Raw genomic sequence first — 228527 nt, 5'->3', positions numbered from 1 at the left:
GTCGCGGTGATCTGCGCGTCGTAGATCTCCTGCTCGACCTTGTACCGGCGCAGATACGGCACGCGGACCAGCTCGATGCGGCCCTTGAACGACGCGAAGTCCGGCAGCTCCTTGAAGGCCCCCAGGTGCTTCTCGTTGGAGGACGCGATGAGCACCTCGTCCAACTGGAGCACGAAGGGCTCCAGGGGCACCTCGCCCGTCTCGCTGAAGCCCAGCAGGTACTTGAAGGCCTCCAGCGGGCGCTTGAGCAGGTCCGCGTACTCGATGAGGCCCCGGTTGGCGTGCACCAGCGGGCCGTGCGGCTCGAAGAGCACCGTGCTGTGCAGCGCGGCCGGCAGGTTGAGCTGGGTGCGGTCCGCGGAGATCTGCTGCGCGGCGGCGTCCACGCTCATCTGCGGCTCCACCGTCACCGTGCCCACCTGGTAGCGGCGCGACACGTAGAAGCGCTCCACCTGCACGTGGCGCAGGACCTTGAGGTAGTCCCCGCCGTAGGCGTTGAGCAGGGCCGTATAGATGCGGCGGCACTTGGCGCACAGCTCGCCTTCGCGCACGTAGTCGGACAGCAGGAAGTCCCCCGTCGCCCCGTCGCCCAGCCCCTTCTTCTTGAGCGCCCCCTCCAGGAGGCCCTTGCGCTCCGCCGGAGGCACCGCGAACAGCGGGTGGTCGCGCAGCTCGCAGGGCATGCGCAGGTCCAGGGACTCCGCGTCCAGGTGCGCGTACGTGGTGAGCTCGCCCTCCGCGGACTTCACGCCCGCGCGCTCGCCGAAGCCGATGGAGCCCTTGATCAGCTTCTCCGACGGGAACACCCACGCGATGCGGTAGAGGGCCCCTTGCGGCTGGCGGGAGTAGTCCTCCATGCCCTGCTTCAGCGCGTTGACCAGGCTGGACTTCGCGCTGCCGTTGGGGCCGTGCAGCATGATCAGCTTGTTGATGCGGCCGGCGCGCACGAAGTTGCCCAGGATGCGGTAGAGGGCGTTCTGCACCTCCTCCTGCCCGGCGACGCGGCCGTCGTGCTCCGCGGACGGCACGTCGAAGACCTTGAAGCGCCGGATGGTGCCGGTGGGGTGCGGCACGGCCTCCGTGCCGTAGTGGTCCATCACGTCCCGCAGGTACTGCGCCGCGTTGCGTGACTGCCCCTTCGGGTCCGTGAAGAAGAGCGACAGGTACTCCTCGAAGGACAGGATGGACCGGTTCTTGACGAAGTCGGCGCTGACCTGTGCGCCCACCTCCTGCAGATAGCCCTTCGCTTCCACGGCGGCTCCCCTCTGTGGATGGGTGGTCTCTCGGATGTAGCCACGGCGCTTCGCCGTCGCATGTGAACCCCCGGGGCTGACCTTCGTTCCCGGCCCCCGGGATGTAAAGCGAGCCCCCCTGCCCTCGCGGGCGGTGTGTTCGGGGCCGCGCGCTTGGACGCCAGCCGTGTCCCACCCGGCCAGGCGGGCGTCCCGGGGGGAAGGTTCAGGCGCGCTGGAAGATTGAGGGCGTCCGTCGGATGACGGATGGTTCGTGATTCGCGCACCCGGGACGGGTGAGATACGGTCCCGGGAAGCCACACCCCATCCAGCCGCAACGCCTCACCCGGAGCCCACACGCGATGCACAAGGAGCCCATCATCGGCATCGACCTCGGCACGACGAACTCGTGCGCGGCGATCGTCGAGGACAGCGGGAACGTCAAGCTCATCCCCTACAAGGGCGGCGAGTACACCATCCCCTCCATCTTCGCCATCGACGACAAGGGCAACGAGCTCATCGGCTTCGAGGCGAAGCGCCAGTGGCAGCTCAACCCGCGCAACACGGTCTACGGCGCCAAGCGCCTCGTCGGGCTCAACTTCAGCAGTGAAGTCGTCGGCACGATGAAGAAGGCCGTGGCGTACAACATGCGCCCCGGCTCGAAGAACGACGTCACCCTGGACGTGGGCAAGAAGGAGTTCACCCTCCAGGAGATCAGCGCCAAGATCCTGGGGAAGATCCGCGAGGTCGCCTCCAACTACCTGAAGACGCCCATCAAGCGCGCGGTGGTGACGGTGCCCGCGTACTTCAACGACCGGCAGCGCCAGTCCGTGAAGGACGCCGGCAAGCTGATCGATCTGGAGGTCGTGCGCATCATCAACGAGCCCACCGCGGCGGCGCTCGCCTACGGCGTGGGCAAGGGGCTGGCGGAGAAGGTCGTCATCTACGACCTGGGCGGCGGCACCTTCGACGTCTCCATCATCGAGATCCGCGACCGCGTCTTCGAGGTGAAGGCCACCGGCGGCGACGTGTTCCTGGGCGGCATCGACTTCGACAACGCCATCATCCACCACGTCCTCAAGGACTTCGCGGCCAAGACGGGCATCGACCTGGCCACGGACCCGGTGGCCATGCAGCGCATCAAGGACCTGGCGGAGCGGACCAAGATCGACCTGTCCGCGCGCGAGGAGGTGCCCTTCAACATCCCCTTCATCACGATGACGGCGCAGGGCCAGCCGCTGAACATCGAGATGAAGTTCACGCGCAAGATGCTGGAGCAACTGACGAACCAGTTGGTGGACCGCACCCTGCAGATGGTGGCGCGCGTGCTGGTGGACTCGGGCCTGTCCACCAAGGACATCGACGAGGTGATGCTGGTGGGCGGCCAGACGCGCATGCCCGTCGTGCAGGACCGGCTCACCAAGTTCTTCGGCAAGCCGCCCAGCAAGGGCGTGCACCCGGACGAGGCCGTGGCCATCGGCGCCGCGCTCTACGCGCACTCGCTCCAGGACGACACCAACCTGCGCATCCAGTTGTTGGACGTCATTCCCATGGCCATTGGCCTGGAGCGCGGCGACGGCGGCTTCCACGTCGTCTTCCCGCGCAACGCGTCCATCCCCAACGCGAAGCAGCTCCTGGCCACGACGAGCATCGACAATCAGACCGAGCTCGCCATGCGCATCTTCCAGGGCGACCACGACACGGTGGCGCGCAACGATCTGCTGGGCGAGTTCACCTTCTCCGGGATCATGCCCGCCAAGGCCGGCACGGTGAACGTGGAGATCATCTTCGACGTGAGCGTGGAGGGCATCCTCACCATGCGCGCGAAGGACCCCGCCACCGGCCGCGAGATGAAGACCACGGTGCGCGTCACGCAGAGCTGAGGGGCGCCAGAAACACCACGGCGCCCCTGCCTGCTGGAGGCGAGGGGCGCCGGAGGCAACCACCGACCGTCTGGGGGAGACCTCAGGCGGTCTTCTTTTCCTTCTCCATGACGATCTGCGGAGGCTCGTGCTTGGTGATCACCTGCTCGGTGATCTTGCACTCCTTGACGCCCTCGCGGAACGGCACGTCGTACATGATCTCCAGCATGGCGTCCTCCATGATGGCGCGCAGGCCGCGCGCTCCGGAGTGACGGCGCATCGCCTCGCGGGCGATGGCGCGCAGCGCTTCCTTGGTGAAGGTGAGCTTCACCTTCTCGATCTCGAACATCTTCTGGTACTGCTTCACCAGGGCGTTCTTCGGGATCGTGAGGATGGTGACGAGGTCATCCTCCTTCAGGTCGTTGAGCGTCGCGATCATCGGCAGACGGCCGATGAACTCCGGGATCATCCCGAACTTCATCAGGTCTTCCGGCTCCGTCATGGCCAGCAGCTCACCCACGCTGCGCTCTTCCTTATGGGTGATCTTCGCGCCGAAGCCCAGGCCCTTCTCACCCACGCGGCGCTTGATGACGCCGTCGATGCCGTGGAAGGCACCGCCGCAGATGAAGAGGATGTTGGTCGTGTCGACCTGGACGTACTCCTGCTGGTTGTACTTCTTGCCGCCACGCGGGGTGACGTTGGCGCGGGTGCCTTCGATGATCTTCAGCAGGGCCTGCTGCACGCCCTCGCCGCCCACGTCGCGGGTGGCGCTGGGCATGTCACCCTTGCGGGCGATCTTGTCGATCTCGTCGATGTAGACGATGCCGCGCGCGGCCTTCTCCACGTCGTAGTCGGCGTTGTGGAGGAGATTCTGGATGATGTTCTCGACGTCCTCACCCACGTAGCCGGCCTCGGTGAGGCTGGTGGCGTCCGCGATGGTGAAGGGGACGTTGAGGAAGCGCGCCAGGGACTGCGCGAGCAGCGTCTTGCCGGAGCCCGTGGGGCCGATGAGCAGGATGTTGCTCTTCTGCAGCTCCACGTCCTCGCCGCCAGGGCTCTTCACCCCGGGGCGCGGCCGGGAGGCCGGCTTCTTCTGGTAGATGCGCTTGTAGTGGTTGTAGACCGCGACCGAGAGGACCTTCTTCGCCTGGTCCTGACCGATGACGTAGTCGTCGAGGAACGCCTTGATCTCCAGCGGCGTGGGCAGGCTGACCTGCGGCTTGCCTTCCTCGCGTTCGTTCTCGTCCGCGATGATGTCGTTACACAGCTTGATGCACTCGTCGCAGATGTAGACCGTGGGTCCGGCGATGAGCTTCCGGACCTCGCGCTGCGACTTGCCGCAGAACGAGCAGGACAGGTTGACGTGGTGCTCCTTCTTCACTGCCGCCTCCGAGTTCGCCGGTCCCGGTTCGGGACCTTCTCCGCCGACCACCGCACTCCAACACCCGCGAAGCCGCCCACGTCTTTACGACGGCTCCAGGCCCACCTGCTACAGGCCCTGAACCCACTATAGGGCCCTCCCCTTCGGGCAGGAAGCCCGGTGGAAGCGCCCTTTCATGGGAGCGTTCAGCCCAGGTCAACGGGTCGGTCTTGGATAACAGCGACTCAGGCGTCCGTCACGCTCGACGCGAGTTCTTCGACATCGTCCGCCAGGGCGGCCGCCCGCTCGGCGACAGCGTTGGGGACTCGACGGCTTCCCGCCAGCTCGGAAGCGAGCTTTCGCGCCATCTGCGCCAGTTTCCGCACCTGGAGGCTCTCCGGGGGCGGCTCCGGCGGGGGCCGGGGGAAGCGCTCGGCGAACTCCTTCTTGAGCTCCGTGGGGGACTTCTCCGGGCTCCAGATGCTGTCGCGCAGCGACTTGTATTCCGTGGGGGAGAGCTGGCCGCGCTCCTCGGCGTCGGCGAGGACTTCCACGACCTCGAAGGCGGGGGCCTTCTCCGGGAACTCCTGCTGCTGGAGCTCCTCCGGATCCTCGTGCTTGGCCAGGAAGCTGAACGAGCGCGTGAGCTTGAGCGCCGTCTGCTTCTTGATGTGCAGCTCCTTGAGGCAGTAGGCCTCGAAGGAGGCGTGGCCCCACTCCTCGTACTTGGCTTCGTCCCGGACCTGGACGAGCAGCTTGCCCAGCTCCGCCCAGGTGGACTTGAAGCGCTTGGCGGCGAGCAGGACGGTGTGGCGGAACGTCCCCGGGGGGACGCTCATGGCCTTCTTGGCGATTTCGACTTCGGCGACAGAGGCGGACATGCCTGTTGTATCGGGCACGTCCGGAGGGTGGGCAAGAAAGTCGCCCTACCCCCGCTTGCCGATATTGAACGAAAGCCCCACGGTGGCGCGCTCGCCGTCGTAGGCCTTGAAGGGCCACTTCTTCAGCTCGGAGAACAGGCACTCGTAGAGCGGGCCCTGCTTGAACTGGGGGTTGTCCACCCAGAGCTTGTTCACGCGGCCGTCGTTCCCGATGACGAACTCCATGGGGATCTTCGCGGACAGGCCGGGCGTGCGCTCGGCTTCTTCCTTGAAGCAGCGGAAGAGCTTGGACTGGTTGCCCGCGACGACGCGGTTGATGGCGCCCTGGTCGAACTGCTGGGCCATCTCCAGGCCGTCCGGATCCGTGGAGACGCTGCCCGTGCGGGGCGGCGGCCGGTTGCCCGCGACGGCGGCGGTGGCCACCGCGCCACTCCCGCCTGTCTTGCCGGTGGCACTGCCCTGCCCCGCGGGGCGATCCGGGCGGCGCGGGTCGTTGGTGGGGTACGCGAAGAGGTCCTCGTCGTCCACGCGCGCCTGGGCCAGGCGGATGGTGGGCGGGTCCATGGTGATGCCGTCCACCTCCTCCGTCGCGCCGAACAGGCCGTACACGGCGGCGTTGCGCGCCAGGTACCAGCCGGTGACGCCCAACAGCAGCGCCACGCCCGCGGCGACGCCGGCCAGCACCTTCACGCGCTTCTGGTTGCGGGCCTGCTCGACGAGCATCGTCTGGGCGACGCGGCCCTGCGCCTCGAAGCGCGCGATGTGCACCTGGAAGGCGGCGGTGTCCCGGAGGTTGCGGAACTCCCGCTCACCGGCCGGGGCCACCGGGCTGTCCGGGGTCAGCTCCCCCGTGTAGAGCTTCTCCACCACCTGGGACGCGGTGATGGGCCCCAGCACCAGGTCGCCCTGACGGAAAAGCCACTGCCCATCACTGTCCATCGCGAGTTCTTGAGCGGCCAGCATTCGCGCGGGAGTATCGTGTTTCTCCCCTCGACATCGCAACGCCGTGGCCAGGTCCTCCCCCAAACGAATTCCCGCCGTACTGTGGACTTGGTATCGCGGTGGAAACTTCCGCGGCTTCCAGCGCCAGGTGGAGGGCCCCACGGTCCAGGACGCGCTCGAAACCGCGCTGGAGCAGGCAGGCTCACCGGCCACGGCGATGCCGTCCGGGCGCACCGACCGGGGCGTGCACGCGCGGATGCAGGTCATCAGCCTGCGCCTGAATGAGGACGTGCCCCTGGAGTCGCTGCCCGAGCGGCTGTCGCCGCACCTGTCCCCGGACGTGGGGCTGTGCATCGCGAAGCGGCCACCGGGCGCCTTTCACGCCCAGTGGAGCGCGAGCGGCAAGGAGTACCGCTACCACCTGACGCTGGGTGCGCCTCCGACGGAAGCGTGGAGGCCGTACGCGCTGGACGCGGCGGCGGACGAGACCCTCCAGGCGGGCCACCGGGTGGTGCCGGAGAAGCTGGAGGCGCTGCTCGAGCGCGCCGTGGGCACGCGGGACTTCACCGCGTTCCACGAGCGCTCCAGTCCCCAGAAGCCGCGCACGCTCCAGTCCGCCACCCTGCGGGAGCTGGGCGGAGGGCTCTTCGAGGCGCGGCTCTTGGGAGACGGCTTCGCGCGCTACCAGGTGCGGTACCTGGTGGGCAGCGCGCTGAAGGTGGCCGCGGGGCTCCTGTCCGAGGAGCAGTGGCACGCGGCGCTGGATTCGGGGACCGCCCTGGCCGGCTTCAAGGCCCCGGCGCATGGGCTGGTGTTGTGGGAGGTCCGCTATCCTTCCGCGGTGGACCCCTTCGGGCCCGGCGAGCGCCTCCACCCGCCCGGTCTGCCCGACGCGCCACCCTTCACGGGAGCGCCGCCGGGCTGACGTGTGGCGCTTCAGTCCACGAAGCGCGCTTCGTACTTCGCCAGCAGATCCGAGATGGCCTCCCGGAGGTACTCGCTCTGACGGATGCGCGTGGAGCGCGACAGCTCCTTCAGGGCATCCAACTTCTCGCGGTTGAGACGAAACACGACCGAGGTGAGGCGGGGATTCATGTCCAAGTGCGTGGCCTCCGACAGATGCACACACCCTCTCACAATGTCGGACAACCTCAAGAAAACAACCTACGAGGCCGAACCCACCGGGATGATCCACTGCAACCCGGTGAAGAGCTCGGTGTCCGCGCGCAGTCCGGAGCCGAACCCGAACGTGAAGCCGAGCCCGCCGTACAGCGCGAAATGATCCGAGAGGGTGTGTCTGGCGCCGAACCCTATGCGAGGCCCCAGCCACGGCCCAGAAATCGGACGCACGGAAACGCCGAGCTCAAAGAAGGTCCGCCACGACTCGGATCCGAAGAGGCTGCGGTAGCCGGTGATCAGCGCCAGCTCCTCCCCCGGGCGGCCCGTGCTGCCGCGCGCGAGGAGGAACACCTCGTCCCCCTCGTAACCCACGGTGATCGCGGCCCCCAGGTCCAGGTGTCCGGCGAGCCCGGACACGGCGGCGTCCCCGCTGATCCGTTCGGTGTACGTGGCCCCGGGCCCCACCGTGAGGATCAGCGAGCGCCGGCGCGCGTAGGGCCCGTCATCCAGGGACTCCACCGCCCCAGCGGGGGTGGCCAGCGCCAGGCCCAGCGGGATCAGCAGACCCCTCACCCCACCACCGGGAGCTTGAAGCCCTCGGCCGTGCCCTGCCCCGCCGCGGGGGCGATGCCGGCGGCTTCATTGAGGCGGCCGGAGCGGAAGGGCTCCAGGTCCAGGGCCACGAACTTGAAGCCCAGGGACTTGAAGGCCCCGTTGATCCGCTCGCGGATGCCGGACTCGAAGAAGCGGGGGTACTCCTCGCTGGCCAGCTCGATGCGCGCCACGTCCTGGTGGTAGCGGACGCGGAACTGCTTGAAGTCCAGCGCGCGCAGCTCCGACTCCGCCGCGGCGATCTGCAGGAGCCGGTCGCGCGTCACGGACGTGCCATAGGGGATGCGCGACGCCAGGCACGCCATCTGCGGCTTGTCCCAGGTGGGCAGCCCCAGCTTGCGGCTCCAGGCGCGGATCTCCTCCTTGGTGAGCCCGGCCTGGGCCAGGGGGGACACCACCCGGTGCTCCTTCGCGGCCTTGTGGCCGGGGCGGTGATCCTTGAAGTCGTCCGCGTTGAAGCCGTCCAGCACGACGGTGAGGCCCAGCTCCGCGCGCTTCGCCTCGCAGAGGTCGTACAGCTCCGTCTTGCAGAAGTAGCAGCGGTTGGTGGGGTTGGCGGCGTAGCTGGGGTTCGCCAGCTCGTTGCTGGAGACGACGACGTGCCGGGCGCCCAGGCGGGCCGCCAGCTCACGGGCCTCGCGCTCCTCCTCCGGGGCCACGGAGGCGGACAGCGCGGTGAGCGCCAGGGCGCGCTCGCCCAGCACCTCCACCGCGACCTGGAGGACGAAGGTGGAGTCCACGCCGCCGGAGAACGCCACCAGGGCGCTGCCGTGGGCGCGCAGGGAGTCGCGCATCGCCTCCAGCTTGGGGCGTGACGCTTCACACAGGGCTTCAATCCGCTCGGGGCTCAGCATGGGGGACTCCTAAAACGGAAGGGCCCCGGATTGCACGCGCATCGCGCGGGCAACCTGGAGCCCTTCGACAGTCAGGGGACGACGGTGCGCCTTAGCGGGCCTTGCCCTTGGCGGCCTTCTTCTTCGCGGCCGGGGCCGGCTTGCCCACGCGGGCGGCGCGGGTGGCCGGACGCGCCTTGGCGCCCTTGGAGCCCTTGTCCGCCTTGGGTGCCTTCGCGGCCTTCACGGCGGCGACGCGGGCCGGCGGGTCCTCCTCGTCGCGGCGCGCCTTCTTCGGCGGCAGCGGGTTGGCCTTCATCTTCTTGCCGGTGATGGTCTTCAGCTCGTCCGTGGACATCAGGCCCAGGTCCAGCAGCGCCTGGAAGATCTTCGTCCCGCCGTCCTCCACCGACTCCGTGTCGGAGTAGATGGTCACCTCGGGGGAGGTGGGCGGCTCGTACGGCTCCGTGATGCCGATGAAGTTGGGGATCTCCCCGTTGAGCGCCTTCTTGTACTTGCCGGTGGTGTCGCGCTCGATGAGCTTCTCCGTGGGGCAGTCCACGTAGACCTCCACGTACTTGCCCACCGAGCGGCGCACCTCCTCGCGGCTCGACTTGTAGGGGCTGACGCAGGGGACGAGCACCGCCACGCCGTTGCGGGCCAGGAGGCCGGCGACGAAGCCCAGCCGGCGCACCACCGTGTTGCGCTCGTCCTTCGTGTCGCCGATGCCGGCCCACAGGTCGTTCTGGAGTTCGCCCTCGTCGAGGACCTCCACGTTGCGTCCGACCTGCCGGAGCCGGGCCGCGATGTAGGCGGCCGTGGTGGTCTTCCCGGTCCCGGACATGCCGGTCAGCCAGAGGGTGAATCCAGTGTTGGTGGCCATAAGGGTTCTAACTCCCTGCGTCCGGAGCGCTTCTTGCACGCGGCGTAGGACGCGGCAGATCCAATAGACCGCCGCTTTATAGACGAAAACCCAGTGACTTGACAATTCGGACCCACCTTTCCGCAGGTGGGGTCGGTTGCAGGGCAAGTTCCCGCCCTTACACGGGTTTTTCAAACCTGAAATCCGCCAATGCAAGCGGAACAGTCTGAAAATCCCCCGCGCTCCAAACAGACCGGGAGGCGGAGGCGGCACGGCCTCCGCGTATGGCGACCACCACGTACGACACCTGAGGCAGCAGTGGGATTCCCGAGGGAGCAGCCTGGCGTCGGTCCTCGGCGGAGAAGACGGCGGGCGCGTCCACGTGTGAGTGGAAGACGCAGGCCACCTCCTCCTGTCGCGCGTCCGCGTCCAGGCACACCTGGAGCCAGGCCTCCGGGGCGAAGGCGTAGGCGACGTGCGGCGTGGGGGAGGCGTTGGGCAGCGGGACGACGCGCCAGGAGTCCCCCTCCCCCGCCCCGCTCCGGAGGATCACGCCGCAGCCCTCCCGGGGCCACGCGGCCTCCAGGTGGTGGATCATCCGGGCGAAGACTTCCGGCGGGATCAGGGCTTCGCTTCCGCCGCGGCGCAGCGCGAGCACCGGCGCGGCTCCAGCTCCGTCAACGCGCCCGGAGCGCTCAGCCACCGGCCGCCCAGCGACGGGCCCAGGCCCAGCCGCAGCCGCTGGAAGACGAGCGCGCCCAGGGCGCCCAGGGCCACGCCCATGGGGCCATCCGGCGGCGTGCCCAGGTGGCGCACCGTCTCACCGAAGCACCAGACGCACCCGTCCGCGCCCCGGAACACCACCGCGCCGCGCGCACCGTCGCCGCCCAGCGCGACCCAGGGGGCCTCTCCGCTCCAGGCCGCCGGCAGCTCCGCGAGCAGCCCGCCGCCGGGCGTGCCCACCGCGTCCGGGTTCACCTCCGGCACCACGCGCGCCAGCACCTCCGCCACGGGCTGGCCCACGTCATGCGCGGACGCGAGGAACCCCGGCGACCAGGGGCCCAGGGTCAGCGAGCCCACGCCCGTCACGGGGGTGCCGCCGCCGGCCAGGTACGCCGTGGCCGTGAGGCCGGACGCGCCCAGCCCGTCCACGCGCGCGCCGCCCGAGAGCAGCGCCTCCTGCCCGCGCCCGCCCACGTCCCTCAGGAGGATCTGCCGGGAGTAGCGGAGAATCTGGTCCTCGCGCAGCGCCATGACGTCCCCGGTCAGCCTCCCGCCATGGCGGGGATGAGGGTGATGCGGTCCGCGTCCTTCACGGGCGTGTCCAGGGCCTTGAGCGCGCGCACGTCCTCGTCGTTGAGGAAGACGTTCACGTACCGCCGCACGGCGCCCTTGTCGTCGAAGAGGCGCGCGCCCATGCCGGGGTAGCGCGCGTCCAGGTCGCGCAGCACCTCGCCCACGGTGGCGCCGGTGGCCTGGACCTCGGACTTGTTGCCCGTCAGCGTCCTCATGGGTGTCGGAATGCGAATCGTGGCCATGCGCTCAGCTCCCCCGCTTGCGGATGATCAACCGGTGCGTGCCGTCCCCGCGTGCGTCCAGCGACACCACGTCGTGGCCCTCGTCCTTGGCGCTGCGGGGCACGTTCTTCAGGGGCTCGTCGCCCTTGAGCAGCACCTCCAGCAGCGTGTCCGGGGGCAGCGACTCCAGCTTCAGCTTGGTGCGCACGTAGGTCATCGGACACACCTCGCGGGTGATGTCCAACGTCGCCGTCACGTCGGGCATGCGGTGTCCTCCTGGGACGAAGGGAACGGGGGCAGCGTCTGGATGGCGCACCCCGGGCAGTCCGGCGCGCGCGTCACCTTCACGGTGCGCCCCTCCAGCGTCTCCCCGTCGAGCACGTGCAGCGTGGCCTGTCCCCGGGGGCCCGTGGCCGCGCCCGCCAGGAGTTCCAGGGCGAGCAGCGCCTGCACCGCGCCGATGAGCCCCGCCATCGCGCCCAGCACGCCCGCCTGCGCGCAGGTGGGCACCGCGTCCGGGGGCGGCACGTCCTCGTAGAGGCAGCGCAGGCACGGGCCGCCGGGGTCGATCCGCAGGGCCTGGCCGCTCATGCGCAGCACGCCGCCGTACACGAGCGGCACGCCGGTGAGCACCGCCACGTCCGACAGGAAGAACTTGGTCGCGACGCCGTCGGTGGCGTCCACCACCAGGTCGTGCTCGCGGAAGAGCGCCTCGGCGTTGTTCGCGTCCAGCCGCTCCGGCAGGGCCTCCACGCTCAAGCCGGGGAAGGCGCGCAGCAGGCCGGCGGCGGCGGACTCCGCCTTGAAGCGGCCCACGTCCCGGGTGCGGTGCCAGAGCTGCCGGGGCAGGTTCGTCACGTCCACCCGGTCCGGATCCACCAGCGTCAGGTGGCCCACACCGCCCTGGGCCAGCGCGAGCGACGCCGGGCAGCCCAGGCCGCCCGCTCCCACCACCAGCACCCTCGCGCGCTCGATGCGGGTGGCGTGGGGAATGCGTTCGTGGTGGTCGGTATCCGGGGAACCGTGCATGGGGCTGGTGCTCCGCGAGGAACGAACGAATATGGTGCGGCGGCTCCACGTCTCGTCTTCAAACCGCCGCCGTCACAAGCGGCCCTCACCTGCCAGGACATATGAAAAACCTGACCGGCGCGCTCGTGTTTTCCACCCTGCTGTCCCTGGCTGTCGGCTGCCACAAGAACACGGGGGAGAGCCCCGACGCGGCCACGCAGACCGGCACCGTCAAGGAGGAGCTCCAGGCGGGCAACACGGCCGCTCCCCCGGAGGCCCCCGCCGAGGCCGGCACGAAGGACGCCAGCGCCGTGAGCTACGACTCGGGCGCCAGCGACCGCCTGGCCCTGGAGGCCTGCGTGGACGGCTGGCTGAAGTCCCACAACCTGGACAAGTACGGCAGCCAGAAGGGCACCATGTACGCGGGCGGCACGCCCCTGTTCGACGAGCGCACGGGCGAGACGAAGGACCGCCTGGACTTCGTCCTGGAGCGCCAGCCCGAGGCCAAGAAGGCGTGCGTGGACGAAGGCGCCCCCAAGTAGCGCGCCGCCGCCCTCCCGGACCCGCCAGGATGCTCACCTGGCGGCTTGCCGGGAATTCCGCTCCCCGGGAAGGTCCCGTAAGCTGCCGCTCGAATGGACAGCGACCCCCGACCCGGCGACGACCACCCGGCCCATGACCTGAAGGCCCGCGTCCGCGCCGTGCTGGAGCGCCGCAACCTCACGGACAACGTGTCCGCGGAGCAGGCGGCGGCCTCCTGGGAGCAGGACCGCTTCGTCGCCCGGGCCCGCGCGCTGTTCTACGCGCGGATGATGTTCCTCACGTTGGGCCTGCTCATCCTCGCGGTGCCCGCGTGGAGCGGCTACTTCGGCTTCAACGGGCCCATCTCCTTCCTGGGCTACTTCGCGATGCTCATCTACAGCGTCGCGAACCTGCTCGTCATCGACCACCCGAAGGCGGGCCGGTGGGTGACGTACCTGTCGCTGTGCTGCGACCTGCTGATCACCGTGGTTCTCATCGCCCGGCCGCAGGTGGGCGGCGGCCTCCAGAGTCCGCTGCTGGCGACGCAGCTCTTGTTCACCACCCTCTTCGCCATCCTCTTCCCCAAGCCGCTGGCCATCCTGCCGCCGCTGCTGGCGCTGCCCATCACCACGCGCCTGGACCTGCTGCTCAACCGCTCCGTGACGGCGGTGGAGCTGCTCACGCTGCTCTGGTACCTGGGGCTCAACTTCATCATCGTCTACGTGCTCGTGTACCTGAACGAGCGCGAGGCCACCGCGCACCGCGAGGTGGTGTCCCTGCAGGGCGACCTGAAGGAGCTGGCGGTGGTGGAGGAGCGCAACCGGCTGGCGCGCGAGATCCACGACGGCCTGGGCGCGTCCCTGTCCTCGATGATCATCCAGGCGGAGTACATCCTGAACCTCGCGCGCGAGGACGGGCTGCGCACGGAGATCCGCGAGATGAAGGCCACCGCGGAGGAGTCCATTGAAGAGCTGCGCCGCAACCTGCGGATGATGCGCGACGACTTCGAGCTGGCGCAGGGCCTGGAGGACTACATCAAGACCTTCCGCGACCGCACCGGGCAGGACATCCGCTTCGAGCGCACGGGCCTGGCGCGCAAGCTGCCCCCGGACGCGCAGTTGGCCCTCTTCCGCATCCTCCAGGAGTGCCTGTCCAACGCCGCGAAGCACGCGGAAGCGAAGGAGGTCCAGGTGCGCCTGGACTTCAGCGCGGAGGGCGTGCACCTGGTGGTCCGCGACAACGGCAAGGGCTTCGACCCGGGCCGCACGCCGCGTGGACACTACGGCCTGCTCAACATGCGTGAGCGGGCCATGAAGCTCGGGGGTTCCATCGTGGTGGACTCGGCGCCCGGCGCCGGGGCCCAGGTGGCCTTCTCCCTTCCCTGTCTTTCCGCCTGACACGCACCGGAGATCCGCCCCGTGGACCCGACCCCGAATGCCGCCGCCCTCCCCATCCGCGTGTTCGTCGTGGAGGACCAGACCAAGATTTTGAAGAACCAGTTGCGCCTCTTCGAGGGCCACCCGGACATCGACATCGTGGGCACCGCGCTGTCCGGCGAGGCCGCGCTGGTGGAGGTGGAGCGCGAGCAGCCGGACGTGCTGCTGCTGGACCTGGGCCTGCCGCGCATGAGCGGCATCGACGTCACCCGCGAGGTGAAGGCGCGCTTCCCGAAGGTGGAGATCCTGATCTTCACCATCTTCGACGAGGAGGACAAAGTCCTGGAGGCCGTGAAGGCGGGCGCGTCCGGCTACCTGCTCAAGGGCGCCACGGTGGACAAGATCGTGGAGGCCATCAAGGAGGTGCGCGCGGGCGGCACGGTCATCCAGCCGAACCTCGCGCGCCGCCTGCTGCGCCACTTCCGCGTGGAGCCGGACACCGCGCCCGTGCCCACGGAGCCGCTGGCCGTGGCGCCGTCCGCCGTGGAGTCCGCGCCGTCAGGTGAAGAGGCGTCCGCGCAGGAGCCGCTGCTCAAGCCGCTGTCGGACCGCGAGCGCGAAATCCTCCAGCTCATCGCCAAGGGCGTGTCCAACAGCGAGGCGGCCCGGCTGCTGTCGCTGTCCAAGGCGACCATCCGCACGCACCTGGAGCACATCTACCGGAAGCTCGAGGTGACGAACCGCGTGGAGGCCGTCACCGAGGGCATCCGCAAGGGGCTCATCTCCGTCTAGTAGCGGGCCCTGATGGGTCGGGCCGCTTCTTTTCACGGACGACGCGGTGCGTGGCTTCTACAGTGGGGAGTCTTCCTTCCCCACTGACAGGAGCCCCACCATGGACGTCCGCGCCGCCGTCGCCTTCGAGGCCGGCAAGCCCCTGAGCATCGAAACCGTGCACCTGGAGGGCCCCAAGGCGGGCGAGGTGCTGATCGAGCTGAAGGCCACCGGCCTGTGCCACACCGACGAGTTCACCCGCTCCGGCGCGGACCCGGAGGGGCTGTTCCCCGCCATCTTCGGCCACGAGGGCGCGGGCATCGTCGTGGACGTGGGCCCGGGCGTCACCAGCGTCAAGAAGGGCGACCACGTCATCCCGCTCTACACGCCGGAGTGCCGCGGCTGTAAGTCGTGCCTGTCGCGCAAGACGAACCTGTGCACGGCCATCCGCGCCACGCAGGGCAAGGGCCTGATGCCGGATGGCACCAGCCGCTTCCGCCTGGGCAAGCAGATGATCCACCACTACATGGGCTGCTCCACGTTCGCGAACTACACGGTGCTGCCGGAGATCGCCGTGGCGAAGATCCGCGAGGACGCCCCCTTCGACAAGGTCTGCTACATCGGCTGCGGCGTCACCACCGGCGTGGGCGCCGTCGTCTACACCGCGAAGGTGGAGGCCGGCGCGAAGGTCGTCGTCTTCGGCCTGGGCGGCATCGGCCTGAACGTCGTGCAGGCCGCGCGCATGGTGGGCGCGGACATGATCGTCGGCGTGGACCTGAACCCCGCGCGCAAGGAGATCGCGGAGAAGTTCGGCATGACGCACTTCGTGAACCCGAAGGAGGTGGAGGGCGACCTCGTCCCCTACCTCGTGAACCTCACCGGCGGCGGCGCGGACTACAGCTTCGAGTGCATCGGCAACGTGAAGACGATGCGCCAGGCCCTGGAGTGCTGCCACCGCGGCTGGGGCGAGAGCATCATCATCGGCGTGGCGGGCGCGGGGCAGGAGATCAGCACCCGCCCGTTCCAGCTCGTCACCGGCCGCGTGTGGAAGGGCAGCGCGTTCGGCGGCGCCCGCGGCCGCACGGACGTGCCGAAGATCGTCGACTGGTACATGGACGGGAAGATCCAGGTGGACCCGCTGATCACCCACACGCTGAAGCTGGAGGAGATCAACCACGGCTTCGACCTGATGCACGAGGGCAAGTCCATCCGCAGCGTGGTGAAGTACGCATGAGCGCCGTGACTCCCACGCTCGTCAGCGAGCACGCGTGCTTCGGGGGGACACAGTCCTTCTGGAAGCACCCGTCCGAGGCGTGCGGCGGTGAGATGCGCTTCAGCGTCTACACCCCGCCCCAGGCGAAGCACGGCAAGGTGCCCGTGCTGTACTACCTGGCGGGCCTCACCTGCACGGAGGAGACGTTCGCCACCAAGGGCGGCGCGCAGCGCGTGGCGGCGGAGCTGGGGCTGCTGCTCGTGGCGCCGGACACCAGCCCTCGCGGCGCGGGCATCCCGGGCGAGGACGCGGACTGGGACTTCGGCACCGGCGCGGGCTTCTACCTGGACGCCACCCAGGAGCCCTGGAAGGCGCGCTACCGCATGGGCACGTACGTCACGCGGGAGCTGCCCGGCATCATTGCCGCGCACTTCCCCGCGCGCATGGACCGCGAGGGCATCTTCGGGCACTCCATGGGCGGGCACGGCGCGCTGGTGACGGCGCTGCGCGACCCGGGCCGGTACAAGTCCGTGTCCGCGTTCGCGCCCATCGGCGCGCCCATCCGCAGCCCCTGGGGCAAGAAGGCCTTTGGCGGCTACCTGGGGCCGGATGAGGCGGCGTGGCGCGAGTACGACGCCACGGAGCTCCTGAAGGCCGGCCGGCGCGTGCCGGCGCTGCTCGTGGACCAGGGGACGAAGGACAAGTTCCTGCCGGACCAGCTCCACCCGCACCTCCTCAAGGAAGCCTGCGAGGCGGCGGGCCAGCCCCTCACCCTGCGCATGCAGGAGGGGTACGACCACGGCTACTACTTCGTCTCCACCTTCATGGAAGACCACCTGCGCCACCATGGCGCGGCGCTGAACGCGGGCTGAAGCCGCGGCCCGGGCACTCATGCCCCGCAATCCCCCTTCCCTCTCCGGCCCGGACGTGGGAGGCGTGGGGCATGAGTGCTTCCTTCAAGTCCCTGGGCCTGTCCCCCGAAACGCTGGGCGCCGTGAAGCGTGCCCGCTTCGGTACCCCCACGCCCATCCAGGCGCAGGCCATCCCGCCCGCGCTGTCCGGCCGTGACGTCATCGGCTGCGCGGCCACCGGCACCGGCAAGACGGCCGCCTACCTGCTCCCGATGATTGAGCGCTTCGCGGGCGAGAAGGGCACGCGGGGCCTCATCCTCACCCCCACGCGCGAGCTGGCGCAGCAGGTGGAGGAGCAGGCCCGCTTCTTCGGCGAGCCCCTGGGTGTCCGGCCCGTGCTCATCGTCGGCGGCGAGGACATGAACGCGCAGGTGGACGCGCTGCGCGAGCGCCCCACCCTCATCGTCGCCACGCCGGGCCGGCTGGTGGACCTGCTGGGCGTGAAGGCCGTGAACCTGTCGCGCATCCAGACGCTGGTGCTGGATGAGGCGGACCGGATGCTCGACATGGGCTTCCTGCCGCAGATCAACCAGATCCTCCACGCGCTGCCCCGCGAGCGCCAGACGCTGCTGTTCTCCGCCACCCTGGGCGCGGACGTGACGCGCTTCGGCCAGCGCGCCCTGCACAGGCCCGTGCGCGTGGAGGTCACCCCCAGCGGCACGCCCGCGCCTCGCGCCGAGCAGCACCTCTACATCGTGAAGCCCGAGGAGAAGTGGCCCCTGCTGCTCACCCTGCTCTCACAGGATCAGGCCAGCGCGCTCGTGTTCGTGCGCACCCAGCAGCGCGCGGACAAGATGAAGGAATTGCTCGCCGCCGCGGGCCACAAGTCCGCCGCCCTGCACGCGGGCCGCACGCAGGCGCAGCGGCGTCAGGCGCTGGAGGGCTTCCGCCGGGGGCAGTACCGCTGCCTCGTGGCCACCGACCTGGCCGCGCGCGGGCTCGACGTGGATGACATCGGCCACGTCATCAGCCTGGACGTGCCGCACGGGCCGGAGGACTACGTGCACCGCATCGGCCGCACCGCTCGCGCGGCGGCCAGCGGGCGGGCGTCGCTGTTCGCGCTGGAGGTGGAGCGCCGGACGCTCCAGGACATCGAGCGCATCATCCGCCAGGAGCTCCCGCGCACGGAGGTGCCGCGCAGGGACCCCATCTTCAAGCGGGAGATGGAGGCGTTCCTGGCGAAGCAGCGCGACCCGGGGCCGCCCCAGGCCGACCATGGACGCTCCAAGCGTCCCGAGGGCGCGGCGCCCGGGCGGCATGCCCGGACGCACGGCAAGGGCCGGCCGAAGGGCCCCGCCGGTCAGTGATCGTGGTCGTCGTCAGGGCCGTGCGCGTGGCCGTGCTCGAGCTCCTCGGGCGTGGCGGCGCGCACTTCCTTGATGGTGACCTCGAAGTGCAGCTCCTTGCCGGCGAACGGGTGGTTGAAGTCCACCAGCACCGTGTCCTTGCGCACCTCCTTCACCAGGAAGTCGACCTCGTCGCCCTCCGGATCCGTGGCGCTCAGGATGCCGCCGGCCTTGATCTCCAGGTCCTCGGGGAACTCGGTCCGGGGGACCTCCTCCACGCCTTCCGGATCGTAGTCGCCGTAGCCGTCCGCCGCGGAGACCACCGTCTTCAGCGACTCGCCCGCGGACTTGCCCTCCAGCGCCTTCTCCAGGCCGGGGACGATCTCCTCGTAGCCGTGCAGGTAGACGAGCGGCTCGCCTGCCTCGCTCTCGTCCACGATCTTCCCGTCTCCGAGGTGCAGTTTGTAGTCAATGGCGACAACGCTGTCCTTGCCGATTTTCATGGGGCCCTCATAGCGCATTCAGTCATGTCGCGGTGGAAGGATGATGATCACCGTTACGGCGTGCACAGGGACGTCCTACCAGCGCATGCGCAGCTCGAAGCGCCCGCGCCCGTCATCGGACTCCAGGGCGGCGCTGGGGTTGGCGGCGCCGGCCTGGCGCAGGGCCTCCTCGCAGCACCCCGCCGCGGCCTCCGCCGGGAAGGGATAGCCCTGGAACGTCACCCGCCAGTCCTGGGGGCCCAGCTCCGCGGAGGTGATCTCCACCGGCTCCATCACGGAGCGGAAGCTCAGCGCCACCCGCTTCATCGCGCGCTCCGGGCCCGCGACCTTCAGGGCCACGTTCACCACCTTGCCCACCAGCGTCTCGAAGTAGCCGCGCACCAGGTCCCGGCCCATCTGCCGCAGGGCCTCCTCGCGAGGCCGGCCCGCGTACGCGGCCTGCAACACCAGGTTCTGGCAGCGCAGGAACACCGACGCCGGATAGCTGGCCCGGGGCCGGTCCGGATCGTAGCCCGCCGCCGCCAGGCGCTCGCGCAGCGCGTTGTCCAACCGCACGCAGCGCACCAGCGACTCGAACAGCGTGGACTGGATGACGACCTCGGCCGGGGGCATGGACGCTCGAAGTGGGGAAACGCGTTGAAACCTGTAAGGCGCGCGACACTACCCTTTCGGGTCCTGGAAGCGAGCCCTCTGGCGATGTCACGTCCAACGCTTGTCGTTTCAAGGCCTTGGAGTGGACAGGGGGGCAATCGGCCGGCCCTGGAAACGATTTCCGGGCAGGGCCGTCCGTGAGCCAGACGATGGAAGGCGTCACGGACGAAGTGCTCATGGACCAGTTCTGCCAGGGAGACCAGCCGGCGTTCGAGGCGCTGTTCGCCCGGCACGCCGGGCGCGTGCACGGCTTCCTCGCCCGGATGGTGCGGGACGGGCCGTTGGCGGAGGACCTCATGCAGACGACGTTCCTGTCCGTCATCCGCGCCCGGGGCCGCTACGAGCGGGGCACGCGCTTCACGCCCTGGCTGCTCACCATCGCGGCGAACGCGGCACGGGACGCGCTGCGGCACCAGCAGCACGTGGACGCGCACGCGCACGCGCCGCCGGAGGGCCCCACGTCGGTGCCCGCGCCGGACGGCGATCCGGCCATGCGCCGGCGCATCGAGGACGCGCTCCAGCAGTTGCCCGTGGAGCAGCGCGAGGCGGTGGTGCTGAGCAAGCTGGAGGGCTGGTCCTTCGAGGAGATCGCGGAGATGCGCGGCATCCGCGCGGGCGCGGCCCGGCTCCGGGCGCACCGGGGCTACGAGAAGCTGCGCGAGCTGCTGGGCGGACTGGAGGACATGTCATGAGCCATCCGTCCGACCCATGGCGTTCCGCCCCGCCCCGGCTGGATCCGAAGGCGATGGAGCGCGCGCTGGCGGCGTCGCGCGCGGAGCTGGCCCTGAAGCGGCCGGTGCGCGGGTGGCGTTCGCAGGCGGTGGGGCTGTTCGCGGCGTCCGCGGGGATGGCGCTCGCGGTGGCGGGCGTGCTGCTGGCGCTGGGGCGCACCACGGGCGCGATGCTGATGGGCCGCGCGCCCCTGCTGGCGCTGCTGCTGTCCACGGGGGCGGTGTGCTCCTGGGGGGCCCTGTCCCCGCGAGGGCGCGCGCTGCGGCAGGTGGGCGTGGGCCTGGCGCTGGTGAGCGCCGTGTTGCTGGTGCTGACGCGGGCCGCCCCGCGGGGCCCTTCCACCCTCCCCGAGTGGGTGTGCACGGTGAGCCATGTGGCGATGGCGCTGGGGCCCCTGGCGGTGGCGTTGGGGGTGCTGCGGTCGGCGGCGTTCGACCCGCTGCGCGCGGCGGTGGCGGGAATGGCGGTGGGGACGGTGGGCGCGTTCGTGGGGGAGCTGGCGTGTGAGCAGGGCCCTGGCCACGTGGCCATCTATCACCTGGGGGCATGGGCGCTGTTGACGCTCACGACCTGGGCGCTGTCGAAACGACTCAAACCCCGGACCTACGCACCATGAAGCACGATCCCTCGCTCATCTTGACGCAAGACGTGGACGGCGCGCCGGTGCGCATGGGCGCGGCGGTGATGATCGTCCGCACCGAACAGGACGACTCCGTGTCCGAGCGCTTCCTGGGCCGCGTGGGCATCGTCGTGGCGCTGGTGTTCGACGATCCGGACATGCAGTACCCGAGCGACCCGCTCATCCAGGTGCGCGTGGCCGGCGTGGGCGAGGACCTGTTCTTCGCCCGCGAGCTCGTCGAGGTGCCCGAGGGCCACTACGTCGCGTTCGGGTCGTCCAGCTCCGGGTAGTGCCGGAAGATGCCTTGTGGATTGAAGGGCTGTGCGCGCGGGGACTTCTTGTAGGCGGCGATGCGGGGGCGCTCCGCGACGCGCTGACGCAGGGCCATCACGCCGGGCACGTCCGGAGCGACGCGGCGCATGGCATTGGGAAAGGCATACAGCAGGCCCTCCACCAACTGGTACAGCGCCAGCTCCGGATAGGAGAAGTCGCGGCCCAGGAGGAACTTCCCTCCGCCCTGGGGGTTCGCCTTCAGCACGCGCTCGAAGTAGCCCAGGAACTTCGGGATGCGCTGGGTGCGGAAGTCCTCGGCGCGGCGCTTCGCCTCGGCCTTCTGCTCGTCGTAGTACTTCATGGCGGCGACGGGGTGGTGCGTGTCATGCGCCTCCGCCACGGCATCCGCGACGGTGAGCTGGAATTGACGCGCGTGCAGCCGCGAGGCCTCGTCCGAGGGGACCAGGCCGAAGCGCTCCCCCAGGTAGGAGCAGATGTTGGGCGCCTGGGAGATGACGACGTCGCCCACCTTGAGCAGCGGCGGCGCGTACGCGGGCACGGGGGCCCTGCCGAGCATGTCCGAGACGGCCTTCCCGCCGGATTGCAGCCCCACGTCCACCCAGTCCGCGCCCGCCTCCTCCAGCACCAGCCGCACGAACTCGCCCCGGCCGGGAATGCCGGGCCAGTAGTACAGCTCGAACCTCGCGTCGCTCATCGCCGTCACCTCGCGTGATGGGAACCGGCGCGCATCCTGCGCTCGCGGGATGCGCGCCTTGGAAACCCATCCGCGGGGAGGGTTCACTCCCCCACGGTCACGGGCTCAGTGCGTTCCGCTGGTGAACTTCAGCCCGATGATGGCGACGATCATCATCCCCAGGAAGAACAGGCGCGAGGGCGTGGCGGGCTCCTGGAAGAGCACCATGCCCGCGATGGCCGCGCCGGCCGCGCCGATGCCCACCCAGACCGCGTAGGCCGTGCCGATGGGGAGCTGCTTCACCGCGAGGCCCAGCAGGCCCATGCTCGCGATGATGGCCCCCACCGTGAGGACGCTGGGCAGCGGCCGGGTGAAGCCCTGCGTGTACTTGAGGCCCACCGTCCAGGCCACTTCGAGCAGGCCCGCGATGACGAGGAGGATCCACGACGACGACATGACGCACGACTCCCGTGAAGGCGTCGTCTTGTCGTGACCGGGTACGGCGCACCTCGTCCGGGCTCGGACGCCCCACCCCGGGGCCTCCGCACGCGCCGCGGAAACTAACCGGGACGGCCGCCTTGCGCCACCCACTTGGGGCGGTGACTCAGGCTTCTTCATCAGGGGCTGGTCTGACATCCGGCAGACTGTAGGGTCCGCGTACCATGACTCCCTCGAAGGCCCCTCGGTGGCGCCACTTCGCCCCCATCCTCACGGCCCTGAGCCTGGGATGCGCCACCATCGCCATGGACACCGAGACGGACTGCATCCAGCGACACCCCGGTCTGCCGGAGGCATGCGGCCTCACCGCCGCGGAAGCCTCCGCCATCATGGCCGCGGGCGTCGGCGCCACCGGCACGCACAGCAACTCCGAAGTGGATGTGAACGATTACGTTGACGACCCGCGACTACCCGCGTGGAAGAACAGGTGCATGCGAAACTGGAACGCCTGCGCGGACGGCCTCTTCTCCGGCCCTTGCACCGACTGTTTGCGACGGTGCGAAGGCCAACACGCATGGCCCTTCAATCTATGCCGTCCCGCCAGGCCGAAGCGATGAGGACCGAATGAACCCACCCGACTGGAGTCCGCTCCTCGACCTTGCACGGCATGTGCTTCGCGAGAACGCACCGCTGCCCCTGAGTGATGACGTACGCGCGCTCCTGATTCAGACCGCCGCCGAAGTGGCCGTCTCCGACGCCGCATCAGCGCTTCAGACGGACGCCGGAGCCCTTGCGCTCCTGCGCGAGTGCGCCCGCCGCATCACCGACGGGTCCAATCGCCTGACAGACGCACTGCACCGGATGTGGAAGCTCCAGCGCCAGGGAGATTGGGACGGCGCGCGACAGGAAATGCGCGATGTGCTCGCCGTCGAGGTCGTCCCCTTCTACCGCGAGCTTGCGACGGAGCAGCTTGAAGGCATGAACGACGACCCTTGACGACCATGGAGCCTCCTGGAAGGGCGGCTTCACTCAACAAGACAAAACAGTCACGAACCTGCTAAGCTAGCAAAACAAGAAATAACAACAAAGAAGTAAATTTCCAATGGAGGCCCTTCCAATGCAAGCCAAGCCTTTCGCCGTGGCCGCCGGCGTGTCGCTGTTCGCGTTCGGGCTGGTCGCGGAGGCAGCGGAGATCTTCCGCAACACCGGAACGCTCACCGGTTGGAACGCCATCAACCGCGAGCACAACGGCTCCGTGAACGAGGTCACGAACGTCACCTACGAGGGCCCCACCGCCATCAAGGTCACGCAGGTCTACGACCCGAACTACACGGGCCGGTACCACTCGGAGGTGGTGAGGAACAACGTCTACCGCCGGGGCGACATGGGCTTCTACGGCTTCACCTTCCGGCTGCAGCAGGACTGGCAGTTCCAGCCCCAGTCCTACAACCTGGCGCAGTTCATCGCGGACTTCTCCAACACCGGCTGCGACGACTACATGCCGTCCACCATGGTGTGGCTGTCCGGCAACCAGCTCTACACCCGCGTCAAGCAGGGCACGGTCTGCGCCCAGAAGACCGTCACCTTCCCCAACCTGGCCACCGTCAGCGCGGGGGAATGGCACAAGGTCATCCTGCAGGTGAAGTGGGCCAGCGACAGCACCGGCTACATCAAGCTCTGGTTCGACGGGGTGAAGGTCCTGGAGCAGTTCAACCTGGCCACCACCGTGGCGGACGACCGCTATTTCCAGTTCCGCGTGGGCCTCTACGCCAACGGCTGGCATGACAGCGGGTACATGCAGGGCTCCCAGCCCACCCGCAGCATCTGGTTCGACGAAATCGCGGCCGGCACCACGTTCGCCGACGCCGACCCTGCGCAGTGGTAGTCCCGGTGGGCGCGGCGAGGTCCTCCCCCCGCCGCGCCGCCAACCTCAGGGCAGTTGTGACTGGAACGCGCCCCAGCGCTTGTGCACCCACTGCCGGATGTACTCGACCTCCTCCGCGTGGGTCTTGAAGTCCTGGCGCAGGTGCCAGTCCGGGAAGTTGTTGTAGCCCCCGTCGCTCCCCGCCTCCGGCTTCGCGAAGTTCCGGTACTGCTCCGCCCACCGCGCCTCGTCGCGCTGCGCGTTGGGCCCCAGCTCCCGCACGTAGCCGTCGATCATCGCCTGCACCCGGGCCTCGCTCAGCTCGTTCTTCAAGGCCTGGCGGTAGCGCTCGCGCAGGGGGCCCGCGATGCCAGGCTCCGCCAGCATCCGCTTGAAGAGCAGGTTGTCCGACGCGTAGGTGGGCCGCGCCGTGGCGCTGGTGCGCGTGGTGTCGTAGTTCTGCCCGAAGCTCGCGTCCAGGTCCCACGGGATGTAGCGCCAGGGCCCGCCCGTCTTCGGGTCGTACGCGTGATAGGCGTTCTTCGCCTGCGAGTCATTGCCCTGGATGAGCGTATTGAAGATCCACCAGTCCTCGTAGTCGCGCGCCTTCAGCCTCGCGCCGAACTCCTGACGGAAGCTGTCGTTGCTGGAGTCCGCCACCCACGCGACGAAGGCGTGCAGCGTGCTGAAGTTGCCCGGCGGGTTACCCTCGTCCTTCACGAAGCCGACGTCGAGGCTCGCCTTCGTCTGCCCGTTACGCGTCAGGCGGGAGAAGTTGGCGTCCGCGGTGTCGGCCTTGAAGAGGTCCGAGTCATCGTCGATGCCGTTCCACTCCATCAGCCGCTTGTCCACGTGGTCCGCCGCCGTGTAGAGCCCGCGGTACTTGTTGTTCGCGTACACCACCACGCTGAAGGTGCGGATGCGCACGGCGTTGGGGGACAGCCGGTTCCACAGGTCGAACGCCAGCCGCGAGCGCAGGTAGGAGTTGTCATTGAACGTGGTGATGAGCACCACGCGCTTGCGGTCCTTGAAGCCGTCGCCGAAGACGGGCTCGGAGAACAGGTCGTCCTCCGCGAACTTGAGCGTCAGGCTGCGCTTGGGGAACACGCTGGACGTGGCCCCGCGGTACTTCGCGTCAATCGTGTAGCGGTGGCCCCGGTACACCACCTCCGCGGGCCGGTAGGCGCCGGACGTCAGGCCCACGTCCGGATTGAAGAACAGGTGCACCACGGGCAGCCCGTACTCCTCCGTGTAGGCCACGGGGTCGACGATGTCGACCTTGCCCGGCGCGGTGTCGTTGTTGGCCACGCCGACCTTGAGCGTGCCCGTCTCGCCGGTGGTGCGCTCCTCCAGCGTGAGCATCCACACCGCGCCCTGGTTGAGCGCGGGCGTCCAGCGCAGCGTGGCGGTGGCCGCGTCGAACGTGGCGCCCGGCGGAAGGTTCCTCACCCCGAAGCGCAGCCCGGCCTCCGCGAGCCCCGTCGCGCACGTCACCTTCGCGGCGAAGGACTCGCCCTCCAGCACCCAGCGCGTGTCGCCCGCGGTGGGCGCGCAGGCCTGGGGTGCCGTGCCCGCATCCCCGGCTCCCGCGTCCGGCGTTCCGGAGCCCGCGTCGGTCGGAGCGCCCGTGCCCGCGTCGGAGGAAGGCTGCGTGCCTCCATCCACCGTGCCCTCGCCGGACTGCGGGTGCGTGCCCGCGTCGGAGGCCGTGCCGGAAGGCGTGTCGTCCGTGGGCGATGAGGTGTCACCGCCGCCGCCGCACGCCACCAGGGCGAAGCACGCCAGCCCCGCCAGTCCCCGCGTCCACCATCGCCTGGATTGCACCGAGAATCGTCCCCCTTGCGTCACGGCCCACAGCAGACCGTGGAGGCAAGGGGTAGTCATCGTGCTGGAGTGCCGACACCGGCGCTCCGGGGCGATGTCGCTCGTCCGACAGCGTCAACGTCAGTACGTCGCGATCAACCCGGCATGCAGGCTGGAGTACGTCTCCTCGGTCGCTCCGCCGTTGTTCCAACCGGTGAGCGTGCCGGGCCCGGAGAACTGGTCCTTGAAGTGCGCCAGCCGCCAGGCCACGTCGTAGCCGAACGGTCCCCAGATGTCCCCGGACACGCCCAGCTCCGCGCTCCAGCCGAAGCTGGACACGGACGTGCCGTAGTCGCGGACCTCCAGCGCCCGCCGCCCGCCGTCCGCGTCCGGCGAGTGCCCCGGCCTGGGTGACAGCAACAGCCCGCCCGACGCGTCCAGCCGCACCGAGCTGAACAGCGGCACGGACAGGTCCAACGCCACGGACGGGAACACGCGGTGCGTGCCGGTCAGCGGGTTGTCCGCGGTCGCCTCCACGTCGAACGCGCGCGTCTGGATGCCCGCGCGCGCGCCCACGTAGCCCTGCTGCGGACGCGTCGTGCCGAAGCGGAAGTAGAAGCGGTACATCGCCTGCGCGGTGAAGGCCGTGTCCGTGGCGGACACCTCGCGCACCGGCGTCTGGCCGCCGTCCCCGGTGAGCGTCACGTCGGAGCTGGAGAAGCCCCGCTGCGCCCCCAGTTGGAGCCCCAGCCCGCGCAGCACCGACGTGGGGTGACGCGCCAGCGGCAGCACCTCCGCCTCCAGCGCCAGCCCCAGGTACGGATACGACGACGAGAAGTCCGACGTGTCCCCGAGCTGATCCTCCTCCGGCAGCCGGTCGTACGCGCCGCAACTGTCCACGCCGGGCCGCGCGCAGTAGCGCCGCCACGTCGCGGTGAGGGACAGGTTGAGCCGCACCCAGGTGGGCGCGCCCACCTCCGGCTCCGCCTGCGCCTGCGCCTTGCCGGACGGGCCGGTGCCCAGCCGCAGCGACAGCCACGCGGGGGACTCCCGGGCGCCATGGAAGGCCGGCGGCGTCAGGACGTCGGAGGCCGCCGCGGCCGGAGCCGACAGGGCCCCGATGAGGGCCAGGGTCCGCGACAGTCCCGAGGGGACCCTCGTGCTTCGGGGGGTCGTCATGCGCCGGTCAGGTTCACCCAGCGCCGGGGCGAAGTCCAGGCTCGGGGCTCAGGCGTTCATCACGTGACCCACGCTCGCCGTGGAGGGCACTGGCGCGGGCTGCGGGGTGAGCGAAGGCGAGGAATCCTGGGACACCACGGGAGCAGGCTGAGATTCCTGGGCACGACCCAGGAAGTCACGCCGGTAGATGCGCACCATGGCCATGAAGATGGACGCGATGAGCGGCCCCACCAGCAGGCCCATCATCCCGAACACCGCCAGCCCGCCGAACATGGACAGGAAGACGAGCAGCGGGTGCAGCGCCATGCGCGAGCCGCACAGCCTGGGGCGGATGACGTTGTCGATGCTGCCCACCAGGAAGGTGCCCCACGCGAGCAGGAACACGCCCTCGCTCACCCGGTTGGCCGCGATGAGGATGACGCCGATGGGCCCCCACACGAGCGCGGTGCCGCCCACCGGGACCAGCGCCACCAGCACCATGGCCGCGCCCCACACCCCGGCGTGCGGCACGCCCGCGATGAGCAGCCCCACGAAGCCCACCGCGCCCTGCACCAGCGCGGTGACGGTGTTGCCGTAGATGATGGCGTACGCGACGTCCGTGAACTCGTGGGAGAAGGCGTCGAAGTAGCGGCGCTCCAGGGGGATGAGCCGGGCCACCTCGTTCACCAGACGACGGCCGTCCAGGAAGAAGTAGTACATGGCGACCGTCATCAGGAACATGTTGACGAGCAGCTCCGTGCCGGCGCCCACCAGGTCCGCGAGCAGCCCCGCGCCGCCCGACACCGCCGTCATCAGCAGGCGCTCCGTCTCCGAGCTCTCCGGATCGAAGTGCACGTAGCGGGCGAGGCCCCGCGGCAGGCTGTTGAGGAAGTGGTGGCGCAGGTCCACCTGATCCAACAGGTCCTGCGCCTGGCCCACGAACTGGAGCACCTCGCGGGCCACCATCCAGCCCACCAGCGCCAGCGGGGCAAGAATCAGCAGGAACACCGCGAGGGTGGACAGTCCGGCCGCCAGGGACTTGCGGCCCTGGAGCCGGCGGTCCAAGGAGTCCTGGATGGGCATGAACAGGACGACCAGGAAGCCGCCCAGCAGCACCGGCATCAGGAACGGCAGCAGGATGCGTGAAAAGAGAATCAGCGCGAGCGCGAACAGCCCCGCGAAGATGAAATTGGACCACCGCTTCGAATCGCCCGCCGTCACCGCCCCACCCCGTCCCCAGACCCGCTGAACGCAACGTAGGAACGGAGTTTCCCAGCAGGAAGTCCGTCCCTCCCTTCACCAAGAGGCCATCCATGACTTCTGGACGTTTCGCTCCCCTGGCGGCCGCCACCGCGGTGGTCGCCAGCGCCTTCCTGATGCTCGGTCCGGCCGGCTGTGACGAGAGCCAGAACGCGGCCTGCACGGACAACTGCCCCGCCGTGGAGGGCACCTACCCGCTGAGGTTCATGGGGGACGCGGGGCTGCCCGCCGAGTGCGTGAACCTGAACGTGCAGCCCCTGGCCGACGGCGAGGTGCTGAGCATCCAGCGCGGCGAGGGCGGCATGCTCACGGGCTCACTGGCGGGGGTGCCGCTGACGGGTCAGGTGTACGCGAGCGGCGATCTGACCCTGACCGGCCTGCCGCCGCCCAGCAGCGATGGCGGGGTGAGCACGATCTACACCCTCAACGCGACCCACACCGGCGGCGGAGACGACGACGGGGGCCTGGTCCACGGCGGCCTGTCCGGGAACTTCACCGGTCAGTTCTCGCGCATCCAGGGGACCAGCGCCCTTCGGTGCAACGTGGCGCGCCCCTTCACGGCGACCCGGCAGTGAAGCCAGGGCCGCCGGGAGCGGCGCCAGGGCGGCAGAATTACTTCTTCTTGCCTTCGGCGGCGGCGGCCTTGGCGGCTTCCTTCTGCTTCTTGATCCGCTTCTTCCAGTGCTGACGGATCTTCATCTGCACGCGGCGGTGCTTGCTCTTGCTGTTGGCCATGTGGGTGGCTCCTGGTCTCCGGAATGGAGCAAAGGGGGGCTTACCTATCAGAAGCCTACGGGCTCCCGGAAGAGGAACCCTCGGGGTCCTCCGGGACGGGCGCCCCGTCGGCTCGCGGCGCGGGGCCGGGCCCTCCGTCCGGGGGGGGCTCGTTGGGGGCCGGACGGGTCGGGAAGGGAATGCCCTCCGCGCTGCGGACCCGGGTGGGCTGGGCGCTGCCCAGCGTCACGTCCCCCTCCCGGTCCTCGTCGCTGGGGCGCTCCTTGGAGGCCGGCACGCTCGTCTGGTGGGGGCGCTTCTTCACCGAGGCGAAGATGGGGCGGCAGGCGTCCACGAAGCGGCGGACCTCGTCCAGGGGCAGCGCGGGCGAATAGTTGTCGTTCACCCCCGTCATGGGCTCCGCCATGCACATGGCGTTGAGGATGGCCTCCTCCGTGGCCTCCATCACGGCCTCGTAGAGGGGGTCCAGGCGCTGATCCAGGAGGATCTTCATCTTGTAGACCATCTTCTGGGTGCGCCTGGGGATGATGTTCGCGGTGGAGAAGCCCACGACGATTTCACCCGAGCCGTGCGCCGCGTAGCTGCCCACGCGGCCGATGCCCAGGCCCACGCGCTTGCAGAGGCGGTTGATCTGATGGCTGAGCAGCGGCGCGTCCGTGGCGACCACCGCGATGATGGAGCCGTAGGACTTGCCGCGGTGGGGGGTGTTCTTGAACTTCTCCACCAGCACCTCGCCCACCGGCAGGCCGCCCACGCGCAGGTTGTGCATCTTCCCGAAGTTGGACATGACGAGCACGCCCAGCGTGTAGCCGCCCAGCACCTCCGGCAGCTTGCGCGAGGACGTGCCGATGCCGCCCTTGAAGTCGCACGTCACCATGCCGGTGCCGCCGCCGACGTTGCCCTCCTGCACCGGGCCTGACTTCGCGTTGTTGATGGCGGCGACGACGTGCTCCTGGCGCACGTGGCGGCCGGAGATGTCGTTGAGCCACGAGTCGTCGCACTCGCCCACCACGGGGATGATGACGTCGTGCTCGTCGCCGATGCCCGGGTAGCGCTGGACGAGGTAGTTGGCCACGCCGTCGGACACGGCGCCCACGGCCATGGTGTTGGTGAGGAGGATGGGCGTCTCGATGAGGCCCCACTCCATGAGCTGCGTCATGCCGGAGACCTCGCCCGCGCCGTTGAGCACGAAGCCGCCCCCGCTCATGCGTTCCATGAAGATGTTGCCCAGGTTGGGCAGGATGGCCGTGACGCCCGTGCGCACCGGGCCGTAGCCGGGCCGCAGCGGCCCCGAGCCCTCGATGAGCGTGGTGTGGCCCACCAGCACGCCTTCGACGTCGGTGATGGCGTTGTACTTGCCCGGCTTGAAGCGCCCCAGCGGCAGCCCCAGCTCCCGCGCCCGGACCCTCGGCCCATTCTCTTCCGGTATCCGCACCATGCGCCGACCGTACCCGACAATCTCCGACGGTCAACCCTGCTTCCCTACCGACCGGCGCGAACGTTCAGCCGCGTGCGGGAGGCCTCAGCCCCTCCACGAGCAGCCGCGTCTGCACGCGGGCGAGCGCCTCCGCGGCCTCCGCGCCCTGCGGGGACTCACCGAGCTGCCGGTCCACGAACAGCGAGGCGAGCCCGTGCACGAGCGACCACGCGGTGAGCGTGAGGGGCCGCGACTCGCCGGGGCGCAGCAGGCCCGCCGCCTGTCCCGCCTCGATGCTGCTCACCAGGAGCGTGAAGGCGCCCTGCTCTCCCTCCGGCTCCGGGGGCGGTGACATGGGCCGGGTGAAGTGCGGGCCGAACATCACCCGGAAGTGCGGCGGGTGGCGCACGGCGAACAGCACGTAGGCCTCGCCCGCCGCGTACAGCCGCTCCAGGGGGCCGGTGTGCGGGGCCATGCGCTCGCGCATCTCGCGCGCCATGGCGCGGAAGCCCTCGTGCGCCACCGCCTCCAGCAGCGCCTCCTTGTCCGCGAAGTGCCGGTACGGCGCCGCGTGGGTGACCCCCGCCCGCCGGGCCACCTCCCGCAGGGACAGCGCGCCGAAGCCCTCCTCGGCGATGAGCGCCACCGCCGCGTCCACCAGCGCCTGGCGCAGGTCCCCGTGGTGGTAGCGGCCCTTGTCCTCCGGTGCCTCCGCCGCCTGCTTCCGCTTGCCCCGCGTCGCCAACGTCCGTGCCTCCTCGCGCGCCTGGTGCCGCCCGCGCGACTTGAGCACCCGCCGCATGAAGTTGCCAGCGTCAACATCCATGTTGACACCGAAAACATGCAATGTTTACAGTGTCTACATTCTGGGGTTGGCGCGGGGCCATCCGCGCCCTCACGTTGCACTGGAAAGGGAGCCGTCATGACGACCGCGACGAAGCAGACGATGTCCTCCTCCGCGCCGGGCTGGCTGCGGGCGTTCCGCACGCTTCCCCGCCAGCACGGCTTCGAGCCGCTGCGGGTGGAGGGCCAGGTGCCGGAGGGGCTGCGGGGCTCGCTGTACCGGGTGGGGCCGTGGACGTTCGACGTGCACGGCCGGCCGTACCAGCACTGGTTCGACGGGGACGGCGGGATGCTGGGCGTGCGCTTCGGGGCGGACGGGGTGACGGGGGCGTCGCGGCTGCTGGACACGCCCACCATGGTGGCGGAGCGCCAGGCGTCCTCGCAGCGCTACGGCGCGTACGGCACGCCCACGCCGCTGCTGCACAAGCTGCGCGACGTGCGCAAGAACTCCGCGAACACGTCCGTGATGGCGTGGAACGGCAAGCTGTACGCCCTCTTCGAGGGCAGCGTGCCGGTGGAGGTGTCCCCGGAGGACCTGTCCACGCTGGGCGAGACGGACTTCGACGGCACGGTGGTGGAGACGTTCTCCGCGCACCCGCACCGCGTGCCGTCGCGCAAGGCGTCCTACAACTTCGGCATCCGCTACGGCCGGGAGACGCTGGCGGACCTCTACGCGCTGCCGGACGGCGGCCCGGCGCGGCGGCTGGGCACGGTGAAGCTGCCGGGCGCGACCATGGTGCACGACTTCATCGCCACGGACCGCTACCTCGTCTTCTTCCTCTCACCGCTGCGCTTGAACCTCTTCCGCGCGCTGCTGCGGGTGGGCTCCTACTCGGAGAACCTGCGGTGGCGGCCGGAGGCGGGCGCGGACGTGCTGGTGGTGCCCATCGACGACGTGGCGCACCCGATTCGCATCACCACGGACGCCTTCTACCTGTGGCACTTCGGCAACGCGTACGAGCAGGGCGACACGCTGGTGGTGGACTACGTGCGCTACCCCGACTTCACGACGAACCAGTGGCTGGGCGAGCTGGTGCGCGGCCCCACGTCCCTGGACGCGAAGGGCATGCTGCACCGGGCGGTGGTGGACCTGAAGGCGCGCACCTTCCGCACCGAACAGCGCGCGGACCTTAGCTGCGAGTTCCCCCGCGTGGCCCCCGGCGTCGTGGGCCGCGCGCACCAGACGCTCTACCTGGGCGTGCACCGGAGCGATGAAGCCCGGCGCGGCCTCTTCGACGGCGTGGCGCGCATGGACATGGCCACCGGCCGCATGACCACGGCCTCCCTGGGCGAGGACACCTACCCCTCCGAGCCCGTCTTCGTCCCCCGCCCCGGCGGGAGCGCCGAGGACGACGGCTGGGTGCTCACGCAGGTGTTCGACGCGAAGACGGACACGTCCCACGTCGCCGTGCTGGACGCGCGCCACCTGGAGGACGGGCCCGTGGCGCGCTGCCACTTCAACCACGCCCTGCCGCCCACGTTCCACGGCGGCTTCGCGCCCGCGACGTGAAGAAAGGGGACGGCGCGCCGTGCGCACCGTCCCCTCCCCTGCCCGCGCTTCAGCGGACGCTCAGGACTTGAGCTCCGGACGCGGCGCGGGCGGGGTCTCCGCGGGGGCCGCGGCGTTGGCCTGCGCGGTCTGCTCTTCGATCCGCTGCACGACCTTGTTGAGCGGCGGCGCGTGGGCGCCGGCCGGGTTCTCCGTCTGGGCCCGGCGCGCCTCGCGTTCCTTGTAGCGGCGGATGGCGGGCGCCATGATCTCGCCAATCAGCGTCCGGTAGTCCATGCCGGCACCCGCCGCGATGAGCACCAGGTCGCTCCAGCCGGGCGTGAGGCCGGGCAGCGGGTTGCACTCGATGAAGTAGATGCGCCCCTTGTCGTCCATGCGGAAGTCGATGCGCGCCACGTCGCGGCACCCCAGCGCCATGAACGAGTTGCGCGCCGCCGTGCGCAGCTTCTCCAGCAGCGCGGGTTCGATCTTCGCGGGCGCGTCGTAGCGGATGCGGTCCGTCCAATCGAGCTTGTGCTGGAAGCTGTAGACGGGGTTCTTCTCCGCCTTGTCCAGGAAGACGATCTCCATGGGCGGCAGCACGCGCGGACGCCGCTCGCCCAGGAGGCCCACCGTGAACTCACGGCCGCCGATGTACTCTTCGATCAGCGCGGGCTGCTGGTACTTGCCGGCGATCTCCCGGACCACGTCGCGCAGCTCCGCCTCCGAGTTGCACACGCTTTTGGTGACGACGCCCTTGGAGCTGCCCTCCGCCACCGGCTTCACGATGAGCGGGAAGGTGGTGAACTCCTTGTTGAGGCGCTCCTTGCCCGTGACCATCAACTGGAAGTTGGGCGTGAGGATGCCCGCCTGGCGGACGATCTTCTTCGCCAGCGCCTTGTCCAGCGCGAGCGACAGCGTCGCGGGGTCGGAGCCCGTGTACGGGATGTCCAGGAGCTCCAGCATCGCCGGCACCTGGCTCTCACGGTTGCGGCCCTTGAAGCCCTCCGCGATGTTGAAGACGATGTCCAACGGCGTGCTGGAGAGCACCGTGGGCAGCTCCGCCGTGGCCTCCAGGTCGATGACCTCGTGGCCCCAGGACGCGATGGCCTCGCGGATGGCCTGGAGCGTGTTGGGCGAGTCGTACTCGGCCTCGCTGTCCTCCTGCACCGTCTCCGCCGTGGCGCTGGGCTTCACGCGCTTCACGTTGAAGCTGAAGCCCACGCGCAAGGGACCGGACTTGCGCGCGGGCCTGCCCTGGCGGCTCTTGGAGTCGCGGATCTTGTGGCGCTTGCCCGCGCTCTGGATGATGGAGTTGATGACCCCGTCCAGGTGCAGCCCCTCCAGCTCCGCCGCGGCGTAGATGCCCGCGCCCGGCTCCAGGCTGGGCAGCGCGTTGATCTCCAGGAAGTACGGCACGCCCGCGTCGGACACGCGGAAGTCCAGCCGGCCCAGGTCGCGGCAGTCCAGCACCTGGAGGATCTTCTGCGCCATCTTGCGGACGTCCTCGGACATCTTCGCCGGGATGTTCGCGGGGGCGCGCACGGACACGGACTTCTCCCGGCGCGTCTTCAGCTCGTAGTCGTAGATGGCGTACTTGCGGCCCTGGGACGCCTCCGGGTCGATGACGTACTCCACCGGCGCGAGCACGCCGTCGTAGTCGTTGTCCACCGCGGCCAGGAACGGCACCGTGAGGTCGCGCCCGCTGATGTACTCCTCCACCAGCACGCCCGCCGGGTACTTCTCCAGCGCCTTCGCCACCTTCTCCCGCACCTGCTCCAGCGTCTCCGCGACGGAGTCCTGGGTGATGCCCTTGGAGGAGCCCTCGAAGTTGGGCTTCACGATGACGGGGAAGCGCAGGTTCTCCGGCTGCAGCTCGCTGAGCTTCTCCACGTACTGCCAGCCGGGCGTGCGGATGCCGTGCTTGGAGAGGATGAGCTTGGTGAGCTGCTTGTCCAGCGTGAGCGCCAGCGCGTACGCGTCCGAGCCCGTGTACGCGAAGCCCAGCTCGTCGAAGAGCGCCGGGTAGAAGGCCTCACGGAAGCGGCCGCGGCGGCCCTCCGCCGTGTTGAAGATGAGGTCCGGGCTGTACGCCTCCAGGCGGGCCACGGTGCGCGACGCGGGGCCGCTCACCTCGAAGCGCTCCAGCCGGTGGCCCAGCCGCTCGATGGCCCCCGCCAGCGTGTTCACCGTCTCCTGCGTGTCGAACTCCGCCTCTTCTTCCGAGTCCGAAAGCCGCAGGTTGTAGGTCAGCGCGATGCGCATGGCTTACCCCGTCTCCCTTTCCTGAATGCCTTGCCGCGGCGCACCTTGGCCGCGGACATCAACCGTCCGGGAGCGCGCGTCGCGCCCACCGGCGTGCGGGCTGCAACCGTCGCGCCCGCGACAACCTTCCCGTCCACCACCTGCGTCTGCGCCCAGGTGTCCCCCAGCCGCAGGCCCAGCGGGTCGCGCAGCACGCGCCACGCCTCCACGCCGCCAATCACCACGAAGCCCGCCAGGGCGGCCACCACGCCGTGCGGCGCGGGCATCATCCCCAGCAGCACCACCAGCGCGAGCGGCGCGTTGCGAAGCGTGCTGTCACGGTGCCGCGCGGCCGAGCGCGTGGGCAGGTGCATCACCTTCACGCCGCAGATGCGCTTGCCCACGCTCTGCCCCTGGAGCATCCCGTCCGCGAGCAGCAGGAACAGCAGCGCCACCACCGCGCCCGCGGCGCCGCACACCACGTACAGGCCCCAGGCCACCGCGCAGTCGATGATGCGCGCGCCCAGCCGCAGGAGCAGCGACGCCTTCGGGTACGGTGAGTCCGGCTCCGCGTCCTCCTGCACCAGCCGCAGCACGCGGCCCGCGCCGCGGCCCTCCGCCATGAGACTGCGCTCGGGGGCGGTGCTCACTCCTCGGGCTCCAGCGTGAGCCCCTCTTCGGTGGGCTCCGGCTCGTCCAGCCCCGCCAGCTTCGCCAGCCGCTCGTGCGCGGACAGCGGGTGGACGAACGGCACCACCGACTGCGCGTGCTCCCCGGCCGCTTCCGCCGCCAGCCGCGCCGTGGGGCTGCCCGTCTCGGACATGCGCAGCAGCTTCTGCCGCGCGTCGTCCTCGTCGTGCCGCGCGGCCTCGCCCTCGCGGGTGAAGAAGACGAAGGCCATGGCCGGGCGCTTGGAGGACTCGCGCATCGCGAACTGCACGCCGTCCAGGTTCCAGCCCTTGCCCGTCCACTCGTTCAGGGTGCGCTCCAGCGCGCCCTCGTCCACCGTGGACAGCTCCACCACTTTGTACTGCAACGGCCCGGGCTCACGGACGACGGGAGCGCGGCCCTTCCCAGGGCGCTGGCCCGACCGGGAGCGCGGCGCCTTGGACGGCGCGGCGCCACGTCTGGGCGGAGGCTTCTCGGTTCTGCGTCCGGGCCGCTTCTTCTGGGTGGGCATCGTGGTGGGGGCATTTGGGCGCAAGCGGCGGAAGCGATCAAGCCTTCCGCCGATGCCGCGCGCCCGGGTGTCGCCTACAGGAGCTTGGCCGCTTCCAGGGCGTGGTAGGTGATGACCAGGTCGGCGCCGGCGCGCTTGATGGATGTGAGGACCTCCAACATCACGCGCTCGTAGTCCACCCAGCCGTTCTGCCCGGCGGCCTTGAGCATCGCGTACTCGCCGGAGACGTTGTACGCGGCCAGCGGCAGGTCGAAGTTCTCACGCAGCGCGCGGATGACGTCCAGGTACGACAGCGCCGGCTTCACCATGATGAAGTCCGCGCCCTCCTCCACGTCCAGCGCCGTCTCGCGGAGGGCCTCGCGCACGTTGCCGGGGTCCATCTGGTAGCCGCGGCGGTCGCCGAACTGGGGCGTGCTCTGCGCGGCCTCACGGAACGGGCCGTAGAAGCCGGAGGCGTACTTCGCCGAGTACGCCATGATGGGCGTGTCCTGGTGCTTCACCTCGTCCAGCGCCTTGCGGATGGCGCCGATGCGGCCGTCCATCATGTCCGACGGCGCGATGATGTCCGCGCCCGCCTGCGCGCAGGTGACGGCCATCTTGGCCAGCAGCGGCAGCGTGGCGTCGTTGGCCACGTGGTCGCCGTCCAGCACGCCGCAGTGGCCGTGGTCGGTGTACTCGCACAGGCACACGTCCGCGATGACCTGGAGGTCCGGCTCCGCGGCCTTGATCTCCCGGATGGCGCGCTGGACGATGCCGTCCGTCGCGTACGCCTGGGTGCCGCGCGCGTCCTTGTGGTCCGGGATGCCGAAGAGGATGACGGACGGCACGCCCAGCGACTTCGCGAGCTTCGCCTCCTTCACCGCGTGCTCCAGCGAGAAGTTGAAGACGCCCGGCATGGAGGCGATGGGACGGCGCACGTCCCGGCCCTCCACGACGAACAGCGGGTAGATGAAGTCCGTGGGTGAGAGGCGCGTCTCTCTCACCATGTCACGGAGGGCCGCCGAGCGGCGCAGCCTGCGGGGACGGTGGACGGGGTGGGCCATGGGTCGCCGGTATAAACCGCCGGGCCCCGCGCTTCACCCCTTCCGAGCCCTGAATCCGCCTGCTCAGCCGGCGACGGGGCGCCAGGTCAACTGATGGCGGCGCGAATCGCGAGCCATGCGGTCGGCCCGCCGCCCGGCCAGATCCGCCTCGTACAACGCCCGGGCGTAGCGCACCCGCGCCGCCTCGGTCCCGGTGGTCAGCTCCCGCTCGGCGGCCTCCAGCTCACGGCGCGCGTCCTGAAGCTGCTGCTCGGTCCCGTTTGCCCACGTCATGCCCATGTCTCCTGTGTGGTGTGTCCGCGAGCGTTGGCGTTCAGGTCCCGCGGGTCGCTGACAGGCATTGCAGGGCCTGGACCAGGGACACCGTTGGAACCCCCAGGAGTGCAACGCCCGGGAAAGACGAGGTGTCGCGTCGCGCCACGCGCGCTCCGGGTGCGCAAGGCGTTTCCCAGCGGCGCGAACAGGGGAACGCGGAGGGAAGCCCGCATGCACGGCGGGCCGTCCCTCCCCCGGGGGCAGCTCGATTCCATGCGGGTGCAATCATCCGCCCAGCGGGTCGTCTACAGTCATGACCGTGACGACTCCACCTCCCGCGCTCGAAGTGCAGGGCCTGCGAAAAACGTATCGCCGAGCGTTCGGACGCGGCGGCCATGAAGCCCTCCGGGGCATGGACCTCCACGTCCCGGCGGGCAGCGCGTTCGGGCTGATTGGCCCCAACGGCGCGGGCAAGACGACCTTCATCAAGAGCGTGCTCGGCATCGTGCGGCCCACCGCGGGCACGGTGCGGGTGCTGGGCGGGTCGCCGGAGGACCCCGCCATCCGCGCGCGCATCGGCTACCTGCCGGAGCGGCTGCACCTGCCCGGCACGTGGAAGTCGCCCGCGTTCCTGGCCACCGTGGCGCGGCTCAAGGGATTGAAGCCGGACGCGGCCGCGCACGCGCGGCTCCTGGAGCGCGTGGGGCTGGCGGACGCGGTGGACCGGCGCATCGGCGGCTACTCCAAGGGCATGCGGCAGCGGCTGGGGCTGGCGGCGGCGCTGCTGGGAGACCCGGCGCTGCTGGTGCTGGACGAGCCCACGGACGGCATCGACCCCATGGGCCGGCTGGAGGTGCGCCGCATCCTCCAGGAGGAGGTCCAGAAGGGCGTGACGCTGTTCCTCAACTCGCACCTGCTGGCGGAGACGGAGCGCGTGTGCGACCGCGTGGCCATCCTCGCGGACGGGCGCGTGCTGCGCGAAGGAAGGCTGGAGGAGCTGGCGAAGGCGGGGGCCCGCTGGCGCGTGCGCTTCGCGCCCGGCGCGGACCGGGCGGCGCTGGAGGCCGCGGGCTTCATGGCCGTGGCGGATCCGGCGCGGGGAGCAAGGCCGGGTGGTGACGCGAGGGCGGACATGGCGCCCGCGAGCGGTGGCCGGGAGGACGGTGTGTACACGGTGGACGCGGCGGACGTGGCGGTGCTCAACGCGGCGTTGGACAGGGCGCGGGCCTCGGGCGCGCTGCTGATGGAGCTCCGGCGCGAGGGCGCGGACCTGGAGGCGGTGCTCGTGGGCGCTGTCGGCGGCGGGCCGGGGGTGGCGGCGTGAAGAGCCCTGTCTTCGTCATCGCCGGCTACGTGCTGCGCGAGGCGGCGTCGCGCAAGTTCATCATGGCCTTCATGGTGGGGCTCACGCTGGTGCTGGCCACCGTGGCGCTCAGCCTCAAGCTGGAGGTCGTGGACGGCGCGCTCGCGGCGACGCGCCTGTTCGGCGAGGTGATGCGCTCCAACATCATGTCCGTGGACGTGGCGCTGCGGCCCATCTACCGCGCGGCGGCGTACCTGGTGTTCTACGGCGGCATCCTCTTCGGCATCGTCGCGTGCTCGGACTTCGCGCCGGGGCTGCTGTCGCCCGGCCGCATCGAGCACCTGCTCGCCCTGCCCTTGCAGCGCTGGCACCTCTTGGCCGGCACGTTCCTGGGGGTGATGACGCTGGCCCTGGGCGGCACGGTGTACGCCGCGGGCGGGCTGACGCTCATCTTCGGGGTGAAGACGGGGTACTGGACGGCGGGGCCGCTCATCGCCGGGGGCCTGGCGTGCGTGGGGTTCGCGGCGGTGTACGCGGTGATGCTCACCACGGCGACGCTGGTGCGCAGCGCGGCGCTGTGCTCCGCGGCGGGCTTCGTGCTGCTGGTGGGCGGCATCCTCGCGGGCTTCCGCGCGGACGTGTCGCGCTACCTGGAGTCGGGCTTCGGCCGCACGGCGTTCGACGCGGTGACGCTGGTGCTGCCCCGGCTGTCCGCGCTGGCGTCGCGCGCGGCGGACCTGGCCAGCTCCACGCCGATGGAGAAGGGTTCGCTGGGCATGCTGCTGGGCGGCGTGCTGGTGTTCGGACTGGGGGCCCTCTCCGTGGGCTTCTGGCACTTCGAGGGAAAGGACTGCTGAACCATGGATTCGCGCGGGCGCAGGAGGGTGTGGCTGGTGGGGGCGCTGCTGTTGTTCGCCGGGGGCGCGGTCCTGATGTTCACGGGCCAGGGCGACACGCCGGCCGCGGAGGCTCCGGACGTGGAGTTCCCCCGGCGCATGAAGGGCTCGGACCTGGAGCGCGCGGAGAAGCGGCGCACCTGGGTGATGCCCGCCGTGGTGGACGCGGGCGTGGCCGCGCCGGTGAAGCCGAGGGATCCGCTGCTCGCGGCGCTGCCCCGGGGCCCGGGCCGCACGGCGGTGGTCATCGAGGCGAACGCGCTGCGCTACTCGCCCGTGGGCGAGCTGCTCATGGACTGCCTGCTGCGTGACGGCGGCAAGAACCTGGAGCAGTTCAAGGCGATGAGCGGCGTGGATCCGCTCCAGGACCTGGACCGGCTGGTCGTCACCGACGAGGGCGTCATCCTCTCCGGCGACTTCAGCAAGGCGAAGTACCAGGAGCTGCTGGGCGAGCGAGTGTCCTCCGACTACGGCGCGGGCGCGCGCGTGTACGAGCCGGGGGACACGACCTTCGCCCTGCCGGACGGCGGCACGCAGCGCGGGCGCATGGACACGTCGGTGGGCACCTGGAACAACCAGATGCTCGTGTTCGGCAAGTCGCCGGACTCCGTGAAGACGGTGCTGGATCGCATGGACGGGCGCGGCCAGGAGGAGGGGCCGCCGCTCCTGGATGAGAACAGCACCTACGGCGAGATGTACGGCGTGCTGGCGGTGGAGACCCTGGCGAAGCTGCTGGGCCCGGGCCAGGAGGAGCTGGCGCGGCGGCTGACGGACGTGGCCCAGAACGTGGAGCTGCACCTGGACACCAGCGGCGACGTGGCCATGGTGGCCAACGTGACGGGCCTGGACGCGGAGAAGATGACGGACCTGGGCAAGTCCCTGGGCGGCGCGCTGTCCATGGCGCGCATGAAGGCGCAGGCGGAGGGCAAGGAGGACCTGGCGCAGCTCCTGGACTTCGCGAAGGTCCGGCCGGACGGCTCATCCTTCAAGCTGGAGCTGGCCGTGCCGCTGGCCACCCTCCAGGAGCAGCTCGCCTGGTGCCGCGAGGAGCGCCAGGCCGCCGAGCGCGCCAGGTCCACGCCGTAGCGCTCAGGGCGCCGGACGCGCGCCCCTGGCCTTCGCCTGGGGGGGCGCGGGACGCCAGCCCAGCACCACCCGGCCATACGGCGCGGGCCCCATGTCCAGCCCGCGCACGTTCAGGCTGTCGCGCTCGCGGTCCAGCAGCGCGTAGTCGTTGATCAGCGACACGCCCACCGACGAGCTGAGCCACAGGTCCCGGCCCAGGTGGACGTTCACGGTGGGCCCCACGCGGACCTGCGTCTCGCGCAGGTAGGTGGCGTTGAGCGCCTGGAGCTCCGGCGCGAAGCGGGTGCGCAGCACCTGCATGTCCAGCGCGCCCACCAGCCCCAGCTCCACCGTGTCGCCCAGCTTGCGCAGGAGCGTGAGCCGGGGCAGCCCCACCTCCACGACGTACGGGCCCTGCCGGTAGGTCAGGAGCAGCATGGGAATCACCGGCAGCTTGTCGAAGGGCCACAGCGCGACCACGCCGAACATCAGCCCGAGCCCCGGCGTGTCCTCGAACTGGTAGCGGGCCATCGCGAACGCCACCCACGACGTGTCCAGCGCCAGGTCGAACGAGGACCGGAAGTCCGTGCGGGTGCTGGCCGTCACCCCCGTGACGAGCAGCCAGCGCGGCGCCAGCGGGCGGACGGCCGTGAGCCCCAGTTGGACGCGGTGGTACTGCCGATCCACCGCGTCCTCCCGCAGGGCGGGCACGTCCGCGCCCATCCACCGCGTCTCGTAGCCCACCGACGGCAGCAGGTACGTGCGCCCCACGACGAGCAGCGGCAGCGGCACGCGCAGCTCCAGGGCCATCCGCTCCTTGACGTGGACGCCCCCCGCCTCCAGCGAGCCTCCGCCGGAGAGGCCATAGCTCACGTAGAGCCGGTCCGCCTGCGTCTGGGCCCCGGCCGGTGCGCCGAGGAGCAGCACCGCCACGGCCCAGCAGCCCAGGACCGGAGCCAGGAGTCGCCATCGCACGGCGCGGCGGAGGTCCACGCGCATCACACCCTGCCTTCGCAAAGACGGGGCGGCCGGTCCCGGCCCCGAGTCCGGCGAGTCTACCCTGCCCCGCTTCACCCGGGGTGACATGAAAGACGTGGGGTGTGTCAGCCCACCATGGCGTTGACTTCGTCCGTGAAGGCCGCGTCCTCGTCCGCGTGGACGACGAGCGGCGGCAGCACGGTGAGGTCCGCCCGGCCGCCCTTCACCGCGTGGAGCAGCACCAGCTTCGCGGGCCGGTCCGCGCGCGGATGCACCATGCGCACCGTGCGCGGCTCCAGTTGCAGCGTGCGCAGCACCGACACCAGCTCGCTGAAGCGCGACGCCGGGTACACCATGCACAGCGCGCCCCGGGGCACCAGCAGGTACGCCGCGGCGCGCACCACGTCCGGCAGCTCGCAGGCAATCTCATGCCGCGCGAGCGCCTTCTCCCGGGACAGGTTGCTCTGGCCCGCGGTGCGCGCGCGGTACGGCGGATTGCACAGCACGTGGCCGAAGCTGCTCGCGGGGAACGTCTCCGCCACGTGCCGCAGGTCGCCCTGCACCAGCGTCACCGAGCCCTCGCAGCGGTTGAGGTAGACGTTGCGCTCGGCCAGGGAGAACAGGCCCGGCTGCAGCTCCAGCGCGGTGATGTCCGCCCTCCCGAACCGGCGCGCCAGCACCAGCGGGATGATGCCGCACCCGGTGCCCAGGTCGAGCAGCCTGCCCCGGTCCGCCCCCGCCTCGAACACCGCGAAGTGCGCCAGCAGCACGGGGTCCAGCGTGAAGCGGTAGCCCAGCCTGCGCTGGAGCACCTGCACCTCGCCGCCGCAGATGGCGTCGAGCGTCTCCCCCGGGCCGGGCTCCAACCGCAGCCGCACCCGGCGGGGCCAGTCCTGCGCGGTGCCGGTCAGCGCACGCACTCGAGGGGGCCGTCAGACTTCGGGATCCAGGAAGAGCAACCCCGCCGGCACGCGCGGCTCCACGCGCAGGGTGCGCGGCGGCAGCGTGGCCTGGGCCTCCATCACGGCCCGCACCTCCCACACCGGCGGCGGGTTGAGCGCGAAGCCCGCCTGGAACGTGCCGGCCTCCACGCCCGCCACCAGCGCGTCCAGGCCGTGCACCGGGAAGACCTGGGGATGTCCGGACGCCTCCGGCTCCTGGATGCCCAGCACCGTGCGCAGCACCAGCGTGTTGAGCAGCGCCAGGTCCAGGCTGCGCAGCGTGGGGTTGCGAGGCGCGCCCTTCAGGTGCGCCAGGTCCAGCCCCTGGCGGAAGCGCAGGATGCGGCCCCGCCCGCCCGGCAGCACCAGCAGCACGGCGTGCTGCCCGGGCACCAGCGTGGCCAGCCGCTCACGCGCCGCGGCCAGCCCCTGCGGCGTGGTGAGGGGCGCGTCCAACTCCGTCACGCGCGCGTACGCGGCCACCAGGGTGAGGAAGGTGTCCTCCTGGAACGTCTCCACGCCCTTCAGGGCACGGTGGATGGGACACAGCTCCAGGCCCGGCTCGGACAGCGGCACCACCGCGGCCAGGCTCCGGCCCTGCTCGCTCAGGGCCGCCAGGGGCCGCATGGGGGCCTCGTCCAGCACCGCCTGCAGGCGCTTGGACACCGGGGACGGCTCGATGCGCAGGAGCGACACCGGGTTGCCGTCGTACTGCCCCTTCCAGACGGAGATGCCGCGCTCGGCGGCCTCCGCCAGCAGGGCCCGGAGGGCGCCGTGGTCATCCGCCACCAGGGTGACGGCGGGCTCCACCTCCCACGCGCGGGGCCGGTATGGGTCCTGCTCCAGCGACGGCACCGCGTCCGGCGTCAGCGCGCACAGGAGGTAGCGCACCGGAGGCCCGGAGAAGCGGCCCGCGGGGCCGTGCAGCTCCACGACGTAGAGGGCGGGGCGCGCGTCCTTCAAGAGCCCGCCCGAGTCCCGCATCCGGCGCAGCTCCGCGCTGGGGTTCGCGGACTCCAGCAGGGGCCGCACGTGCGTGGGCAGCGGGGCCGCGTTGCCGCGAGGAGGACCGTCCCCGGGCTCCAGCGAGGAGCCCAGCGAGGTCAGGAGGGCCGAGAACGGGAGGACGCGCGCCATACCGGGGAAAGGTGATGCCGCCCCTCCCCGCGCGCCATGACGCCTGCCCGCCCGGCCTCCAGGCCGTCTACCACCAGACGTTCTTGTACGGCCGGTCCTTGGCGCCGTGCGAGCTGCGCAGGGCGGAGCGGTCCACGCTCTCCTCCCACAGCAGGCTCACGGTGGTGATGGCGCCCGCGGAGCCCAGGAAGGACAGCACGTAGGGGGTGGACTGGTTGAAGCCGCCCAGCACCAGGCCGGAGATGAGCAGCACCGCCGCGCCCACGCCCCCGCCGAAGAGGTCCGCGCGGAGGATCTGCGACGCCGTGGGGTTGTAGCGCATGGTCGCCAGGGCCAGCACGCCCGCGCCCACGCCCGGCGAGATGAGCAGCATGTCCTTCCACGTCTTGCCGGAGATGGCCGTGCCGGAGAAGTGCACGATGGCGAGAAACAGCGCGCTGTACGCCGCCGCCCAGCCCGCGCCGGACGCCACCAGCAGGCCGTCCGAGAGCGGCAACTGCCCGCCGCCGATGCCCGCCGTCAGCCACGCGCCCAGCTCCGCGCCCAGGAACGCGGACCAGGTGAGCACGCCCGGGTCCTGGGTGATGAGGTCCATGAAGCCCGCGAGGAACATGCCGCCAATGCCCGAGTTGAGGATGGTGAAGTTCGCCATGGGCGTGTCCACCCAGTTGTTGAACTGCCACCACGCGGAGGCGCCGAAGCCCAGGCCCGCGCCAATCAGGGTGCCCGCGAGCATGGACTCGCGCGAGCTGCGGTCGAAGTTGAACTCCTTGGAGAACGCCTGCGTGAAGAAGCCACCCAGCGCGCCCAGGGCCGTGTGGTGCAGCACGAAGCGCATGCTGCCGGGGCCGGACAGGAACGGCCCCCGGCGGCGCTGGCCGTCCAGGAACACGCCGTTGTCCTCCGGCGGCGGGCGGATCCGCGAGGCGGCGGTCGCGGTCTCGTCCCGGAGGGACTCCGGGCGCACCTCCCGCGTGCCCTCCGTCAACGGCGCCTGCGGCTCGGTGCGCAGGCGGTCCGGATCCGGCGGCTGGAGCGGCGCGTCGCTCGCGCGCGGAGGCGCTTCATCCGGAGGCGCGGCCTGCGTGGGCGGCGGCTGCCCATACGCGTCGCCCGCGGGCGTCGCGGGCGCAGGCTCTTCCGCGCGCGGCTCGGCCTGCGAGGACGGCGCCGGGTACATGCCCGGCGCGGGCGGAGGCGGCGGCTGCGGCGCCGGATAGACGCCCGTGCCACCCGCCTGGGCGAGTGCGAGGCCCGGCAACATCAGCGCGACCGCGAGGACGGTGACAGGGAGGTTCCAGGTTCGACGGTGTGACACGCGAGGGGCTCCTTGGGTCCGGCCGTCCGGCAGAAAACCACAACCGGTGCGCCGGTGTTGGTTTTCCGCCGCGTGTCGAAGATTCTCGCGCGCCCATGCCCGAAGGCATCTCGTGGTCCGAACTCGGCGTCGACTCCGCCCGCGTGCAGGCGGTGAACGAGGCCCCCTTTCCCGCAGGTCAGCGCGACTTCGTCCTCTACTGGTGCATGGTGAACCATCGGTGGGAGGAGAACCACGCGCTGGACGCCGCCATCGCGCTGGGCAACCACCTGGGCCTGCCCGTCGTCGTCTACCAGGCCCTCCGCCCGGACTACCCCTACGCGTCGGAGCGGCTCCACGCGTGGGCCCTGGAGGGCATGGCGGACATGGCCCAGGGCTGCGCCGCGCGCGGGCTGCCGTACTGGCTGGAGCTGCCGCGCACGAAGAAGGAGCACAAGCCCCGGCTCGCGAGCCTGGGCCGGCGCGCGGCGGCCGTCGTGTCGGACCTGTTCCCCACGTACATCATCCCGGGCCACCTGCGCGGCGCGGCGAAGGCGCTGCGGGTGCCGCTCATCGCCGTGGACGCGTCCTGCGTGGTGCCCATGCAGCGCATCCCCGCGGCCCAGGTGGGCGCGTACGCGCTGCGCCCCAAGCTGCGCAAGCTGTGGCCGGAGTACCTGGAGCACACGCTGCCCGGGCGCAAGCCCCGCGTGTCGGGCGCGAAGCTCCAGCCGGACTTCGAGCTGTCCGACGCCGTGCAGGCCCGCGCCGCGCTGGACACGTTCGCGCTGGATCATTCCGTGAAGCCGCTCGACGAGCGCGGCGGACGCAAGGCGGGCCTCAAGGCCCTGGGCGCGTTCCTCCACGAGCGGCTGGAGGGCTACGACACCGGCCGGAATGATCCGGGCCTGGGCCAGCAGTCCAACCTGTCGCCCTACTTCCACTGGGGAAACCTCTTCCCCGGCGAGGCGGCGCGCGCGGCCATCGCGGCGAAGGGCAAGGACCACCCCGCCGTGCAGTCCTTCCTGGAGGAGCTGCTCGTGCGCCGCGAGCTGGGCTTCAACTACTGCTTCCACACGCCCGGCCCCAAGCAACTGAGCACGGAGTCGCTGCCCGCCTGGGCGCGCGAGACGCTCTCCCGCCACTTGAAGGATCCGCGCCCGCACCTCTACTCCTTCGAGGAGCTGGAGCAGGGCCGCACGCAGGACGCGCTCTGGAACGCGTCCCAGCGCGAGCTGCGGGAGCGCGGGCGGATCCACAACTACCTGCGCATGCTCTGGGGGAAGAAGATATTGGAGTGGAGCCCCACGCCGGAGGAGGCGCTGGCCCGCATCGCGCGGCTCAACGACACCTACGCGGTGGACGGGCGCGACCCGGCGAGCGTCTCCAACTTCATGTGGGTCCTGGGGCTGCACGACCGGCCCTTCCAGGAGCGCCCGGTGATTGGGAAGGTCCGGCCCATGAGCTCGCCGCGCACCGCGGAGAAGTTCGACCTGGACCCGTACCTGGAGCGCTGGGGCACCCCGCCCGGGCCACCCGGAGCCACAGCGACAGTGAAGAAGGTTCGCCGGAAGGCGGCCCGCCAGGCCCGCCGGTAGACATCCCCTTGAAGACGGCGGTTCACTTTCCGCCCCGGGGTCACTAAACCGGGCGGACATCCCCTCTTTCCCGGCACCAGGAGTCAGCCATGGGCACGATGAAGTTCGAGGTCCCCCACAACCTTCCCAAGGACGAGGTCAAGAAGCGCGTCGAGCAGCTCCTCCACTACTGGGGCTCCAAGTACGGCGTGAAGTCCGACTGGCAGGGTGACGCGGGCGCGAAGCTCGTCGGCAAGGTGATGGGCATCAACCTGGACGCCAGCTTCGTCATCACGGACAAGGCCATCTCCGGCGAGGGCACCGACCCCGGAATGCTGCTGCGCAACCAGGCCAAGACGTACATCCAGAAGAAGTTCGGCGCGGTGCTGGACCCGTCCAAGAGCCTGGATCAGGTGAAGGGCAACCTGGAGTGACGCTGTCCGGCGTGCGCCGGGCTGGGTGATTCAGCCCGGCTGCTCCTCCAGCGCGGCCAGCGCATAGCGGGCCGCGCGGGAGATGGCCTCCGCGGAGTCGAGCATCTCCGGGTAGTGCCCCGCCAGCGGGCGCTGCGGGTACTTCAACTGCGCGACGGCGTTGCGGTAGCTGCGCCGGGCCGCCTCGAAGTCCTGCGTGCGCTCCTGCACCTGGGCCAGCAGGTAGTGGCCGATGGCCAGCGTGGGCTCCAGGAACAGGGCCTTGGCCAGCTCGGAGCGCGCCTCGGCCAGGCTCCCCGCCTGCATCGCCGCCACCCCACCGAAGACGCGCGCCTCCACGCACAGCGGCTCGCGCTGGAGCGCCTGGCCGAAGGTGTCGCGCGCCTCGTCGATGCGGCCGGTGAGCGAGTACAGGTTGCCCAGCGTCAGCAGCGCGTCCAGGTCCGAGGGCTCGTCCACCAGCAGGCGCTTCACGCCGTCGATGGCGGCGGGGAAGTCCCCCTGCCCCATCTTCCGCACGGCCATGTTCAAGCGCTCCGCGGGCGGCAGGAGCTGCGGCCACGAACCGCTCGGGCGCGCGGGCACGGCTTCCGCCGGGGGCCGGGGCGTGGGCGGCTCCACGCGCACCGCCGCGAAGGTCCCGGTCGTCGCGGGCCGGCGCGGAGGCTCCCCGGGACGGGGCGGATCCAGCTTGATGGCGGGGAACTCCCCGGTGCGCGTGGGCTCCGGCCGCACCGCGGGGAACTCCCCCGTGCGCGCCGGCTCCGGACGGAGGGCGGGGAACTCCCCGGTGCGGCGGCCCGCCAGCGCGCCCAGCGCGGGCAGCTCCAGCGTGGGCCTGCGCACGGGCGCGTCCGGAGCCTTGCCACTGGCGGCGTCACCCACGCCCGCCGTGCGCAGCCGCGTCGCGGTCTCCGCGCTGGCCTGCATCCGCTGGCGCAGCTCCACGGCGAAGGACTCCGGGCTGCCCGGCCGGAGCTCCGTCGCCAGGGGCGCCAGCGGCGGCGGCGGACGCGGGCGCTCGCCCAGGGGGCGCCGGTACACGAACGCGCCGTCCACTTCGATCATCTCGAAGCGGTCGTAGACCTTGAAGAGGCTCTCCGAGTACCCCAGGAAGAGCAGCCCGCCCGGCCGCAGCGCCGCGAGGAAGCGGTCCATCAGCCCGCGGATGGTGGGCAGGTCGAAGTAGATGATGACGTTGCGGCAGAGGATGAGGTCCAGCGACGCGGGCGCCACCTTGTCGAACACCGGCGCGGCCAGGTTCTGGCCATCGAAGCGGATGTACTCGCGCAGGATGGGGGACGCCTCGTAGCCGTCCTCCACGGGCCGGAAGAAGCGCTTGAGCCGCTCCGGTCCAATGGCCATCGCGCGGCGCGTGGAGAAGCGCCCCTGCCGCGCGGCCTCCACCGCGGCCAGGTTCAGGTCGGTGGCCCACAGGTCCACCTCCACCGCGAGCGCCCCCAGCTCCGCCATCACCAGCGCCAGGCTGTACGGCTCTTCTCCGGTGGCGCAGCCGGCGGACCAGATGGACACCTTGCGCATCTCGCGCCGGGCCCGCGCGAGCAGCTCCGGCAGCACGCTCCCCTCCAGCGCGCGGAACTGCTTCGCGTCGCGGAAGAACTCCGTGTGCCCCACCGTCACCAGCGGCAGCAGCGCGCGCAGCTCCTCCTCGCCGCTCGCGCTCATCAGCTTCTGCAGGTACTTCTCCGGGTCGCTCAGCCCCAGCGCGGGCATGCGCGTGGACAGGGCGAGCCGCAGGCTGTGGTAGCCATCCAGGGTGATCTTCAGCCCCGCGCGCTCCAGGAGGAGCGCGGACAACTGCTGGAGCACCTTGTTGCCCACGTTCAGCACGCGTCCACCCACTGCACGAGCGTCGGCGCGATGACGTCCAGCGGCAGCACCTGCTGCGCCGCGCCCAGGAGCACGGCCTCGCGGGGCATGCCGTAGACGACGCACGTGGCCTCGTCCTGCGCGATGGTGCGCCCGCCGCGCTCGCGAATCTCCTTCAGCCCCCTGGCGCCGTCTCGGCCCATGCCCGTCAGGATGACGCCAATGCACCTCTTGCCGAAAGACTCCCCGGCCGAAGTGAGCAGCATGTCACACGAGGGCCGGAAGCCCCGCAGGGCAGGTCCTGTATCCAGTTCCAGACGGCCGTCCGGCTTCACCAGCAGATGTCCTCCCGAAGGGGCGATGTACACCGTGCCCGGCTCCATCCACGCGTCGTGCGTCGCCTCGACGACGCGCAGCGCCGTCTCCGTGGACAGCCAGTGCGCCAGGCCCTCCGTGAAGCCCTGGCTGATGTGTTGACAGTAGGCGATGGGCGCGGGGAAGCCCCGCGGAATCATCCGCAGCACGGACGCGACGGCCTTCGGCCCGCCCAGCGAGGCGGCCAGCGCGACCAGGGGGAACGGCGCGGTGGGCCCCTCCTGCGCCGGCTGCCGGGCCCTGGGCGAGGAGGGCGGCGAGCGCACCCCCTTCACCTGCGCCAGCATCACCAGCTTGCGGTTCACCGCGTGCCAGAAGTCCGGCCCCGGGGTCATCGGCCGGTCCATCACGTCCAGCGCGCCCAGGGCCAGCGCCTGGAACGCCTGCTGTCCGGTGAGCACGCCCGGGTGCAGCGCGAGGATGGGCGTGGGGCGCTGGGCCATGACGCGCTCGATGGCGCCCAGCGCCTCCGAGGACACCAGGTCCACCAGCAGCACGTCCGGGAAGTGCCTGCGCACCACCGCCTCCGCGCCCGCGAAGTCCGCCTCCGGCGGGCCCACGGCGACCAGCGACTCGCCGTCGAAGAGCCCGCGCACCAGCGCGCGCAGGCCCCGCCCCACCAGGAGGACCCGGAACGCCAGTCCCGTCACCGCCGTGCCGCCGCCCACCAGAGGCTCCTCAGGTCAGCCGATCGATGGACTGCGCCAGGATCTCCACCCCCAGCTCGCCCTTCACCAGGTACGCATCCGCGCCCGCATCCAGGCCGCGCCGCTTGTCCTCCGGCGACGCGAGCGACGACAGGATGATGACCGGGATGCGCGCCACGGCGGGCGTGCCCTTCAGCCGCCGCGTGAGGGAGAAGCCGTCCAGCTTCGGCATCTGCACGTCCGTGAGGATGAGATCGTACGTGTTCGTCTGCACCTTCGCGTACGCCTCCTCGCCGTCCTGCGCCTCCTCCACGGAGTGGCCCAGCGCCTTGACGAGCGCGCCCTCCGTCGCGCGGGCGATGGGCGAGTCGTCCACCAGCAGCACGCGCAGCCGGCGGCTGGCGGGCGCCTGGGTGACGGGGCGGGCCATGCGGCGCACCTCCGTCATGATGTCCGGCACGTGCAGGAGCACCGCGATGCGTCCGTCCTCCAGCGCCGCCGTGCCCGCGATGAACGGCGCGCCCTTGAGGAACTCGCCGCCGCAGGGCTTCACCGCCACCTCGCGCTCGTCCACGAAGCCGTCCACCACCAGCGCGGCGTAGTCGTCGCCGTGGCGCACCACCACCGCGGGGGGCTTGTCGAAGCGGTTGCCGCCGTTGAGGCCCAACAGCGGCCCCAGCGCCACGAGCGCCGTGGGCTTGCCCCGGTGCCGCACCGCCAGCGTGCCGAACACCTCCATGCGGTCATCCGGCTTGATGCGCATGACGGCCACCACGTCCGCGGCGGGCATGCCGTAGACGTCGTCGCCCAGGCGCACCAGCAGCACCTTCATGAGGGCCAGCGACTGGGGCAGGCGCAGCGTGATGGTGGTGCCGCGGCCCTGGCGGCTCTGCACGCCCACGGACCCGCCCAGCGTCTCCACCTTGCGCTTCACCACGTCCATGCCCACGCCGCGGCCGGACAGCTCGCTGACCTGCTCGCGGGTGGAGAAGCCGGGACGGAAGATGAGCTCGATGGCCTCGCGCTCCGACAGCGCGGCGGCCTGCACCGGCGACAGCAGGCGCTTGTTGATGGCCACCTGCTTGAGCCGCTCGGTGTCCATGCCGCGGCCGTCGTCCTCCACCTCGATGTGGAGCATGTCGCCGTCCACGCGCACCCGGATGCGGATGCGGCCCGTGGCGGGCTTGCCCATCTGCTGGCGGAAGTCCGCCGACTCCAGGCCGTGGTCCACCGCGTTGCGCAACAGGTGCACCAGCGCGTCACGCACGTCCGCCAGCATGGACCTGTCCACGCCGATGTCGGCGTTCTCGATGATCAGGTCCACTTCCTTGTTCTGCGTCTTCGCGATGTCGCGCACCGCGCGAGGGAACGCGTCGAACACGGTGGACAGCGGCACCAGGCGCGCCTCGGCCACGTGGTCCGCCAACTGGGCCAGGTTGCCGTGCAGCGTGTTGATGCCGTCCCCGTTGCGGCGCACGAAGCGGAACGCGTCGTCGCGCAGCATGTGCAGGTCCGCCTCCGCGCGCTCCAGCTCCGCGCGGATGGCGTCCGGGACGTCCACGTCCTCGGAGATGCGCAGGAAGCGGTCGCCCAGGCGGCTGAAGCGCTCGAAGAGCTGCGCCGTCTCCGTGCTGCGCAGCCGGCCGCGCGCGCTCTCCACCAGCAGGTCGCCGGCGAGCAGGCCCAGCGAGTCCAGCACCTCCACGTTCACGCGGATGCTGCGGTCCGCGATGGTGTTGCTCTTCGCGGCGCTGGGCGCCTCCTCCTCCTTCGCGGCCGGGGCCACGACGGGGACGGGCTCCGCCACGCGGGACGGGGCCTGCGGCGCCACCGGCGCCTGGGCCACGACGGGCGCGGCGACAGGCGGAGCCACCGGCGCCTGCACCGCGGGCTTGGGCGGCGCGGCGGGCGGAGGCTGCGCGGCGGGCTTGCGCACCGGGCCCAGGGCGGGCACGGGGTGGCCGGACACCTCCGACAGGGCCTTCACCATCTCCTCGGTGGCGGACGTGCCGGTGTGGGCCGCATCCAGGTCCTCCAGGAGGTCCGACAGCACGTCGCAGGCACGGAGCATCACGTCCGTGGCCGTCTCCGTGGCCGTCTTGCCTTCGCGCTCGGCGCGCAGGACGTCCTCGGCGGCGTGCGCGAGCTGCCCGATGGCGGCCAGGCCCAACATGCGGGCCTCGCCCTTCATCGTGTGCAGTTCGCGCGCGACGTCGTCCGCGGCCTGCTCCGCGGTCTCCTTCTCCAGGTCGATGACTCCCAGTTGGATCTTCTGGAGTCGGTCGGCCGTGACCTCCTGGAACTTCTTCAGGAGGGATTTCTTGAGGGCCTCGGTGTCCATGGGTCGCGGGCGTCAGGGCGCTCTGCGCGCCCCTCGACCCATTTCTCCCCTCAGGAGAACGCCTAGTCGGCCTTGAACCGCTTGATGAGCTCCGCGAGCCGGCCCGCGAGCTGGGTGAGCTCCGCGGCCGCCCCGGTGGCCTGCTTCGACGCCTGCGTCGTCTGGCGCGTCACATCCTCGATCTCCGCCATGGACGCCACCACCTGCTCGGTGGCCGTGCGCTGCTGCTGGGTCGCCAGGTTGATGACCCGCGCCGCGTCGCTCGTCTCCTGCACGCCGGCGAGGATGCCCTCCACGGCCTGCGCCGCCACCGCGCCCAGCTTCTCGCCGGACTCCGTGGCGTGCTTGGACGCGTCCGCGGCGCCCGCGGCGGCCTGCGTGGCCTCGCGGATCTCCGTGATCAGGTTCTTGATCTCCTTGGTGGACTCCAGGACGTTCTCCGCCAGCCGGCGCATCTCCGCCGCGACGATGGAGAAGCCCTTGCCCGCCTCGCCCGCGCGGCTGCCTTCCAGCGCCGCGTTGAGCGCCAGCAGGTCGGAGCGATCCGCGATCTCGTCGATCACCTCCACCACCGTGCCGATGCGCTCCACGCGCTTGGACAGCTTGGAGATGGAGTCCGCCACCGCGACGCCGTCGCTGCGGATCTGCTGCATGGCCTGGATGAACTCGCCAATGGCGCCACGGCCCGCGCGGGCCGCGCCCAGCGTCTCCTCCGCCACGCGCGCCACGCTGCCCGCGTTCTCCGCGATCTGCGCGGACGCGTGCTTCAGCTCCTCCATGGTCGCGGTCGTCTCGTGGATGGCCGCGGCCTGCTCGGTGGAGGACGTCTCATGCTGCGTGGACGCCGCCAGCACCTGGTTGGCGGAGGACGACAGCCGCAGCGCGGCCTCGTTGATCTCCCGCACGAAGATGCGCAGCGTCTCGATGACCTTGCCGAAGCCCTCCAGCAGGGGCCCGAGCTGGGGGTCCTCCGTGGACGTGTTCCAGCGCGACAGGTCGCCCTCGCGCACCAGGATGATGAGCGAGTCGAGCGCCTGATCGATCTCCTGGGCCGCCACCTGCTTGCGGTGCTCGGCGGAGGAGAACTGCTCCAGCACCTGGTTGAGCAGGTGGCCGAAGCCGGTGGGGTCCGCCTGCACGCGGTCCTGCGGCACGCGCGCGTTCAGGTTGCCGGACAGCACCGCCATCAGCGTGTCGGTGAAGGGCTTGAGCGGATCCGCCACCGTGTTGGCGATTGCGGACTCCGCGCCGGCCTTCACGCCCGGGGACTTCCTCGCGCCGCGGGACTTCGCGGGCTTCTCGTTGGGGCTCTCCAGGGACATGTGTGTCAGTGCCTTCCTTGCGTCTTCAAGGTTTCCGCCAAATCAATGAGCAACACGGGACGGCCGGCCTCTTCATCCAGGGCGAGGCAGACGCCCACCGCATACGAAGCCGCCGCGGCGGCGGCCGGCATGCGGCGCAGCCCCGCGAGCGGGATGGAGCGCACCCCGTTGACGGCGTCCACCTTCAGGTGGCCCTCGCCCTCGGGGGTGTCGAACACGAGCGCCCGGTGCCCCTTGTGGGGCAGGCCCAGGTCGCGCACGGTCAGGTCGTCCGGGAGCGCCCGGTCGATGCGCAGCACGGACGACGCGTCCGTGCCGTACTCCGAATCACCGATCTGGAAGAAGAGGATGTCCACCTCCCCCAGGACCCGGTCCGCATCCGCGTCCAGTCCGGGGACCTCGTCATCCAGCAGGACGTTGCCGCTCATCGCACCACCGCGCGCTGACGGGCCGTCTGCAGCAGCTTGGAGAAGTTGAGCAGGTTGAGGCCATCCGCCGGCCCGGAGCCCTGCACCACGCCCAGCAGGTGCTCCGCGGCCTGATCCCCGCCCAGGGGCGGCGGCAGGATGTCCGCCACGGGGACGCGGCGCAGGCCGAGCACGGTGTCCGCCACCACGCCGGACACGTAGCTGCCGCTGACGCCCACGAAGATGCGGGTGCGCGGACCGATGCGCGCCTCGCCCTTGCTGAGGAAGCGCAGCAGGTCCACCACCGGCAGCACCTGCCCGCGGTGGCCGGTGACGCCCAGGATGAAGGACGGCGTGCGCGGCAGCGGCGTGAGCAGCCCGGCGCGCAGCACCTCGAGCACGTTCTCACTGGGGACGCCGAAGCGCAGCTCGCCCACGCGGAAGCAGAAGAATTCCTGCTCCGGCCGGGCCTGGGCGGCCACCGTACGGTCTGGCGCCATGCGCAAGGCGCGTTGGAGGGGGGAGGAGTTCGGGGTCAAGGCAGTGAAGTATCCGAGACCGGGATAAAGAGGGTCAAGGGTCCATCGTCCGGTGCCGGACCGGCCGCCTGCTCTCCGTTTCGATGGTCCAGCGTGACCCAAAGGTGTAGGGTTGTGCGCTGGAAGCCCCTGAGGAGGACGATGTCCCGCGTACTGGTCATTGACGACAGCCCGATGCTTCTGGAGCTTACCGTCCGGGCCCTGACGGCCGCCGGCTACGACGCCAGTGGCGCGCAGGACCTGGCTACGCTCAACCAGAAGCTCACCGAGGGCCCGTTCGCGCTCATCCTCATGGACGTGAACATGCCGGAGATGTTCGGCGACGACGTCGTCGAGTACCTCCGCACCCAGAAGGGCGTCACCTCCAAGCTCGTCCTCTACTCCGACATCTCGGAGCAGGAGCTGGAGGCGAAGGTGAAGAACTCCGGCGCGGACGGCTACATCCTCAAGAGCGGAGGCCTGGAGGGCGTGCTGGGGGGCGTGATGGGCCTCATCGGCGCCCCGGCGCTGAACATCCCCGCCGCGGTCCCCTCCCCCGCCCCGGCCGCCGCGCCCGCCACCCCGGCCCCCGCCGCGGCTCCGGCCGCCCCCGCCACGGGTTCCGGCGGACTCCCCAAGGCCCCGATGGCCGCCGGGGGGCGCAAGCCGCGCATCCTCATCGTGGACGACAGTGAGATGACGGCGCGGATCATCGAAGCGGACCTGGTCTCCAAGGGCTTCGAGGTCCACGTCGCGGACACCGCGGACAAGGCCACGAAGATCATCCTGAAGAAGCAGACGCGCCCGGACCTGGTGCTGCTGGACGTGCGCATGCCCAACGTGAACGGCGAACAGTTCTGCCGCTTCATCAAGAGCAACAGCCTCTTCAAGGGCATCAAGGTGCTGCTGTGCTCCGGTGAGAACGTCGAGGAGCTCCAGCGCATCTGCCGCGAGGCCGGCGCGGACGGCTACATCCCCAAGGACGCCGTGATGGGCAACCTCGTCGCCAAGGAGCTGATGCCCCCTGGCGCCGAGTAGTCACCGCGCGCTTCAGGGCTTCGCCGCCGCCTCGGGCGTCACGGTCTCCCGGGCCGGGCAGCTCGTCTTGGCGGCCCGCTCCTGCAACTGACCCTGCACCTCCGCGGACTTCGCCTCGGAGGGCTTCGCGTTCTCCACGAAGCGCTGGTACGCGGCGAGCGCCTCGCAGGGCTTGCCCAGCGCGTCGTAGGTCTTCACCAGCGCGTTGAGGATGGGGCGCTGGCCGGGCTGCAGGTCGAAGGCCTTCTGGAAATCCGCCGCCGCCTCCTCCGTGCGCGCCAGGGCCTCCAGCGAGAGGCCGCGCCACACGTGGTAGCTGGCGTTGTCCGGCTGCGCCGTCACCAGCGCGGTGGCGGACTTCAGCGCCAGCTCCTTCTCCCCGGCGCGCGCGTTGGCCGTGTACGCCAACTGGAGCAGGACGATGTTGGGGCCGCACTTCTCACCGAACGCGTCCGTCACGCGGGTGAGGCCCTTCAGGTCGCCGGTGTCCAGCAGCAACTGCGCCAGTTGCTGCGCCTTCGCCTTGTCGCACGGCGTCTCCGCCAGCTCCTCGCGCAGCTTGCGCACGAGCGGCTTCTTCAGGCCGTGGTCGAACTCCGGCTCCTCGGGCGCCTTGCTGCACGCACCGAGGACGGCGCCGGAGGAGAGACAGAAGACGGCGAGGCGGAACGCGGAACGGAGGGAAGCGGACATGCCTTCCTGCGTAGCCCTTCCCTCCCGGACGGTCAAACCTCCGGCGCGCCCGCGGCGTTCTCCCGCTCGTCCAGGCCGCGCGCGAAGTTGCCGATGATCAGCCCCGGCCGCGCCGCCTTCAGCCGCTGGAGCAGCGTGCGGATGCCCACCGGCTCGCCGCCCGCGCCCACGCCGCGCGCGACCTCCAGGTACTGGAGCGGATCGATGCACAGGGAGCGCGTCTGCACCTGATCCACGCGGTACTTGCGCACCAGGTCCTCCAGCGCCCGCACCTCTCCCTCGCGGTCGGTGACGCCGGGGAACAGGAGCAGGTTGAGCGCCAGGTACGCGCCCCGCTCGCGCGCCAGCGCGATGGACGCCTCCACGTCCTCCCAGCCGTACTTCACCGGCTTGTAGTAGGCCTCGTAGAGCCCCTTGGACGCGGAGTTGAGCGACACGCGCACGGCGTCCAGCCCCGCGTCCAGCAGGGCCTTGAGCCCGTGCGTGAGGCTCGCGTTGGTGTTGATGTTGATGGAGCCCTTGTCCGTCTTCGCGCGCATCAGGCGGATGGACTCCGCGATGAACTTCCAGCGCGTGAGCGGCTCGCCTTCACAGCCCTGGCCGAAGCTGACCATGGTGCGGCCCGGCGCGTGCTCCAGGTGGTACAGGCCGATGGCCGCCATCTCCTCCGCGGAGGGGCCGTCATCCATGCGCTCGTGCGAGGCCGGCGGGCCGTCCGCGGGCTGATCCGAGATGCAGCCCACGCAGCGCGCGTTGCACATCACCGACGCGGGGATGGCGCCCTCGTCGCGCGCGTAGAAGATGTTCTGCGACGTGAAGCACCGGTAGAGCAGCGCGCACGTCTTCAACTGCTTGAGCACGCGGCTGTCCGGGAAGCGCTCCATGTGCGCGGACACCAGGCCCTTCAGCTCCGGCGTGGAGTACGCCTCCGGCTCCCAGTGCGAGCGCCGGTCCGTGTGGATGGCCCACGCGAGCGGCCCCTTCTCTCCCCACGCCGCCGCCGTGTACGCCCACTGCGGCAGCACCGGCCCGCTGCCCTTCACCTCTCCGGGAAGGAACGTGCGCGTGTAGCCGGGGGGCAAAAGCGCGCCCACGGCGTTGGGCACGAAGGTCTTGCCCCCCACCTTCATCTCGCGGACCAGCTCCAGCTCGCCGGAGTCCGGGTTGAGGCCCACGGGCAGGCGGCCAGGCAGGTGCACCAGGCGCCCGGCCGCTGGCAGGGCGATGGGCTTGTCCTGCGGGGGCACCAGCTCCTCGCCGCTGCGCAGCGTGGCGATGAGGTAGGGATGCTCCATGACCCGGCCCTTGGGGTCCGCGAAGAGCAGTTTCGGCGCGTGCGTCATGCACTGTTAACTAACACGGGTGGGCCGCCCTGCGTCCAACGCCTCGCGTCATATGGATGGATGAATGACGCCCATCACAGGCGACCCGTTTCCGCGTCGGAGCGCGCCTTGAAAGCGCTCATGCCCTGGTCTATGGGTCCGCCACGTTTTCCAGGCAGTCCCCCATTCGTCGGAGGCAGTCGTGATCGTCGGAGTCCCCAAGGAGATCAAAACCCGCGAGTACCGTGTCGGCATGGTGCCTGCGGGCGTGCGCGCGCTCACCATGGCGGGGCACACGGTGCTGGTCGAGACGAACGCTGGCGTCGGCTCCGGCATCCCGGATTCGGAGTACCAGCGCGTCGGCGCGCAGATCATCACCAGCGCGGATGAGGTGTGGAAGCGCTCGGAGATGATCGTGAAGGTGAAGGAGCCCATCGCGCCGGAGTACGAGCGCATGCAGCCCGGGCAGATCGTCTACACGTACTTCCACCTGGCCGGCGTGGATCCGGAGCTCACCAAGACGCTCATCAAGAAGAAGGTGACCGCGGTCGCCTACGAGACGCTCCAGTTGGACGACGGCAGCCTCCCGCTGCTCAAGCCCATGTCCGAGGTGGCCGGCAAGATGGCCATCCAGGTGGGCGCCGCGTGCCTGGAGAAGGCCCACGGTGGCAAGGGCATCCTGCTGGGCGGCGTGCCCGGCGTGCGCCGCGGCCGCGTGGCCGTCATCGGCGGTGGCGTGGTGGGCCTGTGCGCCGCCAAGGTCGCCGTCGGCATGGGCGCGGAAGTGACCATCCTGGACGTGAACCTGGAGCGCCTCACCTACCTGGACGACGTGTTCCTCGGCCGCGCGCAGACGCTGGCGTCTGACACGGAGTCCATCGCGCGCACCGTGCGCGAGTCGGACCTCGTCATCGGCGGCGTGCTCATCCCCGGCGGCAAGGCCCCGAAGCTGGTGTCGCGCGAGCTGATCGGTGAGATGGAGCCCGGCTCCGTCGTCGTCGACGTGGCGGTGGACCAGGGCGGCTGCATCGAGACCTGCAAGCCCACCACGCACGACAACCCCACCTTCACCGTGAGCGACGTCGTCCACTACTGCGTGGCGAACATGCCCGGCGCGGTGCCCCAGACGTCCACCTTCGCGCTCACCAACACCACCCGCCCCTACTCGCGGAAGATCGCGGACCTGGGCCTGGTGGAGGCCGTGAAGTCGGACCGCGCCCTCCAGCGCGCCATCAACACCTACAACGGCCACATCACCTACGAGGCCGTGGCCAAGGACATGGGGTACGACTATGTGCCCCTGATGGACGCACTCAGCGGCAAGAAGTGACGTAGCGGTCGCATGCTCCACGGCCGGCCAGCCATGTGCTGGCCGGTTGCCTGGATGGGACCTTTGTACGGGTGTCCCATCCAGTTCCCACCCTGAGGAATAAATGATCCCGCCGGGCGTCTCCGCACTCCAGAAGCGGGCATGCGGGCGGCGTGGCAGGGGAAAGCGTTGTTGACCCGTCTGTTCCGGTGCATAGATTGACTGTTAGGCAGGCGACGCATTCCCCAATCATTTCGGGCCCCTGGAAGGCGGGAGCATGATGCTGGACTTCAGGCAACCCAACCGGACGAAGCAGGAATTCGAAGAGCTGGCGCTGGCGCACCTGGACCCGCTCTATTCGGCGGCGCTCCGGTTGACCAAGAACGAGCGCGACGCCGAGGACCTGGTGCAGGACACCTGCATGCGGGCCTACCGCTTCTTCGACAAGTTCGAGCGCGGGACCAACATCAAGGCCTGGCTCTTCAAGATCCTCACGAACACCTTCATCAACCGCTACCGCCGCAAGGTGAAGGAGCGCACGGTGGTGGAGGGCGTGGAGCGCGAGGCGGTGCATGAGCGCTTCGTGAGCCGGGACGCGACGGACTTCGCGGCCAACCCGGAGCAGTACTTCTTCGACCGGCTCCTGTCGGACGACGTGCTGCGCGCCATCGACTCGCTGCCCATCGACTTCCGGCTGGTGGTCATCCTCGCGGACCTCCAGGAGTTCTCCTACAAGGAGATCGCGGAGATTCTGGAGTGCCCCGTGGGCACGGTGATGAGCCGTCTGTTCCGCGGCCGCAAGCTCCTGCAGAAGACGCTGCGCGAGTACGCCGAGGGTCAGGGCGTCTTCCGGCACGACGGTGAGCCGGTCCAGGCCCCCGCGGATCTGGAAGAGTTCCGGCGCCGGAAGAAGGCAGGCTAGAAAGAGGTTGGAGGGGCGTCGTCCTCCCTCCGCCCACCTCATCGAGCGCCCATGACCTGCCAGGAACTCGAGCGGTTGCTGTATCCGTACCTCGACGGCGAATTCCAGCCCGAGGAACGCCACGACGTGGAGTCGCATCTCGAAGGCTGCGCCGCGTGCGTCGCGCGGGTGGACGAGGAGATGCAACTGCGTCAGACGCTTCGCCGCGCGGCGAAGCACTCCATCTCCGCCCAGGGCACGCGCGCGCCGGCGTCGCTGCGCGCGGGCATCCAGTCCGGCCTGCACCGCGAGCACCGCCGCGCGCAGGTGAGCCAGTGGCTGCGCGCCGGGGCCATGGCCCTGGTGGTGGTGACGGTGAGCGGCGGCTGGATGATGTACCAGTCCGGCAAGGCGCAGAAGGCCACCATCCTGGAGGCCGTGCAGCGCCACACGCGCCAGCGCCCCCTGGAGTTCGTCGCGGGCACGCCGGAGCAGATTGAAGCGTGGTTCAACGACAAGGTGGAGCACCGCATCACCCTGCCCCGCCTGCAGCAGGCGCGGCCCGTGGGCGCGCGCTTCTCCACGCTCAACGGCCAGGAGGTCGTCTACGTCAGCTACGAGACGCAGCCCCGCCTCACCAACGAGCCCAAGCGCAACATCGGCGTGTTCGTGTACCCGGCCACGGGCCAGCGGGTGATCAAGGACGAGGGCCCCACGGTGGAGAACGTCGCCGTGGACTCGAGCCAGGCGTACAACGTGGTGACGTGGCGTGATCAGGACGTCACCTACGAGCTGGTGACGGACCTGGATGACGCCGCCATCCTGCAGATGCTGCGGGATCAGGAGCACCGCTCCAACGGGCTCGTGCGCCCCGCGCAGGTGAAGCCCGCGGTGAGCGTGCAGCCCGTGTCGCTACAGCCCTGAAGCCCTCGCGAAGCGGGGGCTCGGGTGGTCGCCTGCTCAACTGAATACCGGGCGTTGCGCCCGGTGTGAAGATTGACGGTCCCAGGCATGGCCGATAGCCTCGACGGCGTCTTCACTCTCGCGCGCCGCCGCTGCTGTTCCTCGCGGTGTCACACCGCGCGCCGCACCCCCAGGATGGCCGTCCCTTCATGTCCAAGCGAATCCTGATCGTCGAAAGCGACGCCACCCTCGCCACCACGCTGCAGCAGGCCCTGGAGTCGCGAGGCTTCTCCGCGCAGACGACGGGCGACGGCAAGGGCAGCGTGGAGCTGATCCGCCGTGAGCGTCCGGACCTCGTGGTGCTGGCGGTGGACCTGTCCGCGGGACAGAACGGCTACCTCATCTGCGGCAAGCTGAAGAAGGACGACGAGCTGAAGACGGTGCCCATCGTCATCATCGGCAACCCGGACGGCTTCGCGGCGCACGGCAAGCTGAAGGCGCGCGCGGACGAGTACGTGGCGAAGCCGGTGGACGCGGACGTCCTCATCGACCGCGTGGGCGGCGTCATCGGCTTCCCGGAGCCGCCCGTCAGCAACGAGGTGGTGGACGAGAGCCTCACGCTGGACTCGCTGGGCGAGGAGCCCGCGACGGACTTCGGCTCGGAGGAGATCGCCGTCGACACGGGCGAGGAGCCCGCGGTGGCCGGGGAAGACCTGGACATGCTCGACGACGCCTTCAGCGACATGTCCGAGCCCGTGACGGGCACGCCCGAGGAGCCCGTCGTCGCGCCGCCGGAGGAGCTGGAGTCCCCGTCCGGCCTGGAGGAGATCTCCGCGCTCGACTCGCTGGGGCCGGACAACGACGACTCGCTGGACATGCTGGGCGGCCTGGACGAGCCGGAGGAGAAGACCGTCGTCGGCTTCATGCCGCCGGTGGAGCCGGAGCCCGTCGCCGCCGCCCCCACCCCGCCGCCCACGCGCGCCGCCCCCACGCCGCTGCGCGCGGTGCCGCCGCCCGCCCCGGCCCGCGCCGTCGCCGCGCCGGTGACGCCGGCCGCCGCCCCGGGCCCGTCCGCCGCGGACCTGGCGGAGCTGCGCAACCTGCGCGCGAAGGTGGCGGAGCTGACGAGCGCGCTGGAGGACTCGCGCGCGGAGACGACGCAGGTCGAGGAGCGCGTGCAGTCGCTGGAGTCCGAGCTCCAGGCGAAGGCGACGGAGCTGGAGGCGTCCCGCTCCACCGCCGGCAAGAGCGACAAGGACACCTTCGCGCTGCGTGACACCGTCAACAAGCGCGACAAGGAGATCCTGCGCCTCAAGTCGGAGCTGAACCAGAAGGACCAGGAGATCATCGAGCTGAAGGATCAGCACCTGGAGCTGGAGCAGAAGGCCTCCACCTCCGAGGAGGAGCTGAACCGCCGCGACGCGCAGATCAAGACGCTCACCACGCGCACCGAGCAGCTCACCTCCGAGCGCAAGCGCGTGGACCAGCAGCTCGCCACCGCGAAGGAGGAGGCGCGCGGCGCCACCGCGAAGCTGGGCACGCTCCAGGCGGAGCTGGATCAGCACCAGGCCCAGGCCCAGGCCCTCCAGGGTGAGGTGGACTCCTTGCGCGCCCAGGTGGCCCAGCAGGACGCGGACCTCCAGGCGGCGCGCGAGGAGGCCGAGGGGCTGCGCTCGCAGGTGGAGGCGGCGCAGGGCGAGCTGGAGGGGCTGCGCGGCCAGTTGGAGCAGGCCCAGGCGGACCTGTCCAACCAGAGCGCCCAGGCGGCCTCCGAGGCGGACGGCCTGCGCGTGCGCATCACCGAGCTGGAGCAGGCGGCGGTGCGCAACGAGGAGCGCGTGACGAAGCTCTACGCGCGCATCAAGGGCGACGAGAAGCTGCGCGAGAAGACGAAGAAGGCGCTGGCCATCGCGCAGCAGTTGCTGGACGAGCCGGGCACCGCCGTGGGCGACGACGCCGACGAGGAAGCCGCGGCCTGAAGCACCGCGGTACCGCCTGACGGCGCCCCGGGGGAAGGCGCGGGCCAAACCGCCCTCCCCCGCCGTCAGCGCTCCGGCCTACTTGCCGCCGGGCGCCTGCTTGGGGGCCGTCTTCTTCTCGTGCAGCTTCTTGGCGAAGGACTGCACGGCGGCGGGCACGTTCTTGTCGCGGGAGAGCTCCTTGAGCTCCGCGTCGCGCAGCGTGTTGAGGAACTTCATGGTGACGGTGAGCGGCACCTTGGGGTTCTTCACCAGCGCGAGCTTCACCTTCTGCATCTTCGTCCACTCGCGGTTGTTGTAGATGACGCGCAGCACGTCCTCGTTGACGGCGCGGTTCGCGGCGCACGCGAGCACCTCGCCGTCCGTGATGCGGGGGCTGCGGATGACGGCCACGCAGACGAGCTTGTTGGTGTCGCGGATGAGGGCGGAGCGGGCCTCCTTGTTGCCCAGCGTGCCCAGCTTGATCTTCTCCGCGATGGACATCTTCATGATGCGCTGCGCGAGCGTGAGGCGCTTGCCCTCCTCCATGGGGGCGGCGTCCTCGGCCTGCGCCGCCGTGCCCAGCTCCTGGAGCACCTCCTCCGCGGTGGGGCCGGGGTCCGGCGGCGCGGCGGCGGCCTGCGGGCCGTAGATGCGCACGCGCGCGGCCTGCATCGCGGGCACGTCCGCCAGCACCAGGCCGCTGCGGACCGCGAAGTCGCAGACGCTGTCCACCAGCGACGCCGGGACGCCGGGGTTGGCGCACAGGCCGCGGATGATGTCCTCGTTGCGCAGCAGGCGCAGTTGGTTCTGGGAGATGATCTCCGCCACCTTCGGGCTGCACGTGCCGGCCACGCTGGCCACGGCGTCGTCCGGCGTCTCCGAGTTGAGGACGAGCATCTCCGCGTAGGCTTCCTTGTCCTTGAGCAGGCCCAGGAAGTAGCCCAGCACGGGCGGCTGCACGCCCTCGTCGCGCAGCGCGGAGCCCAGGATGCGGTCAGGCAGGTTCGCGGACGTCTTGGCGGCCGTCTCGCGCACGTTCGCGTCCGGGTCGAACGTGAGCATGTAGAGGGCGCCCAGCATGTCCGCCGGGTTGAGCGGCACCAGGGACTTGGCCGCCATCATCCGCAGGGGCACGGGGGCGTTGGGGTCCACGTGCTTGCGCAGGTTGGGCGGCAGGAACTCCGAGTTGAAGGGGCAGCCCGGGGGCGGGGCCGGAATGCTGGGGTCAGCGGCGGTGCTCATGTCGCGTGATTCCTTCCGTAGATGATGCGCAGCCCCTCCAGGGTGAGGAACTCATCCACCTCCTGGATGGCCTTCGATTCACTGGCCACCAGCGGGGCCAGGCCCCCGGTGGCCACCACTTTCGCGGAGAAGCCCATCTCCGCCTCCATCCGCGCGCACATCCCGTCCACCAGGCTCACGTAGCCGTGGACCAGGCCGGCCTGCATGGAGTGCACGGTGTTGCGGCCCACCACGTGCGGCGGGCGCGCGAACTCGACGCGGGGGAGCTTGGAGGCGTTCTGGAACAGGGCCTCCATGGAGATGTTGATGCCGGGGCAGATGGCGCCGCCCAGGTACTCGCCCTTGGGCGTCACCGCGTCCAGCGTCGTCGCGGTGCCGAAGTCCACCACGATGAGGCCGCGGTGGTGCTTCTCATAGGCGGCCACCGCGTTGACGATGCGGTCCGCGCCCACTTCGCGCGGGTTGTCGTAGAGGATGGGCATGCCCGTCTTCACGCCCGGGCCCACGAACATGGGGCGCGTCTTGAAGTAGCGCTCGCTCATCTTCTCCAGGATGAACTGGAGCGGCGGCACCACGCTGGACACCGCCACGGCCTTCACCTGGTTCGCGTCGATGCCGCTCCAGGAGAAGAGCTGGCGCACGAGGATGCCGTACTCGTCCGCGCTGCGCCGCGCGCTCGTCTCCAGGCGCCAGTGGTCCAGGAGCCGCCGGCCCTCGTACACGCCCAGGACGGTGTTGGTGTTGCCGACGTCGATGGCCAGGAGCATCAGGCGCGCACTCTAGCGCTGGGGACGCAACTGCTCCACGTCCCCCGCCAGCACGCGCTCCACGCGGCCGTCCGCCACGCGCACCAGCAGGGCGCCCGTCGCGTCGATGTCCTCCGCGAACCCCTCCCAGTCCCCCCGGTCCGTCCGCACCCGGACGGGCACGCCCAGGGTGCTGGAGAGCGCCTTCCAGCGGGTGCGCACCGCGTCGAAGCCGGTGGCCAGGTACGTGTCCAGCCAGGCCTCCAGCCGGTTCCACAGGGCCGCGGTGAAGGCCGCGCGACCCACCGGCCGCCCCAGCGCCAGGGAGAGCGACGTGGCCGTGGCGCGCAGCTCGTCCGGGAAGTGCTCCTCCCCGGAGTTGAGGTTCACCCCCACGCCCACGATGACGAAGTGCACGCGCTCGGGTTCGGCGGACAGCTCCGTGAGGATGCCGGCCACCTTCCGGCCGCCAATCTGCACGTCGTTGGGCCACTTGATGGCGGCGTCCGCGCCCGCGTCGCGCAGCGTCTCCGCCAGGGCCACGGCGGCCACCAGCGTCAGCTCCGGCGCGCGCTGCGGGGGCAGCTCCGGGCGCAGGATGGCGGAGAAGTACAGGTTGAGGTTCGGCGGCGACACCCAGGCGCGGCCCCGGCGCCCCTTGCCGGCGGTCTGCTGCTCGGCCACCACCACCGTGCCGTGGGCGGCGCCGTCCTGGGCCAGCCGGAAGGCCGCCGCGTTGGTGGAGCCGAGGGTGTCGTGGTGGTGCAGCACGCGGCCCACCGCGCGCGTGGCGAGCAGCGGGTGGACCTCCAGGCCGGAGATCCGGTCCGGCCGGCCCACCAGCCGGTAGCCCTTCGCGGGCACCGCCTCGATGCGGTAGCCCTTCAGCCGCAGGGCCTCCACGTGCTTCCACACCGCCGTGCGCGACAGGCCCAGCCGGTTGGACAGCGCCTCACCGGAGATGAAGCCCTCCCCGCCTTCCGCGAGGAAGTTCAGGATGCGCGCGTCCTGCGTCAGCTCGTTCGTCGTCTCCACGGGAGGCGGGCCGCTTCAGTTCGGGGCGGGAGCGGACGCGGCCTCGGAATTCGCGGCGCCGGCCTTGTAGGAGATGAGCTCCAGCTCCGTCTGCGGCACGCGCTTGCCGTCGTGCTCCGTGGCCACGTCCACGCGGACCAGGCCCACGCCCGCGGCGAAGGTCATCGTGTTGACGAGCGTGGTCTGCGCGTCGACCTTGTTGCGGCCCTCCACGCTCACGCAGTTGGGGAACGAGCCCGCGGGCACCTTGCAGGCGAAGCCCACCTGCACCAACTGGTAGCGCTCCGTGGAGGACACGGACACGACGTTGTTCCAGCCGCGCCCGGCCTCCAGCGGGCCACGCAGGAGGTAGCGCTTGGGGTCGCGCAGGCCGAAGGCGTCCACGGTGAGCTGGCCGCCCTGGTTGTCCACGAAGTAGCCGTCCTGCTCCTTGACGATCTCCACCGTGACGGGTTTGTCGTCGCGCCCGTCAATCCGGTACGTCCAGGCGTTGCCCACGGCCAGCGGGTAGTACTGGGCGATGGACTCGGGCGAGGGGCGCGTGTCCGACTCGACGCGCTTCGCGCAGCCGGACCCGACGAGCGTGGAGGCCAGGAGGGCCAGGCCCCCCACCATCGACAGTGATTGCTTCATCATGCGCTAGGGGTCCGCGTGGCCCTGGCCACGCGCCTCCGCGGTTGCGTGGTTGCGTGATGCGTAGAGCGTGTCCAGCGCCTGCTGCGCGGCGGCCTGGACCGACGGCGTGTCGTGGCCCTGGGCCACCGTGTACAGGTACGCCTCCGCCTCCGGGCCGCCAATCTCACCCACCGCGAAGACGATCTCCTGCAGGAAGCCCGAGTCCTTGCCGCGCGCCAGGTCGATGAGCGCCGGCACCGCGCTCTTCGCCTTCATCTCCGCCAGCGCGCCGATGGTGCGGCGCACCTGCTCCGCGTCGCTGGTGTCCTTGAGGCGTTCAATCAGGAGCGGCGCGGCGGCCGGGTGCTTGCGCTCGGCCAGCGTGCGCAGGGCGAACTCGCGGATGCGCGAGTCGGACGCCTGGAGGTCCGCCACCAGCGCCTCGTCCGTGCGCTCCAGCGCGGCGAGTTGAAGCACCGCGGACTCCGTCACCTGCCGCAGCACGTTCTCCAGCGCGCTGCGCATGGCGGCCCGCCGCCCTTCCGCCGAGTCCTCCTCCACCGCCGCCTCGCCCAGGCCCACGACCTCGTAGCGCTGGGGCGTGTTGCCGCCGAAGCGCTCCAGGGACAGGTTGGCGCCCACCTCCGCGAAGCTGTGCGGGTTGCCGTCCTTCAGCACCTCGCGGGTGAAGGGCACGTCCAGCGACAGCCGCCAGGGGCGGGACTTCTTGGGGGACTCGTCGGCCACCCACTCGAAGCGGCCGGAGGACTTCAGCGCGTCGTCGAACAGCTCCCGCACGCCTTCCGGGCCGAAGCCCAGCAGGGCGTTGTCCCGCAGGGTGGTCCCGGAGAGCTCCACCGGCGCCACCGGATAGCGCGGGGCCTGCGAGCGGCAGGCCCCGAAGAACAGCACGCAGGAGGTTAGCAGCAGGGCCGGCTTCATGGCCCCCACAGGCTAACACTCCCGCGTCCACCGCACCTGATTCCGTGCGGGGGATCAGCCTTCCTTGTTGCCCTCGGACGAACCCTCCGTCCCAGGGGACACCGGCGCCTCGTGCACCTCGCGGGCCTCGCGGACTTCCGCGGGCTGCGAGGCCGCTTCGGCGGGCGCCTCTTCCGGAGGCAGCGCCTGCGCGGCGACCGGGGTCACCGCGTCGGACGCGGCGCGGGCGGCTTCGGCCCGGGCACGCGCGGCCTCGTCGGACTCCGGCGGGGCCTGCACCGCTTCGCCCGCCTGCCAGGCGTTGCCCACCGCGGCGCCCTCCCCGTTCGCGGGGCGGGCCTCCGTCGGCACGGGCAGGGCCTCGCCCGCGAGCGCGACCGGCTCACCGGTGACGCTGCCACCCGGGGACGGCGCGGCGAGGCCACCGGAGGACTCCGTGCCCCCCGTGGCCTCGGCCATGATGCCGCCCGAGGAGCCGTTGCCTTCACCGATGCCCACCGTGGCCTCGGCCGTGATGCCGTCCGAGGAGCCGTTGCCTTCACCGGCGGCGACCGCTGCCACCGTGGTGGCGCCGGCCTCACCCGCGCTGGCCGCGGCCTCACCGGCGGGAGCGCCGGCCTCACCCGCGGGCGTGCCCTCCGCTCCGCGCGAGCCACGGCCGCGACGGCCCCGGCGACGGCGGCGGCGGCGCTTGCGCTCGGAGGCGCTGCCCTCGGCGGTGCCGGCCTCGGCGCCCTCCTTGGCTCCGCCCACGAAGGCGCTGGCGGCCTCCAGGTCCTCGTCCTCACCCTCGTCGTCGCCCTCCTCGGACTCGTCCTCCTCCGACGCGGGCGTGAACCCGGCGGCGGCCGGCGGCGCGGGGGCCACCGGCGAGGCCTTGGCCTCGGCGCCCTCGGCGCCGGACTGGGCGGCGTCGCGGGCCTCGGCCCGTTCACGCTGACGGTCCCGGCGGCGCTCGGAGCGCTCCTGACGGTCGCCCCTCTCGGGACGCTCCGCGCGCTCCGGCTTCTCGGGGGTGGCGGCGACCTCGACCTCTCCACCGCCCTCCTCGCGGGCCTGCTTCTCGCTCTTGCGCTCCTCGCGGCGGCGCTGGGCCTCCTCGGCGTCCAGCTTCGCGGCCTCGAAGAAGCGCTCGTCGATGTCGTACAGCTCCACCTGGGTGACGGTGACGGCGGTCTTCGCCTCCAGGAACTTCTCCCCCAGGGCGTCACCGCACCACAGCATCACCAGCGAGCCGGAGGCCTGCGCCTCCGAGCGCGCGTCGCCGCGCACCTCGCCCGCGCTCACCAGCAGGCCCACCTGCGCCGAGTAGTGGCCCAGGTCGCGCCGCAGCTCCTGCACCGTCTTGCGGTCGATGCCCGGCATGCCCTTGAGCATGCGGACCGCGTAGCGCAGCTCCACGCTGCCCTCGCGCTTGCGCGCGGTGAGCAGGGGGCCTTCCTTGGAGCGCTTGGCGACCTTCAGCTCGCGGAAGCCCAGCCCGTGCATCATCTTCACCACGGACTTCTCGAAGGTGCCCACGTCCGCGTCGCCCAGGCGCTTGCGCAGCCCGCGCGCCACCGCCCGGCGCGCGTCCTTGAGGGCCGTGCGCGCGGTGGTGATGAGGGCCTCGTCCACCAGGGGCTCGCCGGCGGCGGCGGGCTTGCCCAGCACCGGGCGGCCCCCCTCCAACGGGATGCCCAGGGCCTGCGCGAAGGCGGCCTGGAGCTCCAGGGGCGGCGCCTCGCTCGGCGCGCCCGCGCGCTCCAGGGACACCTCGCCGGTCTCCTGGTTGAAGGCGTACTGGGGCCGGCGGCCCGCGTCGATGCGGCGCTGGTTGTCCTCCAGCAGGGCGGTGAGCACCGCCTCCACCGTGGTCTCCTCCGCGCACAGCTCCTTGCCCTTGGCGCGCTCGATGAGCTGATCCGTGCGCAGCGCGGCGTCCGCCTCGCTGAGGATCTCGAACACGACCTCCGGCAGCGGCGGGAAGCGCTTGCGGCGTCCACCCCGCTCCTCGTCGCCCTCGTCACGGCGGCGCTTGCGCTCCGTGCCACGGCCCGACGCGCGGACGTTGTCCGTGCGGGGCTCCGGGTGACGCTCCACGGGCCGCAGCGGAGGCAACTCCTCCTCCGGATGCGGCTCCATCACGCCCGTCTGTGCAAGTGCCTCGACGTCCTCGGAGAGCGACCAGTCCGTCAGCGCGAAGGTATCCTTCGCCGTGACAATCACCTTGCGATCCCGCGTCCGTCGCGCCATGGCGGCCAGTCGCGACAGCATCGTCACTTCCGGCGTCTTACCGATGTGGGACAGCAGGCTCAGCTGGATGGACTTCTCCGTGATTTCAAGGAAATGCAGGGGGCGACCTTCGCTCTCCAGCACACGGAGCGCGGCCTCGTAAAATGTCATCGAGTATTCCCCAAGAATTCCGAACGGTTACAAAAATGTAGGTCCGTATGGGCGGCGGATGCTAGCCACCGCTAAACTGGGTTGTCAACGAACGTCAATGACCCGTCTCCGCATCGGACACCATTGGAAGCGCGAACCGTCAGCCTCCCCGCTCGATTCCATCGCGCTGGAACTGGACGGCGTGAACCTGCTGTCCGGGGCGGTGGAGGAGCCCCTGGCGGAGGTCGTCCCCTCCCTGGTGGAGGCGGTGGCGGCCCTGCACGCGGGGCGGCGGAGGCTGGCGCAGGTGTCGCTGACGGAGGCGCACCTGGAGCTCGTGTTGCGGCGCGTCGGGCCGGACATCGAGCTGTCGGTGGCCAGCCTCGCCCGGCCCGCCCACCTGCTGCGCCCGCCCATCCGGGTGGACGCCGAGGAGCTGACGAAGGCCACCCGCCAGAGCGGCCAGCGCTTCCTCCAGGACGTGACGAAGCTCGCGCCCAAGGCCCTGTCCGCCACGGCCGCCCGGAAGCTGGGCGAGGCGCTCCAGGGCCTGGGCAAGGCCGCCCCGCATGCGGAGGAGCCGCCCGTCCCCCCCACCCCGCTGCGGATCGAGCCGGTCTCCGTCCCGGGGTTCGGCTTCGAGCTGAAGGACATCTCCCCCGCCTCCCGTGAGGCGCCGTCGCGGGGCACCTCCGGGGCGCTGGCGCCGCTCCTGGGCGCGGGCGAGGTGTGGCTGGCGCTGCCCGGACGGCCGCAGGCGTGGCGCGCGCCGGGGCCGCCGTTCCTCACGGTGCTGGAGCTGTCCCGGCAGGCGGTGGAGCTGGCGCGAGCCGTGGAGCTGGGCGAGGCCCGCTTCGAGTTCGAGCCCGCGGGCGTGCGCCCCCGCCTGACGCTGGACCTGCCCGGGCAGCGGGCGAAGCTGGGGCCCACCGGCGCGTGGTTCGAGCTGGAGCCCAAGGCGCTCCTGTCCGCCCTCTTCCAGTTGGGGGAGGCGCTGGGCCTGGCGTTCGCGGAGGCGCACCGGATCCAGGTCTCCAACCCGTACCTCGTGGAGCTGGCGGAGCGCTGCCGCGAGGGGCTGTCCCACCTGCGAGGCGCCCACAAGCCGCCCGAGGCGGAAGGCGAGGCGCGCGAGCGCAAGAGCCCTCCGGCGCGCGGCGAGTCCCGTCCGCTGAAGGTGCCCGGGAAGCTGCGGCGCCTGCGCTTCGAGAAGCTCTGGGAGCAGCGCGGGCTGGAGGAGCCGGAGGAGGCGCGGCTGCTCCTGGGCCGGCACGGGCCGGTGTACTGCGCGCCGGGGCTGGCGGGCGCGTTCTCGCGCAAGGATGGCGCGCTGCTGTGGCGGCGGGCCGCGTCGCTGGGCGTGGCGGCGTCCGCGGATGGCCACGCGGTGGCGGCGGACGACACGCGCGTGTACGGCTTCACCGGCCGGGGCTCGGGCGCGCGGTGGCTGCATGACCATGACGGCATCCCGCTGGGGCCGCTGCTGCTGCGCCAGGACGGGCTGCTGCTGACGCTGTCGGAGGACCGCACCGCGGTGGCCTTCGCGGAGGCCACGGGCCGCGAGGTGTGGCGCCTGGCCCCGCCGCGCACGCAGCGCGGGTGGCTGGCCACGCAGGGGCACCGGGCGCTCCTGTCCACGGATTCGGGCTACCTGTACGGCCTGGATTTGGAGGACGGTCAGGTGCGCTACCGGCTGCGCTCGCCCCTGCCCTTCCATGGCTCCCCGGTGGCGTGGGGCCGGCGCTTCCTGGCGCTCATGGGGCGCGGCTCGCATCACGCGCTGCTGCTGGCGGACGCGCACACCGGCGAGGCGCAGTGGACCTTCGAGCCGGACCTCCTCCTGCCCTCCACGCCGCTGCCGGTGGGCCAGCGGGTGCTCCTGGCCGGGATGCGCGACCAGGACGGGTTCCTGGTGTGCCTGGACGCGCGCGGGCGCAAGGTCTGGGAGCGCGCGCTGCACCTGGGCCCCGGGCCCTATGCGCTGGCGCCGCTGCCGCGCGCGGTGGTGGTGACGAGCGCGTCCGGGGCCGCCGCCCGCGTGGCGCTGTCCGGGCAGGTGGACTGGCGGCTGGGGGCGGCCGGTGAGCCGCTGATCACCGCGCTGCCGGCGCGCACCGCCCGCGACGTGACGCTCGTCGCGGGGGAGGTGGTGCGCGCGGTGGATCCTCGCGGCGGTCAGGTGCTCGCGGAGGTGCGCGCGGGGGTGGGGCTCGTCGCGCTCCAGGCCGACGTGCGCCTCAACCTGTACTTCCTGGACGACGCCGGCACGCTGTCCGCGTACCGGCTGGGGTCGCACTTCGCCGTCGTGAAGTGACGAAGTGCGGTCTGCCCGCTCCTCGCCCTTCACCTGAAACGAAGGGCTACTCGCCCTTCTTGGCGGAGGCCTTGGCCGGGTCGATCTCCTCCTCCGGCCGCTCCTCCTGCGTGGCGCCCTCCCACGTCTCGTTGGCGCCCAGCTTCCACTCGGACGGCACGTCCAGCTTCCACGTGTAGGTGGCGTTGGCGTTGCCTCCGGACGCCGCGTGCGAGGCGACGTTGACGGTCATCTCCACCTTCGCCACCTCCGCGGGCAGCAGGTCCAGGTCGTAGTGGCCCAGCAACATCTGCGGAGGGAAGCCGGCGATGAGGCGCTCGGGGTAGTCGATCTTCATCGACGGGTCGGCGCCGCGCATCTCGCCCAGCAGCTTGCCCTTCGCGTCGGTGAGCTTCCACACCGTGTCGAACGCGGCGCTGGTGACCATCTTCTTCACCTTGCCCTCGTCCTTCTCCACGCGCTGCGCGCCCCAGAGCACCAGTTGCAGGCGGATCTGCGGCTTGCCCATCACCATCACCACGTCGTTGGACACCACGTCCAGGCGCATGCCCTTGTCCGTGGCGGACATCACCGGGCGGTAGCGGCCCTCGCGCAGGGAGTCGAACTGCTTGCGCGCGTACTCGTAGAAGGCCTTGCGATCCCCCGCGCGGTTGTCCTTCTTGTCGCCGCCCGACTCCGAGCGCTGCTCCAGCTCCGCCAGGTAGCTGTCGAACTTCTTGTTCCCCCCAAAGCGGTCCAGGTGCGCGTCGAGGTCGTCGAAGTAGCCCTTGAAGAAGGACTTCAGCTCGTCCTTGTAGGACGCCTCATCCGGGTTGGAGCGCATCCAGCCCACGCGCTCCAGGTAGACGGACTGGATGCGGCGGAAGTCCGCGTCCCGCTCCGCCTCGGTGGCCCGCGCGGAGGCGGTGCGGTGACTCGCCACCGCGGCGACGATCACCAGGGCGATGACAATGATGATTCCGAAGTAGCGCTTCAAGCGACAGGCTCCTGTGCGTACGGGCAGGCAATGATATGAGCCCCATCATCGTGCCCCAGGCCGAGGGAATCCAACTGTTCACCGTGCCCCTTCCGCTGGAGGAAGGGGACCTGCTGGGAAGCCCCCAGATTGCCTGGCAGGCCTATGGGAAACCGTCGGATGGCAAAGCGGTGGTGGTGCTGCACGACCTGTCCCATTCCCACCAGGCGTTGAGCACGGAAGTGAACGGTGCGTACCAACCCTCGGGCTGGGGTCGGGAGCTCATCGGTCCCGGCAAGGCGCTGGATCCGGACGTGACGCCGGTCATCGTGCCCAACCTGCTGGGCAGCCCGTTCGGCTCCACGTCGCCGCTGACGCCGGATCCGCACACCGGCGCGCCGTGGGGCGCGGGGCTGCCGCCGCTCACCGTGCTGGACATGGCGCGCGGCGTGTCCGCGCTGCTCAAGGCCCTGGGGCTCACGCGCGTGAAGGCCCTGGTGGGCATTGGCCTGGGCGGGCTGGTGGCGCTGCGGCTGGCGGCGCTGTTCCCGGAGCTGGCGGACGGCGTGGTGGTGCTGGGCGCGGCGCGGGCGCTGCCGGAGGGGCTGCGCGAGAAGATGGGCCTCACGTCGCAGGTGCTGCGCATGGCGCCCGACAACGAGGACACCCCGCCCCTGCGCGAGCGCGCGCCGAACCGGACGCTGGCGCGGCTGCGCATGGACTACCTCAAGCTGCTCTACGGCCGCGACCACCTGGGCAGCGCGTATCCGGACAGCGCGGCGGCGCAGGCGGCGCTGGAGGCGGAGGCCGCGTCGTTCGCGGACACGTTCGATCCGGTCGCGTGGTCGCTGCTCTGCTCCGCGTACGCGGGCTGCGACCTGACGGAGACGTTCCCGAAGATCCGCGCGCGGGTGCTGCTGCTCGCGGGCGCGACGGACGCGCTGGCGCCCGCGGGCCGCGTGCGGGACACCTACCACCAGTTGACGGCGGCGGGGGTGCAGGCGCGATTCGTGGAGCTGCAGGGGCCGGGGGACCACGGCACCCTGCTGGCGGACGCGCACCGGCTGAAGGGGCCGGTGCAGGACTTCCTGCGCTGGCTGCGCGGCTAGCTAGCGCTGCGACTGGTGCTGCGTGGCGAGCCGCGCCCGGAGCGCGCCCACGAGCATCCCGATGGCGATGTCGTTGTTGCCGCCGTGCGGGATGATGATGTCCGCGTGGTGCTTGGACGGCTCCACGAAGCCCATGTGCATGGGGCGCACGTGGCGCAGGTACTGGCCCACCACGTGGTCGAAGTCGCGGCCGCGGTCCTTGATGTCGCGGGTGAGGCGGCGAAGGATGCGCAGGTCGTCATCCGCGTCGACGTAGATCTTCACGTCCATCTCGTCGCGCACCTCCTTCATGTGCAGCACGAGGATGCCCTCGATGAGGACGATGTCCCCGGGGTCCACGCGCTGCGTGTGCGGCTGACGGCCTGAAGTGACGAAGTCGTAGACGGGCTTCTGGATGGCCTGGCCCTGCCTGAGCGCGCGCAGGTGACTGACCAGCAGCTCCGTGTCGAACGCGTCGGGGTGGTCGAAGTTCACCTCCCGCCGCTCTTCGAGGGACATGTCCTTCAGGTCCCGGTAGTACGAATCCTGATCAATGAAGGCGACCCGGCAGTCGGCGAGAGCCTCACGCACCTTGCGGGCCACCGTGGTCTTGCCGGACGCGGTGCCGCCCGCGATGCCAACGACGAGGGGTGACGACATGCGGCGGGCAGTACCCCACCAGACAGGTGGGCGCAAGGATCCGTTGACCGGCCGACATGTGGCGCTGCTTATGCCCGCCGCAAGAGCCCGCGTGCTTGCCCTTCAGCGACCAGCCATGCAGGCAGGGCCTCCACCGGACCCGGCCCGTCCGCGAGCCCCTGGAGCCCCGCGGCCACCTCCGGAGGCAGCGTCAGGACCTCGAAGCCCGTCCCCTTGCGGCGGATGGCGAAGCGCCATGGGCCCGGGCCCGGCCGGGCCGCCACCTGCGCCAGGGCCTCCAGGCCGGAGACCTCCAGGGCCCCACAGGCCCACGCACGGCCGGTGAGGTGCCGCCGCAACGCCCGTGCGGCGAACACCAGCTCCGTCAGGTCGGCGGGGAAGGAGCCCAGGCGGACGTCCTCGGCCAGCGCCACCTGGCCCGGGGCCGGCGCCACGGGCGTCTGGAGGAAGGCGTGCGGCAGCATCATCTCCAGGGACAGCGCGGCGGCCACGCCCTCCGACGGCGCGGCCATCACGCGCTTGCGCGCCCAGGACGCGAAGGCGTGGGACAGGGACCTGCCCAGCCCGTCGAAGAGGCCCCGGTACTCGCGCGAGCGGGTGAAGGACTCCAGCCCCTCCGGCGTCGCCGCGAGCAACAGGCGCGTGAGGGGCCAGTCCTTGTCCAACTGCTCCGCCACCACCGCCAGGCGGAAGTCCCGGTCCGCGCGCGTGCCCTCGGGGTCCTCGTCCTCCGTGGCCGGGGTGACGCCGTGGCCCGCGTCGAACAGCGCCCATGGGCGGCTGTCCCCGGTGAGCGCGGGCACGGGCTCGCGCGACACAGGGAGGGACATGGGGGGGCGGGGCTCCTTCGGGACGAGCGCGCGCAGCCTCCGCAGCGACGCGAGCGCCACCTCCGGCGGATGGCCGTCGCCCTCGAAGGTGACGGCGCGCAGGCGCGAGCAGCGCGGGAGCACCTCCGCCAGCAGCTCGAACAGCTCCTCGCGCACGGGCTGCGTGTGGTCATCCACGTAGAAGGACCGCCCTCCCCTGCGCGTCACCACGCCGCCCGCGATGTGGAGCTCCACGACCTGCTCCAACGGAAAGCCGTCCAGGCCCGCGCGCAGGGGCAGGCCCGCGGAGAGCTGGTGGCTGAAGAGGTGGCCCAGGTCCAGGAGCAGCGGCAGGCCCGTGCGCGCGTGCAGCTTCGCCATGAAGTCCAGCGCGTGCAGGCCGCCGCGCGTGGCGAGCACGGCGGGGTTCTCAATCACCAGCGGGACGCTCAAGCCCGCCTGGATGTGGAGCGCGTGCGCCGCGCTGTCCCGCACGCCCGCTTCGTTGAACGGCGGCGTGACGTAGAGGTAGCCCGGGAAGGGCTGGCCGCCCGCGTGCCACCAGCCCACGTCGTTGCCCACCCACGGGCTGCCCACCGCGCGCGCGTGCGCGTCCAGCTCCGCGAGCGCCGACGCGGGCTCCAGCTCCGGCCCCCACAGGTTCAGGTGCACCGGATGGAAGAGGACCGGCACCTCCGAGCGGCGGCGCCACATCTCCGGGAAGAGCGTGGCCTGGGCCCTCGCCTCCTCCAGCGCGATGGGCGCGCTGTACTCCACGAAGTCGAAGAGACCGGGCGAGGCGTCGAGCAGCCGGTACGGATGCGGCACGTCCGAGGCGCTCAGGTTGCTGCTCAGCCCCAGCCCCATCCAGGGCAGTGACCACGAATCCGATGCAGGGCGCGTCATGGGCACACCCTAACCAGCCCGGCTCCGGGTGGCGCTAGCCTTGTGTTGCCGGCCGCTCCAGGCGCACGTCCTGGACCGTCAGCACCCGGCCATCCGCGGCGCGCACCTCCAGCGGCTTCACCGGCTGCCCGTGTGCCTTGTCGAGCACTCGTGTCCGGGGCTCTCCCGCCTCGAAGCAGTGCGCCTGCCCCCACTGGCCCAGCGCGACCAGGATGGGAAAGAGGCTGCGCCCCTTCTCCGTCAGCACGTACTCCTGCCAGGCGCTGCCGTCCGAGGCCGGCTGCGTTTCGAGGATGCCGTGGTCCACCAGGTGCTTCAGGCGCTGGGCCAGGATGTTCTTCGCCACGCCCAGGCTCTTCTGGAACTCACCGAAGCGGCGCAAGCCGTACTGCGCGTCGCGCACGATGAGCAGCGACCACCAGTCCCCGATGACGTCCAGCGACCGGGCCACCGGGCACACCGCACCTTCCATGCTCGTCCGCTTCACCACCGCCTCCTTCCAGAGGGCCCAGCCACAACGGGTTGCATAACGAAACCGGGCCCTTTATTCATCCGGCAATTGGTTTCATCATGAAACCATTCAGACCGGAGGCAGTCGGATGCGGCTCAAGGGAAAGACGGCGCTGATCACGGGCGGCAACAGTGGCATCGGGCTGGCGACGGCGCGGCTGTTCGTGGCGGAGGGGGCGCGGGTGGCCATCACCGGGCGCAACCGGGAGACGCTGGACGCGGCGGTGAAGGAGCTGGGCGCGAACGTGCTGGCGGTGCAGGCGGACGCCACGGATCCGGCGGCACTGGAGCGCGCGGTGGCGGCGACGGTGGAGCGCTTTGGCGGGCTGGACATCGTGTTCGCCAACGCGGGCATCGTGGCGCAGACGCCCGTGGGCAAGACGACGCAGGACACGTTCGCGTCCGTGCTCCAGACCAACGTCACCGGCGCTTTCTTCACGGTGCAGGCCGCGGCGGCGCACCTGAAGCCCGGCGCGTCGGTCATCCTCACCAGCTCGGTGCACAGTGAGCTGGGGATGCCGGGGTACGCCGCGTATGCCGCGAGCAAGGGCGCGCTCAAGGCGATGGCGAGCGTGCTGGCGGCGGAGCTCGCGCCTCGGGGCATCCGCGTGAACGTCGTGTCTCCCGGCGCGACGAACACACCCATCTGGGAGAAGAACGCGCCCACGCCGGAGGCCTTCGCGAGGATGGAGCGCGGCATGTCCGCCACCATCCCCATGGGGCGCATGGGCAGGCCGGAGGAGATCGCGCGGACGGTGCTCTTCCTCGCGTCGGACGACGCGTCCTACGTGAGCGGGCAGGACCTGTTCGTCGACGGCGGCGTCAACGGCGCGGCGCTGGGCGCGCCCCTGTTCCGCGCGCCCCAGGAGGCTTGAGGAGCAGGAGCTCCGGGGCTGCTCAGGGCGTCGGCTTGTTCCGGGTCGCGGCCTCGCGCGCGGCCTGGAGCGTGTCCTCCACCGCGGACTCCACCGCGTCGCTGACCAGCTCCGGCGCGGAGGTGCGCCAGCGCGCGAGCGCCGCTTCGTGCATCGCTTCGGGGTCCTGGAGCTTCGCGTCCGTCTCCGGCGCCACCTGTGCGATGCAGTCCGGGCACACGCCCTCCAGCGCCCGCGACCACACCTCCAGGTGCGTGGTGATCAGCACGCCCTCCATGGCCAGGGCCTCGCGCAGCCCCCTTCGCCCCGCGCCGCGCATCTGCGCGCCGTGCACGCGGTCCAGCATCGTGCGCATCCAGGAGGCCACCGCCTCCGGCTTCGGACAGGTCTGCCTGCCACAGACCCGGCAGGTCGTCTGCCAGGACTGCCCTTCCATTGGAGTCATCGCGACCCACTCCTCGCACCGGGTTGCGCACCCGCTTTAGCAGGGCCCCTCCCCTCACGCACGTAGACGTGGGCCGCCGTGAATGCGGAGAATCCGACTTCCTGGACCCTGCTGGAGACCCCCCTCATGTCGCGAGCCGAGATCGACGAATCGCATGCGCAGTTCCGTGGAGCCTGGAGGCTCATGACGCTGGGCCTGCCCCACGGAGAGGTCGTGGAGCGCGCGGACGTGTTCATCACCGCGGGTCACGTGACGTGGTCGCTGATGAACATGGCGTTCCTCCACCGGCCGGCGGAGACGGAGGCGGAGCTGCTGCGCGCGGTGGACTCGGCCGCGAGCTATTTCGCGCAGGGGCCGCACGGGTGGGCCTTCACGCTGACGCCGCGGTGGCTGACGCCGGAGCTGCGGGAGCGGGCGGACGCGCTGCTCGCCTCGCGGGGGCTCAAGCCGGGGATGGCCACGACGGGCATGGTGGCGGACCGGCTGCTGGAGCCGGTGCGGCCGCTGCCTCCGCTCGACCTGCGGCCGGTGCGCGACACCTGGGGCTACAACGCCGTCGCGGACGTGAACGCCGCGAGCTACGACACGCCCCAGGCGCTGGGCCGTGAAGCCCTGGCCGCCCCCGGCATCTTCGGTCCCGAGGCCCGGGCCTTCGTCGGCTGCCACGACGGCGAGCCGTCGACGAGCACGGTGGCGCTGCGCGTGGACGGCATCGTCTACATCGCGCTCGTCGCGACGCTCGCGGAGCACCGCCGCAAGAGCGCCGCGGAGACGGTGATGCGGCGCGCGCTGGAGGAGGCCAGGCAGGCGTGGGGGCTGGAGCGCACGGTGCTGCACGCCACGGAGGCCGGCGCGCCCGTCTACCGCCGCATGGGCTACCGGGACGTGGCGCCGTTCGTGTCGTACTTCGCCGCCCCGAAGGGAGCGTGAAGCCAGGCGTCCTCCAGTCAACACCTCCGGAGGCCGCCCGTGGGGGACGGGGGTTGGACCACCGCCCCCGCTGCCTAGCTTGATCGAGCAGCCCCCCAACCCTTGGACCCCACCTTGGCGACTCCCTCTCGCACCCGCGCGCGCCGCTCCACGGCCGCGCTCCTCGGCACGCTCCTCGTCCTGGCCTTCACCTCCGCGCAGGCGCAGTCCGCGCCCACGCCGCTGGAGGACAACCGCACCATCACGCTGGGCTACATCGGCATCGCGTATGAGCTGGGCGGCATCATCGACCCCACGCTGCAACCCGGCGGCACCAGCAGCGCGCGCCCCAACTGGTTCACCTTCGCGCCGCACGCGTCGCAGGCCGGCGGCAAGGGCATGTACGGCGCGGCGCTCGCGCGGCACTTCATCGACAGCGCGCGGCTCCAGCCCTCCCTGTCGCTGACGAACGCGTTGGACCGGCTGGGGCTGAGCGGCGTGCTGCGCCTGCGGCTGCAGGACCTGTCCCTCCAGCTCATCGCGCAGGGCCTGACGGTGGACGCGGCCACGGCCCTCAGCGTGATGACGAGCGCGCTCAACGTCTCGGCGCTCGGGGACACGCGCACCCTGCTGGCCACCGCGTCGCGCATGGGCGCGCTGTACTGGAGCGCTCCGGGCACGGCTCCACTCGACAAGGTGGAGGCCATCGTCATCACGCTGGAGCGCACGCTCCACGAAGGCAACCTCGCCATCTTCAACGACATCGGCGGTTCGGCGCGGCTGTACCTGGACTGGCGCGCCGCGGCCACCGGGCCCATCACCCCCGCGCGCGTGCTCACCGAGTTCACCCTGGCGGGCGCCAGCAACGCGCAGGCACAGCAGGCGTATGCGTACGCCGTCGCGCACGCGGAGGACTCGCCGCGCCCCACCCGCATGGACCTGCTCTTCCCCGGCATGCAGTGGAAGAGCCTGCTCATCGCCGCGTTCGCGCTCTACGAGGACGCCCGGCTCGCGCCCACGCCCGCGCGCCGTGACGCGCTCGTCGCCATGGGCACCAACTTCGTCGCGTGGCGCGAACAGCACGACCAGGCCCAGTCCGTCTTCACGCCCGCGAGCTCGCCCACCGACGAGGTGTCCCGCGCGGCCGTGCTCCAGATACTGACGCCCTTCCTGATGACGGACTTCGGCACCGTGCGCTGGACCTACGCGGACTATGCGTATGCCCAGCCGGACCGCGACGGAAACCCGCTCACCTCCCCTCCTTGCGAGTACAGTTGGGCGGACTTCTGGGACCGGTGGAACGGAATCCTCTTCGCGTTCGAGCAGGCCTACACCCGGCCCACGGAGCTGTGGGTCATGCCTGAACCCCTCACGGATCCGCTGGGCTGACAGACGGCCTGGACGTCCCCTGCGCTGGCTTGACGGGCGCGGGGGCCGTGCGGGAGCGTGCAACCCCGATGAGTCCCCTGCCCGGTGGTCCGTTCGAACCTGTTCGCCAAGCGTCCCAGGACGATGCGTCCTCACCGCGCCCGGCGGCCGCGCGCACACAGCCAGACGCGACCCAGCCCCCGGTCCCGGCCGACGAGGCCAGCATGTCCGCGCAGACCCGCCTGCAGGTCCTGCGGGAGATGATGGCCGAGGCGTTCCTGGCGCTCGACGCGCAGGGGACCATCCATGAGCTCAACCACCGCGCCGCATCGCTGCTGGGCCTGCCGTATGGCACCTGCCAGGGCCTGACGCCGTGGGCGGCCCAGCCGATGCTGGCCGGCACGACGTTGCACGAGCGGCTGCTGGACGCGCTCACCACGCGCGAGCCCTCGCGCTTCCTGTCGGAGCTGCCGTCGGGCGTCTGGCTGGAGCTGTCCGTGCGCCCGGTGGGCGGCGAGATGTGGGTGCTGGCCACGGACATCACCCGCCGTCAGCGCGCGGAGACCGAGGTCGCCCGCACCGAGGAGCGCTTCCGCCAGTTGGGCGAGCGGTTCCAGGTGGCGCTGGAGTCCGCGCAGATGGCGGTCTGGGAGACGAACCTCGTCACCGGGCAGGTGTTCCGCTCGGAGGGGCATGACCGGCTCTACGGCTACCCGCAGCCCCTGGAGGAGTGGACGCACGAGCGGTTCCTCGCGTCGCTGCATCCGGAGGACCGGCCGGAGGTGGAGGCGCAGGTGGCGGCCATCTTCCACAACGACGTGCTGTCGTACTCCTCCACCTTCCGCACGCACTGGCCGGACGACACCTGGCACTGGCTGAACAGCCGGTCGCGGGTCATCCGCGACGCGAACGGCAAGGTGATGGTGGTGCGCGGGGCCATCCTGGACATCACCGCGTTGAAGGAGACGGAGCACGCGTTGCAGGAGGCGGTGCGCACGCGCGACGACTTCCTGTCGGTGGCGAGCCACGAGCTGCGCACGCCGCTCACGTCGCTGCGCCTGCAGGTGGACCTGCTGCGGCGCATGTCCGAGTCGAAGGGCCACGAGCCCGTGGGCTCCGAGAAGGTCACGGTGCGGCTGGACGCGGCGGACCGGCAGCTCAAGCGGCTGGCGGCGCTCTTGGACAACCTGCTGGACGTGAGCCGCATCCGCACGGGCAAGCTGGACTTCGAGCTGGCGCGAGGAGACCTGGCGCCGCTGGTGCAGGACCTGGTGGCGCGCGTCGGTGACGAGGCGAAGCAGGCCGGGGTGGAGCTGGACGCGCGCGTGGAGGGGCCGGCGCCGTGCCGGTTCGACAGGCTGCGGATGGAGCAGGTGGTGAGCAACCTCCTCTCCAATGCGCTGAGGTATGGCCAGGGCACGCCGGTGCAGGTGGCGCTGCGCCGTCAGGACGGGCACCTGCGGCTGACCGTGCGAGACGGCGGCCCGGGAGTCCCGGCCGCCGAGCGCGAGCGCATCTTCCAGCGCTTCGCCCAGGTGCAGGGCTCCGCGCGCACGGGGGGCCTGGGGCTGGGGCTCTACATCGTGCAGCAGATTCTTGAAGCGCACGGCGGCCGCGTCTGGGTGGAGGACGCGCCCGGCGGCGGCGCCGCGTTCGTGGTGACCCTGCCGGTGGACGGGGCGTAGGCGGGCTTCAGGGCACGAGCCACGTGCCTCCACCTGGGCTCACGTCAGCGCGTGTACAGCCTTCCGCCCTTCTGAGCGGGCCGCTCCGAGTCGACGGCATGCACGCCGTCCCGGGACAGGTCCACGGGGATGCGCAGGAGTTCGTCGAGCCCGCTCTCCTCCTCCCGGATGAAGAGCGTGTAGTGCCCGAGGGGCAATCGCCTGAAGTCGAAGCGCGCTCCTGACATGAAGCTGGGGACGAAGAGGGAGTCCCCATCCTCCGACACCCTGGACATCACCCAGGGCTCCGGTGCGAAGCCGGCCCGGATGAGCTCATCCAGGGCTCCGGGTGAGTCTGGCCAGGGGAGGTCTCCCGGCAGGACGAACGCCGTGACGAACTCGCGGGACGCCTTGACGCTCACTTGCAGGTCAGCGGGGCCCTGCCTTGGCTCGAAGTCCCACCGGTGATGCGAAGCCGGAGCCAGGTTGATCAGCCGCGGAGAGAAGGACACCCGCGGCGGTCGGGCCCTTGGTAAGACGTTCAAGGGACTTGCTTCGGCGTGCAGGAAGCACGGGCGATTCGCCGGAACGCTCATCGCGTAATGGCCCACGGCGTCGGTTCTGGCGTTCGCCTTGAATCCACCTTCGCAACGAACCTCCAGGCTCACCCCGGCCAGAGGAACCCGCGCCCCATCCGTCACGGCGCCCTCGAGCTCCGCGCCCGGCACGAGCCGCAACTGCACCGACACCTCATCGGGTTCGAGCCCATGAAGGACGGTCCCTTGCGCCTTCGCGTCCACGCGCAGGAACAGGTGGCGGCCGGCCACATGGTCGAACCGGAAGTGCCCGTCCGCGTCGGTCGTCACCGTGTGAGGCCGACGCCTCCACTTCGTCTCCAGGTCGAAGACCTCCACGAGCGCGACCTCCTGCCCGGGCACACCCGTCTTGCCATCCTCAGAGACGACGCGCCCGTGCACGGTGCGGCCCACGTCGAGGACGACATCCGGGACGGTGAGGATTTCGTGCTCACGTCCCTCCGCCCGCACGAGCGCGGGTGCGAAGCCCTCCGCGTGGATGACCCACTGGTACGTGTGGGACGACGGGACGTTCAGGGCGTATTCGCCACGCGGATCCTCTTCGGAATATTCGTGGACCTTGAAGTGCTCCTGGGGCCGCCCATCCGGCCGCAGGATGCGTCCCTTCAGCAATCCGATGCCGGGACGGAACGTCACCCGTTCTCCCGTTCCCCTTGGAAGCGGCTCGCTGACCCACCAGCGCATGGAGCGGTGGGTGGCCCACTCCAGGCTGGCCGGGGCCTGGAACACGTGCGGAAGGGCGAAGGAGCCATCCGGCTCCACGCGGACTTCGCACCGGCCATTCATGCCCGCGCCATTCAGCGATCCCTGCCCCAGCCAGGCCGTCACCTGCCCCGAGGCAAGCGCCTTGCCTTCGGCGTCCACGGCCACGCCTCGCCAGGGTCCAACATCCTGGATTCCTTCGAAGCTCACCGTCGCTTCCACGCGCTGGCCCGGAAGGACCTGGACCTCGATGGCGCGAGTCCACACACAGTCGCCGGACCCGGGAGCGTACCTGCCAGAGACGCGGTAGCGCCCGGCGCGAAGGTTCTGGAAGATCATCGCGTCAGCGCTCTCCTCCGGGAACAGCTCGTAGGAGCGCTCTTTATCCTCGGCGGAGATCCAGGCGGAAGCGGCGGACGACAGCTTGCCGTCAGGCCTGCGCACCTGGACCCGCAGCGAGCTGAGTCCGCCCATCACCACCGTCAGCGCCGGCTGTGGCGTTGCGAGTTCCAGCCGCGTGGGGCTCCATTCATCCTTCTCCGCGAGGAGCTTCACGGTTCCCGCGGGCACGTTGTCGAAGCGAAAGCGGCCGTCCCCATCGCTTTCGCCATGCAGCGCGGATTCCTCCTCCCCGGTGGGAGTGATCCGGACTTGCGCTCCCGCGACAGGCCGTCCTTCCAGATCCACCACGCGGCCCGCGAACGGCGCCGCACGTTTCAGCGTCAAATCGAGTCGGACCTCCGCACCCGAAGCAATCCGCGCGTCCGTGTGGAGCGTGCGCACGAAACCAGGCGCCTCCGCCTGGAGGACATACCAGCCCGGCATCACCCGAAGCCGCACCGTCCCGGTCGCGTCGGAAGTACCGGACCGGGTGATCAGACTCCCCTCGTCCGCACGGCGAGCCATCAGCGCAACGCCGGGCACGGGCTGTCCCGCCGGATCCACGGTCCGGACGGTGAACGCCACCTCGTCCACGGGCCATCGGGTCTTCTTGCGCACCGTGCGCGGAGCCTCCGCGCAAGCGAGCACCACGGCAACGAGCCCCACCCAACTCCATCGCATGCGTGAAGCATACGCGATGGGCTCACGTCAGCGCGTGTATGGCCTTCCCTCCCCAAGACCGGGCCGCTTGGACCGGATGACGTGCACGCCGGCCCGGGTCAGCTCCACGGGCACGCGCAGGATCGCGTCCGCTCCATCCATCTCGTCCCGGATGAAGAGCGTGTAGTGCCCCAGGGGAAGATGGCTGAAGTGGAAGACCGCCCCCATCATGAACAAGGGAGTGATGCCGTCATCATTGCCATCCGAACCGGAACCGGCACGGATGAGCGCATCCAGGGCTTCGGGCGAGCGGGGCCAGGGGATGTCTCCTGGCAGCACGAACGCGGTGACGAACTCGCGAGACGCCTCGACGCTCACCTTCAGTGAGGCAGCGCCTTGGCGAGGCGCAGGGTCCAGCTCATGGCGCGAGCCGGGCGTCAGCCGGAGCCGCGTCGGAGCGAAGGACACCGGAGGAGGAAGGAATGAATCCCGGACGTTCAGGGGGCTCACGACAGGATGCAGGAAGCACTCGCGGTCTCCCGGGATGTTCACGGCGTAGCGGCCCGCCCCATCCGTTTCAGTGCTCGCCTTGAATCCACCTTCGCAGCGGATCTTGAGGTCCACTCCCGCCAGCGGAACCCGCGCACCATCCGTCACGGAGCCATGCAACCGCGCGTGGGGCACCAGCCGCAACCGCACCGCCGACGCATCGGGTTCGAGCGCCTGGAGCACGGTCCCGTGTTCCTTCGCATCCACGCGCAGGTACTGGCGCCGGCCCGCCACATGCTCGAAGCGGAAACGCCCCTCCGCGTCGGTCATCACCGTCCGCGGGCGATTCGGCCGGGGGCTGCCCAGCTCGAACGCCTCCACGAGCTGGACCTCCTGGTCGGGCACGCCGGTGCGTCCGTCCCTCGCGAAGACGCGGCCCTGCACGGTGCGGCCCTCGTCAAGCACAACGTCCGAGACGTGGAGCACCTCCCCAACCCGCCCTTGCGCGCGCACGAGTGCGGGAGCGAATCCCAGCACGTCGATGACCCACTGATGGGTCTGGGTCATCCACACGGACTGCACGTACTCGCCCCGCGGATTGTTCACGGGGACGCCGCTGACCTCGAAGTAACCCACGGGCCATCCATCCGGGCGCACGACACGACCCTTCAGAGCTCCGACCTCGGGGGGAAATACCAGCGCCTCACCCGTCCCCGCCCCGAACGGGCCCTTCAGCATCCGCGTCGGCGACGGTTCGTCGGAGTTCCAGACCACCTGGAACGGAGGCCCGAGCACACGTGAAAGCGTGAAGGATCCATCCTGCTCCACCCGGGCTTTGCAGCTTCCGCGCAGCCCCAAGGCGTCCTCGCCGCTCTCCCCCATCCAGGCCGTTACCGTTCCACCTCCGAGCGCTCTTCCCTTGTCGTCCATCGCCCGCGCGCGCCACGGCCCGACGCCCTCCACCCCTTCGAAGCTCACCGTCGCTTCCGCCTGCTGCCCCGGAAGCACCTGGACCTCGATGACACGCTGCCACGCGCAGCCCTCCGAGGGCTCGTATCGGCCCGCGACGTGGTAGCGACCCGCGGGAATGGCCAGGAACAAGATGGCCTCGGGGACATGCGTCCAGCGCTTCGTGAGCGGAGGTTCGCCTTCCTCCGCGAGCGAGATCGACACGGACGGCTCGGGCATTCGACGCCGCTGGGGATCCAGCACCTGGACCCGCATCTTGCCGAGCCCCCCCATCACCACCGTCACCTCCGGTGCGGGCGCCGCGAGCTCCAGCCGCGTCGGACTCCAGCCGTCCTTCTCCGCGCGCAGCTTGACGGGCCCAGCGGGCACGCTGTCGAAGTGGAAGCGCCCCTCCGCGTCGCTCTCGGTTGGCGGGACGGGCACGGCCGCCTCGTCGGAGAGGCCGAGCTCAAGCCGTGCCCCCGTGACGGGCCGCCCTTCCAGATCCACCACGCGGCCCGCGAACGGCGCCGCGCGCACCAGCGTCATGTCCCAGTGAACCTCTTCACCGAAAGGGACCCGCGCATCCGTGCGGATCACACTGACGAAGCCGGGCGCCTCCGCCTGCAGGACATACCAGCCCGGCATCACCCGAAGGAGGGCCGTGCCGTTCGCATCCGTGGTGCCCCCTCTGGCAACGGTCGACCCGCGATCCGCGCGGCGCGCCACCAGGGACACACCCAGAACCGGCTGATTCGCCGCATCCACGACGCGGACGCGCACCGCCACCTCGTCGAGCGGCCATCGCTTCAACACCGGCTGCGGCGCCTCCGCGCACGCGAGCACCACGGCCAAGAGCCCCACCCAGCTCCATCGCATGCCCCGCAGCGTAGCAGGACATCGTGAGGAATGGCCCCGTCAGGGAACGAAACGCACGCCCCCCACCACGGCGCGCTTCGTCTCGAACCTGTGGACGCCCGGCTCCGTGAGGTTCACGGAGTAGCGGAGCGCGACGACCCCATCCAGGTTTCCGAGCACGAACACCGTGTAGCGCCCCAGCGGCAGGTGGCTGAACCGGGGCTCACGTCTGGAGCGATAGAACTCGTTCTCTTCCTCTCGCTCCGGGCGTTGCTCGGCGGGGGCCATATCCGGTTCGGCGGCGGAAACGATCAGCGCGTCCATGGCGTCCGCCGTCGACGGCATCGGCACGTCCCCCGGCACGAGGATGACCCTATCCCACTCGCCCGCATCCGGAAACGAGACCTGCACGGAAGCAGGCCCCGTGTACGGCCGCAGCTCCACCTGGACCGTCCCTCCTGGACGGCCACTGTTGAACCGCAGGGGCCAGAAGACTCGCAATGGGGGCATGGGCCAACCGGCGGGTCCATTGGGTGGATAGACGCGCAAGACACACCCGCGCTCCGGGACGACCGGCAGCCTGAACCGTCCCTCCGCGTCGGTGACGGGCAACCGGTCGGGATAGACTTGGCACCCGACCAACAGGCTGAAGCCCTGCAAGGGGCGCCCGGCTTCGTCCACCATCGTGCCAGCCAGCGTGGCCTCCGGACCGAGCGGCACCGTCACCTCTTCCACGTCCGCGCTCAAAGGCTGTGAGGCCGTTCCTTCTTCTTTCGTCTCCGCATCGAGGATGAACGGCTCGCGCGGCACGTGCTCCAGCACGTAGCGGCCATCCGGATCCACGCCCAGGATCGGCTGGGACCAGGCGAACGTCGACTCGCGCCCGGGCAACGGCCGCAGTTCGATTCTTCCCTTTGACGTGGCGGGCTGCCCGTTCTCCCGCACGAGCCGGACGCGCACGGTGCGGCCTGCCTTCAGGGTCACGTCTGGCAGGACGGTCCGCTCCTCCCGGAGCTCCACCCGCGTGCGCGTGTTCGCGAGCCCCTCCGCCGCGAAGAAGAGGCTCGCGGGCCCGAATCCTTCAAAGAAGCAGCGATAGCGCCCTTCCGGATCCTCGTAGGTATCCGAGTTCACCTTGAAACGGGTCAGGGCCTTTCCGTCCGGGCCCATCACGCGTCCCTCCACGAAGGGACTGGGACGCCGCTCCAGCGTCACGTCCTTCGCATCCGGCTCGAACGCGACCTTCGCGGTGCCACGGGAGACCTCCACGCGGACCGGTCCCCGCGACAGATGTTCCAACGTGAAGCGCCCTTCCGCGTCGGTCCGGGTGGAACTCTCGCTCGCGAAGGCATCCTTCCTCGCATCACCCACCCAGGCGCTCAGCCCAACATCCGCCAGGGGCTGGCCATCCGCGCCGACGACCCGGCCCCGCAGCGGCGCGCGTTCCGTCACACCCTCGAAGCGGAGCGCAAGCTCGCGGGTCTGCCCCGCCACGACCCCCACTTCCGTGGAAGTGGTCCACGTCGCGTCATCTCCCACCGAATGGGTGAACGTCACCCGATAGCGCCCTGCCTCCAGGCCCCGGTACACCCTGGCGTCCTTCACGTGCTCGTCAAACCAGATGCCCTCTTCCACCACGGGTTCGAGCGCCTGGAGCGTCACGTTCGGCCAGTCCACCGGACGTCCATCCGGCGCGAAGCCAGTCACCCGCAGCGTGCCCTGCTCGCGCAGGACGAGCGTCAGCTCCACCGGTCGCGCGTCGTGCACCCACCGCGCGTCGCTGTAGCCGCTGCGACGTGCCAGCAACACGCCCGGGCCGGGCCCCATGCCTTCGAACCGGAAGGTTCCGTCCGGGTTCCCCTCGAGGTCCAGCCGGGGCGCCGTCGTGTCCGCCGGGATCCACGAGAGCGACACGGCCTGAATGGGCTGGCCCGCGCCATCCACCACGCGCCCGGGGACGGCCTTGGAGGGCCGGAGCGTCATCGTCACAGTGGCCGGGTGTTCACGCCCGAGCCGCACGTCCGGGTCCACGAACGTCTGGTAGCCCGGGGCCTCGGCGGTGAAGACGTACCAGCCGGGCGGCACCGTCAACGTGGCCTCGCCCCGGGCATCCGTCGTGCCCCTGAAGACCTCGGGCGGATCCACCGAGGCCTGCCGGATCCGGAACACGATGCCGGGAAGCGGATGACCCTCCGCGTCCTTCGCCAGCACCGTGAGCCGCGCCGCTTCGGACACGGACACCGGCGTCTGATTCGACACGCCCGCGCACGCGAGCACCACGGCCAAGAGCCCCACCCAGCTCCATCGCATGCGCCCAAGCCTAGCAGGCGCGCATGAACGCCAGACAGGCCCTCAGCCGAAGCGCTCGCGGAAGGTGCTCAGGTTCGGCCCCTTCCCGCCGCGCTCGTACACCGCGAACACCACGCGGCTGAACGCGCCCGCCATCGTGGACAGCCCTCGCGCGAAGGCCTCCGCCGCGTCGTGCGGGTTGTTGCGGAACGCGCCGCAGCCCCACGCCCCCAGGATGAGCGTGCGGTGCCCGTGATGCGCCGCCACCTGCAACACCTTGAGCGCCCGCGCGGACAACACCTCACGAAGCTTCTGCGCGACCTCCGGATCCTTCGCCGGCAGCTCCCTCGCGTTGGGCGCGGGCGCCGTCAGCACCGACACGGAGAACGGCCGCTCCAGCAGATCGTGGTGCTCGTTGCGGAAGAACGGCACGTCCGGCGAATAGATGAAGTGGTCCGTGTACAGCGGCGAGCGCAGCTTGCGGTTCACGTCGTAGTACTCCGGCCACTTCAACAGGCACGGGTACAGCGCCGAGCACCGCGCCAGGTCCTCCTCCTGCGCCTTCGCGCCCGTGAGGAAGCCGCCGCCCGGGTTCACCGCCGACGCGAAGTTGAGCGCCAGCACCCGTTGCTCGCCCTCCTGCTCCACCAGCCGGCGCGCGGCGTCGCCCGTCTTCTCCGGCGTCACCTCGATGGTGAAGCGCGGCACCGGCGCGGGCCGCGTGAGGCCCTCGAAGTCCCCGGGGCGCACCAGCACCGTGCCCTCCACCGCGCGCGCCACCGCGTCGCGGATGGACACCGGCCTCCCGGACAGCGGCACGTACGTGCCCTGCTCCAGGATGTGAAGGGTCTCGTCCGCGACGCGGTTCAACGACATGGCGTCACTCGCAGCCGATGCGCTCGGGCGCCACCGCGAGGTCGTCGATCCACGTCTCCGACTCGGAGTCGCCCTTCGGGTGCACGAAGCCGTAGCCCACCCCGAAGTTGGTGAACGGCCGGATGCCCACGTTCGGGAAGTCGTAGGCCTGCTTCCCGTCCACCCACACCAGCGCGTGGCCCGTGGTGGCGGAGCTGTCCGCGCGCTCCACGCCCCACTCGATGCAGGTCCACGTGTTGGGTGACACCGTGACCTTCGTGTCCTCCTGGAGGTTCCAGCCCGTGCCCTTGATGCCGCTCCAGTCATCCAGCGCGAAGGCGCCGTTGTGCATGCCCTGCAGCTCGATGCCGCCGAAGTCGTTGTCCTTCGGCGAGAAGAGGATGAAGTACGTCCCCATCACGCCCACCGGCGAGGCCCGGTTCAGGTACACGTACGCGCGCGTGTAGAGCTTCGTGCCGAACGCAGGAATGTCCTTGCGCAGGTGCGCGATGGCCTGCTGGTCCCCCGAGCCCGTGTCCTCGTTGTAGCCCGGGTCCGTCTTCACGTGCACCGCGTTGCGGCCGGAGCGGGGGCGCGTGCTGTCGATGGCGATGGTGGCGTGGTGGTCCTCGTCCGGCTGCCGCCAGCCGTTCTCCCCCTTCTCGAAGTCCTCGCAGATGTACGCGGAGGCCGGGCACTGGCCATTGCCCGTGCTGGTGCCGCCGTCCGTGTTCGTGCCCGCGTCCGTGCCCGAGTCCGGGGTGTTGTCCGTCTTGTCGTCGCCGCAGGCCGAAAGCGCGCCCACCGCGAGGGAAGCCATCATCAACGCCAGTGCCGAAGTCGAACGCATGAGTCCTTCCAGGAAGAGGCGTCGCGCCCTCGCGCTCGTGCCGCGGGGACGGGACGTGTCTCCGTCCTAACACGGCCCCCCGTCCTCCTTGGAATGGGGCCTGACAGACCCCGGCGGTGGCGGCGAGCGGGCAGGCGGTGACGGCCAGCCCCGCGGGGCCATGCGGGTGTCGTCCATGGATGGATGCGCGCGCGGCGCGATCACAATTGCTCAGTAGCGGCGCACGACCCCGCCCGGCAGGTGCGCGTTGCCGTTCCAGCCCGTACTGCTTTCCATGTGGAGCGCCAGCGGCACGGGCGTCACCCTCACGGGCGACAGGAGGGTGGGAGCGGGTGGGGGTTCCTGGCATCGGGGAGAGCGGGAGATGGGAGAGCCCTTCCGAAGACTCACGGTCGTCGCGCCCCCGGCCGACGAGGGCGCCTCCGTCCGTGCTCCGCCGTCCGCCCGGCACCTGCCGCCCACCGGCTCGGTGGCGCTCGTCTTCACGGACATCCAGGGGTCCACCCGGCTGTGGGAGCGCTGCGGCCAGGCCATGCGCGACGCGCTGGAGCTGCATGACGGCGTGCTGCGCGCGCTGCTCGCGGGCACCGACGGCTACGAGGTGAAGTCGCAGGGCGACGCCTTCATGGTCGCGTTCGCCTCGCCGGTGGAGGCGGCGCACTGGTGCCTGCGCGCGCAGGAGGCGCTGCTGCACGCGAGCTGGCCGGAGGCGTTGCTCGACGAACCGGACGCCGCGGAGGAGCACACGCCGGAGGGGCTGAGCCACCGGGGGCTGCGCGTGCGCATGGGCGTGCACGTGGGCGAGCCCGACTGCCGCCTGGATCCGGCCACGCACCGGCTGGACTACCTGGGGCCTCCGGTGAACATCGCGGCGCGGGTCGCGGACGCGGGGCACGGCGGACAGGTGCTGCTGAGCGGCGCGGCGTGGGCCCGCGTCCAGCCGGAGCTGGCCGCGCTGGGGATGCCCATCGCGCGCTCGCTGGGGTCCTTCCGCCTGCGCGGCGTGAGCGACAGCGTGGCGCTGGTGGAGCTGTTGCCCGCGTCCCTCGCGCACCGCCGCTTCGGCCCCCTGCGCGCCCCGCGCGAGCGGCCCGGCAACGTGCCCACGCTGCGGCAGGACCTGGTGGGGCGCGCGGAGGAGCTGGACACGCTCCGCCAGTGGGTGTCGGAGGGCGCGCGGCTGATCAGCATCCTGGGCCCGGGTGGCATGGGCAAGACGCGGCTGGCCACGCACTTCGGCGCGCTGGCGTCGGACGCGGGCACGTGGGAGGGCGGCGTCTGGCGGTGCGACCTGGAGGAGGCGGTGACGGAGGGCGACCTCTGCCACGCGGTGGGCCGGGCCCTGGGCGTGCCGCTCACGGCGGACGGAGACGGCAGCACGCCCGCGGAGCGGCTGGGGCACGCGCTCGCGGGGTGTGGCGACGTGCTGGTCATCCTGGACAACGTGGAGCAGGTGGTGCGGCACGTGCCCGCGACGCTGGGGCGCTGGCGGGTGCTGGCGCCGCGCGCGCGCTTCCTCGTCACCACGCGAGAGGCCCTGCGCCTGCCCGGGGAGCGCGTGCTGGACCTGGCCCCGCTGGGCCTGCCGGATCCGGACGAGGCGCGCTGGGACGTCATCCTGCGCTCGGACGCGGTGCGCCTGTTCGTGCAGCGGGCCCGGGAGACGCGCGGCGACTTCATGCTGACGGACGCGGACGCCCCGCGCGTCGCGGACATCGTGCGGCAGTTGGACGGCATCGCGCTGGCCATCGAGCTGGCCGCGGCGCGCGTGAGCGTGCTGGGCGTGGAGCAACTGCTCGAGCGGCTGTCGAAGCGCTTCGACCTGCTGCGCCTGGGACGGCGGGACGCCCCCGCGCGACAGGCGACGCTGCGGGGGGCCATCGACTGGTCGTGGAACCTGCTGGCGCCCGCCGAGCGCGCGGCGCTGGCGCAGTGCTCGGTGTTCCGGGGCGGCTTCACGCTGGAGGCCGCCGAAGCCGTGCTGGTGCTGCCGGAGGGCTCTCCGGACGTGCTGGAGGTGGTGCACTCGCTGCGCTCCCAGTCGCTGCTCTGCGCGCGCGAGGTGGGGGCGCCCGGCGGCTTCCTGCGCCTGGGGCTGTACGAGAGCATCCGCGAGTACGCGATGCTGCGGCTGCGCGAGACGGGAGACGAGGCGGCCTGCGAGGCCCGGCACGCGGACACGTACCTCCAGGTCGCGAGCCGGCTGAGGGAGCGCGTGCGCAAGACGGGCGGCGCGACGGCGCTGCGGCGGCTGGCCCTGGAGCGCGAGAACCTGCTGACCGCGTGCGACAACGCGATGGCCGTCCGTCCCGCGACCGCCGAGTCCCTGGGCCGCGCGCTGGAGACGCTGGTGGCGCTGGAGCCGGATGCGCGCACGCGCGGGCCGGTGGGCCTGCTCGTGGAGCGGCTGGAGCGGGCGCTGGAGGCGTCCGCCCACGTCGCCGTGGCGCCGCTGAAGCGCGCGGAGGCGCTGGCGGTGCTGGGGCGCTCGTACATGGACGCGGGCCTGGCGGAGTTCGCGCGCCAGGCCCTGGAGGAGGCGCGCGGCGTCTTCCACACGCTGGGCGAGACGGCGTCGGAGAAGCGCGTGCTCGTGGACCTGTCCATCGTCGCGCGCCACGCCGGGGACGGGGCCGCCGCGTGGACGCTGATGCGCGACGCGCAGGCGCTGCCCTCCGGGAGCGACCGCTGGCTGGAGGCCTACGCGGTGGGCAACCTGGGCCTCGTCGAACAGGTGCGCCGCGGACCGGAGGCGGCCATCCCCCACCTGCGCGCGGCGCTGGCGCTGTTCCGCGAGGTGGGCGACGTGACGTTCGAGGTGGGCTTCCTCACCAACTGCGCGGTCGCCATCGGCGAGGCGGGCGACGGCGGCGAGGCCGTGATGCTCCTGGGCGAGGCGCTGGGCCGCGCGCTGAGCGTGGAGGACCGCGCGGGTCAGGCGCTCGCGCGGATCAACCTGGGCTGCTACCTGATGGACGCGGGCGGCATCGGGGAGGCCTGCGAACACCTGGAGTCCGCGGTGCGCCTGTCGCGGCTGCTGGGGCAGCGGCTGCTGGAGGGCACGGCGCTGGGGGAGCTGGGCCGCGCCTCGCTCGCCCGGGGTGACTGGAAGCAGGCGCGCGCGGCGCTGACGGAGGCGATCACCATCCTGGGCCGCGCGTCCCGTTGGCAGGCCCTGCGGTTCATCGCGCACCGGGCCGCGCTGGACGCCGCGTGCGGGGAGCTGCCCGCCGCGCGGGAGGGCTTCGCCAGCCTGGAGGGCGCCCCCGAGCTGCGCGACGACCCTGCCCTCTTCCAGCTCGTGGACCTGCTCCACGCCGCGCTCGACCTGGCCGAGGCCGACGCCGCGCCCCCGCGGAGCGTCGAAGGCAACGACGCCAGGGCCGCCGCCCGCCGCCGCATCGAAGCGGCCCGGAACGCCCCGCGCGAGACCGCGTCGTCCGACATCCGCTGCGCGCTCCGCTTCCTGGAGGCCCGCCCCGGCATCAACGACCCGCGCCTGGACGCGTGAAGGCGCTCAGGGGGCCGGGGCCGGCTTCGCGAAGCGGCGGAAGAAGCTGTCGTCGTTCCAGTACGGCCGGCCGGGGGCATCCGCCACGGCGTTCGTCATCGCGGTCAGGAAGGTGATGAAGCGCGCGGCGCCTTCATGGTCCACGGGCTGCTGGGTCAGGTCATCCGAGGGCGCGTGGTAGCGCTCGGTCAGCCACTGCTTGAACACCTTCTGCTCCTCCGACCCCGGCGTGTAGCCGAACTTGAAGAACAGCGCGGGCACGCCCTCGCGGATGAACGAGTACTGATCGCTGCGCACGAACAGGTTGCGGTCCGGCTCCGGATCCGGGAGCACCTGCACGTCCAGCTTCGCCGCCACCTCCGCCAGCGGCACCGCGAGCGAGGACTCGTCCTTGCCGTGCGCCACCACGGAGGTGAACGGCCAGTGGGGCATGAACATGTCCAGGTTGAAGTCCGCCACGATGGAGGTGATGGGCACCGGCGGACGGGACGCGAAGTACTTCGACCCGAGCAGCCCCTTCTCCTCCCCCGTCACCAGCGCGAACACCACCGAGCGCTTCGGCTTCTGCGGCTGCTCATGCAGCCGCCGCGCGACCTCCAGCACCGCCGCCACGCCGGACGCGTTGTCCATGGCGCCGTTGTAGATGCGGTCCCCCTTCACCGGCTCGCCCACGCCCACGTGGTCCAGGTGCGCGCTGAGCACCACGTACTCCTTCGCGAGCACCGGATCCGCGCCCGGCATCACGCCCACCACGTTCATGGACTTGAGCGGCTTCACGTCGAAGGCCAGCTTCGCCTTCAGGCGCAGCGGCAGGTCGAACTTCGGCAGCGGCTTGTCCGCGTTGGCCAGCGCCACCAGCTCCTCGTAGGTGTGCGGCGCGCCCTCCAGCCACTGCTGCGACCGCTCCACGTTCGCCACCACCGCGACCTTCAACCCGCGAGAGTCGTTGAGCGACGCATCCGCGAACACCACCGTGGGGTTCTTGTTGGCGCCCACCATGCGCTCCCACGGCAGCTCCAGCAGCTTCGGGTTCTGGAGGTACACGACCCCCACGACCCCCGCCGCCTTGAGCACCTTCATCCGCTCTTCCCACGAGGAGAAGTGCGACTTCACCGGCCCGGGGATGTTCCCCGGCCCGCCCTGGAGCAGCACCACCACCTTGCCCTTCAGGTCCAGGCCCGCGTAGTCGTCGTGGCCCAGCTCCGGGATGGACAGGCCGTAGCCCACGAACACCAGCGGCGCGTCCACGGTGCCGTTATCACCCTGCCGCGACGACAGCACGACGTCCTCGCCCTGCACCAGCGGCAGCACCTTGCCGTCCTTCACCAGCGCGACGCTGGACCTGGACTCGAGGACGCGGCGCGACTGCAACACCATGGGCTGCAGGAAGCCCGTCTTCAGCATCGGCTTCACGCCCAGCGCGGCCAGCTCCTTGGACACGTAGCCCGCGGCCGTCGCGTAGCCCTTGCTGCCCGTGTCGCGCCCCTCCATCGCGTCACTGGCCAGGACCTCCACGTGCTTCCACCAACGATTCTCGGCGGGCTTGGATGCGGGAGCCTCCGCGGCGAAGACCCCGGAGGAGACGAACAGCGCGAGCGCGGCGGCGGACGAGACCCGTTTCATGCCCCGGAGCATCCAGGGCGAAGCGGGGGCATGCAACCGGGATCAGGCCTGCGCGCCCAGCCGCCTGCCGCGAAGCTCCGCCAGCGTGCGCGCGTCCAGCAGCACCGCGGACTTCTCCTGCGGGGACAGCGGCTCCACCCCGCCCGCCAGCAGCTTGCGCCGGGCGGAGGCCAGCGCCGCGGGGACGCTCGCCGCCGGGTGGGACTCCAGCAGCGCCAGGTGCAGCGCGTGCGCGCGGGGGTCCGTCAGCACGTGGTCCAGCGCGTCATCCACCGGCTCCATCCCCTCCTCCGCCAGCTCCTGCGCGCGCACCAGCACGGTGGGAGGCTCGACCTCCTCCGGGATGAGGAGCAGGCCCTGCTTCTGCAGCCACAGGCCCAGCGACGCGCGGGAGGTGAAGACGGAGATGGCCGGGGACAGCCACAGCCCCACGATGACCGGCGACAGCCACGCCAGCATCCCCGGCGCCACCGCGACCGTCAGCGCCGCGAGCACCCCGCCCATCACCATGTGCCACTGGTGCCGGCGCAGCGCCTCCGACCAGGGCAGGTCGGTGTCCTCGCGCTGCTGGCTGGACCAGTTGACCTTGTAGCCAAACAGCGTCCCGAACACGAAGTGGGACTGGAAGAGCATCATCACCGGCGCCATCAGCGTGGACACCCCGCCCTCCAGCAACACGCTCAGCACCAGCTTGAAGCGGCCGCCCATCCGCGCGGCCTCCACGCGGTCCGCGAGCAGCAGGCCCAGGCCCATCAGCCGGGGGACCCACAGGAGCGCCAGCGACAGCGCCATCAGCCGCAGCGCGCCCACGGTGTCGAACGCGTCTCCGCCGGGCAGCGTGGACTGGAACGTCACCAGGGTCGCGGGAGAGAAGAACCACTCGTGCAGCGCGGCGAACAGGCCCGCCACCAGGAAGATGAGCCACAGGGGCGACGCCACGTAGGACATCACGCCCATGAGGAAGTGCATCCGGCTCATCGGGTGCAGGCCGCCCGCCATCACCAGCCCCAGGTGCTGGAGGTTGCCCTGGCACCAGCGGCGGTCGCGCTGCGCGTACGCGAGCAGGTCCGGCGGCGGCTGCTCGTAGCTGCCGCCCAGCTCCGGCACCAGCCACACCGTGTAGCCGGCGCGGCGCATCAGCGCGGCCTCCACGAAGTCGTGGCTGAGGATGTGGCCGCCGAAGGGCTGCTGGCCCGGCAGCACCGGCAGGCCACAGTGCTCGATGAAGGGCGCCATGCGCAGGATGGCGTTGTGGCCCCAGTAGTTGGAGTCCCCCAACTGCCACGCCGCCGCGCCCGCGGCCACGATGGGGCCATAGACGCGCCCGGCGAACTGCTGCAGCCGCGCGAACAGCGTGGAGCGCCCCACGTTCTGCGGCGGCACCTGGAGGATGCCCGCGCCCGGGTTCAGCTCCATCAGCCGGGCCATCTTCACCACGCTGTCGCCCGCCATCAGGCTGTCCGCGTCCAGCACCAGCAGGAAGTCGTAGCGGCGGCCCCAGCGCTCGCAGAACTCCGCCAGGTTGCCCGCCTTCTTGGCCGTGTTGTCGGAGCGGCGGCGGTAGAAGATGCGCCCCTGCCCGCCCACCCGGCGGCACAGCTCCGACCACGCCAGCTCCTCCGCCACCCACGACTCCGCCCGCGTGGAGTCGCTCAGCACGTAGAAGTCGAACGCGTCCAACTGCCCCGTCGCGGCGATGGACTCATACGTGGCCTGCACGTGCGCGAACACGGCGGCCGGGTCCTCGTTGTAGACGGGCATCACCACCGCGGTGCGGCGCGTGAGCGGCCCTGCGGCCTCCTCTTCCGTGGGCCAGCGCAGCCCCGGCACCCTCTGCCGGGCCACCAGGTGGATGAAGCCCGCGACGCCGCTCCAGAACGACAGGGCGATCCACGCGAAGCACACCGCGAACAGCCCCAGCACGAACAGCTCCGGCACCGTGGTGCCGTGGGCCGCGAGCAGCCGGTGCATCTCCACGCAGGCGAACCCCGTGGACAGGGCCGCCAGGCCCAGCACCATCACGCGGCGCGGGCGCGCCAGGGCCGGAGTGTAGGGTTGGGCGTTCATGCGGACTCCGGGCTCCCGTGCGGCTTCGCTGTGTGTGAGGGGCCGCGCCTAGCGCGACGGCGACACGCCCGCCTGGCTGGCGGCGGGACGCAGCCAGCGGCGCAGCATGTCCATGAAGGGATTGAGCACGAGCACCTGCTCGCGCATCTGGCAGGGCACCTCCGCCGGGGCGGACATGGGCACTGCTTCACACACCGCGCGGCGCCACGCGTCCGGCAGCGAGGACGGAGCGCGCATCAGCACGTCCGCGCCCCAGCGCGCGCCGCCCACCAGCACGAACGCGGCCCGGCCGCGCCCCAGCAGCGCCGGCCCCACGTGCGAGGGCCCCAGCACCTCCGCGAGCCAGCCCTCCACCCGCCACCGCGCGAGCGCCAGCGCGGCCTCCGGCGACAGGGACATTTCGCGCGTGCCCAGGACCCAGCCCGAGAGCTTCTCCAGGTCGTCGCGGCTGGTGAAGCCGAAGTCCTGGAAGAAGCTCACCAGCGCGGCGCGGGTGTCCGCGCGGGCCTCCAGGGGCATCGCCGGAGCGAAGGAGATGAACGGGTGCGTGGTCACGGAATCCACAGGTAGCTCCAGGTCTCGGTGAGGGTCTCGGAACCGCGTTTCAGGAAGCAGCGCAGCTCGACGGGGCCTTCTCCGTCGGGCATGAGCTCGAAGGCCGCGCGGAAGCCACCGGTGACGGCGTGGACCTCCGCGCGCGGGTGCAGCACCTGGCCGCGAGAAGCGGTGACGACCGCCTCCACCGGGCCCGTGCCCTCCGTGCTGGCCTTCGTGAAGTCGAGGACGAAGCGGCGCGCCCCCGGCTTGCTGCCCGCCGCGACACGCGTCGCCGCGACGGTGGAACCTCCGGCCTTCACGCCCTCGGGGGAGAAGCCCCAGGACAGCCGGTAGGAGAAGCGAAGCTGTGCACCCGCCTGCACCGGTGCATCCGGCACCCAGAAGGCCACGATGTTGTCGTGGATCTCCTCGCGGGTGGGCAGCTCCACGAGCCGCACGGAGCCCGCGCCCCAGTCGCCCACCGGCTCCACCCAGGCGCCCGGACGACGCTCGGAGTGCGCCTCCAGGTCCTCGTAGCTGGTGAACGCCTGGTCGCGCTGCAACAGGCCGAAGCCCGCCAGCCCGTCCGTGTGGAAGCTGCTCACCTGGATCTGCTTCGGGTTCTTCAGGGGGCGCCACAGCTTCTCGCCGTTCTTCATCCACACGGAGATGCCGTCGGAGTCGTGCACCTCCGGGCGGAAGTCGTCGAAGTCGCCCCGGTCGTTCTCCCCGAAGAGGAACATGCTGGTGAGCGGCGCCACGCCCAACTGACGCACCGGCTTGCGCACGAACACCGTGGAGTCCACGTCCATCACGGTCCGCTCACCCGGGCGGATGGCGAAGCGGTACGCGCCCGTGACGCTGGGGCTGTCCATCAGCGCGTGCACCACCACCGTGTCCGAGCCCGGGGCCGGCGTCTCCAGCCAGAACTCGCGGAACGTGGGGAACTCCTCGCCCCCCGGCTGCGCCGTGTCGATGGCGAGCCCGCGCGCGGACAGGCCGTACAGGTTGCCCTTGCCCAGCGCGCGGAAGTAGCTGGCGCCCAGGAAGACCACCAGCTCGTCGTAGTAGTCCTTCGTGTTGAGCGGCGCGTTGAGGCGGAAGCCCGCGAAGCCGTTCACCTTGCCCTTGGGCGGATGGTCCACCAGGGGGCCGTAGGTGAACTGATCCGTGGAGAACGGCACCGGGCGCGCCTTGCCGCCCTCCACCACGTTCACGCCCACCGGACGGGTGTAATAAAAACCGGGGTGGAAGAACTGCGCCCGGAACGGCAGCCCCTCTTCACGCCACAGCGACGAGGCGTCGCGGAAGCGGATGTCCCGGTACTGATCGTAGGTGAGCTTCTCGAAGGACGGCGGCACGCCGATGGGCGGCTCCTGGTACGGCTTCGCGGCCAGCGCGCGGGCCTTCTCCTCCACCGTCCGGACGGAGAACCCGGAGGCCTTCGCCGTCCCCGCCTTCGGCTGCTGGGCACACGCCAGCGCCGCCACGCACAGCCCCAACCCCCAGGCCATCCCCACCGTCTGTCGCTGCCACCGCTTCAAGTCCCGCTCCTCACCAGGGGCCACCGCCCGCGCCAGTACGGCGCGACGCGGCAAAGGCTAGCAACGGTCATGCCAGTCGGCAGGGGCTGGGGAATTTCCCAATCATTCCAAGGACCTGCCCACGGCAGGCGCCAAGCCATTACTTGCTGCTCCAATGATTCCAGCGGCTTGAGAGGGCGCTGGGAGAGGGGGCTGGCGGCGCCTGGACTGGGGGGTTGTGGACGATGGGGACAGGCGGCCAACAGCCCTGTCCGAAATCTCCACAGCGGCGGGGGGCAGGCGGGCGGGGAGGATTTCCCGGGACATTGCCGCCCGTTGCAGGCAGTGTGGCCCGCGCCCTGGGCGGCACCGGGAATCGTCCCGGAGGCCCAGGGGTTCCAAGACGTTCGCAGGTGCCTCGGGCCGTTGATTGGCCTGACCGCGTACCGCCAGGCGCCCCCGCAATACCGCGGGAGGGCGCGCTGCGCGGTCGGTCCCCCGCCGGAGGGGGAGTGCGCCGACCCTTCACATGCGGGATTTCATGACTTTCGACGAACTGCAGTTGACCGATTCGCTCCTCAAGGCCGTCAAGGCGGAGGGCTACACCACGCCGACGCCCATCCAGGCGAAGGCGATTCCCCATGCCCTGGCGGGCAAGGACGTGCTGGGCGTGGCCCAGACGGGCACGGGGAAGACGGCGGCGTTCGCGCTGCCCATCCTCCAGCGGCTGTCGGCGAAGGCGCCCGCGGGCGGCGCGCGTCCGGTGCGCTGCCTGGTGCTGACGCCCACGCGCGAGCTGGCCAGCCAGGTGAGCGACAGCTTCGTCACCTACGGCAAGAACCTGCCCCTGCGCCACGCGGTGGTGTTCGGCGGCGTGGGCCAGAACCCGCAGGTCCAGGCGCTGCGCCAGGGCGTGGACATCCTGGTGGCGACGCCGGGGCGCCTGCTGGATCTCATCGACCAGGGGTTCGTGACCCTGCGCGCGCTGGAAGTGTTCGTGCTGGACGAGGCGGACCGCATGCTGGACATGGGGTTCATCCACGACGTGCGGCGGGTCATCAAGGTGCTGCCGCCGGTGCGCCAGACGCTGTTCTTCAGCGCGACGCTGCCGCCGGACATCATGGACCTGGCGCGCAACATCCTGAAGGAGCCGGTGCGCGTGGAGGTGACGCCCGCGTCCAGCACCGCGGACACCGTGAGCCAGCAGGTGTACTTCGTGGAGCGCGAGGAGAAGCGCGCGCTGCTCACGCACCTGCTCCAGGACGCGAAGGCGATCCCTCGCGCGCTGGTGTTCACGCGCACGAAGCACGGCGCCAACCGCGTGGCCAAGCAGCTCACGGCGGCGGGCGTGCGCGCGGACGCCATCCACGGCAACAAGAGCCAGAACGCCCGCGAGCGCGCGCTGGACGAGTTCCGCGCCGGCACCCTGCGGGTGCTGGTGGCCACGGACATCGCGGCGCGCGGCATCGACATCGACGGGCTGTCGCACGTGTTCAACTACGACCTGCCCAACGTGCCGGAGCAGTACGTGCACCGCATCGGCCGCACGGGCCGCGCGGGCGCCAGCGGCCAGGCCGTGTCCTTCTGCGACTCCGAGGAGCGCGCGTACCTGCGCGACATCGAGCGCACCATCCGCCGCAGCGTGCCGGTGGTGGCGGACGCCGCGTTCCGCTCGCACCTGCCCCCTCCCCTGCCCGGTGACGTGGAGGAGAGCCGTCCTCCGATGAACCGGGGTGGCCGGGGCCAGTCGCGCGGCGGTGGCGGCGGCGGTGGGGGTCAGCGCCGGGGTGGCGGGCAGCGCCGCGGCGGTGGCGGTGGCGGTGGCCAGTCGCGTCAGGCCAGCGGTGGTGGCAACGGACAGGCGCCGCGCGGCGGTGGCCAGGGCCGTTCGCAGCAGGCCCGGCCGGCGGTGGCTTCGCCCGCGGCCGCGGGGCCGAGCTCGCCTCCGCCCCGGCGCACGATGTCCAAGTGGGGCTGAGCCCCCGTCCCGGGTAGGGCGTGAGCACCGCGCCGTTTCCGGGTGAGCAGGGATGGATGGAGTTCAAGACGCCCGGGTCCTCTCGCGAGGGTCCGGGCGTTCGACTGTCCGGGGTATGGCGGCGGGGGGCGGGCTCGCGCCCTGGCGGATGGGGCGTGGTAGCGTGGCGCCGTGTTTCACGGTGGTGCCTCGCACCCCTTTTGTCATCAGGACACGCCTCTTCCATGACGCGCTCGGCTGACGGTGAGCTGCACATCGATTCGGTCCTCCGGAATACCTACAAAGTCGTCTCCGTGTTGGGGCGGGGCGGCATGGGTTCGGTGTTCCTGGCCCAGCACCTGCGGCTTCCGGGCAAGCAGGTCGCGGTGAAGGTGCTGCGGGTGGGCGACCACGTGGGGCCGGACCTCCACGTGCGCTTCCGGCGGGAGGCGGAGATCGCCTCGCGGCTGGGGCACCCGAACATCGTGGAGGTGCTGGACTTCGACACCCTGGAGGACGGCAGTCCGTTCCTGGTGCTGGAGTACCTGCGCGGGGAGAGCCTCGCGGACCGGCTGCGGCGCGGGCGGCTGTCGTTGGAGGAGGTGTTCTCCTTCACGCGGCAGATGGGGTCGGCGCTGCAGACGGCGCACCGTGCGGGCGTGGTGCACCGCGACCTGAAGCCCGCGAACATCTTCCTGGTGCCCACGGACTCCGGCGGCGTGGTGGGCGAGCGGGTGAAGCTGCTCGACTTCGGCATCTCCAAGGTCATGTCGTCGGAGACGCTGCAGACGCAGGAGGCGGTGCTCATCGGCACGCCGCAGTACATGTCGCCGGAGCAGGCGCAGGGGCAGAACAGCCGCATCGACGCGCGGACGGACCTGTTCGCGCTGGGCGGCATCGTGTTCGAGATGATCTCCGGGATGACGCCCTTTGGGGGCGGGTCGCTCGCGCAGATCATCTACCGCGTGGTGCACGAGCCGCCGGTGTCGCTGGCCACGCTGATGCCGGACCTGCCGCCGAACGTCGCGAACGCGGTGGCGCGGGCGCTGGAGAAGAAGCCGGAGAATCGTCATCCGGACGTGGCGTCGTTCATCGCGGAGCTCACGGGGACGCAGCTCCAGTCGCTGCCGGAGACCGAGGAGCAGATCGCGGCCCGGACCTTCGGGCGCGCGAAGCGTCCCTCCGGTGTCGCCCTCCCCTCCGTGGCGCCGACCGACGAGGAGGCGATGGGCGCCACGATGGCGCCCGCGAACAAGGGGCCGGGGACGGGCCGCTTCGGAGCGGATGCGTTGGCGGTGTCGGAAGACATCGGCTTCGACGCGACGATGGCGCCACGGGCGAGCGGCACGGTCCCGTACGGACAGCAGCCGCAGGTGGCCGGCGGCACGATGGGCTTCGGCGCCACGCAGATGCCCGGGAGCGGCATGGGGAGCTCGGGCGTGGCCCTGCCGGCGCCCGGCGCGCCCGTGCAGCCGCCAGCCAGCTACAGCGGCCAGCAGGTCCCGCAGGGCTACGGCACGGGCCAGCACGGCGCTCCGGGCAGCATGGGCGGCCAGCAGGCCGTCCCGGGGAGCTACGGCGGCCAGCAGGTCCCGCAGGGCTACGGCACGGGCCAGCACGGCGCTCCGGGCAGCATGGGTGGCCAGCAGGCCGTCCCGGGGAGCTTCGGTGGCCAGCAGGCCGTGCCAGGCGGTTTCGCGGGCGCCGTCGGCCCCCAGGGCCAGCCGCTCGCTCCGGTGAGCATGACGGGGCAGCCTGGAATGCCGGTGCCCGCCGCGGTCCCGCCACGGTCGCGCGTGCTCCCCATCGCGGGCACCGCCGCGCTGATCCTCGGCGCCGTGGGACTCGGGTGGTGGCTGCGGCCTCCGCCGCCGGTGGCGCCTCCGCCCGTTGCCGTGAACGCGCCCCCGCCGCCCGTTGCCGTGAACGCGCCCCCGCCGCCCGTGGCAGCGCCGCCACCCACCATCGCCCAGGCGCCTCAACCCGCCACTCCCACGCCCCCGAGCGACACGCCCGCGAAGGTCGAGCCACCGGTGCAGCCCACGACCCCAGTGAAGGCGGTCGTCAAGACGGGCGGCAAGGTCCAGGCGCCGGGCATCCCGCTGATGCCCACGGATGACCTCGCGGTCAGCAAGCTGGCGGACGCCCGCGCGGCCGCGGCGAATGATGACTTCGACACCGCGGTCCGCAGGGCCCAGCAGAGCTACGCGGCCCAGAACAACCTGGCGGCGCACCACCTGGCCATCCAGATGCGCTGCCGGACGAAGGATCTCGCGGCCGTCCGCTCGGAAACGGCGAAGATCGACAGGTCGCACCTGACGTCGCGGCTCATCGCCGAATGTCAGAGCCAGGGTATCGACTTGTAGCGTTGAGCAGACACCGCCCGTCCGCGAAACCGCGGACGGGTGAGGGGGATACATCCAACATGAAATGCATCGTCGCCGTGGCCGTGCTGGCCACCCTCCTGGGCACCCTGCCCTCCCTGGCCGCGCCGCCCATTCCCGTGGAAGCCGGCAAGGTGTTCGTGGGCCCGCAGGGAGAACAGGTCGCCGTCGTTCCGCTCGCGCCCCGTGAGCAGAAGAAGTTCCTCCTGCGCGTCCAGGGCACGGGCTCCGCGCTGGACAACCTGGTCCTCCCCTACACGCTGAAGGACTGGAGCAGCCCCAGCACGCTGCGCCACAACTACACGACCCAGTGGCACGGCAAGGACTACTCGCCGCTCATCATCGTGGGCAAGAACGCGGAGCTGCACTTCCCCGGCGGCCCCGGCAACGGCCTCGCCGTCCAGTACGACGAGGCGCGCTCCCAGAAGCTCAAGCCGGAGGAGGTCTACGCCCAGCACCAGCAGCAGACCCAGAGCGGCCAGCTCGCGAAGCTGATGGCCTTCGACCGCAAAGCGGAGGAGACCGTCCACGACACCGCCTACGCCGAAGCGCTCCAGGAGCTGAACACCACCTGCGGCACCTCCATGGCGGGCGCCATCGATTGGAGCACCATCACCGAGCCCGTCCTCAAGGCCCAGAAGATCGCCCGCTACTGCGTCTCTCCCCTCACCGCGCTGAAGGCCCTGTGCGACGTCTCCGAGGAGGCCCGGAGCACCGTGAAGGCCCGCCTGAAGCAGATGGACTGCCGCTTCGGCTCCGCGCTGGAGCCCGCGCTGCAGGGCGACCGCTTCGTGTGGACCACCACCCCGGAGGCGAGCCAGCAGGAGAAGGCCGCCACCCGCTACTTCAAGAAGCACCTCTAGGCCCGCGCACCATGCTCTTCCAACGCATCCTCCCCGTGGCCGTGCTCCTCGCCGCCAGTCCCGCCGCCGCCGTCGAGCCTCCGTGGGGCAAGGCGGAGAACCTGGGCCAGCGCATGCTCCTGGAGGCCACCGCCGTCTGCACCGACGGCCGGGGCCACTACGTCGTCTCCGTGCCCCGCGAGGACACGGACGAGCTGGAGGACCAGCTCTACTACGGCGACGGAAAGACGCTGGTCGTGGTGCCGCGCCCCCGCGCCCGGAACCTCTCCGCCACCACCTTCCTGGATCCGCGCTTCTTCAACCCCAACGGGACCGCCGACTACGACGGCGTGGACCTGCGCGTGCACTCGCAGCTCTCCGTGGACACGAAGGAGCGCACCTGCGCCCTGCGCTGCGGCGAGCGCAAGGTGGCGCTGGAGATGCTCCCCGGCGCCCAGGCGCGGGAGCTCCTGCGCAAGGCCACCTACGTGCCCAACCCGCAGAAGTTCGTCCCCCACGCGCTGCTGCGCGACTCGGAGGGCACCTACTACTACGTCGACAAGGGCTTCACGCCCGCGGAGTCCCGCAACTTCCGCGTGTTCATCGGGCCGCGAGGCGACCTGAAGCCGCAGAAGATGACCAACGTGGTCGCGGACTCCGAGGGGGAGATCTTCACCACCAAGAAGGGCCAACTGCGGCTCGTCATCGACCGCGCGCAGAAGCCCATCTGGATCGAGAAGGCGCGCAAGGAGGTGGAGCTGCGCAACGTCCCCGTGGAGCAGAACCTGCCCCTCATCTACAACGAGCTGGGCGTCTACACGGGCATCCGGCTGGGCACGCCCTGCGACGATCAGTAGCGGGCGGCCCCGCTAGACGCGCACCAGCAGCGCCATCTGGTGCGCGCCAATGCCCAGGCCGACCATCACCAGGTACTTCGTGCGCAGCTCGCGGCGGAACCGCGCCAGCGTCACCGGGATGGACGCGTGCACCATGTTCCCGTACGCCTCGAAGGTGTCCAGGTACTCGCGCGGGCGGATCTCCTGGGCCCAGTGGTCCATCAGCTTGCGCGTGGCCTGGTGGGAGATGAGCGTCACGTCCTCGCGCGCCACGCCGTGCTTCGCGAGCAGCCGCTCCACCAGCCGGGGCGGCCCGTTCATCCCCGAGTTCAGGAACGCCTTCACGCCCGATGTGGGGGCGATGCCATAGGTCGGGTACGCGAGGCCGGACTCCGGACGCGGGCCCATCATCATCGCGCCGTATTCGTCGCTGAAGGTGTCCGCGCCCCAGTCCACCAGCGTGAGCCCCTCGCCCGCGCCCACCACCACCGCGCCCGCTCCGTCGCCAATGCCAATGGCGTGGCCCTGCGTGTAGTCCACGTTGCGCGTCCACGCGGAGCCCACCGCCACCAGCGCGTGCCGGAGGCTGCCCGCGCGCAGGGCCTCCCAGGCCAGCACCACGCCCATCAGGAAGTTGGCGAAGTCCGCGTTCACCGGCACCACCAGCGTGCCCTGGGACAGGCCCAGCTCCCGGTGCACCGCGTACAGCTCGTTCGGCGCGATGAACTCCGACACCGACACGTAGCCGTACAGCCGCTCCACGTCCGAGGCCGTCAGCCCCGCGTCCTGGAGCGCGGCGGCGCCCGCCTTCGCGGTGAGCGAGGCCAGGGACTCGCCCGGGCCCAGCACCCGGCGCTCGCGGTTGCCGTAGAAGAGCGCGTGCTCCCCGCCACTCCCGGCGGCGCGGCGCAGCGGCTCGAACAGCGGGTCGTCGTTGCCGCGGACCTGCTCGGGGACCGCGGCGCCGACACCCAGGAGCGCGAAGGTCGCGGCGGTCATGGGGGCTACTTCCCGTCCGACGCCACCGCGGCGAAGCGGTCGCCGTACGGAGGGACCTCGCGGTAGTCGATGTGCGCGACGATGACCTGCGGCTGGCCGGTCTCGTTCGCGCGGCGGAGCACCTCCGGCAGCAGCGCGTCCAACTGGCCGGGGGCGTTCACCGTGTAGGCGCGCGCGCCCAGCGACTCGGAGAAGGCCTTCAGGTCCGGGTTGCCCAGACCGTAGAAGTCGTCCTCCAGCGGCACCGAGCGGTCCTGCACGTGCTCGCCGTGGTTCACCATGCCCAGGAAGTTGTCGTTGAGGACGAGGGTCACCGTGCCCACGCGGTAGCGCGACGCGGTGAGCATCTCCGTGCCGTTCATCAGGAACGCGCCGTCACCCACGATGGCCACCGCGGAGCGGTCCGGCCGGCCCACCTTGCCGCCGATGACGGCGCCGCAGGACCAGCCCATGGACGACAGGCCGCACGGGTAGAAGATGCGCGCGGGGGGCGTGATGTGCAGCAGGTGCGACGTCCAACCCGTGCAGTTGCCCATGTCGATGTACAGGTCCATGTCCGGGCTCAGGTGCTTGTCGAGCTCCGCCATCAGGTCCTGCGGCTTCACCGAGTCCCGGGCCTGCGGGGCGCGCACGGCGGGCGCGGGCTCCGTCAGCGCCATCACCTGCGCCCAGCGCTCCTGCACGCGCGCGCCGCTGGACGGGCCAATCATCTGCCCCAGCTCCGCCAGGCCCGTCATCACCGAGCCCACGTCCGCCACGATGGGCAGCCGCACCGGCAGGAACTGGCCGATGTTGGAGGCGTTCACGTCCACCTGGATGACGTGGTGCACGGCCTGGAAGTAGCGGTGGAAGCTGCGGGAGGCCCACTCACCCAGGCGGCTGCCCAGCACCAGCATCACGTCCACGCCGTCGCGCAGGTACGCCTCCGCGCGCTTGCTGCCGGCCAGGCCCAGCACGCCCAGCGACAGCGCCTCGCGCTCGGAGAACAGCCCCTTGCCGCGCATGCTGGTGGCCACCGGGATGCCGTGCTGGGTGACGAACGCGGTGAACGCCTCGGCGTGCTCCGACATCGCCTCGCGCGCGCCCGAGCCCAGGAAGATGAGCGGGCGGCGCGCGGTGCGCAGCAGCGTGAAGGCAGCGCGCAGGTCCTCGAAGGGCGCGGTCGCCGGACGGGCGCGGAAGGCGCCGCGCGTGGTGGGGACGGAGGCGCGGTGGATGGGCTGGCGCGCGATGTTCGCCGGCACGCTGAGGTGCGCGGCGCCGCCCGGCAGGCCCTGCGCCGTGCGCATGGAGCGCGCCAGCAGCCGCTGGAAGCTCTGCGCGTCCGGAACGATGGTCGAGCTGGCGCACGCCTGGCGGAACACCTCCACCGTGTTCACGCCGTGGGTGCTGCTGCTCTCCTGGATGGCCATCAGGCCCACGCGGTCCGTGGCCACGTTGCCGCTGATGGCCAGCATGGGCACGCCGTCCAGATGCGCGGAGGCCACGCCCGTCAGCGCGTTGGTCGCGCCCGGGCCCGCCGTCACCATGCACACGCCCAGCTTGCCGGTGGCGCGCGCGTAGCCGTCCGCCATGAACGCCGCGCCGCCCTCGTGCGACGCGATGATGAAGCGCATGGAGCGGTGCTTGCGCAGCGCCTGCTGGAACGGGGCGATGTTGCCGCCCGGGACGCCGAACACCGCGTCCACCTCCTCCGCCTCCAGGTGCGCGATCACGCAGTCGGCGACCGTCAGGTCCTCCACCGTCTTGAAGCCCCGCGCATTCACGTCCCCGTACATCGGGATCGGATCGCCGTGACGGGCCTCCAGCGCGTTCGCCTTCCCCGCGGCCTCGGTACGCAGCGCCTCGACGGGCACCTCGTTCCGCAGCGGGTTCGAAGTGGCGGCCTGGAGCTCAGCGAGCGAGGAGTTGGACATTGAAGGACGTCTCCAAGGCCCCGGAACCCGTGAGGTTCGACGCTGCGACCGCGTCGTTTCGCTGCCACCGAGTCCGGGGGGACCTCGATGTCTGTGACAGTGTTGCGGGTGTGCTGGAAAACTGCATCCCCTTAATAGCGGAGAAGCGAGCGACTGTGAAGTAAAATCAGTGGAAAGTTCGCCTGACGCTGGATTCTCAGACTCCGTGACGACTACCACGTTTACCGAGGGACGTCTTCATCTTCACGGGGAGGACGGGGCTCGCGCGCGTACGCAGGTGAGGCGGGAGTGGATCCACGCACGTGCTGACTGGGGTAGGCTCACGGGCACGCTGCCATCCGCCCGGATTCGCACGGGAGTGGCGCGCGCACCGCAATCAACGTGGGGGTTGTCATGGCTGAGAATCTGCGGACGGAGTACGGGTACCGGATCAATGCGCCGGGCTACATCACCCCTGCCGAGGCCAAGGTCTGGTTCGAGGACCTTCGCGCCAAGGTGGCGCTGAAGCGCGGGCGGCCCTTCGGGCTGATGGTGGACATCCGCAGCCAGAAGGCGAACCCGCCGGAGACCCAGGAGATCATCAAGCAGGCGATGGGCTGGCTCCGGCAGAACGGCATGGTGCGCTCGGCGGTGGTGCTCGACAGCACCGTGGCCCGCCTGATGATGGTGCGCATGGCCAAGCAGAGCGGCGTGTACGAGTGGGAGCGCTACATCGACGCGTCGAAGGACACGGACTGGGAGCACAAGGCGATCGACTGGATCACGAACGCCACCGAGCCCTCGAAGGAAGAGGACGCCGCGGCCTGAGGTCCGTCCCCGGGTGATGGCGGTGGCAGCCTCCCGTTGAGTGAGGCCCACCGCCTCCCCTGCCCCTTCGCGGGCACTGTTCCCCCTCTACCTGCCAGGTCCTGTCCGTGATTCCCGGGTCCCCGCGGACGCCAGGCTGGTTGAGGGCGGTCCTGCTCCTGCTCGCCGGAGTCCTGGGGCTGCGCTGCGCCGCCCCGTCACCGCCGCGTGGCGCCGCGCGGGCCGGCAGCGCCCTGTCAGCGGTTTCCTCCCCTGCCCCCACGGCGAAGGTGTTGCGGGTGCGCGTGTACGCGGACGTGGACCACCGTGCGCGGAGCCTCCACTGGGAGCGGGGCGTCGCCGGGTGGCTCCAGCGCGCGAGCGGGTCCGTGCGCGGCCCCCTGGGCGTCACGTTCGAGCTGGAGTCCACGCGGGCGTGGGAGCGGCGCGGCTCGGACGGTCCGCTGGAGCCGGTGCTGGCTGCGCTGGAGGAGGTGGACGCGGGCGAGGACGTGGACCTCGTCGTGGGCCTGGTGGCGGCGCCCGCGACGTTCAGCGGCGCGCAGCACGAGCTGGGCTTCGCGCGCGTGCTGGGACGGCACTGCGTGCTGCGCGGCCTGGGCGGAGAGCTGCCGGTGGAGGCGCGGCAGCGGCTGGAGGTGGCGGTCCTGCTGCACGAGTGGGCCCACACCCTGGGCGCGCCGCACGTGCGCGACGGACGGGGGTGGATGTCCCCGAAGTACGACGCGGGCCAGACGGGGTTCGACGCGCGGACGCTCGCGCTGCTGGGCGCGGGGCTGAGGCACCTGCCCGGCGCCCGCGTGGAGCTGGAGGCGCAGAAGGCCTGGGCCCGGGAGCTGCGCGCGGCGGTGGAGGCGATGACGGGCCCGGCGTGGGAAGGGCCCGAGCGGGACTTCCTCCTGGAATGGACGGAGCGGGTGCGCGCCTCCGGGGTCGTGCTGGGGCCGGAGGGGACGCCCCGCTCGCTGGCGCCGCTGGAGCGGCAGCGGCTGGCGGAGGTCATCGCCCTGGAGAAGGCGGGCCGGCCGGACGTGGCCGCGGAGGCCCTGGAGCCGCTGGCCGTGCGGCACCCCCAGGACGAACGCGTGCAGTTGCTGGCGTGCTACCTCGCCGTGCACCTCACCCCGGGACTGGACGCCACGCGGGAGCGCTGCGAGCGGGCCATCGCGCGGTTTCCCCGCGAGCCCTCCCTGCGCATGAACGTCGCGCTGCTCCACCTGCACGCGGGCCGCTTCGACGAGGCCCGCGACAGCCTGGTGGCGGCGAGGACGAACCTGGAGGCCCGGGCGGACGTGGAGCCCGCGCAGTGGGCGGACCTGGCGGCGCTCTTCCTCCGCGCCCACTGCGTGACGTGGGCGGAGGAGACCGCGGCGCGCGCGCGAGGGCTGGCGGCCTCCGAGGCCGTGCTGGAACAGGCGGCCCGTCTTCGAAGACAGGTGGCGCTGCCGGCCCTGTCGGATGGGGGCACGTCCGTCGTCGAGCCCGCGCGCGAAGGAGCCCTGGTGCGCGCGGTGTCCGACGTCGAGGCGCTGCTGCATGCCGGCTCCTCGGGGCCCGCGCGCGAGCGCATCGCCGCGCTGGCGCGGGCGTATCCGGCGAGCCCCTCCGTCACGCTCCTGCAATGCGAGCTGCACCTGCTCCAGGGGCGCCTGGGCTCCGCGCGCACCGCCTGCGAGCGGGTGCTCGCGGTCCGGGAGGACGCGGTGCAGGCCCACCTGCTGCTCGCCGTGCTGGCGACGAACACCCGTGCGCATGGGTGCGCGCGCAAGCACCTGGAGCGGGTCATCGCCCTGGAGCCCTCGCGCACGGAGGCGTGGCACCTGCTCGCGCGCGAGTACCGGGGCACGCGCCAACTGAAGACGCTCCAGGCCCGCTACCGCGAACAGTTCGCGCGCGACCTGCCGTGAGGCGCGGGCCTACGTCGCGACGGACGCGCGCCAGGCGTCCTCGAGCAGCGCGAACAGCATGATGTCGTTGAACCCGCCCCCGTTCCCGTCGGCCTGGTAGCCGCGCATCACGCCCTCCTGCTGGAAGCCCGCGCGCGTCAGCGCCTTGGACGACGCGCTGTTGCGCGCGTTCACCATGCCCTCGATGCGGTGGAGGTTCAGGTGCTCGAAGCCGAAGCGGATCAGCGCGGGCAGGATGACCGTCATCACGCCCTGCCCCCACAGCGCGCGCGCCACCATGTAGCCCACCTCCGCGCGGCGGTCCTTCTGGCTCCAGTTGAAGAGGGTCAGGTAGCCCTGGGGCGTCGGGTCGTCTCCCTTCGACAGCACCCAGCGGATGCCCTTGCCCTGGCGCATCGCCTCCAGGTCACCGGTCAGCTTCTGGTGCAGCGTCTCCCGGAGCACGGGCACGGTGAAGTTGAGGCTCCGCGCCACCTCCGGATGGGAGTACAGCGCGATGACGCCGTCCATGTCCTCGGGGGTGAAGACGCGCACCCGGTACGGCGCGGGAACGGCGGGCAGCGGCAGCGTGACGTAGGAGGACATGGACATGCGGTGCGGGCCCCGTGCGGTAGGGACAGGAGCACCCTACCGGGTGGACGCCATCCCCGCCATGGCGCTGGCGTGTTCACGCCTCCCTCCGCGGGCCTCCGGCGCCCTACTCCGCGCGCATCGCCTCCACCGGGTCCAGCCGCGCCGCGCGCGACGCCGGGTAGATGCCGAAGACGAGCCCCACGCCACAGCTCATCCCCAGCGACAGCGCCACGGCCCACGCGGGCACGCTCATGGGGAACAGCAGCACCCACTTGCCCAGGAAGACGAACCCGAAGCCCAGCCCCAGCCCCAGCACCCCGCCCACGAGCGACAGCATCACCGCCTCCGTGGCGAACTGGCCCAGGATGCGGCGGCGGCGCGCGCCCAGCGCCTTGCGGATGCCAATCTCCCGCGTCCGCTCCGTCACCGACATCAGCATGATGTTCAGGATGCCGATGCCGCCCACCACCAGCGACAGCAGGCACACGCCCACGCCCGCGAACGCGATGACCTGGGACAGCTCGTTGAAGGACGCCGTCATGGACTCGTTGGTGTGCACCTCGAAGTCGTTCGGCTCCTGCGGCGTCAGGCCCCGGCGGCGGCGCATCAGGTTCACCACCTCGTCCTGCGCCTTCTGGAAGGACGCCCCGTCACGCGCCTGGATGTCGATCTCCACCGAGCGGTTCTTCCCGTAGAACTGCTGGAACGCGCGCATGGGCACGATGGCCTGGTTGTCCTGGCTGGCCATCCCCATGACGCTGCCGCGCTTCTGCAGCACGCCAATCACCTGGAACGGCCGGCCCTGAAGCCGCACCTCGGAGCCCACCGGGTTCATGCCCGGGAAGAGCGTGTCCGCCAGGTCCACGCCAATGACCATCACCGGGCGGCCGTCCAACGTCTCCGTCTCGTTGAAGAAGCGGCCGGTGGACACGACGACGCCGCTCGTCTCCAGGTACGTGGGCTCCGTGCCCAGGACGCTCACCGAAGGGGGCGTCTCCCGGAACGCCGTGGTCAGCTTCTTGCCCCACTCCTGGGCCGTGGGCGTGGCCGCCCCCACCGACGGACAGGACTCCACGATGGCGCGCACGTCGTCGCCGAGCAGGTCCTTGCGCTTGGCGTACTTCGCCCAGTTGATGCGGCCGAAGCCGGTGGGCCACTTCGTCACCTCGAAGGTGTGCGCGCCCAGGCTGCCCAGGTTCTTGTTCACCTGTTCGCGCAGTCCTTCAATCAGGGCCATCATCGTGATGACGGTGGCCACGCCGATGACGATGCCCACCAGCGTCAAGAGCGAGCGCAGCGGGTTGCCCAGGAACGTGCCGAGCGCCAGCCGCAGGTTGTCCAGGAAGGCCCGCATCGCCTTATTCGTAGCGGAGCGCTTCCACCGGGTCCAGCTTCGCCGCCCGCGCGGCCGGCCAGATGCCGAACAGCAGGCCCACCAGCGCCGCGAACGCCACCCCGCCCACCACCGTGCTGGGGCGCACGTCCGCCGCCAGCGGCGTCACCAGGGACACGATCTTCGCCGTGCCCAGCCCCACCGTCGTCCCCAACAGGCCCCCCACCGCGGACACGCTGGAGGCCTCCATCAGGAACTGGAGCACGATGGTCCGCTGACGCGCGCCCAGCGCCCGGCGGACCCCTATCTCCCGCGTCCGCTCCCGCACCGACACCAGCATGATGTTCATGATGCCGATGCCGCCCACCAGGAGCGTGATGAGGCCCACGCCCGTGGCCACCGCGTAGAGCGCGCCGGTGAGCTGCTCGTACGTCGCCGCGAGCGAGTCCGTCCGGTTGACGTTGAAGTCGTCCGGCTGGCCCGGCGGCGTCGCGCGCACGCGCCGCATGATGCCCACCAACTGGTCCTCCACCTTCGCCATCCGCCCCGCGTCCGCCACGGCGATGGCGATCTGCATGGGCCGCCCCTTGCCGAAGTGCGAGTTGAAGGTCTTGAACGGCATGAACACGGACAGGTCCATGTTCTCCGCCACGACCTTCCCCTTGCGCCCCAGCGTGCCCACCACCTGGAAGGGCCGCCCGTCGATGCGCACCGTCTGCCCCAACGGGCTGATGCTGGGAAAGAGCGAGGCGGCCACGTCCGCGCCCAGCACCGCCACCGCCCGGTTCACCTCTTCGTCCGCGCGGGTGAGGAAGCGTCCGGACACCACCTCGTAGTTGCCGATGGCCTGGTAGTCGCTCCACACGCCGTTGATGCGCACGTTGGAGACCTGGAGGGCGCCGTGCGCCACGTCCGACATGCGCATCACCGCCGGGGAGATGGCGGTGATGAAGTCCGCCTGGGCGCGCAACTGCGCCACCTGCTCCAGCGTGAAGTTCTTCCGGTTGCGGTACATCCACCAGTTGCCCTTGATCATCCAGGGGTACTTGGAGATGAAGACCGTGTTCGCCCCCAGCGTGGCCAGTTGCTTCTCGAAGGACGAGTTGAGCCCCTGGATGATGCCCACAATGGCGAGCAGCGTGGCCACGCCGATGCCGATGCCCAGCGTCGTGAGCACCGTGCGCATCCGGTTCGCCTGGAGGGAGAACACCGCGATGCGGACCCCCTCCAGCACGTCCACGCGGAAGCGCTGCCGCAAGCTCATGCGGTGCCCGCCTGCGGCCCAACGCCGTGCCCGCCGCCCAGCGCCACCTCCGGCCCCGGCCCGTCCGCGACGATCTGCCCGTCGCTCAACCGGATGGCCCGGGGACACCGCGCGGCCAGCTTGGGCTCGTGCGTGACGAGCACCAGCGTGTGCCCCGCGCGGTGCAGTTGTTCGAACAGCTTGACGATCTCCTCGCCGGTGGCCGAGTCCAGGTTGCCCGTGGGCTCGTCCGCCAGGAGCATGGACGGCTCCGACACCAGCGCCCGCGCGATGGCCACGCGCTGGCGCTGACCGCCCGACAGCTCGTTGGGCCGGTGGTGCATGCGGTGCGTGAGCTGCACCTTGTCCAGCGCCGCCTTCGCCCGCTCGCGCCGCTCCTTCGCGCCCATCCCCCGGTACACCAGCGGCAGCTCCACGTTGGCGAGCGCCGTCTCCCGGGGGAGCAACTGGAACGTCTGGAAGATGAAGCCGATCTCCACGTTGCGGATGACGGCCAGGTCGTCGTCGTCCATGCGCGACACGTCCTTGCCGTTGAGCATGTAGCGGCCGCTCGTGGGCGTATCCAGGCAGCCCAGCACGTTCATCAGCGTGCTCTTGCCGGAGCCGGACTGGCCGATGATGGCCACCCACTCCCCCCGATTGATGCCGAAGGACACGCCCCGCAGCGCGCGCACCTCTTCACCGCCCACGAAGAAGGCGCGCGTGAGCTCCTCCACCTGGATGAGGGGCCCCGCGTCCGGTGCAGGGGCCGACGTCACGACTTGCCCTTCGCCGCGGCCTTCTCCGGCTCGCGCACCACGTCCCCGTGGGACAGCTCCTTGGACAGCGTGCGGTAGGGGCCCTCCACCACGCGGTCCCCGACCTGCAGGCCCTCCAGCACCTCCAGCTCCGTGTCGGAGGCGATGCCCGTGCGCACGCGGCGCACCTGGGCCTTGTTGTCGCTGTCCACCACGAACACGACCTTGGCCAGCGCCTCCGTGCGGCGCTTCGCGGTGAGCGACGTGCCCTCCACCGGCGCCTGGTAGTCCGGCAGCGAGCGCTCCGCGCGCACCGTGACGGCCTGGATGGGCACCAGCACCGCGTCGTTGTGCGTCTCCGCGCTGATGCGCGCCTCGGCGCTCATGCCGGGGAGCACGCCCGGCGGACGCGCGTCCAGGGCGACGGTGATGGGGAAGCTGGTCACCTCGGCCTCCGTGCCCGGGTTCTTGATGGTGGCCTTCTGGGCGATCTCCACCACGGTGCCGGTGAAGGACTGGCCCTCCAGCGCGTCCAGCGTCACCTCCGCCGGCTGGCCGTACTTCAGGTGGACGACCTCGTGCTCACCCACCTCGAACTTCACCTCCATCTGGTTGAGCGCGGCGATGGTCATCACCACGTCCTCGGAGAAGTCGGAGCCGCGCACGCGCTCGCCCACCTCACGCGACAGTTCAATCACGTTGCCGTCGATGGGGGACAGGAGCGTGGTGCGCGCCAGGTCCGTGGAGGCCTGCTCCAGCACGGCGCTGCTCTGGGCCACGCGCTGCCGGGCGGCCGCGAGGCGCGCCTCGGCGGTGTCCGTCACGGCCTGGGCCTGCTCCACCTCCGCGGCGGACGCGAGCCCCTTCTCCGCGAGCCCCTTCACGCGCCCCAGCTCCGCGCGCTGGCGCGCGGTCTCCACCTCCGCCACCTGGACCTCGGAGCGGGCCGCGTCGCGCGACGCGGTGGCCTGCTTCACGGCCGCCTCGTAGTAGCGCTTGTCGATCTGCCCCAGCACCTGCCCCTTGGTGATGGCGTCTCCGTCCTTCACCTTGAGGGAGACCAGGTCTCCGGACAGGTTGGAGGAGATCTTCACGGTGGTGGCCGCCTGCACCTTGCCCGCGCCGGTGATGGTGCGGGTGATGGTGCCCTTGCGGGCCTTGGCCATCTGGACCTCCTGCGTCGGGGGCGGCCGGTCCCGCAGGCCGCCCACGGTGATGGCCACCGCTCCAAGCAACAGCGCGCCGGCGATTGCCGCCTTCCACCACGTCATTGTGAGTCTCCCGGGTTCAGCGTGCCCATGGCCCGGAACAGGGCATAGCGGGCGATTTCGACATCGATGCGGCTCTGGAGCAACACCAGCTCCGCCTGGGTCAACTTGAGCTGCGCGTCTCGCACGTCCAGCGTGGAGCCGGCGCCCGCGCGGAAGCGCTCCTCCGCCAGCGCCAGGCCCTGCTGGGCGACCGCGCGGTTGTCCGTCGCGAGCTTCGCGGAGGCAATCTGCCCCTCCAGCACCTGGTGGGCGCGGCGCACCTCCGCCTCCAGCTCCCGCGCCGTCTGCGCGAACGTCAGCTCCGCCTTGCGGATGTTGACCTGGGCGCGCGCGGACTGGGCATCCGTGTTGAAGCCGTTGAACAGGTCCCACGTCAGGTTGATGCTACCGTTGAAGATGTTGCCGTAGCCGGGCTCGCTGAAGAACGGGCCCGGGGCCTGGCTGTTGTGCGAGTACCGCGCGGACAGGCCCACGCGGGGGATGTAGTCACCCTGCACGATGGCCCGCTGGAGTTCCGCCACGCGCACGCGCTGCTGGAGCGCCTTGAGCAGGGCGCGGTGCTCGCGGGCCTGCTTGAGGGCGTCATCCAGGGCGGGCGCCGGCGCGGGCTCCTGCTGGAACACGCCGGGGTCCACCGCCTGGAGCAGCTCCGTGCCGGGGCGCGCCAGCCACACGGCCAACTGCACCTGGTCCGCCACCAACTGGTTCTGGCGCTGCACGACGTTGATGCGGTCGTTGCCCAGGTTGACCTGCGCGGCGATCTCCTCGGACTTGCCCACGCGGCCCGCGGTGAAGAGGGCGCGCGCGCGCTCCAGTTGCTCCTCGCTGCGCTGCGCGGTCGCCTTGAGCACGTCCAGCGAGGCCTGCGACAGGAAGAGGTTGAAGAAGCGGCGGATGGCCTCCAGTTCGGAGGTGTCCGCCTCTTCAATGGACTGGTTGCGCGTGGCGTCCACGTTGACGCCGGCCTGCTCCAGTTGCTTCCAGAGACCGCGGTTGTAGATGACCTGCGACACGCCCAGGGACGCGAAGTAGCTGTCCGCCGTGTTGGAGGTGGCCACCACCTCCCGCGTGACGGTCTCCGTCTCACTGATGGGGACGGTGAAGACCTGCCGTCGCTGGCCCACGTAGTCCAGGCTGGGGCCCAGGTTGAGCTGCACCTGCGGCAGCAGGCCGGAGCGCGCCACGCGCTGGTCCTCCTGGGCCACGGCGACGTCCAGCGCGGCCTGGAGCGCCTGGGTGTTCTTCCGGCCCAGTTGGCGCGTCTCCTCCAGCGTGATGGGCGTGGCGGTGAGCAGCGTCGCGACGACGAGGAAGGCGCTCATCGGCCACCTCCCGCCGGCAGGCCAATGAAGAAGACACCCACGTACATGAGGTACATCACCCCGATGAGCAGCAGCGAGCGCCCCAGGCGCATGCCGGTTGCGGTGGAGAAGCCCACGCCCAGCAGGCCCACGCTCCACAGGTTGAAGAAGTCCACGCCCTTGAGCACGCGCTGCATCTTCGGCGACAGGCCTTCCAGCAGGGCCAGGCTGGAGGGCACGAGCCGCTCCGCGCGCAGGTCGGTGAGCGAGTGCTGGTAGGCCGCGCACACCGCGTAGATGAGGTGGTACAGCGCGATGGGCAGCAGCGCCACCGCGGCGGCCGCCATCAACTGCCCGAAGACCGCGGGCTTGTTGAAGAGCCAGGCCGCGACCCAGAGGATGCACGCGAGCAGCAGCACCATCAGGGGCATCACGATGAGCCCCTTGGCGATGCCGCCCACCAGCGCCTTGCGCGACGCCGTCTGGATCTGCTCGGCGATGTCGGACTCGGAGACGCTGGACGCGGTCGAGTCCGTGGGCAGGGCGCTCACGATGGAGGCGGTGGCGTCCCAGCGCAGCGCGTAGGCGGTGCCGGAGATGGCGACGCAGAAGGCGAGGATGAGGAGGGGCCACAGCCAGCGCCGGGCCTCGACGGCGGCGCGCGTGCCCCCAAGGGGGTCCACGAAGACGCGCGCCGGTTGAACAAGGGAGGTCATAGGGATGGGGTCTCAGGGCGGTTTACGCAGCCCTCCCGGAGTGATTGCCCGGTCCCTTGAATTGAGTCGGGAAACGGGCGGGCAGCCAAACGAAATCCGGCCGCGCCCCAAGGTTTATCCTGCCTTGCATCCATCCTGTAGCGGTCTGTAGCCTAAATTTTGCGGCGGAGCGGCGGACGGTGTATTCCGCTCGGCTGGACGCTTGCCGGAGCATGAATGGTCGACAGCACGGATCTCGCCCAGGTTCTCCATGAGGCGCATGACATCGCCCGCAGCGTCGCCCAGAAGCCCACGTCGGCCCACGTGTTGCTGGCGCTCTTCACGGTGGAGAACCGCGCCCAGCTCCTCCTGAAGGAGAAGGGCGTGGACGAGGACGCGCTGCTCCAGCTCATCACGGAGGCCCCGGCGGAGACGGGCAACGTGGTGCAGGAGCTGACCGCGCGCGCCCGCGAGCTGGCCAGCACCTTCCGGGCGGGTGAGGCGGACTGTCTGCACCTGCTCATCGCCATCATCCGCAAGCGCTGCGCCGCGAGCGACCTGCTGGGGCGCACGGGGCTGGACCTCATCTCCCTGTCCAACACGGCGCTCGCCTATTCCACCAGCGGTGGCCTGCCGCGCCGGCTCCAGCCGGGCTATGGCCAGGCGGTGGCCACGCGCGCACCGGTGAGCCGTCCGGTGGGCGCGCCGCCGTCTCCCCTCCCCTCCTCCACGTTCGCGCTGAGCGTGCCGCGTCCGGCCGCCCCGCCGGCTCCGGTGATGACGCCCCCGGTGACGACCCCGCCGCCGGCCGCGCGCACGACGCCCGCGCTGTCGCCGCGAGACCTCATCGACGTGGACGAGGACGACGTGACGCAGGACGCCGCCGCGGAAGCCCCGCCTCCGCCGATGCCGCGCGTGGCGCCGCCGGCCCCGGTGGCTCGCGCGACGCCTCCCGCTCCGCCCGTGGCCTCCCCTGCTCCGGTGGCCCGTCCGTCCGCGCCGCCCGCGCAGGCCAAGGGTCAGCCGCTGACGCTGGACGCCAAGGCGTTCCCGATGCTCACGTCGCTGGGCCGCAACCTGAGCCAGGCCGCGCGCGAGGGGAAGCTGGATCCGGTGGTGGGCCGCGCGCGGGAGGTCGAGGAGGTCATCGACATCCTGGGCAAGCGCCGCACCAACAACCCGTGCCTGCTGGGCGAGCCCGGCGTGGGCAAGACGGCGGTGGTGGAGGGCGTGGCGCAGCGCCTCATGGGGCTGCGCGGCACGCTGGCGGAGAAGATCCTCGTCGAGCTGGACATGGCCACGCTGGTGGCGGGCACGCAGTTGCGCGGCTCGTTCTCCGAGAAGCTCAACGCGCTGAAGGAAGAGGTGCGGCGGGCCGAGGGGCGCGTGGTGGTCTTCATTGATGAGATCCACACGCTGGTGGGCGCGGGCTCCACGGGCGAGGGCCCGCAGGACGCGGCCAACGAGCTGAAGACGGCGATGGCGCGCGGCGAGTTCCCCTGCATCGGGGCGACGACGCACGACGAGTACCGCAAGTTCATCGCGGCGGACCCGGCGCTGGAGCGGCGCTTCACGCCGGTGGTGGTGAACGAGCCGTCGGTGCCGGAGACGGTGCAGATCCTCCAGGGCATCATCGGGCGCTACGAGGAGCACCACGCGCTGCGCTACCTGCCGGAGGCGCTGGAGGCCGCGGCGTCGCTGGCGAGCCGCTACGTGACGGACCGGTTCATGCCGGACAAGGCCATCAGCGTGGTGGACCTGGCGGGCAGCCGCTGCCACCGCGAGGGCAAGCACCGGGTGGACGCGGCGGACGTGGCGCGCGTGGTGGCGAAGCTGGCGGGGGTGCCGGAGGAGCGGCTCCTGATGAACGACTCCGCGCGGCTGCTCCGGCTGGAGAACGACCTGGCGGAGCGGGTGATTGGCCACGGCGACGCGGTGGTGCGGATCGCCCGGGTCATCCGCCGCAACTACGCGGGCTTCGCGTCGCGCCGCCCCATGGGCAGCTTCCTCTTCCTGGGCCCCACGGGCGTGGGCAAGACGGAGATGGCGCGGGCGCTGGCGGAGGTGCTGTTCGGCAACCGGGACGCGCTGGTGCGCCTGGACATGAGCGAGATGTCCGAGTCCCACGGCGTTTCGCGCCTCATCGGGTCGCCCGCGGGCTACGTGGGCTTCGGCGAGGGCGGGCAGCTCACGGAGCCGGTGCGCCGCCGGCCGTCCTCGGTGGTGGTGCTGGACGAGATCGAGAAGGCGCACCGCGAGGTGCAGATGCTGCTGCTCCAGGTGCTGGAGGAGGGGCGGCTGACGGACGGCAAGGGCCGGCACATCGACTTCTCGAACACGGTCATCGTGATGACCACGAACCTGGGCGCGGAGGCGTTCAGCCGCACGGGGCGCGCGGTGGGCTTCGGCGCGGCGGACGCGGCCGAGGGCAAGGCGCTGGACATGGCGTCGGACACGGCGCGCAAGGCGCTGCCGCCGGAGCTGTGGAACCGCATCGATGAGCGGCTGCCGTTCCGTCCGCTCGCGGAGCAGGAGGTGGCGAAGATCGCCACGCTCATCCTGGCGGAGAGCAGCAAGCGGCTCGCGACGGAGCGCGGCATCGTCTACACGGCGGGCACGGACGTGGTGGGTCACCTGCTCAAGTCCGGAGGCTTCGACCCGATGCTGGGCGCGCGGCCGATGCGGCAGGTGGTGCAGCGGCTGGTGGAAGGCCCCCTGGCGGAGCGCATCCTCTCCGGCGAGTTCGGCGCGGGAGACCGCGTGCGCGTCGCCGTGCAGGCCGGACAGCTCCAGTTCGCCCGGGACGCCGTCTGACAGCGGCGCGGCGAGGCCGGAGCACGCGGAGCGGCACTGCTCGCTCCGAGCCCGAGAATCCGGCGCGTCCACGCACGACGGGTTCGCGAAGCCGGCTGATGCGGGAGGCTCCTGCCTCCGATGCGCCGGTGCGACCTGCTTCGAGGGCATCGCAAGGTCGTGCGCCCGTGACGACAAAGGCGAAGCGCGTCCCCGTGGTCATCGTCGGCGCGGGCCGGCTGGGGGGTGCGCTCGCGCTGGCGTTGCAGGCGAAGCGCTGGCCCGTGCGCGTGTACTCGCGTGACGACGCGGGCCGCGAGCGCGCGCGGGCCCTGGGCCTGAAGCCCGCGACCGCGGCGGACCTGAAGAGGGCTCGCGTCTGTGTGCTGTGCGTTCCGGACGCGGCGGTGCCCTCGGTGTCCGAAGCCCTGTCCCGCGAGCTGCCGCGCACGGTGGCGCTGGTGCACACCGCGGGGGCCCTGCCCCTCTCCGCGCTGGGCACGCAGCGGGGCCGCGCGGTGGGTTCGTTCCATCCGCTCTGCGCCGTGTCCTCCGCGAGGGACTCGCTCGCGGGCCACACCGCCGCCATCAGCACCCGCTCCCCTGCCCTGCGCGCCGTCCTCCAGCGCATGGCGGAGGACGTGGGCTTCGCGATGTTCGACGTTCCGGAGGCGCACCGCGCGGCCTACCACGCGGGCGCGGTGCTGAGCGCCGGTGGACTGGTGGCCCTGGCGGACGCGGCCGTGGGCGCGCTGGGCGCCGCGGGCATTGAACCGGAAGCCGCGCTGAAGGCCCTGCTGCCGCTGATGCGCTCGGCGCTGCGAGGCATCGAAGCGCGCGGCCTCTCCGGGGGACTCACCGGCCCCATCGTCCGGGGAGACGCGGGCGTCGTCGCGGCGCACCTCAAGGCGCTGCCTCGCGACATCGCTCCGCTCTACGCACGGCTCTCGCGGCGGGCCCTGCGCCTGGCCTCGGAGCGGCTCCGCCCGGAGCCCCGTGCCGCGCTGGACGCCCTGCTCGCGAGGAAGTGACGGCGCGCGTCCCGGTCGCCCCGGACGCGCGCCCTTCCCACCCGACTAGGTGAGGATGATGCGCGGGCTCTGCAGCGCGCGGCGCACGATGGCCAGCGCCTGCTCGGAGGCGGCCTCGGCCTCCGTGAGGCGGCGCAGGCAGACGTCGCCGCCCACCGCCACGGAGCGCTTCAGGTCCGCCAGCAGCGTCAGCGCCGCCTGCAGCATCTCCTTGCCCTGCGGGGACTCCGCGGCCGGCTTGCCCGCCGCCTTGGACACGTGCTCCGTGAAGCGCTGCACCGCGTCCATGGTCGCGTTCGGGTCGTACTTCTCCAGCATCGGCTTCAGCCGGTCCGGGTTGATGCGGATCAGGCGCAGCGCGCCGACCTTCTGGAAGGCCGGGTGCACCAGGCCGATCTCCGACATCTCGAACGCGCCCAGCAGGCCCTCGTCCGGCGCGCGGTGCGAGTGCGGCACCACGTCCACGAAGAGCGCCAGCGGATCCGCGCCCTGCTTGAACGCCTCCAGCTCATCGTCATCCAGCGGCGGGAAGCTCGCGGGCGTGCCGATGAAGAGCAGCGGCAGCACCACGTCGTGCCAGAACTCCTCAGGCGCTGAGCCCGTGCCCCCCACCGTCGCCACCAGGTGCGTCAGCAGCTCCGCGAGCCGGGGGGCGCGCTCGGCCTGATCCGCCAGCGACTTGCCCTGCTCCATGCGCTGCAGCGACGTGACGATCTGCCCCTCGAACTGCTGGCGGGCCTCCGGCGGCAGCGGCGGCTGGGTGCGGCCCAGCGCGTCACGCACGTCGCGCGCCAGCGCGTCCGTCTTCGCCTCCAGCGCCTGCTTCGTCTTGGCCGGATCCACCACGATGAACTGGAGGAAGCCCGGGTCGAACAGGCGCTGGTAGTCCTGCGGCCCCAGCCGCTGGGGCTGACCGCCGCCCAGGGCCTGCGCCGGGTTGGTGCCGAACTTCACCTGCCCCAGCGAGCGGCGGATGTCGGCGGCCAGGTCGTCCAGCCGCGTCAACTTGCCCTGCGCCAGCGCGTCCATCACCGCCCCGAACGGGGACAGCATGATGATGGCCTCCGGGAAGCCCAGCGAGGCGCCCTCCGGCGAGTCCCGGTTGGGGAACCAGAACGCCTGGTGCTCGGAGATGAGGCGCAGCGCGAAGCCGCCCGCCAGGCCCAGCGCCGCGCCCTGGTGGTTCGGGTTGTTCGGGTCGAACCGGCCGCCCAGCAACTGGATGACCGACTTCTCCACGTCCGCCCACGGCGCCTTCGTCAGGTCGACCGGCGCGCCGCTGGCCTTCTCCAACGCGGCGGAAAGCTGGAGCTGCGCATTGTGGACGTGCTGCGGAACAGGGAGCCCCTGGGGCTCGGCGGGTTCGGTCATTGGGAAGGTTCCTGTGGGGAATGCGACGCGTTCCCTTACCGTGAAAAACGCGTTCGTGACTACGAATTGTGGTCGGTAGGATGCGCCGCCATGTCAGCTCCTCGCGGGCCTGCCCGCCAGCCCGCCATCCTCGCTTGCCTCCTGTTGCTGACATCGGGGTGTGCTTTCGTCGCACCCCGTTTTCCGCAGAACGTCCAGGCGTCGTTCGCCCGGGACGACATGCACAAGCTGACCACTCGGTCGATGGAGCTCTACTACCCGGCGCACCTGCGGGCGACGGCGCTGCGGGTGGCCGCCCGGATGGAAGGCTGCGTGGACCGGCTGCGCACCGACGCGTGGAGCAAGGCCGAGCGCAAGCGGGTCCTCGTCTACCTGACGAGCGCGGACTTCAACAACGCGTACGTCCAGTCGGAGTTCGCCAGCACGCCGCAGCAGATGGTGCTGCCGCAGCACATGACGCTGGAGCAGTTCAACCTGCTGGGCCTGGGTGAGACGGACATCGGCGACGTGGCCTGTCACGAGTCCGTCCACTACGTGCAGATGCAGCAGGTGGGCGGGCTGTGGAACGTGCTGAACAAGGTCACGGGCGGCCTCTTCCAGCCCAACATCTTCACCGAGTCCTGGTTCCTGGAGGGTCTGGCGACCTACTACGAGGGCCGGCTGGGCAAGGACACGGGACGTCCGCACAGCCCGGTGTGGCGCGGCTGGTGGGAGGGCGCGGTGCAGGCCCGCCGGGGCGAGCTCAACGCGGGCTACCTGTCCCCGGAGCAGCGCGCGCTGGATCCGTTCGGCGGCAACTACCTGAGCGGCATGAACTTCGTGGAGTACCTGGCGAAGACGTACGGCGAGAAGCGCCTGTGGAAGCTGGTGGAGGAGCAGGGCAGCTCGCTGCTCCCGCCCCTGGCGGTGACGCTGCGGTTCAAGCGGGTGTACGGCAAGGACATCGGGTCGCTGTTCAGCGAGTTCGAGCAGAGCCTCCAGAAGGACCTCCAGGTGCGCGAGCGCCCCGCCACGCAGCAGGTGCTCCTGCGGGAGGCGGGCTACTTCTCGCGGCTCGTCGCGAACCCGGCCGACGGAAGCACCGCGCTGGTGAGCGTGGGCCGCGAACAGATCACCCACCTCACGGTGCTCGAGCGCGACGGCCGCGAGCGCTTCAGCCGCGCGCTGGTGCGGCTGTTGCCGGGGCGCCGGTGGGTGGTGGCCAGCCCGTCGCTGGTCAGCGGCATGACGTTCAGCCGGGATGGCCGGTGGCTGTACCTGGTCAGCGCGGACGTGGACGTGGTGGGCAGCTACACGGGGAAGCTGTGGCGGGTGGACGCGCGCACGGGCGACGTGGTGCGGCTGTGGGACGACCTGGTGGGCATGGGCGGCGACGTGACGGCGGACGGCCGGGGCTACGTCTTCGTGGAGGTGAACGGCGACGCGGCCAACCTCGTGCGGCTGGACCTGGAGAGCGGCCAGCGCGAGCGGCTGACGGACTTCAAGGCGCACACGGCGCTGGGCACGCCGGTGACCTCACCGGACGGGGAGCGGTACGTGTTCCCCATGAACGGCACGCAGGGCTGGGACCTGGTGCTGCGCGAGCCGGACGGCTCGCTGCGCTGGCTCACGCGGGACGGGCTGTTCAACTACTCGCCCCGGTGGCTGGGCGCGGATCACCTCGTCTTCCTGCGCGAGCACGAAGGCCGGCTCCAGGCGCACGTGATGACGGTGTCCACCCGGCGCATCGCCCGCGTCACCGACGCGCCGACCCTGGTGCTCGACGCCGCGCCCGCGGGCGGGGACGCCGTGGTCTTCCTCAACCGCGACGGCATCCAGTTCACCGTGGACCGCGCGCCCCTCACCGAAGCCCTGGCCGAGTTGCGCGCGACGCCCGAGCCGCCGCCCGAGAGCGTCGCGACCGCGCCGGCACCCGAGCCAGGAGCCACCGCGCGGGCCCCTGACGCGCAGGACGGCTTCGTCGCCTTCCCCGGCCAGCCCGCGCCCCCGGCGGATGCCCCCACGCAGGCCTCGGCCGACGTCCCCCCGGCGCCGGTGGCGCCGCCGCCCCTGCCGGTGGATCCCGCCCATGACGTGGACGCGCCCGTGACGCCTCCGGCCGTCGTGGGCAAGGCGGTGGACGTGCTGACGGACGAGCCCTATTCGCCGCTCGAAGGCTTCTTCATCCCGAACTACCGCGTCCCCTACTTCTACACGGTCCCCAACGACGTCGATGAGAACGACCCGTACTTCGCGGGTGGCATCTCCATCGCGGGACAGGACCGGCTGGGCTTCAACGCCTATGCCCTCACGCTGACGTACGACCTGAAGGAGAAGCAGCCCGGCGTGTCGTTCGCGTACGGCAACGCGATGCTGTCGCCCTTCTACCTCCAGGTCTCCGCGTCACGCCTGCGCGAGAACCAGCGCACGGACCTGCAGGCCACCGTGTTCGCGTCCCGCACGTTCTGGACGACCCCCGTGAGCTTCGGCGTGCTCGCGCTCGACCGCCGCTTCGACGCCACGGAGCGCCGGCCGGCCCTCACCACGCGGCTCATCGGACCGGAGGTCGCCGCGTCGTACTTCGCCGGCGAGAGCACGTCCTACGGCGGCACGCAGCGCGGCCTGGGCCTGTCCGTGAGCGGCGGCGTCTTCCCGAAGGCCTTCACGCTCGACTCCACCGTGGGCGACGTGCGCCTGGGCGTGGACGGCTACCTGGGCGGCCTGCCCTTCACCGGCAAGGACAACCTCCAGCTCTCCGTCGTGGGCCGCGCCCTGCCCGGCGCGCCGGACGGCCTGCTGGAGGTCGGCGGCATCCTCCCGGGCCAGGCCATCTTCATCAACCGCGACACCACCACGGACGGGAACCTGCCCCTCCAGCTCCAGCCGGGCCTCGCCTTCAGCGAGTACCTGCGCGGCTACGAGGACCACACCTTCCGCGCGCGCAACGTGGTGCTCGCCAACGCGCGCTACCGCTACCGCTTCATCATCGACTACGGCTGGGCGTCCACGCTGTGGGTGCTGCCGTCCCTCTTCGTCAGCCAGGTGGAGCTGGACGCGTTCGGCTCCCTCGCGCGCACGGACAACCGGGACAACCACGGGGCGGTGGGCGGCTCCGCCACGCTGCGGCTCTCCGTGGGCCAGGCCTACGCGCTCTCGTTCTTCTACCAGTACGCCCACCGCTTCGATGACGGCTTCGGCGACCTGCACCTCATCGGGATGACCTTCTAGCGAGGCCCGCGCAGGCCATACAGGCCCTCCTCGCGCGCCACCTTCAGCACCGCGGAGGGCACCAGCTCCACCGGCTCCAGGCCGCGCGCGAGCTGGTCGCGCACCTGCGTGGAGGACACCTCCGCCAGCGGCGGCCCCACCGTGTCCGGCGCCGGGTAGCCCGCGCGGTAGAGCACCATCACGTGCGCCATCCGCTGGATGCGGTCGAAGTCCTTCCACTGCGGCAGGTCCCTGAGGATGTCGCTGCCGATGATCAACGAGAAGCGCGTGTCCGGGTAGCGCTCCACCAGGTACGCCAGCGTGTCCACCGTGCGCCCGCCGCCGCCCAGCTCGCGCTCCACCAGGCTCGTCTGGAGCCAGCCGGACGTCTCGCGGCAGAGCGCCTCGCACATGCGCACGCGCGCCTCGAAGGGCTCCAACTGCTTGCCGAACGGGTGGCGGAACGTGGGCATCAGCCAGACGGCGTCCACGCCCTGCGTCGCGTGGACGTAGCAGGCCGCCATCAGGTGGCCCACGTGCGGCGGGTTGAACGAGCCTCCGAGCAGCGCGACCTTCACGGCGGGCCTCTTATTTGACGGTGAGCTTCGTCGAGCGCGAATCGACCTGCAGCACCCGGGGCGGCAGCACCAGGTGCCCATCCAACCGGAACGCGGAGAAGCTCAGGTTGCGCTCCGCCCGCTCCAGCAGGCCGCACGTCTGCTCCGCGGCCCCCACCAGCCGGCCCGGCGTCACGAAGTAGCGCGGGCCGATCTGCACCACCGCCGGCTCGGACTCCTTGCCGTGGATGAACACCTGGGCGTTGAGCAGGTCGTCCCGCACCAGGTCGTTCTTGTCGTGCACCACGCAGCAGAGCGTGTCCCCCACCAGGTCCATGGCCTTGTTGGCCACGCCCGGGTCCCGGTACGCCAGCGAGTCGCGCTCCGGCACGCGCACGAAGCGCTCCATCACCAGCCGCCGGTCGTCCTCGGACGCCAGGTCCGCGGGGGCCTCGCGGGACGCGGGCGTGCGCGCCAGGCCGTCCTGCGGCGCCACCAGCCACTGCGTCACGTCCGCCAGGAAGTCCGCGTCCGAGTATTCGCGCCCGCCCCGGCTCTTCTTGCGGCGCCACAGCACCCACTCATCCAGGTCCGTGTAGCGCGCGCCGGTGAAGAGGAAGCGCCGGGCGCCCTTCGCGCGCAGCAGCTCATAGGCCGCGTCGAAGGCATCCAGGTCGCCATGCGTATCGGAGAAGACGCCAATCACGGGCAGGTCACCGCGCGGAAGCGTACAGCAGGGCGGGCTCGCGGCGCTTGCGGAAGGCCTCCGTCTGCGCCTCGAAGCCCTCCATCATCCGGTCCAGGGGCCACCCCTCCTCGATGCCGCGACGCACCTGGTCGGTGCCGCACAGCAGGTCGAACGCGGGCACGTCGTCCACGAACTCGTACGCGTCCGCCCGCCAGTCGAAGTGGCCCGGGCCGATGTCGTGCAGCGCCTGGGTGATGGCGATGCCCGTGCGCAGCGGCTGGAACACCTTGCGGTCCGTGACGTGGATGAACGCCCCGCTGCACGACTGGCCCTGGTACTTGTCGAACGTGGGGGTGAAGCCCACCGGACGGAAGGCCACGCCCGGCAGCCGCTCCTGGTCCAGCCGCGCCATCAACCGGTCCGTGTCCACCCACGGCGCGCCGAACTGCTCGAAGGGCCGGCAGGTGCCGCGGCCCTCGGACACGTTGGTGCCCTCGAGCTGGCACATGCCCGGGTACACCAGCGCCGTGTCCGCGGTGGGCATGTTGGGCGACGGCGGGATGAACGGCAGGCCCGTGTCGCTCCAGGCCATGTCGCGCGTCCAGCCCTCGCACGGCACCACCGTGAGGTCGCAGCCGAAGCCCTCCTGCGCGTTGAACAGCCGCGCCAGCTCCCCCGCCGTCATGCCGTGGCGGTTGGGCAGCGCGTACAGCCCCACGAAGGAGCGGAACTTCTCCCCCACGAGGTTGCCCTCCAGCGTCACCCCATCCAGCGGGTTGGGCCGGTCCAGCACGTAGAAGGGCACGCGGGCCTGGACCGCGGCCTTCATGGCCAGGGCCATGGTGTAGACGTAGGTGTAGTAGCGGCTGCCCACGTCCTGGATGTCGAACACCAGCGCGTCCAGCCCCTTCAGCCACTCCTGGCGCGGGGAGAGCGACTCGAAGGTGGAGCCGTAGAGGCTGTGCACCGGGACGCCCGTCTTGCGGTCGCGCGCCTCGTCCACGGCCACCATGTACTGGGCTTCACCGCGGACGCCGTGCTCCGGCCCGAAGAGCGCCGCCAGCGTCACGCCGTCCGTGCCCGCCAGCAGGTCCGCCAGGTGGCGGAAGCGCGAGTCCACGCTCGTGGGGTTGACGATGGCGCCCACGCGCTTGCCCTTGAGCGCGCTGAACCCCTGCGCCGCCCACACATCCAGTCCCGTCTTCACCTTCGTCACGTTCGGTCGCCTCGTCCCGCGCCGTGGCGCGGGCTGGGAAGGGTCAGTCCGCCGCCAGGCGCTTGAGCGCGCTCTGCGCGGCCTTCTTCGAGTCACAGGTGCCCAGGCCCAGGAAGCCTCCGGACTCCCCGTCGTTCGGGCCGCCGTCGTCGGCCAGCGACTCCAGGGCCCCGCGCGCGGACTCCAGGCGCAGGCTGGCCACGGCCTCCACCGCGCCGGTGCGCACCGCGCACTGCTCGTGCTTCAGGAGCGAGATGAGCCGGGACTCCGCGCGGCCGTTGGCGTCCTTGCGCACCGCCAGCGCGTAATGGACCACCGCGGCGCCCATGTTGCCCTGTGCCTCCTCCAGCCGCCCGTTCAGGTAGTTGCGCTGGTCCGCGTCCTCCTGCCGGATGAGCCGCTTCGCCTCGTTCACGCGCGTGACCTTCTCCGCGCCGGTGGCGCCCTCCACGTCGCGGATGGCCCGCATCGCGGGGCCGCCACTGTTGACGAGCAGCCACCCACCCAGCAGGACCACCGCCAGCAGCACCGCGCACACGCCCCAGCCGGCCGCGGTGGACGACACCTTCGTGGTGATGGCGGGCGGCAGCTTCGCGTACGTGCGCGCCCAGAGCGCGTCCGTCGCGGTGCGCGCCTGCTTGCCCAGCACCGTGGCCCGCTGCCCCACCAGCACCGCGCCCGCCGCCGCGCGCTGGCCCACCGCCACCGCGCCCTGCCCCACCGCCGCCGCGCCCGCCGCCGCGCGCTGGCCCAGGTCCAGGCTCGACTCCACGCGCGCCAGGGCCAGGTTGCCGAAGGGCGGCAGCGAGTCCGCCTCCTCCGGCGAGGGCAGCACCGCGTCCGGCGTGGGCGCCAGGACCCGGTAGGGCGCGCGCGGCACGCGGAAGACGCGGATCTTCCCGGGGATGCCCTTCAGCTCGAACGCGCCCACCTCCTGCGACGGCACCTCCGCCTTGTTCATGGAGAGGTAGACGGCCTCCGTGAAGAAGACCTCGTCCGCCTCCGTGATGCCCTCCACGCGGGCGGCGATGTTCACCGGCTCGCCGAAGATGTCGTTGGCCTCCACCCGCACCTCGCCCACGTTCACGGCGACGCGCACGTGGATCTGCTCATCCTCCAGGAGCTGCCGGTTGTGGTGCCAGAGCCGGTCCTGGATGGCGATGCCGCTCAGCACCGCCTGGGTGGGCGACTCGAAGGTGACGAGGAACGCGTCGCCGATGGATTTGATGATGCGTCCACCGAACGCCTTGAACAGCGGCGCGAGCAACGCCTCATGCACCTGGAGCAGCCGCTGGTTCTCCTCCAGCGTCTGCCGACTGGTGCGTTCGGTGAAGCCCTTGATGTCGGTGAAGACGATGGCGAGGTTGGCGGTCTTCAAAGCGGGGGCAGTGTATGCAGCGCGTCGCGCGAAGCAATCGCCACGGACCGCGCCCCGCCGCCCGCTGTCAGCGCTTCGAAGGTTTGAGGACCCGCATGTTGCGCTTGGGCGGCGCCGTGAGCTGCGCCCTCACCTTCGCTGCGAGCTGGGGCCTGTCCGTCCGCTCGTAGAACGCCGCCAGGGTCCGCAGGACACCCGGGTTGTCTGGCTGGGCGTCGCGCGCGGCCAGGAACTCCCGCTCCGCGTCCAGCGCGCGGCCCTGCTTCTCCAGCACCGCCGCCAGTTGCATGCGCACCTGCACCCACGCGGGCCGGGACTTGGACAGGGGCCGGTAGTGCAGCTCCGCCTTGAGCCAGTCCCCCGCCTGCGCCCAGAGCCCCGCCAGCCGGAAGCGCGCGTCGTCATAGGACGGGCGCAGGGACACGGCCTTCTCGTAGGCGCGGATGGCGTCGAAGGTGGCGCCCTGCTCCTCCAAAAGCTGCCCCTGGAGGAAGTACACGCGGGGGTTGTCCGGGGCCTCGCGCCCGGCCGTAGCCAGGTGGACGCGGGCGCGCTCCAGCTCCGGGGCGCTGCCTCCCTTGAGGAGCAGGCGCGCGGCCTCCAGCCGGGGCAGCTCCCAGCGGGGCTGATGGGTGATCAGCCGCTCCAGGGCGACGAGGGCTCCCGCGTCGTTGCCCGAGGCCTCCAACGCCAGCGCGTCCGCCAGCGGACTGGGGGCCGGGGCCGCTTGCGCCGTCAGGACCGGAGAGGCCGGTGCGTCGGACGCGCCCGCCAGCAGCGCCGCCACGAGAACCCACATCATGGTTGGCAGATAGCAGGTCCCGGTGGGCCACCTCAATACTTCCCCTTGACGGACACCCGGCCTCGCATGAAACCCATGACCGTGCAGATTTCCCAAAGGACATTGGAAGACCTTGGTTTCTCGGAAGTGCTCCGCGCGCTGACGCAGCGCTGCCGCACCGAGCCAGGGAGGGAGCGGGTGCTGGCCCGTCCATTCCTGGACACCGAGTCCGAAGTGGCCGAGGCGCTGGCGCTCGTCGACGAGGCCCGCTTCCTCTCCCAGCAGCAGTTCTCGCTGCCCCTGGGCGGCGTGACGGACCTGCGCACCGCGGTGGGCCACGCGGAGAAGGGCGGCGTGCTGGAGCCCCGCCAGCTCATCGACGCGGCCCAGTTGCTCTTCGCCTTCGCCCGCACCCGCGAGGCCCTGGATGAGCGCAAGGAGCGCGTCCCCCGGCTGGCGGAGATCTCCAAGCGCCTGCCCTTCCTGGAGGCCATGGCGCGCCGGTTGGATCAGTGTTTCGAACCGGACGGAACCCTCTCCGACCGCGCCAGCCCGGAGCTGAAGGAGGCGCGGGACCGCGCCCGCGGCCTGCACCGGCGGATCAAGTCGCGCCTGGACGAGATGCTCCACGACCTGACGTTCACCGCCAAGCTGCGCGAGAACTACTACACGCTGCGCAACGGGCGGTACGTGGTGCCGGTGGTGTCGAACTACCGCGCGGAGGTGGACGGCATCGTCCACAACGCCAGCCAGACGGGGCAGACGCTCTTCATGGAGCCGCAGGCGATGGTGGGCCTGGGCAACGACCTGGCCATCGCGCAGTCGGAGGTCGCGGAGGAGGAGCTGAAGGTCCTCCAGGAGCTGAGCGGGCTGGTGGGCCGCGAGTCCGCGCGCATGCTGGAGGGCCTGGAGGCGGTGGCGGAGCTGGACGAGGTGGAGGCCATCGCCACCCTGTCCTCGGACCTGGACGCCACGACGCCGACCTTCGAGGGCGTGAAGGAGCTGCAGTTGCGCGCGCTGCGCCACCCGCGCCTGGTGCTCAAGGGCACGGAGGTGGTGTCCAACGACGTGACGCTCACGGAGAGCGCCCGGGCGCTGGTGGTGTCCGGCCCCAACGCGGGCGGCAAGACGGTGACGCTGACGGGCGTGGGGCTGTGCGCGCTGATGCTGCGCGCGGGCCTGCCCATCCCGGTGGGCGAAGGGTCGCGGATGCCGCTGTACCGCTCCGTGCACTCCACCGTGGGTGACACGCAGGACCTGTCCCAGGGCCTGTCCTCGTTCAGCGGCCACGTCACCCTGCTGCGCGACATCCTGGCGGCGGTGGTGACGGACTCGCTGGTGCTCATCGACGAGATCGCCTCGGACACGGATCCTCGCGAGGGCGCGGCCATCGCCATCGCGGTGCTGGAGGAGCTGCTCGGCAAGGGCGCGTACGTCCTGGTGACGACGCACCTGGAGGAGCTCAAGGCGCTGGCGCACATGGATCCGCGCTTCCTCAACGCGCGCGTGGGCTTCGACTCCAAGCGGATGGCGCCCACGTTCCGGTTGCAGATGGGCGCGTCCGGCCAGTCGTCCGCCATCGACGTGGCGGCGCGGGTGGGCCTGCCGGCCTCCGTGTGCGAGCGCGCGCGGGAGCTGTCGCTCAACGCGGGCGGCCCGCTCACCAAGGCGCTGGCGGCGGCCGAGGACGAGCGGCGCAAGCTCTCCGAGGAGCTGGAGAAGGCGCGCATCGCGGCGAAGGAGGCGGAGGCGCTCCGCGCGGACCTGGAGAAGCAGAAGGTCGCCTTCGAGCGCGAGCGCAAGGGCCGGATGATGCAGTTCAACGAGGACGTGCACGCGGCCAGCGAGCACGCCGCCCAGGAGGTCCGCGACCTGCTGGTGAAGCTGCGCTCCGAGCAGAACGAGAAGGCGCTCTCCGAGGCGCGCCTGCAGTTGCAGCAGCGCGCGGAGGAGGCGCAGAAGCGCGCGGCGGCGGCCAAGGCGGAGCTGTTCCAGGTGGAGGCCCCGGGGCCCGCGAACCTCAAGGTGGGCGCGTGGGTGCACCACTCCGGCCTGGGCCGGGACGTGGAGATCCTGGAGCTGACGGAAGGCCAGGCGGTGGTGTCCGCGGGCGGCGCGCTGAAGATGCGGGTGCCCACGACGGAGCTGTCCGGCTCACGCAGCAAGAAGCCGCAGCAGGCGAAGTTCCCGGAGCAGCGCAAGGGCGAAGCGGCCCTGAAGCGCGCGGCGTCCGCGGCGCCGTCGCAGGTGGAGGCCACGAACTTCCGCTGCGACGTGCGCGGCATGCGCGCCGACGACGCGCTGGCGGAGCTGGAGACGTTCCTGGACCAGGGCCTGCGCAAGGGTGAGGAGGCCGCGCTCATCATCCACGGCCACGGCACCGGAGCGCTGAAGCAGGCCATCCGCGACCACCTGGCCGCATCGCCGTACATCCGCATGTTCCGCCCCGGGGAGAGCCACGAGGGCGGAGACGGCGTCACCGTGGTGTCCCTGCGCGGCTGAGCCACCGTGTCACCAGGGGGCGGGGTCCTGCTGGCCCCGCTCCCCTGCCCCGGGAAGTGTTGGCTACAGTGCAGCGCCATGTATCGGCTCTGCCTGTTGGGATGTGTGGTGTTCCTGGCCGCGTGTGGGGAGAAGGCCCCCGACGAGGGCGCCATCCGCGTGTCCGTGAAGTACGGCTCCTTCAAGCCCGCGTGCGTGCGCGTGGAGGCCAAGGACGCGAGCGGGCACCAGGGCGCCACCGACATCCCCTCCAGCCAGTTCAAGAACGCGGAGAAGAACGAGGTCCTGGTCGCGGTGCGCCGCAAGGCGGACTGGGACATGGCGCTGAGCGTGACGGCGTCTTCGTACGCCTCCGCGACCGCCACCGGCTGTGACGGCCCCTTCGTGGAGCAGCACTCGAGCAACGGCCCCCTCACCATCGTCGCCAGGAAGTTCACGAACTTCGACGTGACGTTGAAGGCGACGGACGCGGATGGTGACGGTCATCTGGCGGGCGCCATGTGGAGCGAGCCCGCGGACTGTGATGACTCGAACCCGGCCAGGCACCCGGGCGCCGTGGAGACCTGCGGCTCCACCGTGGACCTCAACTGCAACGAGCGGACGGGCTGCCAGGAGGAGAACTGCTGGGGCAACCCGTGTGACGACGGCAATGCCTGCACGACGGGGGACCGCTGCGAAGGCTCGGGCCTGGGGGCGAAGTGCGTGCCCACGCAGACGACGACGTGCACCCAGCCCACGGGCGTCTGCGACGCGCGTCTGGCGTGCAACCCCGCCTCCGGGCTGTGTGAGGCCGCGGAGTCCACCGTCGGCAAGAGCTGCAACGACGGGAACGCGTGCACGGATGGAGACCAGTGCGGGGCCGATGGGAAGTGCGGCGGCACCGCGCGGACGTGCACCACCTCCGAGCAGTGCCTGTCCCGTTCGGGGACGTGCAACCCGGCCAACGGCCAATGCATCTTCACGCCGCTCCCGGCCACGACCGCCTGTCAGGACCCGGTCGCGTGCACCACGCCGGACCGCTGCGATGGGAACGGGAACTGCGTGGGCACGCCCACGACCTGCACGCCGCCGCCGTGCTACCGCGTCAAGCAGCAGTGCACGGCGAACACCGAGTGCGAGTACGAGGTCGACCTCAACGGCACGTGCACCACGTCCGGTGGTGTCCCTGGCGTGTGCTCCGCCACGGCCGAGTGCAGCCCCTTCCCCTACCGGCCCTCCAACTTCGACCCGAATTCGATCGCGGCGGCGGACATCGGGGAGCTGCGGACCTCGGGGAGCGTGACGTTCGACACCACCAGCCGGACCTGGTCTCCGCCGGGCCAGGTCCCGACCCGGGACTCGATCAAGTACGTGCTGCTTGATCAGGGCGCCGGAAACCCGCAGGCCGTGCTCATCCCGGTGTCGGCCCTGGCGCTGAACGGAACCCTCACCATCACCGGTCCCAACCCCGTCATCTTCGCGGTCTACGGCTCGGCGACCGTGGCCCAGTCGATCCTCGCCACGGGCACCATCGACACCCCCAACGCCGCGTGCGGTACGTCCCAGGGCGGCGCGGGCACCGCTTCCGGAAGCACGGGCGGTGGCGGCGGTGGTGGCGGCAACGGCACCCCCGGCGCGGACGGGGGCAACGCCTACAACGCCCAGAACCGTGGCGCCGCGGGCATCAACCGCGCCACCGGGCCAGAACCGCTCCTGGGTGGCTGCCCGGGTGGAAACGGAGGTGCGGGCGCGTCCGGCGGCAGGGGCGGAGCGGGCGGAGGCGCCATCCAGCTCTCCGTCGCACAAACCCTGACCCTCGATAAGAACCTCTCCACGAGCGGGAATGGCGGAGCCGGCGGCACCACGGGGGGCGGCGGCGGTGGTGGCAGCGGCGGCCAGGTGGTGTTGGAAGCCTTTCAACTGAATCTCACCGCCGCCGCTCGCATCACCGCCAATGGAGGCGGTGGCGCCGAGGGCGGAACGACCACCAGCAATGCCGGGAGCGCTGGAGCCAACGGCAATCAGTCCTCAGGGGCCCCCGCCACGGGTGGAACCGGCAACAACGCCACCGGAGGTGCTGGCGGTGCCGGCGGCGCTGGGACGACGCTCCCCGTCAGGGGCACGGATGGAACCCGGGACGGCTTCGGCACCGAGGGGTCTGGCGGGGGCGGGGGCGGCAGCGTCGGCTACATCCACCTGCGCAGCGTCCAACCCTGCGCGCTGGCGGTCGGGCATGTCCTCAGCCCCCCCGCCACCACCTCCTGCACGCAGCCCTGACTTCTCCCCTATCCCGGGAAGTGTTGGCTACAGTGCGGCGCCATGAATCGGCTCTGCCTGCTGGGATGTGTGGTGTTCCTGGCCGCCTGTGGGGAGAAGGCTCCCGACGAAGGCGCCATCCGCGTGTCCGTGAAATACGGCACCTTCAAGCCCGCGTGCGTGCGCGTGGAGGCCAAGGACGCCCAGGGGCACCAGGACGCCACGGACATCCTCTCCGGCCAGTTCAAGAACGCGGAGAAGAACGAGGTCCTGGTCGCGGTGCGCCGCAAGGCGGACTGGGACGCGACGCTGGAGCTCACGGTGTCGTCGTACGCGGAGGCTGACGGCGACCGGTGCTCGGGTGAGGCGGTGGAGCGGTTCACGAACGCCGCGCTCACGATCGTCCCCAAGGAGTACACGCGCTTCGACGTGGAGCTGAAGGCAGTGGACGCCGACGGCGACGGCTCGCCCTCCGGCATCGAGTGGGCGGGCGTCTCCGACTGCGACGAATCGAAGGGTGACGTACGTCCAGGCGCCGTGGAGAAGTGCGACACGACCATCGACTACGACTGTGATGGGAAGTTCGCGTGCGCGGATTCGGACTGCACGGAGAAGACGTGCACGGACGGGGACCTGTGCAACACGGGCAAGCGGTGCGTCGGCGTGGGGGCGTCCGCGCAGTGCGGAGGCGGCACGCCCAAGTGCACGCAGCCCGTGGGCCAATGTCAGCCGACGGTGACGTGCGAGGCCGCCACGGGCCAGTGCGTTGACGGGAACGTGCAGGTCGGCGCGGTCTGCGACCCCGGGAACCCGTGCATGACCGATGGCCGCTGCACGGCCGACAATGAGTGCGTGGGGACCCTGAAGACGTGCACCACGCCGGCGAGCCCCCAGTGTCAGGAGTCCACGGGCACCTGCAACCCGACCAACGGCATCTGCGTGTACGACCCCAAGCCGGTCACCACGTCCTGCGAGGACGGCAACGTCTGCCATGAGCCGGGCTTCTGCAATGGCAATGGCGCGTGCATCGGCGTGGACACGCCGTGCCCTCCCATCGAGTGCAAGGCCGCCGCGGGCTGCACGGCGAACAACTCCTGCATCTATTCGGCGGACCCGGACCAGCTCAACCAGCCCTGCAGCCAGGACGAGTCCGGAACGCCGCGCGTGTGCACCGTGACGGGCCAGTGCGTCGCGTTCCCATACACGCCCAGCAACTTCGATCCGAACGGCATCCCTGGCGGTGAGCTTGGCGAACTGAAGACCACCGGCGCGGTGGTGTTCGACACGGACGCCCAGTCCTGGACGCCCTCGAACGCCGGCCCCGATACCGGCCAGCTCACCCTCAAGACCGTGCCCCAGGGCGGAGGAGCCCCCGACATCCTGCTCATCCCGGTGCGGACCCTGGACCTGGGCGGCGAGCTGCGCATCGTGGGCAGCCGTCCGGTCATCCTCGCGGTGTACGGGGATGCGACGTTGAACCACGACATCCTGGCCAGCGGACGCATCGTGAATGGCGAACCGGCCCCTGGTGCCGGCGGCAATCAGCAGTGCTTGTCATCCCAGGGCACGGCCGGGACGTTCACCGGGGGCCAGGGCGGCGGTGGAGGGGGTGCTGGCGGTGCGACGGCGGGAGCGAATGGCGGAGATGGCTTCAACGCCAGCAACTCGCGGGGCGAAGGCGGCCTGCAGCAATCCCAGGTCTTCACCCCGCTCCTCGGTGGATGCGCGGGGGGCCCTGGCGGAGGCTCGGGCACCGCGGCCGGTGGCCTGGGTGGCGCCGGGGGTGGCGCCTTCCAGATTTCGGTCGCCAGGACCCTGACCGTCGCGAAGACGCTCTCCGTGAGCGGCGGCGGGGGTCTGGGCGGCAAGGCGAGCGCGTCCCCCGCCCAGTCGGCGGGCGGTGGCGGCGGAGGGAGCGGAGGCCGCATCGTGCTGGAGGCCTTCCAGGTGAACCTGACTTCCACCGCGCGACTGACCGCCAATGGCGGTGGCGGTGGAGAGGGTGCTGGCGCGGGAACCCTCGCCGCGAATCCCGGGGAGAACGGCGCGAACGGTAGCGAGGACAGCGACAGCAGCGCCACCGGCGGCACGGGGTCTGCCATCACGGGTGGCAACGGTGGCTCGGGTGGCACCTCGAGCCTCCCCTCCGCTGGCAGTCCCGGAACCACGGCCGTGTTGGGTGATGGCGGTGGCGGCGGTGGCGGCGGCGCCGCGGGCTCCATCTATCTGCGCAGCGTCAAGAGCTGCACCCAGGCGGACGGTCATGTGATCAGCCCCGCGTCGACAGGAGGCTGCATTCCTCTCTGACGCACGCGGAGCCGTGATCCACTCCGCACCCACGGGTGGCCGCGCACCCGCCTGGGCAGCAGCCAGCCCAGCAACTCCCCTGTGAAGTTATACACACTTGATGTGAAAACATGTATGGTGTGTTTCACCCGTTGCACGACGCGCGGGTGAAACACATCTCAGGGGGAATCACATCACATGAGTGGCAAGCAAATGCTGCGTCGCAGCGCGGTGGTGGGCTTTGGCTTCTTCGCGCTGATGGGCTGTGGGGGCCCGGATGCCGTGAGCCAGGAGCCGGAGTTGGGCAACGTCGAGCAGGGCATCAACGTCGCCACCAACGGCAGCTTCGAGAACAACGTCATCGGCAACTTCAACTACGTGGTCCTCAACGCCGGTAGCACGGCGTTGCCGGGCTGGACCATCACCGCGGGCATCAAGGTGATGAAGAACACGTACAAGACGCCGCAGAACGGCGCGCAGACCATCGACCTCAACGGCCTGGGCGCGGGCTCCCTGTACCAGGACGTGCCCACCGTCGTCGGCGCCGGCTACACGGTGACCTTCTACGTGTCCAACAGCCCCGCCTGCGCCACGGTGTCCCGGTCGGCCACCATCAACTACGGCCCGTCGAGCGCCAGCTTCTCCAACGCGTCCGCGTCCTGGGGCCTGCGCACGTACGTGTTCAACGCCACCAGCACCACGTCGCGCATCCAGCTCACCAGCACCTCCGGTGGCGTCGGCTGTGGCCTCGCCATCGACAACCTCCAGGTGAACGGGCCGTGATGCACGCGGTCCGCTGATCCCCGCGGGCTCCGGGCCGCCGCTCCCCTCTTCCCGGGGCGGCGGCCCTTTTCTGTCGCTACTTGGAGGGGATGCGCACGCAGGGCAAACCGTGTCCTCCGGGGCGGACCTGCACCGTCTCTGCGTCCGTCGGCCCCTACTCGTCCGCCCGGAGCGCGATGGCGGGCGTCACGCGCAGCGCGCGGCGTGCGGGCAACCAGCTTGCCATGAGCGCCACCGCGCCGAGCAGCAGGGGCACGCCTCCGAACGTCAGGGCGTCCAGCGCGCCCACGCCGTAGAGCATCCCCGAAAGGCCGCGCGCCAGCACCGCCGCCCCCACGAGCCCCACCCCCACGCCGATCGCCGCCAGCCGCAGCCCCTGCCCCACGACCAGCCACAGCACCTGCCGGTCCGTCGCGCCCAGCGCCATGCGGATGCCCAGCTCGCGCGTGCGCTGGCTCACCGTGTACGCCAGGACACCGTACAGCCCCACGCCGGCCAGGGTGAGCGCGAGCACCGCCATGGCGGTGAGCAGACCGCTCATCACCCGCGTGCGGCCCAGGCTCTCCTCCACCACGGCCTCCAGGTCGCGCACCTGGACGAGCGGCAGGGTTGGATCCACCGCGCGAAGCTGTTCGCGCAGCGCGGGCAGCAGCGCCCGTGAGTCCTGGGACGCGCGCACGGCGAGGACCATGAACAGGCCCTCGAATTGATCCATGGGCAGGTACACCTCCGCGCGCGGCTCCTCCGCGAGGCTCGCGTGGTGCACGTCACCCACCACGCCCACCACCTCCCGGAACGGCTCGCCGTCGAGCGTCAGCCGTGCGCGCTGGCCCAGCGCGGAGCCCTTCGACAGGAAGCGCCGCGCGAAGGTCTCGTTGACCACCATCACCGGCGCCGTGCCCGCGCCGTCCGCGGCGCTCACGTCGCGGCCCTCCTTCAGCGGGATGCGCAGCGTGGCGAAGTAGCCGTCACTCACCGCGCGGAAGTTGACCGGTTCGCGCGCCTGGGCCTCCTGCTCCGTTTCACCGGGCAGCACCACCGCGCTGAAGCCGTTGCGGCTCCACAGCGGCAGCGTGCTGGCCAGCCCCGCCGACTTCACCGACGGCAACGCCCGCACCCGCGCCAGCAGCTCCGCGCTCACCTGCCGCCGTCGGGGGTCGTCCTGCCCGTAGGCCTCGCGGGGGAAGGACAGGTCCATCGCGCTGACGCCTCGCGGGTCGAAGCCCGGCGCCACGGCGTGCAGCGCATGGAGCGTGCGCAGCATGAGGCCGGCCCCCACCAGCGGCACGAGCGCCAGCGCGACCTGCGCCACCACCAGCACGGCCCGCGCCCGCATCGGCCCGGTCGCGCCCCTCCCACCGCGAAGCCCCCCGAGCGCCCCCTTCGCCTCCGCGCGGGAGGCGCGCAGCGCGGGCGCCAGACCGAAGAGGACGCTGGTCGTCAGGGACAGGCCCGCCGCGATGGCGAGCACGTACGGCTCCAGCTCGAGCTCCTCCGGTGACACCACCTCCCCGGGGACGAACACGCGCAGCAGGTCCATGCCCCACATCGCCAGGAGCAGACCCACCGCGCCACCAGTCAGCGCCAGCACCGCGCTCTCCACCAGGAACTGCCGCACCAGCCGTCCCCGGTCCGCGCCCAGCGCCGCGCGCACCGCGACCTCCCGCTCCCGGGCACTGGCCCGCGCGAGCAGCAGGTTCGCCACGTTGGCGCACGCCACGCACAGCACCAGCGCCATCACTCCGGCCAGCAGCCACAGTTGTTCGCGCGAGGTCTCCACCACCTGTTCCCGCAACGGCACCAGCCGCACGCCGGGCGCCGCGTCCTTCCCGCCCATCGTCGCGGCCCAGGCGCGCGAGTGCTCCTCCAGCTCCGCGCGGGCGCGCTCCAGCGGGACACCCGGCCGCAGCCGGCCCACGCCACGCAGGTAGAGCTCCTCCGAGGCCTGCCCCGGGGGCGCGGGAGCCAGGGGCTTCCACAGGTCCACGCCCGGCCAGAAGCGGAATGAAGCGGGCAGCACGCCCTGGACGACGTGGGGCACGCCATCCAGCGTGAGCGTCTGGCCCACCACGTCCGCGCGTCCACCGAGGTGGCTCCGCCAGAACTCGTGGGACACGAGCACGCTCCGGTCGCGCCCGGGCACCTGGGACTCCGGTCCGAAGTCCTGTCCCCGCTCGGGCCGCACGCCCAGCAGGGACAACAGGCCCGGGGTCGCGAGCCCCGCGCGCACCCGCTGCGCCGCGCCCGGGCCGGTCAGCGTGGAGTCCATCGCGGTGACGCCCTCGATGGCCTGGAAGGCGCCTGGGCGCTCGCGCCAGGCCTGGAGGTACGCGTACGCCACCCCGCCCCGCTCACGCTGCGGCGTGGATTGGTAGAGGCGCAGCAGCTCCTGGGGTTCGGGGTACGGCAGGGGCTTGAGCAGCACCTGGTACACGAGGCTGAAGACCGCGGTGGTGGCCCCGATGGCGAGCGCGAGCGTGGCCACGACCACCGTGGTGAACACGGGCTCGCGGCGCATCCGGCGCAGCGACAGGCGGAGGTCTTGGAGGAGCTGGGACATGGTGTCGGAGCGGGGCGGGCTGCAACTCTAGCGCCACGGCCGCAGGGCCGCGGCGAGCCCGAGGGGGCGGAGGCGCGGTGTCCGCTCGTGGCACGTGGCGTCCCGCAAGCGGACAACGGCCGTCTTTTCGGAAGGCATGCGCGAGCGCGGGCGATATGGATCGCCCATGCGCAATGCACTGATGGCGGCATCGTTCCTGGCCCTCGCGGGCTGTTCCCACTCGACGCCCACGGCTCCGGCGTCCTCCCCCCAGACGCAGGCGGCGGCCGTGTCCGCGCAGGCGCTGGTGGACGCGCCGGACCGCACGGAGGCGGATCGCAAGCTGGACGCGGGCCGGCATCCGACCGCCCTGCTGGAGTTCGTGGGCGTCAAGCCCGGCATGCACGTGGCGGAGCTGATGGCGGGCGGCGGCTACACCACGGAGCTGCTGGCGCGCGCGGTGGGGCCCACGGGCAAGGTGTACGGAGAGAACCCCAAGGTCGTGCTGGAGCGGTTCGCGGAGAAGCCGTGGCAGGAGCGGCTGGCGCGGCCGGTGAACCAGAACGTGGTGCGCCTGGACCGCGAGCTGGACGCGCCCTTCCCGCCCGAGCTGAACGGCACGCTGGACGCGGTGGTGAGCCACATCATCTACCACGACACGAGCTGGCTGGGCGTGGACCGGGCGAAGATGAACGCGGCGGTGTTCCAGGCGCTCAAGCCCGGCGGCGTGTACGTCATCCTCGACTCCAGCGCGAAGGCGGGCACGGGCATCACGGAAGGCCAGACGCTGCACCGCATCGACGAGCAACTGGTGCGTGACGAGGTGCAGGCCGCGGGCCTCCAGTTCCAGGAGGAGAGCAAGGTCTGGCGCAACCCGGAGGACACGCGCGACTGGAGCTCCAGCCCGGGCGCCGCGGGTGAGCGCCGGGGCACGAGCGATCGCTTCGCGTTCAAGTTCGTCAAGCCGTAGGACGGAGGCGCGCTGATGGCCGTGCGCAGGTTCAAGGCGAAGCTCGAAGTGGCCAACGACCAGGGGTACGGCGGCATCACCTATCTGGGCTTCACCAAGGAGGTGGAGGTGCCGGAGGATCTCCAGCGTGCGCTGGACGCGGAGCCCGCGCTGCGGGACGTGTTCACGAAGCTCGCCTTCACGCACCGCAAGGAGTTCGTGAAGGCGCTCACCGAAGCGAAGAAAGAAGAGACCCGCGCGCGCCGCCTGGCGCAGACACTTGAGACGCTGCGCGCCAGGGCGGTGAAGTAGCATTCGCGCGAATGAACTCCTCCCGCCCGGCGAATCCTGCCCGCAGCTCCCCATCCCAACAGCGGGCACGCTGGAAGGCCTGTGGTGTGTCGGCCGTGCTCTTCGTGCTCGCCTGCGCGACGCCCGCGATGACCGTGTTCAACACGAACAAGCGCGCCGAGGAACAGATGTGGGGCCTGCCGCTGCTGCTCGTGGGTTGGCTGGGGGTGTTCATCCTGCAGTTCGGCTGGTTCGCGAACCCCCTGGCGTTCCTGGCCTCCATCCTGCTCCTGGACGGTGAGGACCGGAAGGCGCTCTGGGTCGGCGGCGCGGCGAGCATCCTCGGCCTGTCGACGCTCACCTGGTACGTGAAACCCATCCCTGCGGATGAAAGCGGCGGCAATCGCTACCTCGAGCTGCTCTACCCCTCCGTTGGCTTCGTGTGCTGGATGGCCTCCCTGCTGGTGATTCCCATCACGGCCTGGCTCCTTCGGGAGCGCACAGCGAAGTCCAAGGCTCAGGTGTCTTCGTCAGCCGGACCGAACGCCTGACCTCTCACCGCCGTGAGCAGCAGGTCGTACTTGCCGCCCAGGAACGTGCGGAAGCCGTGCTGGTGCAGGTAGCGGCGGTAGAAGGACAGGTCCTTCACCAGCAGCGACAGGTCCGGCTCGCGCAGGTTGCGCACGCGCGCGCCGTACACGACCTCTCCGTCCCGGAAGCGTGAGTTGGGGAAGCCCAGCACCAGCGAGGCCCCGGGCTCCAGGTGCTCCTGCACCAGCTTGCGCAGGAGCGCCCGGTCATCCACGCCCGGGCTCTGCAACGTGCCCACCGACACCACCACGTCGAAGCGGCCCAGGTCCGAGGGCAACGCGTTCAGGTCCGCCTGCACGAACACATGGCGCGGATCCGGGAACGCCGCCCGTGCCTCCGCCAGGGCGCTCGCGCTGTGGTCCACGCCCACGAAGCGGATGCCCTCCACCTGCGCGAACGCCGCCAGCTCATCGCCCCGGTTGACGCCCAGGTCCAGGAGCCTCGCGCCCGGTGGCAGCGCCAGCCGCCCCATCGCCTCCAGCCAGGGCAGCAGGAAGCCCGCGTCCTCGAACTTCCGCACGCGCGCGAAGTCGGACGCGGCGCCATAGCGCTCCTGGGGCGCCTCCGTCCGCGCGCCACCGCCCGCGTGCCACGAAGCCTCCGAACCCAACGGCTCGAACGTGAGCCGCACGTGCGTCGCGTCCACCGTGCGCGGCGTGCGCAGACGGCACGACAGTCCTTCCGCCAGGTCGCACCAGCTCCGCAGCGGCCGGTGCACGAGCCCGCCCTCCACGCGCTCCCCGGGATAGCGCCCGGGGCCCAGGTCCGGATCCGGCACGTCGATGGACACGGGCCCGGACGACACCAGCGCCTCCAGGTGGCGCAGGACGGCGATCAACGGCTCGGCGTGGAAGCGGCGTGGGCTTTCGGCGGAGGGGCTCGACGGCATGCGCCCCACCCTACCCAGAAGTCCGCCGCGCCTGGACCTGTTCCCACACGAACGCGATGAGCAGGAACCCGCCGCCCACCGCGCACACGCCCCGCCAGCCCGCGTGGTCCCACGCGATGGCGGAGAGCGCGGAGCCGCAGGCCCCGCCCACGAAGTAGAACATCTTGTAGAGCGTGTTGAGGCGCGTCTGCGCGATGGGGTGCAGGCGGTACAGCTCCGTCTGGTTGGACACCGTGGCGGCCTGCGCCCCCAGGTCCAGCAGCACCACGCCCGCGATGAGCCCGGCCCACAGCGTGCCGAAGGCGGCGAACACGCCGAAGGCCGCCAGCATCGTGACGATGCACGCACGGACGATCCGCCGCGCGCCAATGCGCTGGGCGTGCCGCCCCGTGACGTTCGCGGCGAGCGCCCCCACCGTCCCGATGAGCCCGAACATGCCCGCCGTGCCCGGGCCCTGGTGGTACGCGTCACTGCTCAGGAAGAACGCCAGGGACGCCCAGAACGCGGAGAGCGCCGCGTACATCAGGGCGCCCGTGAGCGCGATGGCCCGCAGCCCCGGCACGTCCCGCAGCAGCGTCCACAGCGATTGCAGGAGGCGAGGATACGTCAGCCGCGTGGAGGACTCGTAGCGAGGCAGCCCCAGCCGCAGCGTCATCGCCAGGCCCACCATCGTCGCGCCGGCCGCGAAGTACACCCCGCGCCAGCCCAGGTGCGTCGCCACCAGACCGCTGAGCGTGCGGGAGATGAGCACGCCCACCAGCGCGGCGCTGAGCACGACGCCCAGGTTCCGCCCCCGCTCCTCGGGAGCGCTGAGCGCCGCGACGAACGGGATGAGGATCTGCACCAGCACGGACGTCAGCCCGATGGCCACGCAGGCGAACAGGAACAGGGGGAACGTGGGCGCCAGCCCCGCCGCGAAGAGCGCCGCCGCCGCGAGCCCCAGCATCGTCACCAGCAGGCCGCGCTTCTCCAGCACGTCGCCCAACGGCGTCAGGAGCACCAGCCCCGCCACGTAGCCCAACTGGGACATCATCGGCACGGAGCCCACGGCGGAGGCGGACAGGCCAAAGGTCCGCGCGATGACGCCCAGCAGCGGCTGGCTGTAATAGACGTTGCCCACCGCGAGCACCGTCGCCGTCGTCATCGTCCAGATCAGCCGGCGGTCCATCGGCGCGGCCTGGGGCACGGCGGCGGGGAGCACGGCGGAGGAGGTCTCCATGCGACATGCCTAGCGCTCCCCCATCCATACTTCCAATATATCCTGGGTCTGGAATCCAGACCTGGAGCGTATGGACCATGGAGCTGCGCCACCTGCGGTACTTCGTCGCGGTCGCGGAGGAGCTCAGCTTCACCCGCGCCGCGAAGCGGCTGCACATCGCCCAGCCGCCGCTCAGCCAGCAGATCCGCAAGTTCGAAGCGGAGCTGGGCGGTCCCCTCTTCGAACGGGAGGGGCGCGCCGTGCGCCTCACGAAGCTGGGGCGTGAGTTGCTGCCGGAAGCCCATCAGCTCCTGGAGCGCGCGAAGCGGTTCCAGGAGCACGCGGCGCGGCAGGCCCGGGGCGAACAGGACGTGCTGGTGCTGGGCCTCATCTCGTCGTTCGCGACGCCCCGGTTCGCGGCGATGCTCCGGGCGTTCCAGAAGAAGATGCCCGGGGTCCACATCGAGCTGAGCAACCATCCGTCCGCGTGGCAGTTGGAGGCCCTGGAGCGGGGCACGCTGGACGTGGGCATCCTGCGCCCTCGTGAGCGGATGCCTCCGGACGTCGTCTCGCACCTCATCCGGCGGGAGCCCTTCCGGCTGGCGGTGCCCTCACGGCATCCCTTCGCGAAGCGCAAGGCGGTGGCGTGGAAGGACCTGCGGGAGGAGCCGCTTGTCCTGGTGGAGCCCGGCGTCGCGCCGCCGGACTACTACGCGGGGTTCTTCGACAGGCTCCGCGACGCGGGGGTCGAACCGGCGGTGCGCCAGTACGCGCAGAACGTGGCGACGAAGATCTGGTTCGTCTCCGCGGGCTTCGGCATCGCGCCCATGCCGCACACGCCCGACACGGAGCACCACTCGGGCGTGGCCTTCATCGACCTGCCGGAGGACGCGCCGGTGACGAACACCGCCATCGCCTGGCGCAAGGCCGGGAGCTCCCCGGCCCTGCTCCGGTTCGTCGAGTTCGCGCGCGACGCCTTCTCCGCGAGCTGAACGCCCTACGACGGCTCCCCCACCACCGCCCGCCGGATGCCCTTCAGCTTGTCGGGGTTGCGCGTGACGTAGAGGGCGACGATGCGGCCGTCCTCGATGCCGAGCGCCGTGGTCTGCAGCGTCCCGTCCACCTCCAGCGTGACGTACGCGGGCAGTCCATCGATGGTGCCCTCGTGCACCACCTGCGCCGAGCCCACGGCCGGAATGCGCCGCAGCCCTTCGAAGAAGCGCACCAGCTTCTCCCGGCCGTAGATGGGATTGAGGGCCGCCTTCGCCTTGCCGCCGCCGTCGGAGTACAGGATGACGTCCTGGGCCAGCATCGCCTGGAGCGCCTGCGTGTCGCCGCTCCGGGACGCGGCGTGGAACGCGGAGGCCAGCTCGTGGCCCTTCTCCTCCGTCACGGGGAAGCGGGGCCGGGCCTCCTGCACGTGGGCCCGCGCCCGGCTGGCGAGCTGGCGGCACGCCGCGGGATCGCGGTCGATGGCCTTCGCCACCTGCTCGAAGTCCATGCCGAACACGTCGTGCAGGAGGAACGCGGCGCGCTCCAGCGGGGACAGGCGCTCCAGGGCCATCATCAGGGTCAGCGTCAAGTCATCGCCCTCCACTGTCTCGATGATGGGCTCTGGGAGCCAGGTCCCCACGTACTCCTCGCGCCGGACGCGCGCGGACTTGAGGACGTCCAGGCACAGGCGCGTCACCGTGCGGACGAGCACGGCCTCGGCGTCCCGCACGGCGTCGCGGTCCGTCTGGTGCCAACGCAAGTACGCCTCCTGCACCACGTCCTCCGCCTCCGCGACGATGCCCAGCATCCGGTACGCGATGCGGAGCAGCCGGGGGCGGAGCGGGTCGAAGACGTCCGCGGGGTTCGGTTCAGGCGGCTTCACTGCGAGCGGTCACCGGGTGGAGGGCCCGGAAGCCGATGGCGAACCGGTTCCAGGAGTTGATGACAGCAATCATGATGGTCAGCTTCACGATCTCCTCTTCGGTGAAGTGCGGCGTGAGCGCAGCGTAGTCCTCGTCGGAGGCGTGCGTCTCGGAGACGAGCGTCAGGGCCTCGATCCAGCCCAGGGCCGCCCGCTCGCGCTCGGTGTACAGCGGCGACTCACGCCAGCCGTCCAGCAGGTAGATGCGCTCTTCGGTCATCCCCTGCGCACGGGCGTCACGGGTGTGCATGTGGATGCAGAAGGCGCAGCCGTTGAGCTGGGACGCGCGGATCTTGACCAGCTCGCGCAGGCTGGGCTCCAGCCCCAGGGCCTCCACCTTCTTGCTGAACTCGAGCATGAGGTTGACGGCTTCGGGCGCGACCGCGAAGGCATTCATCCGGGTCTTCATGTGCAGGTCCTCGTTCTGGGGGGGCGAAGTGCCCTTCCATCCCCAGGACGACGCAGCCGGTGCCGCGTGTGACATGGCCCTTTAAAATGCCTAGAACGGACCCGGGAGGCGCCCGCGGATGAAGACCGTGACCGATGTGGAGACGCTCGAACGCCTGTACGGGGTTCCCGGGAAGTCGTCCGTGCTCAAGGAGGTGGACCACCTCCACCCGGCGTACCGGCCCTTCATTGAACGCTCGCCCTTCATGGTGCTCGCCACGTCCGGCCCTGAAGGGCTGGACGCCTCGCCGCGCGGAGACCCCGCCGGGTTCGTGGTCATCGAGGACGCGCACACGCTGCTGCTGCCCGACCGCCGGGGCAACAACCGCATGGACTCGCTGCGGAACATCCTGGCGGATCCGCGCGTCGCGCTGCTGTTCTTCGTCCCGGGCGTGAACGAGACCCTGCGCGTCAACGGCCGGGCGAGCATCGTCATCGAGCCGTCCATGCTCGAGCGCTTCCCCCATGACGGGAAGCTGCCGCGCTCCGTGCTGCGCGTCACCGTGGAGACGGTCTACTTCCAGTGCAGCCGCGCGTTGATCCGCTCTGGGCTCTGGGACCCGGCCCGGCACGTCATCCGCGCCGAGTTCCCGAGCCCCGGCTCCATCCTCCAGGCGCTGAGCCCGGAAGACTTCGACGGCGGCGAGTACGACCGCGAGCTCCCAGCCCGGGTGAAGACGACGCTGTACTGAGCCTCACGCGCCCGCGTCGAACACGGCGGCCTTGCGCACGCGCACCTTGAGCGTCTGGCCGGCGCGCACGCCCTCCAGCGCCGGCCCGATGACGCGCAGGAACGCGTCGCCCACCGGGAAGCGGTACTCCGCCGAGTGGCCCAGGAACAGGCGGGCGGACAGCACCAGCGGCGTCCCGGTCTCCCCCAGCTCCAGGTCCTCCGGGCGCACCACCAGCGTCCCCGGTCCGGGCCTCGCGTCCATGGGGAGAGCGAACGCGGTCTCCGTCCCCGCGCAGTGGAAGGCGCCCGCGCGAGCCTCGCCCCGCAGCACGTTCGCGCCTCCGACGAAGCCGGCGACGAATGGCGTCGCCGGCTCCCGGTACAGCCGCTCCGGCGAATCCACCTGCTCGATGACGCCCCGGTTCATCACGGCGATGCGGTCCGACAGGGCGAGCGCTTCGCCTTGATCATGCGTGACGAACACCAGCGTCGTGCCCAGCCGGGCCCGCAGCGCGGCGATCTCCGCGCGAAGCTCCTCGCGCAGGGCCGCGTCCAGGTTGGACAGGGGTTCGTCCAGCAGCAGCACGCGAGGCCCCGCCACCAGCGCCCGCGCGAGCGCCACGCGCTGCAACTGCCCGCCGGACAGTTCGTGCGGCATCCGCGCCGCGAAGGCCTCCAGCCGCACCCAGCGCAGGGCTTCGCGCACGCGCGAGGCCACCTCGTGCCGGGGCACCTTCCGGAGCACCAGGGGATAGGCGACGTTGGCTTCGACGCTGCGATGCGGCCAGATGGCGTAGCTCTGGAACACCATGCCCAGGCCGCGCTTCTCGGGAGGAACGCGCACGCCGGGCCCGGCGACGACCTCGTCTCCCAGCCGGATGACGCCCGCGTCCGGGTGCTCCAATCCCGCGAGCATCCGCAGGGTCGTCGTCTTCCCGCAGCCGGAAGGGCCCAGCAGGGACACCAGCTCGCCCTGCTCCACGTGAAGGCTCAAGCCGCGCACCACGGGCGCCCCGCCGTAAGCCTTGACCAGTCCCTCCAGGACGATGGCCGCCATCACCGCACCTCCGGCACTCGACGCCGAGCCCACGCCAGCACGGCCTGTCCCGCGACCACCAGCGCCACGAACGCGCACGCGAGCACGGACGCGGCGGCCGGGTCCGCGTAGCTCTGCAACTCGAACAGCAGCGTGCCCAGGACCTCGGAGCCCGCGGGAACCAGCAGCACGGACAGCGTGATCTCCGTGGCGCACGCGAGGAACGCGAGCACGAACGCCACCACGAGCGCGGGCCGGAGCAGCGGCAGGGTCGCGTCCCAGAACGCCCGAGCCGGTCCCGCGCCACCGACGCGAGCAGCCTCCGCGAGCGAAGGATCCACCTGGGCCAGGGCCTCGGAGCTGTTGCGTTCGCCCAGGGCCAGGTACTTCGCCACGTAGCCCACGAGCATCAGCCAGGGCGTGTGCGCCAGGGCCAGCACGAACGCGAAGCGGTCCAGCACCACCAGCCGCCAGTCCCGGGAGAACGCCACCAGCAGCGCGAGCGCCAGCACGGTCCCCGGGACCGCGAAGGGCCACACCGCCATGGCCTCCACGCCCGCGCCGCCGCGACGGAAGGCCCGCCGCAGGAGCGCCGCGGAAAGCCCCAGCCCCACCACGAGCAGCCCCGCTCCAGCCGCGAGCAGCACGCTGCGCCCCGTGGCCCGAAGCGTGCGCGCATCCCAGAGCACGCCGGACCAGTGCGACAGCGTCAGCGTGTCCCACGTCAGCGCGGCGCCGAAGCTGCGTTGCAGCGAAGTGAGCAGGATGGCCGCCAGGGGCAGCACCACCAGCACCCCACCCACGAGGCCCACACCCGCAAGCGCCGCAGGCCGCCACGCCCCCAACGCGAGCACGCGAGGGGACACGCCCTTGCCCGCGCTCAATCGCACCCGTCCGCGCCGGCCCAACACCCAGGTCAATCCCAGCGCCAACGGCGTGAGCAGCAGCAGGAACGAGGCAAGGACGGACGCACGCGGCAATCCCTCTTCGCTGCCGAGCAGCACCAGTTCATAGATGCGGGTGGTGAGGACGCGGGTGGGCGGCGACGCCGACACGCCCAGGAGGTACGGCACGCCGAAGGACGACGCGGCCATGAGGAACACCATCACCGAGCCCGACAACAGCGCGGGCAGCACCAGGGGAACGGTGGTGTTCAGCACGGCGCGGAGCGGCGAAGCGCCACACACCCGCGCCGCCTCCTCCAACGAGGGATCCACGCGCCGAAGCGCGGCAGCCCCGGCGAGCAGCACCAGCGGCAGTCCGGAGAGTCCCTCCACGAACGCGATGCCCGCCGCGCCATAGAGGTCGAACACGTCCGCGCCCAGCATGCGGTTCAAGTAGCCGGCGCGAGGGCTCGCGAGCGACAGCCACCCCATGCCCCAGATGAACGCGGGGATGGCGGACGGCAGGGTGAACAGGACGGTGAACGCGCCACGCAGTGGCAGGTCCGTGCGGAACAGAAGGAAGGCGAGCGGAGCCCCCAGGCACAACGCCCAAGCCGTCGCGCCAAGCGAGACGCCCAGCGTATTCACCAGCGCCCCGGACTCCGCCGAGAGCACCGAACCCACGCCACCCGTCGCCGCGCCCACGCCCCGCACCAGGAGTGCCACGACAGGAACCACCGCGAACAGAAGGAGCGGCACGAGCCACAAGGCCAACGCGATCCACCGCCCCCTCATCGCGCAGCTCCATCAAGGGTCGAACGAATGCCCCCCTGGTGCGCCACGCCCACGGCCGAGCGGTCCCCACCACCGGCTAAGAAACGGAGAAGCCCTCCGAGGCGCCCCGGCGGCGGGGCACGCCCAAAACCTGTCCGACAGTCGGACAAGTCGCACCGACCACGTGAACCGGTCCGACCGTCCAACAACCTGGGGCCACCGCAAAAACCTGTCCGACTGTCCGACAGGTTTGAACCTCCGCCCCAACCGGTCCGACCGTCCGACAACTTGGGCCCACCGTCGGCACATGTCCGACTGACCGACAGGTTTGAATCACCGCTCGAACCGGTCCGACGGTCGGCCAAGCCAGGGCCACTGCGCGAACCGGTCCGACTGTCCGACAGCTTGGGCCCACCGCCTGTACTTGCCCGACTGTCCGACAGGTTTGAATCACCGCTCGAACCGGCCCGACGGTCGGCCACTCCAGGGCCACTGCGCGAAATGGTCCGGCTGTCGGACACGTTGGGTTCGCCGCTCGAACCGGTCCGACTGTCCGACAGGTTTGGAGCGCTGCGACGGGCCCCCTGGGCAGACGGTCTCCCGATGCCGCTTCCTGCGGGACCGGCCTCATCTTCCGCCGGGACTGGGGACCGAGCACCCCATGAACTTGTCCGACTGTCCGACAGGGCTGGACGACCACCGGTGGCGCCGCGTGCTGATGGCCTCCGGTTGTCGTTCTCCTGGACGGCGACGCTCCCGTTCCAGCCGAGCAGCGAAAACCTGTCCGACTGTCGGACAGGTTTTGCTCGTGCCGGTCCGGAGGGCGTCTCCCTGAAGGTCCGGGGACTCTGGGCCCGAATCAGCGTTGGCTGCCACACCGCGTCAGCGCGGCAGGTCTCGCGCTCCTCGCTCATCGCGCGAAGGCCCGGCTGAAGGATTCCTTGATGTCTCCGCCGTGCAGCAGTCCCTTTTCCAGCAGCTCCGGTGTCCAGGCCTGCGCGCGGCTCAGCAATCCGTCCACGCCCGGCTCACCACGCGGGCCGCCCAGGCGTGGGTCCACCGCGTGCATGTCCCCCTTCTCCACGATGATGCGCTGGCCTTCGGGCGACAACAGCACGTCCACCAGCGCCTTCGCCGCCACTGGATTTCGCGTCGACGCGAACAGGCCCACCGGGCCCGGGATGACCACCGCGCCGTCCTCCGGCCAGATGACCTCGATGGGACTGCCCTTCGCCTTCGCCGTCAGCGCGTTCTCCAAGAGCAGCACGCCCGCGTCCACCTCGCCGCTCTCCACCTTCTGGAGCACCGCCGCGTTGCCACCCGCCACCACCGCGCCCTTGTCCCGCAGCCCCGCGAAGTACGCATCCCCGCGCCGCGCGTGCAGGAACACCGCCCACGTGAACGCGGTGCCCGACGTGAGCGGATCCCCGATGGCCACCCGTCCCTTCCAACTTCCATCCACCAGCGCCGCGAACGACTTCGGCGCCTCGCCCGCGCCCACGCGGTGCACCAGCACCATCGTGGACAGCCGCACCGCCGCGTACCTCGCGTCCAGGTCCACCAGCGTCCGCGGGATGCGCAGCGCGTTCACGGACGCGTAGCGCAGGAACGCGCCTTCCCGCGCCAGTCGCTCGTAGAGGAACGGATCCGACGTCATCAGCACGTCCGCGCGCACCGCGCCCGCGGCCCGCTCCGCCTCCAGCCGGCTGGCCACCTTCTCACTGCCCGCCTGGTACCAGTGCACCTTCACACCGGGCAGCCGCTCCTGGAGCAGGGGCTCCATCGCATCCAGCACGTGCCGGTACATCGACGTGTAGACCCAGACCTCGCCGGAGGGGGTCTCGGCCTGCGCCACGGCGGCGCCTCCCGACGGCGCGGCGGATTCAATGCGGCACGCGGCCAGGAGGAACAGCGCGAGGAGCGGCCCCACGCGCCGCACAAGGAGGGGGATGCGCATGCGGGTGTCGATTATGCGGCACCCGCGTGCCCTGCACACCTGGTCCGCAGCGGTGGCTCCTGCACACTCGGCCCGCGCGCCCGTTGTCCCGGGCGTCGCCCGGTCCCAACGTCGGCCTCCCAGACGATACCTGCTCTCGGGAAGGACGCCCGCGCATGACCCGGAAGGAATTCCTCGCCGCGACGCTGTCGCTGATGGTTGCCCCGCCCGTGCTCGGGGCTTCGCCCAAGAAGGCGAAGAATGCGCCCGCCGTCCCCCGCCGCAAGCTGGGCCGCACCGGCCAGGAGGTGTCGTGCATCGGGCTCGGGGGCTTCCACATCGGCAAGCAGAAGGAGGAGTCGGAGAGCCTCGCGCTCATCCGCGGCGCGTTGGACCAGGGCATCAACTTCCTGGACAACTGCTGGGACTACAACGACGGCAAGAGCGAGGAGCGCATGGGCAAGGCGCTGCGCGACGGCTACCGCGCCAAGGCCTTCCTGATGACGAAGATCGACGGCCGCGACAAGAAGACCGCCGTGAAGCAGATCGACGAGTCCCTCCAGCGGCTCCAGACGGACCACCTGGACCTGCTCCAGCTCCACGAAGTCATCCGCGACAACGACCCCGACCGGGCCTTCGCCGAAGGCGGCGCCATCGAGGCGATGAAGGACGCGCAGAAGGCCGGCAAGGCGCGCTTCCTGGGCTTCACCGGCCACAAGTCGCCGGACATCCACCTGAAGATGCTGGAGACGGCGAAGAAGCACGGCTTCCGCTTCGACACCGTGCAGATGCCCCTCAACGTCATGGACGCCCACTTCAACAGCTTCGAGAAGCGCGTGCTGCCCGTGCTCGTGAAGGAAGGCATTGGCGTGCTCGCCATGAAGTCCATGGGCGACCCGTTCATCCTGGACAGCAAGACCGTCACCGCGCCCGAGTGTCTCCGCTACAACCTGTCCCTGCCCGTCAGCGTCGTCATCACCGGCATCGACTCGCAGGAGCGCCTGCAGCAGGCGCTGACCGCCGCGCGCACCTTCAAGCCCCTGAACGAAAAGGAGGTCCAGGCCCTGCTCGCCAGGACGAAGGACGCGGCCCAGGACGGCGCCTACGAGAAGTACAAGACGAGCCACCACTTCGACGGAACCGTCCAGAATCCCCAATGGCTCGGCTGAGGTTCTTCCAGACCTCCTGGCAATACGCGTCAAAACCGGCAAACATGAATGCTCCCCCTACCCCGGAGCATTCATGCACCGCCCCTTTCGAGCAGGCCTTGTCGCCGCAGGACTCCTGACCACCCTCTCCGGCTGTTCTCCCGAGCCGGAGGCCGCCCCGGTGGAGGCGGAAGGTTACGGGCAGACGCAGCAGGGCGAGCGCGCGTACGACCCGGGCTCGGGGTGGTCGCTGGCGTGGCAGGACGACTTCACGGGCACAGCGCTGAACACGGGCGCGTGGAACGTGCTGACGAGCAACTGGGATCCGGTGACCAACAACTGCAACTTCGGCACGGGTGAGCTGGAGTTCCCGCGCGCGCAGAACGTGGCGGTGGCCAACGGCAAGCTGATCATCTCGGCGGAGCGCACGGCGGACAACCCCACGGACTCGCGCTGCCCGGGGCAGTACCGGTCGTTTTATTCCGGCCGCATCCACACCAAGGGCAAGGTGGAGGGGCGCTACGGGAAGATCGTCGCGAGTATCAAGGTCCCGCCGGGCTACGGCATGTGGCCGGCGTTCTGGACGCTGGGCTCGAACGTCCAGAGCGCGGGCTGGCCGGCGGCGGGAGAGATCGACATCCTGGAGTGGAAGTCCACGGAGCCCACGTGGATGAAGTCCGCGCTGCACTGGTACAACAACGGCAACGCGGACTGGGGCACGGGCGCGAGCCGCGGCGTGGACCTGTCGCAGGACTTCCACACGTACGAGGTGGAGTGGACGGCGAACACCATCGTGTTCCGCCTGGACAAGGACTTCGTGTCCACGGCCACGTTCAACCACAACGAGTCGGAGTTCCAGCAGAACCACTACCTCATCCTGAACCTGGCGCTGGGCGGCGTCTGGTACGGGAACCCGGCGCCGGCCTCCATCGACCTGGCCTGGGGCGCGAAGAAGACGATGGAGGTGGAGTGGGTGCGCTGGTACCAGCCGGGGGGCTCGCAGTCGCTGGGGCTCACCAACCCGGGCTTCGAGCAGGGCATGACGGGCTGGACCACCTGGAGCCCGAACGGCACGGGCGCGGCGGCGTTCTCGGAGACGTACAACGGCGGGCACTCGGGCAGCTACCACCTGACGCACTGGACGTCCGCGGCGGCCTACGAGGCGTGGACGTACCAGACGAAGTCGGGCCTGGCGGCGGGCAACTACAAGCTGCGCGCCTGGTTCCGCAAGGGAGGCACGTTCGACTTCGCGCGCTTCCAGGTGAAGAACTGCGGGGACTGCGCTCCGGCCATCACCAACCTGGGCACCTACGGCAACTACACGCTGCTGGAGACGCCCGCCATCAGCGTCACCAACGGCTACCTGGAGTTCGGGCTGCACAGCAAGTCACCGGCCCACAACGGCTCCAACTTCATCCACATGGATGACGTGGAGTTGATCAAGCTGTAGGCCCGGCTGTCTTCACGCGCGCGCCGGAAAGGACACCGGCGCGCGCGGTGGCTCGAGGACTACGGCACGAGCACGAAGTCGTCCACGTACAGCGTGCCCTGATCCGCGCCGGATTCGTCCATCACGTAGAAGTCATCCACCGTGCCGGACGTCGCGCCCAGGGCGCTCAGCGGGATGGAGACCTTCTGCCAGGTCCCCGCCGCGATGGGGTGCCCCAGCGCCGTCTCCAGGCTCATGCTGCCCAGCGGCGTGCCGCCGTTGTAGAGCGCCAGCCGCACCTGCTGCCCGCCCGTCGTGCCTCCGTGCACCCAGAGGTCGACGGACTGGTACTGCGACAGGTCCAGCCCCGGGTGGTGGAACATCAGCGCCTCCCAGAAGTCCGGCTCGAAGCCGACCGCCGTGGAGCCGGAGTGCACCGTGACGGCCTGGTCCAGGTCGTGCGTCGCCCAGCTCCAGTCCTGGAAGCCGCTGCCCATCGCGTCGTCGTAGACGACCGTGCCCACCGACGGCAGCGCCTCCGTGAGGCCGTCCGACAGCGCGAGCCCCTGCTCCACCGTCACGGCGCGGATGCCCGTGGACTGCACGTAGTTGAGGATGCTGGCGAAGTTCGTCGTCTTGTACTGCGTCTCCCGCGTGGGCGTGCCGCTGGTGAACTCGTGGAAGAGGATGATGAGCCAGCTCTTCTCCGCGATGGCCTGGTTGATCCACCCCTTCACCTGCGCCACCGTCACCGCGCTCGACACGTCGTTGGCGCGCAGCTCGTAGATGACCGTGTCGCGATGGTTGCGGCCCGCGTTGATGGTGCGGTGGCTGGCGTACTCCGCCTTCAAGGCCGTCATCACCGTCGCGTCGTACGCGCCGTAGGGGGACGCGAAGTCCCTGCCGCACATCGCCCCCACGTTCGCCTCCAGCCACGCGCGCGAGTCATGCAGCTCCGACGTGAGCTGCGCGGGCGTCAGCGACGTGAGGTCCGCGTGCGTGCGCGTGTGGCTGGCGATCTCGTTGCCCTCCGCCTTGAGCGTCTGCACCTGCGCGAGGCTCATGTAGCCGCCCCACCCCTGCGCCACCGCGTCGGTGACCAGGTAGTACGTCGCGGGGATGTTCCGCGACTTCAGCGCCGGCCGCGCCAGCGTGTACTGCGTGCTCCACCCGTCATCCAACGTGATGGAGATCATCCCTTCCGCGAACGGCGACGCGGCGAACGCCGAGGTGGTGCAGAGCAGCGCCGCGGCGCAGAACGCGCGCGGCATCCCATTCATCCAAGCCATGTCCGGGTATTCCCCCTGTGAGGAGTCCCCAGGATATCCGCGCCTCCCGAGCGAAACCCAGACGCTGCTTCCCGCGACCCGCGTGTTAGAAGTCGGCCCGCCCATGAGTCTCTTCCGCCTCCCCTCCCTGCTCTGCGTGGTGATAGCGCTCGCGGCGGGCTGCCAGCGTCCGGCGCCGCCCGCTCCGGAGGCCCAGGCGCGGCGGATCGTCTCGCTGTCCCCCTCCGTCACGGAGACGCTGTTCGCGCTGGGCGCGGGCGCGGAGCTCGTGGGCGTGTCCGACTACACCGTCCTGCCCCAGGGCACGCCCGCCCTGCCCAGGGTGGGCACCACCTTCGCGCCGAACTTCGAGGCCATCGCGAAGCTCAAGCCCACGCTGCTCGTGGATCAGCAGGTGAAGCAGGCCCCCGCGGAATCGCTCTCCGCGCTCGCGCCGCTGAAGGTGCTGCCCTGGACGTCGCTCCCGGAGGTGGTGGAGAGCGTGAAGGAGCTGGGCCGGCTGAGCGGCCGCGAGCCCCAGGCCACCGAGCTCGCGCGGAAGCTGCACCAGACGCTGTCGCGCCCCGCGCCGAAGGACGCCCCCCGCGTGCTGCTGGTGCTGGGAGACACGGGAGGCACGCTGTCCGAGGTCTGGTACATGAAGCGCGCGTCGCTGCACGGCGCCGCGCTGGAGGCCGCGGGGGCTCGCAACGCCGTCGCGGAGGACGTCACCGGGCCTCCCAACCTGTCGCTGGAGGGCGTCATCGCGTTGGATCCGGACGCGGTGCTGGTGCTGATCAGCGCGCCGGCCCTGGACGCCGCGAAGCAGGCGCAGGTGCTGGCCCCCTGGAAGCAGCTCACCGGCCTGCGCGCGGCGCGGGAGGACCGGGTGCGGCTGGTCATCGGACCCGACGTGCAGTCCACCGGGCCCGCCATCCTCGACGTCGTCGAGCGGCTCCGCGCCGCCCTGGGCACCCTGCCCTCCACGCGATGACGGCCGGGCTGACGCTGGACGCGGTGACGGTGCGGGCGCGGGGGCGGACGCTGCTGGACAGCGTGTCCCTGCGCGTGGCCCCCGGTGACTTCGTGGCCATCGTCGGACCCAACGGCGCGGGCAAGTCCACGCTCCTGCGCGTGGCGCTGGGCCTGCTGCGTCCGGATGCCGGACATGCGTTCGTGGACGGGCAGGACGTGTCGAGGCTCGCCCCCCGGGAGCGCGCCGCGCGGCTCGCGTGGCTGCCCCAGCGGCTGGAGGCCGCCGAGCCCATCACCGCCCTGGAGCAGGTCGTCTCCGCGCGCTACCGCTTCCCCGAATCCCGCCGGGCCTCCGAGACGGCGGCGCACCAGGCGCTGGCGGAGGCAGGCGCCCAATCCTTCGCCCTGCGTCCCATCACGGAGCTGTCCGGCGGAGAGCGGCAGCGCGTGGCGGTCGCGGGCCTGCTCGCGCAGGAGACGCCGTTGGTGCTGCTGGACGAGCCCGCCAACTTCCTGGACCCCGCGCAGCAGTTGGAGCTGTACGCGCGCATGGGCCACCTCTGGCGCGCGGGGCGCGGCATCCTCTGCGTCACCCACGACGTCAACGTGCTCTCCCACGCCCACGCCCCGGGCACCCGCGCGCCCCGCGTCGTGGGCCTGTCCCAGGGCCGCGTGGCCTTCGACCGGAGCCTCGACGCCCCCGACCTGGGCGAACGGCTGGGCGAGCTGTTCGGCGTGCGCATGCACGGGATGTCCGTGGAGGGGCACCGCGTCTTCGTGGGCCTGCCCCGGAGCGGAGGTGCTCCGTGAAGGTGAAGGCCTGGCTCCTCGTGGCGGTCTGCGCGGCCGCGTGCGCGATGGCGCCGTTCATCGGGCCGGGGCTCACCCCGGACTCGGCGGACTTCGTCTTCTGGCAACTGCGCGTGCCCCGCACGCTGATGGCCATGCTGGTGGGCGGGACGCTGTCGCTGGTGGGCGCGGTGTACCAGTCCCTCTTCGCGAACCCGCTCGCCGCGCCCAGCACCGTGGGCACCACCGCGGGGGCGACCCTGGGCGCGCTGGTGGCCATCATCCTGGGGGCGCGGCTGGCGTCGGGCTGGCTGCCGCTCATCACCGCCGCGGCCTTCCTGGGGGCGCTCGGCGTCAGCCTGGTGGTGGCCGCCATCGCCGCGGGCCGCCGCGTGCGGATGAACGACGTGGTGCTCGCCGGCATCGCCTGCTCCATGGCCGCGAGCGCCATCGCCACCGGCCTGCAGTTCACCGCGGACTCCGCCGAGCTCATGGCCGCCATGCGCTGGTCGCTCGGCCACCTGCCGCAGGTGGGCTACTCGGGCGTGCGGCTGCTCACCCCGTTCGCGGCCGTCACCGTCGTGGGGCTGCTCGCCCTCACCCGCGCGCTGGAGGTGTTCATCGCCGGCGAGGAACACGCCGAGTCCCAGGGCGTCCCCGTCCGCCGCGTGCGCACGGTGGCCATCGGCCTGGGGGCGCTGGGCGTCGCCGCCTGCGTCGCGTGGTGCGGCCCCATCGCCTTCGTGGAGCTCATCGTCCCGCACCTGGTGCGCCGGACGCTCGGTGTGAGCCGCCGGGTGCTGCTGCCCGGATCCGTGGTGGTGGGGGCCGCGTTCCTCGCGTTGTGCGATGCGTCGGCGCGGCTGATCCTCCCCGGGCGTGAATTGCCCGTGGGAGTGGTGACGGCCGCCCTGGGCGCGCCCCTGCTCGTCTCCCTGCTCGCGCGCGCACGCTCCTGAGGCGCCCTCGCGGCCCCGGCCTTCAGGACGGGGGTACACGAGGCGAGTTCGGGTATATTCCGCGCCATGTGGGGCCCCCGGCTGGGACGTGCCCCTGGAACTTCACGAAAGGCATTGGGCATGAAGCGGCTGGGTAGCGTGGGTTTGATGCTGGGTGTGCTGACCCTGGGCGGTTCCTTCGGCTGCGCCGATGAGAAGGAAGAGAAGGCCAAGGAGCACCGGGTCAAGGGCACCAACTTCCTCGCCGACAAGAACTACGCGGAGGCGGTGAAGGAGTACGAGGAGTCGCTGAAGATCGACCCGAACCAGGAGAAGGTCTGGGAGAAGAAGGCCTTCGCGCACATGCAGGCGGGCCAGACGGACGAGGCCGCGCAGGCCGCGCTGAAGCTGCTGGACTACGCGAAGACGCCCCAGGACAAGGCCGACGTCTACCGCAACGTCGCGGCGATGTACGCGAAGAACGGCCCGCTGGACAAGGCGGAGCAGTACTTCCAGGAGTGCCTGAAGATCAACCCGAAGGACACCGACGCGCTGAGCTGGATCGCGGAGGTGCACTCGCAGCGCGGCGGCGCCCGCTCCATGTCCGCGCCCGCGGTGCCCGCGGAGCTGGAGCTCGCGCTGAAGACGTATGATCAGGTCATCGCCATCAACCCGGACCTGCCCAACCCGTACCTGAACAAGCGCGTCGTGATGTTCAAGTACATCGAGCACGAGAAGTCGCTGCAGCAGGCCGCCGAGCAGGAGGCCGTCGAGGCCGCCATGCCGCCCAAGCCGGAGAAGGGCAAGAAGGCCGTGGTGGATCCCGCCGCCGCGGAGCGCGTCGCCGCCGCCAAGGCCAGCGCCGCCGCGCACGCCAAGCGCATTGAAGAGCTGACGGCCCAGGCCAACGAGGCGACCAAGCAGTTCGGCGAGGCGACCAAGCGCGCCAAGGCCGCGCAGGCCTCCGGCGCCACCAAGTAGTCCGGGTGGAGGGGACGGGGCCTAACGCCGGCCTCGTCCTCCCCCGAAGAGGGCCAGCAGCACGCCGCCCACCAGCGCGGCGCCGCCGCCCGCGACGTAGAGCGTGGTCTGCTCGGTGTTGCGGCCGGTGATGAGCTCGGTGGCGCGCTCCGTGAGCGAGTCCCGCGCCTTGAGCCCGGTGAACAGCAGCACTCCGCCCGCCACCGCGAGCATCAACCCCACGATTCGCACAGCACCCACACGGCCTCCTTGAGTGGAACGGCGGCGAGGCCGGGAGCCCCGGCCCCGCGTTCAGCGCTTGCGCTTGCCCGGGGCGCCTCGCCCCTGCTTCTTGCCCGCGCCCTTCGAGCCGCCGGCCTTCTTCGGCGCGGACGTCTTCGAGGCTTTCCCCTTCGCGCTCGCGCCAGGGGCCGCCTTGCGGACCTTCTTGGACGCGCCCGCGCGGCCCGGCGCCGCCCCCGTGGAGAGCTGGCCCCGCTGCGCGGCCAGCGCACGGATCCGGTCGAAGCCCGGGTGCGGTGACGCGGCAGGGGCGTGGTCCTCGGAGTCGAACGAAGGCGGAGTGAAGGCCTCGCGAGGCGCCTTCGCGCCCGAAGCAGCCTCGCCGCCCGAGCGCTCCGTGGCCCAGGGCTCACGAGAGCGCCTCGCGTCGCGCGCGGCCTCGTCGAAGCGGTCCGCGACCGAAACACCCTCGTCCGTCGCCGCGGCCCCGGATGAGGCGCCGGCCTCGTCGCCTTCACCGGCCGCGGGGAGCGAGGGACGGATGACCTTGCGCTTGCCCTTGGCCGGGGTGGCCGGCTCCGCCTTCGCAGCGGGAGCCTCCTCCGTGCGGGCACGCAGGAAGCGGGAGGGGGTGCGCGCGGGCGCGGCCTCCTCGCGGCGCCCTTCCCGGCTGAACCGTCCTCGCGGACGCGGCGCGGCCGGCGCTTCGCCCAGGACCTCGTCGCCGTACCCGGAGACCGTCGCGGCCTCCACCGTGGCGGCGTCCTCGGGCGTGGGCGGCTCCCACGCCTTCTTCACGCCGAACGGCGCCTCCTCCGCCTCGCCGAGCGACCGCCACTGCTCCGCGGCCTCGTCCCCCGCGGGCTTGCGCCACGGCGTGCGGCCCGTCTTCGCGGCCTCGCGCTCGCCGCGTCCGGGCCTGCCACCCTTGTGACGGCCCGGCGCTTCGTTCACGAATTCGCGACGGCGCGGCGGCGGACGTGCGCCGCCGGTCCGCTGGAGCGGGGCCTCGTCCTCGAACTGGAGCGCCTCGAAGTCGATCTTCCGCGCCGTCGTGTTCGCGGACAGCAGCCGCACGCGCAGCTTCTGCCCCACGCGCACGCGCCGGCCGTTCGGATACACGAGCGAGTGCGTGCGCTTGTCCAGCTTGGAGCCCGGCCCCAGCGACTCGCCCTTCACCAGGCCCTCGACGTGGACCTCGTCCAGCTCCACGAAGAAGCCGAACTCGGCGATGCCCGCCACCGTCGCGTCGAACTCCTCGCCCACGCGGTCCTTCATCATCAGGGCCGCGTAGAACGCCACCACCTCGCGCTCCACCGTCATGGCCGCGCGCTCGCGCTCCGAGCACTGCTGCGCCATGCCCTCCAGCCGCTCCTCCTCGCGGTCCATCTGCGCTTCCGAGGGCTTCTTGCCCTTGCGCGCCCACACCGCCTTCAGGACGCGGTGCACCAGCAGGTCGGGGTAGCGCCGGATGGGCGACGTGAAGTGCAGGTAGTTCTCCGCCGCCAGGCCGTAGTGGCCCACGCGCGTCGCCGTGTACACGGCCTGCATCATGGAGCGCAGGAGCAGTTGGTTCAGCGCGCGCTGCTCCGGGTGGCCCTCCAACTGCGTGATGAACGCGTCCAGCTCCTTGGACGAGACGCCGTTCTCCACGTCGAGTTGGAAGCCGTACGCCTCCGCCAGCACCGCGAACGCGGCCAGCTTCTGCGGATCCGGCTCGCCGTGGAACCGGTACACCGTGGGCAGGCCCTCGTCCTGGAAGTACGTGGCCACCGCCTCGTTGGCGGCCAGCATGCACTCCTCGATGAGCCGGTGGCTGTCCTTGCGCTCGCGCTTCTCCATGCGCAGCGGCAGGCCGTCCTCGCCCAGCACCACCTTGTGCTCCGGCACGTCGAAGTCGATGGCGCCTCGCGCCTTGCGCATGCCCATCAGCGCGCGCGCCAGCGCCATCAACTGCTCGAACTGGGGCTTGAGGAAGTTTCGGTGCGGCACGTCCTTGCCGTCCAGGACGTCCTGCACCTCGTTGTACGTGCAGCGCGCCACGCTGCGCATCACCGCCGGGTACAGCTCGTGCGAGCGGCGCTGGCCATGGCGGTCGAACGTCATGTCCGCCACCATGCACAGCCGGTCTTCCTCCGGGCGCAGCGAGCAGATGCCGTTGGACAGCCGCTCCGGCAGCATGGGCAGCACGCGGTCCGGCAGGTACACGGACGTGGCGCGGTTGAGCGCCTCCGCGTCCAGCGCGCTGCGCTCCTTCACGTAGTGCGACACGTCCGCGATGGCCACCACCAGCCGCCAGCCCCCGGCCTGGGGCTCCGCGTACACGGCGTCGTCGAAATCGCGCGCGTCCTCGCCGTCGATGGTGATGAGCGGCAGCTCGCGCAGGTCGCGGCGGTTGCCCTCCGTGGCCTCCGCCTCCGTGACCTTCACCGCGAACGCGTCCGCCTCGTCCATCACCTCCGGCGGGAACTCGTCGTTGAAGCCGTGGGCGAAGGCGGACCCCAGCACCTCCGCGCTCGGGTCGCCCGGCCGGCCCAGCGAACCGGCCACCTCGCCGAACAGCCCCTGCCCGGGCTCCAGCAGGTCCGCGCCCACGCCCAGCCGGACCTTCACCAGGTCGCCGTCGCGCGCCATCTGCGTCGGCGGCACGCGGATGGGCCCCGGCAGGCTCGTGTCCGTGGTCATCACCAGCGAGTGCCGGCCCTGCGCCACGTACGTGCCCACCGCCAGCTCACGCCGCCGGTTGAGCACGCGCACCAGCCGGCCCTCGAAGCGGCCCGGCCGCCCCGCCACCTCCACGAGGACGCGGTCGTTGTCGAGCGCCCGCTGCGCCTCGCCGGGCGGCAGGAAGATGTTCTCCCCCTCGCCCGACACCGGGTGCACGAAGCCGAAGCCGTCGCGGTGCATGTGGAGGATGCCCTCCACCGCGGGCTGGCCGGAGTCCTCGAAGCGGTCGTCCCGGGAGCCGCGCCGCGGCGAGCGCCGGAAGTCGCCGCCGCCGGAGGCCGGACGTTCGTCGCGGAAGCCGCCCCGGCGCTCCTCCCGCCCGCTGCCGGGAGCGGGGCCCCGCTTCTTGAAGGGCGGCGCGGAGGCGTCCGGGCGGGGCTCGAAGCCGGCCTCGGGCGCGCGGGGCCGGCGGGGGCCCTCCAGCCGGAAGCGCTTGCCGTCCTTGACGATGGTGCCCGCGCGCACCAGCTCACGCAGGGCGCGCTTGAGCTCGGTCTGCTGGCCGGGGTTCAGCCCCGCGACGCGAAGGAGCTCCTTCACGCCCAGGGGGTGGTCGGCTTCTGCGAGCAACTGTCGGATGTGTTCTTGGGAGAGGCTCACGGTGGGGATGCGGCAAGGCCGCTGAGGGAACGGGTAAGCCCGAAGGGTGCGGGCGGGAACCCCCCGGCCCCCATTCGCCCTCCCCGGCAGACCTTGCGGTCCAGGGAGGGCCCGTGCGCCCAAGCCGTCAGGGCTTGACCGTGACGTTGATCTTGAAGGAGCGCTCCACCACGCCCGGCGTGAACGCCTTGGCGAGGAAGAACTCCACTTCGAAGTTGCCGGGGTTGCGCGGCGTGAAGAAGAACTCGCGGGTGGCGGGGCCGCCGGCGGCGCCCGGCTCGAAGTTGGCCTCGCGCAGACCCACGCGCTTGGCCAGCGTCGGCTCGATGGCCCAGGTGGCGCCGGGCTGCTCCTGCAGGCGCACCGTGAGGCCGTGGTTGAGCTTCACGTCCACGGACGTGGGCACCTCGCCCTCGATGTGCACCAGCTCCATCTCGTCGCGAGACACCGAGCGCGCCTCGGACGGACGCGGCTCCACCGTCTCCGCGGTGATGCGGCCGCCCCAGCCGGACGTCTTGTCCACCACGCCCGTCACCTGGAGCGTCTGCCCCACGTGCTTGCGCAGGCTCTTCACCGCCGCCTTGCCCTCGATGGCGAAGGACACCTGCTGGCGCGTGCCGCCGTTGGACACCACGAGCACGAAGTCCTCGCCCATCATCTCCAGGTTGCCCCGGATGCTGGCGAAGCCCTTGATGCCGGCGCCCATGCCCGCGGCCACGGCCATGGAGACCTCGCCGGGCGACAGGTAGCGCAGCTTCGGCTCCGAGTCGGACGGAGGCGGCGCGACCTCTTCCACCTCCGGCTTCTTGGCGGAGTACTTGCGCACCTCCACCACGCCGCTGTGGTTGGTCGTCTTCTTGATGAGGCCGCTCACGGAGACCTTGTGGTCCACGTAGGCCGGCAGCACTTCCTGATCCGGTCCCTGCAACAGGAACGTGAGCTCGCGCTTGTCGCGGCCCACGACGACCAGGTGGGGCATCTCGCCGCTGAGGATGAGCCGGCCCTTGAGGCTGCCCTCGCCCATCACGCCGCGGCCCTCGCCGGCGGTGAGGAGCTGCTCCATCTCACGCTTCGTGAGCGGCTCGCCCACGGGCGGCAGCTTCGTCGCGCGCGGGCGCGGCTTCTCCACGGGAGGACCGGCGGGGACGGCCGAAGGGGCCTTGCCCCCCGCCTTCCCAGCCGCCTTCTTCCCGGCGGGAGCGGCGGGCGCGGCCTTCGCCGCGGCCTTGCCGGCCTTCGCGGGAGGCGTCGTGGGTGCAGGGGGAGCGGCCTTGGCCGCCGCCTTCTTGGCGGCCGCGGGGGCCTTCTCCACCTTCTCCGCCACCGCCTTCTTCGCCGCCGCGACCTTCCCCTTCGCCCCCTCAGCCACCGCCTTGACGACCTTCGTCGCGGCCGTCGCCACCTTCTTCGAGGCGTTCCTGATCAGATCCAGGCGGGCCGCGTTGTCCTTCTTCGCGGTAGGCTTCGCACCGGCTTTTGCAGCGGGAGTCGGCTTCTTCGCCCCGGACTTGGGCTTGGCCATCGACGCTGTCTCCTTGAGAATTTCCCGTGTGCTATCAACGGGTTGGCGGGACGCCCCTGCTGTTGGACGCGAGCCTCGCGATCACGGTTGCTTGTAACGATGATCAGATGGGCTGTCAAACTAACACTTGATTTTCCCACGGACTTTGGGTGGGAAACATGCATGAGTGACGCCCCCGCATTGCTGCCGGTGGAGGAGGCCCGCGCGCGGATCCTCGGGCTGTGCACGCCGCTGGCCACCGAGTGGGTGCCCGGGGACGACGCCCTGGGCCGCGCGCTGGCCGAGGACGTCCGCGCCCGCCGCACCCTGCCCCCCTGGGACAACTCCGCCATGGACGGCTACGCGGTCCAGGCCCGGGACCTGGAGGGCCCCCTGCCCGTGCGCCTCGCGGTGGGCGAGACGGTGTTCGCCGGAAGAAGCCCCACCCGGGAGGTCGTCCCCGGCACCTGCGCGCGGATCATGACCGGGGCGCCGCTTCCCCCGGGCGCGGACGCGGTGGTGATGCGCGAGCGCACCCGCCCCGTCCCCGGCGCGCCGGACGCCGTGGAGGTCCTGGAGGCCGTGAAGCCGGGGAGCTTCGTCCGCCCCCGGGGCGAGGACGCGAAGGAAGGCGACGTCCTGCTGCGGCGCGGCACTCCCCTGGGCATCCCGGAGCTGGGGCTGCTGTGGGCGCAGGGCCAGGGCACGGTGCCGGTGCCCCGCCGGCCGCGCGTGGCGGTGCTGTCCACCGGGGACGAGCTGTGCCGGGTGGACGAGCCCCCCGGCGACGGCATCGTGGACATCAACGCCCCCGCCCTGGCCCTGGCGGTGCGGCGCGCGGGCGGCGTGCCCACGCTCCTGGGCATCGCCCGGGACACGCGCCAGGCCGTCCAGGAGGCCCTGGCGCGCACGGAGGGCTTCGACGTGGTGCTCACCAGCGCCGGGGTCTCCGTGGGCGACCACGACTTCGTGAAGGACGCCCTGGAGGCCCTGGGCGTGGAGCAGCGCTTCTGGCGCGTGGCCATCAAGCCCGGCAAGCCGCTGGTGGTGGGCCAGCGGGGCGCCACCCTGTTCATGGGCCTGCCCGGCAACCCCACGTCGTCCCTGGTGACCTTCGAGCTCTTCGTGCGCCCCGCCCTGCGCCGGCTGCTGGGGCACGCGGACGTGGAGCCGCCCCGCGTCGCCGGCCGCCTGGAGGGCCCGCTCTCCAAGGCCCCGGGGCTTGCCCACTTCGTGCGCGTCACGGCCACCTGGCGGGCGGGCGAGCTGTGGGCGAAACCCCTGGGGACTCAGACGTCGGGGGCCCTGCGTTCAGCAGCGGCGGCCACCCATCTGCTCCACTTCCCCCGGGAAATCAGCAGCTTGACTGATGGCTCCCATGTGGAGCTGCTCCCCCTCTCGTGGGTCGCCTGAGCAACGAAGTCCACGTCCGCCGCATCCAAAGAGGCGGGTTTCACCACACCCATCGGGGTGTCACCTTGACTTGCATCCAGGGGGGCGAGAAGTAACGGCCCCTCTCTGGGAGACGACCTACCATGTCCGACACGCGCTCACCCCAGGTCCTGCCGACCCGAAAGCCGACCCAGCACCTGGAGCGGTACTCGGAGGCGGACGTGCCCACGGCCCGCGGGGTGCTGAAGACCATCGTCTTCCGCGACAAACGCAACGGGAAGGAGCACGTGGCGCTGGTGGTGGGCGAGCCCAAGGGGATGGAGGGGGTGCCGGTGCGCATCCACTCCGAGTGCCTCACGAGCGAGGTCTTCGGCAGCCTCAAGTGCGACTGCCGCGAGCAGTTGGACCGGGCGCTGGACTTCGTGTCCCAGAACGGGCTGGGCGTGGTGCTCTACCTGCGCCAGGAGGGCCGGGGCATCGGCCTGGGCAACAAGATCAAGGCCTATGCCCTGCAGTCCAAGGGCCTGGACACATACGAGGCCAACCGCCAGCTCGGCTTCGCGGATGACTTGCGCTCGTACGACATCGCCGCGGAAATGCTGCGGTCGTTGGATGTGCGGTCGGTGGACCTGATCACCAACAACCCGCTGAAGATCGCCGGGCTGGTGGAGGAAGGCGTGGCGGTCCGGCGCCGAATCCCTTCCCGGACCGAGCACAATCCGCATAACGTCGACTACTTGAGGACGAAGCGCGAGCGTACGGGGCACCTGATTGAGCTCTTCGCGGAGGACGACGACACGGAAGCCAAGGCCGGCTGAGCGCCCGGCCCGGCGGAGCACCGCGCGCTTCGAGGTGCGCTTCTGGGGGGTGCGCGGCTCCATCCCCGCGCCGGGCCCGGCGACGAAGCGCTACGGCGGCAACACGCCGTGCGTGGAGGTCCGCTGCGGCGACGAGCTGCTCATCTTCGACCTGGGCTCCGGAGCACGCGGCCTGGGGGATGCGCTGGTGGCGACGCGCAAGCCCATCAAGGCGTCCATCTTCATCTCGCACTACCACTACGACCACCTGCAGGGCCTGCCGTTCTTCTCGCCGATGTTCTCTCCGGCGAACGACGTGACGCTGTACGGGTCGCCTCGGGACGGCAGGTCGCTGAAGCAGATATTGGCCGGGCAGATGGTGCACCCCTACTTCCCGGTGACGGCGGAGGAGGTGTTCCGCACGCGCCTGGCGTACCGGGACGTGGTGGTGGGCGAGGACATCCACGTGGGCAAGGCGACGGTGCGCACGCTGGAGCTGAACCACCCGGGCGGCAACGTGGGCTACCGGGTGGACTTCGGCGGGCGCTCGCTGGTGTACGCGACGGACGTGGAGCACGGCACCGCGCTGGACGGGAAGCTGTTCGACTTCGCGCGGGGCGCGGACGCGCTCATCTACGACTCCATGTACACGGAGGACGAGTACCGGGTCCGCACGGGCTGGGGCCACTCCACCTGGGAGGCGGCGGTGCGCGCGGCGGACGCCAGCGAGGTGAAGCAACTGGTGCTCTTCCACCACGACCCGGGCCGCGACGACGCGAGCATGGACAAGCTGCTGCGCGAGGTGCGCAAGCACCGCAAGGACGCCATCGCCGCCAAGGAGGCGATGGTCATCCAGTTGTAACAGGCGTCAGGGCCCGGGCGTCCTGAGCGCCCGGGTCACCGTCTCGCGCAGGCCCCGGAAGGGCAGCCGCGCAAGCGCCGTGGGCACGTCCACCCACTCGAAGGCGTCGTGCTCCGGGCCCAGGCGCACCGGGGTATCCGGCGCGGCGTGCACCGCGAAGCCGTGCTCCTCCACCAGCCTCGGCGGCAGCGCTTCGCCCAGCGCGAACGCGTGGCGGTAGGCCAGGTCCACCACGGGGAGCTGGAGGCCCGTCTCCTCCGCCACCTCGCGGCGGGCGGCCTCCACGGGGGACTCGCCCGGCTCCAGGCGCCCCGTCACCGTCTGCCAGAAGCCACCGCGCTCCGGCGTCCGGCGCAGCAGCAGCACGCGCGCCTCCGGTCCCCGGCCGTGCGTGACGGCGACGCTCACCGTGCGCAGGTCCACCGTGCCGTCCACGCGCCGGGCGTCGAACACGTGGGTGAACTCGCGCGCGAGCACCTCCTCCACGTCCGGGACGGACACGGGGTGGCCCAGCTCGCGCTGCATGGACGTGACGCCCGCCTCGCGGATGCCGCACGGGACGATGAGCTGGAAGTGCTCCAGGTTCGTGTTCACGTTGAGCGCGAAGCCGTGCGTGGTGAGCCAGCGCGACAGGTGCACGCCAATGGCGCCAATCTTCCGTGCGTCCGGCGAGCCCTCCTGCCCCAGCCACACGCCCGGCCACTTGGGGATGGCGCCCGCGGTAAGCCCGAAGGCCGCGAGCGTCTGGATGAGCCCGCGCTCCACGTCGCGCACGTAGCGGCGCACGTCGCGGCGCTCCGGCGGCAGCAGGAGGATGGGGTAGCCCACCACCTGCCCGGGGCCGTGGTAGGTGACGTCGCCGCCGCGGTTGGTGTCGAACACCTCCACGCCCTCCTCCGCGAGGCGCGCGTCCGTGGCCGTGATGTTCTCGCGCTTCGCGGCGCGGCCGAGCGTGAGGACGGGCGGGTGCTCCAGCAGCAGCAGCGCGTCCCCGATGCGCTCCTGGAGGCGGGCCTCGCCGAACAGGTGCATCAGCTTCAGTCCGTCCTCGTACTCCACCCGGCCCAGGCGGAAGACGGTGAGCGTGTTCATGGTGTTCCCTTTCGCCCCCCTCGTGGGTTGTGGGATGGCGCGGCGGGCGTCTGGGCCGCCTCCAGGCTCCAACTGCCCGCGTAGACGCGCGACAGCAGCGCCTGGAGCTCATGCCCCGCGCGTGGGGAGCGGACCGCTTCGGCGGCGAACGCCCCCAGGACTTCTTCGGACAACGTCACCGCCGGCTGGCGCAGGGCCAGGGTGCGGCGGGCCACCTCGACCAGCTCCGGCACCGTGGGGCGGCGCACCGGGAGCAGCACCTGCACGCGCTCCAGGAGCGACACCGGCACGGCGCCCTGCACGGCTTCGATCATGCCCGCCGTGGTGGGCACGGGCAGGCTGCCGCCCTCCCCTCGCACCCACAGGCCCAGCGACGACACGGCGCCGCGAGCGCTCATCACCACCGCGCGCGCCGGGCGGTTCCCGAGGAACGCGGTCAGCACGGCCTGGGCGCGGGGCTCCAGGCGGTCCACGTCCTCCACGAGGAGCGGCTCGGTGCCCGGCGTGGACTCCAGCGCGTCCACGGACGCGAGCACGCCCAGGCCGCGCCGCTGGAGGGTCTGGAAGAAGAGGCTCTTGCCGCAGCCCTCCGGGCCCACGAGCAGCAGGCAGCGCGCGCCCGCCTGGAGCGTGCGCTCCAGCAGGGTCTTCACCTCGTCATGGCCCACCATCTCCACGGCCCCGGCGCGCGGCTCCTCCGTCACGGGCTTGCGCACGGGGGATGGCGCGACGACGTCGCCCAGCAGCCCCTGGGACTCGCCCAGGCAGCCCTTGCAGATGAACGCGCCGGCCGGGCCCGCCACCAGGTCGCCCACCTCGCCCCGGGGCCGGCAGCAGAACGAGCACCACGCGTCCAGGGCCGGATCCGCGCGGGTGGGTCCGCGCTCGATGATGCGCTTCTCACGCCGCCGGCCCCGCGCGGGTTCGGCGTGCACGGGCGAGGGGTCCTCGTCCGGCGGCCGGAGGAGTCCTCCAGGGACGACGGGGTCCTCCGCGCCCGAGGCGCGCAGCAGCCCGGTCGCGGGGTCGAGTTCGTCCTCTTCCGGAGGCATGAGCAGCCCGCCCGGGACGACGACGTCGTCGCCACCCGGGGAGCCCCGCGAGTCGTCGTCCTCGTCCGAGGCGAACGCGGGCGAAGGCCGCTCACCGCCAGGGGCGGGCGTCTCCTTCTCCGCATGCGGACCATCGGCACCGGCGGCTCCCGCGGAGACGGCGGCCGTGCCCGGGGCCTGGGTCGCGGAGGTGGGCCCGTCATGCGGGGTGCCCGTCTCAGCCGGGGACGGCGCACCCACGGCGGCGATCCTCCCGGCGAGCCGGGGCAGGCCGGGCTCGGTGGGCAGCGCCGCGCCGCCGGTCACGGTGGGGTCCTCGAGCGTGTGCACCCTCGCGTCCACCTTGTCGTTGAACGCGTCGGAGACGGCGTCGCTCCAGCCCACCGCGCGGTAGGCCGCCGCGTCCTTGTTGCCCGTCATCGCCGCGGTGAAGGCCGGGCTGACGTCCGGGGCGCGGGCCTTCAACTGGCGCGCCTGCCGCAACAACTGCGAGGCGCGCGAGGTGTGCCCGGACTTCTGGTACAGCGCGGCGGCCTGCTCCAGGCACTCCGCCGCTCGCGCGCGGTCTCCCTGGAGCTCGGCGGTCTGCGCGGCGCGGATCAACTCACGGGGATTCTCGGCCATCGCGGATGCCCGCCTTCGACGTTGCTGTTCCGGAAGTTCCCCCGCCTCCCGGCCGCCCCCCGGAGCAGGAGCGGTCGGGAGTACCCCACGACACGTGTCCTTACGCCATCGCGAGGAACAGCAGGTCCGGCGCTTCCAGGTACTTGATGATCTCGTACACGAAGCTCGCCGCGACATCGCCGTCGATGACGCGGTGGTCGCAGGACAGCGACAGGTTCATCATGTCCCGGACCACGACCTGGTCGTTCTTCACCGCCGGGCGCTTCTTCAGCTTGTGGACGCCCAGGATGCCCACCTCCGGGTGGTTCAGGATGGGCGTGGCGAACAGGCCGCCGCTCTGCCCCAGCGAAGTGATGGTGAAGGTGCCGCCCGTCAGCTCCTCCATCTTCAGCTTGCGGTCGCGCGCCGCGACGCTCAGGCGGGAGATCTCCTTCGCCAGCTCGCCCAGCGTGAGCTGGTCCGCGTTGCGCACCACCGCCACCGTGAGGCCGTCCGGCGTGGCCACCGCGATGCCGATGTTGTACTCGCCGCGCACCACCAGCTCCTGCGTCGCCTCGTCGAAGTTCGCGTTGAGGTGCGGGAACTTCTTCATCGCGGCGATGGTCGCCTTCACGATGAACGGCAGGTACGTCAGCTTCGTGCCGTCACCGGCCGCCGCCAACTGGCTGTTGAGCCGCGTGCGCAGCGCGACCAGGTCCGTGGCGTCCACCTCCTCCACGAACGCGAAGTGCGGCATCGTGAACTTCGAGCGCACCATCTTCTCGGCGATCTTCTTGCGCAGCCCGCGCAGCGCGATGCGCTCGTCGCCCTTGCCGGACGCCACCGGCGGCGCCGCCGGACGCGCGGCCTGGGGCGCGACCTCGTTCTTCTTGGGCGCGCCGTTGCCGCCCTCCAGCGCCGCCACCACGTCCGCCTTCGTCACGCGGCCCTGCGGACCGGAGCCGGAGATCTCCGCCAGGTCCAGGCCGTGCTCGCGCGCCATGCGGCGCGTGACGGGCGTGGCCAGCACCTTCGTGCCGGAGGCCGGAGCCGCGGGGGCCGCCGCCTGCGCGGGGCTCGGCGCCGGAGCCGCCGGGGCGCCGTGGGACGCCGGGGCGCCCTGGGACGCGGGAGCACCGCCCTCCATCTCCAGCGTCACCAGCAACTGGTGCACCTTCGCCATGTCGCCTTCACGCCCGTGCGTCTTCACGACGCGGCCGGCGTGGGGGCTGGGCACGGTGACCGTGGCCTTGTCCGTCATCACCTCGCAGAGCACCTGGTCTTCCTTCACCAGGTCGCCCTCCTTGACGTGCCACTTGACGAGCTCGCCCTCCGCCACGCCTTCGCCGAGATCCGGGAGCTTGAATTCGAAAGTCGCCATGAGGGGGTGTGTCTCTCTCTGGTTGGGGAAGGGGGCGTCCGGTCAGCCGAGTCGCTCGACGCGCTCGCGCTCCATCAGGCCCTTCATGAAGAACTCGGCGGCGCGGTAGCTGGAGCGCACCAGCGGCCCCGAAGCCACGTAGAGGAATCCGAAGGACTCCGCCAGCGCCTTGTAGGCTTCGAACTGCGCGGGCGTCACGAAGCGCTCCACGCGCAGGTGGTACTGCGACGGCTGCAGGTACTGGCCCAGCGTGAGCACGTCCACGCCCACGTCGCGCAGGTCCTTGAACGTGCGCTCCAGCTCCTCGTCCGTCTCGCCCAGGCCCACCATCACGGACGTCTTGGTGTAGACCTTCTCCGGGCGATTCTTCAGGTACTCCAGCACGCGCAGGGACTGGCGGTACGTCGCGCGGCGGTCGCGCACCGTGGGCGTCAGCCGCTCCACCGTCTCCACGTTGTGCGCCACCACGTGCGGCTTCGCCTGCGCCACCGTGGCCAGGTCCTCTTCCTTCCCCTTGAAGTCGGGGATGAGCACCTCCACGAGCGTGCGCGGGCTCTCCTTGCGCAGCTCCCGGATGGCGGACGCGAAGTGGCCGGCGCCGCCGTCCGGACGGTCGTCGCGGTTCACCGACGTGACGACGATGTACTCCAGGTTCATCTCCTTCACCGCCTGCGCCAGATGGATGGGCTCCATCGGGTCCAGCGGCGGGGGCGCCCCCACCTTCACGTGGCAGAAGCGGCACGCGCGCGTGCACACCTCGCCCATCAGCATCACCGTGGCGGTGCCGCCGCCCCAGCACTCGGCGATGTTCGGGCAGCGGGCCTCCTCGCACACCGTGGACAGCCCCACGCGCTTCACGATGGCCTTCACCCGCTCATAGCCTTCGCCATGCGGCAGGCGCACCTTCAACCACTCGGGCTTCCGGGTGCTGTCTGAGACCTGTGGGAGGGGAAACCGGTCGGGAGTCGCCATGGGTCGCGGGCCTTCTAGAGGGTGGGTGAAAGCAGGGTCAAGCGTGAAGCCCTAACGCCTCGCGTTAGCGCGGGCCAACCCCGAGGACAACTTCCGGGAGGTGTAACGCGGTGGACAGGGCGCGGCCACGCGTGGGGGGCATGCCCATCCTCCAGCGCATGGCGGCCATCCACCTGGGGACCAGCGGCTACGTCTACAAGCACTGGAAGGGGCTCTTCTATCCGGACGGGCTGCCGGTCCGCCGCTGGCTCCCCTACTACGCGCGCGTGTTCTCCGCCGTGGAGCTCAACGCCACGTTCTACCGCCTGCCCACGGAGGCGGCCGTGGACGGCTGGCGGGAGCAGGTGCCGCCCGGGTTCCGCTTCGCGTGCAAGGGCAGCCGCTTCCTCACGCACCTCAAGCGCCTCCGGGAGGTGGGCGAGGGCGTGGAGCACTTCCACTCGCGCGTCTTCCGGCTGGGCCGCCGGCTGGGGCCCATCCTGTGGCAGTTGCCGCCGGACATGACGAAGCCGGCCCCCGAGCGGCTGGAGCGCTTCCTTGCCCACCTGCCGGGCGGCGTCCAGCACGTCTTCGAGTTCCGGCACGCGGCCTGGTACCACCCGGAGGTGCTCGCGCTGCTGGACGCGTACGGCGCGGCGGTGTGCGAGCACGACCTGGTGGACGTGCCGGTCCCCCACCCCACCGGCGGCTTCCGCTACCTGCGCTTCCACGGCGCGACGGGGCGCTACGAGGGCCGCTACGGGCGCCGCGCGCTCCGGCGGGTGGCGGCGGGGCTCGAGGCGTGGCGCGGCGCGGGCCGGACGGCGTGGGTGTTCTTCAACAACGACCTGAAGGGCCACGCGCTGCTGGACGCGTTCGACCTGGCGGACCTGCTGGGCGAACCGCTGCACCGGCCGGAGCCGTCCGCCGTGAATCAAGACAGCGGCGCCCGGCCCTCCCCATGAGGACCGGACGCCGCCGGGACCGCGTGCCCGGGGGGATTACTGACCGAGCACCTGCACCTCGATGCGGCGGTTCTGCACGCGGCCCTCGGGGGTGTCGTTGGAGGCGATGGGGTTCGCGTCCCCCTCGCCGCTGACCTCGATGCGGTCCTGCGGGATGCCCCGGCGCACGAGCGCCCGGCGCACGCTCTCCGCGCGGCTCTCCGACAACTGGCGGTTGGCGTCCGCGTTGCCGGTGGAGTCGGTGAAGCCGTTGATGCGCACGCGCGCGTCGGACTTCTCCTCCAGCACCTTGCCCAGCTCGCCCACCATGCGCTGGCTCTTCGAGGTGAGCTGCGACGAGCCCGTCTTGAACTCCACGCCCTCCAGCACGAAGCCCTGCTCCGCGCTCGGGCTGTTGAAGGCCTCGCGCAGGCTGTTGGGGTCGCTCACGCGCAGCTTCTCCTGGCCCGAGCCGCCGGTGCCCGCGTCCTCCGGCTTCTCCACGTTGCCGGCGCCGCCCGTGCCCGCGTCGGCCGCCAGGTTGGCGCCCTCGTTCGGCTGCGTGCCGCCGCCGCCCGTGCCCTCATCCTTCACCGTGCCGGCGCCACCCGTCGCGGGCGGTGTGGGCTGCGTGGCCTGCGGCTGGGTCGCGGGTGGGGGTGTCGTGGGCCGCGCGGGCTGGGGGCTCTGCGCGACGCGCTCCTGCGCGGGAGGCGGCGTGGTGCGGCTCACCTGCGGCGCCCGGGCGGGCTCCTGCTTGCGTCCGCGCAGGGCGCCCCACGCGAGCACGACCAGGGCGAGCAGGGCCAGCGGAACGGCCCAGCCGGCGATGCTCTTCTTCTCCGGGGGACGGTTGTAGGTCGTCCGGGCCGTCTTCTCGCGCACGGTGTGGGCCTCGCGCACGGGCGCCGTCTCGCGGACCTGCGACACCGTCTCGCGGTGGGGTTCGATGACCTCCGCGACCGCGTGGCGCGGACCGCCGAAGCCGAGGATGCCGCCCAGGCCCGCCGGCAGCGCGGCGGCGATGTTGTTGCGCTGGCCGTTGAGCAGTTGCATCAGCCCGGAGGACCCCATGTGCTGATCGCGCACCTGCTTGCCCAGGACGCCCATCAGCATGGGGGCGGCCAGGGACAACAGCCGCGTCGCCGAGCCGGCGTTGCGCATCCCGCCGAAGCGCGTGAGCCCTTCACTGACGGCGCCCAGCTTGTCGCCGAAGATGCCGCTCAGCATCCCCTTCCCGCGCTCCTCCTCGTCGAGGAGTCCCTCCGCGACGCCGCCCGCGCGTGGGGTCGCGTCCGGTCCGGTGTAGCCGCCCTCGTTGAGCTTCGTCAGCAGTCGGTGGGCACCGGCCTCGTTTCCGCCCTGGTCCACGACGCCCGCGGCCACCGCGGCGATGGCGCCCGGCAGCGTCTTGGTGGTGGCCTGCGGATCCTCGCCCAGCGCACCGCTGATCTTCTGGAGCAATCCCTTCTGCATGAACTGCGAGCCGACTGCCTCGATCAGATTGAACGCCATGTGATGCCTCCCGGTTGGGTTCCGCACCGGGATGGCCGGTGCGCGAAGCCACCTCCCCACCGGACCGCGCGGGGCTGAGGGCTCTGGTGCAATCGATACGGAGCAAGGTGGATGCTGGTAAGCCCTCGCGGAGAGGCCGGGGGAGAGCCCCCGGAGGGCCGTCACCTTCGCGGACGACTGCGAGCGGGAGGCCAGCGCGGCCCTCGCGTTCACTTGTCCCGGGGCTTCTCCAGGAGGGCGCGAGGGAAGTAGTGCGCGAGCAACTGCTCCGCGGTCCAGCCCTGCCGTGCGAGCAGGGCCGCGCCGGCCTGACAGAGGCCCACGCCGTGGCCGTGGCCCTGTCCTTCGAGGAGTGCCTGGTCACCGCCAAGCGTCATCGAGAACCGCGCGCTGCGGATCCGATCCCACCCGGCACGCGCTCCGAGCGCGCGGAAGAACGCGTCACCGCGGCCCTCGCGTCCCGAGGCGCGGTCCACGACGCGCACCACCGCGCCGCTGGAGTCGCGTTCCAGCAGCAGGTCCTCCACCTGCGCGGGGCCGCCGACCGCGACCGACGCGGCGGCCGACACGAGCGCGCGAGGCACGACCGCGCGCCACGGCGAAGCGGGACAGCGGTCAGGCACGGCGGCGGCGCCGGTGAGGTCCGGGGCACCGAACACCGCCACGGGCTCGGCCGTGTGTCCGCCGCAGCTTGCGTGGAACGGAGCGAGGGCCACGGCGCCGCCGGGAAGGCGCAGCACGACACCTTCCGTGGAGCGGGCGGCATCGCGGGCGCGGCGCAGGTGGCGGGCGAAGCCCTCACCGCGAAGGACCTGGCAGTGGGTGAGATCGCAGGCCCGGGCCTCATCGTGCCGCTTGCCGGAGGCGCGCACGTAGCTGCGCGCGGTGATGGCCTGGGCACGAAGCGCCTCGAAAGGGGTGTCGACCTCGGTCTCGCTCGCGGTGACGGCGGCGACATAGGCCTCCAGCGCGAAGGTGGCGACGACGATCAGCTCACCGTCGCGGGCCTCCAGCGAAAGCGCGGCCTCGTAGCGACGGTCCAGGCCACGGCCCCGCACATGCCAGCGTCCGGCGTCGAGTTGCAGGGCGTGAGGCTGGGGGCGGCCATCGACAACAAGCGAGTTCCGCGACGCCACGACCTCCAATGAGCGCGGGCCATCCAGCCGCAACCGCGCGGGCCGGTGCCTGGAGAGGATGCGAACATCGACCTGCGCATCGTGCACGGGCTGACGCGCACGGGAGGCAGGCGCGGAGAGTGCGCTCGCATCGGCCGGAGCGCGGGCCGACCGCGCGGACGTGACGTGCGCATCAGCCGCCGTGATCAGCGTGCCTCGCACCGGCGCGCCGTCATCCAACGCTCCCGTGCTCTCCACACCAGGCGCCGTGCCCGCCATCAGCGCGGCGATGAGCACGGCCACGCCCGCCGCGTTCATCGGACCCGGAACCGCGTCACCGCCAGCGGCTCGGAGCCACCGGGCGCCCAGAGCTCCAACCGGCGCTCTCCCGCCACCGCCGGCAGCCGTGTCACGAAGGGCGGGCGCAGCTCGATGCGGCGGCCGTCGTCCGTGCGCAGCTCCAGCAGCTTCGCGCCCTGGGGGGCCATCACCCGCACGGGCACCGCCTGCGCGCTCTCGGGCAGCTCGGGCTCCACCAGGAACTCGTCCCCGTTCGCCGGCAGGATGAACCCGGGCTGCATCCCCGGTCCTCCCTCCGCGCTCACCGACGTGGAGGTCAACCCTTCCGCCTGGGCCCACGCGAGATAAGCCGGGCCCACGTCCAGCGATCCGTCGCCCCGGTGCATCGTGCACGTGTGGCGCGGCGCCGTGCCCGGCAGGTAGACCTCCTTCATCGCTCCGGGACAGTTCGGGCCCGCGCGATCGCCGGACAGCGGGCAGATCTCCGCGGACTCGAAGTGGCCGCGGTCCACCAGCGGCGCGGCCCGGAAGCCCTTCATCGCCAGCGCCATCACCCGCGCGAACACCGGACCCGCGCCCGTGATGCCGGACACCCCGCGCATCGGCGTGCCGTCGAAGTTGCCCACCCAGACCGCCACCGTGCGCTCACGCGTGAAGCCCGCCGCCCAGTTGTCCACGTGCGCCCGGCTCGTCCCCGTCTTCGCCGCCACCCGGAACGGCAGCCGCAACGCATTGTCCAGGCCGAACGCCGGTGCCCGCGCGGCCTCGTCCGCCAGCACGTCCGTCAGCAGCTCCACCGGCCTCGCCGCCAGGAAGCGGTGCTCCTCCAGCTCCTGCGGAATCCTCAGCGGCCTGCCATCCGGCCCGAACGCCGCGCGCACCTCCCGCAACGGCCCCACCACCCCACCCCGCGCCAGCCCCCGGTACGCCCGCGCCAGCTCACGCAGCGTCACGTCCCCGTTGCCCAGCACGATGCCCACGCCGTAGTGCGACGCGCTCTCCGTGAGGCTCTGGAAGCCCGCCTCGCGCAGCACACGCAGCACCTGCTCCGGCCCCAGCGCGTCCGCCACCCGCACGGCCGGGATGTTGTAGCTGGACGCCAGCGCCGCCCGCAGCCGCACCGGACCATGCACCCGCCGGTCGTAGTTCTTCGGCACGTACGCGCCCCCCGGCGTCGCCAGGTGCACCTCCACGTCCGCGAGCACGCTCGACGGCGTGAACCCCTTGCTCAGCGCCAGCCCGTACGCGAACGGCTTGAGCGCCGACCCCGGCTGCCGCAGCGAGCGCACGCCGTCGTTCTGCCCGCCCTTCTCCTCGTCCAGGAAGTCCGAGGACCCCACGTACGCGAGCACCTCGCCCGAGGCGTTGTCGATGACGATGGCCGCCGCCTCCCCCACGCGCCGGTGCGCCAGGCCCCGCAGCTCCTCCGTGATGGCCTTCTCCACCGCCGCCTGGAGCGCGGGGTCGATGGTCGTCTCGATGCGCGACGCCCGGTCCAGGCCCAGCTCCGGCAGCCGCTGGAGCAGCGCCGTCGTCAGGTGCGGCACCTCGAACACGCGCTCCGGAGGCACCAGGTCCAGCGGCGTCTCCTCCGCCGCCTTCGCCTCCTCCTTCGTCAGGAAGCCCTCCTCCACCATGCGCGACAGCACGTCGCGCATCCCGGCCAGGGCCATCTCCGGCCGCCGGTACGGGTCCCTCCGCGCGGGCGACCGCGCCATCCCCGCGAGCAGCGCCGCCTGCCCCGCCGACAGCCGCTCCGCCGGCCGCCCGAAGTAGCGCCGCGCCGCAGCCTCCACGCCGAACGTGGAGTTCCCCAGCGGCACGCGGTCCAGGTACTCCAGCAGCACCCGCTCCTTGGACAGGTGCGCCGTCAGCCGCAGCGCCCACAGCGCCTCGCCGGCCTTGCCCCACCACGAGCGCTCCCGGGGCACCAGCCTGCGCGCCAGTTGCTGCGGAATCGTGGACGCGCCGGACACGATGCGCCCGGCGGACACGTTGTCCCGCGCCGCCCGGGCCACCGCCACCACGTCCACGCCCGGATGCCACGTAAAGCGCTGGTCCTCCGCGGCGATGAACGCCTGCCGCACCTTCGGAGGGATGCGCCCCTCCGGAAGGCCCACACTGCGTCCGTCCTCGCGAGACAGCACCTCGCGCAGGGCGTGGCCCGTGCGGTCGGTGAGCACCAGCGAGGACAGCGCCTCGCGGGACAACAACGTCCCCGGCAGGGGCCACGCGATGAAGCCCGCGCAGCCCACCACCAGGAGCGCCGCCAGCACCGCCACGGCGCGCACCGTCCCGCGAAGCGTGAGGCGCCTCCTCACTTCGAAGCGACCTCGTCCGGCAGCAGCACCGGGAAGCGCCCACCCTCGGAGCGGCCGAACACCTCCGGCGCGTACATCTCCTCCGCGTGCGCGGGCTTGAGCAGGAAGTCACCCGGCGTCGTGGCCCGGGCGACGAAGCTCGCCACGTGCACACCCGGGGGCAGCTCGTCGGCGAAGAACACCACGCGGTCATCCCGCATCTCCGTGTGGTTGAACGGCGACCAGAAGCGCGTCGCCCATGCGTTCTGGGGCTCGTCCGTCTCCGACAGGTCCTCCTCGCTCTCGTACTCGTAGCCCTCGCCGGGGCCCTCCTCCTGACCGGAGCCCGCGGGGCCCGGCAGGCTCGCCGTGCTGGCCAGCGACGTGTCCACCGGCTCCAGGCCCGCGGGCAGCGGCACGTCCACCGCCACGAAGTTGCGCCGCATGGGCGTGGCCACGCGCACGCGCACGCGCACCAGCTCGCCCGCGCGCGCCGCCTTCGCCTGGCCGCCGCCCGTGTACGGCTCGAACCAGCGCTGGACGATGATGCCCCGGTCCAGCGGGTCCACCGGCAACTGCGCCGGCGCGTAGCGCAGGAGCGCCCCGTAGTAGAGGTTGCCCGTGCCGTTCACCCCGAAGGTGAGCGGCTGCGCCTTGTCCGCCGGGCCCAGCTTCTCCACCGGGACCTGCACCGTCTTCACGCCCATGTCGCGGCCCTTGAAGTCGGCGGAGGCAATCACCTGCCCGCCCAGCTTCACCACCGCTTCGAAGGACGGCGCGGCCGTCTCCTTGCGGCGCACCACCTCCGACAGGGCCATCAGCGTGAAGGCCGCCTCCTGCGTGTTGCGGAAGCGCCCGTCACCCTCGCGCGCGGACGCCAGGTAGCGGCCCATCTTCGACACGTAGGGGTGGTCCGGCTGCACGTCCGCCAGCGTCTGGAGCACCAGCGCCGTGGTGCGCGTGTCGGAGGACCAGAGCGGCGCGTACGTCTTCGGGTCCGTCTCCTGGAAGTGCACGCCCGCCGCGGTCTCCTGGGCCGTGTTGAGCAGCTCCTGGAGCATCTTCTGGCCCTGCGCGCGGTTGCCCTTCCCCACGAAGATGGCGTCCGTCAGCATCGCCCGCGCGAAGAGCGGCAGCTTCTCCCGCTGCTCGAACAGCTCGTTGTAGTACGACGGCCGCGGCGACCCCATGCGCGCCAGCGTGTAGAGCGCGAAGGCCCGCGTCTCCAGACCCACCCCGCTGCAGCCGTAGGCGCACTGCATGCACACGCCCGCCGCCACCTTGTCCGCCAGGAACTTCCTCGCCTTGTCGAGCACGGCCGCGTCCACCGGGTAGCCCACCTCCTTCGCGCGCGCCAACGCCAGCGTCGCGTACGCGGACGCATACGGCGACGAGCAGTCGCTGGAGGCCCAGAAGCGGAAGCCGCCGTCGTGGTTCTGGAGCGCCTGGATCTTGCGCACCGTCGCCGTCACCACCGTGTCCGGATCCAGCGAGCCCTGCGTCTTCAGTGCGTCCTCGCTGAGGAAGCCGCGCACGAACGCCTGCTTCTGCTCCTCCGAGCCGCCGGTCCACGCCACGCCGAACTTGCCGGACAGCTCACGCAGCGCGACGAACGGCACCAGCCGCGACGACATCTGCTCCAGGCAGCCGTAGGGGTAGTCCACCAACTGGTTCATCGACTCGTCGAACCCGCCCATCACCGTGGAGGACATCGTCAGCGTGAGGCCGCCCATGCCCGGACGCACGCCGCCCGGCGGCTTGAGCCCCTCCACGCGCTCACCCGTGGTGTCGCCATAGGTGGCCACCGCCTCCATGCCCACGGGCAGTTGCACGGGGATCTGCTGCTCCACCCCGTCCGTCTCCCCACCGCCCGCGACGGCGAAGCGCAGCACCGCGGTGCCCGGCTGCTCGGCCACGAAGGTGAAGCGCACCTCGCGGGCCTTGCCGTCCAACTGCACCGTCTTCTCCGAGGGCCCCTCCACGCGCACCCCGGTGAGCCGCGCGGTGACCTTGGCCTCCTTGATGGCGGGGTTGGTGGTGTGGATGACCACGCCGGCCTCGGCCTTGTCACCCACGCGCACCAGGCGGGGCAGCGCCGGCAGCGCCAGCAGCGGCTTGGCCACCTGCACCTTGCTCTCGCCCACGCCGAAGCGGTCCGCGTCCGTCACGGCCACCGCCATGATGCGGAAGGTGGTCAGGTTGTCCGGCAGCGTGAACTCCACCTTCGCCTGGCCCTGGTCGTCCGTCTCCACCGACTGGAACACCGCCGTCGTCTTGAAGTTGGACCGGATGCCGGAGCCCGTCGCGTCGGAGCCGCCGGAGCCGCCCGGGCGCGAGCCCTTCTCGCCGTACAGCTTGCGCAGCACCAGGTGGATGAGCGGCTCGCCAATGCGCACCGACAGGCCGCGCTCCTGGAACATCGCGTCCAGCGGATCCGGCGTCTTGTAGCCCGTCAGCCGCAGCACGCCCTCGTCCACGGCCCAGAGCGTGACCTCCGACTTCGCGCCCTTGCCCGTCGCGTCCTTCACCGCGACGTTCACCGTCACCTTGTCGCGCGGGCGCTTCTCCTGCGCGTCCGGCGTCAGCGTCACGGCCAGGCGCTTGGACTTCTTCTCCACCCGGAGCTGGGTGTAGCCCACGCGCACCGCGGGGCGGCCCGGGTCGTCACCGGACTCGATGCCCTTGGCCGCCTCCACGCGGCCGCGCACCAGCACCACGCCCACGAAGACGTTGGGGATGGCGCCCTCGCCCAGCGGGACGTCCAGCGCGGTGGCGCTGCCCTTGAGCTTCACGCGGCGCACGCTGAGCACGCCCTCGCGCTCCACCGTGACGATGGCGTCCGCCTGCGGGTACGGGCTCTTCACCAGCACCTTCGCGGTGTCCCCCACGTCGTACAACTGCTTGTCCGCCACCAGGTCGATGCGGTCCGTGTCGTTGCGCTGCCAGGACACCCAGCCGGAGCCGGTGACGTAGAGCGAGTCGCGCGTCGTCGCCTTGCGGCCCTTCGCGTCCGTGGCCACCGCCTCCATCACGTAGAGGCCGGGCTCCGCGGGGGTGAACTTGCACGGCTGCGGCGTCGCCGCGCTCTTCACGGAGCACTTCGCCGCCTCCGTCTCCACCGGCTCGGTGACGGTGAACCACTGGCCGCCGTCGCCCTTCTTGCGGATGGACTTCCACTCGCGGCGCTTGATGTTCACGTCCACCGCGACGCCTTCCTGGCGCTTGCCCTGCGGCGTGACGGCGACCAGCTCCAGGCCCACCTCCTTGCCGGCCTCCGCGAAGCCGGTGGAGAGCGTGCGCAGGCCCGCGTAGACGTCCGCGGGGTGCACGATGATGAGGTTGCGGTTGGCCACGCGCTGGCGGTTGACGTCCTCCACCTCCGCCTCCAGCGTGTACTCCCACGTCTTGCCGCCGGGCGCGTCCGCGTTGCCCAGCGCCAGCGCCAGTTGTCCCTGCGCGTCCGTGCGGCCGTCACCGGAGCCGAACGATTCGCGGCTGTGCTCCGGCTGATCATCGTCCCACCACCAGGTGTTCACCCCGAAGGTGAAGGCCTCGTTGCCCGGGGGCGTGAAGAAGGAGCTCTCGCGCTGCACGTTCCAGCGCACCTGCGCGTCGCCCATGGCGCCGCCGAACAGGTAGCGCGCGTCCACGCGGGCGGTGAGCGGCTCGCCGGCCGCGACGTCCTTCTTCGGCACCGCCACGTCCACGCGGAACTGCGGCGCGCGGTACTCCTCCACGCGGAAGGTGCCGCCGTAGCTCAGCGTCTCGCCGCCGACCTTCAACTGCGCGGACACGTCGTAGTAGCCGAGCGGCATGTCCTTGCCCAGCTTGAGCTCCGCGCTGAAGGTGCCGTACTTCGTGACGGGGGCCTCCGTCTGGAAGACCTTCTCACCGCGCGAGCTGGTCACCGTCACCCGCGCCTTCGCGTTCGCGGGCGGCGCCTTGAGCACGCCCAGGCGGCGGTAGCGCGCCACGCCCTTGAGCATCACGTCGTCACCGGGGCGGTAGATGCCGCGGTCGGCGAACACGAAGCCCAGGCTGTCCGGGACGCGGCCCTCCCACGCGCTCTGGAGCGAGAACGCGCCGGGCGACATGCCGCCCTCCCACGTGGACAGCGTCACGCCGACGTCCGTGTCCTTCACCGCGGACACCATGGCCCACGGCGTGCTCCAGGGGGACTCGTTCTTGGGCTTGAGCAGCTCCGACAGGCCCGGCACCTTCGCCAGGCCGTTGGCGTCCGTCGTCCCCGTCCAGTGCTCCGTGCCCTGCTTGTCCCAGAGCGTGAGCTGCGCGTCCGGCACCGGGGCGCCCGTCGCCAGCGACGTCACCCACACCACACCGGAGGCGGCGCCCAGCTTCGCGTGCACCGCCAGGTCCGTCACCTGCCCGATGACCCGGCGCGGGTACTTCTGATTGAGCGACGGCGCATCGAGCCGCGCGAGGAACAGGCCCGTCTTCGCGCCGCTGAACGCCGGGCGCAGGTCCAGCGGCGTGGTGCGCTCCACGTTGCGCGCGGCGTTCGTGTCCAGCGTGGTGCGGTAGGGCTCGGAGGCCGGCCACTCGTTGGTGTCGATGAGCTGCGCGAGCTGCGCGGGAGACAGCGCCCACACCTCCGCCTGCACCTGCGGGACGTTGGTCGTCACCATGGGGATGGAGCCGTCACCGGACGCCTCCACCAGCGCCTCGCGCGAGCCGGAGTCGAAGGACGGCTCCACGTCCGACAGCTTCACCTGGCCCTGGAAGGCGGGGCCCGTCTGGCCGAAGAGGTCCTTGTACCCTTCCGCGACCTTGATCGTGTACGTGGTGCCGGGGCGGTAGCGGCCGGGCAGCGACACGTAGGGGAACTTCAGCTCCGAGCCCGACCACGGCAGTTGCGTCTGCGCGCGCTCCCAGTCGATCTCCGCCTTCGGCTCCAGCGTGACCTTGCCCTTGAGCGAGGCCACGTCCAGTTCGTTGGACGTGAAGAGGATGAGCGGGCCGTAGGAGCACTGGTGCTCGCCCCAGGTGAACACGCACGCGCCCGCGGACTCCACCTTGAGCGCGCCATAGGTGGCGTAGGGGTAGCGCACCGCCTCGCCCATGGGCAGCGAGCCCTCCGTGCCCGTCAGCTCACCGTCCACCACCAGGGTGAACTGCGTCCCCGAGGGCAGCTTCTGCGCGGGCTTGAGCTCGTACTTCACGCGGCGGTCCTGGGAGCGGCGCTCCGGGCCGCTGCCCACCTGCACCTCCTTCACGTCCGCGAGCGGCGTCGCCTTCACCAGCGTGAGCGGCACGGGCGCGCCGGTCGCGGGCTCCAGGCGCGCGTGCTGCGCCAGGTCCTTCACGGCCTGGTTGAAGGTCAGCGTGAAGACCTGCTCCGGCTGAAGCCAGCGGAACTCCGACTCCGGCTGCGCGGTCTGGAGCGCGGGGCGGGGCGTCTCGAACTGGAAGGTGTACGGCTGCGCCAGCGCGGTGCCGTCCATGGCCTTGAGGCCCGCGGGCACCGTCACCGTGTACTGCGTCCCCATCTTCACGGGAGCGCTCGGCACGAACTCCACGCTCGCGGAGCCCAGCCAGCGCCACTCGCCTTGCAGCGCGGGGGTGAGGGTCGCGGGGGCCGCCAGGCCACGCTCCGCGGCCACCGAGCCCAGGGCGATCATCGGCTTGGAGAAGGTGATGGTCGGCCGGGCGCTGCCGTAGACCTGACCCGTCGGCCGCGCGGCGGCGATGGAGAGCGGGCCCTGCGCCGCGGCGTCCTCGGCGTCGATCTTCAGCGCGGGAGGCTCGGGCAGCGGCTCGACGGCGAGGCCAGGGGACTTCGAGGACGGAGCCGGCGCGGTGCCGGTCTCCGAGGGGCCGCCCTTCGCGTCCTTGTCGCCGCGGGAACACGCGGTGGCGACGAAGAGGCAGAGGGCGAGCAGGGAGAGTCTGCGCATGGTGGGGCTCACGGAGTTCCAGGGCGGGCACTCGTGAATGTCCCTCCTGAAAAATGACGCGAGCACCGTACCACGGGGCACCCCGCCCCGCTGTCACTCCCGCGTCATCCGGGGAGGCGCGGATCCGTGCCTCGGATTCCGAGCGATTGAGAGGACCGGATCGGGACCGGAGCGCGTCCGTAACGCGGACGGACGTCCAGCACCGGAGGGCCGTCCGCGAGCACGGAGGTGGGGGCGAAGGCCCGGGCGACGGACACGACGCAGCCGCCCAGCAGCTTGCGCAGGTGGGACTTCGGACGGCGAGGGGATGACGCCATGGGTGCCTCCGGCCGGATGGGGAGACACCAAGGTGGAAGGGGGAAGGCGGCCGGGCCATCGCACCGGTGCGCCGCGCCCCATCGTCCAATGGACAGGTCTACTTCGGCGCGTGCTTCTGGATGAGGGCGTTCATCTTCGCCTCGCAGGCGCCCTCGCAGACGAGGTAGCGCAGGCCGTTGACGGGGTCGTGGAGGCGGGCCGCGAGCGTCGCGGAGATCACGAAGGTGACCTCCTTGCGCTGCTGACCTCTACCGGACACCAGGGTGCCCCGCACGATGCAGCCCACCCAGTCCACGCGGTCGTGCACCTCCTCCTCCGGGATGGGCGTCGCCGAGCGCAGGTACGTGAGCGTCTCCTCCGCCGAGAGCGTGAAGTCGCCGCAGTGCTCCTTGTCGGTGCTGTTCTCGGTGCCCTCCTCCATCCCGGCGGTCAGGTGCTCGATGCGGGCGTTCGCCGGGACGGTCCACCGGGGTGGCGCGGCCTGCGCGAGCGTGGGCATGAGCACCGCCATCCCGGCCCAGCACCTGAGCTTCATTCCCAGAGGGGTGTGTCGCATGTCAGTGCCCGAAGCCCTTTCCTTGAGGGTGTCACGCCTCGGCGGTGCGTCACCGTGGCCACGGCTTGAGCCGCTGTGGCCCGGCTTCGCCGTGGAGGAGGCGTCATTCCTTCGCGTCATGCAGGGCGCGCGCCACAGGCCGGTGGTGCCGTCATCCGAGGCGCGGAACGGGCCTCAACCGCCGTGAGGCAGCAGGCTTCCGGCGGCGATCCCCAGCAGGAAGGCCACGATGACGAGCAGCATCACCCAGCGCACGGCGACGCCGGTGGCACGCGGGGCCTGCTGCCCGACGGTGGCGCGGGTGGGCGCGGATTCGTCCGGCACGAGGATGCGGACCTGGATGGCGGCGGTGCGCAGCACTTCGTCCACGTCGGTGAGGAACTTCTCGTATTCCTCCGGGGCCAGCTCCAGTGGAGTGCCGTGCTGGAACTCGAAGCGCTTGGCCACGGCCTCGTGGTTGCGCAGCGAGGCCTGGCCCTTGGCCACGTCCACCCAGCCCGCGACGAGCGCGGGAGCGGTCCCCTTGCGGTCCACGAGTGAGATGGCCTGACGGGCCTGCTTGCCGCCCGCGGTGCTGGGGCCTTCGGGTTCGTCCACGCGGAGGATGCGGTGCGGGCTGCGGCCGTAGATCTTGTGCTGGAGCTCGGCCTTGAGGCGCTCCGCGAGCAGCGCGGAGTGGGTGGCGAACATCGTGCGCAGCTCGGGCGTCGCTTCGGACTGGCTGGCCGCCTGCGCGGAGGGGAGTGGAGCGAAGATCATCGGCTCCGGCCGGCTGGCCTTGCGAGGAGGCTCGGAAGAGCTCCCGTCCAGTTCGGCGCCACGGCCCGCGCGGATGAGCTCCGGCAGCTCGAAGCTCTCCTCCTGCTTCGCGCCGTCACGGCCCAGGCGGGCGATCTCCGGCAGCCCCTGCCCCTCTTCGCGAGCACCGCCACGAGCGGAGCCAGCAGCCCGGGGAGGGCGGGCGATCTCCGGAAGGCCCTGGCCTTCATCGCGAGCACCACCGCGACCCGGCCGGACGATCTCCGGAAGGCCCTGGCCTTCTTCACGCGCGCCGCCGCGTCCCGAGCGTGCGTTCTCGGGAAGGCCCTGGCCTTCATCCCGGGCACCACCGCGCGAAGGGCGGATGATCTCCGGAAAGTCGTGCCCCTCTTCGCGCGAGCCACCACGGCCCGAGCGTGCGTTCTCGGGAAGACCCTGGCCTTCGTCTCGCGCACCACCGCGTGAAGGTCGGATGATCTCCGGAAGGTCGTGCCCCTCTTCACGGGTCACCGCGCGACCCGGACGCACGACCTCGGGAGCACCCTGTCCGCTGTCGCGTGCACCGCCACGCGCTCCCGCGCGCCCCTGCCGGACACCCTCGCTCTCACGCGACGGACGCGCGGCGGTCGCCGGAGCGGCGAACTCCGCGTCGTCGTCCTCCTCCCACGCTCCCGGGCCACGGGGCGGCGGCACGGGCGCCAGCCCTTCCACGCGGGTCTCCTCGACGAGGTCATCGTCGGGGACCGGAGGCGGCGTCATCCGCGTCTCCAGCCCCGTGAACTCCGGCACGCGCGGGGCCGCGCTCGTGGGGGGCGCGGTCCGCGTCTGGTTGCCCCAGGACTTCCGGCCGGAGGCCGCCGCGGAGGAACGGGCCGCCTCCGCGGCGTCGCGCTGCACCGAGGCCGGCACCTGCGTCTGCTCGGTGCGGACCTCGTCCGTCTCGTCCAGGTCGTCGTCCAACGGCGCGACCCGGGTCTCGTCGATCCGATCCGGCTCGTCGTTCCTGCGGTGCCCCTTGGCCATGTGCGCGACCTCTCGCGTCAGACCATAGCGCGACACCTGACTTCGGGGGATGGGCCGTGAACGGTCAGTATTTCGGCCAGTCCGGACACACGATCTCGATGGAGCCCCCGAGCCACGACGCATACGCCGCGTCGTCCGCGACCGTGTATGGCTTCCCGTACGTCCGCTCGAAGTACTCCGCCCAGTGCGGCTGCGAGCCATCCAGGTCCGTGAACCCGTACTCGCGCGCCAGCGTCCACGACGCGACCACACGCCCCGCCCTGCGGTGGACCTCCGGATCCGCCGCGAGCGCTGCCACCCCGCGGCCCACGTACGACGGCGTCTCCGACGCGATGAAGTCCGGGACGTTCTTCACCGCGTCGCGCCAGTTCGCCTCCTTCACCCCGAAGCCATCCAGCATCTCCTCCGAGCGCAGGAACCCCGGCGTCACCGCCAGCGCCGTGATGTTCGTGCGGCGCAGGTCGCGCGACATCGCGAACGCCAGCCGGATGACCGCCATCTTCGTCACGTCGTACGCGACGGCGCCCCGGTACCCGAACGAGTCCCCATCCGTCACCTCCACGATGAGCCCCCGGTCGCGCTCCAGCATCAGCGGCACCGCGTAGCGGCTCGTGACGATGTGCGTGCCCACGGCGCGGTCGAACATCAGCCGAGCCTTCGCCGGAGACTGCTTCCAGAACGCCAGCCCCAGCTCGTGCAGCGTCTCCCCGCCCCAGATGTCGTTGACCAGCACATCCAGCTTCCCCGCCTCCGCGCGGATGCGCTGACAGAGCGCCTCCACCTCCTCCTCCACGGAGTGGTCCACCCGCACCGCGATGCCCCTGCCGCCCAGCGCCGTCACCTGCTCCGCCGTCTCTTCAATCGTCTCCGGCCGCGATGCTCCGCTCGCAAGCCCACCCCGCACGCTGCGCCCGGTGCAGTACACCGTGGCCCCCGCCGCCCCCAGCATCGTCGCGATTCCCCGGCCCGCGCCCCGCGTCGCTCCCGCGACCAGGGCCACCTGTCCTTCGAGTGGCTTCATGTCAGTGCTCCCCTTTCACGCGCCACCTTGCATCCCCAATCCTGACAACCCCTGTCATGATTGCCGGCCCAGACTGCACCGCTCCCGAACCCCAGAGGGCCCATGCGCGCGGATCGCCTCGTCCACCTGTTGATGCGCCTCCAGGCCCGCTCGCGCAGCACCGTGGGCGAGCTGGCGCGCGAGCTCCAGGTCTCCAGCCGCACCGTCCACCGGGACCTGGACGCCCTCACCACCGCGGGCGTCCCCGTCTACGCCACCCGCGGAGCCGCCGGCGGCGTGGCGCTGATGGAGGGCTGGCGCACGCAGCTCACCGGCCTCACCCGCCCGGAGCTCCAGGCCCTGGCCACCGTGGGCGCCCCGGGAGCCCTGGACGACCTGGGCCTGTCTGGACCGCTGCGCACGGGGCTGGTGAAGCTGGCCGCGGCCCTCCCCGCCCTCCAGCAGCCCGCGCTGGAGCACGCGCGCCAGCGGCTCCACGTGGACGCCTCCGGGTGGTTCACCGGCCGCGAGCCCCTGCCCCACCTGGGCAAGCTGCGCGACGCCGCCTGGCAGGACCGCCGCGTGTCGCTCAGCTACCAGGACTTCGACGGCGCCCGCTCCCGCCGGACGGTGGACCCCTACGGGCTCGTCATCAAGGCGGACCGCTGGTACCTCGTCGCGGGGACGGACAAGGGCCCGCGCGTCTTCCGGGGCGGGCGCATTGGCGACGTGCGGCTGCGCCCCCAGGGCTTCACCCGCCCGCCGGGCTTCGACCTGCCCGTGTTCTGGAAGGACTGGTGCGCGAAGTTCGCCACCGAGCGCCCCCGCTACGACGTCACGCTCTCCTGCACGCAGGAGGGGGAAGCAGCGCTGCGGAGGATGCGTCCCCCGGCCGACGGTGAGCGCATCGACAAGGCGCCCGCGGCACGCGGTGGGAAGCGGAAGGTGACGCTGGACTTCGAGCGGGAGGCCATCGCGGTCTCCCAGTTGTGCGACATCGGGGCGGGCGTGGAGGTGCTCGCCCCGGAACCGCTGCGCCAACGGCTGGCCGCGCTGGCGGCCTCCCTGCGGGCGCTCTACGGCGAGCCCGGCCAGAAGAGGCCGGGCCGCCGTGACCGCTAGAAGTGCAGCGGGTGACCCAGCGTGGCCTCGGCGCCCTCGTGCATGATCTCGGAGAGCGTCGGGTGCGCGTGGATGGTGTGGGCCAGCTCCTCGGTGGTGATCTCCAGCTTCATCGCGACGCAGGCCTCGGCGAGCAGCTCCGTGGCGTGCGGCCCGATGATGTGGATGCCCAGCACCTCGTCGTACTTCTTGTCGGAGACGATCTTGATGAGGCCGACCGACTCGTTGGAGATGGCCGACTTCGTCACGGCGCCGAAGGGGGCGATGCCCACCTTCACGTCGTAGCCGCGCTCCTTGGCCTTCTTCTCCGTGAGGCCCACGGACGCCACCTCGGGGTAGCAGTACGTGGCGGACGGGGTCAGGTCGTAGTTGATGGGCGCAGGGTTCTTCCCGGCGATGTGCTCCACCACCATCACGCACTCGGCGCTGGCCATGTGCGCCAGCATCGGCGTGGGGATGACGTCGCCGATGGCGTAGACGTTGGGCTCGCTGGTGCGGCACAGCGTGTCGACCTTGATGAAGCCGCGGTCCACCTGGACGGCCGTCTTGTTGAGGCCCACGTCCTCGGTGACGGGCGAGCGGCCCACCGCCGACAGGAGGATTTCGGCCTCCAGCGTCTTGGTCTCCGAGCCCACCGTCATGGTGACGCGCACGCCGTCCGCGGTGTGCTCCACCTTCTCCACCTTGGCGCCCGTGTGCACGTCGATGCCGCGGCGGCGGAAGACCTTGTCCAGCTCCTTGGAGATGTCCGCGTCCTCGATGGGGAGCAGCGCGGGCATGTACTCCACGATGGCCGTCTTGCTGCCCACGTGGTTGAACACGGAGGCGAACTCGCAGCCCACCGCGCCCGCGCCCAGGACGATGATGCTCTTGGGGATGCGATCGATGGTCAGGATGGAGTCACTGTTCATCACCCGCTTGTGGTCCACCACCACGTTCGGCAGGGACTTGGGCACGGAGCCCGTGGCGACGATGATGTTCTTCGTCTCCAGGGTCTGCTTGGAGCCGTCCTCCGCCGTGACCTCCACCTTGCCCTTGCCGGCGATGCGGCCGTGGCCCTTCACCACGGTGATCTTGTTCTTCTTCATCAGGAAGTCGATGCCGTTGGCACCCTTCGTGACGACCTTGTCCTTGTGCTTCTGGGCGTTGGCCCAGTTCACGGTCGGGTTCGCCACGTCGATGCCGAAGTCGGACGACTCCTTGATGTGGTGGAAGAGCGACGCCGTCCACAGGAGCGACTTGGTGGGGATGCAGCCGCGGTGCAGACACGTGCCACCCAGGCGCTTGTCCTTTTCGATGATGGCCGTCTTCAGCCCGAGCTGGGCCGCGCGGATGGCGCCCACATAGCCGCCAGGACCCGAGCCGATGATCACCACGTCGAAAGTCTCAGCCACACACGCCTCCGGTCATTTTTGCGGATGGAACTCGCGGGCGCTGATAACCCCCGGTCCCGGTTGGAATCAAGGAGTTTGCTCGTGCGTCGCTTCCCGCTCCACACGCTTCTCTTGATGCTAGTAGCGCTGCTGGCGTTCGCCCGCCTCTATTACGTGTCGCATCAAGCCCCGCCCGCTCCGGCCCCCGGGAAGGCGCCGGGCGCGAAGCAGCCGGTGCGCATCACCCCGCCCGACCTGGGCCCCGCCGCGTGCCGGGGCCTGGACGCCGTCCTGGGGGACCTCCTCCAGGGCGACGGAGGCGCCGGAGGGGACGCGGGCACGGCCTGGAGCGACGCGCGCCGGCAGCTCGGCGACTGCCCCACCCCTCCCGCCGCCGCCTGCGCCCGGGGGCCCGCCCTGGCCTTGCGCGCGCCCCTGACGGCGAAGGACGACCTGCCCCGCGAGCTGCTCGCCACCCTGTGCGAGCGGTGTGCTCCCGCGGACAATCCCTGCGCCCAGGCCGTGACGCGCGCGTTGCGGGAGGCCGCGCGCCGGGGGAACCCGCCCCTACAGGAGGCAAGCTGGAGCCTGGAGCACGCGGGGGCCGCCCTGGGCTCGGCCTGCCAGGAGCTCGCGCGCCAGGCCGTGGGCCCCGCGGCCATGACGGGGCAGGTCGTGGAGCCGCAGGTGCTGGCGCTCACGGAGGCGCTGGCGCCCACGTGCGTGAAGACGGGGCAGTTGCCCGCGCCGCTCCTGAACGCGGCGGCGGTGCAGCAGGCCCACCGGGCGCCCCTGCTGGCGACGCTGAACACGGCGGGCGCGGTGGAGACGAAGCCCATCGAGCCGGATCAGACGGCGGGGCCCGGGGACGCGTTCCGCGCGTTCGACCGGGACGAGCTGTCCGGGGTGAAGCTGCCCATGGCGGACGCGGGCACGGGCAGCGCGCTGCGGCTCGCGTACGCGCCGTCGCTGAAGTCCGTGGCGTCCTTCCAGGTGCGGGCGACGGGGCCGGGCTCGCTGCGGGCACACGTGCGCGCACCGGACGGCGTGGGGCACGCGGAGCCGGGGGGCAAGGGCTTCTTCGTGGATCCCACCGTCTGCCGCTTCCACGGCACGGGCAGGTGGGAGATCTGCAAGCCCGGGGTCCCCCTGCTCGACGTGGAAGCGGTGAGCGTCCTGCCGGAGCGGCCGGGGGTGGAGCTGAAGGAGCTGGAGATCATCGGCGCCCGGTAGGCACGGGCGCCTTCACGCACGCGGCGTCGGAGGGGCTCCGACGTCGCCCGCGTGGGTCCTCAGGCGATCAGGCCGCGCTCGCGCGCCTGACGGAAGATGCCGGACGCGTCCTTCTTCAGGGCGGTGGAGACGTCCTTGACGATGGCGTCCGCCGACTTCGCGACCGACAGGTAGTTGTCGAACGTGCGCGTGAGGATGAGCACGCCCGAGATGATGACTCGCTGCAGGTTGTGCTGCAGGTCCGTGCCCTCGTACACGAGCCAGGACTGCTCACAGTAGCGGCGGCCCTCGGCCACCATCTGGTTCAGGTGCGCGCGCTCGGTCGCGTCGGGAACCTTCGCCTTGGGGCTGATGGAGGCGATGTAGAGGACGTTCTGCCCCAGCCGCTGCGTCGCGTCCTCCATCTGCGCCATGATGGCCTGGACGTCGTCCTTCGTCGGCGGGTTGTGCCACCGCGAGAACAGGACGCGGTCGATGAGTTCGGATTGGTACGTGGCAGACACGAAGCCTCCGGGATGCGAACGCTGATGACGACGGGGCCGCTTCGTCGGGCACGGCCCGTGTCGCAGGGCGGAATCTGTACCAGGATCGCAGAGGCGGTTGAAGAGTAGCGGACACACGCCTGCACCTTTGGCGCGCCTGTGTGCCAGCCACGCTGTGAGGATGCAGTGCGGTTGGACAACTCCGCCTGGGTCGCAACCGACACGCCGGGCTATCCGGGGAGTTCAGGGCGATTTTGGACGCGCGCGGGCGGCGAGGACGGCCTTCACGTCGTCCAGTGTCACGCCCAGGGCCCGCACCGCGACGAGCGCGTGGAAGAGCACGTCGGCGGCCTCCTCCGCGGCCCGGTGCGTGTCCGCGTCCGCGCAGGCGGTGACGAGCTCCGCGGCCTCCTCGCCCACCTTCTTCAGGCGCAGGTTGCGGTCCTCCAGGAGGCGCCGGGTGTAGCTGGGCCTGGCGCCCTCGGGCTGGGGGCCGGCCGCGCGGGCGGCGAGCGTCGCGGCCAGGTGCGCGAGCGCGTCCCAGCGTCCCTCGCCGAAGCAGGTCTCCTCGCCGGTGTGGCACGCGGGGCCGGCCTTGCGCACGCGCGCGAGCACCGCGTCGCCGTCGCAGTCCGCATCCAGGGAGACGACCTGCTGCGTGTTCCCGCTGGTGGCGCCCTTGTGCCAGAGGCCGCGCGTGCGGGAGCGGTAGTGCATCTCGCCCGTGGCGAGCGTGCGCTCCAGCGCCTCGCGGTCCGCGTGCGCGACCATCAGCACGTCGCCGGTGCTCGCGTCCTGCGTCACCACCGTCACCAGCCCCTGGCCCTTGTCGAAGTCCAGCTTGGAGAGGTCCAGCGTCATGGCTGGCCCCCCGTGCGAAGCAGCTCGCGCACGCGCCCGGACAGCGCCGCGTTGGTGGCGATGCCATCACCGCCGAACGCCGTGCGCGCGCCCTTCCAGTCGGTGAAGACGCCGCCCGCCTCCTCGATGATGGGCTGGAGGGCCGCCGCGTCCCAGGGAGACAGGGCTTCGTCCACCATGACCTCCGCGCGGCCGGTCGCGACGAGGAGGTAGCCGTAGCAGTCCCCCCACGTGCGGGACAGGGACGCCTGCCGCGCCAGCTCCGTCCAGGCGGCGCCCTTCGCGGGGCTCTGGAGGAAGCGATCGTCGGTGACGAGCACCACTGACTGCGCCAGCGAGTCCTGCTCCGACACGCGCGCCGCGGAGCCGTTCCAGAAGCAGCCCAGGCCCGGCGACGCGACGACCAGCTCGTTCACGGCCGGGAAGTAGGCCGCGCCCGCGAGGATGGTCTCCCCTTCCGCCACCGCGACCAGCGTGCCCCACAGCGGCACGCCCCGGATGAACGTCTTCGTGCCGTCGATGGGATCCAATATCCACCGGCGCTTCACGCCCGGCCGGGACTCGCCGAACTCCTCGCCCAGGATGCCGTCCTGGGGGAAGCGCGCCTCCAGCCACTCGCGGGCGGTCCACTCGGCGGTGCGGTCCGCCACCGTCACGGGGGTGCCGTCACTCTTGGTGTCCACGGCGATGCCGCGCCGGAAGAAGTCCAGCGCCACGTCACCGGCCTTGCGCGCCACGTCGGCGGCGGCCTCCATCAAGTCTCGCGGGTCCGCGTTCATGTCGTGCTCCGGATGGCGATGCCGCTGTCATTCAGCAGGGACTTCAAGGCGCCCACCGTGGTGAGGCCGTCGTGGAGGATGCCGGCGACGAGCGCCGCGTCCGCCGCGCCCAGGGTCAGGGCATCGCGCACGTGCTCCGCGCGGCCCGCGCCTCCGGAGGCGATGACGGGCACGTCCACGGCCTCCGCCACCGCGCGGGTCAGCTCCAGGTCGTAGCCCGTGCGCGCCCCGTCCCGGTCGATGCTGGTGAGCAGCACCTCGCCCGCGCCGCGCCGGACGCACTCCTTCGCCCAGGCCACGGCGTCCCAATCCGTGGGCCGCCGGCCGCCGTGCGTATAGACGCGGTAGCGGTCTGCCTCGCGCTTCGCGTCGATGCTGGCCACCACGCACTGGGCGCCGAAGCGCTCCGCGCAGCCGGTGAGCAGCTCCGGCGTGGCCACGGCCGCGGAGTTGATGCTCACCTTGTCCGCGCCGGCCCGCAGCGCGCGGCCCACGTCGTCCACGGTGCGCACGCCTCCGCCCACCGTGAGCGGGATGAAGAGGCGCTCCGCGGTGCGCTGGACCAGGTCCCACAGCGTCTGGCGCTCCTCGGCGCTCGCGGAGATGTCCAGGAAGGTCACCTCGTCCGCGCCCGCCTCTTCATAGCGCCGGGCCAGCTCCACCGGGTCGCCCACGTCGCGCAGGCCCTCGAACTGGACGCCCTTCACCACGCGGCCGCCCTTCACGTCCAGGCAGACGATGATCCGTCGGCGCAGCATCACTTCACCTCCAGGGAGACACTGCCCTTCATGCTGAAGACGACGCCGGAGTCCACCATGGCGTCGCGCAGCGCGAGCCCCAGCGCCTTGAAGGCCGCCTCGGTGAGGTGGTGGCTGTCCTTGCCGCGCAGCACGCGCAGGTGGAGCGTGATGCGCGCGTGCTCGCAGAACGAGCGCATCCAGTGCTCGTACAGCCGGTTCTTCAACGGGCCCCGGTAGTAGAAGCGCCCGCCCGCGTCCAGGCACGCCTGCACCAGGGCGTCATCCATGGGCAGGGTGCGCTCGCCGTAGCGCGCGGCGGTGGCGGGGATGACGCGCTGGACGGCGGTGCCCAGGGTGATGGCCACGTCCTCCATCAGGTGGTGGCGCAGGTCGCCGCGAGCGCGCAGGGTCAGGTCCAGCCCCGCGTAGCGCGCGAACGTGGCGAGCATGTGGTCGAAGAACTTGAGGCCCGTGTCCACCCGGGCCACGCCGGTTCCGCGCGCCAGCTCCACCGTGACCTGGGTCTCCTTCGTTTCGCGGACGACCGTGGTGACCGTGCTCATTGCGTGAACTCCCGCGCGACCGCGCGCGCATCCAGACGTCCTGTGTAAAGCGCCATGCCCACCACCGCCCCGTAAGCGCCCACCTTCGCCAGCGCGCGCAGGTCCTCCAGCGTCGTCACCCCGCCGGAGGCGTAGAGCCGGTGCCGGCTCGAACGGGCCACCTCTTCCATCAAGGGCAGGTCCACGCCGCCCAACTGCCCCTCCTTGTGCACCGCCGTGACGAGCATCCCGCCCAGCGGCAGGGGCTCCAACGCGGACAGCACGTCGCGGATGTCGCGCGCGCTGCCGGACGTCCAGCCTCGCGTCACGACCTCGCGGCCCTTCACGTCCGCGGCGACCACCACGCGGCCGGGGAAGCGATCCGCGACCTCGGTGAGCCAGGCCAGGTCCTCGATGGCGCGGGTCCCCACGACGACCGAGGACGCCCCGCCCGCGAGCACCGCCTCCACGCGCGAGGCCTCACGGACACCGCCGCCCACCGTGAACGTGAGGCCCGGGGCGTGCGACACCAGCCGCGTCACCACGTCCGCGTTGGAGCCCTTGCCCAGCGCCGCGTCCAGGTCCACGACATGGAACGCGCGAAAGCCCAGCGCGAGCCACTGCTTCAAGGCGTCCAGCGGATCATTCACGCGCACGCGCTCCGCCTCGTAGGAGCCCCCCACGAGCTGCACGCACGCGCCTTCCCGCAGGTCGATGGCCGGGATGGCGATCATGACGACACCTCCTGGAGGAAGGCCTGCACGAAGCGCACGCCCGCGTGGGAGGACTTCTCCGGGTGGAACTGCACGCCCAGCACGTTGCCGCGCCGCACGGAGGCCGGGAACCGGTCGCCCTCGTGCGTGGTCCAGCCCACCACCTCGCGCGCATCCACGGCGCGGCAGACAAAGCTGTGCGCGTAGTACACGGTGGACAACCGCGCGGCCTGGAGCGCCCGGTCCTCCTCCACGTCGTTCCATCCAATCTGCGGAACGTGCCGCGCCGCCAGCCGCGTCACGCGGCCCGGGAAGTAGCCGAGTCCCTGCCCTGCCCCCTCGTCGCTCTCCTCGAAGAGGAGCTGCATGCCCAGGCAGATGCCCAGGCACGGCAGGCCGGCGTCCAGCGCCTCGCGCATCGCCTCGCGTCCCGGAGCGAGCCGCGCCGCCGCCGCGCCGAACGCCCCCACTCCGGGGAGCACCAGGACGTCGGTGTCCAGCGCGCGCAGCGGATCCTCCTGCACGCGCACGTCCGCGCCGGGCGCGGTGGCCAGCGCCTTGATCAGCGAGTGCAGGTTGCCAGCGCCATAGTCGAACAGGGTCACCCGCATCACAGCACCTCCTTCAGGGCCTTCAGCGCCGAGGCCATCAGCGGCCAGGGACCGCAGCCGATGCGCAGCGCATCGCCCACGCCCGTGAGCCCTTCGAACACCCGCACGTTCACGTTGCGCTCCCGCAGCGCCTCGCCCACCCTCCGCGCCTGCGGCACGGGGACGAGGAGGAAGTTCCCTTCCGAAGGGAGCGGCTCCAGCCCCAGCGCCTTCAAGGCGCCGCGCAGCCGCTCCCGGTTCTCCACCGCCTCCGCCGCGCAGGCCTGCATCCACGGGACGTCATCCGTGAGCGCGGCGACCGCCACGGCCTCGCCCAGCGCCGTGTGCTTGTAGGGCCCCCGGGCCTTCTCCACCTCCGCCACCAGCGACGGAGCCCCCACGCCCCACCCCACCCGCAGACCCGCGAGCCCGAACGCCTTGGACATCGTGCGCGTCACCAGCACGTTGGGCCGCGTCCGCGCCAGGTCGAGGAGGTCCCCGCCCCGCGTGAACTCCACATAGGCCTGATCGATGAGCACCACGCCCGGAGCGGAGTCCACCAGCCGCTCCACCGCCGCGCGCGAGGCCACCGTGCCGGTGGGGTTGTTCGGCGTGCACACGTAGATGAGCTTCGCCCCCGTGGCGAGCAGGCCGTCCACGTCCAGGTCATGGTCCGCGCGCAGCGGTACGGGCGCCGGCCTGAGCGCGCTCAACCGGGCATACAGCGGCACCATCACGAACGTGGGATCCGCGAAGGCCACCGCGTCCCCGGGCTCCAGGAAGGCCCGCAGCGCGCAGTCGATGACGTCGTCCGAGCCGCAGCCCGTCGTCACGCTCTCCACCGAGACGCCCGCGTAGGTGGCCACGGCGCGCTTCAGGTCCGGCGCATAGCCCGCGGGATAGCGGGCCAACCGCAGGACGCCCTCTTCCCGCAGCACGCGATCCGCGGACGGCGGCGCGCCGAAGAGGTTGGTGTTGTCGCTCAGGTCCACCCGGCACGGCTTCTTCGCGGGGGAGTACAAGGGGATGTCCCGGTACGACTCGCGGAATGGAATCACGGCACCCTCCAGGCCCGAGCCGCGGCCGCGTGGGCGAAGAGGCCCTCGCTGTCCGCCAGCGTCCCCACGTCGTCCGCCATCGCCGCCGCCGCCGCCGGTGTCACGCGCTGCCACGTGGTCCACCGGTAGAAGTCCAGCACGCTCAGGCCCGAGTACGCCCGGGCCAGCCCCGCCGTGGGCAGCACGTGGTTCGCTCCCGTGAGGTAGTCACCAAAGGCCACCGACGCGCGCTGCCCCACGAACACCGTGCCCGCGTTGCGAACGCGCGCCAGGTCCTCGGAGGGTGTCTCCGTCGCGAGCAGCAGGTGCTCCGGAGCGAACTCCGCGACGAAGGGCCACGCCTCCTCCAGCGAGTCGATGCGCAGCACCGCGCCCCGGCTCCCCAGCGCGGAGAGGACGATGTCGCCGCGCCGGGCGACGCGGGCCTGCCGCTCCACCGCGTCCCGCACCGCCTGCGCCAGGGTGGCGCCCACCACCAGCGCCACGCAGCAGGCCTCGGGGTCGTGCTCCGCCTGGGCCAGCAGCTCACGCGCCACGGCGTCCGGACGGGCGCTCGCGTCGGCGACCACCAGGATCTCGCTCGGGCCCGCGGGCGCGTCGATGGCGACGGCGTCCACCACCTGGAGCTTCGCGGCCGCGACGTACGCGTTGCCCGGTCCGACGATGCGATCCACGCGGGGGACGCTCTGGGTGCCATACGCCAGCGCGGCCACCGCGCCCGCGCCCCCCAACGCGAACACCCGATCCGCGCCCGCGAGCGCCGCCGCCGCGAGCACGCCCGCGCTCGGCAAGCCATCCGGCCCCGGCGGCGAGCAGACGATGACCTCGTCCACGCCCGCGACCTTCGCGGGGACCACGCCCATGAGCACGCTGCTGGGGTACACCGCCCGGCCGCCAGGGGCGTACACGCCGACGCGGCTCAGCGGATCCGGCCGGCGGCCCACGACGACCCCGGGCTCCGTCTCCACCTCCATGGACTGGGGCCGCTGCGCCGCGTGCGCCCGGGCGATGTTGCGCGCCGCGCGGGTCAGCGCCTCGCGCACGTCGGCCGGAATCGACTCCAGCGCCGCGCTCCACCGTTCACGCGGAACCTCCAGCGCCGTCAGCTCCACGCGGTCGAACTGCCGGGCGAAGTCGAAGAGGGCCCGGTCTCCCTCCGTGCGGACTCGGGCGATCAGCGCCTGGACGCGGGAGGCCACCAGGGCATCCGACTCCCCCGTGCGGGCCAACAGCCTCCGCCGCGCGTCGGGCTCCAGCGAGGACAATGCCCCCTGGTACTTGAGGACCGGAGCGCTCATGCCATCAACCTCTCGATGCGCGTGACGAGGATGCCCTGCCCGCCCAGCGCCTTCAGCGCGTTGACCGTGCGGTAGAGGTTGCGCGACGAGACCACCGCGTGCACCGCCACGAAGTGGCCCCCGTTCATCACGTCCACCACCGTGGGGCCGTTGAGGCCGGGCAGCACCTCGCGCACCTGCTCCAGGGACGTCTTCGGGACGTTGGCCATCAGGTAGCGCTGCCCGCGCGCCGCCAGCACCGACCCCAGCGCCTGCGTCAGCTCCTCCAGCGCGCGCCGCGCCTCCTGGCCGTTGCGCGGACACGCCACCAGCCGGGCGCTCGACTCCAGCACGGTGGCGACCTCCCGCAGGCCGTTCATCTTCAACGTGGACCCCGTGGACGTGAGGTCCACGACGATGTCCGCGATGCCCAGGTGCGGGGCGATCTCCGCCGCGCCGCTCACCGGCACCACCGTCACCTGCTGCCCGCGCTGCTGGAAGAAGGCCTGCGTCAGCCGGGGGAAGCAGGACGCCACCCGCATCCCGTCCTTCACGTCCTCCGCGCGGGAGATGCCGCTCTCGTCGCGCGCGGCCACCACCAGCCGGCAGCGGCCGAACTCCAGGTCCATCAGCGGCTCCAGCTCGCGCCCGGCCTCGTTCACCAGGTCCCAGCCGGTGACGCCCGCCTGCGCGGCGCCGTCCGCGACGAACTCCGGGATGTCCTGGGCGCGGACGAAGATGGCCTCGAACTCGCCGCCCAGGGACGCGGTGAGGGCCCGCTCGCCCCGGGCGCGCACCTCCAGGCCCGCGTCGTTGAACAGCTCGCGCACTTCCTCGGACAGACGTCCTTTGTTGGGCAGGGCAATCTTCAACATGGCTGGGCTCGGGGGACTGCGGTGGCGGAAACGAAAAAAGGCCCGTCCTGGGGGGACGGGCCTTCGGTCACTGCGGCATCTGCCGGAAGTGGGTGCGCTCTAGTGCGTCACCCAGGCATGCGCGCGGCGAACGGTCCCGTCATGGGCCGGCCGATGATGCGCATGGTGGTGATGCAGGGACGTGGAACGCACGGCCCTAGGGTTAACGACCGGAGGCCCCAACGTCAAGTCACCCCGGGTCAGGGTCTGTCTTGATGCTTGCAAACCCGTGCTCGCTTGAGCACAAGCGGCGCATGGCAACCTCCGACGTCCTCGTGGTGGGCGGTGGTGTGATGGGCTGTGGCATCGCGCTGAAACTCCGGCAGGCGGGCGCGCGCGTGACGGTGCTGGAGCGCTCCATCCCCGGCGCGGAGGCCTCCAGCGCCGCCGGCGGCATCCTCGCGCCCCAGTGGGAGGCGGACGGTCCGGGCCCCTTCTTCGAGCTGTGCCTGCGCAGCCGCGCCCTCTATGCGGGCTTCGCCGCGGAGCTGCGCGAGCTGTCCGGCGTGGACATCGCGTACCGGCCGTGCGGCCTGCTGCGCGTCGCGTTCGACGAGGCGGACCTCCACCACGTGGAGTCCACCGTGGGCTGGCAGCACGGCATGGGGCTGCGCGCCGAGCTGCTCGACGGCAAGGCCGCGCGCGAGCTGGAGCCCCACCTGTCCTCCAGCGCCGTGGGCGCCGCGCACTTCCCGGATGATCACCAGGTGGACAACCGGCTGCTCGTGCGCGCGCTCACCATGGCCGCCGCGCGCGTGGGCACGGTGTTCAAGAGCGGCTACGTGCGCGGCGTGGTGCACGAGCACGGCCGCGCGGTGGGCGTGGACCTGGACGGCGAGGTGCTGCGCGCGGACGCCGTGGTGCTGGCGGCGGGCTCGTGGTCGTCCCTGGTCCAGGGTGCGGGCGTGTCGGCGCAGGCGGTGCGCCCGGCGCGCGGACAGATGGTGCAACTGCAGACGCGGCTGCCCCTCCTGGAGCGGGTGGTGACGTCCGCGAAGGGCTACCTGGTGCCGCGCGCGGATGGGCGGATCATCGCCGGGAGCACCATGGAGCACGTGGGCTTCGACAAGCAGGTGACCGCGGCGGGGCTGGCGCGGATCCTCGACATGGCCCTGCAGCTCTGCCCGGAGCTGGGCAGCGCCCCCATCACGGAGACCTGGGCCGGCTTCCGCCCCTGGACCCAGGACGCGCTGCCGTACATCGGAGAAGGCCCCGCGCCCGGCCTGTTCCTCGCCACCGGCCACTTCCGCAACGGCATCCTGCTGGCCCCCATCACCGCGAAGCTCGTCGCCCAGGCCGTGCTGGGGGAGAAGCCCTCGGTGGATCTCACCCCCTTCCGCTACGACCGGGGGACGATGGCGCGCGTTTGACGCGGCGTGCCTGCCCGCCCTACTCCGGAAGGTGGGGAATGCCCCAAGGACCGGAGACGTTCACCCTGGAACCAGGGCTCGCACCCCGCCCTGGATGGCAGGGAGGCGAGGGGGTGATGATTTCTCGCACTCGTTCGCCATTAATCCCTGGAAACCTCTAGAATCTTCGGCCGTGGAAGCCATCCCCCCCGCACCGCCCAGAATCCTGATCGTCGACGACGACGACTCCGTCCGCGACGTCATCTCCGTGCTCCTCCGTGAGGAGGGCTACAACTGCGTCGTGGCCAACGGCGCCGAGATGGCGCTCGACGTGGCGGGTGAAGAAGAGACGCCGCTCGTCATCAGCGACATGAAGATGCCGGGCCGCGACGGACTCTGGCTGCTGGAGAACCTGCGCGAGCGGCTGCCGGACACGTCCGTCATCATGCTCACCGGCTACGGCGACACCGAGTCCGCCGTGGACTGTCTGCGCCGGGGCGCGGTGGACTACCTGCTCAAGCCACCCAAGCTCACGGACCTCATCCGCGCCATCGAGCGCGCGCTCGCCAAGCGCCGCATCGAGATGGCGCGCAAGCGCTACCAGAAGAAGCTCGAGGGCAAGGTGCGCGACCGCACCGCCGAGCTGCGCAGCGCGCTGCACAACATCGCGAACACGTACCAGAACACGCTGCTGGCGCTGGTGGCGGCCCTGGACGCGCGCGAGCACGAGACGAGCGACCACTCCCAGCGCGTGGTCAGCTACACCTCCGCCATCGCCACCCGCATGGGCATCCACGGCAAGGAGATGGAGGAGATCGGCCGCGGGGCGCTGCTGCACGACATCGGGAAGATCGGCGTGCCGGACGCGGTGCTGCTCAAGCCCGGCAAGCTCACCCCCGACGAGTGGCTGGAGATGCGGCGTCATCCGGAGATCGGCTTCCAGATGATCCAGAACATCCCCTTCCTCTCCACGCCGGCGGACATCGTCCTGTCGCACCAGGAGCGCTACGACGGCGCGGGCTACCCCCGCAACCTCCAGCGCCATGAGATCCACATCGGCGCGCGCATCTTCGCGGTGGCGGACACGCTGGACGCGATGACGAGCGACCGGCCGTACCGCAAGGGCACGACGTTCGCGAACGCCATCCAGGAGATCAAGCGCTGCGCCAACACGCAGTTCGACCCTGAAGTCGTCAAGGCGTTCCTGGACATCGGTGAGGAGGGCCTCATCCGCATCAAGAAGGAGATGGCGGAGAAGAAGCTCAACCCGATGCAGGCCGCCGCGGACGCCGCCGAGTCCGAGGCCGAGCTGGCGCGGCTCACCGACCTGGACGACGAGCCGGACTCCCCGCCGGTGGGCAGCACGGCCACGCCCATTGGCGCGCCGCCCGTCGTCATCCGTTCAGCCTCCGGCACCGAAGGCTGAGGCGGCCCGAGGGAAGCGGTGCCTTTCCTCTCGGGGGTTGCTATCCATGAAGGCGGAAGGCCCCGCGATGACCGCCCCCCTGCCCGCTCCCAACCCGCTCGCCCCGCCACTGTGTGACGCGCAGGGGCGGCGCATGACGTACCTGCGGCTGAGCGTCACGGACCGCTGCAACTTCCGCTGCACCTACTGCTCACCGGCGTCCTGGGGCGGGAAGAAGGACCTGCTCGACGCGGGCGAGTTCGAGCGCATCGTCTCCGTCTTCGCGCACATGGGCATCCGCCGCGTGCGGCTGACGGGCGGAGAGCCGCTCGCCCGGCCGGACATCCTCGACATCGCGAAGCGCATCGCCGCGGTGTCCGGCGTGGAGCACCTGGCCATCACCACCAACGCGAGCCGCCTGGAGCCGCTGGCCGGGCCGCTGCGCGACGCGGGCGTCACCCAGCTCAACCTGAGCCTGGACACGCTGTCCGCAGAGGTGTTCCGGCGCATCTCCAAGCAGGGCGACTTCCAGGCGGTGCTGCGCGGCATCGACGCGGCGGCGGGCGCGGGCTTCCAGTCGCTGAAGCTCAACGTCGTGGTGATGCGCGGCCTCAACGACGCGGAGGTGCCGGAGCTGGTGACGTACGCGCACGCGCGCGGCATCACCCCGCGCTTCATCGAATTGATGCCCTTTGGCCAGGGCACGCCGGTGCCCACGGCGGAGCTGCTGGAGCGCCTGGCGGCAGCGGGCCGCGTCCTCACCGAGGAGCCGCAGGAGAGCGCCGCGTCCCCCACCTCCGGGCCGGCGCGCTACTGGCGCACGGACAGCGGGCGCGTGGGGTTCATCTCCCCGCTGACGCAGAACTTCTGCGGGGGCTGCAACCGGGTGCGGGTGGCGTCCAACGGCGACCTGCGCAGTTGCCTGGGCGGCCGGGCGCAGGCGCCGCTGCATCAGCTCATCCGGGGCGGCGCGACGGACGAGGAGCTCGCCGTGGCCGTGCGCCGCGCGCTGGGAGAGAAGCCGGAGGGGCACCGCTTCACGGAGGCCGGAAACGGCGCCACGCTCCTGCCCATGATGGGCATTGGCGGCTGAGGGTTACTTCACCAGCCGGATGTTCACGGGGTAGCGGTAGAGCTCGCCGTCGTTGGCCTTCAGGCCGGCGATGACCGTGAAGATGATCGACACGATCGCCACCAGGGGCGCCAGGACGAAGCCGATCACCGCGCACATCAGCACCGCGGAGATGGCCATCGCGATGAAGGTGGTGATCTGGAAGTTGAGCGACTCCACCGCGTGCGCGCGGACGAAGGACGACTCCTTGCCCTTGGTCAGCATCAGGAACAGCGGCACCGCCCAGCCCAGGAAGCCCGCGCCCACCACGACGCCAGCGATGGAGCCCAGGTGGGCCAGCATCCCCATCGTCTTCTCATCCGAGGTCGCCGTGGGCGAGCCGGTGATGAACGTGCCGAACTGCTGATCCTCGCGCTGCCCTGGCTCCATGAAACGCCCTCCAGAATTGAGTGGGGCGCGACGGGTGCGCCCGGATGGGAGCACCATGACATGGCGTGTCGGTTCCTGTCATCCAGCGGACAGGGGCCGAGCCAGCAGGCCCCCGTCCACCGGAGGCGTCAGCGGTACAGCGCGTGCCCCGCCTTCTTGAATTCCTCGCTCTTCTCCTTCATCCCCTGCTCCAGGGCCTGGGCCTCGTTGACGCCGACCTTGTCCGCGTAGTCGCGCACGTCCTGGGTGATCTTCATGGAGCAGAAGTGCGGGCCGCACATGGAGCAGAAGTGCGCGACCTTGGCGCCCTCGGCGGGGAGCGTCTCGTCGTGGAAGGCGCGGGCGCGCTCGGGGTCCAGGGACAGGTTGAACTGATCCTCCCAGCGGAACTCGAAGCGCGCCTTGGACAGGGCGTTGTCGCGGGCCTGGGCGCCGGGGTGGCCCTTGGCCAGGTCCGCGGCGTGGGCGGCGATCTTGTATGTGATCACGCCCTCCTTCACGTCGTCACGGTCGGGCAGGCCCAGGTGCTCCTTGGGCGTCACGTAGCAGAGCATCGCCGTGCCGAACCAGCCGATCATCGCGGCGCCAATGCCGCTGGTGAAGTGATCGTAGCCGGGCGCGATGTCCGTGGTGAGGGGCCCCAGCGTGTAGAACGGCGCCTCGTGGCACACGGCGAGCTGCTTCGTCATGTTCTCCTGGATGAGGTGCATGGGGACGTGGCCGGGGCCTTCGATCATCACCTGCACGTCGTGCTTCCAGGCCACCTTCGTCAGCTCGCCCAGCGTCTCCAGCTCACCGAACTGCGCGGCGTCGTTGGCGTCCGCGATGGAGCCGGGGCGCAGGCCGTCGCCCAGGCTGAAGCTGACGTCGTACGCCTTCATGATCTCGCAGATCTCCTCGAAGTGCGTGTAGAGGAAGTTCTCCTGGTGGTGGGCCAGGCACCACTTGGCGAGGATGGAGCCGCCGCGGCTGACGATGCCGGTGAGGCGCTTCGCGGTGAGCGGGACGTACTGGAGGCGCACGCCCGCGTGGATGGTGAAGTAGTCCACGCCCTGCTCGGCCTGCTCGATGAGCGTGTCGCGGAAGATGTCCCAGGTGAGCTCCTCCGCCTTGCCGCCCACCTTCTCCAGCGCCTGGTAGATGGGCACGGTGCCGATGGGCACGGGCGCGTTGCGGAGGATCCACTCGCGCGTCTCGTGGATGTTGCGGCCGGTGGACAGGTCCATGACGGTGTCCGCGCCCCAGCGGATGGACCAGACCATCTTCTCCACCTCTTCCTCGATGGAGGACGTGACGGCGGAGTTGCCGATGTTGGCGTTGATCTTCACCAGGAAGTTGCGGCCGATGATCATCGGCTCCAGCTCCGGGTGGTTGATGTTGGCGGGGATGATGGCGCGGCCCCGGGCGATCTCATCGCGCACGAACTCCGGGGTGATGACGCGCGGAATCGCTGCGCCCCAGGAGTGGCCGGGGTGCTGGGCGGCGAGTGAAGCATCGAGCTTCTGGTTCTCACGCACGGCGACGTACTCCATCTCCGGCGTGATGATGCCCTTGCGGGCGTAGTGCATCTGGCTGACGTTGGCGCCCGCCTTGGCGACGCGCGGCTTGCGGATGTGGCTGAAGCGCAGGCCGTTGAGGCGCGGGTCGGCTTCACGGGCGCGGCCGTACTCCGACGTGATGCCGGACAGTTCGTCGGTGTCGTTGCGGGCGCGGATCCAGTCCTCGCGGACGGCGGGCAGGCCCCGGCGCAGGTCGATGTCGGCGGAGGGGTCGGTGTAGGGGCCGCTGGAGTCGTAGACGTGGACGGGAGGGTTGGGCGTCTCCGGGCCGGAGTGGCCGTGGTGGCGCGTGGGGGTCTGGGCGATTTCGCGCAGGGGGACGCGGAGGTCGGGGTGCAGGGACCCGGACACGTAGACCTTGCGCGAGGCGGGAAGCGGGCCGCGGCTGATCCCCTCCAGCACCTTCCCATCGACCTTGAGGCTCTTGGACGCTCCACTCATCGGACGGCTCCTCGTGAGAACGGACGGGAGACGGGACGGGAGCATGGAGCGCCCACACCGCTTCCCTCCGCCGGTGCTAACCGGTTCAGGTTCAAAGGGATCGGACGCGGTCACACGTCCATCTCAGCCCCCTTCCGGAGGCGCCCCTAGCGACTGTGGAGCGATGTAGCGCAGGGAGAAGTCCGCTTCAACCCGGGCGGAGCGGAGCCTGGGTCCAGTGGACGCACGGTGGCCCTGTGGGGAGGCATCCATCATCACCGGGCGGCTGCGCAGCTCTATGCTCAGGACCGTGATGAGTGAGGGCAATCTCATCCAGTTCCGATCCGACTCAGCAGAGAGGACTTGATTCCATGACATTTGTCCTACCCGTGACGGCGAACGCCGGAATGCAGTGGAACCTTCTCCAATCGTCCCTGCCAGCAGCTCAAGTCCAGTGCAGGATCGTCAATGGCCGTCCTGTTGTATTCGGGCTTTATCTCGAGTGCGCACGAGTGCCTGACGTGGTCCGGTATGTGCTCGATCTCACCAACGGCCCACCCACACAGTCCATGATGCCACCCGCACCTTGCCGTGGCTCCGCCGGCATCATCAATGACGATCAATTCTCGGGAGATGTGCGGGCAGATGAGCACGTTTCACAGCACAAGCGGATTGTGCTGGTCATCGAGTCACCGCACGAGCATGAGTACACGTCGACATTCATGCCCATTGCCCCTGCGCAAAATACGACCGGCAGGAACATCGCCGCACACATCCTCTCGCTGCTCCATCGCCATCAGCGACTTGGTTTGCCGCCGGATCACTATGAGTTGCTGATTTGCAATCCGGTCCAGTTTCAAGCCTCGCTCTACGAACTCCACCGGCAATCCCTCGCTAAAAACAAGCCGGCTCGGAGCTTGAGGGATACCACCTGGCGGACCTTGTATTACGGGATGAATGAACGTGCCGGCTTCCTCAGCCGCCTTGAGCGCTACAATGCCGCAGCCGTCATCGTTGCCTGTACGGCGAATCTCAAACAAGAGGTACTGGGCGACGTCATTCGCTGGGCCTCATGCAGGATTCCCGTGGTGGAGGCAAACTCCCATCCCAGTGCATGGTACAAGAGCAGCAGCGTTGAATTCCGGTGAGTCCAGGCTCAAGGTCTGGCGGTGATGCGTTCTTGCTGACGTGAGTCCAGGTTTGGACGGGCGGCCAGGGCGCGGCGCAGCGCCGTCCCCGCCCATTCGAGTTCGTCCTGTGACAAGTCCATGCCCAGTAGTTCGTGGCCCTTGTCATGCTCGATGACGATGCCCCGCCCCTGGGAGACATGCGTCCGCGCGTCGCGCACGTCGACGTCCTGGAGACAGCACGACGGCGCCCGAGTCCCCCATCAGCGCCACGACATAGACCTTCGCGATGAAGAGCCCCTCCGTGGATCCCTTGTCGCGCATGTAAAGAGCCACGGAGGTGAACGGCTCCAGGGACTACGTCTTCTCCAGGCTCAATCCCTTGTGCTGGCAGCGAAAGGCGTGCCCCTCAGGCAACGCGAACAACACCCCCTGTCGCTCCGGAAGCAACAACCGGGATCTGCCATACCCTCCCCTCCCTGTGGGAGCGTGCTGGTACGGCGATTGAAGTGGGTCAGCCCAGCCACGGGTCGCGGCGGTAGCGGCGCGTCGTGGCAGGGGGAGCCCCTTTGGCGGGCACCTCCTTCACGTCTGTGAATGGAGGCAACACCATGCAGCGCAACACCAGGCGGGTCTTCTCGCGCGCAGGCACTTTCTTCGTGACCCTGGGGCTGATGTCCGGCTCCATGGCCGTCGCGCAGGACCGTCCCACCGCGGAAAAGCCGTCGGACCTTCCTCCCAGCCGCGTCATCGCGGGCCGGCCCCTGCACTCGCCGCCGAAGATGACCGTGGAGGATGCTCGCAAGAGCGTCAATGCATTCATCACCTGGGCCGGTCAGTCCGTGGTGGAGGAGCAGAACGACGCGCGCCGGGCGCTGGTCTCCGCCGCGAAGAGCCCGGAGCTCATCCAGGCCTTCATCGAGGAGATCATCGAAGCGAACAAGTCCGGCGACACCAGCCGCGCGCTCGTCGCCCTGGGCCTGCTGGGCGAGATGCGGACCTACGACGGCGCGAAGTTCCTCGTGGAGTTCGTGCGCATGCCCCTGCCCACCAAGGGCACCGTCATCGAGGGCGAGCTCCAGGAAGAGGCCCAGCAGGCGCGCCTCCAGGCCAAGGCCATCGCGGGCGTCGCCTACCTGCGCAACGCGGAGTTCGACCGCGAGGTGGCGTACCAGGCCGGCAACCACCCCTCCGTCATCGTCCGCGCCGAGGCCATCAGCGCGTACCTCTGGAACCGCGGGGACACGCTGGAGGCTCGCAAGGAGTTGGAGCCGTTCGTCCGCAAGGAGGAGCGCCTGTACCTGGACCGCGTCCGGCGCGTCAGCGGCGAAGGCGCGGAGGCCTTCAACCGCAAGCTCACCGCGTACCTCAAGGCCCACCCGGAAGTGCAGGCGCCGAACCCCGAGCGGAAGGACCCGCGCCCGCCCGAGGAGAAGCCCAACACCTACGACGTGACCCCTCCGAAGTTCTGACCTTCCCTCACGACCTGAGGAGCGAGAACGCCCATGAATCTCAAGCAAGGCATTGCCCTGATGTCGTCCGTCCTGGCCTTCGGTCTGGCCACCGAAGCCGGCGCCGTCTGCACCCAGACGGCCGCGAGCCAGGCGGACCGGGACCTCTGGAACACCCACGGCTGCTGGCAGGACTTCTTCCTCTGGCAGTACAAGGCCTACGGCCTGCGCTCCGGTGACTGGAGCAACCGCGGCTGGAATGACGCCTGCAACGTCAACCTGGAGTACCCCAAGCACTGGAACGCGTCCTACCTGCTGACGTACGGCATGCTGGACAACTGGGACCAGTCCTTCCACGGCACCGAGGACTACCGGGCCACGGCGGAGGCGCGCAGCAGCAACTTCCACGACAGCCTCTACCACAGCGTCACCGACCGCACGGACGTCTTCGGGACCTTCACCCCGCGCTTCTGGCCGTGGGACACGGACCGCGTGGAGACCGCGTGCCCGCTCTACAACCCCACCGTCAGCAACTCCAACCCGGGCTCGCGCGCCGGTGACTACATGCACGAGGGCTGGCACGCCTACTTCGACAAGTACAGCTACGACAACGGCAACACCGGCGGCCACCGTCCCGGCCCGCAGGGCGCGTGCACCATCAACGGCTGCGACTACTTCTACTTCCACGGCATCTCCAAGTATGTCTTTGGTGCCATGTGGGAGAACAATGGCACCGCGAGCCGGTTCCACTCGCCCAACCAGGTGCAGGTGGAGTTCCTCTGCGATGTGGCGGATCAATCCCAGTGGTGGATTCCGCTGAGCGTGAGGCAGACTGCGGCGTCGGATGCCAATGCCCGCGCCGCGTCCCGCTTCATCAACGGCCCGGGCTACACCTGCGGCAGCCCCCGCCCCTGGTAACGGGAAGGAAATGAGAGATGGCGCATTCGGAGCGTGACGCAGTGAAGCCGTTTCGGATGCGCCTGACGTCAGGCCTGCTCCTCGTGACCCTGGTCTGCTGCTCCAGTCCCCAGGAGCAGGCCGGTCCGGAGGCGCAGGAGGTGGGCACCTGGACGCCGCTGCCCTCGGGCGCGCCCCTGGGCACGGGGCTCCAGGTGTCCAGTGTCTTCGATGGCCAGAACGTCCTGCTCTGGGGCGGGCTGGGCGGCTGCACCGTCAACGGCGTCTGCGGCGACGGGGCCCGCTTCAACGTGGCGGCGAAGACCTGGACACCCCTGTCGACACAGGGGGCGCCGTCCGCGCGCACGCAGCACTCGGCGGTGTGGACCGGCGAGAAGATGATCGTCTGGGGCGGGCTCGGCTGTGGCAGCCCCCTGGGCCCCTGTGGCGACGGCGCGACCTACGATCCCGCCACCGACACCTGGAGCGCCATCACGTCCCAGTACGCCCCCTCTGCGCGAGGCGGACACACGGCCACCTGGACCGGAGATCTGATGGTGGTGTGGGGGGGCCAGGATCTCCAGCGGGGGCGCGTGTTCGGGGACGGAGCCCGGTACCACGTCGACACAGGCCGCTGGACGACCATGGACTTCGTCGACGCTCCCGTGGCGCGCCGCTACCACTCCGCGGTGTGGAGCGGCGAGACCACCGGGGAGGTGCTCTACTGGGGCGGAGACGGAAATGGGGCCGGCGGCGTGGACGTGGCCCTGGCGGACGGCTCGATGTACGGCCCCTTCGCGGGCCACTGGGTGGAGATGCCGACCGAAGGGGCGCCCACGGGCCGCTGGGCGCACACGGCGGTGTGGACCGGCTCGAAGATGATCATCTGGGGCGGGATCGGCTGTGGCGATGCCCAACAGGACCCGCCGGTCTATTGCGAGCAGGGCGCCGCGTTCGATCCGCTGTACCGGAAGTGGACCCCCATCTCCGCCAGGGGCGCGCCCTCGCCTCGCACGGGACACATCGCGGTGTGGACCGGTTCGAAGATGATCATCTGGGGTGGCGCGTCATCGAAGTGCGGCCCCAGCGGGGGTGTCTGCTCGGACGGCGCGGCCTACGACCCGGAGACGGACACGTGGGCGCCGCTGCGCACCCAGGGCGCCCCCTCCGCGCGCGCCGGGCACGTGGGCGTGTGGACGGGCAGCGCCCTCTTCATCTGGGGAGGGATGGGGGGCGGCGGCTCCGAGGCCCCCCTGACGGATGGCGCGTTGTGGGTGCCGTGATGCTCACACCTTCACGGTCTTCACCAGCGGCAGCTCGCGCACACGCGTTCCGGTGAGCGCGAACACCGCGTTGGCCAGGGCCGGGGCCACGGGGGGCACTCCGGGCTCTCCCACGCCTCCGGGGCGGCCGTCGCTGGGGATGATGTCCACGTGGATGCGCCTGGGCGTCTCCGCGATGCGCGCCAGACGGTAGTCGCGGAAGTTGCTCTCCACCGTGGCGCCGTCCTTCATCGTGATGGCGCCGTAGAGCCCCAGGCTCAGGCCGAACACCACCGCGCCCTCCATCTGCGCGCGGACCCGCTCCAGGTTCACGATGGTGCCCGCGTCCGCGACGATCCACGCCTCGTCCACCCGGATGCGCTCGTCCGCGTCCTTCACCACCGACACCACCACCGCCACGTACGTCAGGAAGCTGCGGTGCGCCGCCAGCCCCAGCGCCCTTCCCTCCCGCTTGCGCTCGTCCCAGCGCGACAGGCCCGTCACCCGCTCAATCACCCTGCGCAGGCGCGCCGTGTCCACCGGGTGCTCTTCCAGGGACTGGCCGTAGTTCGGCACCTTCGCCACGCCCAGGTCCTTGGGCGTCACGATGCGCGACGGCCCCAGCACCTCCAGCAGCGTGTCGCGCGGATCCGCGCCGCGCTCGTGCGCCAGCTCGTCGATGAAGCTCTGCACCGCGAACGCGTGGTAGATGTTCGCCACGGAGCGCAGCCAGCCGATGCGCGTGTGCGCCCGCGCCTCGCAGTTCTCCATCCGCACGTCGGGGATGGCCAGCGGCAGGTCCAGGATGCCCTGCCCCATCTCGCCGTCCCCCGCGAACGTCGCGTCCGCGAACGTGGAGCCGATGGGCGGGAACGCGATGCGCTGGTGCCACGCCACCACCTTGCCGCTCGCGTCCAGGCCCGCCTCCAGCCGCTGCGCGCTCGTGGAGTGGTAGTAGTCGTGGCGCACGTCGTCCTCGCGCGTCCACTGCAGGCGCACCGGCGCGCCCACCGCCTTCGCGACGAGCGCCGCCTCCACCACGTAGTCCGGCTTCGACTTGCGGCCGAACCCGCCGCCCAACAGCGTCACGTGCACCGTCACCTTCGACGGGTCGATGCCCAGCGCCTTCGCCACCTCGCTGCGCGCGGCCTGCGGGTTCTGCGTCGTGGCCCACACCTCGCAGGTGCCGTTCTCCACCTTCGCCACCGCCGCGGGCGGCTCCATGGGCGCGTGCGCCAGGTGCGGCGTGTTGTACGTGGCCCGCACCCGCTTCGCCGCCTTCGCCAGCGCGCCCTCCGCGTCGCCGACGTTGCGCACCACCTTGCCCGGCTTGCCAATCACCTCCAGCAACTGCTCGCGGTACGCCGCCGAGTCGTAGACGGCGTTGTCCCCGCCCTCCCACGTCACGTCCAGCACCGCGCGGCCCTTCATCGCCGCCCAGGTGTGGTCCGCCACCACCGCCAGCCCGCCCAGCGGCTGGAACAGGAAGGGCTTCGTCGCCGCCGGCAGCTCCACCACCTGCCGCACGCCCGGCACCGCCAGCGTCTTCGTCGCGTCGTAGCGGGCCACCTTGCCTCCCGCCACGGGCGGACGCGCGATGACCGCCGTGCGCATCCCCGGCAACACGACGTCCGCGCCGAACACCGCGCGGCCCGTCACGATGTCCGGCCCGTCCAAGAGCGGCAGCTCCTTGCCCAGGTGCTTGAGCTCGCCGCGCGGACGCAGCGTCACCGCGTCCTTCCCGGGCACCTTCAGCTTCGCCGCGTCACTGGCCAGGTCGCCGAACTTGAACGTCCGCCGCGTGCCCTTGTGGAACACGGCGTGGTCGAGCGCCTCGCACTCCGCGGGCGCCACCTTCCAGCGCTTCGCCGCCACCGCCACCAGCATCGTGCGCACCGTCGCGCCCGCGTAGCGCAGGTCGTCGAAGATCTTCCGCACGCTGCTGGAGCCGTCCGTGTTCTGGTCGCCGTAGGCCTCGTCGCCGTCGCCCTGGACGACCTTCACGTGGGCCATGTCCGCGCCCAGCTCGTCCGCGATGAGCACCGGCAGCGAGCTGCGCACGCCCTGCCCCATCTCCGAGCGGTGGCAGACGATGGTCACCACGCCGTCCGGCGCCACGTGCACGAAGACGTTGGCCCGGAGGCCCCCGGAGGGCACCTCCGGCAGGGACGTGGGCATGGGCGCGGCGTGCGCCCTCGCGGGCAGGAACACCTCCAGCCCCAGGCCCGCGGCCACGAGGCCCATTCCTTCGAGCACGGAACGGCGCGACAGACGGATGCGCGTGTCTTGCATGGTGGCGGCCCTCACTCCGTCGGCAGTCCCGCCGCCTTCTTCACGGCGGTGCGGATGCGCGTGTACGTCCCGCAGCGGCAGAGGTTGCCCGCCAGCGATTGATCGATCTCCGCGTCGGTGGGCTTCGGCTTCTTCGCCAGCAGCGCCGCCGCCGTCATGATCTGCCCCGCCTGACAGAAGCCACACTGCGGCACCGCCAGGTCCACCCACGCCTTCTGCAGCGGGTGCGAGCCATCCGGCGACAGGCCTTCAATGGTCATCACCTCGCGGCCCTCCGCGCGGCGCACCGGCGTCACGCACGAGCGCACCGCCGCGCCGTCGATGTGCACCACGCACGCGCCGCAGAGCGCCTGGCCGCAGCCGTACTTCGTGCCCGTCAAGGTCAGCACGTCGCGCAGCGCCCAGAGCAGCGGCATCTCCGGATCCACGTCCAGCACGTGCTCGGTTCCATTCACTCGCAGACGGATGCTCACGGTCGGCTCTCCTCGCGCGGGCACTCCGCGCCGTCCTTCACCCACGCGGCCACCAGGGCCCCGAACTCCGCCTGCGATCCCGGCGCCGGGACCCGGTCCGCGCCGGGCTTCCAGCCCCAGCCCACCAGCTCGTCATGCGCCGAGTGCTCGATCAACTCCGCCAGGCTCTTGCCGCCGTTGCGCGCCGGATCCTTCAACTGTTCGCACAGCGAGCGCGGCGTGCGCCCCTCCCAGAACATCACCTTGGGCGCCAGGTGCCACTTGGGCGCGCCGGGGACCCGCGCCAACTGCGCGTTGCGGTCCTGGTGGCAGGAGGTGCACTCCAGGCCCGGCACGCCCAGGTCCTCGGGGCCCCGGGCCACCGGCGGATCATGGACCTGGCTGTTCTCACCCTGGAGCGGACTGTCGCCCACGGGGTGGCAGTTGACGCAGCGGGGATGCAGCATCACCCGGCTCGCCTCCAGGAACAGCGCCCGCGAGCGCTCCTTCTTGTCGCGGATGCCCGCGAAGGCCTCTGGCGGCCGGAGCGCTTGTGGATCCGAGGGCGGCGGCATCACCACCGGATGCGCCGCGCGGCCTCCGCATCCCGCGCCGAACAGGAGCGACAGCGACAGCCCCGCCGCCCCCGCGCCCAGCACGGCTCCCAGTGCCTTCGAGCGAAGATTCATCGTGCCCCGTCCATCCCTTCGGCCAGTGGTCGTCCGACCCTACACGCAGCGTCGCGAGGCCGGAGGGGCGATGCTGCCCCGTTCCCGCCCTCCGAGAGCCTGTCAAAATGCCGAAGGGCCTGTGAAGGTTTTCTTCACAACGGGTCCAATCCCGGGAGTGAGCGGCGCCGTCACGCGGCGTGGGGGACGGCGGCCGTCGTGAAGGGCCTGTGCCTGGGTGACACGGGCCGCGGGCGGGATTGACGGAATGTCTTTCGAGGCCGCTGGGGGATCCGCGCAAGTGCGCGGAATCGCGTGCGTGGGGCGTTGGAACGCGGCGTGTATTGGGAAGCGCGCAAGGAGATAGCCCGCCATGCGCCAGAGCCCCGCGTCGTCCGTGTTCTCCCTCACCCGCCTCTTCGTCGAGCAGTGTGCCCGCTGGAGGTTGCGCGAGGAGGTCATCGCGTTCATCCTCGAGTTCGGCACTCCCGCCCGGGCGTGTGGTGCCACGCACCTCACCGTGCACGAGCGTGACCTGCCGGTTGCGCTGCGGGACTCGTCCCTGGCGCGGCAGGCGCGCGGGTGGATCCTCATCCTCAATGACGAGGACCGGCTCCTCACCTGCTACCGCCGCCAGGACGCCTCACGCTTCCTCAAGCAGAAGTCCAAGCGCAGGCCCGCGGGCGTCACCCGGGACCGCGACGACTTCCTGCGCGGCATCCAGTTCGCGCCGGCCTGAATCAGTCGAGCCCTGTCTTGCCCACCGCCCAGTAGGCCTTCACCTTCGGCGTGGCGCGCTCGCCGTCGCCGCGCAGCTTCGAGCGCAGGGCCTGGATGGACTGCGCCCGGCCTGTCATCACCAGCGTCGCGCCGGGCTTCGCGCGCAGGGCTTCGCGCAGCCGTTCGTGGACCTGCGTCAGGTGCGCGTCGCCCGCCGTGCGCTCCACGTCCTGGCCCTCGAAGCCCAGCTCGCGCAGCGCGGGCGCGCAGTCCTCGCGGCGGGTGACCTCGAAGATGGGGGTGACGTCCCGCTTCGCTCCGGTGCGGAGCGCGTGCGCCACCGCGAAGGACGTTTCGTCACCGAAGAGCACCACCGGCGCGTCTCCGGACTCCAGCGCCACCGAGCGCCGGGGGCCGAAGAACCGCACCGTGTCGCCGGTGCGCACGTCGCGGCCCCACTTCGCTCCCGGGCTGTCGCCGTGCAGGTACACCAGGAAGGCCGTGGCCCCTCGCGCTTCGTCCCAGGACAGCGGCGTGTACGTGCGCATCCCCAGCCCTGGCAGGAACACCTGCACCTTGTCGCCGGGGGTCCATCCCTGCGCACGCAGCGCGGGCCCCTCGCAGTCAATCTGTCGAAAGGCGCGAGAGACCTCGCGAACCTGGGTCACCTTCGCTTCAGTGAAGAGAAACCGGCCCAGCATGCTGCCCAGCATGGCCTTGGCGTTTGCCATTGGAGCCTCCGTGCAGGCGTTCATACGCCGCCTTCTCACGCACGGCTCGTGAAGTTGCGTGAAGGCGTCCGCACCTTGCAGGGCAGAGACCCCCACGAAAGGAACCGGACATGGGCCCCTGGCATCCCCGGGTGCGCTGGCTTCGGACCGGCACCAGCGTCCTTGCCATCCTGGCAGCCGGCGGCTGCGCCATGGGCCCGGAGGAATTCGGGCCGCAGGTGACGTCGAGCTCGACGCCCCTGGACAACCCCATGTCCCAGTTCCGGGAGGTGCTGGCGCCCTACGGCACGTGGATGAACCTGCCGGATGTCGGTTGGGTCTGGCGGCCCAACCCGGAGGAGGTGGGGGCGGGCTTCACCCCGTATTCCACCGACGGCCGGTGGGTCTCCAGCGATTGGGGATGGACCTTCGAGAGCGACTCGGAGTGGGGCTGGGCGCCCTTCCACTACGGCCGGTGGTTCACCACGCCGACGGAGGGTTGGGTGTGGTGGCCCGACAGCGAGTGGGCCCCTGCCTGGGTGGACTGGCGTTGGGGAAATGGCTTCGTTGGCTGGCAGCCCCTGGCGCCGCCGGGCATCAGCACCGGGTTGAGCTGGTCGTTCGTGAGCGCGAACAACTTCGTGCGGCCCGACGTGGGGACGCATCTGCTTCCGGAGTCACAGGTCCAGGAGCTGATGCGCCAGACGCAGCCCGTGGGTGAGCACGTGGTGGCTCGCGAGGGGTACTGGAACCGGGGGCCGGAGCCCGCGGAGGTCGCGCGGGTCACCGGACAGCCGGTTCCACTCGCGCAGCCGATGACGCCTCCCACGGGGCATCCGCCTCGTGCGCTGGCCGAGTGAGCGGCGCACAGGGCTCATGAAGCCACCGTGCCTACGCCGGCTGGAGGAAGCGTCCGTCCACCAGGTGGTCGATGACCTCGCGGGCGGAGTGCGGATCCAGCCTCGCCTTCGTGCCCAGGTGTGTCACCGCGCTGGAGACGGTGGTGGGCTGCTCGAAGGCGGCCAGGGCAGCGAGGAGGATGGCGCCGTCGTCGCCCTGGGTCAGCGTGGGGTCGGTGAACTTGCGCGGGTTGACGGACGGCGCGCAGCTCAGGGTGATTCCATCCACCGAGCGCAGGACCGTCACCGGCTCCTTCGCCAGCTTCGCGGGGGCCCGGTGGCTTCCCAGCCAGTCGCCCAGCGTGAAGCGCTTCGTCGACGGCGCGGTGTTCTTGAGCCGCGTGCGGCCGTTGAGTTCCACGCGCTTCCTCGCCTCCCGGTGCTTCCAGGCCAGGGCGTCCACCCGGTCCGAGTTGCGCTGCACCGCGGCCTCCAGCTCCTTGTCCTTGAAGCGGATCATCGGCACGGAGACGTCACCGGGCTCGCGGCGCTCGAAGTAGTCGAGGAACTCCGCGAACGTCTTCGCCTCCGTCACCATGTCGAAGCGCGCGGGGTGCTCCGTGACGAGCGCTCCGGGCTGCGCCTCCAGCCGCTGGTAGCCCACCACGCAGTCCAGGCCGATGATGCGCTCCACCAGCCGCAGCTCCTCCGCGAGCCGCTCCCGGTTCATGAACGGCAGGCCGCCGATGCCAGAGATTTCAACCTCCACGTTGGGATGGCGACGGACGGACTCGATGACGTCGAGCAGCTCGCGGTCCTTCGCGCAAGGCTTGAGCAGGCCCTTGGACATCTGCTCCAGCCGCTGCTGTTCGGAGAAGCAGCCGATGTCGATGACCATGTAGATGCGCTGGAAGGTCTCCGCCAGCGCCGCGACCAGCTCCACGCGCGGCACGCCCCAGAGGAAGTACGTGCAGCAGTGGCGCGACAGGTCCACGCCGGCCCAGGTGCTCCCGAGGAACTCCGCCGTGCTGCCCGCGAAGTCGTAGCGCATCTGCCAGGTCCGGCTGGCGATCTCCTGGTGGTCGCGGCGCACGTTCTCTTCCGCGCGCAGGAACGGCTTCGCGCGGCCGAAGTCCGCCTTCTGGTTGCCGCGAGCGCCGCCGCAATAGAGGCAGTTCTCGCCGCAGCCCTTGCCGGGCGCGACCCAGCCGGAGAAGGAGTGCGCGTCCATCTGGCTGAGGAAGAGCTCGTTGAAGTGCGAGTAGTAGACGTCCTGCGTGTTGGTGGCGCGCTGCACGTACGCCAGCGGCAGCCTGCGGGGACGGCCGTCCGGGTGCCGCGTCACGCAGTTGGGCGGGGCCTCTTCGCCGTTGCAGAGCGCCAGCAGGGGGACTTCGCCGTCGCCCAGGATGACGTGGTCGATGCAGTCGTAGGCGCTCAACTCCTTCCACCAGTACGACGCGGAGTTGCCGCCCACGACGATGCGGATGGACGGGTCGATCTTCCGGATGGTTCGCGCGATGAGCAGCGCGCGATCCACGTGGTGGAACCACTTCAGGCTGATGCCGATGAGCTTGGGGCGCACGCGCGCGATGAGGCGCTCGAAGGACTGCGTCACCTCGCCCGCGCTCTCATCCCCGTCCCACAGCCGCACGAAGGCTTCAATCCCGCCACGCCGCAGGTAGCTCGCCAGGTAGAGGATGCCGCACGTGGCTTCGCCCGTTCCGGCACCGACGAGGAGGACTGGCGAGAGGGCACGACCACTGCTCATGGGACGACCACCGGACTGGGAGGGAGACGGGGCCAGCGTATAGGCGAATCAGGGCAGGCCCCGCGCGGATTCGTCGCCTCCCCTCCTCCCGGGCCGCCGGCCTGCTCCCTGGCAGGCCCCCCTCCGCGGTTCAGCGAGGTGCCAGAGCAGGCCCCAGTGCTTCACGGACGGTCGTTGAGCCGGCCCGAGCCTGCCGTCTCACGACCTCGGACACCTCCCGCCTCCGGCGCCGTCGCGGATGGCTTCCGTCCCCGCCTGCGGCGCCGCCGCTTCGAGGCAGCGCCTTGAGGCTGGCCTCCCAACGCTCGCAGCACCTGCGCCCGCACGCCGCCGTCCAATCGCAGTTGCTGCATGAGCGCGTGCACCTGCTTCGCGCCCTGCGGGTTCCGCAGTCCTTCGGCCAGCCGCTCGACGATGTCGATGCGCAGCGCCACCGGCCCGATGACCTCGTAGCCGAAGGCCCTCGCGCTCTGCCCGGCCAGCGCCGAGACGTTCAGCGCCGGCTCCTGCGGGATTCCCTGCGGACATGGCGCCTGCTGGAACAGCGCCGTCAACATGGCCCGCCGCTCCAGGGCCTGCGGTGACAGGGCCTGAGTGACGTAGAGGAAACGCTGGCCCTCGTGGACGCCCTGCGCCTTCAGCCGCTCCCGCGACGCCTCGTCCAGGAGCCGCCACTGCTCTCGCGCCTCTCCCTGGGAGATGACGCCCAGCCCCTCCGCCAGCCGGTAGGCCACGCCCCGCATCGCCGGCGCGCGGCCCTCGCCCGTGAAGGACTCCGCCGGAAAGCCTCCCATCGCCTCCGTGACCAGGTCCCTGGCCAGCGCCACCAACCGGCGCTCCAATCGCTGACGCGCGCCGCCCGTCCACACCTCCGGCTCCGCCAACGCCAACTGCGGCGAGCGCCGGTCGCGCCCCCGCACCAGCCGGGCCAGTGGCTGTGTTTCGAACGAGATGCGCCCCGCCGCGTCCACGTCGAAGGCGTCGTGCGTCGCGTCCACCACGCGCTGGACGAACTGCTCCTCCGTCATCAGCCCGCCCTCCGCGCCCGGCACCTCCGTCAACAACTGCCCCAGCTTCGCGAACGGACTGTCCGAGGCACCGGCCTGCGGCTGCGCGCTGGCCCTCACGAAGCGGCGCGCGCTCCGCCTCGCGGCCCGCTGCACGAAGCGCTCCACCAGCCGCTCATGCAGGGCATCCCCCAGCGCGTCCTCGATGCGGCGCGTGCGCTCCTGCCAGGCCTCCGCGTCGTTCAGCCAGCCCGGACGATGGCTGATGTACGTCCAGATGCGGATGGCGGCGAGCCGGTCCATCAACGTGTGGATGTCACCGGAGGCGTCATCCAGCGGCGACACCTGCCGGCCCAGCCAGGTGGGGTCCAGCTTCCCGTCCCCGGCCGTGAGCTGGAGGAAGGTCTCGCGCAAGAGCGCGACGTGCTGCCCGAAGAGCCCCTTGCGGAAGTCCGGCACCTGGCAGACCTGCCACAACAGCTCCACGGACGCCTTGTCGGTGGTGAGCTCGCGGATGGCCGGCACCGCCGACAGGCCCTTGAGCGCGTCGAAGTCGTCCGCGCGCTCCACCCGGACGAAGGCGCTGTCTCTCGGCGCTCGCGACAGGGAGTCCAGCAGCGCCTCCGGGCTCGCGAAGTCCAGCGAGGAGTTGCGCCAGATGAGGCTGCGCACCGCCGGGAAGCGGTGGGACTCGATGGCGGAGACGATGCGCGGCGGCAGCTCCGGCAGCGTGTTCAGCGCGCCGAAGCTCCCGTCGTTGAGGTGGCGCCCCGCGCGGCCGGCGATCTGCGCCAGCTCGTCCGGATACAAGTCGCGCTGTTCGGCGCCGTCGTACTTGGAGAGCGTCGCGAAGGCCACGTGGTTGAGGTCCAGGTTCAACCCCATGCCAATGGCATCCGTGGCCACGAGGTATTGGACCTCGCCGGATTGATACATGGCCACCTGCGCGTTGCGCGTCCGGGGCGACAGCGCGCCCAGCACCACCGCCACCCCGCCCCGCAGGCGGCGCAGCGACTCCGCCAGCTCGTAGACGCGGTCCGCGGAGAACGCGACCACCGCCGAGCGCGGCGGCAGGCTCTTCAGCGAGCGGCGCCCGGCGTAGCGCAACTGCGACAGGCGCGTGGCGCGCTTCATGGACGCATGCGGAATCAGCGCCTGCACCATGGGCCGCATGGTGTCCGCGCCCAGGAACCAGGTCTCCTTGCGCCCGCGCGCGTGCAGCAGCCGGTCCGTGAAGACGTGCCCGCGCTCCCGGTGCGCGGCGAGCTGGATCTCATCCACCGCGAGGAAGTCCACCTCCCGGTCGGTCGGCATCGCCTCCACGGTGCAGATCCAGTAGTCGGGCCGGGGCGGAACGCGCTTCTCCTCGCCCGTCATCAGCGCGACCCGGCCCTCGCCCACCTTCGCGGTCACCCGGTCGTAGACCTCACGGGCGAGCAGGCGGAGCGGCAGGCCGATGATGCCGGAGTCGTGCTCGAGCATCCGTTCGATGGCGCGGTAGGTCTTCCCGGTGTTCGTGGGCCCCAGCTCCGCCACGACGACGGACGGCCGGCTGGATGGGCTCGAGCTCATTGGCGAAGACTAACCCCGAACCCCCTGCTCCGCCCCGGAGGCCGCAAGGGATGTTCGCGAACAACGTCCCCGCCCGCCGCCCGGCGTGGAGGCAGGCGTCGGGGGGCGGGACGGACAGGCGCGGCGCTCCCGGCACGCGGGGGCAGGTGGGATGGACGGCGCCGCCCGGGCCCCCCAGCTTCCGGACACGCAGCCGCCCGGGGGCACTTCCATGGCCGACATGCAGTCGCAGCCGTCCGACACCGAGCTGGGGGACCTGGGGGTCCGCATCACGCTGCTCAACGCCGCGCTGGCGACCAAGGTGGTCTGTGTGCGGCGCTACACGCGCCATGCCCTGCTGGCGGGAGGCGCCTGTCACGACGCGATGAGGGCCGCGTTCGGCCTGCACGCTCGCGACGAACAGGACCACGCGCTCCGGCTGGCCGAGCGCATCCAGCAACTGGGCGGCCGGCCGGACTTCAACCTTGGAGGACTCATGTCCAGCGGTGACACCCGGGACGACGAGGGGCGGACGCTGGTGGAGCTGCTGCGCGAGAACCTGGAGGCGGAGCGCGTCGCCATCGCGTCGTACCGCGACCTCATCCCCTACTTCGCGGAGCGCGACCCCACCACGCGGCGGCTCCTGGAGGAGCTCCTCGCCGACGAGGAGGCGCACGCCAACGCCCTGCACGCGCTCTTGAAGCCTTGACACCCCGGCCCGGTGGGTCCCTCGGGCGGGCCCCGAACGGACCCGCCGGGCCGAGGTTCGTCGCCGTGCTTCTTCAGGCGCCCGGCGCCACCTGCACGTCGCGGTAGCGCACCATCCGCTTCAGCGACGGATCCCACAGGTTCAGCCGCAGGCACCCGGCGATGTCCTTCAGCGTGAGCGTGGTGACGTGCGGCCCCTGGAGCTCCGGGATGGACGCCATCGCCTCCGGCAGCCGGTAGAACGGGATGCGCGGGTTGAGGTGGTGCACGTGGTGGTAGCCGATGTTGCCCGTGAACCACTCCATCACCGGCCCGAAGCGCATGTAGCTGCTGGCCTCCAGCGCCGCGTCCGCGTGGTTCCACGCCGCCTCCGGCAGGATGGCCACGTCGTCGAAGTTGTGCTGCGCGTAGAACAGGTACGTGCCCAGCGCGTACGCGGCGAACAGCGGCCCCACGAAGGCGGTGAGGTAGACGCCCAGCCCGAAGAAGTGCCAGACGGCCGCGGACAGGGCCACGTGCACGCCCAGCGCGAGCCCGGACGTCCAGTAGCGCTTCGGGTTCTTCACGAACGGCTGGAGGCACAGGCTGTAGAGGAACGCGGTGAAGTAACCGAACACCTGCGTCACCGGGTGGCGCTCCACCACGTAGCCCAGGCGCTGCGCGCCGGTGGCCTTGCGCCACTGGTCCGTGGTCCAGGTGACGAAGGTGCCCGCCGAGTCCGCCGCGATGCGCGCGGTGTTGGCGTGGTGATGGTTGTGCGTGTCGTTCCAGATGCGCGCGGGCGTGAGCGTGAGCAGCCCCTGCACCTGGAAGAGCGCCCTGGCCCACCGGGACTTCGGCAGGAGCGCCCCGTGCATGGCGTCGTGGAAGAGGATGAAGCAGCGGATGAGCACCAGCGCTTCAATGAGGCCGCCCACGACGCGCAGGGGCCACCAGGGCGCGGCCGCCGCCAGCACCAGCGCGCCCACGAGCGCGGCGTAGGTGGAGCCGAGCGCCCAGAGGGAGCGCGCGGTGTCCTGGGCCGCGAAGGGACGCGTGCGGGCAATGAGGTCCTTGCTCGATGGCGACGCGGTTCGTTCCATGGGGACAGGGCTCCAGCGGTGACCACCCGGCGACACACCGGGACGGATGACCGCGAGCGTTGTCCCATCCCCATGTCATGGCCGGGTCAGCGCAGCCCACGCGCGCGGCGTGGGCCCCTCGCGTCAGCGGGGATGACGCGCGAGGCCGTGCGTCAGCGCTTCTTGCGCCAGGCGCGGAGCTCCGCCTTCTTCTGCTTGCCCACCTCGTCCAGCCGGGCCTGCCAGGCGTCACGGTGGGGACGCAGGGCCTCCGCCACGGCGCGGGCCACCACGAGGTTGCGGTACCACTTGGCGTCCGAGGGCACCAGGTGCCAGGGCGCACGCTGGGTGGACGTGCGAGCGAAGACGTCCTCATAGGCGCGCGTGTAGTCCGCCCAGTGCTTGCGGTCCTCCCAGTCGCCCGCGGCGATCTTCCACGCCTTGCGCGGCTCCTCCTCGCGCGCCAGCAGCCGCTGCTCCTGCTCCTCCTGGCTGATGTGGAGGAAGAACTTGAGGACGATGGTGCCGTGCTCGGAGAGCAGGGTCTCGAAGTCGCGGATGTGCTGGTAGCGCGACCTCCAGAGCGGCTCCGGCACCAGGTGGTTCACCCGCGCCACGAGCACGTCCTCGTAGTGGGAGCGGTTGAAGATGGAGAACTCGCCCTGCCGGGGGGCCTTGAGGTGCACGCGCCAGAGGAAGTCGTGCTCCCGCTCCTCCGTGCTGGGCACGCCGAAGGAGGTGACGCTCACTCCGCGTGGGTTGAGGCTGCCCACCACGTGCTTGATGGTGCCGTCCTTGCCTGCGGTGTCGCGCCCCTGCAGGACGATGAGGACGGAGTTCATCTTCGCGCCCCACAGCAGGTCCTGCAGGTCGAACAGCTCCTCGCCCAGCGCGTCGAATTCCGCCTTGGCCGCATCCTTGTCCGCCTTCTTCGGCGGCGTCGTGGGGATGCGCTCCAGCTTCACCTTCGCGCCCTGCTTGTCGTTGCGGATGATGTCCATGGTCCCCTTCGCTCCTGGTATGGGCGGCAGCGTGCCTGGAGCGAAGGCGGATTCACACCGTTCCAAGCCAGGACGGCGGCAGAACGTCCGAGTCGAACCTTTCGAGGACGATTCGGCACAGGCTGTGACGGCTGGACAGCTCCTGGAGCCACTGCCGGTAGCGGGCCGTCTCGTCCTGGGGCGCGGCCAGCAACCAGGTGAGCCGCTCGGCCGCGTCCAGCACCGCCGCGAGCGTCTGGGGGTCATGCCCCTTCAACGACATGAAGCGGGCCACCACCAACACCCTGTTGAGTGCGTAGAGGGCATGGCCTCGCTTGCGCTCCTGGATCACGTGTCTGCTCCGGGGTCCCGCGGAAAAAAGTGCGAAGGCACCCAAGCACCAATCGCGCCAGCACGGCCCGTGGAGGCGGTGCCGCCCGGGGCGCGCGTCCCGGCGGGCGGGGACGTCCGTCCAGTTTCCAGAATCTGGTTCTTGAATCCAGACAAGACGCCCCGTCAGGTTGGACAGCAAGCACCCTGAAACCAGACACAACTCAGCAATTCATGCCATTTGCGGGGAATGGGGGAGCAGCGCCGGGCTCGGCATTGCGCTTGCTTTGCCCGGGGTCCGCGCCTCACCGCGACAGCCCGAAATCAACTCCTCACAAATCCCCCACTCGCCAGTCCCGCTTTCGTCCCCTGTCGCGCCGTTGCTGTCCGCCACCTCACGAAAGCCAGATGAGCCGAATCCCCATGCCCCTGCCCAACCCCCTGCGTCTGTTGTCCGCCCTGGCGCTGCTGCCCTCCCTGGCCAGCGCCGCCGCCTCCACCGCCCCCGCCTTCGACCTGGAGCGGCTGAGCCTCAACCCCACGTCGCGCGCCGCGCTCGGCACGGCGGCCGGCGGGCTGCGCGAGCCCGGTGAGCTGCGCCTGTCCCTGGCGGCGCACCACGAGCGCTCGCCGCTCACGCTCTACCGCGATGGCCAGCGCATGGAGTCGCTCGTCGGGTCGCGCACGCAGGTGCAGTTGGCGGGCACCTACACGGTGAACAACACGTGTTCTCCGTGCAGGCCATCGCGCCCAACGGTCTGCCGGACCTGACGCCGGCCGTGCACACCTGGACGGTGGACACGGTGGCGCCGGTGGTCACGCTGGTGACGTCGCCGCCGCCGGTGCTGGCCGGGACGGTGGCCTCGTTCGGCTTCGCCGCGTCCGAGGCGCTAGCCACGTTCCAGTGCAGCGTGGACGGGATGGAGTTCCAGGCCTGCCTGGCGAACGTCACGCTGGAGGACCTGCTGCCCGGGACGCACACGCTCCAGGTCCGCGCGGTGGACGCGGCCGGCAACATCGGCGTCGCGGTGAGCTACACGTGGGAGATGACCCCGGCCGATGGCGGCACGGGCGGTGGCACCGGCACGGATGGCGGCACCGGCACGGGGACTGACGGTGGCATCACCGATGCCGGCACGGACGCGGGCACCGGCGGCACCACGGACCCGGGCACCACGGATCCGGACCCTGGCACCGGCAATGGCCAGACTCCGGACGACTCCGGAGTGCTTGGCGGCACGCCCGACGACGAGTTGCTCGGCGGCGGCCTGGGCTGCGGCGCCACGTCCCCCGCTCCGGCCATGTGGGCCGGCGCGCTGCTCGCGGGCCTGATGGCGCGCGCCCGCCGCCGCAAGTCCTGAGCTTCTTCCCCTTCGTCAATCAATCCGCACGGGGCGGTCCGTCGAGCCGCCCGGTGCCTGCCTTCACCCCTCCTTCGCGTTCGAGCCGCATGCCCTTCATTTCTGATCGACGTCTCCAAGCGCATCTCGTTGACGCGTTCGTCGCCACCCTGCTCGCCCCGGTGTTCGTGGGCCTCCTGTGGCTCGCGTTCCGGGTGACCGACTACATCCCCGCCGATAGCTCCCACGCACAGCTCATGTTGCTCCGCGGTGTCGTGCGCACCCCGTTCGTCTTCTGCCTGACGTGCGTCTTCTTCCGCGCGTTCAATGCCTGGGAGGACGTCCTCAAGCACCTGGCCCGGGAGTTCAAGCCGCAGGCATTCGAGGAGCGGCCGGTCCCGAAGGACTGACGTCTGCCCCCGCGCGCCTTCGCGGTGACACGAAGCGGGGCGCGCGGTGTTCCCCTCCCATCGCAGCAACCGGGAGGGGAACACATGGCAGGGCATCGACTCATCGCGAGCACCCTGGGCGCCTTCGCGCTCGCCGGGCTCGCGGGCTGCACCGACACCGCGGCCTCCGTGGACGCCACCGCCGAGCCCGCGACGTCCCAGGCGGAGCTGGCGTCCGTGGCCCAGGCCGCCGCCGGCAGGAGGCACTTCCAGGAGGCCCTGCCCGGCACCAACGGGCGCTCCTGCGCGACGTGCCACGTGCTCGCGGACGACACCACCCTCACGCCCGAGCACGTGGAGGAACTCTGGGCCCGGAACCCCGCGGATCCGCTGTTCAACCGCATCGACGCGGATGACCCCACGGCCCCCGTGCCCACCTACGAGCACCTGAAGAAGGGCCTGGTGCGCGTGGTGCTCCCGCTCCCCGCGAACATGGACGTCATCGACGTGCAGGGGAACGTCATCACCGCCCCGGACCGCAAGGTGTCCGTCTGGCGCGCCGTGCCCAGCATCGCCGACACCGGCTTCTCCGGCCCCTTCCAGTTCGACGGCCGCGAAACCGACCTCGTCACCCAGGCCCAGAGCGCCGTCACCAGCCACAGCGAGGGCGGCACGGTGGCGCCGGCCGTGCTCCAGCGCATCGCCGCGTTCGAGCGCGGCGTGTTCAGCTCCCCGCGCGCCCGCTTCGTGTCGGAGCTGCTGGAGCGCGGCTGGCCGCTGAGCGCCATCCCGGATCCGGACGCCCTGCTCG

The 228527-nt window shown here is 71.2% G+C and carries 198 protein-coding genes and 2 riboswitches (2 of these 200 cut by a window edge); of the genes, 76 read left to right on the top strand and 122 right to left on the bottom strand.

Annotated features, from left to right (window positions below; genetic code table 11):
• Positions 1–1253: the 5' portion of a serine protein kinase PrkA gene (locus tag K8612_RS06660; protein WP_223761639.1), read on the bottom strand. 997 nt of this gene lie to the left of the window's left edge; only the first 1253 of its 2250 coding nucleotides appear in the window; the start codon lies at positions 1251–1253; the stop codon falls past the left edge of the window.
• Positions 1254–1594: 341 nt separating this feature from the next.
• Here K8612_RS06660 and K8612_RS06655 point away from each other — a divergent pair, with 341 nt between their 5' ends.
• On the top strand, positions 1595–3115 hold the full coding sequence (locus tag K8612_RS06655; RefSeq protein WP_223761638.1) for an Hsp70 family protein: 1521 nt from the start codon (positions 1595–1597) through the stop codon (positions 3113–3115).
• Between the two features lie 82 nt (positions 3116–3197).
• Here K8612_RS06655 and clpX read toward each other — a convergent pair whose 3' ends face one another.
• The 3 genes from clpX to K8612_RS06640 all read right to left on the bottom strand — a co-directional run bounded on the left by clpX (position 3198) and on the right by K8612_RS06640 (position 6298).
• The gene (gene clpX, locus K8612_RS06650; RefSeq protein WP_223761637.1) at positions 3198–4475 is read right to left on the bottom strand and encodes an ATP-dependent Clp protease ATP-binding subunit ClpX; all 1278 of its coding nucleotides are present in this window, start codon (positions 4473–4475) and stop codon (positions 3198–3200) included.
• A 224-nt stretch (positions 4476–4699) separates the two neighbouring features.
• The gene (locus tag K8612_RS06645) at positions 4700–5353 is read right to left on the bottom strand and encodes a hypothetical protein (RefSeq protein ID WP_370639914.1); all 654 of its coding nucleotides are present in this window, start codon (positions 5351–5353) and stop codon (positions 4700–4702) included.
• 27 nt (positions 5354–5380) lie between these two features.
• Positions 5381–6298: an AgmX/PglI C-terminal domain-containing protein gene (locus K8612_RS06640; protein WP_223761636.1), complete on the bottom strand. Its 918-nt coding sequence runs from the start codon at positions 6296–6298 to the stop codon at positions 5381–5383.
• Positions 6299–6341: 43 nt separating this feature from the next.
• On the opposite strand from K8612_RS06640, the gene K8612_RS06635 reads away from it, so the two are divergent.
• A complete protein-coding gene (locus tag K8612_RS06635; RefSeq protein ID WP_223761635.1) occupies positions 6342–7202 on the top strand; it encodes a tRNA pseudouridine(38-40) synthase TruA in 861 nt (286 codons plus the stop codon).
• An 11-nt stretch (positions 7203–7213) separates the two neighbouring features.
• On the opposite strand, the gene K8612_RS06630 is transcribed toward K8612_RS06635, so the two are convergent.
• From K8612_RS06630 to K8612_RS06590, 9 genes are all read right to left on the bottom strand, one after another.
• Complete coding sequence (locus K8612_RS06630; RefSeq protein WP_120563010.1) at positions 7214–7378, bottom strand: ribbon-helix-helix domain-containing protein; 165 nt, start codon at positions 7376–7378, stop codon at positions 7214–7216.
• A gap of 63 nt (positions 7379–7441) precedes the next feature.
• Positions 7442–7969 (bottom strand): hypothetical protein, encoded by a 528-nt coding sequence (locus K8612_RS06625; RefSeq protein ID WP_223761634.1) that lies wholly within the window; start codon positions 7967–7969, stop codon positions 7442–7444.
• Positions 7966–8862, bottom strand: coding sequence for an ATP-dependent sacrificial sulfur transferase LarE (gene larE / locus K8612_RS06620; protein WP_223761633.1), 897 nt, complete (start codon positions 8860–8862; stop codon positions 7966–7968). The genes K8612_RS06625 and larE overlap by 4 nt, the downstream gene beginning before the upstream one ends.
• Before the next feature lie 91 nt (positions 8863–8953).
• Positions 8954–9724: an adenylyl-sulfate kinase gene (cysC, locus tag K8612_RS06615; RefSeq protein WP_223740281.1), complete on the bottom strand. Its 771-nt coding sequence runs from the start codon at positions 9722–9724 to the stop codon at positions 8954–8956.
• Positions 9725–9881: 157 nt separating this feature from the next.
• The gene (locus K8612_RS06610; protein ID WP_223761632.1) at positions 9882–10361 is read right to left on the bottom strand and encodes a M67 family metallopeptidase; all 480 of its coding nucleotides are present in this window, start codon (positions 10359–10361) and stop codon (positions 9882–9884) included.
• A complete protein-coding gene (locus K8612_RS06605; RefSeq protein ID WP_223761631.1) occupies positions 10325–10957 on the bottom strand; it encodes a ThiF family adenylyltransferase in 633 nt (210 codons plus the stop codon). Before K8612_RS06605 ends, K8612_RS06610 begins: the two co-directional genes overlap by 37 nt.
• Before the next feature lie 11 nt (positions 10958–10968).
• Positions 10969–11241, bottom strand: coding sequence for a ubiquitin-like small modifier protein 1 (locus K8612_RS06600; RefSeq protein WP_223740284.1), 273 nt, complete (start codon positions 11239–11241; stop codon positions 10969–10971).
• A 4-nt stretch (positions 11242–11245) separates the two neighbouring features.
• A complete protein-coding gene (locus K8612_RS06595) occupies positions 11246–11485 on the bottom strand; it encodes a sulfurtransferase TusA family protein (RefSeq protein WP_223740285.1) in 240 nt (79 codons plus the stop codon).
• Entirely contained in the window at positions 11473–12249 is a 777-nt protein-coding gene (locus K8612_RS06590; RefSeq protein ID WP_223740286.1) for a HesA/MoeB/ThiF family protein, read from the bottom strand. The genes K8612_RS06595 and K8612_RS06590 overlap by 13 nt, the downstream gene beginning before the upstream one ends.
• A gap of 101 nt (positions 12250–12350) precedes the next feature.
• Between K8612_RS06590 and K8612_RS06585 the strand changes: the two genes are divergently transcribed.
• The 6 genes from K8612_RS06585 to K8612_RS06560 all read left to right on the top strand — a co-directional run bounded on the left by K8612_RS06585 (position 12351) and on the right by K8612_RS06560 (position 18328).
• A complete protein-coding gene (locus K8612_RS06585; RefSeq protein ID WP_223761630.1) occupies positions 12351–12770 on the top strand; it encodes a hypothetical protein in 420 nt (139 codons plus the stop codon).
• A 93-nt stretch (positions 12771–12863) separates the two neighbouring features.
• Positions 12864–14147, top strand: coding sequence for a sensor histidine kinase (locus K8612_RS06580; protein ID WP_223740288.1), 1284 nt, complete (start codon positions 12864–12866; stop codon positions 14145–14147).
• A 21-nt stretch (positions 14148–14168) separates the two neighbouring features.
• On the top strand, positions 14169–14918 hold the full coding sequence (locus K8612_RS06575; RefSeq protein ID WP_223761629.1) for a response regulator transcription factor: 750 nt from the start codon (positions 14169–14171) through the stop codon (positions 14916–14918).
• A 100-nt stretch (positions 14919–15018) separates the two neighbouring features.
• Entirely contained in the window at positions 15019–16131 is a 1113-nt protein-coding gene (locus K8612_RS06570; protein WP_223740290.1) for an S-(hydroxymethyl)glutathione dehydrogenase/class III alcohol dehydrogenase, read from the top strand.
• Positions 16128–16982: an S-formylglutathione hydrolase gene (gene fghA, locus K8612_RS06565; protein WP_223761628.1), complete on the top strand. Its 855-nt coding sequence runs from the start codon at positions 16128–16130 to the stop codon at positions 16980–16982. Before K8612_RS06570 ends, fghA begins: the two co-directional genes overlap by 4 nt.
• Before the next feature lie 71 nt (positions 16983–17053).
• Positions 17054–18328 (top strand): DEAD/DEAH box helicase, encoded by a 1275-nt coding sequence (locus K8612_RS06560; protein ID WP_223740292.1) that lies wholly within the window; start codon positions 17054–17056, stop codon positions 18326–18328.
• Here the strand turns inward: K8612_RS06560 and K8612_RS06555 are convergent.
• Together K8612_RS06555 and K8612_RS06550 are read right to left on the bottom strand one after the other, a co-directional pair.
• Entirely contained in the window at positions 18322–18810 is a 489-nt protein-coding gene (locus K8612_RS06555) for a peptidylprolyl isomerase (protein WP_223761627.1), read from the bottom strand. The two genes, K8612_RS06560 and K8612_RS06555, sit on opposite strands and share 7 nt — an antisense overlap.
• A gap of 75 nt (positions 18811–18885) precedes the next feature.
• Entirely contained in the window at positions 18886–19422 is a 537-nt protein-coding gene (locus K8612_RS06550) for a DUF2378 family protein (protein ID WP_223761626.1), read from the bottom strand.
• A gap of 188 nt (positions 19423–19610) precedes the next feature.
• Here K8612_RS06550 and K8612_RS06545 point away from each other — a divergent pair, with 188 nt between their 5' ends.
• From K8612_RS06545 to K8612_RS06535, 3 genes are read left to right on the top strand one after another with little or no spacing between them, the layout of a single operon-like run.
• Positions 19611–20153 carry an RNA polymerase sigma factor gene (locus K8612_RS06545; RefSeq protein WP_223740510.1) on the top strand — a complete coding sequence of 181 codons (543 nt, stop codon included), beginning with the start codon at positions 19611–19613 and terminating at the stop codon, positions 20151–20153.
• On the top strand, positions 20150–20809 hold the full coding sequence (locus K8612_RS06540; protein WP_223740295.1) for a DUF1109 domain-containing protein: 660 nt from the start codon (positions 20150–20152) through the stop codon (positions 20807–20809). Before K8612_RS06545 ends, K8612_RS06540 begins: the two co-directional genes overlap by 4 nt.
• Positions 20806–21102 (top strand): Carotenogenesis protein CarS, encoded by a 297-nt coding sequence (locus K8612_RS06535; protein WP_223761625.1) that lies wholly within the window; start codon positions 20806–20808, stop codon positions 21100–21102. The genes K8612_RS06540 and K8612_RS06535 overlap by 4 nt, the downstream gene beginning before the upstream one ends.
• Here K8612_RS06535 and K8612_RS06530 read toward each other — a convergent pair.
• Together K8612_RS06530 and sugE are read right to left on the bottom strand one after the other, a co-directional pair.
• On the bottom strand, positions 21069–21800 hold the full coding sequence (locus K8612_RS06530; RefSeq protein ID WP_223761624.1) for a glutathione S-transferase: 732 nt from the start codon (positions 21798–21800) through the stop codon (positions 21069–21071). The genes K8612_RS06535 and K8612_RS06530 overlap by 34 nt on opposite strands.
• Positions 21801–21905: 105 nt before the next feature.
• On the bottom strand, positions 21906–22235 hold the full coding sequence (gene sugE, locus K8612_RS06525; RefSeq protein WP_223761623.1) for a quaternary ammonium compound efflux SMR transporter SugE: 330 nt from the start codon (positions 22233–22235) through the stop codon (positions 21906–21908).
• A gap of 17 nt (positions 22236–22252) precedes the next feature.
• Positions 22253–22322, bottom strand: a riboswitch (guanidine-III (ykkC-III) riboswitch).
• A gap of 519 nt (positions 22323–22841) precedes the next feature.
• Here sugE and K8612_RS06520 point away from each other — a divergent pair.
• Positions 22842–23213 (top strand): DUSAM domain-containing protein, encoded by a 372-nt coding sequence (locus K8612_RS06520; protein WP_223761622.1) that lies wholly within the window; start codon positions 22842–22844, stop codon positions 23211–23213.
• Positions 23214–23334: 121 nt separating this feature from the next.
• Complete coding sequence (locus K8612_RS06515; RefSeq protein WP_223761621.1) at positions 23335–24102, top strand: polysaccharide lyase; 768 nt, start codon at positions 23335–23337, stop codon at positions 24100–24102.
• 45 nt (positions 24103–24147) lie between these two features.
• On the opposite strand, the gene K8612_RS06510 is transcribed toward K8612_RS06515, so the two are convergent.
• The 3 genes from K8612_RS06510 to K8612_RS06500 all read right to left on the bottom strand — a co-directional run bounded on the left by K8612_RS06510 (position 24148) and on the right by K8612_RS06500 (position 28263).
• The gene (locus K8612_RS06510) at positions 24148–25905 is read right to left on the bottom strand and encodes a CotH kinase family protein (RefSeq protein ID WP_223761620.1); all 1758 of its coding nucleotides are present in this window, start codon (positions 25903–25905) and stop codon (positions 24148–24150) included.
• Positions 25906–26025: 120 nt separating this feature from the next.
• Positions 26026–27063 carry a hypothetical protein gene (locus tag K8612_RS06505; RefSeq protein ID WP_223761619.1) on the bottom strand — a complete coding sequence of 346 codons (1038 nt, stop codon included), beginning with the start codon at positions 27061–27063 and terminating at the stop codon, positions 26026–26028.
• A gap of 48 nt (positions 27064–27111) precedes the next feature.
• Positions 27112–28263 (bottom strand): AI-2E family transporter, encoded by a 1152-nt coding sequence (locus K8612_RS06500; protein WP_223740302.1) that lies wholly within the window; start codon positions 28261–28263, stop codon positions 27112–27114.
• Positions 28264–28355: 92 nt separating this feature from the next.
• Here K8612_RS06500 and K8612_RS06495 point away from each other — a divergent pair, with 92 nt between their 5' ends.
• Entirely contained in the window at positions 28356–28877 is a 522-nt protein-coding gene (locus K8612_RS06495; RefSeq protein ID WP_223761618.1) for a hypothetical protein, read from the top strand.
• Between the two features lie 37 nt (positions 28878–28914).
• Here K8612_RS06495 and K8612_RS06490 read toward each other — a convergent pair whose 3' ends face one another.
• The 3 genes from K8612_RS06490 to K8612_RS06480 form a co-directional block, all read right to left on the bottom strand.
• On the bottom strand, positions 28915–29037 hold the full coding sequence (locus K8612_RS06490) for a hypothetical protein (RefSeq protein WP_014396669.1): 123 nt from the start codon (positions 29035–29037) through the stop codon (positions 28915–28917).
• Between the two features lie 55 nt (positions 29038–29092).
• Positions 29093–30475, bottom strand: a complete 1383-nt coding sequence (locus K8612_RS06485) for a P1 family peptidase (RefSeq protein WP_223761617.1) — start codon at positions 30473–30475, stop codon at positions 29093–29095.
• Positions 30476–30539: 64 nt separating this feature from the next.
• A complete protein-coding gene (locus tag K8612_RS06480; RefSeq protein WP_223761616.1) occupies positions 30540–31280 on the bottom strand; it encodes a TetR/AcrR family transcriptional regulator in 741 nt (246 codons plus the stop codon).
• Positions 31281–31376: 96 nt separating this feature from the next.
• Between K8612_RS06480 and K8612_RS06475 the strand changes: the two genes are divergently transcribed.
• Positions 31377–32807, top strand: a complete 1431-nt coding sequence (locus K8612_RS06475) for a carotenoid oxygenase family protein (protein ID WP_223761615.1) — start codon at positions 31377–31379, stop codon at positions 32805–32807.
• Between the two features lie 60 nt (positions 32808–32867).
• On the opposite strand, the gene K8612_RS06470 is transcribed toward K8612_RS06475, so the two are convergent.
• From K8612_RS06470 to K8612_RS06450, 5 genes are all read right to left on the bottom strand, one after another.
• Positions 32868–35051, bottom strand: coding sequence for an ATP-grasp domain-containing protein (locus K8612_RS06470; RefSeq protein WP_223761614.1), 2184 nt, complete (start codon positions 35049–35051; stop codon positions 32868–32870).
• On the bottom strand, positions 35036–35653 hold the full coding sequence (locus K8612_RS06465; protein ID WP_223740511.1) for an RDD family protein: 618 nt from the start codon (positions 35651–35653) through the stop codon (positions 35036–35038). Before K8612_RS06465 ends, K8612_RS06470 begins: the two co-directional genes overlap by 16 nt.
• Positions 35654–35676: 23 nt before the next feature.
• Positions 35677–36066, bottom strand: coding sequence for a hypothetical protein (locus tag K8612_RS06460; RefSeq protein ID WP_223740311.1), 390 nt, complete (start codon positions 36064–36066; stop codon positions 35677–35679).
• 218 nt (positions 36067–36284) lie between these two features.
• Complete coding sequence (gene hemB, locus K8612_RS06455; protein WP_223761613.1) at positions 36285–37253, bottom strand: porphobilinogen synthase; 969 nt, start codon at positions 37251–37253, stop codon at positions 36285–36287.
• Positions 37254–37316: 63 nt separating this feature from the next.
• Positions 37317–37526, bottom strand: a complete 210-nt coding sequence (locus K8612_RS06450; protein ID WP_223740313.1) for a hypothetical protein — start codon at positions 37524–37526, stop codon at positions 37317–37319.
• Between the two features lie 295 nt (positions 37527–37821).
• Here K8612_RS06450 and K8612_RS06445 point away from each other — a divergent pair, with 295 nt between their 5' ends.
• The 3 genes from K8612_RS06445 (at position 37822) to K8612_RS06435 (ending at position 40793) form a co-directional block, all read left to right on the top strand.
• On the top strand, positions 37822–38832 hold the full coding sequence (locus tag K8612_RS06445) for an ABC transporter ATP-binding protein (RefSeq protein ID WP_223761612.1): 1011 nt from the start codon (positions 37822–37824) through the stop codon (positions 38830–38832).
• Between the two features lie 62 nt (positions 38833–38894).
• Complete coding sequence (locus K8612_RS06440; protein WP_223761687.1) at positions 38895–39668, top strand: hypothetical protein; 774 nt, start codon at positions 38895–38897, stop codon at positions 39666–39668.
• A 3-nt stretch (positions 39669–39671) separates the two neighbouring features.
• Positions 39672–40793 (top strand): hypothetical protein, encoded by a 1122-nt coding sequence (locus K8612_RS06435; RefSeq protein WP_223761611.1) that lies wholly within the window; start codon positions 39672–39674, stop codon positions 40791–40793.
• Between the two features lie 3 nt (positions 40794–40796).
• On the opposite strand, the gene K8612_RS06430 is transcribed toward K8612_RS06435, so the two are convergent.
• The 4 genes from K8612_RS06430 to K8612_RS06415 all read right to left on the bottom strand — a co-directional run bounded on the left by K8612_RS06430 (position 40797) and on the right by K8612_RS06415 (position 45146).
• Positions 40797–41771, bottom strand: coding sequence for a DUF6268 family outer membrane beta-barrel protein (locus tag K8612_RS06430; RefSeq protein ID WP_223761610.1), 975 nt, complete (start codon positions 41769–41771; stop codon positions 40797–40799).
• Between the two features lie 104 nt (positions 41772–41875).
• Positions 41876–42670: a tRNA1(Val) (adenine(37)-N6)-methyltransferase gene (locus K8612_RS06425; protein ID WP_223761609.1), complete on the bottom strand. Its 795-nt coding sequence runs from the start codon at positions 42668–42670 to the stop codon at positions 41876–41878.
• Positions 42671–42682: 12 nt separating this feature from the next.
• The gene (locus tag K8612_RS06420) at positions 42683–43828 is read right to left on the bottom strand and encodes a DUF1015 family protein (protein ID WP_223740318.1); all 1146 of its coding nucleotides are present in this window, start codon (positions 43826–43828) and stop codon (positions 42683–42685) included.
• Positions 43829–43895: 67 nt separating this feature from the next.
• Complete coding sequence (locus K8612_RS06415) at positions 43896–45146, bottom strand: hypothetical protein (protein ID WP_223761608.1); 1251 nt, start codon at positions 45144–45146, stop codon at positions 43896–43898.
• Positions 45147–45241: 95 nt separating this feature from the next.
• On the opposite strand from K8612_RS06415, the gene K8612_RS06410 reads away from it, so the two are divergent.
• Positions 45242–46723, top strand: a complete 1482-nt coding sequence (locus K8612_RS06410) for a deoxyribodipyrimidine photo-lyase (RefSeq protein ID WP_223761607.1) — start codon at positions 45242–45244, stop codon at positions 46721–46723.
• Positions 46724–46812: 89 nt separating this feature from the next.
• Positions 46813–47136 (top strand): polyhydroxyalkanoic acid system family protein, encoded by a 324-nt coding sequence (locus tag K8612_RS06405; protein ID WP_223740321.1) that lies wholly within the window; start codon positions 46813–46815, stop codon positions 47134–47136.
• Positions 47137–47166: 30 nt separating this feature from the next.
• On the opposite strand, the gene K8612_RS06400 is transcribed toward K8612_RS06405, so the two are convergent.
• The 6 genes from K8612_RS06400 to K8612_RS06375 form a co-directional block, all read right to left on the bottom strand.
• Positions 47167–48987, bottom strand: a complete 1821-nt coding sequence (locus K8612_RS06400) for a CheR family methyltransferase (RefSeq protein ID WP_223761606.1) — start codon at positions 48985–48987, stop codon at positions 47167–47169.
• Positions 48981–49982, bottom strand: coding sequence for a chemotaxis protein CheB (locus K8612_RS06395; protein WP_223740513.1), 1002 nt, complete (start codon positions 49980–49982; stop codon positions 48981–48983). The genes K8612_RS06400 and K8612_RS06395 overlap by 7 nt, the downstream gene beginning before the upstream one ends.
• A gap of 37 nt (positions 49983–50019) precedes the next feature.
• Entirely contained in the window at positions 50020–52329 is a 2310-nt protein-coding gene (locus K8612_RS06390) for a hybrid sensor histidine kinase/response regulator (RefSeq protein WP_223740323.1), read from the bottom strand.
• Between the two features lie 62 nt (positions 52330–52391).
• Positions 52392–53651: a methyl-accepting chemotaxis protein gene (locus tag K8612_RS06385; RefSeq protein WP_223740324.1), complete on the bottom strand. Its 1260-nt coding sequence runs from the start codon at positions 53649–53651 to the stop codon at positions 52392–52394.
• 5 nt (positions 53652–53656) lie between these two features.
• Complete coding sequence (locus tag K8612_RS06380) at positions 53657–54079, bottom strand: Frizzy aggregation protein FrzB (RefSeq protein WP_223740325.1); 423 nt, start codon at positions 54077–54079, stop codon at positions 53657–53659.
• Complete coding sequence (locus tag K8612_RS06375; RefSeq protein ID WP_223740326.1) at positions 54076–54558, bottom strand: chemotaxis protein CheW; 483 nt, start codon at positions 54556–54558, stop codon at positions 54076–54078. Before K8612_RS06375 ends, K8612_RS06380 begins: the two co-directional genes overlap by 4 nt.
• Positions 54559–54738: 180 nt before the next feature.
• Here K8612_RS06375 and K8612_RS06370 point away from each other — a divergent pair, with 180 nt between their 5' ends.
• The gene (locus tag K8612_RS06370) at positions 54739–55614 is read left to right on the top strand and encodes a response regulator (RefSeq protein ID WP_223740327.1); all 876 of its coding nucleotides are present in this window, start codon (positions 54739–54741) and stop codon (positions 55612–55614) included.
• A gap of 12 nt (positions 55615–55626) precedes the next feature.
• Here K8612_RS06370 and K8612_RS06365 read toward each other — a convergent pair whose 3' ends face one another.
• Together K8612_RS06365 and K8612_RS06360 are read right to left on the bottom strand one after the other, a co-directional pair.
• Entirely contained in the window at positions 55627–56307 is a 681-nt protein-coding gene (locus tag K8612_RS06365; protein WP_223761605.1) for a hypothetical protein, read from the bottom strand.
• A 32-nt stretch (positions 56308–56339) separates the two neighbouring features.
• Positions 56340–57650 carry a radical SAM protein gene (locus K8612_RS06360; RefSeq protein WP_223740329.1) on the bottom strand — a complete coding sequence of 437 codons (1311 nt, stop codon included), beginning with the start codon at positions 57648–57650 and terminating at the stop codon, positions 56340–56342.
• A 181-nt stretch (positions 57651–57831) separates the two neighbouring features.
• Here K8612_RS06360 and ald point away from each other — a divergent pair, with 181 nt between their 5' ends.
• The 4 genes from ald (at position 57832) to K8612_RS06340 (ending at position 62721) form a co-directional block, all read left to right on the top strand.
• Positions 57832–58959 (top strand): alanine dehydrogenase, encoded by a 1128-nt coding sequence (gene ald, locus K8612_RS06355; RefSeq protein ID WP_206794060.1) that lies wholly within the window; start codon positions 57832–57834, stop codon positions 58957–58959.
• Between the two features lie 259 nt (positions 58960–59218).
• Complete coding sequence (locus tag K8612_RS06350; protein WP_043323356.1) at positions 59219–59860, top strand: sigma-70 family RNA polymerase sigma factor; 642 nt, start codon at positions 59219–59221, stop codon at positions 59858–59860.
• Between the two features lie 51 nt (positions 59861–59911).
• The gene (locus tag K8612_RS06345; RefSeq protein ID WP_223740330.1) at positions 59912–60763 is read left to right on the top strand and encodes an anti-sigma factor; all 852 of its coding nucleotides are present in this window, start codon (positions 59912–59914) and stop codon (positions 60761–60763) included.
• A 188-nt stretch (positions 60764–60951) separates the two neighbouring features.
• Entirely contained in the window at positions 60952–62721 is a 1770-nt protein-coding gene (locus K8612_RS06340; protein ID WP_223761604.1) for a response regulator, read from the top strand.
• A gap of 78 nt (positions 62722–62799) precedes the next feature.
• Here the strand turns inward: K8612_RS06340 and K8612_RS06335 are convergent, their stop codons facing one another.
• The 6 genes from K8612_RS06335 to K8612_RS06310 are packed head-to-tail and all read right to left on the bottom strand — an operon-like array spanning position 62800 to position 69668.
• Complete coding sequence (locus K8612_RS06335) at positions 62800–63945, bottom strand: hypothetical protein (RefSeq protein WP_223740332.1); 1146 nt, start codon at positions 63943–63945, stop codon at positions 62800–62802.
• A complete protein-coding gene (locus tag K8612_RS06330) occupies positions 63942–64712 on the bottom strand; it encodes a type III pantothenate kinase (protein ID WP_223761603.1) in 771 nt (256 codons plus the stop codon). Before K8612_RS06330 ends, K8612_RS06335 begins: the two co-directional genes overlap by 4 nt.
• Positions 64713–64724: 12 nt before the next feature.
• A complete protein-coding gene (locus K8612_RS06325) occupies positions 64725–65726 on the bottom strand; it encodes a biotin--[acetyl-CoA-carboxylase] ligase (RefSeq protein ID WP_223761602.1) in 1002 nt (333 codons plus the stop codon).
• A 15-nt stretch (positions 65727–65741) separates the two neighbouring features.
• Positions 65742–66362, bottom strand: a complete 621-nt coding sequence (locus K8612_RS06320) for a hypothetical protein (RefSeq protein ID WP_223761601.1) — start codon at positions 66360–66362, stop codon at positions 65742–65744.
• A gap of 3 nt (positions 66363–66365) precedes the next feature.
• Complete coding sequence (locus tag K8612_RS06315; RefSeq protein ID WP_223761600.1) at positions 66366–67283, bottom strand: HEAT repeat domain-containing protein; 918 nt, start codon at positions 67281–67283, stop codon at positions 66366–66368.
• 54 nt (positions 67284–67337) lie between these two features.
• Positions 67338–69668: an HTH domain-containing protein gene (locus tag K8612_RS06310; RefSeq protein WP_223761599.1), complete on the bottom strand. Its 2331-nt coding sequence runs from the start codon at positions 69666–69668 to the stop codon at positions 67338–67340.
• 97 nt (positions 69669–69765) lie between these two features.
• On the opposite strand from K8612_RS06310, the gene K8612_RS06305 reads away from it, so the two are divergent.
• Positions 69766–71961, top strand: coding sequence for a PQQ-binding-like beta-propeller repeat protein (locus K8612_RS06305; RefSeq protein WP_223761598.1), 2196 nt, complete (start codon positions 69766–69768; stop codon positions 71959–71961).
• A 46-nt stretch (positions 71962–72007) separates the two neighbouring features.
• On the opposite strand, the gene K8612_RS06300 is transcribed toward K8612_RS06305, so the two are convergent.
• Positions 72008–72937 (bottom strand): hypothetical protein, encoded by a 930-nt coding sequence (locus tag K8612_RS06300; RefSeq protein WP_223740339.1) that lies wholly within the window; start codon positions 72935–72937, stop codon positions 72008–72010.
• 35 nt (positions 72938–72972) lie between these two features.
• Here K8612_RS06300 and K8612_RS06295 point away from each other — a divergent pair, with 35 nt between their 5' ends.
• Entirely contained in the window at positions 72973–74025 is a 1053-nt protein-coding gene (locus K8612_RS06295; protein ID WP_223740340.1) for an alpha/beta fold hydrolase, read from the top strand.
• Here the strand turns inward: K8612_RS06295 and udk are convergent, their stop codons facing one another.
• From udk to K8612_RS39160, 3 genes are all read right to left on the bottom strand, one after another.
• Positions 74026–74664, bottom strand: coding sequence for a uridine kinase (gene udk, locus K8612_RS06290; protein ID WP_223740341.1), 639 nt, complete (start codon positions 74662–74664; stop codon positions 74026–74028).
• A 68-nt stretch (positions 74665–74732) separates the two neighbouring features.
• Positions 74733–76379 (bottom strand): DUF692 family multinuclear iron-containing protein, encoded by a 1647-nt coding sequence (locus K8612_RS06285; RefSeq protein WP_223761597.1) that lies wholly within the window; start codon positions 76377–76379, stop codon positions 74733–74735.
• Positions 76380–76413: 34 nt separating this feature from the next.
• Positions 76414–76866 carry a winged helix-turn-helix transcriptional regulator gene (locus tag K8612_RS39160; RefSeq protein WP_373692084.1) on the bottom strand — a complete coding sequence of 151 codons (453 nt, stop codon included), beginning with the start codon at positions 76864–76866 and terminating at the stop codon, positions 76414–76416.
• 112 nt (positions 76867–76978) lie between these two features.
• Here K8612_RS39160 and K8612_RS06275 point away from each other — a divergent pair, with 112 nt between their 5' ends.
• Positions 76979–77764: an SDR family NAD(P)-dependent oxidoreductase gene (locus K8612_RS06275; protein WP_223761596.1), complete on the top strand. Its 786-nt coding sequence runs from the start codon at positions 76979–76981 to the stop codon at positions 77762–77764.
• A 22-nt stretch (positions 77765–77786) separates the two neighbouring features.
• Here the strand turns inward: K8612_RS06275 and K8612_RS06270 are convergent, their stop codons facing one another.
• Positions 77787–78209 (bottom strand): hypothetical protein, encoded by a 423-nt coding sequence (locus tag K8612_RS06270; protein ID WP_223761595.1) that lies wholly within the window; start codon positions 78207–78209, stop codon positions 77787–77789.
• Positions 78210–78335: 126 nt separating this feature from the next.
• Here K8612_RS06270 and K8612_RS06265 point away from each other — a divergent pair, with 126 nt between their 5' ends.
• The 3 genes from K8612_RS06265 (at position 78336) to K8612_RS06255 (ending at position 82171) form a co-directional block, all read left to right on the top strand.
• Positions 78336–79139, top strand: a complete 804-nt coding sequence (locus K8612_RS06265) for a GNAT family N-acetyltransferase (protein WP_223740344.1) — start codon at positions 78336–78338, stop codon at positions 79137–79139.
• A 114-nt stretch (positions 79140–79253) separates the two neighbouring features.
• Positions 79254–80507 (top strand): hypothetical protein, encoded by a 1254-nt coding sequence (locus tag K8612_RS06260; protein ID WP_223761594.1) that lies wholly within the window; start codon positions 79254–79256, stop codon positions 80505–80507.
• Between the two features lie 203 nt (positions 80508–80710).
• The gene (locus K8612_RS06255; protein ID WP_223740346.1) at positions 80711–82171 is read left to right on the top strand and encodes a PAS domain-containing sensor histidine kinase; all 1461 of its coding nucleotides are present in this window, start codon (positions 80711–80713) and stop codon (positions 82169–82171) included.
• A 44-nt stretch (positions 82172–82215) separates the two neighbouring features.
• Here the strand turns inward: K8612_RS06255 and K8612_RS06250 are convergent, their stop codons facing one another.
• The 5 genes from K8612_RS06250 to K8612_RS06230 are packed head-to-tail and all read right to left on the bottom strand — an operon-like array spanning position 82216 to position 90778.
• The gene (locus K8612_RS06250) at positions 82216–84495 is read right to left on the bottom strand and encodes a carboxypeptidase-like regulatory domain-containing protein (RefSeq protein ID WP_223761593.1); all 2280 of its coding nucleotides are present in this window, start codon (positions 84493–84495) and stop codon (positions 82216–82218) included.
• A 42-nt stretch (positions 84496–84537) separates the two neighbouring features.
• Complete coding sequence (locus K8612_RS06245; RefSeq protein ID WP_223761592.1) at positions 84538–86805, bottom strand: carboxypeptidase-like regulatory domain-containing protein; 2268 nt, start codon at positions 86803–86805, stop codon at positions 84538–84540.
• 39 nt (positions 86806–86844) lie between these two features.
• The gene (locus tag K8612_RS06240; protein ID WP_223761591.1) at positions 86845–89094 is read right to left on the bottom strand and encodes a carboxypeptidase-like regulatory domain-containing protein; all 2250 of its coding nucleotides are present in this window, start codon (positions 89092–89094) and stop codon (positions 86845–86847) included.
• Between the two features lie 42 nt (positions 89095–89136).
• Entirely contained in the window at positions 89137–89949 is an 813-nt protein-coding gene (locus K8612_RS06235; protein ID WP_223761590.1) for a TIGR02452 family protein, read from the bottom strand.
• 4 nt (positions 89950–89953) lie between these two features.
• The gene (locus K8612_RS06230) at positions 89954–90778 is read right to left on the bottom strand and encodes a hypothetical protein (RefSeq protein WP_223761589.1); all 825 of its coding nucleotides are present in this window, start codon (positions 90776–90778) and stop codon (positions 89954–89956) included.
• Between the two features lie 364 nt (positions 90779–91142).
• Here K8612_RS06230 and K8612_RS06225 point away from each other — a divergent pair, with 364 nt between their 5' ends.
• On the top strand, positions 91143–94289 hold the full coding sequence (locus tag K8612_RS06225; RefSeq protein WP_223761588.1) for an adenylate/guanylate cyclase domain-containing protein: 3147 nt from the start codon (positions 91143–91145) through the stop codon (positions 94287–94289).
• A 6-nt stretch (positions 94290–94295) separates the two neighbouring features.
• Here the strand turns inward: K8612_RS06225 and K8612_RS06220 are convergent, their stop codons facing one another.
• The 4 genes from K8612_RS06220 to K8612_RS06205 are packed head-to-tail and all read right to left on the bottom strand — an operon-like array spanning position 94296 to position 100030.
• A complete protein-coding gene (locus tag K8612_RS06220) occupies positions 94296–95912 on the bottom strand; it encodes a M28 family metallopeptidase (protein ID WP_223761587.1) in 1617 nt (538 codons plus the stop codon).
• Positions 95913–95954: 42 nt separating this feature from the next.
• Complete coding sequence (mdoH, locus tag K8612_RS06215; RefSeq protein ID WP_223761586.1) at positions 95955–97979, bottom strand: glucans biosynthesis glucosyltransferase MdoH; 2025 nt, start codon at positions 97977–97979, stop codon at positions 95955–95957.
• A 48-nt stretch (positions 97980–98027) separates the two neighbouring features.
• Positions 98028–98543: a hypothetical protein gene (locus K8612_RS06210; protein ID WP_223761585.1), complete on the bottom strand. Its 516-nt coding sequence runs from the start codon at positions 98541–98543 to the stop codon at positions 98028–98030.
• On the bottom strand, positions 98531–100030 hold the full coding sequence (locus K8612_RS06205; protein ID WP_373692085.1) for a glucan biosynthesis protein: 1500 nt from the start codon (positions 100028–100030) through the stop codon (positions 98531–98533). The genes K8612_RS06210 and K8612_RS06205 overlap by 13 nt, the downstream gene beginning before the upstream one ends.
• A gap of 550 nt (positions 100031–100580) precedes the next feature.
• Between K8612_RS06205 and K8612_RS06200 the strand changes: the two genes are divergently transcribed.
• From K8612_RS06200 to K8612_RS06185, 4 genes are all read left to right on the top strand, one after another.
• Positions 100581–102017 (top strand): DEAD/DEAH box helicase, encoded by a 1437-nt coding sequence (locus K8612_RS06200; RefSeq protein WP_223740357.1) that lies wholly within the window; start codon positions 100581–100583, stop codon positions 102015–102017.
• Between the two features lie 224 nt (positions 102018–102241).
• The gene (locus tag K8612_RS06195; protein WP_223761583.1) at positions 102242–104362 is read left to right on the top strand and encodes a serine/threonine protein kinase; all 2121 of its coding nucleotides are present in this window, start codon (positions 102242–102244) and stop codon (positions 104360–104362) included.
• A gap of 59 nt (positions 104363–104421) precedes the next feature.
• A complete protein-coding gene (locus tag K8612_RS06190; protein ID WP_223761582.1) occupies positions 104422–105243 on the top strand; it encodes a hypothetical protein in 822 nt (273 codons plus the stop codon).
• Between the two features lie 11 nt (positions 105244–105254).
• Entirely contained in the window at positions 105255–106079 is an 825-nt protein-coding gene (locus K8612_RS06185; RefSeq protein ID WP_223761581.1) for a hypothetical protein, read from the top strand.
• 12 nt (positions 106080–106091) lie between these two features.
• On the opposite strand, the gene K8612_RS06180 is transcribed toward K8612_RS06185, so the two are convergent.
• Together K8612_RS06180 and K8612_RS06175 are read right to left on the bottom strand one after the other, a co-directional pair.
• Positions 106092–107057, bottom strand: a complete 966-nt coding sequence (locus tag K8612_RS06180) for a 3-oxoacyl-[acyl-carrier-protein] synthase III C-terminal domain-containing protein (protein WP_223761580.1) — start codon at positions 107055–107057, stop codon at positions 106092–106094.
• A 5-nt stretch (positions 107058–107062) separates the two neighbouring features.
• The gene (locus K8612_RS06175) at positions 107063–108973 is read right to left on the bottom strand and encodes a thiamine pyrophosphate-binding protein (RefSeq protein WP_223761579.1); all 1911 of its coding nucleotides are present in this window, start codon (positions 108971–108973) and stop codon (positions 107063–107065) included.
• Positions 108974–109366: 393 nt separating this feature from the next.
• Here K8612_RS06175 and K8612_RS06170 point away from each other — a divergent pair, with 393 nt between their 5' ends.
• Both K8612_RS06170 and K8612_RS06165 read left to right on the top strand, forming a co-directional pair.
• On the top strand, positions 109367–109780 hold the full coding sequence (locus K8612_RS06170) for a hypothetical protein (protein WP_223740363.1): 414 nt from the start codon (positions 109367–109369) through the stop codon (positions 109778–109780).
• 140 nt (positions 109781–109920) lie between these two features.
• Complete coding sequence (locus tag K8612_RS06165; RefSeq protein WP_223761578.1) at positions 109921–111687, top strand: hypothetical protein; 1767 nt, start codon at positions 109921–109923, stop codon at positions 111685–111687.
• Positions 111688–111696: 9 nt separating this feature from the next.
• Here K8612_RS06165 and K8612_RS06160 read toward each other — a convergent pair whose 3' ends face one another.
• The 7 genes from K8612_RS06160 to K8612_RS06130 all read right to left on the bottom strand — a co-directional run bounded on the left by K8612_RS06160 (position 111697) and on the right by K8612_RS06130 (position 118849).
• Positions 111697–112278, bottom strand: a complete 582-nt coding sequence (locus tag K8612_RS06160) for a GNAT family N-acetyltransferase (RefSeq protein ID WP_223761577.1) — start codon at positions 112276–112278, stop codon at positions 111697–111699.
• A 106-nt stretch (positions 112279–112384) separates the two neighbouring features.
• Entirely contained in the window at positions 112385–113614 is a 1230-nt protein-coding gene (locus tag K8612_RS06155) for an ABC transporter permease (protein ID WP_223740367.1), read from the bottom strand.
• Between the two features lie 4 nt (positions 113615–113618).
• A complete protein-coding gene (locus K8612_RS06150; protein WP_223740368.1) occupies positions 113619–114857 on the bottom strand; it encodes an ABC transporter permease in 1239 nt (412 codons plus the stop codon).
• Positions 114854–115615: an ABC transporter ATP-binding protein gene (locus tag K8612_RS06145; RefSeq protein WP_370639916.1), complete on the bottom strand. Its 762-nt coding sequence runs from the start codon at positions 115613–115615 to the stop codon at positions 114854–114856. Before K8612_RS06145 ends, K8612_RS06150 begins: the two co-directional genes overlap by 4 nt.
• Positions 115612–116865: an efflux RND transporter periplasmic adaptor subunit gene (locus tag K8612_RS06140; protein WP_223740369.1), complete on the bottom strand. Its 1254-nt coding sequence runs from the start codon at positions 116863–116865 to the stop codon at positions 115612–115614. Before K8612_RS06140 ends, K8612_RS06145 begins: the two co-directional genes overlap by 4 nt.
• A complete protein-coding gene (locus K8612_RS06135) occupies positions 116862–118187 on the bottom strand; it encodes a TolC family protein (protein WP_223761576.1) in 1326 nt (441 codons plus the stop codon). The genes K8612_RS06140 and K8612_RS06135 overlap by 4 nt, the downstream gene beginning before the upstream one ends.
• Entirely contained in the window at positions 118184–118849 is a 666-nt protein-coding gene (locus K8612_RS06130; RefSeq protein WP_370639917.1) for a YIP1 family protein, read from the bottom strand. Before K8612_RS06130 ends, K8612_RS06135 begins: the two co-directional genes overlap by 4 nt.
• 249 nt (positions 118850–119098) lie before the next feature.
• Here K8612_RS06130 and K8612_RS06125 point away from each other — a divergent pair, with 249 nt between their 5' ends.
• Positions 119099–121675, top strand: a complete 2577-nt coding sequence (locus K8612_RS06125) for an AAA family ATPase (protein WP_223761574.1) — start codon at positions 119099–119101, stop codon at positions 121673–121675.
• 167 nt (positions 121676–121842) lie between these two features.
• Entirely contained in the window at positions 121843–122685 is an 843-nt protein-coding gene (locus K8612_RS06120; protein WP_223761573.1) for a Rossmann-like and DUF2520 domain-containing protein, read from the top strand.
• A 45-nt stretch (positions 122686–122730) separates the two neighbouring features.
• Here the strand turns inward: K8612_RS06120 and K8612_RS06115 are convergent, their stop codons facing one another.
• Positions 122731–124056 (bottom strand): hypothetical protein, encoded by a 1326-nt coding sequence (locus K8612_RS06115; protein WP_223761572.1) that lies wholly within the window; start codon positions 124054–124056, stop codon positions 122731–122733.
• Positions 124057–124146: 90 nt separating this feature from the next.
• Between K8612_RS06115 and K8612_RS06110 the strand changes: the two genes are divergently transcribed.
• The gene (locus K8612_RS06110) at positions 124147–127263 is read left to right on the top strand and encodes a hypothetical protein (RefSeq protein ID WP_373692083.1); all 3117 of its coding nucleotides are present in this window, start codon (positions 124147–124149) and stop codon (positions 127261–127263) included.
• Here the strand turns inward: K8612_RS06110 and nadD are convergent.
• From nadD to K8612_RS06085, 5 genes are all read right to left on the bottom strand, one after another.
• Positions 127260–127820 carry a nicotinate (nicotinamide) nucleotide adenylyltransferase gene (gene nadD, locus K8612_RS06105; protein ID WP_223740376.1) on the bottom strand — a complete coding sequence of 187 codons (561 nt, stop codon included), beginning with the start codon at positions 127818–127820 and terminating at the stop codon, positions 127260–127262. The two genes, K8612_RS06110 and nadD, sit on opposite strands and share 4 nt — an antisense overlap.
• Positions 127821–127830: 10 nt before the next feature.
• Positions 127831–128505: a hypothetical protein gene (locus tag K8612_RS06100; RefSeq protein WP_223740377.1), complete on the bottom strand. Its 675-nt coding sequence runs from the start codon at positions 128503–128505 to the stop codon at positions 127831–127833.
• Positions 128506–128512: 7 nt separating this feature from the next.
• Positions 128513–129703 (bottom strand): DUF1343 domain-containing protein, encoded by a 1191-nt coding sequence (locus K8612_RS06095; RefSeq protein ID WP_223761570.1) that lies wholly within the window; start codon positions 129701–129703, stop codon positions 128513–128515.
• 43 nt (positions 129704–129746) lie between these two features.
• Complete coding sequence (locus K8612_RS06090) at positions 129747–131081, bottom strand: adenylate/guanylate cyclase domain-containing protein (protein ID WP_223761569.1); 1335 nt, start codon at positions 131079–131081, stop codon at positions 129747–129749.
• A gap of 67 nt (positions 131082–131148) precedes the next feature.
• Entirely contained in the window at positions 131149–131883 is a 735-nt protein-coding gene (locus tag K8612_RS06085) for a hypothetical protein (protein ID WP_223761568.1), read from the bottom strand.
• A gap of 75 nt (positions 131884–131958) precedes the next feature.
• Here K8612_RS06085 and K8612_RS06080 point away from each other — a divergent pair, with 75 nt between their 5' ends.
• The 4 genes from K8612_RS06080 (at position 131959) to K8612_RS06060 (ending at position 139668) form a co-directional block, all read left to right on the top strand.
• The gene (locus K8612_RS06080; protein ID WP_223761686.1) at positions 131959–134364 is read left to right on the top strand and encodes an endonuclease MutS2; all 2406 of its coding nucleotides are present in this window, start codon (positions 131959–131961) and stop codon (positions 134362–134364) included.
• A gap of 78 nt (positions 134365–134442) precedes the next feature.
• Positions 134443–136620 (top strand): putative metal-binding motif-containing protein, encoded by a 2178-nt coding sequence (locus tag K8612_RS06075; protein ID WP_223761567.1) that lies wholly within the window; start codon positions 134443–134445, stop codon positions 136618–136620.
• A 42-nt stretch (positions 136621–136662) separates the two neighbouring features.
• Positions 136663–138906: a hypothetical protein gene (locus tag K8612_RS38785; RefSeq protein ID WP_255671400.1), complete on the top strand. Its 2244-nt coding sequence runs from the start codon at positions 136663–136665 to the stop codon at positions 138904–138906.
• Between the two features lie 177 nt (positions 138907–139083).
• Positions 139084–139668, top strand: a complete 585-nt coding sequence (locus K8612_RS06060) for a DUF642 domain-containing protein (RefSeq protein WP_223761565.1) — start codon at positions 139084–139086, stop codon at positions 139666–139668.
• 154 nt (positions 139669–139822) lie between these two features.
• On the opposite strand, the gene K8612_RS06055 is transcribed toward K8612_RS06060, so the two are convergent.
• Positions 139823–142228, bottom strand: coding sequence for an ABC transporter permease (locus K8612_RS06055; protein WP_223761564.1), 2406 nt, complete (start codon positions 142226–142228; stop codon positions 139823–139825).
• 166 nt (positions 142229–142394) lie between these two features.
• Between K8612_RS06055 and K8612_RS06050 the strand changes: the two genes are divergently transcribed.
• The 3 genes from K8612_RS06050 to K8612_RS06040 all read left to right on the top strand — a co-directional run bounded on the left by K8612_RS06050 (position 142395) and on the right by K8612_RS06040 (position 143998).
• Positions 142395–143177: a class I SAM-dependent methyltransferase gene (locus K8612_RS06050; protein WP_223761563.1), complete on the top strand. Its 783-nt coding sequence runs from the start codon at positions 142395–142397 to the stop codon at positions 143175–143177.
• A 15-nt stretch (positions 143178–143192) separates the two neighbouring features.
• Positions 143193–143468, top strand: a complete 276-nt coding sequence (locus K8612_RS06045) for a YdeI/OmpD-associated family protein (protein ID WP_223761562.1) — start codon at positions 143193–143195, stop codon at positions 143466–143468.
• Positions 143469–143563: 95 nt separating this feature from the next.
• On the top strand, positions 143564–143998 hold the full coding sequence (locus tag K8612_RS06040) for a hypothetical protein (RefSeq protein ID WP_223761561.1): 435 nt from the start codon (positions 143564–143566) through the stop codon (positions 143996–143998).
• Here K8612_RS06040 and K8612_RS06035 read toward each other — a convergent pair.
• Entirely contained in the window at positions 143965–144927 is a 963-nt protein-coding gene (locus tag K8612_RS06035) for a bifunctional 2-polyprenyl-6-hydroxyphenol methylase/3-demethylubiquinol 3-O-methyltransferase UbiG (RefSeq protein ID WP_223761560.1), read from the bottom strand. The two genes, K8612_RS06040 and K8612_RS06035, sit on opposite strands and share 34 nt — an antisense overlap.
• Positions 144928–144937: 10 nt before the next feature.
• The gene (locus K8612_RS06030; RefSeq protein ID WP_223761559.1) at positions 144938–146146 is read right to left on the bottom strand and encodes an MFS transporter; all 1209 of its coding nucleotides are present in this window, start codon (positions 146144–146146) and stop codon (positions 144938–144940) included.
• Positions 146147–146223: 77 nt separating this feature from the next.
• Here K8612_RS06030 and K8612_RS06025 point away from each other — a divergent pair, with 77 nt between their 5' ends.
• A complete protein-coding gene (locus K8612_RS06025; RefSeq protein WP_223740389.1) occupies positions 146224–147117 on the top strand; it encodes a LysR family transcriptional regulator in 894 nt (297 codons plus the stop codon).
• Between the two features lie 5 nt (positions 147118–147122).
• Here K8612_RS06025 and K8612_RS06020 read toward each other — a convergent pair whose 3' ends face one another.
• Complete coding sequence (locus K8612_RS06020; protein WP_223761558.1) at positions 147123–148001, bottom strand: sigma-70 family RNA polymerase sigma factor; 879 nt, start codon at positions 147999–148001, stop codon at positions 147123–147125.
• Positions 147988–148449, bottom strand: a complete 462-nt coding sequence (locus K8612_RS06015; protein ID WP_223761557.1) for a carboxymuconolactone decarboxylase family protein — start codon at positions 148447–148449, stop codon at positions 147988–147990. The genes K8612_RS06020 and K8612_RS06015 overlap by 14 nt, the downstream gene beginning before the upstream one ends.
• Positions 148450–148567: 118 nt before the next feature.
• Between K8612_RS06015 and K8612_RS06010 the strand changes: the two genes are divergently transcribed.
• Positions 148568–149179, top strand: coding sequence for a pyridoxamine 5'-phosphate oxidase family protein (locus K8612_RS06010; RefSeq protein WP_223740392.1), 612 nt, complete (start codon positions 148568–148570; stop codon positions 149177–149179).
• Positions 149180–149182: 3 nt separating this feature from the next.
• Here the strand turns inward: K8612_RS06010 and K8612_RS06005 are convergent, their stop codons facing one another.
• The 3 genes from K8612_RS06005 to K8612_RS05995 all read right to left on the bottom strand — a co-directional run bounded on the left by K8612_RS06005 (position 149183) and on the right by K8612_RS05995 (position 153811).
• On the bottom strand, positions 149183–150217 hold the full coding sequence (locus tag K8612_RS06005) for an ABC transporter ATP-binding protein (RefSeq protein WP_223761556.1): 1035 nt from the start codon (positions 150215–150217) through the stop codon (positions 149183–149185).
• The gene (locus K8612_RS06000) at positions 150217–151875 is read right to left on the bottom strand and encodes an iron ABC transporter permease (protein ID WP_223761555.1); all 1659 of its coding nucleotides are present in this window, start codon (positions 151873–151875) and stop codon (positions 150217–150219) included. The genes K8612_RS06005 and K8612_RS06000 overlap by 1 nt, the downstream gene beginning before the upstream one ends.
• A gap of 889 nt (positions 151876–152764) precedes the next feature.
• Positions 152765–153811 (bottom strand): ABC transporter substrate-binding protein, encoded by a 1047-nt coding sequence (locus K8612_RS05995; protein WP_223761554.1) that lies wholly within the window; start codon positions 153809–153811, stop codon positions 152765–152767.
• A 155-nt stretch (positions 153812–153966) separates the two neighbouring features.
• Between K8612_RS05995 and K8612_RS05990 the strand changes: the two genes are divergently transcribed.
• Positions 153967–154959 carry an aldo/keto reductase gene (locus tag K8612_RS05990; protein ID WP_223761553.1) on the top strand — a complete coding sequence of 331 codons (993 nt, stop codon included), beginning with the start codon at positions 153967–153969 and terminating at the stop codon, positions 154957–154959.
• Between the two features lie 73 nt (positions 154960–155032).
• Entirely contained in the window at positions 155033–156388 is a 1356-nt protein-coding gene (locus tag K8612_RS05985; RefSeq protein ID WP_223740397.1) for a family 16 glycosylhydrolase, read from the top strand.
• A gap of 59 nt (positions 156389–156447) precedes the next feature.
• Here K8612_RS05985 and K8612_RS05980 read toward each other — a convergent pair whose 3' ends face one another.
• Positions 156448–157656: a polysaccharide deacetylase family protein gene (locus K8612_RS05980; protein WP_223761552.1), complete on the bottom strand. Its 1209-nt coding sequence runs from the start codon at positions 157654–157656 to the stop codon at positions 156448–156450.
• Between the two features lie 103 nt (positions 157657–157759).
• Between K8612_RS05980 and K8612_RS05975 the strand changes: the two genes are divergently transcribed.
• The 4 genes from K8612_RS05975 to K8612_RS05960 all read left to right on the top strand — a co-directional run bounded on the left by K8612_RS05975 (position 157760) and on the right by K8612_RS05960 (position 161318).
• The gene (locus K8612_RS05975) at positions 157760–158629 is read left to right on the top strand and encodes an ABC transporter substrate-binding protein (RefSeq protein ID WP_223761551.1); all 870 of its coding nucleotides are present in this window, start codon (positions 157760–157762) and stop codon (positions 158627–158629) included.
• Entirely contained in the window at positions 158626–159420 is a 795-nt protein-coding gene (locus tag K8612_RS05970) for an ABC transporter ATP-binding protein (protein WP_223740400.1), read from the top strand. The genes K8612_RS05975 and K8612_RS05970 overlap by 4 nt, the downstream gene beginning before the upstream one ends.
• Positions 159417–160358, top strand: a complete 942-nt coding sequence (locus K8612_RS05965; protein WP_223761550.1) for an iron ABC transporter permease — start codon at positions 159417–159419, stop codon at positions 160356–160358. The genes K8612_RS05970 and K8612_RS05965 overlap by 4 nt, the downstream gene beginning before the upstream one ends.
• A gap of 120 nt (positions 160359–160478) precedes the next feature.
• Entirely contained in the window at positions 160479–161318 is an 840-nt protein-coding gene (locus K8612_RS05960) for a lipopolysaccharide assembly protein LapB (protein WP_223740402.1), read from the top strand.
• 21 nt (positions 161319–161339) lie between these two features.
• On the opposite strand, the gene K8612_RS05955 is transcribed toward K8612_RS05960, so the two are convergent.
• The 3 genes from K8612_RS05955 to K8612_RS05945 form a co-directional block, all read right to left on the bottom strand.
• Positions 161340–161558 (bottom strand): DUF3185 family protein, encoded by a 219-nt coding sequence (locus K8612_RS05955; protein WP_014396547.1) that lies wholly within the window; start codon positions 161556–161558, stop codon positions 161340–161342.
• 51 nt (positions 161559–161609) lie between these two features.
• Positions 161610–164837 carry a ribonuclease R gene (gene rnr, locus K8612_RS05950; RefSeq protein WP_223761549.1) on the bottom strand — a complete coding sequence of 1076 codons (3228 nt, stop codon included), beginning with the start codon at positions 164835–164837 and terminating at the stop codon, positions 161610–161612.
• 157 nt (positions 164838–164994) lie between these two features.
• Positions 164995–166389 carry a protease inhibitor I42 family protein gene (locus tag K8612_RS05945; RefSeq protein WP_223761548.1) on the bottom strand — a complete coding sequence of 465 codons (1395 nt, stop codon included), beginning with the start codon at positions 166387–166389 and terminating at the stop codon, positions 164995–164997.
• A gap of 162 nt (positions 166390–166551) precedes the next feature.
• On the opposite strand from K8612_RS05945, the gene glp reads away from it, so the two are divergent.
• The 3 genes from glp (at position 166552) to K8612_RS05930 (ending at position 169419) form a co-directional block, all read left to right on the top strand.
• Positions 166552–167781, top strand: a complete 1230-nt coding sequence (gene glp, locus K8612_RS05940) for a gephyrin-like molybdotransferase Glp (RefSeq protein ID WP_223761547.1) — start codon at positions 166552–166554, stop codon at positions 167779–167781.
• Between the two features lie 122 nt (positions 167782–167903).
• On the top strand, positions 167904–168578 hold the full coding sequence (ribA, locus tag K8612_RS05935) for a GTP cyclohydrolase II (protein WP_223740406.1): 675 nt from the start codon (positions 167904–167906) through the stop codon (positions 168576–168578).
• Between the two features lie 34 nt (positions 168579–168612).
• Positions 168613–169419, top strand: a complete 807-nt coding sequence (locus tag K8612_RS05930) for an MBL fold metallo-hydrolase (protein WP_223761546.1) — start codon at positions 168613–168615, stop codon at positions 169417–169419.
• 6 nt (positions 169420–169425) lie between these two features.
• Here K8612_RS05930 and lipB read toward each other — a convergent pair whose 3' ends face one another.
• The 4 genes from lipB to lipA form a co-directional block, all read right to left on the bottom strand.
• Positions 169426–170511 (bottom strand): lipoyl(octanoyl) transferase LipB, encoded by a 1086-nt coding sequence (gene lipB / locus K8612_RS05925; RefSeq protein WP_223761545.1) that lies wholly within the window; start codon positions 170509–170511, stop codon positions 169426–169428.
• Positions 170508–172187 (bottom strand): ClpX C4-type zinc finger protein, encoded by a 1680-nt coding sequence (locus K8612_RS05920; RefSeq protein ID WP_223761544.1) that lies wholly within the window; start codon positions 172185–172187, stop codon positions 170508–170510. The genes lipB and K8612_RS05920 overlap by 4 nt, the downstream gene beginning before the upstream one ends.
• Positions 172188–172287: 100 nt before the next feature.
• Positions 172288–173547 carry a dihydrolipoamide acetyltransferase family protein gene (locus tag K8612_RS05915; protein ID WP_223761543.1) on the bottom strand — a complete coding sequence of 420 codons (1260 nt, stop codon included), beginning with the start codon at positions 173545–173547 and terminating at the stop codon, positions 172288–172290.
• Between the two features lie 42 nt (positions 173548–173589).
• Entirely contained in the window at positions 173590–174519 is a 930-nt protein-coding gene (gene lipA / locus K8612_RS05910; RefSeq protein WP_223740411.1) for a lipoyl synthase, read from the bottom strand.
• A 140-nt stretch (positions 174520–174659) separates the two neighbouring features.
• Between lipA and K8612_RS05905 the strand changes: the two genes are divergently transcribed.
• The gene (locus K8612_RS05905) at positions 174660–175463 is read left to right on the top strand and encodes a DUF72 domain-containing protein (RefSeq protein WP_223761542.1); all 804 of its coding nucleotides are present in this window, start codon (positions 174660–174662) and stop codon (positions 175461–175463) included.
• 36 nt (positions 175464–175499) lie between these two features.
• On the opposite strand, the gene K8612_RS05900 is transcribed toward K8612_RS05905, so the two are convergent.
• The 8 genes from K8612_RS05900 to K8612_RS05865 form a co-directional block, all read right to left on the bottom strand.
• Complete coding sequence (locus tag K8612_RS05900) at positions 175500–176957, bottom strand: OmpA family protein (protein ID WP_223761541.1); 1458 nt, start codon at positions 176955–176957, stop codon at positions 175500–175502.
• 209 nt (positions 176958–177166) lie between these two features.
• Entirely contained in the window at positions 177167–178375 is a 1209-nt protein-coding gene (locus K8612_RS05895) for a SpoIID/LytB domain-containing protein (RefSeq protein ID WP_223761540.1), read from the bottom strand.
• Positions 178376–178386: 11 nt separating this feature from the next.
• Positions 178387–180693: a penicillin-binding protein 1C gene (pbpC, locus tag K8612_RS05890; protein ID WP_223761539.1), complete on the bottom strand. Its 2307-nt coding sequence runs from the start codon at positions 180691–180693 to the stop codon at positions 178387–178389.
• Positions 180690–186587 (bottom strand): Ig-like domain-containing alpha-2-macroglobulin family protein, encoded by a 5898-nt coding sequence (locus tag K8612_RS05885; RefSeq protein WP_223761538.1) that lies wholly within the window; start codon positions 186585–186587, stop codon positions 180690–180692. The genes pbpC and K8612_RS05885 overlap by 4 nt, the downstream gene beginning before the upstream one ends.
• Positions 186588–186691: 104 nt before the next feature.
• Positions 186692–186904 carry a hypothetical protein gene (locus tag K8612_RS05880; protein ID WP_223761537.1) on the bottom strand — a complete coding sequence of 71 codons (213 nt, stop codon included), beginning with the start codon at positions 186902–186904 and terminating at the stop codon, positions 186692–186694.
• A 98-nt stretch (positions 186905–187002) separates the two neighbouring features.
• Positions 187003–187461: a hypothetical protein gene (locus tag K8612_RS05875; protein ID WP_223761536.1), complete on the bottom strand. Its 459-nt coding sequence runs from the start codon at positions 187459–187461 to the stop codon at positions 187003–187005.
• A 174-nt stretch (positions 187462–187635) separates the two neighbouring features.
• On the bottom strand, positions 187636–189243 hold the full coding sequence (locus tag K8612_RS05870; protein WP_223761535.1) for a hypothetical protein: 1608 nt from the start codon (positions 189241–189243) through the stop codon (positions 187636–187638).
• A gap of 64 nt (positions 189244–189307) precedes the next feature.
• A complete protein-coding gene (locus tag K8612_RS05865; RefSeq protein ID WP_223761534.1) occupies positions 189308–190264 on the bottom strand; it encodes an SDR family oxidoreductase in 957 nt (318 codons plus the stop codon).
• A gap of 102 nt (positions 190265–190366) precedes the next feature.
• Between K8612_RS05865 and K8612_RS05860 the strand changes: the two genes are divergently transcribed.
• Positions 190367–191365 (top strand): YafY family protein, encoded by a 999-nt coding sequence (locus K8612_RS05860; RefSeq protein WP_223761533.1) that lies wholly within the window; start codon positions 190367–190369, stop codon positions 191363–191365.
• Here the strand turns inward: K8612_RS05860 and lpdA are convergent.
• Positions 191362–192759 (bottom strand): dihydrolipoyl dehydrogenase, encoded by a 1398-nt coding sequence (gene lpdA, locus K8612_RS05855; RefSeq protein WP_223740422.1) that lies wholly within the window; start codon positions 192757–192759, stop codon positions 191362–191364. The two genes, K8612_RS05860 and lpdA, sit on opposite strands and share 4 nt — an antisense overlap.
• 114 nt (positions 192760–192873) lie before the next feature.
• On the opposite strand from lpdA, the gene K8612_RS05850 reads away from it, so the two are divergent.
• Entirely contained in the window at positions 192874–193971 is a 1098-nt protein-coding gene (locus tag K8612_RS05850) for a hypothetical protein (RefSeq protein ID WP_223761532.1), read from the top strand.
• Between the two features lie 59 nt (positions 193972–194030).
• Here K8612_RS05850 and K8612_RS05845 read toward each other — a convergent pair whose 3' ends face one another.
• The 10 genes from K8612_RS05845 to hisG all read right to left on the bottom strand — a co-directional run bounded on the left by K8612_RS05845 (position 194031) and on the right by hisG (position 201888).
• Positions 194031–194474: a DofB protein gene (locus tag K8612_RS05845; RefSeq protein WP_128796955.1), complete on the bottom strand. Its 444-nt coding sequence runs from the start codon at positions 194472–194474 to the stop codon at positions 194031–194033.
• 222 nt (positions 194475–194696) lie between these two features.
• Positions 194697–195314, bottom strand: coding sequence for a bifunctional phosphoribosyl-AMP cyclohydrolase/phosphoribosyl-ATP diphosphatase HisIE (hisIE, locus tag K8612_RS05840; RefSeq protein ID WP_223761531.1), 618 nt, complete (start codon positions 195312–195314; stop codon positions 194697–194699).
• Entirely contained in the window at positions 195311–196093 is a 783-nt protein-coding gene (gene hisN, locus K8612_RS05835) for a histidinol-phosphatase (RefSeq protein ID WP_223761530.1), read from the bottom strand. The genes hisIE and hisN overlap by 4 nt, the downstream gene beginning before the upstream one ends.
• A complete protein-coding gene (gene hisF / locus K8612_RS05830) occupies positions 196090–196854 on the bottom strand; it encodes an imidazole glycerol phosphate synthase subunit HisF (RefSeq protein ID WP_370639918.1) in 765 nt (254 codons plus the stop codon). Before hisF ends, hisN begins: the two co-directional genes overlap by 4 nt.
• Positions 196851–197396 (bottom strand): imidazoleglycerol-phosphate dehydratase, encoded by a 546-nt coding sequence (locus K8612_RS05825; RefSeq protein ID WP_223740427.1) that lies wholly within the window; start codon positions 197394–197396, stop codon positions 196851–196853. The genes hisF and K8612_RS05825 overlap by 4 nt, the downstream gene beginning before the upstream one ends.
• Positions 197393–198109, bottom strand: coding sequence for a HisA/HisF-related TIM barrel protein (locus K8612_RS05820; RefSeq protein ID WP_223761529.1), 717 nt, complete (start codon positions 198107–198109; stop codon positions 197393–197395). The genes K8612_RS05825 and K8612_RS05820 overlap by 4 nt, the downstream gene beginning before the upstream one ends.
• Positions 198106–198699: an imidazole glycerol phosphate synthase subunit HisH gene (hisH, locus tag K8612_RS05815; protein WP_223740429.1), complete on the bottom strand. Its 594-nt coding sequence runs from the start codon at positions 198697–198699 to the stop codon at positions 198106–198108. The genes K8612_RS05820 and hisH overlap by 4 nt, the downstream gene beginning before the upstream one ends.
• Positions 198699–199736 carry an aminotransferase class I/II-fold pyridoxal phosphate-dependent enzyme gene (locus K8612_RS05810; protein WP_223740430.1) on the bottom strand — a complete coding sequence of 346 codons (1038 nt, stop codon included), beginning with the start codon at positions 199734–199736 and terminating at the stop codon, positions 198699–198701. Before K8612_RS05810 ends, hisH begins: the two co-directional genes overlap by 1 nt.
• Positions 199733–201034, bottom strand: a complete 1302-nt coding sequence (gene hisD / locus K8612_RS05805) for a histidinol dehydrogenase (RefSeq protein ID WP_223761528.1) — start codon at positions 201032–201034, stop codon at positions 199733–199735. Before hisD ends, K8612_RS05810 begins: the two co-directional genes overlap by 4 nt.
• Positions 201031–201888 carry an ATP phosphoribosyltransferase gene (gene hisG, locus K8612_RS05800; RefSeq protein ID WP_223740432.1) on the bottom strand — a complete coding sequence of 286 codons (858 nt, stop codon included), beginning with the start codon at positions 201886–201888 and terminating at the stop codon, positions 201031–201033. The genes hisD and hisG overlap by 4 nt, the downstream gene beginning before the upstream one ends.
• Positions 201889–202181: 293 nt before the next feature.
• On the opposite strand from hisG, the gene thiO reads away from it, so the two are divergent.
• The 3 genes from thiO (at position 202182) to moaA (ending at position 205774) form a co-directional block, all read left to right on the top strand.
• Positions 202182–203297: a glycine oxidase ThiO gene (gene thiO / locus K8612_RS05795; protein WP_223761527.1), complete on the top strand. Its 1116-nt coding sequence runs from the start codon at positions 202182–202184 to the stop codon at positions 203295–203297.
• Positions 203298–203469: 172 nt separating this feature from the next.
• The gene (locus tag K8612_RS05790) at positions 203470–204702 is read left to right on the top strand and encodes an HD domain-containing phosphohydrolase (protein ID WP_223740434.1); all 1233 of its coding nucleotides are present in this window, start codon (positions 203470–203472) and stop codon (positions 204700–204702) included.
• A gap of 67 nt (positions 204703–204769) precedes the next feature.
• Positions 204770–205774 (top strand): GTP 3',8-cyclase MoaA, encoded by a 1005-nt coding sequence (moaA, locus tag K8612_RS05785; RefSeq protein WP_223761526.1) that lies wholly within the window; start codon positions 204770–204772, stop codon positions 205772–205774.
• Positions 205775–205777: 3 nt separating this feature from the next.
• Here moaA and K8612_RS05780 read toward each other — a convergent pair whose 3' ends face one another.
• Together K8612_RS05780 and thiC are read right to left on the bottom strand one after the other, a co-directional pair.
• Positions 205778–206182: a DUF4870 domain-containing protein gene (locus K8612_RS05780; protein WP_223740436.1), complete on the bottom strand. Its 405-nt coding sequence runs from the start codon at positions 206180–206182 to the stop codon at positions 205778–205780.
• Between the two features lie 128 nt (positions 206183–206310).
• Positions 206311–208182, bottom strand: a complete 1872-nt coding sequence (gene thiC / locus K8612_RS05775; protein ID WP_223761525.1) for a phosphomethylpyrimidine synthase ThiC — start codon at positions 208180–208182, stop codon at positions 206311–206313.
• 45 nt (positions 208183–208227) lie between these two features.
• Positions 208228–208340, bottom strand: a riboswitch (TPP riboswitch).
• Positions 208341–208673: 333 nt separating this feature from the next.
• On the opposite strand from thiC, the gene K8612_RS05770 reads away from it, so the two are divergent.
• A complete protein-coding gene (locus K8612_RS05770) occupies positions 208674–209309 on the top strand; it encodes a hypothetical protein (protein WP_223761524.1) in 636 nt (211 codons plus the stop codon).
• An 8-nt stretch (positions 209310–209317) separates the two neighbouring features.
• Here the strand turns inward: K8612_RS05770 and K8612_RS05765 are convergent, their stop codons facing one another.
• Entirely contained in the window at positions 209318–209509 is a 192-nt protein-coding gene (locus K8612_RS05765) for a hypothetical protein (RefSeq protein WP_223761523.1), read from the bottom strand.
• A gap of 390 nt (positions 209510–209899) precedes the next feature.
• Here K8612_RS05765 and K8612_RS05760 point away from each other — a divergent pair, with 390 nt between their 5' ends.
• From K8612_RS05760 to K8612_RS05750, 3 genes are read left to right on the top strand one after another with little or no spacing between them, the layout of a single operon-like run.
• On the top strand, positions 209900–210760 hold the full coding sequence (locus K8612_RS05760) for a hypothetical protein (protein WP_223761522.1): 861 nt from the start codon (positions 209900–209902) through the stop codon (positions 210758–210760).
• Positions 210761–210793: 33 nt separating this feature from the next.
• Positions 210794–211657 carry a hypothetical protein gene (locus K8612_RS05755; RefSeq protein WP_223740441.1) on the top strand — a complete coding sequence of 288 codons (864 nt, stop codon included), beginning with the start codon at positions 210794–210796 and terminating at the stop codon, positions 211655–211657.
• Between the two features lie 56 nt (positions 211658–211713).
• On the top strand, positions 211714–212919 hold the full coding sequence (locus K8612_RS05750; RefSeq protein ID WP_223761521.1) for a hypothetical protein: 1206 nt from the start codon (positions 211714–211716) through the stop codon (positions 212917–212919).
• Between the two features lie 3 nt (positions 212920–212922).
• On the opposite strand, the gene K8612_RS05745 is transcribed toward K8612_RS05750, so the two are convergent.
• Genes K8612_RS05745 through K8612_RS05735 form a run of 3 tightly spaced genes read right to left on the bottom strand, consistent with a single transcriptional unit; the run spans position 212923 to position 216331 of the window.
• The gene (locus K8612_RS05745; protein WP_223761520.1) at positions 212923–215190 is read right to left on the bottom strand and encodes a molybdopterin cofactor-binding domain-containing protein; all 2268 of its coding nucleotides are present in this window, start codon (positions 215188–215190) and stop codon (positions 212923–212925) included.
• An 11-nt stretch (positions 215191–215201) separates the two neighbouring features.
• The gene (locus K8612_RS05740; protein ID WP_120523719.1) at positions 215202–215663 is read right to left on the bottom strand and encodes a (2Fe-2S)-binding protein; all 462 of its coding nucleotides are present in this window, start codon (positions 215661–215663) and stop codon (positions 215202–215204) included.
• Entirely contained in the window at positions 215660–216331 is a 672-nt protein-coding gene (locus K8612_RS05735; protein WP_223761519.1) for an Isoquinoline 1-oxidoreductase subunit, read from the bottom strand. The genes K8612_RS05740 and K8612_RS05735 overlap by 4 nt, the downstream gene beginning before the upstream one ends.
• Positions 216332–216683: 352 nt before the next feature.
• On the opposite strand from K8612_RS05735, the gene K8612_RS05730 reads away from it, so the two are divergent.
• Complete coding sequence (locus K8612_RS05730; RefSeq protein WP_223761518.1) at positions 216684–217049, top strand: hypothetical protein; 366 nt, start codon at positions 216684–216686, stop codon at positions 217047–217049.
• Between the two features lies 1 nt (position 217050).
• On the opposite strand, the gene K8612_RS05725 is transcribed toward K8612_RS05730, so the two are convergent.
• A complete protein-coding gene (locus K8612_RS05725) occupies positions 217051–217761 on the bottom strand; it encodes a siderophore-interacting protein (protein ID WP_223761517.1) in 711 nt (236 codons plus the stop codon).
• A gap of 218 nt (positions 217762–217979) precedes the next feature.
• Between K8612_RS05725 and K8612_RS05720 the strand changes: the two genes are divergently transcribed.
• Positions 217980–218600 (top strand): DUF6600 domain-containing protein, encoded by a 621-nt coding sequence (locus K8612_RS05720; protein ID WP_223761516.1) that lies wholly within the window; start codon positions 217980–217982, stop codon positions 218598–218600.
• 31 nt (positions 218601–218631) lie between these two features.
• Here the strand turns inward: K8612_RS05720 and K8612_RS05715 are convergent, their stop codons facing one another.
• Complete coding sequence (locus K8612_RS05715) at positions 218632–220350, bottom strand: radical SAM protein (RefSeq protein WP_223761515.1); 1719 nt, start codon at positions 220348–220350, stop codon at positions 218632–218634.
• 161 nt (positions 220351–220511) lie between these two features.
• A complete protein-coding gene (locus tag K8612_RS05710; protein ID WP_223761514.1) occupies positions 220512–222929 on the bottom strand; it encodes a helicase-related protein in 2418 nt (805 codons plus the stop codon).
• Between the two features lie 211 nt (positions 222930–223140).
• On the opposite strand from K8612_RS05710, the gene K8612_RS05705 reads away from it, so the two are divergent.
• Positions 223141–223617 carry a bacterioferritin gene (locus tag K8612_RS05705; protein WP_223761513.1) on the top strand — a complete coding sequence of 159 codons (477 nt, stop codon included), beginning with the start codon at positions 223141–223143 and terminating at the stop codon, positions 223615–223617.
• Positions 223618–223690: 73 nt separating this feature from the next.
• On the opposite strand, the gene K8612_RS05700 is transcribed toward K8612_RS05705, so the two are convergent.
• The 3 genes from K8612_RS05700 to K8612_RS05690 all read right to left on the bottom strand — a co-directional run bounded on the left by K8612_RS05700 (position 223691) and on the right by K8612_RS05690 (position 226009).
• A complete protein-coding gene (locus tag K8612_RS05700) occupies positions 223691–224698 on the bottom strand; it encodes a fatty acid desaturase (RefSeq protein WP_223761512.1) in 1008 nt (335 codons plus the stop codon).
• A 152-nt stretch (positions 224699–224850) separates the two neighbouring features.
• On the bottom strand, positions 224851–225678 hold the full coding sequence (locus K8612_RS05695) for a PPK2 family polyphosphate kinase (protein ID WP_223761511.1): 828 nt from the start codon (positions 225676–225678) through the stop codon (positions 224851–224853).
• Positions 225679–225730: 52 nt separating this feature from the next.
• Entirely contained in the window at positions 225731–226009 is a 279-nt protein-coding gene (locus K8612_RS05690; RefSeq protein ID WP_223740452.1) for a hypothetical protein, read from the bottom strand.
• A 386-nt stretch (positions 226010–226395) separates the two neighbouring features.
• Here K8612_RS05690 and K8612_RS05685 point away from each other — a divergent pair, with 386 nt between their 5' ends.
• From K8612_RS05685 to K8612_RS05670, 4 genes are all read left to right on the top strand, one after another.
• A complete protein-coding gene (locus K8612_RS05685) occupies positions 226396–226758 on the top strand; it encodes a hypothetical protein (protein ID WP_223761510.1) in 363 nt (120 codons plus the stop codon).
• The gene (locus tag K8612_RS05680; RefSeq protein WP_223761509.1) at positions 226713–227348 is read left to right on the top strand and encodes an MYXO-CTERM sorting domain-containing protein; all 636 of its coding nucleotides are present in this window, start codon (positions 226713–226715) and stop codon (positions 227346–227348) included. Before K8612_RS05685 ends, K8612_RS05680 begins: the two co-directional genes overlap by 46 nt.
• 89 nt (positions 227349–227437) lie before the next feature.
• Positions 227438–227737 (top strand): hypothetical protein, encoded by a 300-nt coding sequence (locus K8612_RS05675; protein ID WP_223761508.1) that lies wholly within the window; start codon positions 227438–227440, stop codon positions 227735–227737.
• A gap of 84 nt (positions 227738–227821) precedes the next feature.
• A protein-coding gene (locus K8612_RS05670) for a cytochrome c peroxidase (RefSeq protein ID WP_223761507.1) crosses the window boundary here: on the top strand, positions 227822–228527 show its start. 734 nt of this gene lie beyond the right edge of the window; only the first 706 of its 1440 coding nucleotides appear in the window; it begins with the start codon at positions 227822–227824; its stop codon lies off the right edge, out of view.

The organism is Corallococcus sp. AS-1-6, assembly GCF_020037015.1.
Lineage (GTDB): Bacteria > Myxococcota > Myxococcia > Myxococcales > Myxococcaceae > Corallococcus.
This window is presented reverse-complemented; position numbering and strand designations above follow the sequence as displayed.

Bases quoted from the DNA above. Each gene is read 5' to 3' on its own strand.
- K8612_RS06655 (WP_223761638.1), top strand. From the start codon at position 1,595: ATGCACAAGGAGCCCATCATCGGCATCGACCTCGGCACGACGAACTCG.
- K8612_RS06640 (WP_223761636.1), bottom strand. From the start codon at position 6,298: ATGCTGGCCGCTCAAGAACTCGCGATGGACAGTGATGGGCAGTGGCTT.
- larE (WP_223761633.1), bottom strand. From the start codon at position 8,862: ATGCTGAGCCCCGAGCGGATTGAAGCCCTGTGTGAAGCGTCACGCCCC.
- cysC (WP_223740281.1), bottom strand. From the start codon at position 9,724: ATGGCCACCAACACTGGATTCACCCTCTGGCTGACCGGCATGTCCGGG.
- K8612_RS06605 (WP_223761631.1), bottom strand. From the start codon at position 10,957: ATGGCGCTGCGCGAGGACCAGATTCTCCGCTACTCCCGGCAGATCCTC.
- K8612_RS06600 (WP_223740284.1), bottom strand. From the start codon at position 11,241: ATGGCCACGATTCGCATTCCGACACCCATGAGGACGCTGACGGGCAAC.
- K8612_RS06595 (WP_223740285.1), bottom strand. From the start codon at position 11,485: ATGCCCGACGTGACGGCGACGTTGGACATCACCCGCGAGGTGTGTCCG.
- K8612_RS06590 (WP_223740286.1), bottom strand. From the start codon at position 12,249: ATGCACGGTTCCCCGGATACCGACCACCACGAACGCATTCCCCACGCC.
- K8612_RS06585 (WP_223761630.1), top strand. From the start codon at position 12,351: ATGAAAAACCTGACCGGCGCGCTCGTGTTTTCCACCCTGCTGTCCCTG.
- K8612_RS06580 (WP_223740288.1), top strand. From the start codon at position 12,864: ATGGACAGCGACCCCCGACCCGGCGACGACCACCCGGCCCATGACCTG.
- K8612_RS06570 (WP_223740290.1), top strand. From the start codon at position 15,019: ATGGACGTCCGCGCCGCCGTCGCCTTCGAGGCCGGCAAGCCCCTGAGC.
- fghA (WP_223761628.1), top strand. From the start codon at position 16,128: ATGAGCGCCGTGACTCCCACGCTCGTCAGCGAGCACGCGTGCTTCGGG.
- K8612_RS06560 (WP_223740292.1), top strand. From the start codon at position 17,054: ATGAGTGCTTCCTTCAAGTCCCTGGGCCTGTCCCCCGAAACGCTGGGC.
- K8612_RS06555 (WP_223761627.1), bottom strand. From the start codon at position 18,810: ATGAAAATCGGCAAGGACAGCGTTGTCGCCATTGACTACAAACTGCAC.
- K8612_RS06550 (WP_223761626.1), bottom strand. From the start codon at position 19,422: ATGCCCCCGGCCGAGGTCGTCATCCAGTCCACGCTGTTCGAGTCGCTG.
- K8612_RS06545 (WP_223740510.1), top strand. From the start codon at position 19,611: ATGGAAGGCGTCACGGACGAAGTGCTCATGGACCAGTTCTGCCAGGGA.
- K8612_RS06540 (WP_223740295.1), top strand. From the start codon at position 20,150: ATGAGCCATCCGTCCGACCCATGGCGTTCCGCCCCGCCCCGGCTGGAT.
- K8612_RS06535 (WP_223761625.1), top strand. From the start codon at position 20,806: ATGAAGCACGATCCCTCGCTCATCTTGACGCAAGACGTGGACGGCGCG.
- K8612_RS06530 (WP_223761624.1), bottom strand. From the start codon at position 21,800: ATGAGCGACGCGAGGTTCGAGCTGTACTACTGGCCCGGCATTCCCGGC.
- sugE (WP_223761623.1), bottom strand. From the start codon at position 22,235: ATGTCGTCGTCGTGGATCCTCCTCGTCATCGCGGGCCTGCTCGAAGTG.
- K8612_RS06520 (WP_223761622.1), top strand. From the start codon at position 22,842: ATGAACCCACCCGACTGGAGTCCGCTCCTCGACCTTGCACGGCATGTG.
- K8612_RS06515 (WP_223761621.1), top strand. From the start codon at position 23,335: ATGCAAGCCAAGCCTTTCGCCGTGGCCGCCGGCGTGTCGCTGTTCGCG.
- K8612_RS06505 (WP_223761619.1), bottom strand. From the start codon at position 27,063: ATGACGACCCCCCGAAGCACGAGGGTCCCCTCGGGACTGTCGCGGACC.
- K8612_RS06495 (WP_223761618.1), top strand. From the start codon at position 28,356: ATGACTTCTGGACGTTTCGCTCCCCTGGCGGCCGCCACCGCGGTGGTC.
- K8612_RS06490 (WP_014396669.1), bottom strand. From the start codon at position 29,037: ATGGCCAACAGCAAGAGCAAGCACCGCCGCGTGCAGATGAAGATCCGT.
- K8612_RS06485 (WP_223761617.1), bottom strand. From the start codon at position 30,475: ATGGTGCGGATACCGGAAGAGAATGGGCCGAGGGTCCGGGCGCGGGAG.
- K8612_RS06480 (WP_223761616.1), bottom strand. From the start codon at position 31,280: ATGGATGTTGACGCTGGCAACTTCATGCGGCGGGTGCTCAAGTCGCGC.
- K8612_RS06475 (WP_223761615.1), top strand. From the start codon at position 31,377: ATGACGACCGCGACGAAGCAGACGATGTCCTCCTCCGCGCCGGGCTGG.
- K8612_RS06470 (WP_223761614.1), bottom strand. From the start codon at position 35,051: ATGCGCATCGCGCTGACCTACAACCTGCGGCTTTCGGACTCGGAAGAA.
- K8612_RS06465 (WP_223740511.1), bottom strand. From the start codon at position 35,653: ATGGCGGAGGGCCGCGGCGCGGGCCGCGTGCTGCGGCTGGTGCAGGAG.
- hemB (WP_223761613.1), bottom strand. From the start codon at position 37,253: ATGGCCCACCCCGTCCACCGTCCCCGCAGGCTGCGCCGCTCGGCGGCC.
- K8612_RS06450 (WP_223740313.1), bottom strand. From the start codon at position 37,526: ATGACGTGGGCAAACGGGACCGAGCAGCAGCTTCAGGACGCGCGCCGT.
- K8612_RS06445 (WP_223761612.1), top strand. From the start codon at position 37,822: ATGACCGTGACGACTCCACCTCCCGCGCTCGAAGTGCAGGGCCTGCGA.
- K8612_RS06440 (WP_223761687.1), top strand. From the start codon at position 38,895: ATGGCCTTCATGGTGGGGCTCACGCTGGTGCTGGCCACCGTGGCGCTC.
- K8612_RS06435 (WP_223761611.1), top strand. From the start codon at position 39,672: ATGGATTCGCGCGGGCGCAGGAGGGTGTGGCTGGTGGGGGCGCTGCTG.
- K8612_RS06430 (WP_223761610.1), bottom strand. From the start codon at position 41,771: ATGCGCGTGGACCTCCGCCGCGCCGTGCGATGGCGACTCCTGGCTCCG.
- K8612_RS06420 (WP_223740318.1), bottom strand. From the start codon at position 43,828: ATGGCGCGCGTCCTCCCGTTCTCGGCCCTCCTGACCTCGCTGGGCTCC.
- K8612_RS06410 (WP_223761607.1), top strand. From the start codon at position 45,242: ATGCCCGAAGGCATCTCGTGGTCCGAACTCGGCGTCGACTCCGCCCGC.
- K8612_RS06405 (WP_223740321.1), top strand. From the start codon at position 46,813: ATGGGCACGATGAAGTTCGAGGTCCCCCACAACCTTCCCAAGGACGAG.
- K8612_RS06390 (WP_223740323.1), bottom strand. From the start codon at position 52,329: ATGGACACCGAGGCCCTCAAGAAATCCCTCCTGAAGAAGTTCCAGGAG.
- K8612_RS06385 (WP_223740324.1), bottom strand. From the start codon at position 53,651: ATGTCCCTGGAGAGCCCCAACGAGAAGCCCGCGAAGTCCCGCGGCGCG.
- K8612_RS06380 (WP_223740325.1), bottom strand. From the start codon at position 54,079: ATGAGCGGCAACGTCCTGCTGGATGACGAGGTCCCCGGACTGGACGCG.
- K8612_RS06375 (WP_223740326.1), bottom strand. From the start codon at position 54,558: ATGGCGCCAGACCGTACGGTGGCCGCCCAGGCCCGGCCGGAGCAGGAA.
- K8612_RS06370 (WP_223740327.1), top strand. From the start codon at position 54,739: ATGTCCCGCGTACTGGTCATTGACGACAGCCCGATGCTTCTGGAGCTT.
- K8612_RS06365 (WP_223761605.1), bottom strand. From the start codon at position 56,307: ATGTCCGCTTCCCTCCGTTCCGCGTTCCGCCTCGCCGTCTTCTGTCTC.
- K8612_RS06360 (WP_223740329.1), bottom strand. From the start codon at position 57,650: ATGACGCACGCGCCGAAACTGCTCTTCGCGGACCCCAAGGGCCGGGTC.
- K8612_RS06350 (WP_043323356.1), top strand. From the start codon at position 59,219: ATGCTGGACTTCAGGCAACCCAACCGGACGAAGCAGGAATTCGAAGAG.
- K8612_RS06345 (WP_223740330.1), top strand. From the start codon at position 59,912: ATGACCTGCCAGGAACTCGAGCGGTTGCTGTATCCGTACCTCGACGGC.
- K8612_RS06340 (WP_223761604.1), top strand. From the start codon at position 60,952: ATGTCCAAGCGAATCCTGATCGTCGAAAGCGACGCCACCCTCGCCACC.
- K8612_RS06335 (WP_223740332.1), bottom strand. From the start codon at position 63,945: ATGAGCACCGCCGCTGACCCCAGCATTCCGGCCCCGCCCCCGGGCTGC.
- K8612_RS06330 (WP_223761603.1), bottom strand. From the start codon at position 64,712: ATGCTCCTGGCCATCGACGTCGGCAACACCAACACCGTCCTGGGCGTG.
- K8612_RS06320 (WP_223761601.1), bottom strand. From the start codon at position 66,362: ATGATGAAGCAATCACTGTCGATGGTGGGGGGCCTGGCCCTCCTGGCC.
- K8612_RS06315 (WP_223761600.1), bottom strand. From the start codon at position 67,283: ATGAAGCCGGCCCTGCTGCTAACCTCCTGCGTGCTGTTCTTCGGGGCC.
- K8612_RS06310 (WP_223761599.1), bottom strand. From the start codon at position 69,668: ATGACATTTTACGAGGCCGCGCTCCGTGTGCTGGAGAGCGAAGGTCGC.
- K8612_RS06305 (WP_223761598.1), top strand. From the start codon at position 69,766: ATGACCCGTCTCCGCATCGGACACCATTGGAAGCGCGAACCGTCAGCC.
- K8612_RS06295 (WP_223740340.1), top strand. From the start codon at position 72,973: ATGAGCCCCATCATCGTGCCCCAGGCCGAGGGAATCCAACTGTTCACC.
- udk (WP_223740341.1), bottom strand. From the start codon at position 74,664: ATGTCGTCACCCCTCGTCGTTGGCATCGCGGGCGGCACCGCGTCCGGC.
- K8612_RS06285 (WP_223761597.1), bottom strand. From the start codon at position 76,379: ATGACGCGCCCTGCATCGGATTCGTGGTCACTGCCCTGGATGGGGCTG.
- K8612_RS06275 (WP_223761596.1), top strand. From the start codon at position 76,979: ATGCGGCTCAAGGGAAAGACGGCGCTGATCACGGGCGGCAACAGTGGC.
- K8612_RS06270 (WP_223761595.1), bottom strand. From the start codon at position 78,209: ATGACTCCAATGGAAGGGCAGTCCTGGCAGACGACCTGCCGGGTCTGT.
- K8612_RS06265 (WP_223740344.1), top strand. From the start codon at position 78,336: ATGTCGCGAGCCGAGATCGACGAATCGCATGCGCAGTTCCGTGGAGCC.
- K8612_RS06255 (WP_223740346.1), top strand. From the start codon at position 80,711: ATGTCCGCGCAGACCCGCCTGCAGGTCCTGCGGGAGATGATGGCCGAG.
- K8612_RS06245 (WP_223761592.1), bottom strand. From the start codon at position 86,805: ATGCGATGGAGCTGGGTGGGGCTCTTGGCCGTGGTGCTCGCGTGCGCG.
- K8612_RS06240 (WP_223761591.1), bottom strand. From the start codon at position 89,094: ATGCGATGGAGCTGGGTGGGGCTCTTGGCCGTGGTGCTCGCGTGCGCG.
- K8612_RS06235 (WP_223761590.1), bottom strand. From the start codon at position 89,949: ATGTCGTTGAACCGCGTCGCGGACGAGACCCTTCACATCCTGGAGCAG.
- K8612_RS06230 (WP_223761589.1), bottom strand. From the start codon at position 90,778: ATGCGTTCGACTTCGGCACTGGCGTTGATGATGGCTTCCCTCGCGGTG.
- K8612_RS06225 (WP_223761588.1), top strand. From the start codon at position 91,143: ATGGGAGAGCCCTTCCGAAGACTCACGGTCGTCGCGCCCCCGGCCGAC.
- K8612_RS06220 (WP_223761587.1), bottom strand. From the start codon at position 95,912: ATGAAACGGGTCTCGTCCGCCGCCGCGCTCGCGCTGTTCGTCTCCTCC.
- mdoH (WP_223761586.1), bottom strand. From the start codon at position 97,979: ATGAACGCCCAACCCTACACTCCGGCCCTGGCGCGCCCGCGCCGCGTG.
- K8612_RS06205 (WP_373692085.1), bottom strand. From the start codon at position 100,030: ATGGCCTGGGGGTTGGGGCTGTGCGTGGCGGCGCTGGCGTGTGCCCAG.
- K8612_RS06200 (WP_223740357.1), top strand. From the start codon at position 100,581: ATGACTTTCGACGAACTGCAGTTGACCGATTCGCTCCTCAAGGCCGTC.
- K8612_RS06195 (WP_223761583.1), top strand. From the start codon at position 102,242: ATGACGCGCTCGGCTGACGGTGAGCTGCACATCGATTCGGTCCTCCGG.
- K8612_RS06190 (WP_223761582.1), top strand. From the start codon at position 104,422: ATGAAATGCATCGTCGCCGTGGCCGTGCTGGCCACCCTCCTGGGCACC.
- K8612_RS06185 (WP_223761581.1), top strand. From the start codon at position 105,255: ATGCTCTTCCAACGCATCCTCCCCGTGGCCGTGCTCCTCGCCGCCAGT.
- K8612_RS06180 (WP_223761580.1), bottom strand. From the start codon at position 107,057: ATGACCGCCGCGACCTTCGCGCTCCTGGGTGTCGGCGCCGCGGTCCCC.
- K8612_RS06175 (WP_223761579.1), bottom strand. From the start codon at position 108,973: ATGTCCAACTCCTCGCTCGCTGAGCTCCAGGCCGCCACTTCGAACCCG.
- K8612_RS06170 (WP_223740363.1), top strand. From the start codon at position 109,367: ATGGCTGAGAATCTGCGGACGGAGTACGGGTACCGGATCAATGCGCCG.
- K8612_RS06160 (WP_223761577.1), bottom strand. From the start codon at position 112,278: ATGTCCATGTCCTCCTACGTCACGCTGCCGCTGCCCGCCGTTCCCGCG.
- K8612_RS06155 (WP_223740367.1), bottom strand. From the start codon at position 113,614: ATGCGGGCCTTCCTGGACAACCTGCGGCTGGCGCTCGGCACGTTCCTG.
- K8612_RS06150 (WP_223740368.1), bottom strand. From the start codon at position 114,857: ATGAGCTTGCGGCAGCGCTTCCGCGTGGACGTGCTGGAGGGGGTCCGC.
- K8612_RS06140 (WP_223740369.1), bottom strand. From the start codon at position 116,865: ATGACGTGGTGGAAGGCGGCAATCGCCGGCGCGCTGTTGCTTGGAGCG.
- K8612_RS06135 (WP_223761576.1), bottom strand. From the start codon at position 118,187: ATGAGCGCCTTCCTCGTCGTCGCGACGCTGCTCACCGCCACGCCCATC.
- K8612_RS06125 (WP_223761574.1), top strand. From the start codon at position 119,099: ATGGTCGACAGCACGGATCTCGCCCAGGTTCTCCATGAGGCGCATGAC.
- K8612_RS06115 (WP_223761572.1), bottom strand. From the start codon at position 124,056: ATGACCGAACCCGCCGAGCCCCAGGGGCTCCCTGTTCCGCAGCACGTC.
- K8612_RS06110 (WP_373692083.1), top strand. From the start codon at position 124,147: ATGTCAGCTCCTCGCGGGCCTGCCCGCCAGCCCGCCATCCTCGCTTGC.
- K8612_RS06085 (WP_223761568.1), bottom strand. From the start codon at position 131,883: ATGATGTGGGTTCTCGTGGCGGCGCTGCTGGCGGGCGCGTCCGACGCA.
- K8612_RS06080 (WP_223761686.1), top strand. From the start codon at position 131,959: ATGACCGTGCAGATTTCCCAAAGGACATTGGAAGACCTTGGTTTCTCG.
- K8612_RS06075 (WP_223761567.1), top strand. From the start codon at position 134,443: ATGTATCGGCTCTGCCTGTTGGGATGTGTGGTGTTCCTGGCCGCGTGT.
- K8612_RS38785 (WP_255671400.1), top strand. From the start codon at position 136,663: ATGAATCGGCTCTGCCTGCTGGGATGTGTGGTGTTCCTGGCCGCCTGT.
- K8612_RS06060 (WP_223761565.1), top strand. From the start codon at position 139,084: ATGAGTGGCAAGCAAATGCTGCGTCGCAGCGCGGTGGTGGGCTTTGGC.
- K8612_RS06055 (WP_223761564.1), bottom strand. From the start codon at position 142,228: ATGTCCCAGCTCCTCCAAGACCTCCGCCTGTCGCTGCGCCGGATGCGC.
- K8612_RS06050 (WP_223761563.1), top strand. From the start codon at position 142,395: ATGCGCAATGCACTGATGGCGGCATCGTTCCTGGCCCTCGCGGGCTGT.
- K8612_RS06045 (WP_223761562.1), top strand. From the start codon at position 143,193: ATGGCCGTGCGCAGGTTCAAGGCGAAGCTCGAAGTGGCCAACGACCAG.
- K8612_RS06035 (WP_223761560.1), bottom strand. From the start codon at position 144,927: ATGCCGTCGAGCCCCTCCGCCGAAAGCCCACGCCGCTTCCACGCCGAG.
- K8612_RS06030 (WP_223761559.1), bottom strand. From the start codon at position 146,146: ATGGAGACCTCCTCCGCCGTGCTCCCCGCCGCCGTGCCCCAGGCCGCG.
- K8612_RS06025 (WP_223740389.1), top strand. From the start codon at position 146,224: ATGGAGCTGCGCCACCTGCGGTACTTCGTCGCGGTCGCGGAGGAGCTC.
- K8612_RS06015 (WP_223761557.1), bottom strand. From the start codon at position 148,449: ATGAAGACCCGGATGAATGCCTTCGCGGTCGCGCCCGAAGCCGTCAAC.
- K8612_RS06010 (WP_223740392.1), top strand. From the start codon at position 148,568: ATGAAGACCGTGACCGATGTGGAGACGCTCGAACGCCTGTACGGGGTT.
- K8612_RS06005 (WP_223761556.1), bottom strand. From the start codon at position 150,217: ATGGCGGCCATCGTCCTGGAGGGACTGGTCAAGGCTTACGGCGGGGCG.
- K8612_RS06000 (WP_223761555.1), bottom strand. From the start codon at position 151,875: ATGAGGGGGCGGTGGATCGCGTTGGCCTTGTGGCTCGTGCCGCTCCTT.
- K8612_RS05995 (WP_223761554.1), bottom strand. From the start codon at position 153,811: ATGCGCATCCCCCTCCTTGTGCGGCGCGTGGGGCCGCTCCTCGCGCTG.
- K8612_RS05990 (WP_223761553.1), top strand. From the start codon at position 153,967: ATGACCCGGAAGGAATTCCTCGCCGCGACGCTGTCGCTGATGGTTGCC.
- K8612_RS05985 (WP_223740397.1), top strand. From the start codon at position 155,033: ATGCACCGCCCCTTTCGAGCAGGCCTTGTCGCCGCAGGACTCCTGACC.
- K8612_RS05980 (WP_223761552.1), bottom strand. From the start codon at position 157,656: ATGGCTTGGATGAATGGGATGCCGCGCGCGTTCTGCGCCGCGGCGCTG.
- K8612_RS05975 (WP_223761551.1), top strand. From the start codon at position 157,760: ATGAGTCTCTTCCGCCTCCCCTCCCTGCTCTGCGTGGTGATAGCGCTC.
- K8612_RS05970 (WP_223740400.1), top strand. From the start codon at position 158,626: ATGACGGCCGGGCTGACGCTGGACGCGGTGACGGTGCGGGCGCGGGGG.
- K8612_RS05960 (WP_223740402.1), top strand. From the start codon at position 160,479: ATGAAGCGGCTGGGTAGCGTGGGTTTGATGCTGGGTGTGCTGACCCTG.
- K8612_RS05945 (WP_223761548.1), bottom strand. From the start codon at position 166,389: ATGGCCAAGCCCAAGTCCGGGGCGAAGAAGCCGACTCCCGCTGCAAAA.
- glp (WP_223761547.1), top strand. From the start codon at position 166,552: ATGAGTGACGCCCCCGCATTGCTGCCGGTGGAGGAGGCCCGCGCGCGG.
- ribA (WP_223740406.1), top strand. From the start codon at position 167,904: ATGTCCGACACGCGCTCACCCCAGGTCCTGCCGACCCGAAAGCCGACC.
- lipB (WP_223761545.1), bottom strand. From the start codon at position 170,511: ATGAACACGCTCACCGTCTTCCGCCTGGGCCGGGTGGAGTACGAGGAC.
- K8612_RS05920 (WP_223761544.1), bottom strand. From the start codon at position 172,187: ATGGCCGAGAATCCCCGTGAGTTGATCCGCGCCGCGCAGACCGCCGAG.
- K8612_RS05915 (WP_223761543.1), bottom strand. From the start codon at position 173,547: ATGGCGACTTTCGAATTCAAGCTCCCGGATCTCGGCGAAGGCGTGGCG.
- lipA (WP_223740411.1), bottom strand. From the start codon at position 174,519: ATGGCGACTCCCGACCGGTTTCCCCTCCCACAGGTCTCAGACAGCACC.
- K8612_RS05905 (WP_223761542.1), top strand. From the start codon at position 174,660: ATGCCCATCCTCCAGCGCATGGCGGCCATCCACCTGGGGACCAGCGGC.
- K8612_RS05900 (WP_223761541.1), bottom strand. From the start codon at position 176,957: ATGGCGTTCAATCTGATCGAGGCAGTCGGCTCGCAGTTCATGCAGAAG.
- K8612_RS05885 (WP_223761538.1), bottom strand. From the start codon at position 186,587: ATGCGCAGACTCTCCCTGCTCGCCCTCTGCCTCTTCGTCGCCACCGCG.
- K8612_RS05880 (WP_223761537.1), bottom strand. From the start codon at position 186,904: ATGGCGTCATCCCCTCGCCGTCCGAAGTCCCACCTGCGCAAGCTGCTG.
- K8612_RS05875 (WP_223761536.1), bottom strand. From the start codon at position 187,461: ATGCGACACACCCCTCTGGGAATGAAGCTCAGGTGCTGGGCCGGGATG.
- K8612_RS05870 (WP_223761535.1), bottom strand. From the start codon at position 189,243: ATGGCCAAGGGGCACCGCAGGAACGACGAGCCGGATCGGATCGACGAG.
- K8612_RS05865 (WP_223761534.1), bottom strand. From the start codon at position 190,264: ATGAAGCCACTCGAAGGACAGGTGGCCCTGGTCGCGGGAGCGACGCGG.
- K8612_RS05860 (WP_223761533.1), top strand. From the start codon at position 190,367: ATGCGCGCGGATCGCCTCGTCCACCTGTTGATGCGCCTCCAGGCCCGC.
- K8612_RS05850 (WP_223761532.1), top strand. From the start codon at position 192,874: ATGCTAGTAGCGCTGCTGGCGTTCGCCCGCCTCTATTACGTGTCGCAT.
- hisIE (WP_223761531.1), bottom strand. From the start codon at position 195,314: ATGACGCTGGACCTCTCCAAGCTGGACTTCGACAAGGGCCAGGGGCTG.
- hisN (WP_223761530.1), bottom strand. From the start codon at position 196,093: ATGAACGCGGACCCGCGAGACTTGATGGAGGCCGCCGCCGACGTGGCG.
- K8612_RS05825 (WP_223740427.1), bottom strand. From the start codon at position 197,396: ATGAGCACGGTCACCACGGTCGTCCGCGAAACGAAGGAGACCCAGGTC.
- K8612_RS05820 (WP_223761529.1), bottom strand. From the start codon at position 198,109: ATGATCGCCATCCCGGCCATCGACCTGCGGGAAGGCGCGTGCGTGCAG.
- hisH (WP_223740429.1), bottom strand. From the start codon at position 198,699: ATGCGGGTGACCCTGTTCGACTATGGCGCTGGCAACCTGCACTCGCTG.
- hisD (WP_223761528.1), bottom strand. From the start codon at position 201,034: ATGAGCGCTCCGGTCCTCAAGTACCAGGGGGCATTGTCCTCGCTGGAG.
- hisG (WP_223740432.1), bottom strand. From the start codon at position 201,888: ATGTTGAAGATTGCCCTGCCCAACAAAGGACGTCTGTCCGAGGAAGTG.
- thiO (WP_223761527.1), top strand. From the start codon at position 202,182: ATGGCAACCTCCGACGTCCTCGTGGTGGGCGGTGGTGTGATGGGCTGT.
- moaA (WP_223761526.1), top strand. From the start codon at position 204,770: ATGACCGCCCCCCTGCCCGCTCCCAACCCGCTCGCCCCGCCACTGTGT.
- K8612_RS05780 (WP_223740436.1), bottom strand. From the start codon at position 206,182: ATGGAGCCAGGGCAGCGCGAGGATCAGCAGTTCGGCACGTTCATCACC.
- thiC (WP_223761525.1), bottom strand. From the start codon at position 208,182: ATGAGTGGAGCGTCCAAGAGCCTCAAGGTCGATGGGAAGGTGCTGGAG.
- K8612_RS05760 (WP_223761522.1), top strand. From the start codon at position 209,900: ATGCAGCGCAACACCAGGCGGGTCTTCTCGCGCGCAGGCACTTTCTTC.
- K8612_RS05755 (WP_223740441.1), top strand. From the start codon at position 210,794: ATGAATCTCAAGCAAGGCATTGCCCTGATGTCGTCCGTCCTGGCCTTC.
- K8612_RS05750 (WP_223761521.1), top strand. From the start codon at position 211,714: ATGCGCCTGACGTCAGGCCTGCTCCTCGTGACCCTGGTCTGCTGCTCC.
- K8612_RS05745 (WP_223761520.1), bottom strand. From the start codon at position 215,190: ATGCAAGACACGCGCATCCGTCTGTCGCGCCGTTCCGTGCTCGAAGGA.
- K8612_RS05735 (WP_223761519.1), bottom strand. From the start codon at position 216,331: ATGAATCTTCGCTCGAAGGCACTGGGAGCCGTGCTGGGCGCGGGGGCG.
- K8612_RS05730 (WP_223761518.1), top strand. From the start codon at position 216,684: ATGCGCCAGAGCCCCGCGTCGTCCGTGTTCTCCCTCACCCGCCTCTTC.
- K8612_RS05725 (WP_223761517.1), bottom strand. From the start codon at position 217,761: ATGGCAAACGCCAAGGCCATGCTGGGCAGCATGCTGGGCCGGTTTCTC.
- K8612_RS05715 (WP_223761515.1), bottom strand. From the start codon at position 220,350: ATGAGCAGTGGTCGTGCCCTCTCGCCAGTCCTCCTCGTCGGTGCCGGA.
- K8612_RS05710 (WP_223761514.1), bottom strand. From the start codon at position 222,929: ATGAGCTCGAGCCCATCCAGCCGGCCGTCCGTCGTCGTGGCGGAGCTG.
- K8612_RS05705 (WP_223761513.1), top strand. From the start codon at position 223,141: ATGGCCGACATGCAGTCGCAGCCGTCCGACACCGAGCTGGGGGACCTG.
- K8612_RS05700 (WP_223761512.1), bottom strand. From the start codon at position 224,698: ATGGAACGAACCGCGTCGCCATCGAGCAAGGACCTCATTGCCCGCACG.
- K8612_RS05695 (WP_223761511.1), bottom strand. From the start codon at position 225,678: ATGGACATCATCCGCAACGACAAGCAGGGCGCGAAGGTGAAGCTGGAG.
- K8612_RS05685 (WP_223761510.1), top strand. From the start codon at position 226,396: ATGAGCCGAATCCCCATGCCCCTGCCCAACCCCCTGCGTCTGTTGTCC.
- K8612_RS05675 (WP_223761508.1), top strand. From the start codon at position 227,438: ATGCCCTTCATTTCTGATCGACGTCTCCAAGCGCATCTCGTTGACGCG.